Origin of the sequence: [Erwinia] mediterraneensis, assembly GCF_900604315.1 — a bacterium.
In the GTDB taxonomy this organism is placed as follows: Bacteria; Pseudomonadota; Gammaproteobacteria; order Enterobacterales; family Enterobacteriaceae; genus Pantoea; species Pantoea mediterraneensis_A.
In genome coordinates this window covers 1,137,527-1,321,669 of the sequence record NZ_LR026978.1, presented here as the reverse complement: position 1 = coordinate 1,321,669, position 184,143 = coordinate 1,137,527, and the positions used below count along the sequence as shown (strand labels likewise).

Annotated in this window: 162 protein-coding genes and 2 pseudogenes (1 of these 164 running past the window's edge); 107 read left to right on the top strand and 57 right to left on the bottom strand. The window is 55.1% G+C overall.

Annotated features, from left to right (window positions below; genetic code table 11):
* Window positions 1-569: 569 nt before the first annotated feature.
* The 4 genes from E0E17_RS06255 to E0E17_RS06240 form a co-directional block, all read right to left on the bottom strand.
* Complete coding sequence (locus tag E0E17_RS06255) at window positions 570-2,993, bottom strand: phosphoketolase family protein (protein ID WP_272940798.1); 2,424 nt, start codon at window positions 2,991-2,993, stop codon at window positions 570-572.
* A gap of 131 nt (window positions 2,994-3,124) precedes the next feature.
* Window positions 3,125-4,738 carry a malate dehydrogenase (quinone) gene (gene mqo, locus E0E17_RS06250; RefSeq protein WP_130832553.1) on the bottom strand — a complete coding sequence of 538 codons (1,614 nt, stop codon included), beginning with the start codon at window positions 4,736-4,738 and terminating at the stop codon, window positions 3,125-3,127.
* Between the two features lie 508 nt (window positions 4,739-5,246).
* A complete protein-coding gene (locus tag E0E17_RS06245; protein WP_165446209.1) occupies window positions 5,247-5,645 on the bottom strand; it encodes a YgiW/YdeI family stress tolerance OB fold protein in 399 nt (132 codons plus the stop codon).
* Window positions 5,646-5,707: 62 nt separating this feature from the next.
* Window positions 5,708-5,950: a DUF1158 domain-containing protein gene (locus tag E0E17_RS06240; protein WP_130832549.1), complete on the bottom strand. Its 243-nt coding sequence runs from the start codon at window positions 5,948-5,950 to the stop codon at window positions 5,708-5,710.
* A gap of 319 nt (window positions 5,951-6,269) precedes the next feature.
* On the opposite strand from E0E17_RS06240, the gene mntP reads away from it, so the two are divergent.
* The 5 genes from mntP (at window position 6,270) to E0E17_RS06215 (ending at window position 10,458) form a co-directional block, all read left to right on the top strand.
* Entirely contained in the window at window positions 6,270-6,842 is a 573-nt protein-coding gene (gene mntP / locus E0E17_RS06235; protein WP_130832547.1) for a manganese efflux pump MntP, read from the top strand.
* Window positions 6,843-6,948: 106 nt separating this feature from the next.
* Window positions 6,949-7,026, top strand: coding sequence for a stress response protein AzuC (gene azuC / locus E0E17_RS20600; protein ID WP_369408702.1), 78 nt, complete (start codon window positions 6,949-6,951; stop codon window positions 7,024-7,026).
* Window positions 7,027-7,212: 186 nt separating this feature from the next.
* Entirely contained in the window at window positions 7,213-8,049 is an 837-nt protein-coding gene (locus tag E0E17_RS06225) for a fumarylacetoacetate hydrolase family protein (RefSeq protein ID WP_130832543.1), read from the top strand.
* A gap of 107 nt (window positions 8,050-8,156) precedes the next feature.
* Entirely contained in the window at window positions 8,157-9,074 is a 918-nt protein-coding gene (locus tag E0E17_RS06220; RefSeq protein ID WP_130832541.1) for an alpha/beta fold hydrolase, read from the top strand.
* Window positions 9,067-10,458, top strand: coding sequence for a hypothetical protein (locus tag E0E17_RS06215; protein ID WP_130832539.1), 1,392 nt, complete (start codon window positions 9,067-9,069; stop codon window positions 10,456-10,458). The genes E0E17_RS06220 and E0E17_RS06215 overlap by 8 nt, the downstream gene beginning before the upstream one ends.
* Window positions 10,459-10,460: 2 nt before the next feature.
* Here E0E17_RS06215 and E0E17_RS06210 read toward each other — a convergent pair whose 3' ends face one another.
* From E0E17_RS06210 to E0E17_RS06200, 3 genes are all read right to left on the bottom strand, one after another.
* A complete protein-coding gene (locus E0E17_RS06210; protein ID WP_237680765.1) occupies window positions 10,461-10,859 on the bottom strand; it encodes a VOC family protein in 399 nt (132 codons plus the stop codon).
* Window positions 10,860-10,949: 90 nt separating this feature from the next.
* Window positions 10,950-12,302: an MFS transporter gene (locus tag E0E17_RS06205; RefSeq protein ID WP_130832537.1), complete on the bottom strand. Its 1,353-nt coding sequence runs from the start codon at window positions 12,300-12,302 to the stop codon at window positions 10,950-10,952.
* Between the two features lie 171 nt (window positions 12,303-12,473).
* Window positions 12,474-13,376 carry a GntR family transcriptional regulator gene (locus tag E0E17_RS06200; protein ID WP_130832535.1) on the bottom strand — a complete coding sequence of 301 codons (903 nt, stop codon included), beginning with the start codon at window positions 13,374-13,376 and terminating at the stop codon, window positions 12,474-12,476.
* Between the two features lie 135 nt (window positions 13,377-13,511).
* Here E0E17_RS06200 and E0E17_RS06195 point away from each other — a divergent pair, with 135 nt between their 5' ends.
* On the top strand, window positions 13,512-14,540 hold the full coding sequence (locus tag E0E17_RS06195) for a zinc-binding alcohol dehydrogenase family protein (protein ID WP_130832533.1): 1,029 nt from the start codon (window positions 13,512-13,514) through the stop codon (window positions 14,538-14,540).
* Here the strand turns inward: E0E17_RS06195 and E0E17_RS06190 are convergent.
* Window positions 14,537-15,454, bottom strand: coding sequence for a nucleoside hydrolase (locus E0E17_RS06190; RefSeq protein ID WP_130832531.1), 918 nt, complete (start codon window positions 15,452-15,454; stop codon window positions 14,537-14,539). The genes E0E17_RS06195 and E0E17_RS06190 overlap by 4 nt on opposite strands.
* A 162-nt stretch (window positions 15,455-15,616) precedes the next feature.
* On the opposite strand from E0E17_RS06190, the gene crcB reads away from it, so the two are divergent.
* Entirely contained in the window at window positions 15,617-15,994 is a 378-nt protein-coding gene (crcB, locus tag E0E17_RS06185; RefSeq protein WP_130832529.1) for a fluoride efflux transporter CrcB, read from the top strand.
* 108 nt (window positions 15,995-16,102) lie between these two features.
* Window positions 16,103-17,254 carry a GNAT family N-acetyltransferase gene (locus tag E0E17_RS06180; protein ID WP_130832527.1) on the top strand — a complete coding sequence of 384 codons (1,152 nt, stop codon included), beginning with the start codon at window positions 16,103-16,105 and terminating at the stop codon, window positions 17,252-17,254.
* On the opposite strand, the gene E0E17_RS06175 is transcribed toward E0E17_RS06180, so the two are convergent.
* Window positions 17,224-19,056: an ABC transporter ATP-binding protein gene (locus E0E17_RS06175; protein WP_130832525.1), complete on the bottom strand. Its 1,833-nt coding sequence runs from the start codon at window positions 19,054-19,056 to the stop codon at window positions 17,224-17,226. The two genes, E0E17_RS06180 and E0E17_RS06175, sit on opposite strands and share 31 nt — an antisense overlap.
* Window positions 19,057-19,177: 121 nt before the next feature.
* Window positions 19,178-20,101 (bottom strand): sugar ABC transporter substrate-binding protein, encoded by a 924-nt coding sequence (locus E0E17_RS06170; protein ID WP_130832523.1) that lies wholly within the window; start codon window positions 20,099-20,101, stop codon window positions 19,178-19,180.
* 392 nt (window positions 20,102-20,493) lie between these two features.
* Here E0E17_RS06170 and E0E17_RS06165 point away from each other — a divergent pair, with 392 nt between their 5' ends.
* The 5 genes from E0E17_RS06165 to E0E17_RS06145 all read left to right on the top strand — a co-directional run bounded on the left by E0E17_RS06165 (window position 20,494) and on the right by E0E17_RS06145 (window position 25,918).
* Complete coding sequence (locus E0E17_RS06165; protein WP_130832521.1) at window positions 20,494-20,988, top strand: TIGR00645 family protein; 495 nt, start codon at window positions 20,494-20,496, stop codon at window positions 20,986-20,988.
* A gap of 146 nt (window positions 20,989-21,134) precedes the next feature.
* Window positions 21,135-22,478 (top strand): cation:proton antiporter, encoded by a 1,344-nt coding sequence (locus E0E17_RS06160; RefSeq protein WP_130832519.1) that lies wholly within the window; start codon window positions 21,135-21,137, stop codon window positions 22,476-22,478.
* Window positions 22,479-22,520: 42 nt separating this feature from the next.
* Entirely contained in the window at window positions 22,521-22,859 is a 339-nt protein-coding gene (locus tag E0E17_RS06155) for a hypothetical protein (RefSeq protein WP_130832517.1), read from the top strand.
* A gap of 163 nt (window positions 22,860-23,022) precedes the next feature.
* On the top strand, window positions 23,023-23,919 hold the full coding sequence (locus E0E17_RS06150) for an alpha/beta hydrolase (protein WP_130832515.1): 897 nt from the start codon (window positions 23,023-23,025) through the stop codon (window positions 23,917-23,919).
* A 166-nt stretch (window positions 23,920-24,085) separates the two neighbouring features.
* A complete protein-coding gene (locus E0E17_RS06145; RefSeq protein ID WP_130832513.1) occupies window positions 24,086-25,918 on the top strand; it encodes a glycoside hydrolase family 15 protein in 1,833 nt (610 codons plus the stop codon).
* A 49-nt stretch (window positions 25,919-25,967) separates the two neighbouring features.
* Here the strand turns inward: E0E17_RS06145 and gorA are convergent, their stop codons facing one another.
* A complete protein-coding gene (gene gorA, locus E0E17_RS06140) occupies window positions 25,968-27,320 on the bottom strand; it encodes a glutathione-disulfide reductase (RefSeq protein ID WP_130832511.1) in 1,353 nt (450 codons plus the stop codon).
* Between the two features lie 406 nt (window positions 27,321-27,726).
* Between gorA and E0E17_RS06135 the strand changes: the two genes are divergently transcribed.
* The 3 genes from E0E17_RS06135 to rnz all read left to right on the top strand — a co-directional run bounded on the left by E0E17_RS06135 (window position 27,727) and on the right by rnz (window position 34,979).
* On the top strand, window positions 27,727-30,636 hold the full coding sequence (locus tag E0E17_RS06135; protein WP_130832509.1) for a hypothetical protein: 2,910 nt from the start codon (window positions 27,727-27,729) through the stop codon (window positions 30,634-30,636).
* A gap of 91 nt (window positions 30,637-30,727) precedes the next feature.
* A complete protein-coding gene (locus tag E0E17_RS06130; RefSeq protein ID WP_165446208.1) occupies window positions 30,728-33,919 on the top strand; it encodes a hypothetical protein in 3,192 nt (1,063 codons plus the stop codon).
* Between the two features lie 148 nt (window positions 33,920-34,067).
* The gene (rnz, locus tag E0E17_RS06125) at window positions 34,068-34,979 is read left to right on the top strand and encodes a ribonuclease Z (protein ID WP_130832505.1); all 912 of its coding nucleotides are present in this window, start codon (window positions 34,068-34,070) and stop codon (window positions 34,977-34,979) included.
* Window positions 34,980-34,984: 5 nt separating this feature from the next.
* On the opposite strand, the gene E0E17_RS06120 is transcribed toward rnz, so the two are convergent.
* A complete protein-coding gene (locus E0E17_RS06120; protein WP_130832503.1) occupies window positions 34,985-35,827 on the bottom strand; it encodes a 23S rRNA (adenine(2030)-N(6))-methyltransferase RlmJ in 843 nt (280 codons plus the stop codon).
* Window positions 35,828-36,334: 507 nt separating this feature from the next.
* Here E0E17_RS06120 and E0E17_RS20415 point away from each other — a divergent pair.
* The 4 genes from E0E17_RS20415 to rsmJ all read left to right on the top strand — a co-directional run bounded on the left by E0E17_RS20415 (window position 36,335) and on the right by rsmJ (window position 41,382).
* Complete coding sequence (locus E0E17_RS20415) at window positions 36,335-36,763, top strand: YuaE family lipoprotein (RefSeq protein WP_237680764.1); 429 nt, start codon at window positions 36,335-36,337, stop codon at window positions 36,761-36,763.
* Between the two features lie 219 nt (window positions 36,764-36,982).
* Window positions 36,983-38,272, top strand: coding sequence for a hypothetical protein (locus tag E0E17_RS06110; RefSeq protein WP_165446207.1), 1,290 nt, complete (start codon window positions 36,983-36,985; stop codon window positions 38,270-38,272).
* A gap of 297 nt (window positions 38,273-38,569) precedes the next feature.
* Window positions 38,570-40,612, top strand: a complete 2,043-nt coding sequence (gene prlC / locus E0E17_RS06105; protein WP_130832498.1) for an oligopeptidase A — start codon at window positions 38,570-38,572, stop codon at window positions 40,610-40,612.
* A gap of 8 nt (window positions 40,613-40,620) precedes the next feature.
* Window positions 40,621-41,382, top strand: a complete 762-nt coding sequence (rsmJ, locus tag E0E17_RS06100) for a 16S rRNA (guanine(1516)-N(2))-methyltransferase RsmJ (protein WP_130832496.1) — start codon at window positions 40,621-40,623, stop codon at window positions 41,380-41,382.
* A gap of 60 nt (window positions 41,383-41,442) precedes the next feature.
* Here the strand turns inward: rsmJ and uspA are convergent, their stop codons facing one another.
* Window positions 41,443-41,880 carry a universal stress protein UspA gene (gene uspA, locus E0E17_RS06095; RefSeq protein WP_130832493.1) on the bottom strand — a complete coding sequence of 146 codons (438 nt, stop codon included), beginning with the start codon at window positions 41,878-41,880 and terminating at the stop codon, window positions 41,443-41,445.
* Window positions 41,881-42,296: 416 nt separating this feature from the next.
* On the opposite strand from uspA, the gene uspB reads away from it, so the two are divergent.
* Window positions 42,297-42,632 (top strand): universal stress protein UspB, encoded by a 336-nt coding sequence (uspB, locus tag E0E17_RS06090; protein ID WP_130832491.1) that lies wholly within the window; start codon window positions 42,297-42,299, stop codon window positions 42,630-42,632.
* 44 nt (window positions 42,633-42,676) lie between these two features.
* Here uspB and pitA read toward each other — a convergent pair whose 3' ends face one another.
* A complete protein-coding gene (gene pitA / locus E0E17_RS06085) occupies window positions 42,677-44,176 on the bottom strand; it encodes an inorganic phosphate transporter PitA (protein ID WP_130832490.1) in 1,500 nt (499 codons plus the stop codon).
* Window positions 44,177-44,416: 240 nt separating this feature from the next.
* On the opposite strand from pitA, the gene E0E17_RS06080 reads away from it, so the two are divergent.
* Window positions 44,417-45,601: a BaiN/RdsA family NAD(P)/FAD-dependent oxidoreductase gene (locus E0E17_RS06080; protein ID WP_130832488.1), complete on the top strand. Its 1,185-nt coding sequence runs from the start codon at window positions 44,417-44,419 to the stop codon at window positions 45,599-45,601.
* A 131-nt stretch (window positions 45,602-45,732) separates the two neighbouring features.
* On the opposite strand, the gene E0E17_RS06075 is transcribed toward E0E17_RS06080, so the two are convergent.
* On the bottom strand, window positions 45,733-47,121 hold the full coding sequence (locus E0E17_RS06075) for a sugar porter family MFS transporter (protein ID WP_130832486.1): 1,389 nt from the start codon (window positions 47,119-47,121) through the stop codon (window positions 45,733-45,735).
* A 310-nt stretch (window positions 47,122-47,431) separates the two neighbouring features.
* Between E0E17_RS06075 and E0E17_RS06070 the strand changes: the two genes are divergently transcribed.
* Window positions 47,432-48,979 (top strand): methyl-accepting chemotaxis protein, encoded by a 1,548-nt coding sequence (locus E0E17_RS06070; RefSeq protein ID WP_130832484.1) that lies wholly within the window; start codon window positions 47,432-47,434, stop codon window positions 48,977-48,979.
* A gap of 178 nt (window positions 48,980-49,157) precedes the next feature.
* The gene (locus tag E0E17_RS06065) at window positions 49,158-50,177 is read left to right on the top strand and encodes an alpha/beta fold hydrolase (RefSeq protein WP_130832481.1); all 1,020 of its coding nucleotides are present in this window, start codon (window positions 49,158-49,160) and stop codon (window positions 50,175-50,177) included.
* A gap of 13 nt (window positions 50,178-50,190) precedes the next feature.
* Here E0E17_RS06065 and E0E17_RS06060 read toward each other — a convergent pair.
* The 4 genes and pseudogenes from E0E17_RS06060 to E0E17_RS06045 all read right to left on the bottom strand — a co-directional run bounded on the left by E0E17_RS06060 (window position 50,191) and on the right by E0E17_RS06045 (window position 55,810).
* Window positions 50,191-51,155 (bottom strand): annotated as a pseudogene (locus E0E17_RS06060) (GGDEF domain-containing protein).
* Between the two features lie 103 nt (window positions 51,156-51,258).
* On the bottom strand, window positions 51,259-52,236 hold the full coding sequence (gene hemB, locus E0E17_RS06055) for a porphobilinogen synthase (RefSeq protein WP_130832479.1): 978 nt from the start codon (window positions 52,234-52,236) through the stop codon (window positions 51,259-51,261).
* 141 nt (window positions 52,237-52,377) lie between these two features.
* Window positions 52,378-53,883, bottom strand: a complete 1,506-nt coding sequence (gene proP / locus E0E17_RS06050; protein ID WP_130832477.1) for a glycine betaine/L-proline transporter ProP — start codon at window positions 53,881-53,883, stop codon at window positions 52,378-52,380.
* Between the two features lie 352 nt (window positions 53,884-54,235).
* Window positions 54,236-55,810, bottom strand: a complete 1,575-nt coding sequence (locus tag E0E17_RS06045; protein ID WP_130832475.1) for an EAL domain-containing protein — start codon at window positions 55,808-55,810, stop codon at window positions 54,236-54,238.
* A gap of 590 nt (window positions 55,811-56,400) precedes the next feature.
* On the opposite strand from E0E17_RS06045, the gene E0E17_RS06040 reads away from it, so the two are divergent.
* On the top strand, window positions 56,401-56,739 hold the full coding sequence (locus E0E17_RS06040) for an MFS transporter (protein ID WP_237680763.1): 339 nt from the start codon (window positions 56,401-56,403) through the stop codon (window positions 56,737-56,739).
* Between the two features lie 123 nt (window positions 56,740-56,862).
* Here E0E17_RS06040 and uxuA read toward each other — a convergent pair whose 3' ends face one another.
* Window positions 56,863-58,047 (bottom strand): mannonate dehydratase, encoded by a 1,185-nt coding sequence (gene uxuA / locus E0E17_RS06035; protein WP_130832473.1) that lies wholly within the window; start codon window positions 58,045-58,047, stop codon window positions 56,863-56,865.
* A gap of 139 nt (window positions 58,048-58,186) precedes the next feature.
* Window positions 58,187-59,233, bottom strand: coding sequence for an AI-2E family transporter (locus tag E0E17_RS06030; RefSeq protein ID WP_130832471.1), 1,047 nt, complete (start codon window positions 59,231-59,233; stop codon window positions 58,187-58,189).
* Between the two features lie 228 nt (window positions 59,234-59,461).
* Between E0E17_RS06030 and E0E17_RS06025 the strand changes: the two genes are divergently transcribed.
* On the top strand, window positions 59,462-60,667 hold the full coding sequence (locus E0E17_RS06025) for an MFS transporter (protein ID WP_130832469.1): 1,206 nt from the start codon (window positions 59,462-59,464) through the stop codon (window positions 60,665-60,667).
* Window positions 60,668-60,756: 89 nt separating this feature from the next.
* Here E0E17_RS06025 and E0E17_RS06020 read toward each other — a convergent pair whose 3' ends face one another.
* Window positions 60,757-61,572: a TIM barrel protein gene (locus E0E17_RS06020; RefSeq protein WP_130832467.1), complete on the bottom strand. Its 816-nt coding sequence runs from the start codon at window positions 61,570-61,572 to the stop codon at window positions 60,757-60,759.
* A 29-nt stretch (window positions 61,573-61,601) separates the two neighbouring features.
* Here E0E17_RS06020 and E0E17_RS06015 point away from each other — a divergent pair, with 29 nt between their 5' ends.
* The 4 genes from E0E17_RS06015 (at window position 61,602) to E0E17_RS06000 (ending at window position 64,622) form a co-directional block, all read left to right on the top strand.
* Window positions 61,602-61,799, top strand: coding sequence for a hypothetical protein (locus tag E0E17_RS06015; RefSeq protein ID WP_130832465.1), 198 nt, complete (start codon window positions 61,602-61,604; stop codon window positions 61,797-61,799).
* Between the two features lie 187 nt (window positions 61,800-61,986).
* On the top strand, window positions 61,987-63,492 hold the full coding sequence (locus E0E17_RS06010) for a CoA-acylating methylmalonate-semialdehyde dehydrogenase (protein ID WP_130832463.1): 1,506 nt from the start codon (window positions 61,987-61,989) through the stop codon (window positions 63,490-63,492).
* Window positions 63,493-63,515: 23 nt separating this feature from the next.
* Window positions 63,516-64,334, top strand: coding sequence for a 5-deoxy-glucuronate isomerase (gene iolB / locus E0E17_RS06005; protein WP_130832461.1), 819 nt, complete (start codon window positions 63,516-63,518; stop codon window positions 64,332-64,334).
* Window positions 64,335-64,343: 9 nt separating this feature from the next.
* Window positions 64,344-64,622 (top strand): hypothetical protein, encoded by a 279-nt coding sequence (locus E0E17_RS06000; RefSeq protein WP_130832459.1) that lies wholly within the window; start codon window positions 64,344-64,346, stop codon window positions 64,620-64,622.
* Between the two features lie 125 nt (window positions 64,623-64,747).
* Here the strand turns inward: E0E17_RS06000 and E0E17_RS05995 are convergent, their stop codons facing one another.
* Both E0E17_RS05995 and E0E17_RS05990 read right to left on the bottom strand, forming a co-directional pair.
* Window positions 64,748-65,587, bottom strand: coding sequence for a MurR/RpiR family transcriptional regulator (locus E0E17_RS05995; protein ID WP_130832457.1), 840 nt, complete (start codon window positions 65,585-65,587; stop codon window positions 64,748-64,750).
* A gap of 1,120 nt (window positions 65,588-66,707) precedes the next feature.
* Complete coding sequence (locus E0E17_RS05990) at window positions 66,708-68,642, bottom strand: bifunctional 5-dehydro-2-deoxygluconokinase/5-dehydro-2-deoxyphosphogluconate aldolase (RefSeq protein ID WP_130832455.1); 1,935 nt, start codon at window positions 68,640-68,642, stop codon at window positions 66,708-66,710.
* Between the two features lie 552 nt (window positions 68,643-69,194).
* Between E0E17_RS05990 and iolD the strand changes: the two genes are divergently transcribed.
* The 4 genes from iolD to iolE all read left to right on the top strand — a co-directional run bounded on the left by iolD (window position 69,195) and on the right by iolE (window position 74,083).
* Window positions 69,195-71,135 carry a 3D-(3,5/4)-trihydroxycyclohexane-1,2-dione acylhydrolase (decyclizing) gene (gene iolD / locus E0E17_RS05985; protein ID WP_130832453.1) on the top strand — a complete coding sequence of 647 codons (1,941 nt, stop codon included), beginning with the start codon at window positions 69,195-69,197 and terminating at the stop codon, window positions 71,133-71,135.
* Window positions 71,136-71,198: 63 nt separating this feature from the next.
* Entirely contained in the window at window positions 71,199-72,212 is a 1,014-nt protein-coding gene (gene iolG / locus E0E17_RS05980; protein WP_130832451.1) for a bifunctional inositol 2-dehydrogenase/D-chiro-inositol 1-dehydrogenase, read from the top strand.
* A gap of 60 nt (window positions 72,213-72,272) precedes the next feature.
* Complete coding sequence (locus tag E0E17_RS05975) at window positions 72,273-73,157, top strand: sugar phosphate isomerase/epimerase family protein (protein ID WP_130832446.1); 885 nt, start codon at window positions 72,273-72,275, stop codon at window positions 73,155-73,157.
* Window positions 73,158-73,186: 29 nt separating this feature from the next.
* Entirely contained in the window at window positions 73,187-74,083 is an 897-nt protein-coding gene (gene iolE, locus E0E17_RS05970) for a myo-inosose-2 dehydratase (RefSeq protein ID WP_130832444.1), read from the top strand.
* 71 nt (window positions 74,084-74,154) lie between these two features.
* On the opposite strand, the gene E0E17_RS05965 is transcribed toward iolE, so the two are convergent.
* Together E0E17_RS05965 and E0E17_RS05960 are read right to left on the bottom strand one after the other, a co-directional pair.
* Window positions 74,155-74,712 (bottom strand): DcrB family lipoprotein, encoded by a 558-nt coding sequence (locus tag E0E17_RS05965; RefSeq protein WP_130832442.1) that lies wholly within the window; start codon window positions 74,710-74,712, stop codon window positions 74,155-74,157.
* Window positions 74,713-74,829: 117 nt separating this feature from the next.
* A complete protein-coding gene (locus tag E0E17_RS05960) occupies window positions 74,830-75,495 on the bottom strand; it encodes a 7-cyano-7-deazaguanine/7-aminomethyl-7-deazaguanine transporter (protein ID WP_130832440.1) in 666 nt (221 codons plus the stop codon).
* Between the two features lie 226 nt (window positions 75,496-75,721).
* On the opposite strand from E0E17_RS05960, the gene tusA reads away from it, so the two are divergent.
* On the top strand, window positions 75,722-75,970 hold the full coding sequence (gene tusA, locus E0E17_RS05955) for a sulfurtransferase TusA (protein ID WP_130832438.1): 249 nt from the start codon (window positions 75,722-75,724) through the stop codon (window positions 75,968-75,970).
* Window positions 75,971-75,976: 6 nt separating this feature from the next.
* On the opposite strand, the gene E0E17_RS05950 is transcribed toward tusA, so the two are convergent.
* A complete protein-coding gene (locus E0E17_RS05950; protein WP_130832436.1) occupies window positions 75,977-76,318 on the bottom strand; it encodes a hypothetical protein in 342 nt (113 codons plus the stop codon).
* 192 nt (window positions 76,319-76,510) lie between these two features.
* A complete protein-coding gene (locus E0E17_RS05945; protein ID WP_130832433.1) occupies window positions 76,511-77,140 on the bottom strand; it encodes a lysoplasmalogenase in 630 nt (209 codons plus the stop codon).
* Window positions 77,141-77,296: 156 nt separating this feature from the next.
* Between E0E17_RS05945 and E0E17_RS05940 the strand changes: the two genes are divergently transcribed.
* Window positions 77,297-77,653 (top strand): DUF2500 domain-containing protein, encoded by a 357-nt coding sequence (locus E0E17_RS05940; RefSeq protein ID WP_130832430.1) that lies wholly within the window; start codon window positions 77,297-77,299, stop codon window positions 77,651-77,653.
* A gap of 32 nt (window positions 77,654-77,685) precedes the next feature.
* Here the strand turns inward: E0E17_RS05940 and E0E17_RS05935 are convergent, their stop codons facing one another.
* Both E0E17_RS05935 and rsmD read right to left on the bottom strand, forming a co-directional pair.
* On the bottom strand, window positions 77,686-77,955 hold the full coding sequence (locus tag E0E17_RS05935) for a DUF1145 family protein (RefSeq protein ID WP_130832428.1): 270 nt from the start codon (window positions 77,953-77,955) through the stop codon (window positions 77,686-77,688).
* Window positions 77,945-78,544 carry a 16S rRNA (guanine(966)-N(2))-methyltransferase gene (gene rsmD / locus E0E17_RS05930; protein ID WP_130832418.1) on the bottom strand — a complete coding sequence of 200 codons (600 nt, stop codon included), beginning with the start codon at window positions 78,542-78,544 and terminating at the stop codon, window positions 77,945-77,947. Before rsmD ends, E0E17_RS05935 begins: the two co-directional genes overlap by 11 nt.
* Window positions 78,545-78,790: 246 nt before the next feature.
* On the opposite strand from rsmD, the gene ftsY reads away from it, so the two are divergent.
* The 4 genes from ftsY to rpoH all read left to right on the top strand — a co-directional run bounded on the left by ftsY (window position 78,791) and on the right by rpoH (window position 82,967).
* Complete coding sequence (gene ftsY / locus E0E17_RS05925; RefSeq protein WP_130832416.1) at window positions 78,791-80,206, top strand: signal recognition particle-docking protein FtsY; 1,416 nt, start codon at window positions 78,791-78,793, stop codon at window positions 80,204-80,206.
* 5 nt (window positions 80,207-80,211) lie between these two features.
* Window positions 80,212-80,880, top strand: a complete 669-nt coding sequence (ftsE, locus tag E0E17_RS05920; RefSeq protein ID WP_130832414.1) for a cell division ATP-binding protein FtsE — start codon at window positions 80,212-80,214, stop codon at window positions 80,878-80,880.
* Window positions 80,870-81,856 carry a permease-like cell division protein FtsX gene (gene ftsX / locus E0E17_RS05915; protein ID WP_130832412.1) on the top strand — a complete coding sequence of 329 codons (987 nt, stop codon included), beginning with the start codon at window positions 80,870-80,872 and terminating at the stop codon, window positions 81,854-81,856. Before ftsE ends, ftsX begins: the two co-directional genes overlap by 11 nt.
* 253 nt (window positions 81,857-82,109) lie before the next feature.
* Entirely contained in the window at window positions 82,110-82,967 is an 858-nt protein-coding gene (gene rpoH, locus E0E17_RS05910; protein WP_130832410.1) for an RNA polymerase sigma factor RpoH, read from the top strand.
* Window positions 82,968-83,187: 220 nt separating this feature from the next.
* Here rpoH and panM read toward each other — a convergent pair whose 3' ends face one another.
* A complete protein-coding gene (gene panM / locus E0E17_RS05905) occupies window positions 83,188-83,574 on the bottom strand; it encodes an aspartate 1-decarboxylase autocleavage activator PanM (protein ID WP_130832408.1) in 387 nt (128 codons plus the stop codon).
* Window positions 83,575-83,976: 402 nt separating this feature from the next.
* Between panM and E0E17_RS05900 the strand changes: the two genes are divergently transcribed.
* The 6 genes from E0E17_RS05900 (at window position 83,977) to ugpQ (ending at window position 89,728) form a co-directional block, all read left to right on the top strand.
* Window positions 83,977-85,104: a branched-chain amino acid ABC transporter substrate-binding protein gene (locus E0E17_RS05900; RefSeq protein ID WP_130832406.1), complete on the top strand. Its 1,128-nt coding sequence runs from the start codon at window positions 83,977-83,979 to the stop codon at window positions 85,102-85,104.
* A gap of 75 nt (window positions 85,105-85,179) precedes the next feature.
* On the top strand, window positions 85,180-86,106 hold the full coding sequence (gene livH / locus E0E17_RS05895; protein ID WP_130832404.1) for a high-affinity branched-chain amino acid ABC transporter permease LivH: 927 nt from the start codon (window positions 85,180-85,182) through the stop codon (window positions 86,104-86,106).
* Window positions 86,103-87,374 (top strand): high-affinity branched-chain amino acid ABC transporter permease LivM, encoded by a 1,272-nt coding sequence (locus E0E17_RS05890; RefSeq protein ID WP_130832402.1) that lies wholly within the window; start codon window positions 86,103-86,105, stop codon window positions 87,372-87,374. The genes livH and E0E17_RS05890 overlap by 4 nt, the downstream gene beginning before the upstream one ends.
* Window positions 87,371-88,138: a high-affinity branched-chain amino acid ABC transporter ATP-binding protein LivG gene (gene livG, locus E0E17_RS05885; protein WP_130832400.1), complete on the top strand. Its 768-nt coding sequence runs from the start codon at window positions 87,371-87,373 to the stop codon at window positions 88,136-88,138. The genes E0E17_RS05890 and livG overlap by 4 nt, the downstream gene beginning before the upstream one ends.
* Window position 88,139: 1 nt before the next feature.
* Window positions 88,140-88,853: a high-affinity branched-chain amino acid ABC transporter ATP-binding protein LivF gene (livF, locus tag E0E17_RS05880; RefSeq protein ID WP_130832398.1), complete on the top strand. Its 714-nt coding sequence runs from the start codon at window positions 88,140-88,142 to the stop codon at window positions 88,851-88,853.
* Window positions 88,854-88,984: 131 nt separating this feature from the next.
* Window positions 88,985-89,728, top strand: a complete 744-nt coding sequence (ugpQ, locus tag E0E17_RS05875; protein WP_130832396.1) for a glycerophosphodiester phosphodiesterase — start codon at window positions 88,985-88,987, stop codon at window positions 89,726-89,728.
* 7 nt (window positions 89,729-89,735) lie between these two features.
* On the opposite strand, the gene E0E17_RS05870 is transcribed toward ugpQ, so the two are convergent.
* Window positions 89,736-90,026, bottom strand: a complete 291-nt coding sequence (locus tag E0E17_RS05870; protein ID WP_130832394.1) for a DUF2756 domain-containing protein — start codon at window positions 90,024-90,026, stop codon at window positions 89,736-89,738.
* 203 nt (window positions 90,027-90,229) lie between these two features.
* Here E0E17_RS05870 and ggt point away from each other — a divergent pair, with 203 nt between their 5' ends.
* From ggt to E0E17_RS05840, 6 genes are all read left to right on the top strand, one after another.
* Complete coding sequence (ggt, locus tag E0E17_RS05865; protein ID WP_130832392.1) at window positions 90,230-91,981, top strand: gamma-glutamyltransferase; 1,752 nt, start codon at window positions 90,230-90,232, stop codon at window positions 91,979-91,981.
* A gap of 387 nt (window positions 91,982-92,368) precedes the next feature.
* On the top strand, window positions 92,369-93,064 hold the full coding sequence (locus E0E17_RS05860) for a pirin family protein (RefSeq protein ID WP_130832390.1): 696 nt from the start codon (window positions 92,369-92,371) through the stop codon (window positions 93,062-93,064).
* 94 nt (window positions 93,065-93,158) lie between these two features.
* Window positions 93,159-94,154, top strand: a complete 996-nt coding sequence (gene gntR, locus E0E17_RS05855; protein ID WP_130832388.1) for a gluconate operon transcriptional repressor GntR — start codon at window positions 93,159-93,161, stop codon at window positions 94,152-94,154.
* 140 nt (window positions 94,155-94,294) lie between these two features.
* Window positions 94,295-94,831 carry a gluconokinase gene (gene gntK, locus E0E17_RS05850; protein ID WP_130832386.1) on the top strand — a complete coding sequence of 179 codons (537 nt, stop codon included), beginning with the start codon at window positions 94,295-94,297 and terminating at the stop codon, window positions 94,829-94,831.
* Between the two features lie 533 nt (window positions 94,832-95,364).
* Window positions 95,365-95,802 (top strand): hypothetical protein, encoded by a 438-nt coding sequence (locus E0E17_RS05845; RefSeq protein WP_130832384.1) that lies wholly within the window; start codon window positions 95,365-95,367, stop codon window positions 95,800-95,802.
* 231 nt (window positions 95,803-96,033) lie between these two features.
* Window positions 96,034-96,990: an F-box protein gene (locus E0E17_RS05840; protein ID WP_130832382.1), complete on the top strand. Its 957-nt coding sequence runs from the start codon at window positions 96,034-96,036 to the stop codon at window positions 96,988-96,990.
* Between the two features lie 276 nt (window positions 96,991-97,266).
* Here the strand turns inward: E0E17_RS05840 and E0E17_RS05835 are convergent, their stop codons facing one another.
* Window positions 97,267-97,860, bottom strand: coding sequence for a YhgN family NAAT transporter (locus E0E17_RS05835; protein ID WP_130832380.1), 594 nt, complete (start codon window positions 97,858-97,860; stop codon window positions 97,267-97,269).
* A 219-nt stretch (window positions 97,861-98,079) separates the two neighbouring features.
* Here E0E17_RS05835 and asd point away from each other — a divergent pair, with 219 nt between their 5' ends.
* From asd to E0E17_RS05800, 7 genes are all read left to right on the top strand, one after another.
* Entirely contained in the window at window positions 98,080-99,186 is a 1,107-nt protein-coding gene (gene asd / locus E0E17_RS05830; RefSeq protein ID WP_130832378.1) for an aspartate-semialdehyde dehydrogenase, read from the top strand.
* 359 nt (window positions 99,187-99,545) lie between these two features.
* On the top strand, window positions 99,546-101,729 hold the full coding sequence (gene glgB / locus E0E17_RS05825) for a 1,4-alpha-glucan branching enzyme (protein WP_130832376.1): 2,184 nt from the start codon (window positions 99,546-99,548) through the stop codon (window positions 101,727-101,729).
* Window positions 101,729-103,708: a glycogen debranching protein GlgX gene (glgX, locus tag E0E17_RS05820; RefSeq protein ID WP_130832374.1), complete on the top strand. Its 1,980-nt coding sequence runs from the start codon at window positions 101,729-101,731 to the stop codon at window positions 103,706-103,708. Before glgB ends, glgX begins: the two co-directional genes overlap by 1 nt.
* Before the next feature lie 13 nt (window positions 103,709-103,721).
* Window positions 103,722-105,005 (top strand): glucose-1-phosphate adenylyltransferase, encoded by a 1,284-nt coding sequence (glgC, locus tag E0E17_RS05815; protein WP_130832372.1) that lies wholly within the window; start codon window positions 103,722-103,724, stop codon window positions 105,003-105,005.
* A 75-nt stretch (window positions 105,006-105,080) separates the two neighbouring features.
* Complete coding sequence (gene glgA / locus E0E17_RS05810) at window positions 105,081-106,514, top strand: glycogen synthase GlgA (protein WP_130832370.1); 1,434 nt, start codon at window positions 105,081-105,083, stop codon at window positions 106,512-106,514.
* Between the two features lie 21 nt (window positions 106,515-106,535).
* Window positions 106,536-108,983 (top strand): glycogen phosphorylase, encoded by a 2,448-nt coding sequence (gene glgP / locus E0E17_RS05805; protein WP_130832368.1) that lies wholly within the window; start codon window positions 106,536-106,538, stop codon window positions 108,981-108,983.
* Between the two features lie 621 nt (window positions 108,984-109,604).
* A complete protein-coding gene (locus tag E0E17_RS05800; protein WP_130832366.1) occupies window positions 109,605-113,039 on the top strand; it encodes a hypothetical protein in 3,435 nt (1,144 codons plus the stop codon).
* 768 nt (window positions 113,040-113,807) lie between these two features.
* On the opposite strand, the gene glpD is transcribed toward E0E17_RS05800, so the two are convergent.
* Window positions 113,808-115,316: a glycerol-3-phosphate dehydrogenase gene (gene glpD, locus E0E17_RS05795; RefSeq protein ID WP_130832364.1), complete on the bottom strand. Its 1,509-nt coding sequence runs from the start codon at window positions 115,314-115,316 to the stop codon at window positions 113,808-113,810.
* Between the two features lie 228 nt (window positions 115,317-115,544).
* On the opposite strand from glpD, the gene glpE reads away from it, so the two are divergent.
* From glpE to malQ, 4 genes are all read left to right on the top strand, one after another.
* The gene (gene glpE, locus E0E17_RS05790; protein ID WP_207302044.1) at window positions 115,545-115,871 is read left to right on the top strand and encodes a thiosulfate sulfurtransferase GlpE; all 327 of its coding nucleotides are present in this window, start codon (window positions 115,545-115,547) and stop codon (window positions 115,869-115,871) included.
* 39 nt (window positions 115,872-115,910) lie between these two features.
* The gene (gene glpG / locus E0E17_RS05785; RefSeq protein ID WP_130832359.1) at window positions 115,911-116,735 is read left to right on the top strand and encodes a rhomboid family intramembrane serine protease GlpG; all 825 of its coding nucleotides are present in this window, start codon (window positions 115,911-115,913) and stop codon (window positions 116,733-116,735) included.
* 50 nt (window positions 116,736-116,785) lie between these two features.
* Window positions 116,786-117,544, top strand: coding sequence for a DeoR/GlpR family transcriptional regulator (locus E0E17_RS05780; protein WP_130832357.1), 759 nt, complete (start codon window positions 116,786-116,788; stop codon window positions 117,542-117,544).
* A 186-nt stretch (window positions 117,545-117,730) separates the two neighbouring features.
* Window positions 117,731-119,785: a 4-alpha-glucanotransferase gene (gene malQ / locus E0E17_RS05775; protein WP_130832354.1), complete on the top strand. Its 2,055-nt coding sequence runs from the start codon at window positions 117,731-117,733 to the stop codon at window positions 119,783-119,785.
* A gap of 51 nt (window positions 119,786-119,836) precedes the next feature.
* Here the strand turns inward: malQ and nfuA are convergent, their stop codons facing one another.
* Both nfuA and gntX read right to left on the bottom strand, forming a co-directional pair.
* On the bottom strand, window positions 119,837-120,412 hold the full coding sequence (gene nfuA, locus E0E17_RS05770) for a Fe-S biogenesis protein NfuA (RefSeq protein WP_130832352.1): 576 nt from the start codon (window positions 120,410-120,412) through the stop codon (window positions 119,837-119,839).
* A gap of 58 nt (window positions 120,413-120,470) precedes the next feature.
* Entirely contained in the window at window positions 120,471-121,154 is a 684-nt protein-coding gene (gntX, locus tag E0E17_RS05765) for a DNA utilization protein GntX (RefSeq protein WP_130832350.1), read from the bottom strand.
* Window positions 121,155-121,189: 35 nt separating this feature from the next.
* Between gntX and bioH the strand changes: the two genes are divergently transcribed.
* Together bioH and E0E17_RS05755 are read left to right on the top strand one after the other, a co-directional pair.
* Window positions 121,190-121,966, top strand: coding sequence for a pimeloyl-ACP methyl ester esterase BioH (gene bioH, locus E0E17_RS05760; RefSeq protein ID WP_130832347.1), 777 nt, complete (start codon window positions 121,190-121,192; stop codon window positions 121,964-121,966).
* Window positions 121,967-122,129: 163 nt separating this feature from the next.
* Window positions 122,130-122,396, top strand: a complete 267-nt coding sequence (locus E0E17_RS05755) for a YdgH/BhsA/McbA-like domain containing protein (protein ID WP_130832345.1) — start codon at window positions 122,130-122,132, stop codon at window positions 122,394-122,396.
* Here the strand turns inward: E0E17_RS05755 and E0E17_RS05750 are convergent, their stop codons facing one another.
* From E0E17_RS05750 to yjbE, 4 genes are all read right to left on the bottom strand, one after another.
* On the bottom strand, window positions 122,397-124,085 hold the full coding sequence (locus E0E17_RS05750) for a sugar phosphorylase (RefSeq protein WP_130832343.1): 1,689 nt from the start codon (window positions 124,083-124,085) through the stop codon (window positions 122,397-122,399).
* 121 nt (window positions 124,086-124,206) lie between these two features.
* Complete coding sequence (locus E0E17_RS05745; protein WP_130832341.1) at window positions 124,207-126,531, bottom strand: Tex family protein; 2,325 nt, start codon at window positions 126,529-126,531, stop codon at window positions 124,207-124,209.
* Between the two features lie 108 nt (window positions 126,532-126,639).
* Window positions 126,640-127,113, bottom strand: coding sequence for a transcription elongation factor GreB (gene greB, locus E0E17_RS05740; RefSeq protein ID WP_130832339.1), 474 nt, complete (start codon window positions 127,111-127,113; stop codon window positions 126,640-126,642).
* A gap of 201 nt (window positions 127,114-127,314) precedes the next feature.
* Window positions 127,315-127,548, bottom strand: a complete 234-nt coding sequence (yjbE, locus tag E0E17_RS05735; RefSeq protein ID WP_130832337.1) for an exopolysaccharide production protein YjbE — start codon at window positions 127,546-127,548, stop codon at window positions 127,315-127,317.
* A 540-nt stretch (window positions 127,549-128,088) separates the two neighbouring features.
* On the opposite strand from yjbE, the gene ompR reads away from it, so the two are divergent.
* Window positions 128,089-128,808, top strand: coding sequence for an osmolarity response regulator transcription factor OmpR (gene ompR, locus E0E17_RS05730; protein ID WP_001157751.1), 720 nt, complete (start codon window positions 128,089-128,091; stop codon window positions 128,806-128,808).
* Window positions 128,805-130,166, top strand: coding sequence for a two-component system sensor histidine kinase EnvZ (gene envZ, locus E0E17_RS05725; RefSeq protein WP_130832335.1), 1,362 nt, complete (start codon window positions 128,805-128,807; stop codon window positions 130,164-130,166). Before ompR ends, envZ begins: the two co-directional genes overlap by 4 nt.
* A gap of 50 nt (window positions 130,167-130,216) precedes the next feature.
* Here the strand turns inward: envZ and pckA are convergent, their stop codons facing one another.
* The 5 genes from pckA to E0E17_RS05700 form a co-directional block, all read right to left on the bottom strand.
* Window positions 130,217-131,836, bottom strand: coding sequence for a phosphoenolpyruvate carboxykinase (ATP) (gene pckA / locus E0E17_RS05720; protein WP_130832332.1), 1,620 nt, complete (start codon window positions 131,834-131,836; stop codon window positions 130,217-130,219).
* Between the two features lie 283 nt (window positions 131,837-132,119).
* On the bottom strand, window positions 132,120-132,986 hold the full coding sequence (gene hslO / locus E0E17_RS05715) for an Hsp33 family molecular chaperone HslO (RefSeq protein ID WP_130832330.1): 867 nt from the start codon (window positions 132,984-132,986) through the stop codon (window positions 132,120-132,122).
* 26 nt (window positions 132,987-133,012) lie between these two features.
* A complete protein-coding gene (gene hslR / locus E0E17_RS05710; RefSeq protein WP_130832328.1) occupies window positions 133,013-133,414 on the bottom strand; it encodes a ribosome-associated heat shock protein Hsp15 in 402 nt (133 codons plus the stop codon).
* 13 nt (window positions 133,415-133,427) lie between these two features.
* Window positions 133,428-134,096, bottom strand: a complete 669-nt coding sequence (gene yrfG / locus E0E17_RS05705; protein WP_130832326.1) for a GMP/IMP nucleotidase — start codon at window positions 134,094-134,096, stop codon at window positions 133,428-133,430.
* A 51-nt stretch (window positions 134,097-134,147) separates the two neighbouring features.
* Window positions 134,148-136,298 (bottom strand): intracellular growth attenuator family protein, encoded by a 2,151-nt coding sequence (locus E0E17_RS05700; RefSeq protein WP_130832324.1) that lies wholly within the window; start codon window positions 136,296-136,298, stop codon window positions 134,148-134,150.
* Window positions 136,299-136,699: 401 nt separating this feature from the next.
* Here E0E17_RS05700 and nudE point away from each other — a divergent pair, with 401 nt between their 5' ends.
* The 4 genes from nudE (at window position 136,700) to E0E17_RS05680 (ending at window position 139,458) form a co-directional block, all read left to right on the top strand.
* A complete protein-coding gene (gene nudE / locus E0E17_RS05695) occupies window positions 136,700-137,266 on the top strand; it encodes an ADP compounds hydrolase NudE (protein WP_130832322.1) in 567 nt (188 codons plus the stop codon).
* A 337-nt stretch (window positions 137,267-137,603) separates the two neighbouring features.
* On the top strand, window positions 137,604-138,209 hold the full coding sequence (locus E0E17_RS05690) for a pesticin C-terminus-like muramidase (protein WP_130832320.1): 606 nt from the start codon (window positions 137,604-137,606) through the stop codon (window positions 138,207-138,209).
* A complete protein-coding gene (locus tag E0E17_RS05685) occupies window positions 138,206-138,619 on the top strand; it encodes a DUF1311 domain-containing protein (protein ID WP_130832318.1) in 414 nt (137 codons plus the stop codon). The genes E0E17_RS05690 and E0E17_RS05685 overlap by 4 nt, the downstream gene beginning before the upstream one ends.
* A 443-nt stretch (window positions 138,620-139,062) precedes the next feature.
* The gene (locus E0E17_RS05680; protein WP_130832316.1) at window positions 139,063-139,458 is read left to right on the top strand and encodes a hypothetical protein; all 396 of its coding nucleotides are present in this window, start codon (window positions 139,063-139,065) and stop codon (window positions 139,456-139,458) included.
* A 202-nt stretch (window positions 139,459-139,660) separates the two neighbouring features.
* Here the strand turns inward: E0E17_RS05680 and mrcA are convergent, their stop codons facing one another.
* Window positions 139,661-142,204, bottom strand: a complete 2,544-nt coding sequence (mrcA, locus tag E0E17_RS05675) for a peptidoglycan glycosyltransferase/peptidoglycan DD-transpeptidase MrcA (protein WP_130832314.1) — start codon at window positions 142,202-142,204, stop codon at window positions 139,661-139,663.
* 113 nt (window positions 142,205-142,317) lie between these two features.
* Here mrcA and pilM point away from each other — a divergent pair, with 113 nt between their 5' ends.
* The 12 genes from pilM to trpS all read left to right on the top strand — a co-directional run bounded on the left by pilM (window position 142,318) and on the right by trpS (window position 152,211).
* Complete coding sequence (gene pilM / locus E0E17_RS05670) at window positions 142,318-143,145, top strand: pilus assembly protein PilM (RefSeq protein WP_130832312.1); 828 nt, start codon at window positions 142,318-142,320, stop codon at window positions 143,143-143,145.
* Window positions 143,145-143,678: a PilN domain-containing protein gene (locus E0E17_RS05665; RefSeq protein ID WP_130832310.1), complete on the top strand. Its 534-nt coding sequence runs from the start codon at window positions 143,145-143,147 to the stop codon at window positions 143,676-143,678. Before pilM ends, E0E17_RS05665 begins: the two co-directional genes overlap by 1 nt.
* On the top strand, window positions 143,675-144,178 hold the full coding sequence (locus tag E0E17_RS05660; protein ID WP_130832308.1) for a HofO family protein: 504 nt from the start codon (window positions 143,675-143,677) through the stop codon (window positions 144,176-144,178). Before E0E17_RS05665 ends, E0E17_RS05660 begins: the two co-directional genes overlap by 4 nt.
* A complete protein-coding gene (locus E0E17_RS05655; RefSeq protein WP_130832306.1) occupies window positions 144,168-144,572 on the top strand; it encodes a HofP DNA utilization family protein in 405 nt (134 codons plus the stop codon). The genes E0E17_RS05660 and E0E17_RS05655 overlap by 11 nt, the downstream gene beginning before the upstream one ends.
* The gene (gene hofQ / locus E0E17_RS05650) at window positions 144,535-145,776 is read left to right on the top strand and encodes a DNA uptake porin HofQ (protein ID WP_130832304.1); all 1,242 of its coding nucleotides are present in this window, start codon (window positions 144,535-144,537) and stop codon (window positions 145,774-145,776) included. The genes E0E17_RS05655 and hofQ overlap by 38 nt, the downstream gene beginning before the upstream one ends.
* Before the next feature lie 361 nt (window positions 145,777-146,137).
* Window positions 146,138-146,659: a shikimate kinase AroK gene (aroK, locus tag E0E17_RS05645; protein ID WP_130832302.1), complete on the top strand. Its 522-nt coding sequence runs from the start codon at window positions 146,138-146,140 to the stop codon at window positions 146,657-146,659.
* Between the two features lie 38 nt (window positions 146,660-146,697).
* Window positions 146,698-147,786 (top strand): 3-dehydroquinate synthase, encoded by a 1,089-nt coding sequence (gene aroB / locus E0E17_RS05640; protein WP_130832300.1) that lies wholly within the window; start codon window positions 146,698-146,700, stop codon window positions 147,784-147,786.
* 71 nt (window positions 147,787-147,857) lie between these two features.
* Window positions 147,858-148,871, top strand: coding sequence for an SPOR domain-containing protein (locus tag E0E17_RS05635; protein ID WP_130832298.1), 1,014 nt, complete (start codon window positions 147,858-147,860; stop codon window positions 148,869-148,871).
* A gap of 95 nt (window positions 148,872-148,966) precedes the next feature.
* Window positions 148,967-149,779 (top strand): adenine-specific DNA-methyltransferase, encoded by an 813-nt coding sequence (gene dam / locus E0E17_RS05630; protein ID WP_130832296.1) that lies wholly within the window; start codon window positions 148,967-148,969, stop codon window positions 149,777-149,779.
* Window positions 149,780-149,845: 66 nt separating this feature from the next.
* On the top strand, window positions 149,846-150,529 hold the full coding sequence (gene rpe / locus E0E17_RS05625; protein ID WP_130832294.1) for a ribulose-phosphate 3-epimerase: 684 nt from the start codon (window positions 149,846-149,848) through the stop codon (window positions 150,527-150,529).
* Window positions 150,513-151,190, top strand: coding sequence for a phosphoglycolate phosphatase (locus E0E17_RS05620; protein WP_130832292.1), 678 nt, complete (start codon window positions 150,513-150,515; stop codon window positions 151,188-151,190). The genes rpe and E0E17_RS05620 overlap by 17 nt, the downstream gene beginning before the upstream one ends.
* A gap of 16 nt (window positions 151,191-151,206) precedes the next feature.
* Window positions 151,207-152,211: a tryptophan--tRNA ligase gene (trpS, locus tag E0E17_RS05615; protein ID WP_130832290.1), complete on the top strand. Its 1,005-nt coding sequence runs from the start codon at window positions 151,207-151,209 to the stop codon at window positions 152,209-152,211.
* Between the two features lie 72 nt (window positions 152,212-152,283).
* Here trpS and cysG read toward each other — a convergent pair whose 3' ends face one another.
* From cysG to tsgA, 4 genes and pseudogenes are all read right to left on the bottom strand, one after another.
* Window positions 152,284-153,648, bottom strand: coding sequence for a siroheme synthase CysG (gene cysG / locus E0E17_RS05610; RefSeq protein WP_130832288.1), 1,365 nt, complete (start codon window positions 153,646-153,648; stop codon window positions 152,284-152,286).
* Window positions 153,649-153,722: 74 nt separating this feature from the next.
* Entirely contained in the window at window positions 153,723-154,049 is a 327-nt protein-coding gene (nirD, locus tag E0E17_RS05605) for a nitrite reductase small subunit NirD (RefSeq protein ID WP_130832286.1), read from the bottom strand.
* A pseudogene (nirB, locus tag E0E17_RS05600) lies at window positions 154,046-156,586 on the bottom strand (nitrite reductase large subunit NirB). The gene nirD and the pseudogene nirB overlap by 4 nt, the downstream one beginning before the upstream one ends.
* A gap of 207 nt (window positions 156,587-156,793) precedes the next feature.
* Entirely contained in the window at window positions 156,794-157,972 is a 1,179-nt protein-coding gene (gene tsgA / locus E0E17_RS05595) for an MFS transporter TsgA (RefSeq protein ID WP_130832284.1), read from the bottom strand.
* A 263-nt stretch (window positions 157,973-158,235) separates the two neighbouring features.
* On the opposite strand from tsgA, the gene ppiA reads away from it, so the two are divergent.
* From ppiA to argD, 5 genes are all read left to right on the top strand, one after another.
* Window positions 158,236-158,808, top strand: a complete 573-nt coding sequence (ppiA, locus tag E0E17_RS05590) for a peptidylprolyl isomerase A (protein WP_130832282.1) — start codon at window positions 158,236-158,238, stop codon at window positions 158,806-158,808.
* A 102-nt stretch (window positions 158,809-158,910) separates the two neighbouring features.
* Entirely contained in the window at window positions 158,911-159,084 is a 174-nt protein-coding gene (locus E0E17_RS05585; protein WP_130832280.1) for a YhfG family protein, read from the top strand.
* Entirely contained in the window at window positions 159,074-159,667 is a 594-nt protein-coding gene (locus E0E17_RS05580) for a putative adenosine monophosphate-protein transferase Fic (RefSeq protein ID WP_130832278.1), read from the top strand. Before E0E17_RS05585 ends, E0E17_RS05580 begins: the two co-directional genes overlap by 11 nt.
* A gap of 41 nt (window positions 159,668-159,708) precedes the next feature.
* Window positions 159,709-160,284 (top strand): aminodeoxychorismate synthase component II, encoded by a 576-nt coding sequence (locus E0E17_RS05575; protein ID WP_130832276.1) that lies wholly within the window; start codon window positions 159,709-159,711, stop codon window positions 160,282-160,284.
* Between the two features lie 88 nt (window positions 160,285-160,372).
* Window positions 160,373-161,593 carry a bifunctional acetylornithine/succinyldiaminopimelate transaminase gene (argD, locus tag E0E17_RS05570; protein ID WP_130832274.1) on the top strand — a complete coding sequence of 407 codons (1,221 nt, stop codon included), beginning with the start codon at window positions 160,373-160,375 and terminating at the stop codon, window positions 161,591-161,593.
* Between the two features lie 6 nt (window positions 161,594-161,599).
* Here the strand turns inward: argD and E0E17_RS05565 are convergent, their stop codons facing one another.
* The gene (locus E0E17_RS05565; RefSeq protein ID WP_130832271.1) at window positions 161,600-163,672 is read right to left on the bottom strand and encodes a YccS/YhfK family putative transporter; all 2,073 of its coding nucleotides are present in this window, start codon (window positions 163,670-163,672) and stop codon (window positions 161,600-161,602) included.
* A gap of 61 nt (window positions 163,673-163,733) precedes the next feature.
* Window positions 163,734-164,366 (bottom strand): cAMP-activated global transcriptional regulator CRP, encoded by a 633-nt coding sequence (gene crp / locus E0E17_RS05560; RefSeq protein ID WP_103677200.1) that lies wholly within the window; start codon window positions 164,364-164,366, stop codon window positions 163,734-163,736.
* 302 nt (window positions 164,367-164,668) lie between these two features.
* Here crp and E0E17_RS05555 point away from each other — a divergent pair, with 302 nt between their 5' ends.
* Complete coding sequence (locus E0E17_RS05555; RefSeq protein WP_130832269.1) at window positions 164,669-165,073, top strand: OsmC family protein; 405 nt, start codon at window positions 164,669-164,671, stop codon at window positions 165,071-165,073.
* Window positions 165,074-165,108: 35 nt separating this feature from the next.
* Here the strand turns inward: E0E17_RS05555 and E0E17_RS05550 are convergent, their stop codons facing one another.
* The 3 genes from E0E17_RS05550 to E0E17_RS05540 all read right to left on the bottom strand — a co-directional run bounded on the left by E0E17_RS05550 (window position 165,109) and on the right by E0E17_RS05540 (window position 167,290).
* Window positions 165,109-165,978: a phosphoribulokinase gene (locus E0E17_RS05550; protein ID WP_130832267.1), complete on the bottom strand. Its 870-nt coding sequence runs from the start codon at window positions 165,976-165,978 to the stop codon at window positions 165,109-165,111.
* Between the two features lie 73 nt (window positions 165,979-166,051).
* A complete protein-coding gene (locus tag E0E17_RS05545; protein WP_130832265.1) occupies window positions 166,052-166,270 on the bottom strand; it encodes a YheU family protein in 219 nt (72 codons plus the stop codon).
* Between the two features lie 3 nt (window positions 166,271-166,273).
* Entirely contained in the window at window positions 166,274-167,290 is a 1,017-nt protein-coding gene (locus tag E0E17_RS05540; protein ID WP_130832262.1) for a hydrolase, read from the bottom strand.
* Window positions 167,291-167,350: 60 nt separating this feature from the next.
* Between E0E17_RS05540 and E0E17_RS05535 the strand changes: the two genes are divergently transcribed.
* The 5 genes from E0E17_RS05535 (at window position 167,351) to tauD (ending at window position 171,597) form a co-directional block, all read left to right on the top strand.
* Window positions 167,351-167,953 carry a LysE family translocator gene (locus tag E0E17_RS05535; RefSeq protein WP_130832258.1) on the top strand — a complete coding sequence of 201 codons (603 nt, stop codon included), beginning with the start codon at window positions 167,351-167,353 and terminating at the stop codon, window positions 167,951-167,953.
* Window positions 167,954-168,177: 224 nt separating this feature from the next.
* Window positions 168,178-169,158, top strand: coding sequence for a taurine ABC transporter substrate-binding protein (gene tauA / locus E0E17_RS05530; protein WP_237680762.1), 981 nt, complete (start codon window positions 168,178-168,180; stop codon window positions 169,156-169,158).
* 10 nt (window positions 169,159-169,168) lie between these two features.
* Window positions 169,169-169,936 (top strand): taurine ABC transporter ATP-binding subunit, encoded by a 768-nt coding sequence (gene tauB / locus E0E17_RS05525; RefSeq protein ID WP_130832256.1) that lies wholly within the window; start codon window positions 169,169-169,171, stop codon window positions 169,934-169,936.
* Entirely contained in the window at window positions 169,933-170,757 is an 825-nt protein-coding gene (tauC, locus tag E0E17_RS05520; protein WP_130832253.1) for a taurine ABC transporter permease TauC, read from the top strand. Before tauB ends, tauC begins: the two co-directional genes overlap by 4 nt.
* A complete protein-coding gene (gene tauD / locus E0E17_RS05515; RefSeq protein WP_130832251.1) occupies window positions 170,758-171,597 on the top strand; it encodes a taurine dioxygenase in 840 nt (279 codons plus the stop codon).
* 37 nt (window positions 171,598-171,634) lie between these two features.
* Here tauD and E0E17_RS05510 read toward each other — a convergent pair whose 3' ends face one another.
* The gene (locus E0E17_RS05510) at window positions 171,635-173,539 is read right to left on the bottom strand and encodes an ABC transporter ATP-binding protein (RefSeq protein WP_130832249.1); all 1,905 of its coding nucleotides are present in this window, start codon (window positions 173,537-173,539) and stop codon (window positions 171,635-171,637) included.
* Window positions 173,540-173,653: 114 nt separating this feature from the next.
* Here E0E17_RS05510 and kefG point away from each other — a divergent pair, with 114 nt between their 5' ends.
* From kefG to slyD, 4 genes are all read left to right on the top strand, one after another.
* On the top strand, window positions 173,654-174,205 hold the full coding sequence (kefG, locus tag E0E17_RS05505; protein WP_130832247.1) for a glutathione-regulated potassium-efflux system ancillary protein KefG: 552 nt from the start codon (window positions 173,654-173,656) through the stop codon (window positions 174,203-174,205).
* Window positions 174,205-176,010: a glutathione-regulated potassium-efflux system protein KefB gene (gene kefB, locus E0E17_RS05500; protein WP_130832245.1), complete on the top strand. Its 1,806-nt coding sequence runs from the start codon at window positions 174,205-174,207 to the stop codon at window positions 176,008-176,010. Before kefG ends, kefB begins: the two co-directional genes overlap by 1 nt.
* 90 nt (window positions 176,011-176,100) lie before the next feature.
* Window positions 176,101-176,295 (top strand): YheV family putative zinc ribbon protein, encoded by a 195-nt coding sequence (locus E0E17_RS05495; protein WP_130832243.1) that lies wholly within the window; start codon window positions 176,101-176,103, stop codon window positions 176,293-176,295.
* Window positions 176,296-176,491: 196 nt separating this feature from the next.
* The gene (gene slyD, locus E0E17_RS05490; RefSeq protein WP_130832241.1) at window positions 176,492-177,046 is read left to right on the top strand and encodes a peptidylprolyl isomerase; all 555 of its coding nucleotides are present in this window, start codon (window positions 176,492-176,494) and stop codon (window positions 177,044-177,046) included.
* A 117-nt stretch (window positions 177,047-177,163) separates the two neighbouring features.
* Here slyD and E0E17_RS05485 read toward each other — a convergent pair whose 3' ends face one another.
* Entirely contained in the window at window positions 177,164-177,382 is a 219-nt protein-coding gene (locus E0E17_RS05485; protein WP_130832239.1) for a SlyX family protein, read from the bottom strand.
* Window positions 177,383-177,662: 280 nt separating this feature from the next.
* Here E0E17_RS05485 and fkpA point away from each other — a divergent pair, with 280 nt between their 5' ends.
* The 9 genes from fkpA to E0E17_RS05440 form a co-directional block, all read left to right on the top strand.
* The gene (gene fkpA / locus E0E17_RS05480; protein ID WP_130832237.1) at window positions 177,663-178,478 is read left to right on the top strand and encodes an FKBP-type peptidyl-prolyl cis-trans isomerase; all 816 of its coding nucleotides are present in this window, start codon (window positions 177,663-177,665) and stop codon (window positions 178,476-178,478) included.
* A gap of 166 nt (window positions 178,479-178,644) precedes the next feature.
* Window positions 178,645-179,367, top strand: coding sequence for a helix-turn-helix transcriptional regulator (locus E0E17_RS05475; RefSeq protein WP_130832235.1), 723 nt, complete (start codon window positions 178,645-178,647; stop codon window positions 179,365-179,367).
* Complete coding sequence (gene tusD, locus E0E17_RS05470) at window positions 179,367-179,753, top strand: sulfurtransferase complex subunit TusD (RefSeq protein WP_130832233.1); 387 nt, start codon at window positions 179,367-179,369, stop codon at window positions 179,751-179,753. The genes E0E17_RS05475 and tusD overlap by 1 nt, the downstream gene beginning before the upstream one ends.
* Window positions 179,753-180,112: a sulfurtransferase complex subunit TusC gene (gene tusC / locus E0E17_RS05465; RefSeq protein ID WP_130832231.1), complete on the top strand. Its 360-nt coding sequence runs from the start codon at window positions 179,753-179,755 to the stop codon at window positions 180,110-180,112. The genes tusD and tusC overlap by 1 nt, the downstream gene beginning before the upstream one ends.
* Window positions 180,113-180,121: 9 nt before the next feature.
* The gene (gene tusB, locus E0E17_RS05460; RefSeq protein ID WP_130832229.1) at window positions 180,122-180,409 is read left to right on the top strand and encodes a sulfurtransferase complex subunit TusB; all 288 of its coding nucleotides are present in this window, start codon (window positions 180,122-180,124) and stop codon (window positions 180,407-180,409) included.
* Window positions 180,410-180,539: 130 nt separating this feature from the next.
* Window positions 180,540-180,914 carry a 30S ribosomal protein S12 gene (gene rpsL, locus E0E17_RS05455; protein WP_003852912.1) on the top strand — a complete coding sequence of 125 codons (375 nt, stop codon included), beginning with the start codon at window positions 180,540-180,542 and terminating at the stop codon, window positions 180,912-180,914.
* A gap of 96 nt (window positions 180,915-181,010) precedes the next feature.
* Window positions 181,011-181,481, top strand: a complete 471-nt coding sequence (gene rpsG, locus E0E17_RS05450; protein ID WP_017803037.1) for a 30S ribosomal protein S7 — start codon at window positions 181,011-181,013, stop codon at window positions 181,479-181,481.
* A gap of 93 nt (window positions 181,482-181,574) precedes the next feature.
* A complete protein-coding gene (gene fusA / locus E0E17_RS05445) occupies window positions 181,575-183,689 on the top strand; it encodes an elongation factor G (RefSeq protein ID WP_130832227.1) in 2,115 nt (704 codons plus the stop codon).
* Between the two features lie 69 nt (window positions 183,690-183,758).
* Window positions 183,759-184,143, top strand: partial view of a GTP-binding protein gene (locus tag E0E17_RS05440; RefSeq protein ID WP_130832225.1) — the 5' portion only. It continues 20 nt past the right edge of the window; the window shows 385 of its 405 coding nt (coding positions 1-385); it begins with the start codon at window positions 183,759-183,761; its stop codon lies off the right edge, out of view.

The following is a 184,143-nucleotide window of genomic DNA, read 5'->3' as shown; positions in this document are numbered from 1 at the left end:
CTCCGGGAGAGGGTCAGGGCTAGGGAAATGGCCGCCCAGTCCTCAGTTTACCCTCACCCCGGCCCTCTCCCGCAGGCGGGAGAGGGGGAATGGTGCAGGCTTGTGGATCAGGTGCCACGTCCGGCGCGGGCGATCCCCTCTCCCGCAGGCGGGAGAAGGGAAATGGTGCAGGCCTGTGGCTCAGGCGGCGCGTCCGGCACAGGCGATCCCCCTCCTTCCGGGAGAGGGTCAGGGCTAGGGAAATGGCCGCCCAGTCCTCAGTTTACCCTCACCCCGGCCCTCTCCCGCAGGCGGGAGAGGGGGAATGGTGCAGGCTTGTGGATCAGGTGCCACGTCCGGCGCGGGCGATCCCCTCTCCCGCAGGCGGGAGAGGGGGGAATGGTGCAGGCCTGTGGCTCAGGCGGCGCGTCCGGCGCGGACGATCCCCTCTCCCTCCGGGAGAGGGTTAGGGTGAGGGAAAATGGCCGCACAGTCCTCAGTTTACCCTCACTCCGGCCCTCTCCCGCAGGCGGGAGAGGGGAAATGGCGCAGGCTTGTGGATCAGGTGCCGCCTCACCTGTCGAAAATACTCACTCCGGCGCGCCGGATGCGGACTGTGAAGGCCATTTCCAGCCGACTACCTCGGGCAAATCCTCGCCATATTCGCGCACATAGCGGTGATGCTCAGCGATGCGCTGTTGCAGATCCTCAAGCACCTCGCCCTGTTTATCCGCCAGCCCTGGCACACGCAAAATCGCTTCCTGCGCCAGATGATAACGATCCAGCTCATTCAGTACGGTCATATCAAAGGGGGTCGTCGTGGTGCCTTCCTCATTGAAACCACGCACATGGAAATTATCATGGTTATGACGCCGGTAGGTCAGACGGTGAATCAGCGTGGGATAACCATGAAAAGCGAAAATCACCGGTTTATCCCGGGTAAAAAGCGCATCAAATTCCTCGTCAGATTTGCCATGAGGATGCTGATCCTGCGCCTGCAATGCCATTAAATCCACCACGTTTACGACACGAATGCGCAGCTCGGGCAGATAATTGCGCAGCAGATCCACGGCGGCCAGCGTCTCCATAGTCGGAACATCGCCTGCACAGGCCAGCACCACATCAGGCGTTTCGTCGCCGCGACAGGTGCCTGCCCACGACCATTCTCCCATGCCTGCTTCGCAGTGGGCAATGGCGCTTTCCATATCCAGCCACTGAGGGGCGGGCTGCTTACCGGCAATAATCACATTGATGCGATCCCAGGTACGCAGACAGTGGTCGCCGACCCAGAGCAGGGTGTTGGCATCCGGCGGCAGGTAGATGCGCACAATATCCGCTTTTTTATTGGCGACGTGATCCATAAAACCGGGATCCTGATGACTGTAGCCGTTATGGTCCTGGCGCCAGACGTGTGATGACAGCAAATAATTCAGCGAGGACACCGGTTTACGCCAGCCCAGGGCACGCGACACTTTCAGCCATTTCGCGTGCTGGTTAAACATCGAGTCGACAATATGAATAAAGGCCTCATAGCAGTTAAACAGGCCATGACGACCGGTAAGCAGATATCCCTCCAGCCAGCCCTGGCACTGATGTTCACTGAGGATCTCCATCACCCGCCCGTCGGGTGACAGCTGTTGATCGTAGTCTTCCACCGGGCCGAGCCAGGTGCGGTTGGTCACGTCGAATACCGGGCTGAGGCGGTTTGAGGCGGTTTCGTCGGGACCAAACACGCGGAAGTTATCTTCATTAAGCTGGAAAATCGCGCTGAGATAGTGTCCAAACTGCTCAGTGGCCTGCGCCTGCTCACTGCCCGGGGCCGTTACCGGCAGCGCAAAATCGCGAATATCCGGAGTATTTAACTCACGCCGCAGACACCCCCCGTTGGCATAGGGGCTGGCGCCCATGCGCTTATCACCTTCCGGCACCAGCGCGCGCAGCTCCGGCAGCAGCTGACCCTGTTCATCAAAAAGTTCATCCGGGCGGTAACTGCGCATCCACTGTTCCAGGATCTGGCGATGGCCTTCATCTTCGCGGCAGGCGGAGACCGGCACCTGATGCGCGCGCCAGAAACCTTCTACCTTTTTGCCATCCACCGATTGCGGTCCGGTCCAGCCTTTTGGGCTGCGCAGGATAATCATCGGCCAGCGTGGAATCCCTTCGGGTTTGCCGCCCTGGCGTGCACGCTGCTGAAAGGCGGCAATCTTATCGAAGGCGTTATCCAGCGCCTGCGCCATTTGCGCATGCATCGCCTCCGGTTCCTCTCCACTGACAAACAGCGGCTCGTAGCCATAGCCGCTGAACAACTGTTGCAGATCCTCATCGCTGGTGCGGCCCAGCAGCGTCGGGTTGGCAATCTTGTAGCCGTTCAGATGCAGAATGGGCAGGACAGCGCCGTCGCGTTGCGGATTCAGAAATTTGATCCCGTGCCAGCTGGCCGCCAGCGGGCCGGTTTCCGCTTCGCCATCGCCGATCACACAGGGTACAATCAGATCCGGATAATCAAAGGCAGCGCCAAAAGCGTGGGAAAGCGCATAGCCCAGTTCACCGCCTTCGTTGATTGATCCTGGCGTTTCCGGCGCGGCATGGCTGGGTATGCCGCCAGGAAAAGAGAACTGTTTAAACAGGCGCTGCATTCCCTGCACATCTGCGCTGATATGGGGATAAATTTCGCTGTAACTTCCCTCCAGCCAGGTATTCGCCACCATACCGGGCCCACCGTGACCAGGCCCGCAAACGTAAAGCAGGTTGAGATCGCGCTGACGGATAATCCGGTTCAGATGAGCATAGATAAAATTGAGGCCGGGTGTGGTGCCCCAGTGACCCAGCAGACGCGGTTTGATGTGCTCCGGCTTCAGCGGTTCGCGCAGCAGGGGATTATCCATCAGGTAGATCTGTCCAACTGACAGGTAGTTAGCTGCGCGCCAGTAGCGGTCGAGCAAGTGCAGTTCGTCTGTGGACATGGGCTGGGTCATAAGGCTCCTCCTGTGGCTGCAGTGAGATGGGCACGTCAGTCAGACTGCCGCGCGCTCATATCGTCCTACTAACCCTAATAGAGAAACGCGTAGTCAACCAGGCTACCCCTCTTCCCGGCGCAGAAAAAAAAGGCCCCGCATTGCGGAGCCTTGTGACAAAAGCCAGCGCCTTACTTGCCTACCACCTGCGCCGTTTCACGCGCTTCGTCGTTGGCCGCCATCGGTGTAACCGGGGTGTAATCAAGCTGCAGGATACGGCTGGTTTCCGCCAGCACCTTCTCGGTGGCGGCAACGTCGCCGTTCAGCTTACGTCCCCAGGATGGGATAATCGCTTTAATCTTCGTTTGCCACTCCGGCGAAGCCATCTGCTCAGGGAAGACTTTCTTCATCAGCTCCAGCATAATCGGCGCCGCGGTTGATGCACCCGGCGAAGCGCCAAGCAGCGCAGCGATGGTGCCATCTTCCGAAGTCACTACTTCGGTGCCGAGACGCAGCACGCCGCCTTCGTTTTCATCTTTCTTAATGATCTGGACGCGCTGACCTGCTGTCACCAGCCGCCAGTCTTCCGCCTTCGCCTGCGGAACATAGTTGCGCAACGCTTCCATCCGGTCGCCCTCATTTTGCAGCACCTGATCCACCAGATATTTGACCAGATCGAAGTTTTTCAGGCCAACCTGCATCATGGGCACAATATTTGAAGAGGTGATCGAGCCGAACATATCCAGCAGCGATCCCTGTTTCAGGAAACGGGTCGAGAAGGTCGCGAAGGGGCCGAACAGCAGCACCTGTTTGCCATCCAGCACGCGGGTATCGATGTGCGGAACGGACATGGGCGGCGCGCCGACGGTGGCTTTGCCATACACCTTCGCCATGTGGTTTTTCACCACATCTGGATTCTCGGTCACCAGGAAAGAGCCGCCTACCGGGAAACCGGCGTAGTTTTTCGCTTCCGGGATCCCTGCTTTCTGCAGCAGCGTCAGCGCTGCGCCGCCCGCGCCAATAAACAGAGTTTGCACGGTCAGGGTACGGGTTGTGCCCTCATCCAGACATGCCAGCGTCACCTGCCAGCGGCCGTCGGCGGCGCGCTTAATGTCGCGCACTTCCTGACGGGTACGCAGGCGGAAGTTGGGCTTTTTCTCCAGCGAGGCGATCAGCTGGCGTGTCACTTCGCCAAAGTTAACATCGGTGCCGATTTCGGTGCGCGTCGCCGCCACTTTTTGTTTCGCGTCGCGGCCCTTCATCACCAGCGGGATCCACTCAGTAATCTGCCGGGGATCTTCTGAATATTCCATACCGCGGAACAGGGTGCTTTTTTGCAGCGCCTGATAACGTTTGCGCAGGAAGTCGACATTCTCGTCGCCCCAGACGAAGCTCATGTGCGGTGTACTGCTGATAAAGCTTTTCGGGTGATGCAGGTTGCCTTTCTGGACCTGATAAGCCCAGAACTGGCGGGAAATCTGAAAGGATTCGTTGATCGTCACCGCTTTAGTGATATCGATGCTACCGTCCGCTTTTTGCGGCGTATAGTTTAATTCGGCCAGAGCCGAATGGCCGGTACCGGCATTGTTCCAGCCATTGGATGACTCTTCGGCGACCGCATCAAGCCGCTCTACCATCTCAATAGTCCAGTCCGGTTCCAGCTCCTGCAGGTAAGTGCCCAACGTCGCACTCATTACCCCGGCGCCGATGAGCAATACATCGACCTCTTTTCTCTCCTGAACGTTCGCTTTTACCATGCCAACGGCACTCATCGCGAGCGTAAGATTTACAGCTGATTTGCACATGAGGCGACATCTCCTCTTCTGTTGAACAGAGCCAACAGGTTTGCAGGCGAAATAGTCGCGCTTCTGCTGAGCGCGTTGCGCTATTTCTCAAAGGTTAAGGAAGTGAGGTTAAACCACGCGGTATGGACGGGTTAACTGCACGTTATGCTTTGGCTAATGAATATAACATTCTCATGCTGGATTTAAACATTTGTTTATTTTTTAAATGCCGAAATGATTCAGCATAAGAATTAATCATCTGTCCGTGTGCTATATAAGCAAATTTTTATGCTAACTCAGCGGGTTAGCTAAGGATGGCCCTGGTATGAGCCAGGGGCATTATGTGGGCAGGCTGCAAGGCGAAAAGGGCGGGAAATTTATAACTCACTGAAAAATGGCGATTAAAAAGACAGAAAAAGCCTGACTGTTTTTTATGTTGCGCAATGTTTCATCGGGTTATGTAAAATTGTTGTTACATTGGTGTAACGGGAAAATAGGGTGACGCATGGTCGTCACCCGGGCAAAAAAGTTACATCTGGTTCAGCTTGTTGACCCTGACGCTCAGTTTACCCTGGGCCTTGACCAGGCGACCCCGTACCGCAACCAGTTCGTCCGGTTTCACTTCCTGGCCCTGCCAGACCGAATTATTGATCTGCAGGTGCACCGTACCGGTTTTATCACGCAGCAGATAGTGTTGATCGCCTGTCTGACGCAGAATATTGCCCAGCAGCGACACGGGCGCGCCGTCCGGCAGGTCAGCCAGCTGATTAATGGCGGTGGTGTCCTGTAAATCGGTTACGGCGCGGTAACCTGCAGTTTGATCCTCCGGTGCCGGAGCCTGACCCTCTTGCTTAAAGCCGCCGTTATCCTCTGCCAGCAGCGGGGCGCAGAACAGTGCCAGCATCAGTGCCACGATACTTTTTCGCATTTCGCTTCTCCTTCTCCCCATAGAATGGGTAAGCCTGGCACAGCTGACGCTTTTGTGAGGGGTCAGACGCGGAACCAGCGTCGCCAGATAAAGCGGATAACAAAGAATTCCAGGGTGCCCAGCAACAAAAACCAGAGGCAGAAAATAATGGTGTAGAGCTGATTGAGATCCTGTAAGTGCAGGGCGGCCATCAGCGCTTTGGTCAGCGTCAGGCTGAACGCTGGCGCGGGCAGCAGCAGGGCGGATAAAAAGCTCAGCAGTAGAATGCCGCCGGGGATAACCAGGCTTTCAAAAGGATTTTTCATTATTAAAACTTCCGCAATATCAGGGCCTGCATTCTCCGGCAAACGTTCGTCAGGTTCAATCCTGAAGGGCTTGCTGCTCGCGAAACGCGCGTTAAGAGAGGCGAAAGTTCGCCAGCTTTTCTCTTTTATTCCATCTACTTAGAACATGAAAATAGCCAACGTTATCTAATATAGCCTTTGCTATACTTAAATCCATGATTTTACTGTCTTTTTATCAAGGGTAATGCGTGCTAGACTGCGCGCACTTTTTTATTACTGATGTAAAAACCCGGCAAGAGCGGGATTCAGTCAGCGCAAACTCCGCCGGCGGTAGAAAACCATGACCTTTGTAGCAACCCTGATTCTGGCCTTAGGCATGTCGATGGATGCCTTTGCTGCTGCGCTTGGCAAAGGCGCGGCGTTGCAGCGGCCCGGCTTCAGGGAAGCGCTGCGCACCGGCCTGATTTTTGGCGGCATTGAAATGGTAACGCCGCTGGTAGGCTGGGCAATTGGCCTGGCGGCCAGTCGCTACATTATGGCGTGGGATCACTGGGTCGCTTTTTTCCTGCTCGTCTTTCTTGGCGGACGTATGGTGCTGGAAGGTTTCCGCCAGACTGCCGCAGAGCCATGTGAACCACCGCAGCAGCATAGTTTTCTGGTGCTGGCGACCACCGCCGTCGCCACCAGCCTGGATGCGCTGGCAGTGGGGGTTGGCCTGGCGTTTCTGCAGGTAAATATCATTGTTACCGCGCTTACTATCGGCGCGGCGACCACCGTGATGGCGACCGCCGGCGTTCTGATTGGCCGCTTTATTGGGCCGGTACTGGGCAAGTGGGCGGAAGTGACCGGCGGTGTGGTACTGATCGCTATTGGCTGCAAGATATTGTCAGACCACCTGGCACCTTTCAGTTAAGCATTGAACGACTGTTTTGTGATCCGCTTCAAAATTTGTTGCCTGAAAAAACGGCTGAAGCTATACTTTTAATGTATTTTTTCAACAAATTTTGCATCAGGTTACCATGAAAAAGTTCTTTCGTTACGTGTTTCGCAGCTATGTCGAGACTTTTAAACACGTACCGCCAGGTGCGCTCAACTAAGCATCGCTTTCAAACCCTCGATAATCGCGGTCAGGGATCGACCGGTGATTATCACTCGCGCACGCTGTTGCCCGTTGCCGCGCTGACAGCACACCCCTCTGAAAAATTCTGAAAAAAAATCCTGCCGATTATCACGTCCGTTTTTGCTACTCTGCGCGCCAATTTTTTTAATCATAACGAGGCGTTATGCAGCTTTGCAGTTTTTATCATCCGGGCCAGCAACGAAACAGTTTCGGCATTGTGCGTGCGACAGGCGTCACCGATCTGGGGCAGCGCTTGTCGCCCCATACACCCGATCTGAAAAGTTTCCTACAAAGCTCCACGCTGGCCGATCTGGCGGTGTTTCGTGACTGTGCCATAGACTATCCTTTCAGCGCCATCCGCTTGCTGCCGGTGATCGAAGCGCCCGGCAAAATCTTTTGCGTGGGCATGAACTATGGCGAGAAACGTAAAGAGTTTGACCAGACGTCAGATGCTCCCACGCTGTTTATCCGTTTTGCTGACACTCTGGTCGCACATGACAGCCCGCTGAAAAAGCCGGAGAGCAGCGAAGAATTTGATTATGAAGGCGAAATGGCGGTGATCATCGGTAAAGCCGCGTATCGCGTCGCGGCGGCCGATGCGCTGAATTATGTTGCGGGCTATAGCTGCTTTATGGATGCCACGGTGCGCGACATGCAGTTTACCTGGTTTACCGCCGGGAAAAACTGGCCGCAGACCGGCGGTTTTGGTCCCTGGATGACCACCGCCGACGAGATCGGCGATCCGCAGCAGTTGACCATCGCTACCTTTCTGAATCAGCGCGAAGTACAGCGCGATAACACACGCAATATGGTGCACTCCGTCGCGGCAATCATTGAATATATTTCTGCATTCAGCGCCTTGTCGCCGGGCGATGTCATTATTACCGGCTCTCCCGGCGGCACAGGAAAAAAACGCGTGCCGCCGCTGTTTATGTTTCCTGGCGATGTCATTGAAGTGGAAATTGAGAAGATTGGCCGACTGCGTCATGTGATTGGCTGACGCTCTCGCTCTCTGCTCCGCTTCGTGCGCCCGGTCACTCTGCAACCGAGGCGCAGTTGCGCCGTCACACCTACACTGATCGAAACAGACGGAGAGAGGAGCGGCGAATGAAGCGATCGACAAGGCGTCACGGCAGTAAAGGTGCGATTGTTGCGGGCGTTGCCCTGGGATTAGGCGGCGCAATCTGGGCAGCGAAACGATGGCAGCAGCTGAAGCAGACACCTCCAGTCTCGCCGCACAGCCATCACGCCGGGTTGGCGGGCTTCTATCAGCAGGTGGGGCCGTGGCGCATGTTTACGCGCATCACGCCGGAAACGAAAACGGGGCTGCCGGTGGTGCTGGTACACGGCCTGGTGCTGTCAGGACGCTCCATGGAGGATCTGGCGCTGGCGCTGGCGCGTGATTACAGCGTGCTGGTGCCGGACCTGCCGGGATTTGGCGCCAGTGCGCTGCCCAACAGCGCGCCGCTGCTGAATGTTGAACAACTGGCGGATGCGCTCTGGATGTGGCTGCAGCAGAATAACCTGACGCGTGCGATCTGGGTGGCCAACTCCTTTGGCTGCCAGATTCTGGCGGCGCTGGCCGTACGTCAGCCGCAGGCGGTGGCCGGTCTGGTGTTGCAGGGGCCGACGGTGGATCGCTATGCCCGTTCGCTGCCGCGCCAGATCTGGCGTGACTGGTGCAACGGGCGTCAGGAGAAACTACGTTCGCCAGGCTCTATCTCCCGCATTGATTACGCGAAAGCGGGCCTGTGGCGCGCCTGTGGCACTATGCGCATCATGATGAACGACGCCATAGAACGCCGTCTGCCTCATATCTCTGCCCCCACTTTAATTCTGCACGGCTCGCGGGATGTGGTTTCGCCCGCGCGCTGGGTGGAAGAACTGGCGTCGCTGTTGCCGCGCGGAGAATTAATCACTTTAGCCAACGGCACCCATACACTGAACTATGTTTATCCATGGAGCTTCTGCCGGGCGATCCGCCCGTTCCTGGAACGTATCCAACAGGAGAACGCCCATGAGTAAACCGCCAAAAGGCATTGCCCGTTTTGACTCTGCCGCCGGTATGCTGGTTGCGCTCGCTGCCGCGCTGCACGATCGCCCTTTCAGCAGTCCGAGCCATTCACCCACCCTCGATCGGCTGCTGCCAGCGTTAAATAAGTTACCTGCCCGCCTGCGCGAGTGGGGCTATGCGGTGGGTGGGATGGCCGAAGGGGTTGGTGAGAATCATGCCGGCGATCTGGATCTGGAAGGCATTGCCGAATGGATGGTTAATGCCTGGCCGCAGCAGAACTACCCGGCGGCGTTTATCGGATCCTCGAATGGCGCGCTAACGCATCTGGCGGCCGCGATGGGCACCCCCTGGCTGCCACAAACTTTTCTGTGCCCGGTGCGCGCGCTGCATAACGATCCTGACGATGCGCAGAGCGGGTTTGAGAAGGGGAAGGCGGTGGCCGATGCGCTGCTGGCAACCTCGCCCTCGGTAGCGGTGCATCATATGCAGGATCCCAACCAGGACCGGCTGATGCTGGCGCAGATGAGCTATTTTCGTCTGAAGCTGCGCGCTCTGCCGCTGGCCTTTAATGAATTCCTGATGCGCTCGTTGCCTGCCGGGGCGACGCTGATCGTGAATAACTGTACGCGCCAGTGGCCGGTGACCCGAACCACTAACCGCTCCTTTTTTCAGTTTGGCGCGCCCGGCGGGGCCAGCGAACAGGAGTATCTGCAGGGCGGCCCGCGCGTCGCGGAGTATCTGGCGCGTTACGGCATTGAGCGGGAACACTGGGATCCGCCTGCGGTCACTGATCGGGTGCCGGAAGCGGAGTGGGGGTTTGACGGCTATCTGCTGGCGCCGTTAAGGAAACTGGCACAGAGCCAGCAATGGCGGCTACTGGAGCTGCGCTATGAGGAGCCAGAGGCGCTAAGCTATGTGGTGGCGGAGATTTACCGCGACTGGTATCTGTCGGCAGGAATATTGCCGACACGGCTGATTGTCGACAATTTCCTGCTGATGGATCCCTGGACCACGATACGTCAGCACGCTATCCCGTTCTGGCTGCTGTTTTGTACCGAGCCTTCCGCCGCGGTGCTGGAACGCTTTCTCGAAAAGCAGCCGCGTTTCCGTCATATCGATTTGATGTTGTTCTCTCACGGGACGGAGAGTATTGGCCTGGCATCCATTGAGCGCTGGCAGCAATTGCTGAAATACGCCAGCGAGGAGGGCGCGCTGGTGGGGGTCGACAGCAAACGTTTCCCGCGTGATTTCGCCACCTTCAGCGAATATGACAAAGCGCTGCGCGAGCGTGCGCCCCTGTTGCCACCACCGCCGCCCCTCAGCGTGGAAAAGGCGATCGCCGGCATCCAGCGCTACGGGGCAAAATATGGCGTAACCCTGGTGGAGGCGGGATAAGGCTATTCCGCTTTCCGGCAGCAAACATGCAGTTTGTTGCCGTCAGGATCGCGAAAGTAAGCGCCATAATAATCGGGATGATAGTGCGGACGCAGGCCGGGCTCGCCTTCGCTGCGGGCCCCCATTGCCAGCGCCAGCCGGTAAACTTCATCCACCTGCTCCCGGGTTTGCGCGAGAAAGGCGGTCATCTGACCGTTGCCTGCGGAGGCGGGCTGGCTGTCAAAAGGGAGGGTAATAATAAACTCCGGCAGGGGCGCTTCGCGCTGCTGCCAGCCTGCCCAGGGAACATCGCGCTCGCAAAAACGGAGCGTCAGATTTAACGGTGCCAGAATGGCGCTGTAGAACGAGAAGGCGCGCTCAAAATCGTTCACGCCGAGAGTGATATGGGAATACATACGCATCTCTCCAGTGGGGTTTCTTTTACTCTTAGTTGAAAACCGGCCATCTGTCGCATGGAAAAGAGACGGGCGGCCTGACGCCGCCCGGGATGGTTACTGCGTATCGGCGATGGGATCGCGCACCAGCAGCAGGTAGGCCAGCGCGCCAGCCAGGGTGACACCTGCGCAAATCATCAGCGCCAGGCTGAAACTTTGCGTGGTATCCAGCACCCAGCCGGTGATTACCGGTGCAAAAGAAGCGAACACGAAGCTGGCAAAGTTCTGGATACTGCCCACTGACGCGGTCATCCGCGCGCTGACGTTAGCGTGGATCAGGCCCCAGCAGGAGGTGCCTGCGAAGTGAATGCAGAACAGCGCCAGTCCAGTCAGCGTCACTGCGCTGACGGTGTCATCCACGCGCGACACGACAGCGGTAAAGGCGGCTGATAATACCATGCCGGTCACGATACAGACCTTACGCGTTTTCACCGCATCGCGGCCGCGACGCACCAGCGCATCCACCACATAGCCGTTCAGCAGCATCCCCGCCGCGCCAAACAGAAACGGAATGGCGGTCAGCAGGCCGGTGCTTTTCAGGTCAAGGTGATAGGTGGATTGCAGATAACCCGGCAGCCAGGCGATATACAGCCAGGCGGTATAGTTAATACCGCTGAAGCCGATCATCATGCCCCACATGGTGCGTTGCTTAAACAGGCCGCGCCATTCCGCGAAGCTGATCGGTTCGCGGCGTGAGGCCACGCTGCCCGCCTGCAGATAGTGGACCTCTTCGGCGCTCAGCGTGTTGTTATCGCGATCGCGATAGATCATGTACCAGCCGATGGCGAGGAACATGCCCAGCACGCCGATGGTAACGAACATCCCGCGCCAGCCCATCACCAGCATCATCGCAGCCAGGATTGGCGGGCTGATGGAGAGGCCGATCATCGAGGCGGCATTAAACATGCCCATCGGCATGCCGCGATCTTTGATATTAAACCAGTCGTTAATCACTTTAACCCCACAGGGGTTCATCGGCGCTTCGCCCACGCCAAGACCGATGCGCACCAGAATAAACTGGGTAAAGTTATGCACCAGGCCAGAGAGCGCCTGAAACAGCGACCAGAAAAACATGCCGATACCCAGCATCAGGCGTGGACCTTTACGATCCAGCAGCGCGCCGCATGGCAGCTGCGCCAGACCGTAAGCGAGCGAAAAAGCGGAAAGCAGCACGCCAATCTCTGTGGCGCTCAGCCCCAGCTCTTCACGAATGGTCATATTGGCGACCGACAGCGAACTGCGGTCGAGATAGTTGATGATGGCAGCGAACAGCAGCAACAGCATGGCTGTTACCTGAACCTTTCTGATGCGCGGCGAACGCACCAGGTTGCCGCGAGCGGGAATCATCGTGTCGCTGCCCGCGGGTGCGGTCGCTGATTTGTCGCGACCGGTCACCGTCGTGTCTTGCATTGCAACCTCCCGAAACTGGGTCGTTATTGTTATCCAGCGTTTTGTGATGACGCGTAACCACGGAAGTCACGCGTACAGGTGTCATGAAATCTAAAAGCATCGGGCGCAGAATGATGTAAAGATATGTCTGAAGCGTGCGGAAGCTAATGCTTTGCGGTTTTTAATCGGTTTTTAATTGTACTGGCCCAGCGAGCGCGTCATGGAGGATTTGGCCGTTGTCAGATGATTATGCAGCGCGCAAAGCGCTTCGATATCCTGACGGCCAATCAGCGCGGTAAGGATCGCCATATGCTCTTCCAGCGCCACAATATTACGCTGCTTCAGATCGCTTTCATCCCACTGATAGTGAGAGTGAAAAATTACGGAGATAATCTCCAGCGACTGATTGAAAAAGGGATTCCTGGCGGCGGAGAGGATCAGCGAATGCATCTCTTTATCCAGTTCGGCGAAGCGCCGGTAGTCGCTGGCAATGGTATCGCGGAACTTACGATGGCGCTCCAGCAGGTCACGCGCCTGGATCCAGCGCTCATCCTCGCCCGGCAGGTTAAGAAAACGATTCAGAGCATGGGTCTCCAGCATTTCACGCAGCTCGAACAGCTTCTCCGCATAATCCTGGGTAAATGTCTTCATGCGCCAGTGGCCACGCCTGACCGGTTCCAGCAGGTTATAGCGCATAAAGCGCAGCAGAAATTCACGCACTACCATCGGGCTGACGTTGACCCGCTGCGCCAGCTGCAGTTCGCTGAAGGTATCGCCGGGCGTCAATTGCCGCTGATTGATCAGGTGAAAAAAAGCGGCTTCAAACTGTAGCGCCTGCTGTTCAATCGCGGGCATCAGGGTGGAAAAACCATCTTCTGCGCCCGGCTCTCGCGCAATCACATAAATATCATCCACTTTCTCCAGGACGCCACGCTGATGCAGGTGGTGTAGCGTATGACGTACCGTGGTGCGGCTGATATTAAACATCTCTGCCAGCGCGGCCTGGGGGGGCAGCGGCGAACAGATATGGCGTTGCGTGATGGCGTCCAGCATCTGATTAATCACATTCTGGCGCAGGTTCTGGCTACGACTCATGACGTCTCCGGTTTTTTATGCATTAAAAACCATAAAGAGCCCAAAAAAATCGCGATGCTTCACACTTCCTTATGCCGGTTTCCGCGGCTTGCCGCCTTTTCGCCATAAAGATGGAAAGAAAACAGGAGAATAACCATGACAACCATGCAAGCCCTTGTGATTGCCGAACCCCGTAATATGGTCTGGCAGACGCGCAGCCAACCGGTGCCGGCAGCTAACGAAGCATTAATTAAACTTCTTACCGCCGGGATTTGCGGCACCGATATTCATGCCTGGGCGGGCAATCAGCCTTTTTTCAGCTATCCCCGCGTACTCGGCCATGAACTGTGCGGTGAAGTGGTGGCGCTGGGCAGCGCCGCCAGCGGCTTCCAGCCGGGCCAGCGCGTGGCGCTGATTCCCTATCTTTCCTGTCAACAGTGCGACGCCTGCCAGAGCGGTAAAACTAACTGTTGTGAACATATCTCCGTGGTGGGCGTGCATCAGGATGGCGGCTTTTGCAACTTCCTCAGCGTGCCGGTCGCCAATTTGCTGGCGGTAGATGACCTTGAACCGGAAACGGCTGCATTGACAGAGCCTTTTGCCATCAGCGCGCATGCCGTGCGACGTGCCGCTGTCAGCGCCGATGATGCGGTGCTGGTGGTGGGCGCGGGACCGATTGGGCTGGGGGTGGCCGCCATCGCTGCCGCTGCCGGCGCGCAGGTGGTGGTGGCGGATACCAGCGCCGTGCGCCGGGCACAGGTGGCAGAAAAACTGGCGCTTACCGCGCTGGATCCGGCTGATGCGCAGTTTACGACCGCGCTGCGTCAGCAGTTCAATGGTCAGCTGGCGGCGAAGGTGATCGATGCCACCGGCAATCCACAGGCGATGAACAATGCGGTAAACCTGTTACGCCACGGCGGCAGTATTGTGTTTGTTGGCCTGCATAAGGGCGACCTGGTGATCCCGGACAGTGAATTTCATAAGAAAGAGACCACGCTGATGGGCAGCCGCAATGCCACGCGCGAGGATTTTGACCATGTGCGCGCCCTGATGAGCAGTGGCCAGCTGCGCGCGGATATGATGCTTAATCAACGCTTCGCCTTCTCTACGCTCGCGGAAACCTTTGAGCCGCAGGTGATTAATAACCCACAGCTGATCAAAGGGGTGATCGACTTCAGCCGCTAAGCCTGCAATGTGGCAAAAAAATGAGCGCGTACTGCCTCTGCATCGACGCCGAGGCAGAGCGTCTGTGCCGGGCAGCCAGCGAAGGGATCTTCCCGTGAAGCAAGCAGGGAGAGACGCCGCACCGTCTGACCACGACTAATGCCTTCGGTCACCACGCGCACCGGCGACCTGACCGTCTGAAACGCATCCGGCAGGCAGAGATAAGAGAGGGTCAGGGTGTCATGCAGCGCCATGCCGTCAAACCCCTCTTTCTGGCGACTCCAGGCCAGGTAGGGCTGACAGATGGCGCTCAGCACCGGCTGGTTCAGCCGCTCTACCTCTTTGCCGGTGATCAGCACCTTGTGTGTCACGTCCAGCGGCAGGATCACCAGCGGCAGGGCGGAGGTAAACACCTGATCGGCCGCATGCGGATCCTTCCAGATATTGAACTCGCTGAAGGGCGTGACATTGCCGGTATGCCCTCCGGTGCCGAAAGCGCCCCCCATCACCACCAGCTCTTTGATAAGCGGAACAATATCGGGTGCCTGGTTAATGGCGCTGGCGATGTTGGTCAGTGGACCGATGGCTACCAGAGTGATGCGGTGCGGCTGCGCGCGTACGCTGTCGATAATAAACTGCACGGCACCCGGCGCGCTGTCGCTCCAGGGATTCGTAAAGGCATCGCCAAGCCCATCCTGACCATGCAACCTGGCGGGTGGCGTGGTGGGCAGCGCCAGCGGGCGTGAACAACCGCGATAAACGGGCGCGTCAATCGCCATCTTCTCGCAGAACAGCCGGGCATTTTTCACCGCCTGTCCCACCTCAACGTTGCCAAATACTGTTGTGATGCCCAGCAGCTGCTGCGTGCGGGCGGCATACGCCAGGGCAAAGGCGTCATCAACGCCGATATCGGTGTCAAAAATCAGGGTTCGCATGATCAACTCCGCGCGAAAAGCGATGCGTGTGAACCCGCGGCGGGCGCATGGCCGCGGGCTGGCGTGAAAACATAAAGCGGGATATTCTCACGCCCTCAGGGTGCAGGTGTACCTTTTCCCTCACCTCTGAGCTGCGCATTCTCTGTTTTCGGGAGCTGGATCATGTTGAAATCGTTGCTGGCTGTGATGCTGGGTGGTGCTGTGGGCTGCTCGCTACGCTGGCTTTTTTCGTTGCGTTTTAATGCGCTGTTTCCTGTCCTGCCGCCAGGCACCCTGCTGGTGAATCTGCTGGGGGGATTTATTATCGGTGCGGCGCTCGCCTGGTTTATGAAAAATCCTCATCTCGACCCCAGCTGGAAACTATTTATTGTCACGGGTCTGTGTGGCGGGCTGACCACCTTTTCCACTTTTTCTGCTGAAATTATGCAGCTGTTGCAGACGGGTAAATATCTCTGGGCGATGGGCAGCGTGGTAATCCATGTCACCGGATCGTTGCTGATGACCTTTGCCGGTTTTGCCCTGGTGAATCTGCTGGGTTAAGAGGCACCAGCGCAGGCGCTGGGGTTTGACCTCAAGTGCGGCGGCGCTTCCCCCCGACGGTAAAAGCTGGTTGACTGGCCCTTCGATGTCCCTGGAACGGAGTTGTTTATGTCCCTGATTCATCTTCCCGCGATAGCGGAACTGCCTGCAGCTGACTGGGATGCGCTTCTGCCGGATGGTCAGCCCTTTTTGCGTCACGCTTTTCTGCTGACGCTGGAAGAGAGCGGCAGCGTCAGCGCAGCGAGCGGCTGGCAGCCGGAGCATCTGCTGTGGCGTGAGCAGGGAACCGTGCACGCGGCGATTCCGGGCTACCGTAAGCGGCATTCACGCGGCGAGTATGTGTTCGACCACGCCTGGGCCGATGCCTGTCACCGCGCCGGTATCCGCTACTATTCCAAATGGCTGGGAGCAATTCCGTTCAGCCCGGTGAGCGGCGCACGTCTGCTGGGCGACTCTACGGCGCTGGCGCAACTGCTGGCGGCGCTGCCGGATGCGCTGCATCAGCACCAGCTGAGCGGTGCGCATATTAATTTTACCGATACGCGCGCCGATGCGTTGTTGCAGTCGTCCCCGGACTGGCTGTTGCGCTTTGGCTGTCAGTATCACTGGCATAACCCCGGTTACCGGGACTTTCAGGACTTTCTCGACACTCTGATGTCGCGTAAGCGCAAACAGTTGCGTAAAGAGCGCGAGCAGATCCGGGCCAATGGTTTTGCCTTCCACTGGTATTGTGGCGATGAACTGAGTGAAAGCCAGTGGGATTTTGTCTACACCTGTTACGCCAATACCTATGCGGTGCGCGGTCAGCGTCCCTATCTCAACCGTGATTTTTTCAGCCTGCTGGCGCAGCGTATGCCTGGCGCTATTCGCGTGAATATCGTCACGCTGCAAAAACAGCCCGTTGCGATGGCATTCTGTCTGGTGGATAACCAGACGCTGTATGGCCGCTACTGGGGCTGCCTGGCGGAGTTTAACCGCCTGCATTTTGAAACCTGTTTTTATCAGGGCATGGACTTTGTTATCGCCGCAGGCTTACAGCGTTTCGATGCCGGTGCTCAGGGCGAGCACAAGCTGGTACGGGGATTCGAACCACAAATTACCCGCTCCTGGCACTATCTCTGCCATCCAGGTTTGCGTGAGGCGGTCGATGACTTTCTGCAGCAGGAGCGGGAAGGCGTGCGCGCCTGGGCAGAAGAGGCGCGCAATGCCTTACCCTGGCGGCGGGACCATCATTTCATGCCGACAAAACCACCGGTCTGATGGCGCCAGAGCCGTGCATAGAGTCCGTTAAGGGCCAGCAACTCCTGGTGGCTGCCGATTTCCGCAATCTGACCTTTTTTCAGCACCACCAGCCGATCCATTTTGGCGATGGTTGAGAGGCGGTGAGCAATGGCAATCACCGTTTTGCCCTCCATCAGGGTTTCCAGACTCTCCTGGATCGCCGCCTCCACTTCAGAATCGAGCGCTGAAGTGGCTTCATCCATAATCAGAATGGGCGCATCTTTCAGCAGGACGCGGGCAATGGCGATACGCTGACGCTGACCACCGGAAAGTTTCACGCCGCGTTCGCCAACATGGGCATCCAGCCCGGTACGACCCTGCGAATCGGTGAGCAGTGGAATAAATTCATCGGCCCGGGCGCGATAAATGGCTTCGTTCAGCTCATCATCCGTGGCATCAGGCCGGCCATATAACAGATTTTCGCGAATCGAGCGATGCAGCAACGAGGTATCCTGGGTAATCATGCCGATCTGCCCGCGCAGGCTCTGCTGGCTGACATCAGCAATATTCTGGTCGTCAATCAGGATGCGGCCGCCGTTGAGGTCGTAAAGGCGCAGCAGCAGGTTGACCAGCGTTGACTTACCAGCTCCGGAAGGGCCCACCAGACCGATTTTTTCGCCGGGTTTGATCTCCAGATTCAGCTGGTTTATCACCGGACGGTCAGCGCCATAGTTAAAATAGACATCGACAAAGCGAATACCGCCGCGCGTAACCTGCAAGTCTTTCGCCTGCGGCACATCCTGGACTTTAAGCGGCTGCGCAATGGTGTTCAGCCCGTCCTGCACCATCCCGATATTTTCAAAAATGCCGTTGACCACCCACATGATCCAGCCGGACATATTGACCAGACGGATTACCAGGCCGGTCGCCAGCGCAATCGCGCCTACGCTGATCAGTGACTGGCTCCAGAGCCAGAGCGCAAGACCCGAGGTAGTGACGATCAGCAGACCATTCAGGATCGCCAGCGTGACATCCATGCTGATCACCATACGGCTGACGACGCGGGCTTTATCGGTCTGTTCCTGAATCGCCTCGCGCGCAAAACGCTTCTCCAGAGCGCTGTGCGCGAAGAGCTTGATGGTGGCGATATTGGTATAACTGTCGACAATATGGCCCATCAGTTTTGAGTGCGCTTCCACTGCTTTGACCGTGCGCTTTTTCACCCGTGGCACAAAAAAGCGCATTGCGTAACTGTAGGCCAGGATCCAGATGATCAGCGGGATCATCAGTCGCCAGTCGGTGTCGGCAAACAGTACCAGCGAGGTGATGGCATAAATCAGCACATGCCAGATCGCTTCCACCAGCTGCACCGCCGAGGTACGCAAGGCGTTACCGGTTTGCATAATGCGCTGGGCAATACGTCCGGCAAAATCGTTGTGAAAAAAGCTCAGGCTCTGGCGCAGCATGTAATTGTGCTGTTGCCAGAGGATCAGATTGGGCATCCCCGGATTGATGTTGAGATGTACCAGTAAATCGTGCAGCCAGGTACATAACGGACGCAGCATCAGAGCGACAAAGCCCATCCAGAGCAGGGTCGGCCAGTTTTCTTCGAACAGCGTGCCGGGCGTCGAGTGATTCACCAGGTCAATAATACGGCTCAGATAGCTGAAAAGGGCGACTTCAATCAACGCGGAAACCAGACTTATCACCAGCAGCGCAGCAAAGCTGGTCCATACCTGACGCAGGTAATAGATATAAAATGGCCGGACGCGAGACGGTGGCGTATCTGATGGCGCGTCCTGAAAAATATTAATAAAACGTTCGAAGCGGCGGTAAAGCATAATCGTTTCCTGCCTTTGCCTGAAAAATTTAGCTTAGTGCAAGAATGGATTCACTTCCGCCGCTTTGCCGTTACTCTGTCAATTTGCCGAAGCCGTGTGATAGCGGGCTTCGCTTCGCTTATCAGTGACTTTTTTCGGCATAGGTCTGCATGTTTTCGCGGGTAACCAGCTCAAAGGGAATCCACAAGTTTGCGGGCACTTTTTCGCCTCTCATCAGGCGTTGTGCCGCATCCACCGAGGTTTTCCCCTGGCCCACAGCATCCTGAAAGACGGTCACCTGCATTTTGCCGGACGCAAGCGCCTTCAGGCCATCCGGCGTGGCATCAATGCCGCCCACCAGAATATTTTTCTGACCCTTACCGGACTGATCGATCGCCATAATCGCCCCGATCGCCATTTCGTCATTATTGGCGGCCACTATGTCAATTTCTTCTCCGTTGGTCAGCCAGTTGAGCATCAGATCCATCCCTTCGTTACGAGAATAGTTGGCGGTTTGCTTCAGGGTGATTTTCATCCCGGGATATTTCGCCACCACCTGCTCCACATCTTTGGTGCGCTGCAGCGCCCCGGCGTCGCTCAGGTTGCCAATCATAATGGCGACGTTGCCTTTGTAATTGGCCAGTTTTGCCAGCGCTTCCATCTGCATGGTGCCCGATTCGCGTTCATCAGAGCCGACAAACACCACCCCGGGCGGCAGGCTGCGATCGCCCGGGGTGCGATTGACATACACCAGCGGAATTTTTGCCTGCTGAGCCAGTTTCGTCAGTGCTGGCGTGCTGGCGGAGTCGACCGGATCGACAATGATCGCATCGACCCCCGCGCTGATAAAACTTTGTACCTGATCGGTTTGCCGACCCACATCGCCGCGCGCATCTTCAAACTGCACGTCAAGCCCGCGCGCCTTTGCTTCCTGATCAATGGCGTGACGGATAATGGTCAGGAAGTTCTGGTCAAAATAGGCCATAGAAACCCCCAGCTTTTCCGCCAGAACCGGGGCGGAACAGCAGAGGGAGAGCAACATCAGCAGGGCAGGGATCGTTTTCATTACCATGTCTCCGGAGGCAGCGGCATAATGGAATTTTTATTTCATGTTAAGCAAAGGACATTGCGGCTGGTGCCTGAATAAGACTAAGAAACCCGCCGTTAACGCACAACAGTCCGCTGAAATTAACGGAATAGCGCTCACAATTTATTTTTGAATAAAAATTTCATTTGATGATGCATTGTGACGCCTTTCCGGAAAAAAGGAAAAAATGCTGACAGGATATCTGGGGGCACACCCCTCTTCGGCATTACCCTTATCTCTCTGCCATGGGGGAGAAATCCTTAGCTGCTAATGCGCTGTGCGCTGCGCCTTAAATTTATGAAAACAGCCTGAAATAACTTCACAATGCATCGGTTATACTTCCAGTCCTGTCTGACAAAGAATGGGAATTTATGGAACGTTTTACCGAAAACCTGATGTATGCGTCGCGCTGGCTGCTGGCGCCGGTGTACGTTGGCCTTTCGCTGGGTTTACTGGCGCTGACTATCAAGTTTTTTCAGGAAATTTTTCATCTGCTGCCCCATATTCTCACCATTAGCGAGAACGATTTGATCCTGCTGTTGCTGTCGCTGGTAGATATGACGCTGGTAGGTGGTCTGCTGGTGATGGTGATGCTATCCGGCTATGAAAACTTCGTCTCTAAACTCGATATTGATGAGCACAAAGAGAAGCTAAGCTGGCTGGGCAAAATGGATTCCGGATCGCTGAAGAACAAGGTGGCGGCCTCGATTGTGGCAATCTCCTCTATCCATCTGCTGCGCGTATTTATGGAGGCGCGTAACGTCGAGAACGACAAGCTGATGTGGTATGTCATTATCCACCTGACTTTTGTGCTCTCCGCCTTTGTGATGGGCTTTCTTGATCGCATGTCGCGCCACGACCACTGACGACATCGCTGAGCTGGCGTCGTGGTTAGCCTGAATCCTTTTCAGGCGGCGCCAGCACTGAACTTTCTCCTTTCAACGTGCGCTCGCCTCATTCAATAAAATAGTGTGCCAGGATTAAGAAAATTATTTTTCTGACATGGTGCGCTATGAGCTTTCTTGCCTGGACTGCGGCAACGGGGGGATTGTTGCTGTTAATGTCACTGGTTTCCGGCTGGATTCATCGTGGACCCGTGACCTCCTTTGGCCTCTTTCTGCTGGCTGGTATTTTATGCGGTCCCTGGGGATTTGATCTTCTTCATATCGACATTCTTGGCCATTCGACGCTGGTTGTGCATGTCACGGAAATCACCATGGCCGCCTCGCTGTTTATTACCGGGCTGAAGCTGCGTCTGCCGTTTCGTCATACCGGCTGGCGGGTCGGGGCACGACTGGCGTTTCCGGCCATGCTGCTGACCGTGGCCGGTATGACGCTGCTGGTGCACTGGATCACCGGCTTCAACTGGTCGCTGTCGCTGGCCTTTGCCGCCATTGTGGCACCGACCGATCCGGTACTGGCCAGCCTGATTTCAGTGAATGATGCACGTGATGACGATGCGCTACGGGTCGCGCTTTCCAGCGAAGCAGGCATGAATGATGGCTCGGCGCTGCCGTTGCTGATGCTGGCGGTGTTGTTGTTTAACGGCGAGTCGACGGGCGAGGGGTTTTTCACGCAGTGGGCGCTGAAGGATGTCATCTGGGCGGTACCAGGCGGTCTCGCCATCGGTTTTCTTTTAGGCCGGCTGATCGGCTTATTGGTCACGCGTTTGCGCCATGCGCGCAGCGATGTGGCGCCCAATGATTTTCTGGCGCTGGCGTTGATCGCCCTGAGCTATGCGTTAGCCCAGGCGCTGGATGCCTCGGGCTTTCTGGCGACCTTTGCCGCAGGGGTAGGGCTGCGCCGCGCTGAAGTGCGGGTAATTAAACGTAACCCGCAGGAACATTTGCCCGAAGATGATCGCTTCCTGCCTGCGGAAGAACTGATCAATCCCAGTCAGCGTATGTCATTCGACGGCGACAATATCGCGAAATCGATCGGCCTGGTGGTCGGCGATTCGCTCTCTTTTGGCGACACTATTGAACGTCTGACGGCGGCCGGGCTGATGGTGGTGCTGGGCGTGACGCTGGCGGTTCACTGGAATCTGACCGGGGTGTTACTCGGTATGCTGCTGTTTGTAGTGGTGCGGCCGCTGGCGGTCTGGCTGGCGACGCTGGGGGCGGGAATTCCTCTGGCGCGCCGTATACTGATTGGCTGGCTGGGTATTCGCGGCATCGGCAGTATTAACTATATTGCTTTTGCCTGGGTACACGGCATGGACGGAGAGGCGCCCACGCTGATGGTCGATATGGCGCTGACGCTGGTGGTGGTCAGCATTGTACTGCATGGCGCAACGGTCACGCCGCTGCTTAACTGGCGTACTGCACGGCTGAGTGCGCAGCAACAAGATAAATGATGAGCTAAGCTTTAGCCTGGTCGGAACAAACAGGAGCCTGAAATGAAATTTTCCCTGTTATTACTGTTAGGAATCACCCTCTCGTCCAGCGCGCTGGCCGCTGAGGACACGCCAGAAAATATTTATGCCAGCCAGCTGTGTCATATTGCTGGCGGCGCATCTGCTGATATGTCAGATGATCAGTACATTGCGCAAATGAAAGACGCACTCTCACGCAGCCAGCCCTCGTACGCGATGAACAAGCAGTCATTTGATGAGGATCTGGCGCGCGAAGTGGTCAGCGCATGGCAGGAGCTGGACGATGGAGAACGTAACAGGTTGCGCAGTAATGAGCAGCAGTGCCAGCAGGCGGTAATGACCCAGTTCCGGCAGGAAGATTGATCGGCTGCGTAAGCTCACCGCTTTTACCCGAAACGCGCAGAAGTGGTGCGCGTTTTTTATCGCTTTTTTGTGATCGCTGCGCGCATAATAACGTACCTCTGGCACTTTACTTGCATTATCAGCATGAAAGTTATGCCGTTTAGTAGAATCGCTTACGGGTATCATGATTACGCGTCGTCGTTTATTGCTTGGCACTACCGCCACGCTGCTTTCTATGTCCACTGGCAACCTTTTTGCCCGCAACGAAATCATTCCCCTCTGGCCGGATGATCCCCCTGGCGGCGGCGGGCCTTCTGGCGAGTTGCGCATCAGCCCTCATGGTTCCTGGTCAAATATTGTCAGCCCGGCGATTCACTGTTTTCGCCCCGGGGAGCCCAATGGTGAGGCGGTGCTGATCGCCGCAGGCGGCGGCTATCGCTGGATTGGTATGGGACGTGAGGCCTGGCCTGTAGCGCGCTGGCTGAATGACAAAGGTTATACGGCGTATGTGCTGAGTTACCGCTTGCCCCATGAAAAGTGGCGCGCGGGTGCGCTGGCCCCTTTGCAGGATGCTCAACGCGCTATTCGTCTGGTACGTTCATTCGCCCGCAAAGTTCACCTGCTGGGGTTCTCGGCGGGTGGTCATTTGCTGGCGATGGCGGCAGCGCGCACCGATTTTGCCTCTTATACGCCTCAGGATACATTGGATCAGTTGGTGCCTGCCGCAGACAGCGTCGGGCTGATTTACCCGGTAATTACCCTCGAAGCGCCCTGGCAACATACCACCACCCACCAGATGCTGGTGGGCAACCGCGCTACGCCCGCAGAGGAGGCGCAATGGTCAGTGCAAAATTACGTCACGCGTCGTTTTCCCCCAGCCTTTCTCGCCCAGGCGGAGGACGATCACGTTTCAAACCCGATCAATTCCGAGTTGTTGCGTAATACCTGTCGTCAGAAGGGGGTGCCGGTAGAGCTGATGCAGCTGGCCAAAGGTGGACACGGTTTTGGCCTTGGCAAAGCGGGAACACCTGCCGCGTTGTGGGATCAGGCTTATGTCAACTGGCTGGATCATCTGAGCTGAACCACAGAGTGTTTCCCTGCCGCGCCTTGTCAGCTACAGATAAAACGGCTAAGCCGTGCGTTGCGCAAAGGCGAAGCAGGGTAACGACCCACTGGCTGTACTACGCTTAAAGCTATTCCGTTAACCGGCCGCTGTCGGCCATAGGTCTAAAAGGAATCAGCGACTTGTGAAGAACAAAACCTTTGCATCACCGGCACGCGAGCAGGGCTACGCGGAGCTGGGCGATTATGCAGCGATCGGCGAAGGGCGCTCAGTCGCGCTGATCGCGCCCGATGGGGCGATCGACTGGTGGTGCGCACCTGATATGGACTCCCCCCCGCTGTTTGATCGCATCCTTGATGCTGGCGTGGGCGGCTATTTTCAGTTGGTGCCGGAAGAACCCTGGCAAATGAAGCGTAAATACCGTCCGGACAGCAATGTGCTGGAAACCTGTTATGAAACAGCCAGCGGCAGCGTGCGTATTACGGAATCCATGAACAGTACGCTGGCGGGGCGGTTGCCCTGGAATGAGCTGGCGCGACGCGTGGAGGGGCTGAAAGGCTCGGTGCGCATGCTGTTGCGACTCAAGCTCGGCACCCGTGCGGAGACGCAATCCCCCTGGTTTGATGATGCGCAGAAACAGCCGGTTTTTCACATTGGCGATCTGATGACGATGCTGCGTTTTTCCGACGACGTGGTGATCACCGGGCGCAGCGATGAGGGCGTCAACGGCTATTTTATTACCCGGCCCGATTCCCGTTCGCTGGTGGCGCTGGTCGCCACGGAGCGGGAACCGCTGGCGGTGCCGCCGCTGGAGAAAATCGACCAGCGCATCGAAACCAGCGATTACGCCTGGCGCGACTGGGTGAAGGATCTCACCTGGGACGGTCCTTTTACTGAACACGTAAAGCGCTCGGCGCTGGCGCTGAAGTTTCTCTGGTATTCTCCGACCGGCGCTCTGGCGGCGGCGGCCACAACTTCGCTGCCGGAAGGGATAGGGAAAGAAAAAAATTATGATTACCGCTACGCCTGGGTGCGCGATGCCTGTCTGATTATCAAAGCCTTTGTTTACCTGGGTTCGCTGGAGGATTGTAAAGCTGCCTACTCCTGGTTGACCAATACCATTCTGCGCCATGACGGCGATCTGCGCGCCTGCTATACCCTGGAGGGTAACCTGGTGCCGGAAGAGCGCTATTTGCCGCTGGAGGGCTATCGTGGAACCCAGCCGGTACGCTCGGGCAACAATGCCAGCCGTCAGATTCAGCTCAGTATGTATGGCGATATGCTGGCGACCGCGCGTCTGTTTATCGACGCCGGACATATCCTCGATATCGCCTCTTCGCGTCTGCTGGGGCAGCTGGCCAACCGCTGCGCCGATACCTGGCGCGAACAGGATTGCGGTATCTGGGAGCTGCCGGAAAAGCAGCACTATACTCATTCAAAAATGGCCTGCTGGCTGGCGCTGGATCAGGCAGTAGCGCTGTCAGAGGCGGGGCATATCGAGCCAACATGGAAAGCGCGCTGGGAGCGGGAGCGGGATCGAATCAGCGACTGGATTGAGCAACACTGCTGGTCTGAATCACGCCAGACATACACTTTCTATGTGGGAAGCGACAGGCTGGATGCGGCCATTGCACTGACGCACCACTACGGCAGCAAGGTGAACCCGGAGCGTATGCTGTGTACCTTACGCGCTATTCAGCAGGAACTGGGCGAAGGGCGACCGCTGGTTTATCGCTATACCGGTGTGCCGCAGGAAGAGGGGACATTTGTCGCCTGCGCTTTCTGGCTGGTAGAGGCGCTGGCCAATATGGGGCACCAGACGGCAGCGAGCGAAGCGATGCAGGAGATTCTGGACACGCTGTGTCTGACCGGGAATATTCAGATATTCAATGAGATGTTTGATATTCGCAGCAACACCTGGCGCGGCAATATGCCGCAGGGGCTGAGCCATCTGTCGCTGATCTGTGCCGCCAGAGCGCTGGCAGAAGAGGGGAAAACACAGGACACCACGCCCTGAAAAAATGACCAGCAGCGGCTGGTCATTAATCCCGGATTCAGCGGCGCGATTAGCGCATGGTGACAAACTCTTCCGCGGCGGTGGGGTGAATGGCGACCGTATTATCGAAATCTTTCTTGGTGGCGCCCATTTTCAGCGCCACTGCGAAGCCCTGCAGCATCTCATCCATACCGAAGCCGATACCGTGGATGCCGACAATTTTCTCTTCGGCGCCAACACAGACCAGCTTCATACGGCACGGCTGACGGCGCTGAGTTACTGCGGTATACATGGCGGTAAAAGAGGAGGTGTAGATTTTGACCTGCTCATCGCCAAACTGCTCACGTGCCTGTGGCTCGGTCAGGCCCACAGTGCCGATGGGGGGATGACTGAACACTACGGTAGGGATATTGGCGTAATCCAGATGCTCGTCCGGTTTGTTATTAAACAGGCGTTCAGAGAGACGACGGCCAGCCGCGATGGCGACGGGAGTCAGCTCCACAGCGCCGGTATTATCACCTACCGCATAAATACCGGGGACATTAGTATTCTGGTATTTATCGACTCTGATGTGTCCTTTCTCCGTCAGCGCGACGCCGGTAACGCCGAGGTTCAGGTTATCGGTGGCCGGTTCGCGTCCAATCGCCCATACCAGACAGTCCACCGTCTGCTCGCGACCATCTTCCAGCTTCAGCGTCAGGCTGCCGTCACTGTTTTTTACTACCGCTTTGGGAATCGCTTCGGTATGCAGCGTCGGGCCTTCCAGATTCATCACTTCTACCAGCGATTCTGACAGGAGCGGATCGAAAGTGCGTAGCGGAGCGTGCTTACGCACAAACAGGTGCGTCTCCGATCCCAGCGCATTGACCACGCCGGCCAGCTCAACGGCGATATAGCCTGCGCCCACTACTGCGGTGCGCCTGGGCAGAGCGTCCAGCTCGAAAAAGCCGTCAGAATCGATGCCATATTCGGCACCGGGAATGCGCGGATGGCTTGGCCGACCGCCGGTCGCGATCAGAATATGGTCAGCGGTAATCTGTTCGCCATTCACTTCAACCGTACGGGCGTCAACAAAGCGGGCATAGCCCCTGATCACGTCAACCTGGTTTTTACCCAGCACGTTGTCATACGAAGTGTGGATGCGATCAATATAGGCGCTACGGTTTTTTACCAGCGTCGCCCAATCGAAATGATTGACTGTGGTATCGAAACCGTAATCGGGGCCGTAGTGATGAATAGCTTCGGCAATCTGCGCCGCATGCCACATGACTTTCTTGGGTACACATCCCACGTTTACACAGGTGCCGCCCAGCGCTTTCGCTTCGATCAAGGCGCATTTCTGGCCATACATCGCCGCACGGTTAATTGAGGCGATGCCGCCGCTGCCGCCGCCAATAGCAAGATAGTCATAGTGTCTGGTCATCGGTTCTGTCCATCAGGTTAAAGGTAAACTGTCCTAGAGTGTAACGCCGTTAGGCAATTTGCCGCAAAGATTAAACCAATAGGTGTAATAGTGACTCATTAAATTATTCCAAAACGATTACAGGAGTAATTTATGCTTAGTTAGCTATTCTAATCAACAGCGCCCACTCAGCCAGTTTTTCTTGCAGGAAAAAATCATTTTTCTCAAACGGGAAAATAGCATGTTACCACAGCCGCAGAGATATAAGTTGAGGTGGTGAGCCAGTATTTCTTGCCCTTCTGAGTAAAAGGTGAAATTAATTTTCATAGCTGGCTTTGTGAATGCTTTTTTTCTGCAAAAATATATTTCTTATGAATTTATACTAATTAAATAAAGGGAGTTTAATTATTAAGGGATAAAAAAGACGATGCCAGATATACCTTCACTGTCTTTACCTCTGATGCCTGTAGTGGTGGGAGACAATGCCTCTGTAACCGACGAAAACGCGCAGGAAAAGCCCGCGATAAAGCTGGCGCGACAGCTCAGTTCCGTCTCCTCTTCACAGGAAACGGTGATTGTTTTCCCGCAAGCAGGCAGTGAGCAACCGGAGCAGGAAAAAGGGGCTGATACCCGTATAACAAAATGGTTTAGCCGAGGGGTAAAGTCTATCTCCACAGAAAACTGGGAGGATGAAGAAATAAAAAATGTGTTTAGCACCGGGCAGCAGATCGAATTTGTCTGCGATCAGGCCAGACAGGCCAGACAACGCATTATTGTTATGCAACCACCCGGCAGAAAACGTATCGGCTGGAAAAATTTTCTGCTGGGATTTGGCGCCGGTGTGTTAACCATCGCCGGGGGGACGGCGGCTTATTTTAACGGTCGGGGGAGCGGAAGAGAGGCGATGCCAGCTGACACGCTGCAATCTTTTACATCCGATCCAGAGGCGGAAACGCTGGAGGGGTATACCTTTGATCGCCCTCTCGCGGAAAAATGGCAGATGAATAGCCGTCTGAATTATACCACCCCAACGGCCAGCACAGCACAACCTGAGTATAACAGCGCAGCGTTATTAAAAGTCGACCTGTTGAATAATTACGACAGGATCAAAGAGGATAAACGTATCCCTGATTCACTCCGTTACCTGCGCGAAGCGGGGTTGATTAACCGGGATGCCTACAACCGTTACCTCTATCCTATGTTACTGGACGCGGCTGCCAGCCTGCGCACAAAAGCGCAGCCAGTGACGGGCAAAAATCTGATGGCTGAATTAATCACCATTCTTTCCGCCGCCACCAGACGTCTTGAGGAGTTTAATCTCGCTCAGGCGTTAAGAATAGATCCTTTTTATGACGAGCTTATCGTGCTACATCGTGAGCTTAGCAGGCAGGAAAAGCTGCCCGAGGCCACGGCACGGCCGATGCAAATGGTGAATGCTAAGTGGCTGACCAGGAAATTAAGAGACGCGATTACCGTGAGCGAGCTCGATGAGCTTCAGCAAGAGTCAAAAACCCTGATTAAATATTACAGCAGAGCGAATAATCTGAACGCCAGTTATCACTATGGCAATAAACTGCGCGCCATTACAGATAAAATAAACTACGCACTCTATCAATTGATGAAAAAACTCACGTACAGTGGCGTTGATAAATATTTGACTGACTATTTTTCTGGCTGGCTGTTAAATTTAGATAAGAACGTGTGTAACGATATTCGGGAAAATAATTTGCATCCGGACGAGTGCAGGCTGTTTGAGGGAATAGGTTTCGCCTTATTCAGAAATAAAGATAATGCTAGCATTAATTCGGCATCTTTATTAATTGCGTATAAATTATTATTTCCACGGCTTAAACAGATAATCAACTCCGCACATTTGCGTATTGGCAGTAAAGAACACAGGTTTATTGAGCTGATATTATGCGACATTTCCAGTCAGCGGGATATTCTTTACTGCTCAGATAATTACGCTCCTGATTCTACCCTGGCAGGAAAAATGATCCGGCCATCGCCCGCGATAACTAACAGAGAACATAACGCCACAGGAAAAGAAATAGAGAGCTATGTGATAAAACCCATTCCTTTTGATGGTGAAATGCCTCAGTTGCTGGCCGAGGTGGGTGCGGGTATCGGCGCTGCAGCCGGAACCATTGTCGGCGCGGGTGGAATTTCGGTGGCTGTCTGGCAGAACGAGAAGGGGTTGAAAGCGATAGAAAACCTTGATGTCGGCGACTCGGGTAGCGTCAGGACAGATATTTTTCCGGCCATTGTCAACAGTGATGCAGAAAGCAGTGTGGCGTCGGAGAATATCGCCATTAATACAAAGCGAGGCAAAGATCTGGATGCTTTTCCGCCGATTCCTTTTCCGCCGCTGGAACATCGCGATCATATGCTGTTCTGGAATACCCGGGCCAGAGCGGAATTAAAAGGAAAAGATTATATCGTTACCCGGGGGATTACCCGGGAAGTTTCAGGTGAGGTGCCGGAATATATCTCGCAGACCCAGGTGCGTTTGCAGGCTGGTTTTGCAGAAACCGCTGAAATGATCAAAAATCTGCGGATCAAACTTCAGTCTGAACTGGGCGCAAAAAATCCCAACCCCGAATATCGCCGTTATATTACCGAGTATTTTAGCAAAGCGATAGATACTGAGGATGCGGAGGTTATCGAGATGTGTATTACCCGATTCCGGGAAGCCATTGACGCTATGGATGAATTCTTTAAGAAAACTCAGGAGCAGAATTACAGGAATATCTTTATTATTTCAACGCGACAGCGGGAAACTGCGATTAACGGAAAGTATGTTTCACTGTTATCGGAAGACGAACTGGCTACGGTTCCTGATGCCATGACCTCGCGCAGCAGCAACCCGACTATTGCTGTGGTTTGCGATCAAACCTATCAGGCTAGCTCCGGGCATGATGATCTTGTCAAAATAGAGATAAAAAACAATATTCCCGACATGCTGAGGCATGAAGCGTCACATGCCGCAGTACAAACCATGGATTATTACTATCCACCCAGAACTCCGCAAGGAAGATTGGTCAATGCCAAAGAGGCTTACCGAAGTTTAAAATCCTCCCTGCAGGATATGGGTATACAAAAAGATCTAAAGGAAGCCATCCTGAAATTTACTCAGGAAAATGGTATTCCCACTCCCTTTAGCTCAGAAATTTCGATTAATTCTGAAAGCTCCGTTGACGCTAATCGCATTATGGCATTGCTCAGAGAATTTCCTAAGTTCCGCGGCTATATCCTGGTGAATAATGCGGAAAATCTCGCTACCTATGCCGGGGATATTGGCCGCGGGGTGCCTTATGATGCAGCACCGCCTCAATAAATAATCAGATTTTTTATCCCTGAAAAAGCAGGCAGGGTTTTCACGCTAATTAAAGAAAAAACCAGACAGCCTTTCTGAAGGAGAAATAACGATGCCAGAAATAAAGGAACAGGCTACATCGGGTATTATCCACACCCTGAATATATCGGATTCAGATAAAAGCGCTGATCAGCCGCTGAATCTGGAGCGTTTCGGAAAAACTATCGCGGCTGTCGCCCAGGCGGGGGAAACGCTTGTCGCTATTTCATTCTCTGCAACCGCTAAACAGCCTCGTAGCGCTCCCGGCAAATGGTGGGACTGGTGCCGCGAGCTTTTCCAGTGGCGGAATAAATCTGTAGAGGAGGAAGATCCTGTCAGTCAGGAAAGCAGACGTATGGGCAGACGACTCTATCTGGAAAAAGAGAGGCTATTGCAAATCCGGGAAGCAGAGAGCTTTGTCAGGCAGCCAGAATTGCGGCTGAAAGAGTGGAAGGGCTGGTTGCTGGGCGCCGGCGCCCTGATCGGCATCGGTTCTATGGCTTATATCGGTGGGCAATGGCAGAGCAACAGAAGAGAGAAAAACGATGCGCCAGTAAGCCCTTACGCCCTGGAGAAGAGTATTCACCCGGACTTTGATGCTACGCGCTTCCTGCAACACAGTTTCGCGGCGCGTGCTGAAAAGCTGCAGCAGAGCAGCCAGCCTGCATCGGCGAGCCCATCTGTTCAGGAAGCGAGCTGCGATTCAGCAGCGGACCTTGATGCCTGTAAAGACGCCTACAGGTTCAGGAAAGAGGCGGACCTGGGAGTGTCAGCGAAACTGACCATTACTACCGGCAACACGCGTTGTGTTTGCCCGCCAGAAAAAACGCAAGACGCTCGTACTGCTGTCGCATCCGGGGGGACGACATACTGGAGAAGGGGTAAACCGGCAGAATCCGCTCCTCAGCTTCCGCTCTGTGAGTTTGAGGAAGATATTAAAGGCTGTAATGACGCTTACAGGTTCAGAAAAGAGGCAGGCCTGGACCCCGCAACATCATTAACGCTCTCCACAGGACAAAGACGCTGTATTTGCCCGCCCGAGGAGAATGACGGAGCCGCGACCAGCGCAAAGCGGGAGGAAACGCTTATCGATTTAGCGATGCTGAGTGATTACAGTAAAATTGAAAGAGAGCCTCAGGCACCGAAAACGCTGCAAAATTTGATCATAACCAAACAATTAAGAAGAGATTTTTATAATCGTCATTTTTATCCGTTGCTGATAAAGGCCAGTGACAAGCTGAAAAAGAAAAGCATTATTATCACTGAGTCCACCCTGATGAAGGAGGCAATAAATGTTATTTCTGACATGCTGGGAAAACTGGAGAAAATAAACCTTGCGCATGCGTTAAGAATTGATCCCCTCTATAACCGCCTGGTGTTGCTGGTCAGAGAGATTGGCAGAGAAACAGATAATGAAATTACATTGCAGGCCAATACCCAGGTTATCAATGCGAACCGGATGATTAAAAAACTCAATACCATTGTTACTGCTGCGGAACTTGACGCGCTGCAGAAAGAGTGCGCCGAGCTTACTCAGTTTTATAGCGATCCCGAAAATATTTACACCGAAGCCTATATGAGTGGCAGATTACAGATAATAATAAACCATATCATCCTTTTATTCAGGCAAGCTATTACAAAATTAACAGCTATAGACGATGGAGGGTATATCACTGATTATCTTGCCGCGTTCTTTTTTAATCTTGATCAGGACGCCTGTCAGAGGAAAACTCCGAACCGCTGTATCGGAAAGATATGTACGCTTTATCCTGAGTTAGGGATTTCGTTGTTTAAATATAAGCAAAGGAAATATCGTAAAGTCGCGGCAATTTTACTTGCGGATACGGTTTTTATTCCGCGACTGAAAGAGATCCTTAACGCTGCGCATATCACCCTGGAAAACAGAGAGTTCAGGCTGATTGATAAAGTCATCTGCGCCTTTGCAGGTTCTGCAAATCTGCTTTACTGTGAAAATCAAACATTGTTCAGCATGGCCCCTGAGAACAGCAATAACACCGGGGGCGCGGTGCAGAATAGCGCTGCGCCGGAAGAGGCGTTAGATAACTATCTGTCGCTGCCTGTCCCGTTTTATGGTGCTGCTGCAGGTGCTTCGGGCCTTGGCTTCGTGGTGGGAGCCGGGATCATGGGGCATCCTGTGGGAGCTATTCAGGAGCCCGAAGCAAGAGTGACGAACAGCCACCCGGGCTCAGGCGCAGTGGCAAACCCGTTGGCAAATACCGAAGCGGCGGCAATTGACGAGGTAACTGGCAGCAGTAATGCCAACGCGCAGAGCAGCGTCAGCGACGGGCCGCCGGGGGGTGATCTGGTGCGCTTCCCCGAAATCCCTGTGCCTCCCCCGGGAGAAACCGATGAGCTGCTGTTGTTAAACCCGGTTGCCAGAAGGGAGTTTAAAGGCAAGGATTTTATTATCGTCAGAGGGCTAACCAGTGATGTTTCCGGTGAGGTGCCTGAATATATCCGGCAGGCCCAGGCCATTTTACGTACGCATGTCGATCATACATCGGAAATGATCAATAACCTGTGGCGAACACTCAGAATGCGCGCCAGCGATGAAGATTATATGGCTTACCTGCGGCGCTATTTTCGTGGTGCGTTAAACACGGACAACGAACAGATTATCGATATGGCCATAACCCGCTTTAAAGAGATCGTTGAGCGGGCAAGAGGATTTTTTAATCGTTCTCTGCGACAGAAATACAGCAATATTTTTATTGTCTCGACCCGACAAGCCCCAACCTCTTTCGCGGGTGAATATAACTCACTGCTGTCAGAAGAAGAGTTGAAAGGGGTGCCTAACGCGATAAGTTTTTTTTCCACTGAACCTTCTATCGCGATTTTTACTGACAGCTCCTATTTATTAAATCCGGAGCATGATTTAAGTTACAGAAGAACACTGACGCATGACCTGGGAGATACGCTGAGGCATGAGGCTACTCATTTTGCCGGCACGCGCGACTATTTCTATCTGCCCAGGACGGCAACCGGTCGATCCACTAATGCCCGGGACGCTTACCGTAATATCCGTCTCGCGCTGGAAAATATGGACACGGAAGCTGATCTGCAGGCGGCAATATTGTCCTTTATCCGTGAGAGAAACCTGCCTTATCCAGATAATATTATGGATTTTCTCGAGGCTTATCCGGTTTTTGGCAGCTATATTCTGATGAACAGTGCTGAACACCTGGAAATCTTTATCCGCGATATTGCCAGTGGCCTGGATTTCGACTCCCCGGCACCCTGGTGATGTAACGGCAAACCACACACAACCAGACAGTGCCTGTAAGGCCAGTAGGGGGAGGGTGATCAGGGAGAGGAAAACACGGGTCGGGCGTCAACAACCACGGCAGGTTAGCGTACTATTGAACTTTCCTCTCTTTTCAGGGAAGTCTGGCATGCAGCTTACTTTTCTCGGCACCAGTGCTGGCGCGCCCAGCCTGCAACGTAACGTGACGGCAATTGCGTTGACGCTCTCTCATCGTGGTGAAACCTGGCTGTTCGACTGTGGTGAAGCGACGCAGCATCAGTATATGCGCTGCCCGCTCAAGCCGGGCAAGCTGGAAAAAATCTTTATTACCCATCTGCATGGCGACCATATCTTTGGTTTGCCGGGGCTCCTGACCAGCCGCTCTATGGGCGGCATTCTGCAGCCGCTCACTATCTACGGGCCAAAGGGAATCAAAGCCTTTGTTGAGAACGCGCTCTCTCTGAGCGGCTCTTTTGTGACCTTCCCGCTGGAGATTATCGAGATCAGCGCCGGTCTGGTATATGACGACGGCAATCTGAAGGTGAGCGCCTGGCCGCTGAATCATCTGGTGGAGTGTTATGGCTATCGCATTGAAGAGCATGATAAGCCCGGCTTCCTGGATGCACCGCGCCTGAAAGCAGAGGGCGTGCCGCGCGGTCCCTGGTATCAGCAACTGAAACGGGGCGAGAGCATTACGCTGGAAGATGGGCGGGTCATCAACGGGGCGGACTATCTCGGCCCGGCGACTAAAGGCAAGGTGCTGGCGATTTTTGGCGATACTGCACCCTGCGACATGGCATACAGCCTGGCGGCGAATGCCGATGTGATGGTGCATGAAACCACGCTGGAAGCGGCGATGGCAGAAAAGGCCAATGGACGGGGACACTCCACCACCCTGCAGGCGGCAGAGGTGGCGCGTCAGGCCGGAGCAAAACGGCTGATCGCAACCCATTTCAGCGCGCGTTATGGCTGGCCGGATATGGCCAGACTGCTGGCGGAGTGCCAGTCGGTATTTCCCAACACCGAACTGGCAAGAGATTTTGCGGTATTTGAGGTGTAAACCCCTTATTCCGGCACGATCCACTCCACTCGCGTATGGCCGGTACCGGTGGGCACCAGTTTTTTATGCAGCCACGGCAGCAGCTCGTTCATCTGCTGCTCCAGTTTCCACGGCGGATTAATCACGATCATACCGGATGCGGTCATGCCCCGCTGATCGCTGTCCGGGCGTACTGCCAGCTCAATTTGCAGGATGCGGCGAATGCCGGTGGCTTCCAGTTCATGACGCAGACGTTTGATTTGCTGACGCAGCACCACCGGATACCAGAGTGCAAAGATGCCGGTATTAAAGCGTTTATAGCCCTCCTGGATACCCTGTACCACCGCCTGATAATCGCTTTTCAGCTCATACGGGGGATCGATAAGGATCAGGCCACGACGCGAGGGCGGCGGCAGTTTGGCTTTAAGTTGCTGGTAACCGTCGCTGCGCTCGACGCGTGCGCGGCTGTCTTTCAAAAATTCAGCGCGCAGCAGCGGAAAATCGCTGGAATGCAGTTCGGTAAGTTGCAGCTTATCCACTTCACGCAACAGATGGCGTGCAATCAGAGGCGAACCGGGATAGTAGCGCAGCGCACCGCCCGGATTGAGCGCCTTGATCGCCTCAAAATAGGGTTGCAGCAGCGCAGGCGCATCAGGCTGCTGCCAGATGCGCGCGATGCCTTCCTGGTATTCTCCGGTGCGTTCGGCATGCGCGCTATTGAGCTGATAGCGTCCTGCACCCGCGTGGGTATCAAGGTAAAGAAAGGGTTTCTCTTTCTCTTTCAGGGCGGTCAGAATCAGACTCTGAACGGTGTGTTTGAGAACATCGGCATGGTTGCCAGCATGAAAGCTGTGGCGATAACTGAGCATAATAAAATCGTTTTTTACGCGGCGCTGCGTTCGGAAGTCCAACAGAATGTCAGGTTCATTATACATGGGGAGCGGGGAAATTGCTGCGCTTCTCTGCAGCGCGGGTCGCGCCTCTGTCTGAGGGGTAACCGGCACGGTTCTTTTAATTTTATTTGTAGTAATTATTTTATTTTTAATTATTTGTAGAGGAGGAAGCGTAGCCTGATAAATAACGCCGCTGTTCCAGCGGTAATATATGCTGTTTTACCCTTGCGCATGAGGCAAAGAAAAAGCACGATGTTGTGACGCTTACTAATGCACTTTGCATTGTTATTCGTTACACTCCTGCCTGCCGACATATTTCCCGGGAGCAGGGTGTCGTTAAGAAAATAGTTTGCATTGCTCTGTATTATCAGCCGCAGGGGAAAGTATTTAACCTGAACAGGTAATAATATGCCGGGTTAGTTCTGCTGTGGAGAGTCCAGGCACATGGAAAGAACGCGTTAATCGTGAAAATGGAGAAGTCGCATGCTTAAAATTTCTGGTGTTATCGTTATTTCATTTTTGGCCCTTACAGGATGCGTACCGAAAAAGTCGTCGCAATATGCGGCCAGCCAGCGCACTCAGGCACAGGCGAGCATTGAAAGCGCGATAGAAGAAGCGACGGCGGGCCACAGCAGTGAAGAGCCCAGGGTGCTCAACGGCAACAGCGGTTCTGTTCAGCAGTGTCGCAAAGAGCTGGATGCTATTCGTTTATACAATGAAGGTTTATATCAGCGCTATCTGAACGAATTTCAGCAGACGGGACAGGAGACGAAAAAATATCTGGCGGTCAAGGACACGCTGGGTGCAGATATTAACAATCTCGCCATGCCGCACTATCAATTTCAGATCCGCGAACTCTGTTTTCGGGTGAAAACACATCTGGCGCGACTGATGATTAATCAGGAGAAATAACAGGGTGAAAAAGCTAATCCTGTAATTCACCTTTCCCGTTATTGAATAAATAATGATTAAGCGATAGCGCTTATGGGTGGTACGGGAATGTGTAACTGATTCGGGTGAAATTTCATGGAAAGAAATCGCAGGGGCAGGGGAATTCTGCTCTCCTTGCTGATGTTATTTGCCTGCTGCTGTTTTTCTTCGCGGGCAAATAATGATGAAGAAATATTAAATATGTTTAATGAAGCGGCGCAGGGTTTAACCGCTGATGCGCCAGAACCTCGCCAGCGCAAAGAAAACGCGTTAACGACCGGGCAGCAAGCCTGGCAAGCAGAGAAAAAACAGCTGTTGAAACGTATTGCCCGGCTGGAGGCGCAGATATCGACCTGCCGACCCACTGAAGCCGCTGCGCAGCGCATAAAAACGCTGGAAGAGGAGGTGAGAAGACAGCAGCAGACCCTTGTGCGTCAGGAGCGCGCACTGAAAGCGGCGGCTGCGGAGAGTTCGCCGACGTCGGCACAGATCGCGAACCTGACTCAGCAGTTGCAAAGCGCAGAAAAGCAGCTGGCGCAACAGCGAGCCGCCGCGCAGAGCAGCAGCGAGCACTTGCAGCAGCAACTGGCGGAGCGTCAGCAGCAGCTACAGGCGTTGCAGGCCCGACTGGAACGCAGCGAACAGCAGCGCCAGCAGGAGAAACAGCATGCCAGTCGGGCATTACAACAGGCGGAGGCGAACCATCCGCTGCAGACCCGCCTGAGCACCTTACAGCAGCAATACCAGACGGCGCAGCAGGAGGCGGATAAACAGCGCGCCAGAGCGGATAAGCTCGATAAAGCGTTACAGCAACTCAATCAGCTGGTGGCGACCGGCAAAGCCTTTGCGCAGGATGTCAGCCAGATGGTGAAAACAGACACGGCACCGGCGCCCGTGACCCCGCACTCCGATGCCGAACGTGACAGCTATGCGCTTGGCCAGTTCCTGGCGACGCATCTGAGTACCCAGGTGCGTATCATCAGAGACGCAGGCATTCCGCTGGTGACCAGAGCGTTAAATGCCGGTCTGACGACCCGCCTGAGTCAGGAGAAATCGGCGCTGGATAATAAAGAGATGGAGGCGCGTTACAGAAAGCTCGATGAAAAAGTCAGTCAGGGAATGGGCAGCCTGATTGCGCGCAGCTACAAAACGCTGCAGGAGAAAATCGGTAAGCGTAAAGCGCTGAAGCAGAGTGAGGGCATGCACTGGTTCACGGTAAAACCGGCGAAAAGCCGGCTTAAGGCGAAAGCCGTGGTGACGGCAAAGGTAAAAATGACCACACTGAACGGTGAGGTGATCAATGACTTTTCCCAAGAGCAGCTGACTTTCGATCGCGATCTGCCGCCCCTGCTGTATGAGGGGTTATCCCTCACCGGGCCGAAAGGTGAAGTGGAGGGGTGGGCGCTGGCACAGGATATTTTCGATCGTGAGGCCCTGCCAGAATGGGTGGTTCCTTATGACATCATTCACTATCAGCTGACGGTCAGATAGCTTCGCCCCCGCCCGGTCAGAGTGACTTTCCCCCGCACCCGGTGACGCCACGCCATCTGCGCATCGGGTGCGCTTTTGTCGGGTTGGATTTGATTTCGTCCCCGCGCGCAAAGTAGAGTGCAGAATCAGCTTTATCAGGCTGGATGCTACGCCCACATAGCAGGCGGTACGTGTCGACACGCTGGCAGCTGAAAATGCCAATTGACCGCATGAACTGCTGATAAAATAATGTTGGGTATCGCCTGTTTTGCTCTGCGCGTTCATTCGCGCCCTATACGATGATAAAAGGACTGCGCTATGACCAATCCCTTACTGACTTCCTTTACGTTACCGCCCTTTTCCGCCATCCAGCCTGAACATGTGGTTCCCGCTGTCACTGACGCGTTGAATGACTGTCGTGCGATGGTAGAAAAGGTGGTGGCTCAAGGCGCACCTTACACCTGGGATAATCTTTGTCAGCCGCTGGCAGAAGTGGATGATCGGCTTGGCCGCATCTTTTCGCCGGTGAGCCATCTGAACTCGGTAAAAAACAGCCCGGAACTGCGTCAGGCCTATGAGCAGACGCTACCGCTGCTGTCAGAATACAGCACCTGGGTAGGCCAGCATGAAGGGCTGTACCAGGCATACCGCAACCTGAAAGAGGGTGAAAACTACGCCGCGCTGGATGTGGCGCAGAAGAAAGCGGTTGATAACGCGCTGCGTGATTTTGAGCTTTCCGGTATTGGTCTGCCGCCAGAAAAACAGAAACGTTATGGCGAGATCGCCGCACGCCTTTCAGAGCTGGGCTCTGCCTACAGCAACAACGTGCTTGATGCCACTATGGGCTGGAGCAAGCTGATTGTCGATGAGAGCGAACTGGCCGGAATGCCAGAGAGTGCGCTGGCGGCGGCAAAAGCTCAGGCGGAAGCCAAAGAGCAGGAAGGCTGGCTGCTGACGCTGGATATCCCCAGCTACCTGCCGGTGATGACCTATTGCGATAACCAGGCGCTGCGCGAAGAGATGTATCGCGCTTACTCGACCCGCGCTTCTGACCAGGGTCCGAACGCCGGTAAATGGGACAATGGCCCGCTGATGGCGGAAACGCTGGCGTTGCGTCATGAACTGGCGCAGCTGCTTGGTTTCGATTCTTATTCCCATAAATCGCTCGCCACGAAAATGGCGCAAAGCCCCGATCAGGTGATTGATTTCCTCACCGATCTGGCTAACCGTGCCCGTCCGCAGGGAGAAAAAGAGCTGGCGCAGCTGCGCGCTTTCGCTAAAGAGCATTACGGTATTGAGGAGCTACAGCCCTGGGATCTGACCTATTACGGGGAGAAGCAGAAGCAGCACCTGTATACCATCAGTGACGAACAGCTGCGTCCTTACTTCCCGGAGCCGCGTGTGGTCAATGGCCTGTTCGAGGTGGTAAAGCGAATCTATGGTATCACGGCGCAGGAGCGCACCGACGTGGATGTCTGGCATCCTGAAGTCCGCTTCTTTGACCTGTTTGATGAGAACGGCGAACTGCGCGGCAGCTTCTATCTCGACCTCTATGCACGTGAACACAAACGCGGCGGCGCCTGGATGGATGATTGCGTCGGCATGATGCGTAAAGCGGACGGCAGCCTGCAGAAACCGGTCGCTTATCTGACCTGTAACTTTAACCGTCCGGTGCAGGGTAAACCGGCGCTGTTTACCCATGATGAAGTGACCACGCTGTTCCACGAGTTTGGTCATGGCCTGCACCATATGCTGACCCGCATTGAAACGCCGGGCGTGTCCGGTATCAGCGGTGTGCCGTGGGATGCAGTCGAACTGCCGAGCCAGTTTATGGAAAACTGGTGCTGGGAGCCGGATGCGCTGGCGTTTATCTCCGGCCACTATGAAACGGGTGAGCCGTTACCCAAAGCGCTGCTGGATAAAATGCTGGCGGCGAAAAACTATCAGGCAGCGCTGTTTATCCTGCGTCAGCTGGAGTTCGGCCTGTTTGATTTCCGGTTGCATACCGAATTTGACCCGGCAAAAGGGGCGCAAATTCTGGAAACGCTGCGCGAAGTGAAAAAACGCGTCGCCGTGGTGCCGAGTCCGGAGTGGGGCCGTTTCCCGCACGCTTTCAGCCATGTCTTTGCCGGTGGCTATGCGGCGGGTTACTACAGCTATCTGTGGGCTGACGTGCTGGCGGCCGATGCCTGGTCACGTTTCGAAGAAGAGGGCATTTTCAACCGTGAAACCGGTCAGTCCTTCCTCGACAACATCCTGACGCGCGGCGGTTCCGAAGAGCCTATGGAGCTGTTCAAACGCTTCCGTGGTCGTGAGCCGCAGCTGGATGCGATGCTGGAACACTACGGCATCAAGGGATAAGCACAGGCGTGAATATCTGTTTGCTTGATGAATCGGGCGCCGGTAACGGCGCCTTATCTCTTTTAGCCGATCGCTGGCAGCTGCAGCACGACGAAAACGCTACCATGGCGCTGGTGATGACGCCTGACCATCTGGAGTTGCGCAAGCGTGACGAGCCAAAGCTGGGCGGCATTTACGTCGATTTCGTTTCTGGTGCCATGGCGCACCGGCGGCGCTTTGGCGGTGGACGCGGCGAAGCGGTGGCGAAAGCGGTCGGCATTAAAGGCGATTATCTGCCGGACGTGGTGGACGCCACCGCGGGCCTCGGTCGGGACGCCTTTGTGCTGGCGGCTATTGGCTGTCGTGTGCGCATGCTGGAGCGTCATCCGGTGGTGGCGGCGCTGTTGGAGGATGGTCTGCAGCGCGGTTATCAGGATGCGGAGATTGGTGGCTGGTTGCGCGAGCGGCTGACGCTGCTGCATGTCTCCAGCCTGACGGCGCTAAGTGAGATTACACCGCGTCCCGATGTGGTCTATCTCGATCCGATGTATCCCCATCGCCAGAAAAGCGCCATGGTGAAAAAAGAGATGCGCGTGTTTCAGTCGCTGGTCGGAGCGGATGAGGATGCCGATGCGCTGCTGGAGCCGGCGCGAAGGCTGGCGAAAAAGCGCATTGTGGTAAAGCGTCCCGATTATGCCCCGCCGCTGGCGGCGGTGGCGACGCAATCAGCGGTAGTCACCAAAAACCACCGTTTTGATATCTATCCGCCGCTGCCTGCGGCGCAGAGTTAACAGAAAAGGGCCGCACCGGCGGCCCTTTTGCGCTGTACGCTGCCGCCTGCGAGGGCGAAATCAGGCTTCCTCTTCATCGCGCAACGGCACAATCAGCATGTCGATATGGACGGTGTTGATCAGCTGGCGGGCAGAGGACATCAGCTTGCTCCAGAAATCCTGGTGATGCCCACAAACTACCAGGTCCACATCATATTGCTTAATCGCATCCACCAGCACCTGACCGAGGTCACCGCTGCCGCTCAGGGTTTCACTGATCGGATAACCGGCCCCCTGCGACAGTTCGCTTAAGGCGTGGTGGGTTTCTTCGGAGATGCGCTTTTGCATATCGCCCAGGTTAACGTCAATCAGGCCAGTGTAGAGATCGGAGTAATTTACATCCACGTGAATCAGGGAGATTCTGGCATCGTAAGGGCGTGCCAGCGAAACGGCTTTATTGACCAGCAACTGGCTTTCGGGAGAAAGGTCTACTGCAATCAGGATATGTTTATAAGCCATGGTAAAACTCCTTTCACAAGATAGTGGATGGCAACCCCTGCTTTCGTCACCTCACAACATGGTGAATACCCTTGCGGGTGGGCGACGAGCGCCACCGATGTTTCCTGCCTGATACCGCGTGCAGGTAGCTTGTTGTTATACTTTGATTATAGTCGTATTTGTTAACAAATGCTGCAGAGCACGCCCTGGCTGTGAGGCAGATCAAGCGTGGGTTAAATTTTCTCCCGTTCTAAACCCTGATCATCGCTGGAAAAAAATTAACCAGATCTCCTACACTGAAAAAGGTGGGACCTGAATGCCCACAACTTCAGAACAACAACGCAATTCCGTTCATTAAGTGGTTGGCTATTTATCGTGGGACCTGGTCAGTGACTCCCTGTTGCGCCTGTCTCTGCGATTCCAGCCAGGAGGGGAACATGATAAGTACTATCGCGCTTTTCTGGGCTCTTTGTATTGTTTGTTTAGTGAATATGGTGCGTTATTTCTCTTCTCTGCGCTCTCTGCTGGCTGTGTTGCGTGGCTGCGATCCCTTGCTTTATCAATATGTTGACGGTGCCGGGTTCTTTACCTCCCATGGCCAGCCCAGCAAACAGGTGCGACTGGTGCGTTATATCTGGGCGAAACGCTATCTTGATCATCATGACGAGGAGTTTATTCGCCGCTGTGAGCGCGTGCGTGGGCAGTTTGTCCTGACCAGCGCACTGTGCGGCCTGGTGGTGATCAGTCTGGTAGCGATGGCGATCTGGCATTAAAAAAGGCGGCTTGCGCCGCCTTCAGGAAACGGGTTTACGCGTGGTCAGATAATCTGGAGCGCAATCCAGTACAGTGAACCCGAGAGAACTATACATACCGGCAGGGTGAAGACCCAGGCCATGGCGATGTTCTTGATGGTCCGCTTCTGCAATCCGCCACCATCCACCAGCATGGTCCCGGCAACAGAAGAGGAGAGGATATGCGTGGTCGATACCGGCATCCCGGTGTAGCTGGCCACACCGATAGAGAGGGCGGCAGTAACCTGCGCAGACATGCCCTGTGCATATGTCATGCCTTTTTTACCAATCTTCTCACCGATGGTGGTTGCCACACGACGCCAGCCGATCATGGTGCCGATGCCTAACGCCAGCGCCACGGCAACAATAATCCACACCGGGGCATACTCGACGGTAACCAGCATGTCACCCTTCAGCTTGCTCAGGAAGCGCTGATCGTCGGCGCTGGTTTCCGGCAGCTTGGCCGTTTTATCAGCCGTATCGGAGATACACAGCAGCAGACGGCGCATCTGACCGCGCTGCTCTACTGACAGCTGATCATAGCTCTGCAGATTATTCAGCAGGCCCTGCGCCTGTTGTACCGCCTGCAAAGCGCGCGCGCTGTCGCAGTGGAACTCTTGCGGGCCGGTGGGCACTTCTTCCGGCGTCGGCAGCGCAGGCGGCACCATCTGCACGATGTGCGTCAGCGCGCCCTGATGCTGCTGATAATACTGTTCCAGATGATTCACTGCGTCGCGCGTACGCGTGATGTCATAGCCGGAAGCACCCATGTTAACCACAAAGCCTGCGGGTGCTACACCGATCAGCACCAGCATTATCAGGCCGATCCCTTTCTGTCCATCATTCGCGCCATGGGAATAGCTGACGCCAATTGCGGAGACGATCAGCGCGATACGCGTCCAGAACGGCGGCTTTTTCTTGCCGTCAATCTTCTCGCGATCCGCTGGCGTCATATGGACGCGCGCACGTTTTTTCGTGCCGCTCCAGTAACGCCGCAAGAGAAAAATCAGCCCGCCCGCCATGACGAGACCAACAATCGGGGACAGGATTAACGACAGGAAAATGTTAATCACTTTCGGGATATTCAGCGCATCCACCACCGATGAGCCGGTCATCAGGGCATTGGTAAGACCAATCCCGATAATGGCGCCAATCAGGGTGTGGGAACTGGAAGCCGGCAAACCCAGATACCAGGTACCGAGATTCCAGATAATCGCCGCCAGCAGCATGGAAAAGACCATGGCGAGGCCGTGCGCTGAACCGACGTTTAACAGCAGGTCGGTGGGAAGCATATGAACAATGGCGTAGGCCACGCTCAAACCACCGAGCATAACGCCAAAGAAGTTGAAGACACCAGCCATCACGACCGCCAGCTGCGCGCGCATCGCACGCGTATAGATGACGGTAGCAACCGCATTGGCCGTATCATGGAAGCCGTTGATTGCTTCGTAAAACAATACAAACAGCAGGGCAAGAACCAATAACAGGCCGGTACTGAGGTCAAGACCAGCAAACAGATGTAGCATAAACGTTACGCCATTATGGAGGACATGAACGCGGCGCATTATCCGCGACAACGTGCTGTATAGGAAAGGAAAATATAGTCTTTTTTTGCCTTATGCGCGCGTATTGTCTGGCAGATAAGGATAAAAATGTTGAAAAATGAATCGGTTACAATATGACACATTTCCATCATTTTTTTGGCGCTGGCGTCTGCCAGGACAGAACACTACAATCAGCGCCTTTCAGGCAACACGGGTAGAGCAGTGGAAAAGTTTGACGTTATCATTATTGGCGCGGGCGCAGCCGGGCTGTTTTGTGCCGCACAGGCGGGGCAGCGTGGGCGGCGCGTATTGCTGCTGGATAACGGCAAGAAGCCGGGCCGCAAGATCCTGATGTCGGGCGGGGGACGCTGCAACTTCACCAACCTCTATACCGAGCCTGCGGCTTACCTCTCGCACAATCCGCACTTCTGTAAATCTGCGCTGGCACGCTATACCCAGTGGGATTTTATCGATCTGGTTAACCGCCATAACATCGCCTGGCACGAGAAGACTCTCGGTCAGCTGTTTTGCGACGACTCGGCGCAGCAGATTGTCGATCTGCTGCTGGCGGAGTGTGAGAAAGGCAACGTTACCCTGCGTTTGCGCTCTGAAGTGCTCTGCGTCGTGCGCGATGAGGCGGGTTACAACCTGCAGCTGAACGGCAGCGAAGTGTGGGCGGAAAAGCTGGTGATCGCCAGCGGCGGTCTGTCGATGCCGGGGCTGGGCGCCTCTCCCTTTGGTTATAAAATGGCGGAACAGTTTGGCCTGCAGGTTTATCCGACGCGGGCCGCGCTGGTGCCGTTCACCCTGCATAAGCCGCTGCTGGAGCAGCTGCAAACCCTCTCCGGCGTGGCGCTGCCGACGACGATTGAAGCACAAGACGGCACGTTGTTTAAAGAAGCGATGCTGTTTACCCATCGTGGCCTCTCCGGCCCGGCGGTGTTGCAAATCTCCAGCTACTGGCAGCCCGGGGAGTTTATTACCGTTAATCTCTCGCCTGCGACTGCGCTCGATGCCTTTCTTGATGCACAACGTCAGGCGCATCCTAACCTGAGCCTGAAAAACAGTCTGGCGAAGTTGCTGCCCAAACGTCTGGTGGAAGTGTTGCAGTCGCTGGGCCTGGTGCCGGATATCAGCCTGAAGCAGCTTAACAGCAAGCAGCAGGCGGAGCTGGTGGATAATCTGCACCGCTGGCGCATCCAGCCCAACGGCACCGAAGGTTATCGCACCGCGGAAGTGACGCTGGGCGGCGTGGATACCACGCAGTTGTCGTCAAAAACCATGGAAGCGCGTAAGGTGCCGGGGCTTTACTTTATTGGCGAAGTGGTCGATGTCACCGGCTGGCTGGGCGGCTATAACTTCCAGTGGGCCTGGAGCTCCGCCTGGGCCTGTGCGCAGGCAGTGTGAAAATATCCCTGAGCACCGGTCCGTACGCCTATCTCTGGCGATCAGAAGCGGCACAGGAAAGCTGACCGCAAATTTACTGGCTGCCCCAGCTTTCTGCTTGCCAGAAGCCCTCTTGCGAGGGCTTTTTCGTTTCAGGATCCGATTTCGCGCAGCGGTTTACCCTGCATCAGGTTGCGCTCAATATGCTCCAGCGTGACATGCCGGGTTTCCGGCACCAGCCGCCAGGTAAACAGAATAAACAGCAGATTAAGCGCCGCGTAGAACCAGAAGGTGTTCGCGTTGCCGAACTTATCCAGCATGGTGAGAAAGGTGGCACCGACAATCATATTACCTACCCAGTTTGTGGTGGTGGATGCGGTAATGCCAAAGTCGCGTCCTTTCAACGGCTGAATCTCCGAGCAAAGCAGCCATACCACCGGCCCGGCCGCCATGGCGAAGCCGACGATAAACATCAGCAGCATGGCGATAGCGAAATATTTGTGGAAATCTGTTTCCACGCCGAGGTGCAGTAACAACGCCAGCGCCCCCATGCCCACCGCCATCACCAGAAAACTGGTGGTCAGCATCGGCTTGCGTCCCCAGCGATCCACCAGACCAATGGCGATCAGGGTCGACAGCATATTCACCAGGCCGACAATCACCGTGCCCCACATCTGGTCACTGGTGCTGGAAAAGCCCGCGATACTGAAAATTTTCGGCGCGTAATACATCACCACGTTCATGCCGGTAAATTGCTGCATCAGCTGCAACAGCATTCCCAGCCAGACGGTGCGGCGAAAGTGGGTATTGTTTTTAAACAGCGCCCAGCCGCTCTGCTTCACCTGCAGGCTCTCACGTATCTCGTCCAGCTCCTGTTTCGCCTGGGCGCTGGTGCTGCGCAGGCGATCCAGCACGCGCTGCGCCTCATTAAAGCGACCGTGGGCGGCGAGCCAGCGCGGACTGTTCGGCAGAAACAGAACGCCGGCAAACAGGACCAGCGCCGGGATGGCGATAATACCCAGCATGGCGCGCCAGTTACCGCTGTAACTGAAAGCGGTATCCGAAAGATAGGCCAGCACGATGCCGGTGGTAAGCATCAGCTGGTAGAGGGAGATCATCGAGCCGCGAATACGCTCCGGCGCAATTTCAGCCAGATAAAGCGGGGCGGTATAGGAGGCGATACCTACCGCCAGCCCCAGCACAATACGCGCCCCTGTCAGCGATTCCACGCTGGGCGAGAGCGCTGACCAGATGGAGCCGATGACAAACAGCGTTGCGCCAATCAGCATGCTTTTTTTCCTGCCCAGCCGCGAAGAGATCCAGCCCGCTCCCAGCGCACCGAGCGCGGCACCGAACATCATGGCGCTGACTACCCACTCCTGTTCATGGTTACTGATATGCAACTCGTCCGCCAGAAAGGGCAGTGCGCCCGCAATCACGCCGATATCCAGTCCAAACAGCAGACCAGAGAGCGCAGCCATACAGCAGACAAACCAGGTAAAGCGATTTTGGTGTTTTCCGGATGGGGTGCTGGCATTCATTCACGCTCTCCTTAAAGTCAATGCGCTTCATTTTTGTAAAGATTATGTAAAGATAGACTTTCGGGCGTGCGAACGAAGGATTTTTTTTATTATGAATTGCCAGCGTGACTGCCAGGGCGGTTAATAAAAAAGCGATGAAAACTCAATCAGATGGTCAGGATTCGCCATTTGTACAGGCGCTTATTTTATCCTTAAACCACATGTTTACTAATGTATCCCTGTTTTCACAATAAATTATGCTGAGAATTTTCTGAAAGCTTTGGTGATTGTGCCGATATAAGAGAAATAATAATTTCATCAGGAAGTCACCATGTCGCTGAAAAAATCATCGCTCTTTGCGCTGGCATTGCTGTTTGTCATCTTCATGGCCAGCACGCTGTCAAATCTCTGGTTGTTAACTCGCAGTAATCATTCTCTGGATAACGTTAATGCCGAAATTCGGGTGGTGCTCTCTATCATCGACCCGATTAACCATAGCCGTACGCTGCGGGTACGAGCCATGGAATATATGAAGGCTGTCGCCAGCGGTAACACGCAGGAAGCGACGCCGACGCTGGCAGGAGTGAAGGAGGCGGCGGCGAAAGCGGATAGCGCTTTCCAGAGCTATCTGAAGGCGCCAAAACAGTCGGAGGAGGCAAGCCTGGCGAATGATTACCGCAACGCCTGGCTGGCCTATCGTCAACAGGGGTTACAGCCCTTGATCGATGCAGCTGAAGCGCACAATCAACCGGCGTTTGAGGCGCAAATCAGCAAAGTAGCGCAGCTGGATCAACAGTATGAAATCGTGCTGGATAAGGTGCTGGCGCTGCATGAAGCCTATGCCCGCGATCTGAACAGCCAGGCGCAAAGCCACTTCAACTTTGGTATCGGCCTGATTACGGCGTTTGCGCTGTTGTTCCTGCTGGTCATCGTTGCGGTTCTGATGTTCCTGCGGCGCTACGTGTTGACGCCGCTGAACAGCGCACGCGAGCGCTGCCGTGAAATCGCTGAAGGGGCGCTGGATACGCCGGTACCGGTCAGGGCACAATCACGCAGTGAGATTGATGATGTCCTGCGCTCCATGGAGCAGATGCGCCTGGCGCTGACCGACATTATCGGCCAGGTGCGCGACTCCAGCCATACAGTTGCCGCAGCCTCACAGCAGATCGCGGCCGGTAACGTCGACCTGGCGTCGCGTACGGAACAGCAGGCTGCTGCGTTGACGGAAACGGCGGCCAGCATGGAAGAGCTGGGCGCTACGGTACAGCAAAATACCGGCAATGTGCTGCAGGCCAGCCGTCTGACGCGTGAAGCGGTAGAGAATGCCCGCGCTGGCGAGCAGGTCGCGCAGGAGGTGATCACCACCATGAGCCGTATCATCTCCAGTTCGAAGCAGATCGAAGATATTACCAGCGTGATTAACAGCATCGCCTTCCAGACCAATATCCTGGCGCTGAACGCGGCGGTCGAAGCTGCCCGCGCTGGCGAACAGGGACGCGGCTTCGCGGTTGTGGCAGGCGAAGTGCGCAATCTGGCGCAGCGCAGCGCGGTAGCGGCAAAAGAGATCGAAACCCTGATTAGCGAGTCTGTTAATAATATTCAGACTGGCTCAAATCAGGTGTCGCGTACCGGTGAGGCGATTGCGGCGATTATCACGTCGGTAACCCAGGTCAACACCCTGATGGAGCAGATCTCTGTCGCATCTGATGAGCAGAGTCGCGGCATCCGACAAATCGAACAGGCGGTGAACGAGATGGACAGCGTGACACAGCAGAATGCGGCGTTGGTACAGGAGTCCGCCGCTGCGGCCGCGTCGCTGGAAGATCAGGTGCATCATCTGACGCACTCAGTTTCCACCTTCCGTCTGGCTATGCCCTGAAATCCTTTCTCTGAACGAAGCGTGCCATTGTGCACGTTTCGTTGCTGTTTTAGCGGCTTTCGTTCTGTTTCCTGTCTACGCTGAGGAAGGAATGCCATCACTCATGGTGCCGGGCATCTGCATGCCCGTCTGCGCCATGCCATATTGAGTTCTCTTTTATCAGCTAGGAGCATCCCGCATGGGACTGAACGATACGCTAAAAAAACCGCTTGCCGTTTTGCTGACCTCGGTCGCGTTACTCAGCAGCGTCCCGACCCTGGCGGCGAGCTACGGCGAGCAACTGGAGGGATTTCGTTACCCCTGGCCGCTGCAGCGCTTTAGCTTCACCTCTCAGCAGCAGTCGCTGAGCATGGGCTATATGGATGTCAGGCCAGGCGGCAACGCGAACGGGCGTAGCGTCGTGCTGATGCACGGCAAGAATTTCTGCGGCGCCACCTGGGAGAGCACCATCAGGGCGCTGAGCCGCCAGGGCTATCGGGTGATTGTGCCGGATCAGATCGGTTTCTGTACGTCGACCAAACCGGACAGCTACCAGTACAGTTTCCAGCAACTGGCCAGTAATACCCATCAGCTGTTACAGCAACTGGGGGTGAAAAAAGCGGTGATTATCGGTCACTCCACCGGCGGTATGCTGGCTACGCGCTATGCGCTGATGTTTCCGGCGGAAACCGAGAGGCTGGTGATGGTCAACCCCATCGGCCTTGAGGACTGGAAGGCCAAAGGTGCGCCCTGGCGCAGTGTGGATCAATGGTATGAGCGTGAGCTGAAAACCAGCGCCGAAGGGATCAAAAAATATGAGCTGAACACCTATTATGCCGGGCGCTGGAAACCCGAGTATGACCAGTGGGTCGACATGCTGGCGGGGCTGAATAACGGCCCGGGCAAGAAAAAAGTCGCCTGGAACTCAGCGCTCATCTACGACATGATCTTTACCCAGCCGGTGTATTACGAGTTTAAGGATCTCAGGGTGCCAGCCACGCTGATGATCGGGACGGCAGACACCACCGCCATCGGCAGCGATATTGCGCCGCCGGAGGTGAAAGCACAGCTGGGCCATTACCAGGTGCTGGGTAAACAGGTCGCACAACTGATCCCGGATTCACGACTGATTACCTTCCCCGGTATGGGGCACGCGCCGCAAATGGAAGCGCCGGAGATGTTTAATCAGCGCCTGCTGGAGGACCTGAGCACACGCTGAGGGCACAACCGGCTCACTTACGCGCTTTTTTCGCTTTCTTGCTTTCGTACATGGTCGCGTCACTGCTGGCCAGCAACTGCTCCAGCGAGCAGGGATGGTGGGGATCGAAGACCACTATGCCCGAAGAAAAGTCGAGCGGGTAGTGACGCTCCAGATGCCGGATCTGTTGTTGCAGATACTCTCTGAACGCCTGCAACTGCCGCTGCGCTTCATCAGGCTGCAGGCCATTAAATAACACCACAAACTCATCGCCGCCCAGCCGGGCAAACAGATCGGAATGACGAAAGGTCACCTTCATCGCATCGGCAAAGTCCATCAGCGCGCGGTCCCCTTCACGATGGCCAAGGGTATCGTTGATCTGCTTGAACTTATCGAGATCGAGAAAGGCGAGGCTGGCGGTTCGCTGCTTTAACAGGCAATCATTCAGCACCAGCTGGCCCAGCGCCATAAACCCGCGCCGGTTGGTGATCTGAGTCAGCTCGTCCGAGGTCGCCGCCTGAAAGGCCACCAGCTCCGCTTCGGCCATTTCCGCCAGATCACACAGGGCGCGTCTGTCTTCCGCGTTGAAACTACGTGGCTGATGGTCAATCAGACAGAGTGAACCTACGTGCGAGCCGCCGGGCGAGCGCAGCGGACAGCCCGCATAAAAGCGGATATGGGGTTCGCCAAGCACCAGCGGATTGTTGTGAAAACGCGCATCCTGCAGCGCATCCTCTACCACCAGAACCTCATCCTGCAAAATGGTATGGGCGCAAAAGGAGATATTACGCGGCGAGCATTTTTCCTGATAGCCTTCCGCCGATTTAAACCATTGATAATCCTGCTCCACCAGGCTGACCAGCGCAATGGGGACTCAAACAAACGGCGCGCCAGACGCGTCAGGCGATCAAACCGCTCTTCGGTAGGGGTATTAATGATATTGAGCGCGCGTAACTGGCTTAAACGCTGGGGTTCATTGTGAGGGACGGGTGCTTTCATCGCGCGCCTTTTGCTAAAAGTGGACGGGAAAGGGGTCGATATTGCCAGCGCGGCAAAAAACCCTGCAGCTTTAGCGATGGATTGCTGCAGGGCAGTGGTACAATCAGAGCACTTTTTGTTCTGCTAAATCAAGGGCAAAATAGCTGAAAATCAGATCCGCACCGGCGCGTTTAATGGCGCCTAAACTTTCCAGCACCACGTTGCGCTCATCAATGGCACCCGCCTGGGCTGCGAATTTGATCATCGCATATTCACCACTGACCTGATACGCCGCCAGCGGCAGCTCCGTACGTTCGCGGATATCACGCAGTACGTCCAGATAGGCACCAGCTGGTTTCACCATCAGCGAATCCGCACCTTCAGCCGCATCGAGCAGCGACTCACGAATCGCTTCACGGCGGTTCATCGGGTTCATCTGATAGGTTTTGCGATCGCCTTTCAGCGCGGTGCCTGCCGCTTCACGGAACGGGCCGTAGAACGAAGAGGCAAACTTGGTGGAGTAGGACATGATGGCGGTATCGGTAAAGCCCGCCGCATCCAGCGCCTGACGGATCGCCTGAACCTGTCCATCCATAGCGGCTGACGGCGCAATAAAGTCCGCACCCGCCTGCGCCGCTACCACGGCCTGCTTGCCGAGGTTAATCAGCGTCGCATCGTTGTCCACACCGTGATCGCACAGCACGCCGCAATGGCCGTGTGAAGTATATTCGCAGAAACAGGTATCGGACATCACGATCATCTCCGGCACCGTCTCTTTACAGATGCGTGACATACGCGCCACCAGGCCATTTTCATTCCAGGCGTCGCTGCCGGTGGCATCGGTGTGGTGAGAGATACCAAAGGTCATCACCGAACGAATCCCCGCTTTAGCGATACGCTCAATTTCGTACGCCAGGCGTTTTTCCGGGATACGCATCACGCCCGGCATCGCCTCGATCGCTTTGTAATCATCCACCCCTTCTTCAACGAAGATGGGCAGAGCCAGATCGTTCAGGCTGAGTGAGGTTTCCTGGAACATGGCGCGCATTGAGGCGCTTTTACGCAGCCTTCTCGGGCGCTGAATAAGGGAAAAATCAGACATAACAGGTTAACCCGGTAGTATAAAAAAGTACCGTTAGTTTACTCTTTTTGGTGCGCAGTGATGAAGGTTTGTGTGCTGCGCCTGGATTTTTCTTAAGTTTAAAATCCCTCTCCCGCCAGGTAACGGGAGAGGAGTATTTTTTTATTCGTTAATGTCCGGGTGCTGCTGCACCAGATTTTTACGCTTCGCTTCCAGCTTCGCGATCTCTTCATCGATATCTTCGATCTTCTGCTCGATATTGTCGTGATGCTCCTGCAGGATTTCACGCGCCTCGGCGAGATCGGAGGCCGCCGGGGTCGCTCCCGACAGCGGCTTGTTCGCAGTTTCCTTCATATAGATACCGGTTACCAGGCCAATCAGTGCAATCACCATCAGATAGTAAGCGGGCATGTAGAGATTACTGGTGGATTCCACCAGCCATGCCGCGACTGTTGGCGTCAGACCAGCGATCAGTACTGAAATGTTAAAGGCGCTCGCCAGCGCACTGTAGCGAATATGCGTCGGGAACATGGCGGGCAGGGAGGAGGCCATCACGCCGGTAAAAGCGTTCAGGATCACCGCCAGTCCCAGCAGACCGGCAAAAATAAGTACCATCACGCCGCTGTTGATCAGCATAAATGCCGGAATAGCAAAGAACAGCAGGGCGATACTGCCGATAATGACAAAGGGACGGCGGCCAAAGCGGTCGCTGAGCATCCCCATCACCGGCTGCACAAACAGCATACCGATCATGATAGCGATAATAATCAGTACGCCATGATCTTCGGAGTAGTGCAGGTTATGGGAGAGGTAGCTCGGCATATAAGTGAGCAGCATGTAATAGGTAACGTTGGTGGCGATCACCAGGCCAATACAGGCCAGCAGGCTTTTCCAGTGTTTGCTGGCAATCTCTTTAAAGGAGATTTTCGGGCCGTCACGTAAGCCTTCGCGGTCGCCCTGTTCCAGCTTATCTACATGCTGTTGAAAGGCCGGGGTTTCTTCCAGCGCATTACGCAGATAGAGGCCGATCACGCCCAGCGGCAGCGCCAGGAAAAACGGCAGACGCCAGCCCCAGTCCATAAAGCGCTCTTCGCCCATGATGGTGGAAATCAACACCACCAGGCCAGCACCCAGCACGAAACCGGCAATCGAGCCAAAATCGAGCCAGCTACCCATAAAGCCACGCTTACGGTCGGGAGAATATTCCGCCACGAAGATCGAGGCCCCGGTGTACTCGCCGCCCACGGAGAAGCCCTGCGCCATCTTGGCGATCAGCAACAGCACCGGTGCCCAGACTCCGATGGAGGCGTAAGAGGGGATCAGCCCGATACAGAAAGTACTGATAGACATGATCACAATGGTGATGGAGAGAATTTTCTGGCGACCATATTTATCGCCCAGCATACCGAAGAACAAGCCTCCCAGCGGACGGATCAGAAAAGGCACGGAGAAAGTGGCCAGTGCGGCGATCATCTGCACGCCCGGAGTGGCATCCGGGAAAAAGACTTTCCCCAGTGCGTAGGCCACAAAGCCATACACACCAAAATCGAACCACTCCATCGCGTTGCCCAGTGACGCCGCAGTAATTGCTTTACGTAAACGGGCATCATCGATAATGGTGACATCATCCAGCCCGATAGGTCTTACACGCTTCCTACGCATTTTCATATGGTTACCCTGTATCTGGAAATGAAAGTCCTCAACGGTGCGAACCGATGGCAATGCGTCAGTCCGCAGCGTTGAGAAAATTAAAGCATAGCCTGATCTTAGCTTTGCAAATGGCTACGCATAGCAACAATTCGTATTGAAATCATTGCTTCTCGCCAGAGAGTATACCGTTTTTAATGAAATTCTGGCAGCTTTTGCCTTTTATTGAATGGTTTTGCCGATTAAATGCGGGTGCGGTAGGGAGAGGAAAGGAATAAAAAGGCACGCTGCGCAGCAGTAAAATGCGGCTTTAGCAGAGGGTTGGCATAGAAATCGCGCCCGGGTAGTGGGAAAGCCCCGGACGGGGGATTGTTCACATTTTCAGAGCCAGACAGCCCTTCTCACGCATCCAGTGTAGCAGCGCCCTGTTATCCATCGGATGCGCATACAAATAGCCCTGGATAAAGTGGGTGCCCCGGCGGGTCAGATAGTTGAACTGGAGGGCTGTTTCCACCCCTTCGCCTACCACCTCCAGCGCCAGCTTATGACTAAGGTTGATAATGGCATCCAGCACCGGCGTTTCGCCATCGAGACATTCAATCGCCCGAATAAAACCCCGATCGATTTTCAGGTAGTCGAGCGGAAACTGTTGCAGGTAGGAAAGGGAGCAATGGCCGGTGCCGAAATCGTCAATCGCCACCTTGATCCCGTGACGCTGCAGCAGCGCCAGCTTGTCTGCTACCGCCTCGCCGTCGTGAATCAGGCTGCGTTCAGTGAGTTCAAGGGTAACTGACGGCTGGAGATGCTCTACCCGGGCGTGAAAGGCAAGAATATCGTTGACGAAACGGGGATGCTGCAGATGCTCCGCAGCCACGTTAATGCCGAGATGAAAGCCTTGCTCGACCTCCCACTGCTGCATATCTTCAGCGATCAGCGCCAGCAGATGGCGGGTCAGCGGCACAATCATGCCTTCAGCCTCCGCCGCGCTGATAAAAAGGTCCGGACGGATCCATTCCCCGTCGGGCCGCTGCCAGCGCAGCAGGGCTTCTACGCCGGTACAGCGCTGTTTCAGGGTGTTATAAACCGGCTGATAGTTCACCGAGAACTGTTGCGCGGCAATGGCGCGCCGTATCTCATCGCGCCATGACACCCGCCGTTGCAGCCAGTTAGCGGTGAGCACCATCAGCAGGATAGCGAAAATAGCCGCTATGGGCAGAAAAATAAAAAAGCTCTGACGCCAGGCATACATCATCTCGGTCGACGATGTCACCAGGTTCAGCGTAATCGGATAACGGCTCGATTGTGCATGGTACGGCAGGCTGGAAAACAAGCGCGAAGGTTCAGGCTCTGCCGCGTTGACGCTCAGGGCGGCGCCCTGGCTGAAGTGTATCGTCAGCTGGTAACCCCGTGATGCGCTCATGGCATGCATAAAATCCAGCAGATACTGGCCATCAATAAGTACCCAGAGGCCTTCGCCATCGGGCAGATACTGGACAAAAATCACCGCCGGGCGATTAGGGACGGCGGAAGTGCCGGCAAGAGAGAGGCTCCACCAGGTTTTGTCGGTCACCGGGAGCGGGCGCAGCATCATCTGCGCCAGTGTCGCATTGGGATATTTGCCATAGGCGGAAGAGCAGGTGATGTCGTTGCCCTTCAGCATCCCGATCGAGCGGAAGTAGGCGTTAAGCGTTCCGATACGCTGCAGTTTATCTTCAATCGCCGCACAGGGTTGGTGACCAAACTGACGCAGAGAGGCGATCATATTCCATGCGCTGTCACTCATCTGTTCCGCCTGAGTCAACAACACCCTGGCCGCGTTGATCTGTTGCTGACGCACACTGTAGCGCGCCTCCAGAGTGGTACAGATCATACCCAGAATCAACGGCAGTAAACCGGCACAAATGATCAGCAGCCAGCCATAATCGCGTTTTTGATGATGTGGCGGCACTACGGAAATCCTCTGAATCGTTATGTGCTGGTAGTAAAAGAGGCGCTTTTGCCGGGCAGCATAGCATCTCTCGGAGCCGTGCAGGATAAAGTATTGCTGATGAAATGAACTGATGCAGGTCAATTATCGACAGGTTTTGAGATTTATTAACAGGATTTTGCGTTTTTTTATTACTTCCGCTGACATACAGGCTAAGGCTGCAGATGATTCCGGACGAAGCCAGCGATGAACCGGTTAACCTGAGGATGAAGAGCGCATGCGATATTGTTTTAAACAGCGGCATCAGGTAGCCCATTTTTCTTATCATAAAAACGCGATAAGCACTCCAGAATAATAATGATTATGTGATTACTTGTGAGGAAAAAATTCAAAGCCAGCATTACCAGCCTGTTATCATTTCGTTAATTTACAATTAAGAGCATAGAAAAATTATTATTAGCAGTTATAGCAGGAGTATACAGTGGCTATATTTTCTGAGACGCAGGATAAAAGGCAAATGCGACCGCTATAATTTTCGAAATGGGCGGATTCTTTGGTGCGATTATTGCCGGATGGGGATCAGATTAATTTTCAAAGGCAACCGTTCACAAATGAACGTTATTTATACTCTCGGGATGGTGGCTTCCGCACTCTGTTTATGGGCAGTTCTGATTGACAATAAGTATCTTTTCTCCGTCCTCTTCTCTATGACCGACTTCTTTATTTTTGACCCGCAGTTCCTGATTGCCATGGCGGCTGCTGAAAATTCACACAAATATGCCTCAGGCGCATCAACCGGTTTTGTCAGCTTATTTGCCTGTATCGGTGCGTCAGCGGCGCGTTATCCGCTGTCAGAAATTATTGAAGGCTATCAGTGGGATGGGTTTTACTCGCTGTTATTAATGCTGACAGGGGCGTTGGTGGTATTGTTACTTATTGCGATGCAATGACAGTCAGCCAAAGCGAAACGCATGGAAAAACTGGCGTAATAATGTTTGACCTTAACGGCGGAGCAGGGAAAAGGTTATTTTCTCTACATCGCCGTTAGCTGTCATGAGCATTTACAGCGCGAGTTAGTCGCTGAAAAATGTCTGGCGTAATGCCAGCTCAACGCCGCGTAGTTCAGCTAATCCTTTCAGACGGCCAATGGCGGAGTAACCCGGATTGGTCTTTTTCTGTAAATCATCCAGCATCTGATGACCGTGATCGGGACGCATCGGAATGGCGCGTCTGTTGCCTGCCTGGCGGCGGCGCTGCTCTTCCGCCAGAATGACTTTGATCACTGCCACCATATCGACATCGCCGTCCAGGTGGCTTGCTTCGTGGAAGCTGGCGGGGTTCTCTTCCCGGCGCGTCGCGCGCAGATGAATAAAGTTAATACGATCCGCATAGGCTTGCGCCATTTCTACCAGGTTGTTGTCGGCGCGCACGCCATAAGAGCCGGTGCAGAAACAGAAGCCGTTGTGCAGGCTATCCATGGTCTCTTTCAGCCACTGCATATCTTCCCGGGTGGAAATAATACGCGGCAGGCCAAGAATCGGGCGCGGCGGATCGTCCGGGTGCACCGCCAGCTTAATCCCCACAGCTTCCGCTACCGGCACGATGGCGTGCAGGAAGGTGGCCATATGTTCACGCAGCCGGGCTTTATCGATGCCGTCATACTGTGCCAGCTGGGCACGGAATTGCTCCAGGGTATAGCCCTCTTCGGCACCGGGCAGGCCGGCAATAATATTGCGCGTCAGGGTGGCTTTCTCCTCTTCGCTCATGGCATGGAAACAGTCAGCGGCCGCCTGACGCTCCTGGGCGTTATAGGTCTCTTCCGCCCCCGGACGTTGCAGGATATGCAGTTCAAAAGCGGCAAAGGCGACCGCATCAAAACGCAGCGCCCGCGCGCCATCGGGGAGTTCCCAGGCGAGGTCGGTACGCGTCCAGTCGAGGATCGGCATAAAGTTGTAGCACACCGTATCGATGCCGCAGACCGCCAGGTTGCGCAGCGATTGCTGATAGTTAGCGATGTAACGCTGATAATCGCCGCGCCGGGTTTTGATCGCTTCATGTACCGGGATGCTTTCCACCACCGACCAGACCAATCCCTTTTGCGCCAGCAGTGCCTGACGCGCTTTGATCTCCTCCAGCGGCCAGACCTCACCATTGGGGATATGATGCAGGGCGGTCACGATGCCGGTTGCACCCGCCTGGCGTGCATCATCTAAAGAGACGGGATCGGCAGGGCCATACCAGCGCCATGTATGTTCCATTTTTTCTCCTTAACCGGTTAGCGGCCCGCAGAATGGACCGCTCACCAGAGTAGGGGGTTGTGCGGCGCTTTGCCGTGAGCCGGATCTCACAGCTGCCGCTGCTGGCATGATTGTGTGGCGCTAACAGGCTGTATCCCCTTTATATTTTACGCGGCGGTGGACGCCCGTTGCCAAGCATAATCGCCAGGCGACTGCCGCCCGGCGTGGTCTCCATCAGGATTTTGCAGACGCTGGTCAGCGGCACCGAGAGCAGCATCCCCACTGGTCCCAACAGCCAGCCCCAGAAAATCAACGACAGGAAGACCACCAGTGTGGAGAGGCCGAGGCCGCGTCCCATCAGGCGTGGCTCGAGCATATTGCCAAACACCATATGGATAGCAGTAAACAGGGCGGCTACCAGTAGCGCGTCGGTGAGGCTGTTAAGCACCAGCGCCTGCACAAACGGCGGGATACCCGCGATAATTGGGCCGATATTAGGGATAAAATTAAGAATAAACGCCACCACTCCCCAGAACAGCGCAAACTTCACGTCCAGCAGCAGCAGCGTCAGCCAGACGGCGACACCGGTGATCAGGCTGATCAGGGTTTTCAGCGCCAGATAGTGCGTCACGCCTTTCAGCGCCCGGTGCAGCCCGGCGATATGAATTTGCGGATTCATCAGGGCGTTGCGCAGCTTATAGGGCAGATGGTGCACCTCAAACAGCATAAACACCACGGTGAGGATCAGCAGCACGATGTTGGTCATCGCCCCGGAAAACTGGGTCAGCACCAGCGTCGCCATATTCATCATGACGTTGGGATCAAAATGCTCCGCCAGAGAGGTGGTGGAAATATTGAGATTAAAGCCCGCCGCCAGATGCTGCACCACCAGCAGCTTTTGCTCCAGCAGGGTGCGCAACTGGGGATAGATAACAGAGAACTCGCTTACCGAACTGGCCAGCACCGCCACCAGCATCAGAAGAACAATCAGGATCACCGTAATAACCAGCGTAATCGCCACGCCGCGGCGCAAACCACGCCGGCGCAGTATCGTCACCAGCGGATTAAGGATAATTGCCAGAAAGATGGCGAGAAGAAAGGGCACCAGAATATCGGAGGCTGCGCGTATACCGGCCAGGATAATCACCAGCATCGCCATCTTAACCAACATATTTTGACCCATTTTTTGTTGAAAGGGTTCGCTCATGCCCACTCCTGAAAATGTACCGGCAGCAAAAGTGTAGCTGATAACCCGTTAACCAACTGATTTGCGGCATGAAAAAAAGCCGGTTTCCGCGTTTTGCCGGGCTTAATCAGACCGCGTGTACCACAAAGCAGGCCACGCGGGGCGCAAGCGCGGCACAATGCGGGGGGCGGGAAATGGTGTAAATTGAACATTTCCGGTAATCTTTTCTCAATACGAGCGTGCTTTCTCATGCCTGATCAACCAGCAGTGGAACCGGCCCAGCGCGGTTTACGGTTAAATCTGCTTATTCTTTCCATTGTGATGTTTAATTTTGCCAGCTACCTGACCATTGGCTTACCGCTGGCGGTACTGCCTGGCTTTGTACACGACACGCTCGGTTACAGCGCCTTCTGGGCCGGGCTGGTGATCAGTCTGCAATACCTTTCCACGCTGCTCAGCCGACCGCATGCGGGTCGTTATGCCGACCTCTGGGGAGCGAAAAAAGTGGTGATATTCGGCCTGTTTGGTTGCCTGATCAGCGGCATCTGTACGGTGCTGGCGGCGTTAACCCTGGCGACGCCAGTGCTGAGCCTGACGCTGCTCTGTGTCGGGCGTCTGGTGCTGGGAGTAGGACAGAGCTTCGCAGGCACCGGTTCCACGCTCTGGGGCGTCGGACGTGTGGGTTCGCTGCACATCGGACGCGTCATCTCCTGGAACGGTATCGTCACCTATGGGGCCATGGCGATTGGTGCTCCGCTGGGTGTAATGATCTTCCGCAGCGGCGGTCTGCTGCTGCTGTCCGTCATTATTATCGTGATCTGCCTGCTGGCGATTGCGTTTGCCTGGCCACGCCCCTCTGTTAAAGCCAGCAAAACGGATCCGCTACCGTTTCGCGCCGTGCTTGGCAAGGTGTATGGCCCTGGCCTGATCCTCGCCATGGGCTCAGCCGGTTTTGGTGTTATCGCCACCTTTATTACGCTGTTTTATCGCGACAAAGGCTGGGATGGCGCAGCCTTTGCTCTCACGCTGTTCAGCGTGGCCTTTGTCGGCGCACGTCTGCTGTTTCCCAACGCCATCAACCGCTATGGTGGGCTGCGCGTCGCCAGCCTCTGCCTGCTGGTTGAAGCCATTGGCTTGTTTCTGGTCTGGGGTGCGGTGACTCCCTGGATGGCGAAAGCGGGCGCGCTGCTTACCGGTGCTGGTTTCTCGCTGGTGTTTCCGGCTATCGGCGTCGAGGCCGTCAAAAAAGTGCCGCCGCAGAATCAGGGCAGCGCGCTGGCGACCTATACCGCCTTTATGGATCTCTCGCTGGGAATTACCGGGCCGATTGCCGGTTTTATCATGAGCTTCGCGGGCATTCCGCTGGTCTATCTGCTTACCGCGTTGCTGGTTTGCCTGGCGCTGGCCTGTACCCTGAGGCTGAGTAAAGGTTCCGTCGCAGCGAGCCGGCAGTAAGCGAAAAGAGGGCCTCCGACCGAGGCCCGAAGCGGAACAAAACAGATAAGAAAACGAACATGCAGGCGGGTACGCCCGCACAGAACAGCTTATTCCTGTAACAGCGCAATGCTATGGCGAATTTCACGTTCGATATCCGCCTCCGTCCACGCCGTCAGCTGTGAAGAGAAAGGTTCAAAAGCATAGAGCCCTTTATAGCCCTGCCGCTCCAGCCGTTTTACCTGGGCTATGCTGTTCAGCACGTCGCGGTTGTTCAGCATAATGCGTTCTTCATCCGTCAGCTCAGTCGTGGGACGCATATCCTCCACGCCGGAAAGATGCACCAGGCCAATCTGGTTTACGTCAGGATATGCAGCCAGCGGCTGCCCGATGTTTTCATACAGATGATAGTGAAAGGTGTCCAGCAGCAGCTGAAAGGGGACGCCGGCATCGCGGATAAGCTGCTGCGTCTGAACAGGCGAACGCAGCGAGCTGACCGGGAATCCCAGCGGCTCGACCAGTCCCCGGATATTATAGCGGGTAAACAGTGGCGCCAGCTTTTGTAACGCCGTCAGCGTTTCCTGCGGCGTAATCTCCACGCCCTCGTTGAGCGGACACATCACCAGCGCCTGCGCGCCAATGCGCTGTGCCTCCTGCAGCAGCGCCTCTGCTTTTGCCAGCAGCGCGTCATCCGGGCGGTTAAACGGATAGAGCGCGTTAATGGTGACAATCTCAATATGGTATTTCTCTTTCAGCGCTATCAGCTGCTCAGCGCTGAGATCGTCCGTTACCTTGCCGCCAGGCATATCGTTGCGCAGTTCCACTTTGTTCAGGCCAAGCCGCTGCACCAGCTGAAAAAAAGCGTCAAGAGAAAGTGTTGGAGCAATTTTACGATTGATGCAGAAACGGGTGGGATCGATGGCCATGCTGCTGCTCCTGTCATAACGGGATTGAGATGGGCATAAAAAGAACATTTATTTCATTAATAGTGAATTATGAAATGCAGATTATTGGATCTGACTCGCAAAAATTTCATTTTTGCGTGCTGTTGACTGCGTTGATAAGCGGCGAAGAGAGTCTTTTTCTCTCTGCTGGCGGGCATCAGGCAGCCCAGGCTGAGCGGGGGTTGCACGCTTACCACCGGGCGCTGTGACTCTCTCATCCCTGTTGCCGAAAAAATGCGATCCATGCCGCTAAAAAAGAATCTTCCAAAAATTACCATTTGAAAAATTTGTTTCATTGTAATAGCGTCATTGTAAGCGTTTGGTCTTGCCTGGGCAGGTTGCGCTGCGGCATCGCGGTCGCCTGCAGGGAACTCACACACTCACAGAGGCAACAGCATGAATATCACGGGAAACTTTATTGGCGGACAAATCACCTTCGGGGCCAGCAACGAAACTATCCCGGTTTACGATCCGGCGACCGGTAAAGTGGTGCGCGAACTGACGCAAAGCAGTGCGGAAGAAGTCGCTGCGGCGATTGAAGTGGCGCATAACGCCTTTCCGGAATGGTCAAAAACCTCACCGCTGCGTCGCGCCCGCGTGATGTTTAATTTCAAAGCGCTGCTGGAACAGCATCGTGACGAACTGGCGGAGCTGATTGTCACTGAACATGGCAAAGTCTGGTCCGATGCGCTGGGGGAACTGACGCGCGGTATGGAAGTGGTGGAGTTCGCCTGTGGTATTCCGCATCTGCTGAAAGGGGAATACTCCCCTAACGTGGGCAGCGGCGTTGACAGCTACTCGCTGATGCAGCCGCTGGGGGTGGTAGCGGGCATTACACCGTTTAACTTCCCGGCGATGGTGCCGATGTGGATGTTCCCTGTCGCGCTGGCGTGCGGTAATACCTTTGTGCTGAAACCGCCGGCGCTCGATCCCTCCGCCTCGGTGCGCATGGCGGAACTGCTGAAAGAAGCGGGTCTGCCGGACGGCGTGTTTAACGTCATTCACTGTTCCAATGAAGATGCGGAACAGCTCTATACCGATCCGCGCGTTCAGGCGGTGAGTTTTGTCGGCTCCTCAGGCGTGGCGGAACATATTTATAAAACCGCCAGCGCCCACGGTAAACGTGTACAGGCCTTTGGCGCCGCGAAAAACCACGCCATTGTGATGCCGGATGCCGATCTGGACGCCACTGTGAACGCCATTATGGGCGGCGCGTACGGCTCAGCAGGCGAACGTTGCATGGCGCTGCCTGTAGTGGTGGCGGTGGGTGACGAGACGGCGGATACCCTGATTGCACGTCTTACGCCGCTGGTCAAAGCACTGCGCATCGGTCCCGGGATCAACCAGGGCGCGGAAGAGAATGAAATGGGCCCGGTGGTTTCTGTCGCCCATCAGAAAAAAGTGCTGGGCTATATCGATCAGGGCGAGAAAGAGGGCGCGAAGCTGGTGGTGGATGGCCGCAACTTCCAGGTCGAGGGATATGCGGAAGGCTACTACATTGGCGGCACGTTGTTCGATAACGTAACGCCTGACATGGTGATCTGGCGTGAAGAGATTTTTGGCCCGGTGCTGAGCATTATGCGTGCTCCCGACTATGCGAGCGCGCTGGCGATCGTCAACAGTCACGAGTTCGGTAACGGCAGCGCCATCTTTACCAGCAACGGCCATATCGCCCGTGATTTTGTGCAGGAGGTGCAGGCGGGCATGGTGGGGATTAACGTGCCGGTGCCGGTGCCCATGGCATTTCACAGTTTCGGCGGCTGGAAACGTTCGGTCTTCGGTGCCTTAAACGTGCATGGCCCGGATGGCGTACGCTTCTACACCCGGATGAAAACTGCCACGGCGCGCTGGCCGAGCGGGCAGCACACCGTCTCTGAGTTCAGTATGCCGACCCTGGGTTAACAGGTGAACAGTGGAGGATCAGGATGTCTTTATTAGCGAAAGCGCAGCAGCCAGACAGCAACGGTCGTATTCAGCATGTGACGCCGGAAAGCGCTGGCTGGCGCTATGTGGGTTTTGACGCTTACCTGCTGAAAAAGGGGCAGACCCTTAACCTGGCGAGTGGGGATAAAGAGCTTTGCCTGGTGCTGGTGGCGGGGCTGGCCTCGGTAAAAACCTCGCAGGCGGCGTTTGCCCATATTGGCAAGCGTATGTCGCCTTTTGAGCGCATACCGCCCTATTCTGTGTATGTTCCGCATCATGATGAGGTGGAGGTTTATGCAGAAAGCGACCTTGAGCTGGCGGTCTGCAACGCGCCCGGTCAGGGAAATCTCCCGGCGCGATTAATCACACCAGAAGATGTGGGTGTGGAACATCGCGGCAAAGGACGTAATCAGCGCCTGGTGCACAATATTCTGCCGGACAGTCAGCCTGCGGACAGCCTGCTGGTGGTAGAAGTGTATACCAACGAAGGCGACACCAGCTCTTATCCCAGTCACAAGCATGACCAGGAGAACGCGGAAAACGAAACCTATCTGGAAGAGACTTACTATCACCGTTTCAATCCGGAACAAGGTTTCGCCATGCAACGCGTTTATACCGACGATCGCTCGCTCGATGCCTGTATGGCGCCTTACAATCGCGATGTGGTCACCGTGCCGCGCGGTTATCATCCGGTCGCCACGCTGGCTGGCTATGACAACTACTATCTCAACGTGATGGCGGGCCCGGTACGCCTGTGGAAATTTACCTGGGAGAAGGATCATGCCTGGGTGAACAGCGACAACTATCCGCGCGTGACCTGATATCCGGCCATGAAAAAAGGCAGCCTGGCTGCCTTTTTTATTGCCAGCTTAACACCACGTCCTGCGGGCGTGGTCATCAATAATACGTTTTGGCTCTGCCTTATCGTCTCTGGATTTGAATCTTACGGAACAGGCAGAGACTGCTTTTTAAGGTTTTTGGTACCCCCCTATGGGGCGCAATCAAATCCGTCTTCTATGAAGGCGGATTTTTACTGCCAGCTTAAAACCACGTCCTGCGGGCGTGGTCATCAATACGTTTTGGCTCTGCCTTATCGTCTCTGGATTTGAATTTTACGGAACAGGCAGAGACTGCTTTTTAAGGTTTTGGTACCCCCCTATGGGATGCAATCAAATCCGTCTTCTATGAAGGCGGATTTTTACTGTCTGCTGTAAAAGCGGTGTGGCGTCAGCGTTTATGACTGCACATTATTCAGCGCCAGCGATACCGCTAATGTTTGCGCCAGACAGAGCGACGCCACCTGCGAGCGGAAACCATCGACCTGTGCTTCGCGTACCACAAAGCAGACATCGCTGAACGCCGCCAGCGGGCTGACCTGGCTGTCAGTAATGGCAATCTGATGTGCGCCGCGTTTTGCTCCCAGTTCTACCAGCTCGACCGCTTCGCGTGCATAGGGCGAGTAGCTGATGGCGATCACCACATCTTTCGGGTTTACCATGCTGAGCTGTTCGGTAAACATCCCGCCCAGACCATCAATCAGGAACGCCCGCCGCTCAAGGTGCCGCAGGGCATAGACCAGATAGGAGGCGACGCTGAAGGAGCGGCGCAGGCCGATAACGTAGATGTTTTCCGCTTCGCTGAGCAGTCTGACCGCCTTATTCAGCTGGTCGGGATTCACCTGCATCGCCAGTTGCTGCAGCGCCTGGCTGTTGACCATAGTAAAGACGTTCAGAATTTCCGCCGGACTTTCCGGAGGCGTGGTGCTGTCATCAGTGGCTGTCTGGCGGAACAGGCGCGCGCGCTCGGTATAGTTAACCGTCTCCTCCATCAGGTGCTGACGAAAAACCTGTTTCATTTCATTGAAGCCGCTGAAACCGAAAGCATTGGCGAAACGGATCAACGTGGAGGGAGGCACTTCAGCCTGCTGAGCAATGGACGCAACGGTATCGAAAGCAATGCTGTTACTGTTATCAAGAATATAACGCGCCACCTGTTTCAGGCGTTTACTCAGTGTTTCATAGCGGCGACGGATATCGTCCTGCAACAAAGAGAGTTGGGTTGGGTTGTTGGTCATTACTTCGGCTCATTAAAAATCATTATGGCTGGATCATGAACGCTATAGTACCAGACGGATGGAAAATTTCATTTGTTTGCGTATATCGCGGGGTTTATTTCATGGGTTTATGAAATGCTTCACAATTTACCTGCCGGAGTAGGGGACGTTCCCCTCTCCCTGCGGGAGAGGGCCAGGGTGAGGGGGAAGGCCGCAGGGTCTGTTCCCCTCTCCCTGCGGGAGAGGGCCAGGGTGAGGGGAAGGCCGCACGGAGCCGTCCCCTCTCCCTCCGGGAGAGGGTCAGGGTGAGGGGGAAGATCGCACGGGACAGTTCCCTCTCCCTCCGGGAGAGGGCCAGGGTGAGGGGGAAGACCGCACAGTTCCGCCCGCCAGGCGCACGGCAGTTCCAGCGGCTGCGCCACACGCGGCCGGGTTAAGGGGCCGTTTCGCGGGCCCCTTAACAATCCCCGCGACCGGCTGCCGTGGCGCAGCGCTGCGCGCTGTCCCCTCGTCACTCACGCCGCCCTACGGACCGCCCGGGACGCGCCCTCCCTGGCGCGGCCCGCGCTCTCGCCGACGTCCTGTCGGCTCGTCCTGGCCGTCGTTCCCTCCTCAGCGCCCCGGAAGCCGGAACTGGGGAGCCGTCTGCAGGTCCTCGTTTCTTTCTTTGGGTGAGGATGAAGACCGCACGGTCTATTCCCCTATCCCCCCGGGAGAGGGTCAGAGCGAGGGGGAAGACCGCACGGTCTGTTCCCCTCTCCCCCCGGGAGAGGGTCAGAGCGAGGGGGAAGACCGCACGGTCTGTTCCCCTCTCCCCCCGGGAGAGGGTCAGGGTGAGGGGGAAGACCGCACGGTCTATTCCCCTCTCCCTGCGGGAGAGGGCCAGGGTGAGGGGGAAGACCGCAGGGTCTGTTCCCCTCTCCCTCCGGGAGAGGGTCAGGGTGAGGGGGAAGACCGCAGGGTCTGTTCCCCTCTCCCTGCGGGAGAGGGCCAGGGTGAGGGGGAAGGCCGCACGGTCTGTTCCCCTATCCCCCCAGGAGAGGGTCAGAGCGAGGGGGAAGACCGCAGGGTCTGTTCCCCTCTCCCTCCGGGAGAGGGTCAGGGTGAGGGGAAAAGCGCAGATCAACTTCCTGCGGGTCTGTCAGCTGCTCAGCGCGCCGCCTGAATTTCTGGCTTCGTGCCAGTATGTAATCAACCGCAGGTAGTTCTCTTTCACCTGTTGAATCAGTGCTTCATCGTTCAGTTCGCCCTGCAGCCAGAGGCGTGACGGCTGACCGAAAATGGTGCGGCCAACGGCAAAGCCCTTCACCCAGGGGGCCTGCGCGGCGGCGGCGAAGCCCGCTTTCAGCTTCTCTTCCGGCGCATCCAGGCCGAGCAGCAAAATACCGCGGCAGTGGGCGTCCTGTTGCTCGATCAGACCGCTGATGGCCTGCCAGGTTCCGGCGGATAAAGGCGGCAGCTTCCACCAGTCTGGCCGGATGCCGAGACTGTAAAAGTGGCTCAACACCTCCAGATAATAAGACTCCTGACGATCCGGATTGCTCTCTGGCAGAATCACTTCCAGCAGCAACTCATGGCCCGATTTATTACAGCCGCGCCAGACATCCAGCACTTGCTCATCCTGCGCTTTACGCAGCGCGGCACTGTCGTGCGGATGGTAAAAAACCAGGCACTTCACCACATGCTCCTGCGGCCAGTCGATAAGCTGCGAACCGATGTTGCCATGTTCAAGACGCAGCGGGCGTGAGCCGGGCAGCTCAATCGGGCGGCCTATCCACCAGCCTTTACCGGTAATGGCGTTCAGTGTCTTCTGTCCGTAGGTGGTATCGGCCAGAATGCCGCTTTTCTGCTCCAGACCCGCCTCTTTCGCCGCCACCTCTGCGGCCCTGAGCAGCAGCAGTTTCAGCTGCGGAATACCGCTTTCATCTGCTCCCGCTTCGCGTGCCATCTCTGCCAGCTGTCTGCGGTGATCAAAAGCGAAAACGCACAGCTCCGGCCACTGCTGCTTACGTGTGGTCACCCGATGCAGATGATTGAGACGCTCATCCCGATCGGGCCGTTTTACCTCCTGCTCGCGGCTGAGGTAATCATCCAGCTCCTGCCGGGTCGGCATGGCCGGAGCACAGCCGTGGCGTGATACCACCAGCGCGCCACAGGCGTTGGCATAACGGCAGGCCTGATCCCAGCCTTCATCATTCAGCCAGCCGCGCAGTAAGCCAGACATAAAGGCATCACCTGCCCCCAGTACGTTCAGAACTTCTACGCGTACGCCACTGTGAAGTTTGGTCTCTTCCCAGCTTTGCGGAATCTCTCCTTCAAACACCACGCAACCCATTGGACCACGTTTGCACACCAGCGTCGCCTGGCTGGTCTGGCGTACGTTTCTCAATGCAGTCAGCGTATCGGTGCTGCCGCCGGCGATATGAAACTCTTCTTCTGTTCCGACGATAAGATCGAAATAGTGCACCACTTCCTGTAGCTGCTGCGTCACTTTTTGCGACTCAATGAAACGCGTTTCACCATCGCCCAGCGAGGTTAAACCCCATAATACTGGTCGATAGTCGATATCCAGTGCGGTGCGCAGCCCCTGTTTTCTGGCGATAGCGAGAGCTTTCAGCACCGCTGCCCGGGTATTTGGATGGGAGAGATGGGTGCCGGTGACCGCCAGCGCACGCGCGGAGGCGATAAAATCTTCGTCGATATCTTCCGGCACCAGGCCCATATCGGCACAGTTATCACGATAGAAAATCAACGGGAAGGTATCTTCATCTTTAATGCCCAGAATCACCAGGCCGGTAAGACGCTGTGTATCGGTGATCAATCCTTCCGTATTGCAGCCGACACGTTGCAGCTCTTCACGCAAAAAACGGCCATTATGCTCATCACCGACACGCGCCAGCATGGCTGACTTCAGACCCTGAATGGCCGTGCCGTAAGCAACGTTACCTGACGAGCCGCCGAGGTATTTCGCGAACGTCGTGGTGTCCTCCAGGCGCGCACCGATTTGCTGGCCATAGAAATCAACGGCGATGCGCCCGATACAAATCACATCAAGCCGCTTCTGTTGTGTACTCATACCTGTAGTTTCCTTCTGTGATAAGCAGAGATGGCAGGCGGATCGGCCGACAAGGGAGGGCACATGGCTCCCGATGCTTCAGCTGCCTGGTTGGCTTTGTCATCAGTATGAGGAATAAAAATTCCACATTCAATATTAAATGAAATATCCAACTCGATTTTGTGAACCAGGTAAAAAACTTGTCACAGGACAAAAAAGCCTGCGCAACACGCTGAATTTCTTTGCTTAGCAAGGCTGTGAGCCGCTTCTCATTCCGGCAGGGTTAAATAAACGAATTTATTGAAGAGGAAACGCTTTTTTCTGAACAGCACATAAGGTCAGGCATAGCGACCTGTAGCGCCTGGCTGGTTGCGCAGCAGAGGGCGGTCTGGCGTTAAATTTGATCTCTCTCGCAAAATGAAATGTTTCTTCTGTAATTGTATTTTATGGAAAAACTATTTGTTTATAATCGCTTCACGTTTCACTTATGGCGGTCTCCTCTGACGATACGCGCTGTACCTGCCAACCGCGTCGTACCTGCTTATCAGGTACCCGCATGTAAAGGATAAGCATATGGGCTCAATCAGATTAACCACGGCGCAGGCGCTGGTGAAATTCCTTGATAACCAGTATCTGAACGTTGACGGTGTTGAAACGAAATTTGTGAAAGGGATCTTTGCTATTTTTGGCCACGGCAATGTGCTGGGGCTCGGCCAGGCGCTGGAGCAGGACAGTGGCGAGCTGATCGTTTATCAGGGGCGCAACGAACAGGGCATGGCTCATGCCGCGACCGGTTTTGCCCGGCAGATGCTGCGCCGCCAGATTATCGCCTGTACTTCATCAGTCGGACCGGGGGCGGCGAATATGCTTACCGCCGCGGCCACCGCCACCGCCAACCGTATTCCTTTGCTGCTGCTGCCTGCCGACGTATTCGCTACCCGTCAGCCCGATCCGGTGCTGCAGCAGATCGAACAGAGCTACGACCTCAGCATCAGCACCAACGACGCTTTTCGCGCGGTCAGCAAGTACTGGGATCGCGTCAGCCGGCCGGAACAACTGATGACGGCCTGCATCAACGCCATGCGCGTGCTGACCGATCCGGCAGAGACCGGCGCCGTGACCCTGGCGCTGCCGCAGGATGTGCAAGGCGAGGCTTGGGATTTCCCGGACTATTTCTTCCAGAAGCGCGTGCATCGTCTTGATCGTCGTCTGCCGACGCTGCCTCAGCTGGAAGATGCGCTCCGGCTGATCGCCACAAAGCGTAAACCACTGATTATCTGCGGCGGCGGGGTGAAATATTCTGAAGCGGGTCAGGCGCTGTGCGCTTTTGCCGAGCGCTACAATATTCCCTTTGCCGAAACTCAGGCAGGGAAAGGCACTATTCCCTCTGATCATCCGCTGAACGTCGGCGGCGTCGGCGAAACCGGCTCACTGGCGGCGAATTTGCTGGCAAAAGAGGCCGATCTGGTGATCGGCGTTGGCACCCGTTATACCGACTTTACCACCGCATCGAAGTGGATTTTCCAGCATTCCGAGGTCAGCTACCTCAATATCAACGTCAGCAATTTCGACTGTTACAAGCTGGATGGCGTGCAGTTGCTGGCCGATGCGCGCGAAGCGCTGACCGCGCTGGATGGCCGCCTGGCCGCGCAAAGGTATAACAGCGACTGGGACCAGCAGATTGAGCAGGCGCAGAGCAAGCTGCTGAAAGAGACGCAGCGCGTCTGGCAGGCGGAATACAGCGGCGCAGAATTTATTCCGGAGATTGACGATCATCTGGATCGCGAGGCGGTCTATGCGGAATTCAACCGCCTGACCCAATCCTTTCTCACTCAGAGCAGTGTGCTGGGTGTCCTGAACAACCACCTGCCAGAGGATGCGGTGATTGTGGCGGCGGCGGGAAGCCTGCCGGGGGATCTGCAGCGTGTCTGGCGTACCCGCGATTACAACAGCTATCACGTTGAGTATGGCTACTCCTGCATGGGTTATGAGGTGAATGCCGCGCTGGGTGCGAAGCTGGCGCAGCCGCAGCGCGAGGTCTATGCGCTGCTGGGCGATGGCTCCTTTATGATGCTGCATTCCGAGCTGATCACCTCCATTCAGGAGGGGGCCAAAATTAATGTGGTGCTGCTCGACAACATGACCAACGGCTGCATCAACAACCTGCAGATGGAGCATGGCATGGACAGTTTTACCACCGAGTTCCGTTTCCGTGATGCCGAAAGCGGCAAGCTGGACGGCGGATTTGTACCGGTGGATTTCGCCGCCATCGCCGCCGGGTATGGCTGCAAAACGTATCGCGTAACCACCCTGGAGCAGCTCAAAGCGGCGCTGGAAGAGGCGCGCCGGGAGACGGTTAGTACCTTGATCGATGTGAAAGTGCTGCCCAAGACCATGGTGCATAAATACTTCAGCTGGTGGCACGTAGGTGCCGCGCAGACCTCCACCTCCGCACGCGTTCAGGCGGTTGCGGAGAAGCTTAACGCGCATCTTGATGAGGCGCGTAAATATTAATGGCCTCCGGGCCGTTAATGACCGGCCCGACTTTCTCTTACCCGAATCCCTACAGGTATAGCTATGACTCTTAAACTTGGCGTTATCGGTGCCGGTGCAATAGGTCAGGAACATATTCGCCGCTGCAACAACGTATTACAGGGCGCGAAAGTAATGGCAGTTTCCGATATCAATGTCGAAGGGGCGCGTGCTGCGTTGCAGCGTCTGAATATTGAGGCGGAAATTTATCAGGACGGCCATCAGGTGGTGAACTCTCCGGACGTAGATGCGGTGCTGGTCACTTCCTGGGATCCGACCCACGAAGAGTTTACCCTGGCGGCCATTGCTGCGGGCAAACCGGTGTTCTGTGAAAAGCCGCTGGCTATGAGCGCCGAAGGCTGTCGTCGCATTGTTGATGCTGAGATCAAACATGGCAAGCGCCTGGTACAGGTGGGCTTTATGCGCCCGTACGATGCCGGTTATCGCGCGCTGAAAAAAGTGATCGTTGACGGCGAAATCGGCGAGCCGCTGATGCTGCACTGCGCGCACCGCAACCAGAGCGTGGGCGAGAATTACACCACCGATATGGCGATCACCAACACGCTGATCCACGAGCTGGACGTGCTGCGCTGGCTTACCGATGACGATTATAAAACGGTGCAGGTGGTCTTCCCGCGCGTCACGTCCAAATCCCATGCGCGTCTGAAAGATCCGCAGATCGTGCTGTTCGAAACGCAGAAAGGGATCCGCATCGACGTCGAAATCTTCGTGAACTGCGCCTATGGCTATGACATTCAGTGTGAAGTGGTGGGTGAACACGGCATCGCCAGACTGCCTGAGCCCTCTGCCATCCAGATGCGTAAAGAGGCGAAGCTGGCGACCGCCATTCTGACTGACTGGAAAGATCGCTTTATCGACGCCTATGACGTTGAGCTGCAGGCTTTTATCAATGACGTGAAGGCGGGCGCACTGACCGGGCCATCAGCCTGGGACGGTTTTGCCGCCTCTGTGGCTGCCGACGCCTGCCTGAAAGCGCAGAACAGTGGCACCATCGAAAAAGTTGAGATGCCGCCTCGTCCCGATTTCTATACGAAATAAGCCAGAGGCCGCTCTGCTCCTGCAGGGCGGCTGACGCAACGTTCCTGCCGGGAGACAACAATGAAAATCGCGTTCGATGTGGATGTCATCAAAGAGCTGGGTATCACCCGTATGGTGCATCAGGTGGCTGAATGGGGATACAAATATATCGAACAGTCACCCCATCCGCAGATCAATCCCTTTTACAAGCATCCGAAAGCCAGCCGCGAAGTGATGACGGAATACAAAAATGCGCTGCGCGCGACCGGGCTGGAGATCTCCTCTTTTATCGTGGTGTATCGCTGGTCGGGACCGGACGAGATGCGCCGTCAGGCCGCTGTGAAAAACTGGAAGCGCATGATTGAAATCGCGGTGGAGATGGGCGTACAGGTGATCAATACCGAACTTTCCGGTACGCCAAACGAGCCGGAAATCTGTGAAGAGATGTTTTATCGCTCGATGGAGGAGCTGCTGCCGATCATCGAACGTGAAGGTATCCGGATTGAAATCCAGTCGCATCCCTGGGATTTCTGCGAAGAGAGTAACGAAACCGCCGATCTGGTGAAATCTTTCCGCAGCGAGAATGTGAAATATCTCTACAGCGTGCCGCACACCTTTTTCTATGACAAAGGGCAAGGCGACGTGAAAAGCATGCTGGAGTATGCCGGTGACGATCTGTCGCATGTGCTGATCGCCGATACCATGAACCATACCAAACACTGTCGCTACATCGTCAACCCGCCGGGAGTCGATGCCACTATTCATCAGCATGTGGGCGTTGGGGAGGGGGAGGTCGATTTCGATACGCTGTTCAGAACGCTGCGCGAAATGGATTTTGCCAACCGGCAATTCAAAGTGGGCGGTGAATCGATTATCGCCTCCTCACTGTTTGGCTATCCGGAAAAAATGAAATATCAGGCTGTGGAAACCCGTGAGCTGATCGAGCGCGAGCTGTCGGGTAAATAACTCTCCTTCTGAGCTGTCAGGATAAAACGATGAACAAAGACAACGTAAAACTGGCGATCGCGCCGATCGGCTGGACCAATGACGATATGCCTGAGCTGGGCAGCGAAAACACCTTTCAGCAGACCGTCAGCGAAATGGCGCTGGCGGGTTTTCGCGGCAGCGAGGTGGGCAGCAAATACCCGCGTGATCCGGCGGTACTGAAACCGATGCTGGAGATGCGTGGCATCGAAATCTGTAACGCCTGGTTCAGCACCTTTTTTGCCAGCGGCGAAAAAGGCAAAACCATCGACGGCTTTATCAACCATATGAACTTTCTGCATGCCATGGGCGCGCGGGTGATCGGCTGTTCTGAACAGAGCAAAAGTATTCAGGGTACAACGCGGGCGGTGCTGGAAGAGAAGCCGGTATTTAACGACGAAGAGTGGCGGCTGACGGCAGAAGGTTATAACGAGCTGGCGCGTATCGCTGCAGAGAAGGGGATGCGCGTCTGCCTGCACCATCATATGGGTACCGGAATTCAGACCAGCGAAGAGATCGATCGCTTTATGGCGCTGACGGATGAGCAGGTCGGCCTGCTGTATGACACCGGACACGCCTATTATTCCGAAGGTTCACAGGAAGCAATGCTGGTGATTCTGCAGAAACATCTGCCGCGCATTTTCCATGTGCATCTGAAAGATGTGCGTGACGAGGTAGTGGCTGAGGTGCGGGCGCAAAAACTGTCGTTCCTCGACGGGGTGAAAAAAGGCACCTTTACCGTGCCGGGCGACGGGGTCATCAACTTTGATCCGGTATTCAGAGTGCTGGATGAGTATGGCTATCGCGGCTGGATGGTGGTCGAAGCGGAGCAGGATCCGGCGCTGGCCAATCCCTTTGAGTATGCGGTAAAAGCGCGCCAGTATATTCGCGAGCACGCCGGGTTGTAAGCACAGCGCAGCCCTGGCGGACATCATGGTCGGGTCACAGCGGTCTGCGCGACGCAGACCGCCTGCGGGAGTTATTTCAGCGTGATGGTGTTGACGATCTCATCCGCTTTCTTTTGCGCCTGCTGCTGATTATCAGCAGGCAGCGAGATTTGCAGTGTAACCAGTTTACCTTCCACTTTCGCCAGGATCACCGACGACCAGGCGCTCTGGTTATTGGCGGACATGATCGTATCCAGACGCTGTGCAGGCTGATCCTGCAGCGTAACGGCTTTATTCGCCACGACCTGCAGCTGCGGGTCGCGGTTGCGCTGCTGCTGCTCCAGACGCTGAGCGAGCACATCCAGCGCTTCACTGGTGGTATCACCGGCAATCACGATAATGGCGCTCTGTCCGCTTTCATCGGCATAGACATGCATGTTGGTTGACTGTGTGCCGATTTTGCCACTCTTGTCAGACATACCGGCAGGCAGCGCGAAGCTCAGTTTGCCGTCCATCAGCGACACGGTCTGTGCCGACTGACTGGCGCTGACGCCATTATCATCCTGTGCCGCATTCTCTTTTTTCTGATCGCAGGCAGCAGCGCCCAGCACCAGCAAGGCAATACCGACATATTTCACTATATTACGCATCCGAATCCCTTTTTCTGTTTCCAGTGAGCCAGTCATACAATCTGAAACAGGCGGCAAAAGCAACCTGAGGATTGTCAGCAGATCTTAGCGGGCTGCCGGGCTTTGCTCCAGAGCCGGTTAACCGAAATTTAACTGGCGTTGACGGGAGCGCACGGCAAGACGCTTCAGCGCAGCGTTCAGCAGCATACCGTAGGCGGGTAAAAAGAACGCCATGCAGATCAGCACTTTGAAGCTGTAATCCACCAATGCAATCTCGACCCAGTTCTGCGCCATAAAGGGATCCGGGCTTTTATAGAAGGCGATAAAAAAGAAAGCCAGCGTGTCGCTGATATTGCCGAGGAACATCGCGGCCGCGGGCGCAATCCACCACTGGGGCAGCAGACGCAGCCGGTTAAATACGTGCACATCAAGGATCTGTCCCAGTGCATAGGCCATAAAGCTGGCGCAGGCGATACGCGCCACAAACAGATTGAAGTTGTTCAGCGCAGCCCAGCCCTGCCACTCCCCCTGATAGAAGACGCAGGAGATGACGTAAGAGATCACCAGCGCTGGCAACATCACCGCCAGAATAATGCGGCGGGCGAGGGGCGCGCCAAAAATGCGTACCGTGAGGTCAGTGGCCAGAAAGATAAAGGGGAAGCTAAAGGCGCCCCAGGTGGTATGAAAGCCCAGAATGGAGATGGGCAGCTGCACCAGATAGTTACTGGAGGTGATCACCAGCAGATGAAACAGCGACAGCCAGAACAGCGCGTGCATACGCTGGCGCGGAGAAAAATCGATCATAATCAGCCTTTTTAATGTTGGGGTGAGGGAACCCATTGCCATGCGGCAGGCGCGCGAATCGCTGACACGCCGGAGCACATTGCGGTTAAACTTAAAAGAAAAAGCGGCGGCATATTACCGTTTTACACTTTTTATGCAACGGTTAATTTTAACGCAATCGTTACCGCCTTGCATCGCTGATTCTGTGCGTTAGAATGGCCGCCTGCCACAGAACACAGAGAAAATCATGCAAGATCGTTTCGCTAATCCCGATCAAACCCTGGATGCCCTGGGCTTACGCTGCCCGGAACCCGTGATGATGGTGCGTAAAACGGTGCGGCAGATGCAGGAAGGAGAGACCTTATTGATTATCGCCGACGATCCTGCCACCACGCGCGATATCCCCGGCTTTTGCCGCTTTATGGAACATACGCTGCTGGCGCAGGAGACCGACGCGCTTCCTTATAAATACCTGATTAAAAAGGGCCTGGCGTAACAGACCTTACCAGTGGCCCGAGATAAACAGGCCGCTGTCGCTTTCCTGATTAGTAGAAAAATCATCTGACTGACGTCGACGATCGGTGCGGTGCACAGGGCGGGGGTTCAGCAAATCCGGCATGGCACCGTTGCGCGTGCAATATTCGCTGTCGCACTGCGTGCCGATTTTAATACGCGGCTCCACGGGCGGAAAATCAAAGGTCGGCTTTTGGTGGGACCAGGTCGCTGGCGGGGCAAAGGGATCAGGGGGCGCGGTATAGTTCAAATCAGGCGGGGTCTCTGCACAAGCCACCAGCGACAGCATCAACGCTGCCAGAGCAAGCGGGGGTAATTTCCTGTTTATCATCACGGTATCCCTGTGGCGCACCAGCTGACATTAAGCGGAAATTACCTGACCACGCCGGATAAAGCATGATGAGATTCTCACCCGGCTTCTTTTGCTGTGGATGCTGCATATAGCCGCCCGATAATCTGCGGGCGGGTTTGCCCGCAGATTATCCTGCATTCTGGAGTCAAGCCCAGAGTCAAGCGGCAGCGATCAATAGAGCCAAAGGGAGCGCACAATCATAAAGTGACCGGCAAAATAGCTGGCGGCAACAACAGCGCTGTCGGCGCGGAAGCGACGGCGAAAATGAGTGATAAACCAGACGCTATACGCCAGCAATAACAGAGCCGCCCCTGCCAGCAGCGAGAAACTGAAGTCGGTGGGGCGGAAAAAATAGTTCTCCGCCGCCAGCCATACCATCACCAGCGTCATGCCGATAAAGGTGGAGACCGGCCAGCGCAGCTCTTCCAGGCGGGACCAGATCGCCGCGATCACCACCGCCCCGGCCAGCAGCAATACCAGCGGAATCGGCCAGAAAAAGCTCAGGGTCATGTTGCTGGCAAAGCTGATGGTATAAAGCAGGTGCGACAGGAAAAAAGCGCCCAGGGCATAGAGCAGGCGCTGGCGCGGCAGCAGCGTTAGCGCGTCGCCGATCAGCGTCGCTACCAGGCCCGCCAGAATCAGATAATCGGTGGCATGAAACCGCGGCGACTGCCATGCCCAGGCGACAAGCAGCAGCAGCGTCACCGGTTTAAAGACCCAGCGCTGCCATTGTGGCCCGCGATAGGAGGCATCAACGTAGAGCCAGCCGGAAAAGAGTACCGCCAGGAAAGACCAAAGCATGTTTTCTCCCTTTGCAGACAAATTGTCCGCCAGTCAACGAAAAATCCCAAAAAGTCGATCTCAGTTTAGGTTAAGGGTTGTCAGTGTGACAATCAGGCTTCTCTGGTTGTATCCTTTGCCGCCACGCTACTGTGAAACCAAAGCACGAGAGAAAATATGAGCAAGCCACCGCTACTCTTTTTTATCGTCCTGGCCATTATTGCCATTCTGGCGACCCGTCAGTTTATCAGGCAGCGGCGAGAAGTGGCCGTGAATGACGCGTCGCCTGTGCGGACACTACCGGTTGAAGTCAAAACCAAACGCGAATACCCGGTGTCGAATCGGCGGTCGCGTCAGCGTGAGGTGATTGCTGGCGAAGAGATGCGCTATGAAGCCTGGTTCCATCCGCTGAACGGTGCGGGCGACTTTAAACTGTTGCTGAACAGCAGCGATTATCACCAGATGGATAAAGGCGAGAAAGGGGAGCTGAGAGTGCAGGGGTCGCGTTTTGTGAGTTTCACGCCTGCGCAGTAAGCGTAAAGCCCGGTGGGCTTTACGCTTATTCCTTACTGTTTGGGATAGTGCTTTTTCTGCCACGCCAGCAGTTCAAAGACGCCAAAGACAAAGATTTTCAGCTGCGTCATGCGGCTGAGTTTTGCCGCATCTTTCGGCTGGGTCGCACGCAGCAGCACCAGCTGCAGGCCATGCATAATCAGCATAAAAAACAGCGCGACGTTCACAAAATAGGTCAACGGTTTGGGAAAGGGCTGGACCAGGTTCAGTAACAGAAAGGCCCAGACGCACAGCATCAGCAGCCGGCCCAGATTAATCAACATGATGCTTCTCCTGTTGACGACGATATAACCGATACGCCACCTGACCGGCGATTTTCTCGCGGTGCAGGTGCCAGTGAGCAGGGGTCTCCAGCGCGCCGTGCTCCGCCTCGCTCTCGACATAAATCAACGCTTCTGGGGCCAGCCAGCCGTTCTGCTCCAGCAGATTCAGCGTCTCCTGCAATAAGCCTTTGCGAAACGGCGGATCGATAAACACCAGATCGTAAGGCTCACCCGCCTGCGCCAGCCAGCTCAGAGTGTTGGTCTGAATCACTTTGCCCTGCGCGGCGCCCAGGGTTTGCAGATTTTTCGCCAGTTGCTGCGCCACCGGACGCTCCAGCTCCAGCAGGGTTGCCGAGGCGGCGTAGCGCGACAGCGCCTCCACTCCCAGCGCGCCGCTACCGGCAAAGCAATCGAGACAACGCGCCTGCTGAATATCCGGTGCCAGCCAGTTAAACAGGGTTTCGCGCACCCGATCGGTGGTCGGGCGCAGACCAGCGCTGTCAGGCACCGGCAGTTTGCGCCCGCGCCACTGTCCGCCAATAATACGGATCTGCCCGGCACCGCCATTGTTGCGGGGTCTTTTATTCATCTTACTCACAACTCGTCATAATTTGTTGCGTAGTTTAACGGGCACAGAGGCGAGAAGAAACGTTAAAAAAGGGTGCTGTGGTGCGCTGGCTGGAAAGTGTTAGACTAGCAGACCGTGTTTCTGAACGGCGGTGGTATCAGGATATTCCACGCCAGTTAAAGAATTCACCTTCAATTTAATCACTTTATTGGCAGCCAGGGCGCTCTGAGCAACCCGGTTTGAGCCATCGAGGAGTGCGGTCACACAATGGCAAAAGAGAAAAAACGCGGCTTTTTTTCCTGGCTGGGCTTTGGCAAAGAGGAAGAGTCAACGCAGCCCGCAGAAGAGCAAGAGCGCGTAGCGCAGCCTGAAGAGCTGGCAGCGGAGCCGCAGGCGGACGCGGCAGCACGCGCCGAAGAGACGGTGGCCATCACCGAAGCGGTGGCGCACGCGCAGCGTGAGCAGTCGGAAGAGACGCAAGAACCAGCAGAGACGGCAGAGCAGGACGTTATTGTTGCCGTCGAAGAAGAGGTGCTGCCGGAAGAGATCGCTCATCCTGAGATCTCGCCTGTTGAGGAAGAACCGCAGGCGGAAGAGATCGCGGAAGAAGAGGCGGAAGCGCCACTCACCGACGAAGAGCTGGAAGCGCTGGCGCTGGCGGAACCCGCGCCGGAAGAGGAACAGAGCGCGCCAGCCGACACCGTCAGCGATCTGCCTCTTGCTGCTGCGCCCATTCTGGCGCAGGAGCAGGAGCGTCCGACGAAAGAGGGCTTCTTTGCCCGTCTGAAACGCAGCCTGGTAAAAACGCGTCAAAACCTGGGATCGGGCTTTATCAGCCTGTTCCGCGGCAAAAAAATCGATGACGAGCTGTTTGAAGAGCTGGAAGAGCAGCTGCTGATCGCCGACGTTGGCGTAGAAACCACGCGGCGCATTATTAACAGCCTGACTCAGCAGGCGAGTCGCAAACAGTTGCGCGATGCCGAAGCGCTCTATGGCCTGCTGAAAACCGAGATGGCCGACATTCTGCATAAAGTGGATGCGCCGCTTGAGGTTGCCGGAAAAACGCCGTTTGTGATTCTGATGGTCGGCGTCAACGGCGTCGGTAAAACCACCACTATCGGTAAGCTGGCGCGTCAGTACCAGGCGCAGGGCAAAACGGTGATGCTGGCCGCGGGCGATACTTTCCGTGCCGCTGCGGTTGAACAGTTGCAGGTGTGGGGCGAGCGTAACGCGATTCCGGTGATCGCCCAGCATACCGGTGCTGACTCCGCCTCGGTGATCTTTGATGCTATTCAGGCGGCCAAAGCGCGTAATGTGGACGTGTTGATTGCGGATACCGCCGGTCGTCTGCAGAATAAATCGCACCTGATGGAAGAGCTGAAGAAAATCACCCGCGTGATGAAGAAGCTGGACGAAGATGCGCCGCACGAAGTGATGCTGACCATCGATGCCAGCACCGGACAGAACGCCATCAGCCAGACCAAATTGTTCCATGAAGCGGTTGGCCTTACCGGTATTACGCTGACCAAACTGGACGGCACGGCGAAAGGCGGCGTGATTTTCTCGGTAGCCGATCAGTTTGGCATTCCGATTCGCTATATCGGTGTCGGGGAAGGCATCGAAGATTTACGGCCCTTTAAGGCCGAAGATTTTATTGAGGCACTGTTTGCCCGAGAGGACTAATTTGGATGATTCGCTTTGAAGAGGTCAGTAAGGCTTATCTCGGTGGACGTCAGGCGTTGCAGGGAGTCGATTTTCATCTGCGCCCCGGCGAAATGGCGTTCCTGACCGGCCATTCCGGCGCAGGGAAAAGCACCTTGCTGAAGTTGATTTGTGGTATCGAACGCCCCAGCGCCGGCCAGATCTGGTTCGGCGGTCACGACATCACCCGGTTGCGTAACAGCGAAGTGCCTTTTCTGCGTCGACAGATTGGCATGATCTTCCAGGATCATCACCTGTTGATGGATCGTTCGGTCTACGACAACGTGGCGATCCCGTTGATTATCTCCGGCGCCAGCGGCGAAGATATCCGTCGCCGCGTGTCAGCCGCGCTGGATAAAGTGGGCCTGCTCGATAAAGCGAAAAGCTATCCGATTCAACTTTCTGGCGGCGAGCAGCAGCGTGTCGGCATCGCGCGTGCGGTGGTGAATAAGCCATCGGTGCTGCTGGCGGATGAGCCCACCGGTAACCTCGACAATGCATTATCCGAAGATATTCTGCGTCTGTTTGAAGAGTTTAATCGCGTGGGCGTAACGGTGATGATGGCGACCCACGATATCGGGCTGATTACGCGCCGCAGCTATCGGGTGATGACGCTTAACCAGGGACGTCTGCACGGAGGCCACGATGGTCAATAAACGCAACAAACGTACCGCGCTGCCAAAAAACACGAAGCAGCCCGCAAAAAGCAAGGCGCTGAAAGGCGGCTGGCAGGAACAATGGCGCTACGCCTTACGCGGCACCTTATCGGATATGTGGCGTCAGCCGCTGGCGACCCTGCTTACCGTGATGGTGATTGCCATCTCGCTGACCCTGCCCAGCGTCTGCTATATGGTGTGGAAAAACGTCAGCCAGGCGGCCAGCCAGTGGTATCCGGCGCCGCAGCTCACCGTTTATCTGGCAAAAACTCTGGATGACAACGCGGCGGAAAACGTCGCGACGCAGCTGAAGCAGCTGGATGGCGTGGATAAGGTGAACTATCTGACGCGCGAAGAGGCGCTCAGCGAGTTCCGTAACTGGTCCGGCTTTGGCGGGGCGATGGATATGCTGGAGCAGAATCCGCTGCCCGCGGTAGCGATCATTACGCCGAAACTCACTTTCCAGCGTTCCGATACCCTGAACAGCCTGCGCGATCGGGTGGCCCAGGTGGAAGGGGTGGATGAAGTGCGCATGGATGACAGCTGGTTTGCCCGTCTGGCGGCGCTGACCGGTCTGGTGGGGCAGGTGGCGGCGATGATCGGCATTCTGATGGTGGTGGCGGTCTTCCTGGTGATTGGCAACAGCGTGCGTCTCAGCATCTTTGCCCGGCGCGATACCATCAACGTGCAGAAACTGATTGGCGCAACCGACGGCTTTATTCTGCGGCCTTTCCTCTACGGCGGTGCGCTGCTGGGCCTGAGCGGTGCGCTTCTGTCGCTGATCCTGTCTGAAGTGCTGGTCTTGCGTCTGCAGAGCGTGGTGGCGCAGGTCGCGACGGTGTTTGGTACCACTTTTGCGCTGGAGGGCTTCTCCTGGGATGAAGGACTGCTGCTGCTGTTGATTGCGGCGATGATCGGCTGGATAGCGGCCTGGCTGGCGACGGCACAACATTTACGTCGTTTTACGCCCCAGTAACCTGGAGCAACATTTTTTTGTTATAATATTCCTCTGCTGCCGACAACGCTGACGATAAGGACGCAGAGGAAGCCCCTGCCTGATTCTCTTTTTGTCCCTCTGTGTGTAAAATATTCACTGCTATAATTGAACTTGTGGATAACTTTGTCGTCTGAGCAGCACAGATTGCTTTCGATTTTTGCGCAGCGTTGACATAATGTAACGCTTGCTCAGGGATCTGTACGGCAACTCCATAAAAGATGTGAGGATTTGAATGACCAAAGAAATGCAAACCTTAGCTATTGCTCCTCTCGGCAACCTGGAATCTTATATTCGGGCCGCCAACGTCTGGCCGATGCTGTCGGCAGAAGAGGAAAAAGCGCTGGCTGAACGGCTGCATTACCAGGGCGATCTGGATGCAGCTAAGACGCTGATCCTGTCTCACCTGCGCTTTGTTGTTCATATCGCTCGTAATTATTCCGGTTACGGCCTGCCGCAGGCAGACCTGATTCAGGAAGGCAACATCGGCCTGATGAAGGCGGTGCGTCGCTTCAATCCTGAGGTTGGGGTACGTCTGGTTTCTTTCGCCGTACACTGGATTAAAGCTGAAATTCACGAATACGTTCTGCGTAACTGGCGTATCGTGAAGGTTGCGACCACAAAAGCGCAGCGCAAGCTGTTCTTTAATCTGCGAAAAACCAAGCAGCGTCTGGGCTGGTTTAATCAGGATGAAGTCGAGATGGTGGCGCGTGAGCTGGGCGTGAGCAGCAAAGATGTGCGTGAAATGGAATCGCGTATGGCAGCGCAGGACATGACCTTTGATATGTCATCAGATGATGACAGCAGCGAAGGCAAAGCCATGGCGCCGGTGCTCTATCTGCAGGATAAAAATTCCGACTTCGCAGACGGTATCGAAGAAGATAACTGGGACGCCCATGCGGCGGATAAACTCAGTGATGCGATGCAGGGCCTGGATGAGCGCAGCCAGCATATTATCCGCGCACGCTGGCTCGACGAAGAGAACAAAACCACGTTGCAGGAGCTGGCCGACCGTTATGGCGTCTCTGCCGAACGCGTCCGGCAGCTGGAAAAGAACGCCATGAAAAAACTGCGCATGGCGATTGAAGCATAACAGTAACGCGTGTGGAAAGGGCGACCTCAGGTCGCCCTTTTTTATTGCCAGCTTAAAACCACGTCCTGCGGGCGTGGTCATCAATACGTTTTGGCTCTGCCTTATCCTCTCTGGATTTGAATCTTACGGAACAGGCAGAGACTGCTTTTTAAGGTTTTTGGTACACCCCTATGGGGTGCAATCAAAGCCGCCTTCTATGAAGGCGGATTTTTACTGTCCGCTATCTGACCCAGCCGTCGCTCTGGGCGTGAAAACCGCAGGCCTGCATAAAGGCCGCGCGCACGCCCTGATCGGCACTGCCATCATCCGCCACCCACCAGTGCGCCAGCGACGGATTTTGCGCCATTGTCTCCTCAAGCAGATATTTCCCAACCCCACGTCGCCGCGTCGCATCACGCACCTGTAGCGCCTGGATCTTACCCTGGGTTCCCCTGATCTCAAGCTGCAAGGCGGCCAGCAGGCGATCGTTAAAACGCGCCGCATAAAGACGGTGGTTTTCATCAAGCTGTTGCGTCAGCGTTGCCAGCGCCTGTTCAGACCAGATTTTCGCCAAATCGATACGATCCTGCGCGCTCATCTGCTGCACGCGCACAATGGTAAGTTTCATCTCAGACACCTGTACCAGTACAAAAGGACATTGTAGCGAATTCATACCACCAGAGCGCGGATGCTTTTGCCAGGTAAAACAGGGGAAACACCAGTCGCGGGCGTCTTATGCTGGTGAAAGCCGCGCTGGCTGACTGAAAATCCAGCATAACGCGCTGGATAAATGCCAAAATACCTCGGTTTGCTGCCAGAGAATTATGCTGCGCGGCCTACTATTTACTTAATATGTCAGTTGATTTACAGAAGAAAATTCCTGTTTAATAACCTGAAAAATATAGCCTTATCATTAATAAATGCCAGTGAAGAGCGCTAACTCGTTATTGTGAAATCGTTTTTCGCTCATGATCTGGCAGAAAATAAACGCACAACACACCACAACAGACACAACGATGGGGAAGTTCGGATGAAAATGAGTAAAGGTCGCGCCTTACTGGCGGGTTGTATTGCCCTGGCGATGAGCCATGTTGCGCTGGCAGAAGATATCAAAGTCGCCATTGTCGGTGCGGTTACCGGCCCGGTTGCGCAGTACGGTGATATGCAGTTCACCGGTGCGGCGCAGGCGATTAAGGACATTAATGCGAAGGGCGGCGTTAACGGCAACAAACTGGTTGGCGTGGAATATGACGACGCCTGCGACCCGAAACAAGCGGTCGCCGTGGCCAACAAGGTGATTAACGACGGCATTAAATATGTTATCGGCCATCTGTGCTCTTCCTCAACCCAGCCCGCGTCTGACATCTACAGCGATGAAGGCGTGCTGATGATCACCCCGGCCGCGACGGCGCCGGAACTTACCGCACGCGGTTATGAGCTGATTATGCGCACCACCGGTCTGGATTCCGACCAGGGTCCGACAGCGGCGAAATATATTCTCGACGAAGTCAAACCGCAGCGCATTGCCGTGGTACATGACAAGCAGCAGTATGGCGAAGGCCTGGCACGTTCAGTGCAGGACAGCCTGAAAAAAGCGGGCGCTAATGTGGTGCTGTTTGAAGGCGTTACCGCGGGCGATAAAGACTTCTCCACCCTGGTGGCGCGTCTGAAGAAAGAAAACGTCGATTTTGTCTACTTTGGCGGCTACTACCCGGAAATGGGACAGATCCTGCGCCAGGCACGCGCGGCGGGGATGAAAGCGGGCTTTATGGGGCCGGAAGGCGTGGGTAACGCTTCCCTGTCAAACATCGCCGGTGACGCTTCAGAAGGCATGCTGGTGACACTGCCGAAACGCTACGATCAGTTGCCAGCGAACAAGGCAATTGTGGATGCGATTAAAACCAACACGGCAGCTAACCGCAAAGATCCGACCGGGCCGTTCGTCTGGACGACCTATGCCGCACTGCAGTCACTGGTGACCGGCATGGAGCGCAGCAAGAGCGACGAGCCTGAAGAGATCGCTAAAAACCTGAGAAGCGGCGCGCCGGTGCCGACCGTTATGGGCGACCTGAGCTGGGATGAGAAGGGTGACCTGAAAGGTTTCGAGTTTGGTGTCTTCACGTGGCATAAAGACGGATCGTCTACGGCCGTGAAATAAGCGCAACGGAATTACCGACAGATCCCCTTCCGTTCAGGAAGGGGAGTTATTCAGCACCTGATCAGGCCCTCATTTATGTCCGAGCAGTTTCTCTATTTCCTGCAGCAGATGTTCAACGGCGTTACGCTGGGGAGCACCTATGCACTGATCGCCATCGGTTACACCATGGTTTACGGCATTATCGGCATGATTAACTTCGCCCATGGCGAGGTTTACATGATCGGTAGCTATGTCTCCTTTATTGTGATTGCGGCCCTGATGATGATGGGCATCGACGCGGGCTGGTTGCTGATCGGCGCGGCCTTTGTGATGGCGATGGTTATTGCCAGCGCCTACGGCTGGAGTATCGAACGTGTCGCCTATAAGCCGGTGCGCTCGTCTAAGCGTCTGATTGCGCTGATCTCCGCCATCGGGATGTCAATTTTCCTGCAAAACTACGTCAGCCTGACGCAGGGCTCGCGCGATCTGGCGCTGCCGAGCCTGATCAGCGGCCAGTGGACGCTGGGTGAAAGCAACGGCTTTGCCGCCACGCTTTCCGCCATGCAGATTGTGATTTGGGTTGTGACCTTCCTCGCCATGCTGGCGCTGACACTGTTTATTCGTTATTCCCGTATGGGACGCGCCTGTCGCGCCTGTGCCGAAGATTTGAAAATGGCCAGCCTGCTCGGCATCAACACCGACCGGGTGATCTCCCTGACCTTTGTTATCGGCGCGGCGATGGCAGCGGTCGCGGGCGTGCTGCTGGGACAGTTCTATGGCGTTATCAGTCCCTTTATCGGCTTTATGGCGGGGATGAAAGCCTTTACCGCAGCGGTTCTTGGCGGCATCGGCAGTATCCCTGGCGCGATGATCGGCGGACTGGTGCTGGGTATCGCCGAGGCGCTGACCTCCGCCTATCTCAGTACCGAATATAAAGATGTGGTCTCTTTTGCTCTGCTTATTGTGGTGCTGCTGGTTATGCCTACCGGGATCCTGGGCCGTCCGGAGGTGGAAAAAGTATGAAATCGTCCCTGGTTAATGCTGTCTTCTCTTCTCTGATGCTGCTGGTGCTGGCCACCTTTTTTATGGGCATGCGCCTTGAGCTGGACGGTACGCATCTGGTTGTGAACAACGCGGGCAGCGTACGCTGGAACTGGATTGCCGTTGGCTGTGCGGTAGTGTTTTTATTCCAGCTGCTGCGCCCCTTCTGGCAGAAAAGCATGAAGTCATTCTCTGGCCCCTCACTGGTGTTGCCGGGGATTGATGGCTCTACGCCAAAGCAGAAGCTGTTTATGCTGCTGCTGGTGGTAGCAGCGGTGGCCTGGCCGTTTCTGGTCACGCGCGGCACCGTGGATATCGCCACGCTGACGCTGATCTACGTGATGCTCGGCCTCGGCCTGAATGTGGTGGTGGGGCTTTCCGGGTTGCTGGTGCTGGGTTACAGCGGCTTTTATGCCATCGGCGCCTATACCTTTGCCCTGCTGAATCACTACTATGGTCTCGGCTTCTGGCAGTGCCTGCCGCTGGCGGGGCTGATGGCGGCGCTGTTTGGCCTGTTGCTCGGCTTCCCGGTACTACGCTTGCGCGGCGACTATCTGGCGATTGTGACGCTGGGCTTTGGCGAGATCGTGCGTATTCTGCTGCTGAACAACACTGAACTGACCGGCGGCCCGAACGGCATCAGCCAGATTCCCAAACCGACCCTGTTTGGTCTGGAGTTCAACCGCAGCGTGCGCGATGGCGGCTGGGATACCTTCCATAACTTTTTTGGTCTGAAGTATGACCCCAGCGATCGCATCATTTTCCTCTACATGGTGGCGCTGCTGCTGGTGGTGCTGACGCTGTTTGTGATTAACCGCCTGCTGCGTATGCCGCTGGGCCGCGCCTGGGAAGCGCTGCGTGAAGATGAGATCGCCTGTCGCTCTCTGGGCCTGAGCCCGACGCGTATCAAGCTGACCGCCTTTACCATCAGCGCCGCGTTTGCCGGTTTCGCGGGCAGTTTGTTCGCCGCGCGCCAGGGCTTTGTCAGCCCGGAATCCTTTACCTTTGTGGAATCCGCCTTTGTGCTGGCGATCGTGGTGCTGGGCGGCATGGGCTCGCAGTTTGCGGTGATCCTCGCCGCTATTCTGCTGGTGGTCTCCCGTGAACTGATGCGCGACCTGAACGAATACAGCATGCTGGTGCTGGGGGGCTTAATGGTGCTGATGATGATCTGGCGGCCACAGGGGCTGCTGCCGATGAAGCGTCCCCAGATGAAACTGAAGCCGGGTCAACAAGGAGAGCAGGTATGAGTCAGCCTTTATTAGCCGTTGAAGGCCTGATGATGCGCTTCGGCGGCCTGCTGGCGGTGAATAACGTGGCGCTGGAGCTGCGACCGCAAGAGATCGTTTCGCTGATCGGGCCGAACGGCGCCGGCAAAACCACGGTGTTTAACTGCCTGACCGGTTTCTATAAGCCGACCGGCGGCACCATCAAACTGCGCGATCGTCATCTGGAAGGGCTGCCCGGGCAGCAGATCGCCCGTATGGGTATTGTGCGCACCTTTCAGCATGTCCGCCTGTTCCGGGAAATGACGGTGATTGAGAACCTGCTGGTCGCGCAGCATCAACACCTGAAAAGCGGCCTCTTCTCAGGCCTGCTGAAAACGCCCGCGTTTCGCAAAAGCGAGAGTGAGGCGCTGGAGCGGGGCGCGACCTGGCTGAAGCGCGTCGGCTTGCTCGATCTGGCAAACCGTCAGGCGGGCAATCTCGCCTACGGTCAGCAGCGGCGGCTGGAGATTGCGCGCTGCATGGTTACGCGTCCGGAAATCCTGATGCTGGATGAACCGGCCGCCGGTCTGAACCCGCGTGAAACTCATGAGCTGGATGAGCTGATTGCGGAACTGCGTACGGAACACAAGGTGTCGGTACTGTTAATTGAACATGATATGAAGCTGGTGATGGGCATTTCCGATCGGATTTATGTGGTAAACCAGGGCACGCCGCTGGCTAACGGCACACCGGAAGAGATTCGTCATAATCCGGATGTGATCCGTGCTTATTTGGGAGAGGCGTAAAATGGCAAACCCGATGTTAACCCTGAATAATGTGAGCGCCCACTACGGGAAAATCCAGGCACTGCACAACGTCAGCCTGCACATCAGCCAGGGCGAAATTGTTACGCTGATCGGGGCTAACGGCGCGGGTAAAACCACGCTGCTGGGAACCCTGTGCGGCGAGCCGCGTGCTTCGCAGGGATCCATTACCTTTGATGGCAAAGAGATCACCGACTGGCAGACGGCGCGCATCATGCGTGAAGCTATCGCTATCGTGCCGGAAGGACGACGCGTCTTTGCGCGCATGACGGTAGAAGAGAACCTGGCGATGGGCGGCTTTTTTGCCAGCCGTCAGGCGTATCAGCAGCGCATTGAGCGGGTGTATACGCTCTTTCCACGTCTGGCCGAGCGTAAAAGCCAGCGCGCAGGCACCATGTCGGGCGGCGAACAGCAGATGCTGGCCATTGGCCGTGCCCTGATGAGTCAGCCGCGCCTGCTGTTGCTGGATGAACCTTCGCTTGGCCTGGCGCCGATTATCATTCAGCAGATCTTTGACACCATCGAGCAGCTGCGCAGTGAAGGCATGACCATTTTCCTCGTGGAGCAGAACGCGAACCAGGCGCTGAAGCTGGCGGATCGCGGCTACGTGCTGGAGAACGGTCATGTGGTGCTGGAAGATACCGGCGAGGCTTTACTCTCCAACGAAGCGGTACGCAGCGCCTACCTGGGCGCTTAGTTCCGTCTGCTGTCTCCTGCTGCGCGCGGGCCTGCCCGCAGCAGGGCTTTACGCTTTGACACTCTTCTGTCATTTTTTCCTGCCCGGAATGCATTACACTGAGATGTTTTCTTCTGCGAAATGTATCAGTAATGCGTAATACACAGTGGTCCTATCCTCATATCGTTGCCCATCGCGGCGGCGGCAAACTGGCACCGGAAAATACCCTGGCGGCGATTGACGCTGGCGTGCGTTATGGGCACAGGATGATCGAATTTGATGTCAAACTTTCACAGGATAATGAAATTTTCCTGTTGCACGATGACACCCTGGATCGGACCAGTAACGGCTGGGGAAACGCCGGAGAGTTGCCCTGGGAAAAGCTGGCGCAGCTGGATGCTGGCGGCTGGTTTAGCGCCGCCTTTAACGGAGAACCGCTGGCGCTGCTGCGTGACGTGGCGGCGCGCTGCGCGCAACACCAGCTGATGGCGAACATTGAGATTAAGCCGACCCGCGGACTGGAGAGGTTAACCGGAGAGCGGGTGGCGCTGGCAGCGCGTGAGTTGTGGCAGGACCAGAGCGCGCCGCTGCTCTCCTCTTTCTCTTACCCGGCGCTGGAGGCGGCAATGAGCGCTGCGCCTGAACTGCCGCGCGGACTGTTGCTGGATAGCTGGCAGGAAAACTGGCGTGAACTGACCGGCGCGCTTGGCTGCGTTTCGATTCACCTGAATCACCGGGTGCTGAATGCGGCACGTACCGCTGCGCTGAAAGCCGCCGGACTGCATATTTTGGTCTATACCGTGAACAGCCCGGCACGGGCGCGCGAGCTGTTAGCCTGGGGCGTGGATGCCATCTGCACCGATCGCATCGACATCATTGGCCCCGACTTTTATTAAGCGGCGCTTACCGGGTATTGGGAGAAACCACGCCAGGCTGACCGGGCTGGGACTCGATAATGCGCTGTTGCGCACTGTTACGCTGCTCCTGCATTTTACGCTGGGTGTCCTGGCGCTGAAGTTGCTGATCCTGCTGTAATTTCAGCTTCTGTTGCTGCTGCTGGACTTGCATCTGGGTCTGCATCCGCTGCTGGCTGGGGTTATAGCCTGGCCGGTTCGGATCATTAGTGCTGTTCAGCATATTCGCCATACTGCTTAAGGGCAGTAGCGCGGCAAGAACGATCAACCATCTCTTCATGTGACTTCCTCCATTTTCAGGCGAAACAGCCTGACTTCAGAAATATCTGAGCCAGATGCTCGCTCATCTTGTTAAGTCTATGCAATTTCTCATTTTTGTGATCCAGACATTTGTTGAATTAATCTACAGACAACTTTTTTTGCTGTATTTGTAAACACTTGCCAGGCTGATATGAAATGTAAACAAATGCAAAGGGTGGGGGCATGAAAATAATAAGCAGAGGGTGCCAGTTAGGCTGGCTGTTGGTAACAGGTTGTCTCCTGTGCGGCGGCGCCAGTGCTGCGCCAGCCAGCGTGCCGCCGGTGTCGTACGGCGTAGAGGCGGATACCTTTCATCCGGTGAAAGAGCAGCATGGCATGGTGTCATCGGTGGATGCGCTCGCTACCCGTGTAGGGGTCGATATTCTGAAGCAGGGCGGCAATGCGGTGGATGCTGCCGTGGCCGTGGGATTTGCCCTCGCGGTGACCCATCCGCAGGCGGGTAACCTTGGCGGCGGTGGCTTTATGCTGCTGCGTACTGCTGCGGGCCGCACCACCACCATCGATTTCCGTGAAATGGCCCCGGCTGGCGCCTCGCGTGATATGTTTCTCGATAAGCAAGGCAATGCTGACAGCAAACTCTCTCTGACCTCCCATCTCGCCTCCGGTACGCCGGGTACGGTCGCCGGTTTTGCCCTTGCGGTGCAGAAATATGGCACGCTGCCCCTGGCTCGTCTGCTGGAACCCGCCATTCGTCTGGCGCGTGACGGCTTCGTCATTAATGATGCGCTGGCGAACGATCTCAAGACCTACGGTAAAGAGGTGCTGCTCAGCCATCCGGCCAGTAAGGCGATTTTCTTTAAGGCGGACGGCACGCCCTATCAGAAAGGGGAGCGGCTGGTACAGAAGAACCTCGCGCGCAGCCTGCAACTGATTGCTGAGCAGGGGGCCGCTGCCTTTTATCAGGGAAAAATCGCCGATGAGATAGCGGCGGAAATGGCTGCTCATGGCGGACTGATCAGCAAAGCGGATCTGACGGCCTATCGTGCCGTGGAGCGTCAGCCGGTCAGCGGCACTTATCACGGTTATGAGCTCTTTTCTATGCCTCCGCCTTCCTCTGGCGGTATCCATATCGTTCAGATCCTGAATATCCTCGAAAATTTCGACCTGGCAAAAATGGGCTTCGGCAGCGCGGATGCGATACAGGTGATGGCCGAGGCGGAGAAGTATGCTTATGCCGACCGCTCGGAATATCTTGGCGATCCTGACTTCGTGAAAGTGCCCTGGCAGGCGCTGACCAGCAAAGCCTACGCCAAATCGCTGGCGCAGCAGATCGATCTGCAGCAAGCGCGTCCCTCTTCGGCGATCAAACCCGGCAACCTGGCACCCTATGAAAGTAACCAGACCACCCATTTTTCGGTGGTGGATCAGCGGGGTAACGCGGTGGCCGTCACTTATACCCTGAATACCAACTTCGGCAGCGGCATTGTTGCGGGCAACAGCGGCATTCTGATGAACAACCAGATGGATGACTTCTCCGCCAAACCGGGCACCCCCAATGTTTATGGTCTGGTAGGCGGCGACGCTAACGCCATTCAGCCGGCAAAACGACCGCTCTCCTCGATGTCGCCCACCATTGTGGTAAAAGAGGGCAAAGCCTGGCTGGTTACCGGCAGCCCGGGCGGCAGCCGGATTATCACCACGGTGCTGCAAATGGTAGTGAACAGCATCGATTTCGGGATGAACGTGGCGGAAGCCACCAACGCGCCACGCTTCCATCATCAGTGGTTGCCGGATCAGCTACGGGTGGAAAAAGGCTTTAGTCCCGATACCTTGCGTCTGCTGGAGAGCCGCGGCCAGCATGTGCAGGTCGAGGCCGCAATGGGCAGTACACAAAGCATTATGATCGCACCAGACGGAACGCTGTATGGCGCATCCGATCCGCGTTCGCCAGGCGCGTTAACGGCGGGCTATTAAGCTGGCGTGCGTCAGTGGCTGAGGCGCTTGCGCAAATCCCTTTGAACATCAAGGAATTTACGCCATAGCGAAATGAAAATTAATCGCAAAAGCCCTTTACAGACGCGAATGATAATGATTATTATTGTCATGCATTCACCGGTAGGCCTGCAGGTAACCCGTGAAAGCACGACATTGCTCACATTGCTTCCAGTATTTTTTAGCCAGCCCAGGTGCTGGCTTTTTTTTGCCTGCGTTTTGCCAGCGACCGCGGCCTTTCCTGTTTTAATCTGCCTGATAAAGCCTGCCTTATACCTTCATTTTTTTTGAACAGAGAAGTGAAGTTTTTCAGCTATCAATCTCACGGTCTCAGGGACAGACTATAAAAAACATTGAGGAGAATTGAACATGATCTACTTACGTAAAGCACAAGAGCGTGGTCACGCTAACCATGGCTGGCTCGACAGCTGGCACACCTTCTCTTTTGCCAGCTATTACGATGCCAGCTTTATGGGCTTTTCGGCCCTGCGGGTGATTAACGAAGATATCATTGCGCCGGGCCAGGGCTTTGGTATGCATCCGCATAAAGATATGGAGATCCTGACCTATGTGCTTGCCGGTACGGTGGAGCATCAGGACAGTATGGGCAATAAAGCGCAGATCCCGGCAGGGGAGTTTCAGATTATGAGTGCCGGTACAGGGGTACGTCATTCTGAGTACAACGCCAGCAACAGCGAAGCGCTGCATCTTTATCAAATCTGGATCATCCCGCAGCAGGCTGGCCTCGAACCCCGTTACGATCAGCGGCGTTTTGATGAGGTCCAGGGCCGTCAGTTTATCCTGACGCCGGATGCGCGTGAGGGCTCACTGCGCGTCTTTCAGGATATGACCCTGTCGCGCTGGGTATTCAACTCAGGCGATAATGCGAGCGTGGCGATCGGGGCAGGCCGCCTGGTCTGGATTCAGGTCGTGAAAGGGGAGGTCAGCGTGAACGGCCAGGCGGCGACAACCAGCGACGCACTGGCGATACGCGATGAGTCTCAGCTGCGTATTGAAGCGGACAGCGCAGCGGAAATTCTGCTGTTTGATCTGCCGCCGGTCTGATCAGTGAAGGGGGCGCGCATTCAGCGCGCCCTGTTTACATGTCAATGCCGGTTTAATGATAGACTCAGCGTAACTCTGACCTTGAGCGATTACGATGAAGAAAAAAAGACCGGTATTACAGGACGTTGCCGATCGCGTCGGCATCACAAAAATGACTGTCAGTCGTTACCTGCGCAATCCCGGGCAGGTCTCTGTGGCGCTGCGGGAAAAAATTGCCGTAGCTCTTGATGAACTGGGCTACATTCCGAATCGCGCTCCCGATATGCTCTCTAACGCCACCAGCCGCGCCATCGGCGTACTGCTCCCTTCGCTTACCAACCAGGTGTTTGCCGACGTGCTGCGCGGCATTGAGATGGTGACAGATGAGGCAGGTTATCAGACGCTGGTCGCCCACTTTGGTTACAACCCGGAAAAAGAGGAGCGCCAGCTGCGTTCATTGCTGGGCTGGAATATTGATGGCGTGATCCTGACTGAACGTACCCATACGCCGGGAACCTTACGTATGCTGGAGGTGGCGGGCATCCCGGTAGTTGAAATTATGGACAGCGTTTCGCCCTGTCTGGATATGGCGGTGGGGTTCGACAATGTGGAAGCGGCACGTCAGATGACCCATGCTATTCTGAAAAAAGGACACCGGCATACTGTCTATCTGGGCGCGCGTCTGGATGAGCGTACCCTGCAAAAGCAGCAAGGTTATGAAAAAGCGATGCGCGAGGCGGGGCTGGAACCGCGCAGCGTGATGATGGAGGACGCCTCTTCCTTCAGCGCAGGCGCTATGCTGTTGTGTGAAGCGCAGCGTCGCTACCCGGAAACCGATAGCCTGTTTTGTACCAATGATGACCTGGCTGTGGGTGCCATGTTTGAGTGCCAGCGTCAGGGTCTGAAAGTGCCGCAGCAGATAGCCATTGCCGGTTTTCACGGCCATGATATTACGCAGGTGGTCACGCCGCGTCTGGCAACCGTTCTGACACCGCGCGAGCGCGTAGGGCGTGAGTCTGCCGCGATGCTGCTGGCGCGTATTGGCGGCGACCATAGCGCCACGGCTGCGCTGGATGTCGGGTTCGACATTGCAGAAGGGGACAGCATCTGATGCAGACGATTATTTGAGTCAGTTCACACTTTGATGCTTTTCCCGGTAAAAAGGTTGCCAGGCGATAGCGCGGTCCCGACAATGTTACTGGTAACTGTTATCCGTAACACTGGGCTCATTCATCTGCCGGAGCGAAAAAAATGACAACGCAATCCCCGTCGCATCACGTTTTTATCCTGATGGGCGTTTCTGGCAGCGGTAAGTCTGCCGTGGCCAATCGCGTAGCCTGTGAACTGAACACCGCCTTTCTTGACGGCGATTTTCTGCATCCACGCGCGAACATCATGAAAATGGCTGAAGGGCATCCGCTGGATGATAACGATCGTCAACCCTGGCTGCAGGCCCTGAATGATGCGGCTTTTGCGATGCAGCGTACCCAGGCGGTCTCTATTGTGGTCTGCTCAGCGCTGAAAAAAAGCTATCGCGACCTGCTGCGTAAGGGCAACAGCAACCTGAAGTTCATCTATCTGAAAGGTGATTTTGCCACCATTGAAGCGCGTCTTAAGGCACGCAAAGGTCATTTCTTCAAACCACAGATGCTGGTGACGCAGTTCGCTACGCTGGAAGAGCCTGGCAACGAGGAAGATGATGTCCTGGTGGTGGACATTGATCATTCGCTGGATGAGGTTGTTGCCGCCACAATTACCGCTATCCAGGACACTATCAATAAAGGATAACGATAGCGAACGGCAATAGATATCTCATTGATCATCAGGGAAGGATGTCGGGGGCGCGATTCGCCTCAGAGAAAGTAGAAAATAGTTTGCGAGCCGCCTGCTATCCGGCGGCTTTTTATTGCCAGCTTAAAACCACGTCCTGCGGGCGTGGTCATCAATACGTTTTGGCTCTGCCTTATCGTCTCTGGATTTGAATCTTACGGAACAGGCAGAGACTGCTTTTTAAGGTTTTTGGTACACCCCTATGGGGTGAAATCAAAGCCGCCTTCTATGAAGGCGGATTTTTACTTCCTTCAAGTTGCTAACCGTCTGGAGCTTCGGACTTAATTTAAGTTTTATAATAAATAACTTACTAAAGATAATCCCAATAATAATTAAATTAAATATGATATTAAATTTGTGTAATATCTTTTGTGGCGCTTTATTTCCCTGCGGGCTGTTTATCACGATAATTTATGCTATTTTAGCGCAGGCGGCAGGCTGGACAGTCTGTCTTCATCGGGAGAACCCTTCTTTTTGAAAAGGATGACATCATGTTAAAAAAAATGGTTATTTCTACTTTTCTGTTTTTCATTTCCCTGACCGGTTTCTCTGCAGAAACCACGCGTCCGGAAGTTGCAGAAAATGTTAAAGCATGGGAAAGCAACGACGGCATTCAGGTCTGGACGCTGCGCTACGGAAAGCTGAGCGAACATAAAGCCCTGGTGCAGATCACCAATGTTGATCATGAATGGAATAAGAAAATCCAGGTGATGAATGTTGAAAAGAAAAACGGGCGCACGGATTATAGCATTACGCTGGAGGGCAAACCCTTTACCGTGTTGATTCTGGATAAATATAATTATGGCGAGCTCTATCTTCCGGATGAGGACAGCAATCATCCGGTCCGTTACAGCGAATATCTGTCAGCCGAGGGCGATGCGCAAAATTTTCTGTCGGATTATCTTAAGCAAAAAGGCAAGGCTCAATAAGCGTTCATCAGTGCGCTGGTTATAACCCGGCCAGAGCGCTGCAACAATAATTATTCGCAGTGGATCAGAGTTTAGCGGAGCAGGGCATGTGCTTTCTCCGCTATCTTAACGTCTTTTTTTTAATGTCTATTTTTAAACCTCTTTCTGGAAAGGCGAATTCCAGAAGTTTTTTAAAGAAAAAAATATAAATTTATGTTGTTTTTTCTTTTTATGGATAGTGAGAGGCCGAAGATGAGGGTTGACACCTCTTCCGTAACACCAGAACCGGGTAATATAAAACCCAGTAAGAAAACGGGAAAAAAATGCAGAAAATTTAAAAAATCCTTCATTTTTAACGCAAAAAATACAACGCAGCAACCTGGGTTCCTGAAAAGATTTAAAGATTTTTTTAGTGGTAAAATTATTAAAAAAACTCCTGCAGTACGTATTGAACATCTGCCGCCAGAAATTATAAAGAAAATCGCGGAAAATATTAAAGACGTTAGAGATTACGCACACTTCTCACAGACTTGTAAAAAAATTTATGGTGATCTTGCCAGTTTAGAAAAGTTGCATGGAGATTACGAACGTCAAAAATATGAGCGTGAAAAACACGTGCGTGAAAAACACGGGCCTGAAAAAGACAACCGTGAAAAGTGTGCGGGAAATTGTAAGTTTGTACGTAAAACACACCTGGATAAGTTATTTGCTTTTACAGAGGTGACCGACTTCACCCTTGATATTTTGAAAAACACAACACTATATTATGTAGCTGAGAATTTTTATATAAAGACAAGGGTGAGTGTAAATGATTTTAATAAAGATAATTGTAAGGTTTTTAACCGGATGAGAGATGCATTAATAGATGAGCCCATGAATGATGAACTGGAAGGCGGCCCTGTCGAGAGTAAAAAAGAGCTTTTCTGGAAGTATGAATTGAAATTAAATTTCCACGAGATAACTGAAGAGAATATAAAAAGCTATTTTTCTGTTTTCCATAATTTACATAATCAAGTCGAAGGCGGTGAAAAATTTATTATTGCCCATTTCGCCAGTAAGGTTAAGGAAGGATTGCGCAAAAAATTGCACGGGACTATAAATGAAAATTACATAAATAAACTGGTTTCTCTGTATCCTGAGCTGTTTAATTCTGCGGCAAAAGTGAGATATATATTAGACAGTAGTCAACAAAAATTGGTTCAAGAATAGTTCATTTTAATGCTCTGAAAACGGTCAGTGGTGGTAAGCAGCGAATGGTCTATTTCAATCTTCTGGCCGGATTCAGAGCATTGAATAATACACCTGAACCCGCACCAGACCTTCTCCGCCAGACAGCAGGTCGCGCTGCTGTCTTCGCCTGCCTGGCACAACATGCAGGCACAGGAATGATCTGACCAACTATTTATATTATCAGCCGATGCATTCGCAGTTCCCTGTGCGTAACCATGCGTGAGCCCAGTACGCAAGCGTATCTGACCGGCGATATCACAATTGTAGATAAGCGCGGATGCCGTCCAGGAACATCTGCGTTGCCAGCATAATCAGGATTAACCCCATCAGCCGCTCCAGCGCGTTGACGCCTTTATCGCCCAGCAGGCGTAAAAACAGGCCGGAGAGCAGCAGAATCACCACCGTCGCCCCCCAGGCCAGCAGCAACGCCCCCACCAGATGGCTCATCTGATGGGGATACTGGTGGGAAAGCAGCATCAGCGTCGCCAGCAGTGAGGGTCCGGCCACCAGAGGAATTGCCAGCGGCACCAGAAACGGCTCTTCACCCACCGGCAGACCGCTGCTGTTGCTCTCGGGGGAAGGAAAAATCATTTTGATGGCGATAAGAAACAGAATCACACCGCCGGAAATAGAGACAGTCTCCGCGCGCAGGTTAAGGAAACTCAGGATGCGTTCGCCAGCAAACAAGAACAGCAGCATCAGCACCAGCGCAATCAACATTTCGCGTATCAGCACCTTGCGTCGCCGTTTCGGCTCCAGATGCTTCAACACCGACATAAATATCGGCAGATTGCCCAGCGGATCCATGATCAGCAGCAGTAAGATGGTCGCAGAAATCATTTCAGTCATTTATTTTACCTTTTCCCTGTGGTCGGGTGCGCGTTATTAGTTGCGCTGCTGAAAAAGTTTGGGTAATCGAATTAATTCACTTGCCAGACGGGCTGCATTTTGTAGAGTTAATGACCATTAGTAAATCGTATTGTAGATCTCCGGGTAATGGCCTGGGCTGTTACGGGTTTTGACATTTTAGTCAGGTGCGTCTGTGGGGCCATCTGAAGCGGACAACAAATGAAAAATACAGGTTTAATTGGCTGGCGCGGCATGGTGGGTTCCGTGCTGATGTCCCGCATGAGTGAAGAGCGTGATTTCGACCTGATCAATCCGGTCTTCTTCTCTACTTCTCAGCATGGTCAGGCTGCGCCTGAGTTTGGCGGCAAAAAAAGTACGCTCCAGGATGCCTGGGATATCGAGGCACTGAAAGCGCTGGATATCATCATTACCTGCCAGGGCGGCGATTATACCAGCGAAGTTTATCCGAAGCTGCGTGCCAGCGGCTGGCAGGGCTACTGGATTGATGCGGCCTCGACGCTGCGCATGCAGGATGATGCCATTATTGTTCTCGACCCGGTTAACCATCAGGTGATCCGTCGCGGTCTGGAAAACGGCGTCAAAACCTTTGTTGGCGGTAACTGTACCGTCAGCCTGATGCTGATGTCGCTGGGCGGCCTGTTTGCGCAGGATCTGGTGGAGTGGGCTTCGGTGGCGACCTACCAGGCAGCTTCTGGCGGCGGTGCCCGCCATATGCGTGAACTGCTGACGCAAATGGGGCTGCTGCACGGTCAGGTGGCGCAGGCACTGCAGGATCCTGCCTCCGCTATTCTGGATATTGAGCGTAACGTCACCGACCTGACGCGCTCCGGCACGTTGCCAGTTGATAACTTTGGTGTGCCGCTGGCGGGCAGCCTGATCCCCTGGATCGATAAGCAACTCGAGAACGGACAGAGCCGCGAAGAGTGGAAAGGGCAGGCGGAGACCAACAAAATCCTCGCCACCCAACAGACCATTCCGGTTGATGGCCTTTGCGTGCGCGTAGGCGCGCTGCGCTGCCATAGCCAGGCTTTTACTCTGAAGCTGAAAAAAGATGTGCCGCTGGCCGAGATTGAGCAGATGCTGGCGTCCCATAACCCGTGGGTGAAAGTGGTGCCCAATGACCGTGAGCTGACGATGCGCGAACTGACGCCTGCGGCAGTCACGGGTACGCTGACCACGCCGGTAGGACGACTGCGTAAGCTGAACATGGGACCAGAGTATCTCTCCGCCTTTACCGTGGGCGACCAGCTGTTATGGGGTGCGGCTGAACCGCTGCGCCGCATGCTGCGACTGCTGGTCGACTGACGCAACCTGTTTTACTGAGGCCGGGTGTTTCCCGGCTTTTTTTTGCGTCACAGAGGAGGGTGAACATAACGCAAATTTTCCTCATCAGGTGATCCGCTTCCCCTTTTTGACAGGGGAAAAATAATTTTTTGCTTTCTTTCCTGGCATCTGCCAACCCCAAGCTATGATTTAACCATGATGTGCCGGTAGTTAACTGTTTTTGCTTTCCGAACTGAATAGTTGTTGTACACGGCAGAGAATTTTCACATGGATGGATAGCTTCTCTGCCGGTGTACTCATGGCTCAATAAAACGCAGCGCACGTGACGAGGACAAGACCGTCTCGCTCATTGGCCTGCCCTATAACACAGGAAGAAAGTCATGTCAGAATTTCCCGATCGCCAGGCGATCAACGCCCTGTTTACGGGCAATTACGCCGACCCCTTTTCACTGCTGGGGATGCACCGGACGGAACAAGGGCTGGAAGTACGCGCCCTGCTGCCCGAAGCCTCCGAAGTATGGGTGATAGAAACCAAAACCGGGCGTAAATGTGCTCAACTGAAATGTCTCGATTCACGCGGCTTCTTTAGCGGCGTTATCCCGAGACGCAAAAATCCTTTTCGTTATCAGCTGGCCGTCGAGTGGCACGGGCAACAAAATTTAATTGACGATGCTTACCGCTTCGGCCCGCTGCTGGAAGAGATGGATGCCTGGCTGTTAGCCGAAGGCACGCATCTGCGCCCCTATGAGACCCTGGGCGCGCACAGCGCAGTGATCGATGGCGTTAACGGTACGCGTTTCTGCGTCTGGGCGCCGAACGCTCAGCGCGTCTCGGTGGTAGGCGATTTTAACTTTTGGGATGGCCGCCGCCATCCGATGCGTTTGCGGCGTGAACTGGGGATCTGGGAGCTGTTTGTGCCCGGCGCGCACAATGGTCAGCTCTATAAATATGAAATTCTCGATGCCAATGGCCAGCTGCGCATCAAGGCCGACCCCTTTGCCTTTGAGGCTCAAATGCGTCCGGAAACGGCATCCATGATTTGCGGCTTGCCAAATAAGGTAGAGATGAGCGAGACGCGTAAGGCGGCCAACGCCTTTGATAAGCCGATCTCTATTTATGAAGTGCACCTGGGTTCCTGGCGTCGCCATACCGATAACAACTTCTGGCTCAGCTATAAAGAGCTGGCGGAGCAGCTTATCCCCTACGTTAAAGATATGGGGTTCACTCATATTGAGCTGCTGCCCATCAATGAGCATCCGTTCGACGGCAGCTGGGGTTATCAGCCGCTGGGCATGTATGCGCCAACGCGCCGCTTCGGTACGCGCGACGAGTTCCGTGATTTTGTTGCCGCCGCTCATGAGGCGGGGCTGAACGTCCTGCTCGACTGGGTGCCGGGACATTTTCCGATGGATGATTTCGGCCTGGCGAAATTTGATGGCACCGAGCTCTATGAGCACAGCGATCCGCGCGAAGGGTTCCATCAGGACTGGAAAACGCTGATCTATAACTTTGGCCGGCGCGAAGTCAGTAATTATCTCTCCGGAAACGCCCTCTACTGGCTGGAGCGCTTCGGGATAGATGGCCTGCGCGTCGATGCCGTGGCGTCCATGATTTATCGTGACTACAGCCGTGCTGAAGGAGAGTGGATCCCCAATCACTATGGCGGGCGCGAAAACCTCGAGGCGATGACGTTTTTGCGTTACACCAACCGGACGCTGGGACGTGCCGCGCCGGGCACCATCACCGTGGCGGAAGAGTCTACCGATTTCCCTGGCGTCACCCGACCGCCGGAAGGCGGCGGTCTGGGTTTCTGGTTCAAGTGGAACCTGGGCTGGATGCACGACACGCTTGATTACATGAAGCTCGATCCCATCTATCGTCGCCATCACCACAATCTGATGACCTTTGGCATGGTCTATAACTACACGGAGAATTTCGTGCTGCCGCTGTCGCACGATGAAGTAGTGCATGGCAAACGCTCGATTCTGGATCGTATGCCGGGCGATGCCTGGCAGAAATTCGCCAACCTGCGTGCCTATTACGGCTGGATGTGGGCCTTCCCGGGGAAAAAACTGCTGTTTATGGGCGGTGAATTTGCTCAGGGGCGCGAATGGAACCATGACACCAGCCTCGACTGGCATCTGCTGGAGGGTGACGACAACTGGCATCACGGCGTACAGCGTCTGGTACGCGATCTTAACCACACCTATCGCCATTATCCGGCCCTCTATCAGCTCGACTACGACCCGCAGGGCTTTGACTGGCTGGTAGTGGATGATTACGACAACTCCGTGTTTGTATTTGCCCGTCGCGACCGTGACGGTAATGAAATCATCGTGGCCAGCAACTTTACGCCGGTGCCGCGTGAGCATTACCGCTTCGGCGTGAATCAGGCGGGCGGCTGGCGCGAGGTGTTGAATACCGACCAGCATGATTATCACGGCAGCAATATGCGCAATCCGCAGGTGGTGTATACCGACGCGGTGCCGAGTCACGGACGTGATCAGTCGTTGAGCCTGACACTTCCGCCGCTGTCAACCCTCTGGCTGGTACGGGAGGCTTGATGACGTTGTATCCCGGCAGGCCAGAACCGCCAGGCGCCAGTTATGACGGCAGGGGCGTGAACTTTACGCTCTTTTCGCAGCATGCTGAGCGCGTTGAACTCTGCCTGTTTGACGAGTATGGCGCGGAGCGCCGCTTTGACTTGCCGGGACGTGAAGGAAATATCTGGCACGGCTATTTCCCGTCGTTAAAGCCGGGACAGCGTTATGGCTATCGGGTGCATGGCCCCTGGGCTCCGCACCAGGGTCATCGCTTTAACCCGGCGAAACTGTTGCTTGATCCCTGCGCTCGCGCGGTAGAGGGGGATGTGGTCGACGATCCCTGTTTTCAGTGCGGTCTGGAGAGTCCAGACCCCCGGGATAGCGCAGCGCTGGCACCGCGCAGCCTGGTGGTCGCCGAAGACTTTGACTGGGACGAGGACAAGCCGCCGCGCATCTCCTGGGGAAACACAGTGATCTATGAAGCGCACGTGCGTGGGCTGACGCAGCAACATCCGGAAATTCCGGAAACGCTGCGGGGGACTTACGCCGCGCTGGGCCATCCTGTTATGGTGGATTACCTGCGTCGTCTTGGCATTACCGCGATTGAGCTCCTGCCGATCGCCTGTTTTGCTACCGAGCCCCGTCTGATGCGCCTCGGCCTGAGCAACTACTGGGGCTATAACCCGCTGGCGTTCTGGGCCGTCCATCCCGGTTACGCCAGTGGGCAGGAAGGAAAGACGCCGCTGCAGGAGTTTCAACAGGCGGTAAAAGACCTCCATGCCGCAGGCATTGAGGTCTTGCTGGATGTGGTGTTCAACCACACCGCCGAGCTGGAGGAGACTGGCCCCACACTCTCTCTGCGCGGCGTGGATAATGCCAGCTATTACTGGCTGGACGAACCGGGCACCTGTAAAAACTGGACCGGCTGCGGCAACACCCTGAACCTCAGCCATCCTCAGGTGTTGCATGAGTTGCTGGAGTGTCTGCGTTACTGGGTCAACGTCTGTCATGTAGATGGCTTTCGCTTTGATCTGGCGACCGTACTGGGCCGTACGCCGGATTATCGCCAGGATGCCGGGTTTTTTACGGCAATTCAGGCGTGTCCGGTGCTGTCACAAGTGAAACTGATTGCAGAACCCTGGGATATTGGTCCCGGCGGCTACCAGCCAGGCCATTTTCCGTCGCCTTTCGCTGAGTGGAACGATCATTTCCGCGACGCGGCGCGCCGTTACTGGCTGCATGGCGACCTGAGCAACGGCGACTTCGCCCGTTGCTTTGCTGCCTCCAGTTCACTTTTCCAGCACACGGGGCGTCCGCCCTCCGCCAGCATTAATCTGATTACCGCGCATGACGGTTTTACCTTGCGCGACCTGGTGAGTTTTAACCGTAAACATAATGAAGCCAACGGCGAAGATAACCGCGATGGCAGCAACAGTAACTACAGCCATAACCATGGTGTGGAAGGGCTACAGGTATCGCGGGATATCGCGTTTGCCCGCCGTCAGAGCGTGCATGGTCTGCTGACGACGCTGCTGCTGGCGCAGGGCACGCCAATGCTGCTGGCGGGTGATGAGCGGGGACAAACGCAGCACGGGAATAACAACGCCTACTGTCAGGACAACATCCTGAGCTGGATTGACTGGCAAGGGGGCGATAGCGGACTGGTCGACTTCACGGCTGCCTTGATTCATCTGCGTCAGCGTATTCCGGCGCTGACCATGGATCGCTGGTGGCAAGAGGACGACGGCAACGTGCAGTGGCTGAATGCCAGCGGCAAGCCACTGAAGAAAGAGGAATGGGAGCAGGGGACGCACAGATTGCAGATCCTGCTTTCCAGCCGCTGGTTAATAACAATAAACGCCACGGACGCCGTGAGTGATATCACCTTACCAGACGGAGAATGGCGTGCCATTCCTCCTTTCGCCGGGGATGAAAACCCGATCCTGTTAACTGTCTGGCATGGATCCGCGCACGGTGTGTGTGTGTTCCAAAAGCAATGATAAGGAGTCAGACATGGTCAAATTCGATAGAACTGACGAAATGATGCTGGCGCGCCAGCTGCCAGCACAGACCGTCGCCCTCATACTCGCAGGCGGACGCGGCACGCGGTTGAAAGATTTGACTGCCGAGCGTGCCAAACCCGCCGTCCACTTCGGTGGGAAATTCCGCATCATCGACTTCGCACTTTCTAACTGCATTAACTCCGGTATCCGCCGTATTGGTGTGATTACACAATATCAATCCCACTCGCTGGTGCAGCATATTCAGCGCGGCTGGTTTCTGTTCAACGAAGAGATGAATGAGTTTGTCGACCTGCTGCCAGCCCAACAGCGCTTCTCCACCGAGCACTGGTATCGCGGTACGGCGGATGCGGTTACCCAAAACCTCGACATTATTCGCCGCTATAACGCGCAGTACATCGTGATCCTCGCCGGGGATCATATCTACAAAATGGACTACTCACGCATGCTGCTGGATCACGTTGGCAACGAGGCGAAATGCACCATCGCCTGCCTGCCGGTGCCGATCCATGAGGCGACCGCGTTCGGCGTGATGGCGGTAGATGAAGAGAACAAGGTGATCGATTTTGTCGAAAAACCGCCTCAGCCGCCAGCAATGCCCGGCGATGATACTCAGGCACTGGCAAGTATGGGTATCTATGTCTTCAATGCAGACTATCTTTATCAGTTGCTGGAAGAAGATCTGCTCGAGCCCAACTCAAATCATGATTTCGGTAAAGACCTGCTGCCGAAAATCGTCGCCAGTGGCGAAGCCTTTGCGCACTCTTTCACGCTCTCCTGCGTGCAGAATGACAGCGAGGCGATGCCTTACTGGCGCGACGTCGGGACGCTGGAAGCCTACTGGCGTGCCAACCTCGACCTGGCGTCGGTCACGCCTGAGCTGGATATGTATGACCATGAGTGGCCGATACGCACGCATATGGAACAGTTGCCGCCTGCCAAGTTTGTGCAGGACCGCTCCGGCAGCCACGGGATGACCATGAATTCGCTGGTCTCCGGCGGCTGCATTATCTCCGGGTCGGTGGTGGTGAACTCGGTACTGTTCCCGCGCGTGCGTGTGAATTCTTTTTGCAATATTGACTCCAGCGTGCTGCTCCCGGATGTGGTCGTTGGCCGATCCTGCCGCCTGCGCCGCTGCGTGATTGATCGCGCCTGCGTGTTGCCGGAAGGGATGGTGATCGGTGAAAACCCCGATGAAGACAGCCGCCGGTTTTACCGTTCCGAAGAGGGCATCGTGCTGGTGACTCGCGGCATGCTGGCCAAACTGGCGGGTTAGGGTCACTGAGTGACGAAAAGGTACACATACAATCGACGCGAGGATCGCGCCTGATTAGCATAATAGGGGTTGAGGATGCAGGTTTTACATGTCTGTTCAGAACTTTTCCCGCTGCTGAAAACCGGCGGGCTGGCTGATGTAGTAGGGGCATTACCACAGGCGCAAATTGCCGGTGGCACGGATACGCGGGTGCTGCTGCCCGCTTTTCCTGACCTGCGCAAGGGAATCACAAGCACGGAAGTGGTCGCTGAACTGCAGACATTTGCAGGTTTTGTGCGCTTACATTTTGGCCATTACAATGGCGTTGGCATCTATCTGATTGAAGCGCCGGGGCTGTATGACCGTCCCGGCAGTCCCTATCATGATGAGTCACAATTTGCCTATACCGATAACTATTTGCGCTTTGCGCTGCTGGGATGGATGGGCTGCGAGCTGGCCTGCGGACTGGATACCTACTGGCGTCCTGATATTGTGCATGCGCATGACTGGCATGCGGGGCTGACCTGCGCTTATCTGGAGGCGCGCGGCCGGCCGGCAAAATCGGTCTTTACCGTACACAACCTGGCTTATCAGGGCCTGTTCTACGCGCATCATATGGAGGAGATCCAGCTGCCGCCTGCGTTTTTCAATATGCACGGGCTGGAATTCCATGGCCAGATCTCCTATCTGAAGGCGGGACTCTATTATGCCGACCACATTACGGCGGTGAGTCCCACCTATGCGCATGAGATAACCCGACCGGAGTTTGGCTACGGCATGGAGGCACTGCTGGCGCAGCGTCTGCTGGAAGGACGGCTCAGCGGGATTCTCAACGGGGTCGATCCGGCGATCTGGGATCCGACACACGACCTGTTGCTGACAGCGCGCTATAACCGCGATACGCTGGATGCCAAAGCGGAGAACAAGCGTCAGCTGCAGATTGCCATGGGCCTGAAAGTTGACGACAGCGTGCCGGTGTTTGCCGTGGTCAGCCGGTTAACCCGTCAGAAGGGGCTCGATCTGGTACTGGAAGCTTTGCCGGGGCTGCTGGCGCAGGGCGGGCAACTGGTGCTGCTGGGGCAAGGCGATGCCGAGCTACAGCAAGGTTTCCTCGCCGCGGCGGCGGAACATCCGGGCCAGGTGGGCGTACAGATTGGTTACCATGAGGCCTTTTCGCACCGCATTATGGGTGGCGCGGATGTCATTATGGTGCCGAGCCGCTTTGAACCGTGCGGTCTGACGCAACTCTACGGCCTGAAATATGGCACGCTACCCCTGGTACGTCGGACTGGCGGACTGGCGGATACCGTGAATGACAGCTCGCTGGAGAACCTGGCGGATGGTATCGCCAGCGGCTTCAGTTTTGAAGACAGCAACGCCTGGTCCTTGCTGCGCGCGATCCGCCGGGCTTTTGTCTTATGGTCTCGACCTTCGCTCTGGCGTTATGTCCAGCGTCAGGCGATGGGGATGGATTTCAGTTGGCAAGTGGCAGCACAATCCTACCGCGATCTTTATCAACGTTTGCTGTAATGAGAGATTGGGATACCGGATATGAAAGCACCTTTCACCTATGCCTCACCCACACTGACAGCGGAAGCTTTAAAGCACTCCATTGCCTATAAACTGATGTTTACCATTGGCAAAGATCCCTCAATCGCCAATAAGCATGAGTGGCTGAACGCGGCGTTGCTGGCGGTACGCGATCGTATGGTGGAACGCTGGCTGCGTTCCAGCCGTGCGCAGCTGTCACAGGATGTGCGGCAGGTTTACTATCTGTCGATGGAGTTCCTGATGGGACGCACCCTCTCCAATGCGTTACTGGCGATGGGGATCTATGACGATCTTAACCAGGCACTGGAAGAAATGGGGCTGGATCTGGCGGAGCTGCTGGAGGAGGAGAATGATCCCGGCTTAGGCAATGGCGGCCTGGGCCGTCTTGCCGCCTGCTTTCTCGACTCCCTTGCCACGCTCGGCCTGCCTGGACGCGGTTACGGTATTCGCTACGATTACGGCATGTTCAAGCAGAACATCGTCGATGGCGAGCAGAAAGAATCTCCTGACTACTGGCTGGAGTATGGCAACCCCTGGGAGTTTCAGCGCTTCAATACCCGTTATAAAGTGCGTTTTGGCGGGCGCATCCAGCATGAAGGCAACAAGGTACGCTGGCTGGAGACCGAAGAGATCCTGGCGATGGCCTACGATCAGATTATCCCCGGCTACGATACCGATGCCACCAACACGCTACGCTTATGGGGCGCGCAGGCCAGTAACGAAATCAATCTGGGGAAATTTAATCAGGGCGACTACTTCGCGGCAGTGGAAGATAAAAACCACTCGGAGAATGTGTCGCGCGTGCTCTATCCCGATGATTCCACTTCGTCAGGCCGCGAGCTGCGTCTGCGTCAGGAGTATTTCCTTGTCTCCGCCACGGTGCAAGATATCCTGCACCGCCACTGGCGCATGCACCAGACCTGGGACAACCTTGCCGATAAGGTTGCTATTCACCTGAATGATACCCACCCGGTGCTGGCAATCCCGGAGCTGATGCGCTTGCTGATCGATGAGTACAAATTCAGCTGGGACGATGCGTTTGAGGTGACCTGCCAGGTCTTCTCCTACACCAACCATACGCTGATGAGCGAGGCGCTGGAAACCTGGCCGGTGGATATGTTCGGCCGCATTCTGCCGCGCCATCTCGGCATTATTTTTGAGATCAATGACTATTTCCTGAAAACCATTCAGGACTATTACCCGGATGACTGGGATTTGCTGTCGCGTATCTCGATTATCGACGAAAACAATGGCCGTCAGGTGCGTATGGCCTGGCTGGCGGTGGTGGTCAGTCATAAGGTCAATGGCGTCTCGGAACTGCACTCGAATCTGATGGTGAAGTCGCTGTTTGCCGACTTTGCCCGCCTGTTTCCCGGTCGCTTCTGTAATAAAACCAACGGCATTACGCCACGCCGCTGGCTGGCGCTGGCAAATCCGGCGCTCTCAGAGGTACTGGATGAAAACATTGGCCGTAACTGGCGTACCGACCTCAGCATGCTCTCTGAGCTGACGCCGCAAATCGATTATCCTGCGTTTATTGAGCGTATCGCCGAGGCGAAGTTTACCAATAAGCAGCGTCTGGCGGAGTGGGTGGCGAGAAACCTGGATATCGTGCTCGATCCGCACGCTTTGTTTGATGTGCAGATCAAGCGTATCCACGAGTACAAACGGCAGCTGCTGAATGTACTGCATGTGATCACGCGCTATAACCGCATCAAAGCGGAGCCGGAAGCCGACTGGGTGCCACGGGTGAATATTTTTGCCGGTAAGGCCGCTTCGGCCTACTACATGGCGAAGCATATCATTCATCTGATCAACGATGTGGCGAAGGTGATCAATAACGATCCGCAGGTGAAGAACAAGCTGAAGGTGGTATTTATTCCCAACTACAGCGTAAGTCTCGCCCAGATCATTATTCCGGCAGCGGATCTCTCGGAACAGATCTCCACGGCGGGCACCGAAGCTTCCGGCACCAGCAATATGAAGTTTGCCCTGAATGGCGCGCTCACTATCGGGACGCTGGATGGTGCCAATGTCGAAATACGTGAGCACGTCGGTGACGAAAATATCTTTATCTTCGGCAATACCACACCGGAAGTGGAGGCGCTGCGCCGCAACGGCTACAGCCCACGTAAATATTTCGAAGAGGATGCGGAACTGCATCAGGTATTGACGCAGATCGCCACCGGCGTTTTCAGTCCGCAGGAGCCGGAACGCTATCGCAATATTTTCGACTCGCTGGTTAACCTGGGCGATCATTATCAGCTGCTGGCCGATTATCGCAGTTATGTGGATACGCAGGATAAAGTGGATGCGCTCTACCGTCAGCCGGAGGAGTGGCAGCGCCGTGCGGCGATGAACATCGCCAATATGGGCTACTTCTCTTCTGACCGTACTATTCAGGAATATGCCGATGAGATCTGGAATATCTCGCCGGTGAGGTTGTAAAACGGTCGCCTGCAGGCCCACCCCGGCACAGGGGTGGGATTTATCCCCCCTATAAACCCACCTGTTCTTTCCTGTCAGAAAGTGCTTTTTTGGAAGCATAGCAGTAATAACAAATTAATAATTAACTAATTAATGATAAGAATGCCATAGCATAAGCTGAGGTAAAAACTGCTGACTTAACTATTGATGTTTTGCCAGCCTGTTTTTAACAGATAACTGACCAGGCCTTAATCAGATTGTGAATAAATCATTCAGGTTAACGCGACGCATCGGTGAATTCAGTTATCTGTCCGTGATTTTTAAGATAACAAATATAAGGTAATCATAAAGAGTTAATTAATAATAAGAAATTGTGTTTTTAAACCGCTGTAATCAGAGTGTTCATATCCAGTCTGAGTTTCAGTCTTATATTAAAAGGCCACGGATAATTAATATCATATTTATGATTTGCTGGTCTGGTAAAAAAGTAGCTAAGTAAGAATGATATTTATAACGCAGAATAAAATTTAATTTTTATTTTAAGCTGATTAAGGTTTTCTCCAGGGGGGCGTTTTTATCAGCCCTGATGTGCCTGGAGTGAATTTTTACTGCCTGTAATAACGATAGAAAGGAATAATGCTTATGCCTATACACAGCCTTAGCGCACATATTAAAAGAACCGGGGACTATATCGGGGAACAGGATTTTAAAGCCAGAGAGCTAAAGGTTAACCGATGGGTACGTAATCTGGCGAAACACCCGGGAAATGAGAATCAACAGATGACAGCCAATGCCGTGTTAGGTCTTGTCGAAGTTTTCACGGCTGCAAATATTTATGTCAACAGCAGCCCCATCCCGAATAATACGGGGGAAAAAAGAATTGACAGCTCGGGTATGGATGAAAGCAACAATATGGCCACAGGCGCAGCGTTAAAAAAAAACGGGGCCGGCTTGCCCGTAAATAATATAAAAAACCGTACGAACGCAGATGGTGAATTTATACAATCCGTATCAACCCCCGCTATTAGCGCACTGCTGGCTGCTGATGGAAATTTGTTTTCAACTGCTGCGCAGCGCGCATCTCGCGTTAAGAAAAGCAACGCTGGTATCACAATTAAAAGCTTCAAAAAACCTGGCAATAATTCTCAAAAGCGCGCCTCCGGAATAAATAAGTCAAGAGTAAAACGCAGCCAGGATGAAAGAGAAACGGCATCCTCTACTGAAACGACTAAACCATTAACAACTGCCCTGACAGAAAATGGCGAAAAGAGCAGAACATCTGGTGCAGAAGTGACCGCGCACACTAAACCAGGCGTAGCCGAAACGCCGGCTAACGGTACGATAACGGCTGTTCCGCCTCCGCCTGGCGCAATCTCTGGTTCAGAACAACCGAAGAACAAAAATAAAAATATTGTTAACCGGTTAGAGGAGTATCTGTCTGCAAGAAACAGTGGTGAGCAGATTAAAGGGAAAGAAGCACTATTAGCAGAAATAGCTGAACTGTTGCTTACCGGACAGCAGAAGGCAATACACCTGGATCGGCGTTCGCATCTCAGGGGTATAGCAAGCGTAATTATGCAGAATGAAAGAGGCTATGTGGAGGAAACCTTAAAAACAGCGATGGCAAAAGAGTATGTACGGGACTGGTTAATCAGGGAGATCCTTGGCGGCACGCCAGCAATTTACATGGCGCAGCCCCTGGAAAAGGCCAGAGCGTTTAATACTGAATTAACGGTTGCAAACCTGCTCGACGCGCTTTCACTTGAAGGAGTAAAATCAAACGGTAAAATTGATTTTAAGCTGCTGACTGCGAAGCAGCGCGCGTCACTAGAAAAATTCTGGCAGGACGTGTCCGGGAAAGAACTCACTTTTCTTTATCAGTTTGAAAATGATTCAGAAATCCTGAAGCTGCCACTACACAGTATCGATTTTTTTATTTTACACGCCGGCCTCCGTTATATCATTAAAACGGGGGGGAATGTCAGGCTGCACAGTAAAGAACAGATATTTGAGCTGGGTGTTAAATTACTGGACAGAGCTACTGGCAGTGCGGTTAATAACGACGCGATTGACTTCTTTTTTATGCCAGCGCTTTTTTACCGGCAATACGTTGCGCCGGCTATCTTACGTACTGAAAACGGCGATACAGGTTTTGAAGAAAAAATTGAGATTGTTTCTTCTTATATTAAATTATGGAGAGAGATTGCTGCGCAAAAAGAAGAGGTGGCCCGAAAATTTGAAAATTATTCACGTTCGCGCCAGGCGTGGCTCCCTAAGTCTGCGCTGGCTGCTGAATATGTGGCATCCTGCGAGAAAAACAAATCTGCCAGGAGGCCACGGTTTGTTGACGCTTTTTTGCCAGACTATAAATATTTTCAAAAGCAAAACTATATTGATGGTGTGAATAAACCCTGCGCGACTGCGGCAGACAGTCTGGACGAGGAATATAAAAGAAGGACTTTCATGTTGGCTGAAGATTATTCTTTGCTGCTTGAAGGCGCTATCAAATCTGCCCTGGGTAATAGTCCGGACGCAGAGTTTATTTTTAACAAAGGCAATAAGATACGTTCTGTAGAAATCACTATTAATATTGAGTATGAAAAACCAGTTGCAACGCCAGAGGGTCTACTTTATCCGATAATAATGAATGAAAAGGTAGGTCTTAATCAGTTTGTTGTCGCTTTTTCGGTAAAAACACCTGAGGGAGAAGAACGTATCTATGCCTTATCTCATCAGGATGATAATACGTTCCAACTGCACCGTACTGACAGGGCAGGTGAAGAGTACGTTAAGCTTGATCTTCTGGGTGGCGATAAAAATATAGTGAACAACTGGTTAAGAGACGGAAAGCTCAATGGCGTTACGGTAGACTATGCTGTTGAAGAATATTTGACAGGCCAGAATGAAGATAGCCTTGCTGTTGACGAGAGATTAAGAGTTTTTTTCAGGGAAAAAGTATATGATTATTTTTATAAGCTTGGAGAAAGCAAATCCGATTTACAGCATTTAATTGAGCTGGGAAAGGATCTCGTTCCTTTTTACCGTTTTGTGGAAGCGGTAATGAAAGGTGATAAGAGTGAGGCTGTAAGTGAGTTTCTTCTGGAAATAGCAGGAGTTTTCCCGGGAATAAAAAGTGGGGTTAAAGGCTCTTACAGACTCAGCCGAACTTTAATAAAACAAATTAAAAAAATCCCTGACGTAAAATCTGCCGTTAAAATAATAAAAAAAACAGGAGGAACTGATTGGGATAAGTTAACAGAATTCGAGAAGTCGGCAGATAGTTTTATTCATCATAATGAGGCCCTGATTGAAAGTCGGTTACCGCTGAGTAAAAGTTATGAGGAAAAGCTTCGTTTATATGTAAATCAGAAAAACGCAGAGCTGGAAGAAAATTCCTATGCTGTAGCACATTTCGCAGGAGAAGAAGAATCCCCTGTGGTGGTCAGGAAGATCGATCAGTTTGATCAAGAAGAGATATATGTTCTGGTGAACCCGGACACGGAAAGACTATTCGGGAAAAAGTACACTCTCACTAAGTTTAATAGTTTAATTCCTTTTACTGAAACTTCAGGTGTATGCCTGTTAAAAACCAGAGTACGCAGAGCGCTACCCAAAAAGGTTGGTGAGGATAGTAGTCTTAAATATGAGAAAAATTGCGTGGCAATGACGTTATCTAAAATATTCAAAACCGGTGTTAATGATGCTATTGCAAAATTAATGGAAAATGGCTGGATCAAGAGTGGACGTGATTTAGAGAACGAAAGCATTATTTTAATCATTATGGAAAAATTAGGGATGAAAAAAGCTTTTGATAATCAACAGTGGGGTTACGTTCACAGAAAATTAAAAACTATGCCGGACGGGAGGTATTTTGCTGTTAATAGTGGTAAACATAAGTTTGGCGAAGGTGATGGTCATGCGTTTACAGTAATAGTAAAAAAAGGCAGTGTGGGAGTGGCTGGAAATAATGCGGAAACTATTGAGGTGCAATATAACAGAGCAATAAGAAATTCAGATAACATTATGGTTTGGGGTCCCTTTCAGGATAAATTCAATTTCAATGCTCCACGTCACTAACGCCAGCGCTGGCATAGCGCGTATCTGAAAAGATAATCAGATGGAAAAATTTTATTTACACGCCAGGGACGGCGGCGTTAACGCAACGGCAGCAGAATGTATACTATTTTGCAGCGCAGGCAGAATGGCATTAGCGCAGAGGCGATCGTTACCGGCATTTTCAACCCGCAGGCACCGGAACGCTATTGCATGATTTTTTGCTTCACAGGAGGAAGCTGAACGCTCAACGACAGTTGATGGGGGATGGCTGCAGTTTTGTGATTAACTCACACAATATGTTTACCTGTTGTTTATAGCAGAGAAGGTAAGGCGCGAGCTGTACAAGAATATTTTCAGAAAAAGGGTGGTATTCTTCAGGTAACTATTGAAGACAGAACTGCATTAACTTTATGCGTTAAAGATGGAAATTATGTTCATAAAGAAAGGCACTTAAATTTTAACATTGATTTTAGAGATAGGGGGCGCTGTTAAATAAGTAATTAGTATTAAAGAGAATGACGTTGTATTCAGGGCCATAGCCGTCAGCGATGACATCTGTGCCGCTCAGGGCAACGTTAATGCTAATGCTCCTGATAGTGTCACCCGTGAAAGGTATACTAAACTCTCCCCGGGAACTTATATGCGGAAAAGGCGGTAATGACCGATGCATCTACGCATCCTGGCCGCGAAGGCCGGGATGCGTAGATTTTGGCTTTGATTGGTAAAATTTATATTTGCTTATTTACATACCAGCGCCAGATATCGCGATGCTGGCAGCACCAGAGATAGTTACGACGCCAGCGACATCACCGGTTTCCGGCTATGATTTGCCAGCCACTCCCTGATACGCGCCTGTTCCGCTTCGCTCAGCCACATGCCCTGTTTGGTGCGGCGCCAGATAGCATCATCCAGCTCGCGCACCCATTCGTTTTGCACCAGATAACGCAATTCCGCCTCGTAGAATTCGTGGCCGAAGTTCTCACCCAGATCCTGCAGGCTCTGTGCGCCTTCAAGCAGCTTCTCGCTATTGCTGCCGTAAGTGCGGGCATAGTGACGTGCCATACCTTCACTGATGAACGGATAACGTCGACGCAGGCTGGCCGCATAATCTTCGCGGGTACCGGAAATGTTGCCGCCCGGCAATACGCAGTTTTTGGTCCAGGCTGGCCCGATATTGGTATAGTATTTCGCCAATTTCTCCAGCGCATGCTCGGCCAGTTTGCGATAGGTGGTCAGCTTGCCGCCAAACACAGAGAGCAGCGGGGCCTGACCGTTATCGTCACGTACATCCAGCGTATAGTCACGGGTAATTGCCTGCGGTGAATCGGACTCATCATCACACAGCGGACGCACGCCAGAGTATGTCCAGACGATATCATCGCGTACCAAAGTACGTTTAAAGTGGCCGTTATACACTTTCAGCAGGTAATCGATTTCGTTATCGTCAATTTTGACGTTACGCGGATCGCCTTTGTACTCCACATCGGTGGTGCCGATGATGGAAAACTCATCCATCCACGGGATAACAAACACGATACGATTATCTTCGTTCTGCAGAATGTACGCCTGCTTTTCATTGTGCACGCGCGGCACCACAATATGGCTGCCCTTGATCAGGCGGATGCCATACGGGGATTTCAGCTGTAGCCCGTCGTCAAAGAACTCTTTCACCCAGGGGCCGGCAGCATTCACCAGACCTTTGGCACGGAAGGTGAAGTGTTCGCCGCTGTCGGTATCTTCGGCTTCCACCATCCACATGCCTTCTTCACGCCAGGCGCGGGTCACGCGGGTGCGGGTACGCACTTCACCGCCGCGTTTCACCACTTCCTGCGCGTTCAGCACCACCAGACGCGCATCGTCAACCCAGCAGTCAGAATATTCGAAACCGCGCGTAATTTCCGGTTTCAGAGCGGAATCCGCGCCAAAACGCAAACTCTTACTGCCCGGCAGGCTGGTGCGTTTACCCAGGTGGTCATACATAAACAGACCGGTACGGATCATCCAGGCCGGACGCAGATGCGGACGGTGCGGCAGACGGAAGCGCATCGGGAAAGCGATATGCGGTGCCATCTTCAGTAATACTTCACGTTCGGCCAGCGCTTCGCTCACCAGACGGAATTCATAATGTTCAAGGTAGCGCAGGCCACCATGGATCAGTTTCGAGCTGGCAGAGGAGGTTGCACAGGCCAAATCCCGCGCCTCCAGCATCAGCACAGACAGTCCGCGTCCTGCGGCGTCAGCCGCAATGCCGGCACCGTTGATGCCGCCGCCGATCACGATCAGGTCTTTGGTTTCCACGTCATCTCCTCCGATGTTCGGAATCGTTCGCTAATGTTCGTTTTCGAGCACAATAATAATCGCAAACCAACATTGATGCCAGTCCTTAACCCAGGAAAAACAATTTTGCGTGATAGAGCTAACATTCCTGCGCTGAAAAAATCACAAGACCACAATCTTTGTCAGGTTATAGCACTGCCAACTCAGGGTACAATGGGGGCTGTTAATGACCGAAAAATGAGAGACACCATGGAAACTTTCGAATGTATTTCTGTCCGACAGGCGCAGGATTATCTGACTCAGGGCGCACTGCTGGTCGATATCCGCGATCCGCAAAGCTTCCAGGCGGCGCATGCCACGGATGCGCTGCACTTATCCAATGAAAACCTGAACAGCTTCCTGTCTCAGGCGGACATGACGCAGCCGGTGCTGGTGATGTGTTATCACGGCAACAGCAGCAAAGGGGCCGCACAGTATCTGCTTGATCAGGGATTCAAGGCTGCTTACAGCATTGATGGCGGTTTTGACGCCTGGCGCGCAGCCTTTCCGGAACAGGTCGCCTCAGATATCGCCTGAGCCGCGTCAGCGCGTCCAGAGCAAGGAGAACGGCGTAAGATGCGTATTACTCAATTGAATCATCCGCGTATGGCGCAAGCCTTTGTCGACTATATGGCAACACAAGGCGTACGTCTGCGTATTGAGCAGGATGACCACTACTACATCGTACTGGATGATGAAACCCAGGTAGAAATGGTCGAAAACGAACTTCAGCGCTTTATACGCGATCCAAACCATGCGCGTTATCAGGCGGCCAGCTGGCAGGCCGGTCATACCGGCAGCGGTCTGCGTTATCAGTCGGGCAACCTGTGGGGAAATATCCGCGCACGCGCGGGAGCGCTGACTATGAGCATCATGGTGGCTTGTGTAGCCGTTTTTCTGCTGATGCAGGTGGCAGGGGATCGCACGGTGATGGCCTGGCTCGCCTGGCCATCCGGGCAAGCGCAATATCTCCAGCTCTGGCGTTGGTTCAGCCATGCGTTGTTGCACTTTTCTCTGCTACATATCCTCTTTAACCTGCTCTGGTGGTGGTATCTTGGGGGAGCGGTAGAAAAGCGCCTCGGCAAAGGCAAACTGTTTGTTATTATGCTGATTTCCGCGCTGTTGAGCGGCTGGATGCAGGCGAAGTTCAGTGGTATCTGGTTTGGCGGTCTGTCCGGCGTGGTATATGCATTGATGGGCTATTGCTGGTTACGCGGCGAACGCGATCCGCAAAGCGGCATTTTTCTGGAGCGTGGGCTCATCGCATTCGCTATCCTGTGGCTGGTGATTGGCTGGTTTGACGCGTTTGGCTTATCCATTGCCAATGCCGCTCACGTGACCGGTTTGCTGGTGGGGCTGGCGATGGCGCTGGTGGATACCCGTAAGGTCGCGCGCCGTTAATGCCGTCACCACGATAAAAACAGGCTACAGGCCATAGACAGGAGAGTGAAGTGAAGCAGACGCAGCGTCATGACGCCATTATCGATCTGGTTCGGCGTCAGGGGTATGTCAGTACCGAAGAGTTAGTTGAGCACTTTGAGGTCAGCCCGCAAACTATCCGACGTGATCTCAACGATCTCGCGGAACAGAATAAAATTCAGCGTCATCACGGTGGCGCCGCGTTACCTTCCAGCTCCGAAAATACCGCCTGGCAGGATCGCAAAATGATGTGGTCGGCGGAAAAGGCGCGCATTGCCCAGCGTGTGGCCAGCCAGATCCCTGATGGCGCTACGCTGTTTATTGATATCGGCACCACTCCGGAAGCGGTTGCCCATGCCTTGTTGAACCACAGCAATCTGCGGGTGGTGACCAACAATCTCAACGTGGCCATGCTGTTGATGTCGAAACCCGATTTTCATCTGATTATCGCAGGCGGTGAAGTACGCACGCGCGACGGCGGTGTAATGGGTGAAGCCACGCTCGATTTCATCTCTCAATTTCGTCTCGATTACGGCATTATCGGCATCAGCGGTATCGATATGGATGGCTCGCTGCTGGAGTTCGATTATCACGAAGTGCGCACCAAACGCGCCATTATTGATAATTCGCGCTGCGTGATGCTGGTTGTCGACCATTCTAAGTTTGGCCGTAACGCGATGGTCAACCTGGGCAACATGAGCCTGCTGGATTATCTCTATACCGATCAACTGCCGCCCCCCAGCGTGATGAAAGTGATCGAACAGCATGAGGTTCACCTCGAACTCTGCTGACTCCCGCAGGCCAGTTCATCTGGCCTGCTTATGCCTTTCCCTTTTTCCTGTACTGGTACTGTCGCTTTTTTTCTCAATGCCGTCTTAACTTAAGGCGTTGCTGATGTGTCCGCGTTGATAACAGGCTGCATCAGCTTGCGCTGATACCAGCAACCTGTCTGGCAGGCATAGCGTTAAGGAGCGGTAATGAAAGAGAATCAACTGGAACAAGCAGCGAGCGCTGCCGGTATCGCCCCGAATTTTATCAATATCAAAGGCGAAGAGCAGGCGATTAGCGATGAAACTCGCCGCCAGTTACTGGCGGTGATGGCGTATACCGGGACGGCAGACGCCCCGCTGCCGCCCGTCAGGGTCTTCAGCGGCACGGCAGCACGCACGCTGCAGCTGAGCGGCAGCGGACGCTTTCACTGGCAGCTGCTGAGCGAGCAGGGCAAAACCTATAGCGGCGAGGTCGGGAGCGGTGAAACGCTGACACTGCCGCCGCGTCTGCCGCAGGGCTATCATCAGCTGACCCTCAGCCAGGGCGAACAGCAGTGGGCGACGCGTATTATTATTACGCCGCGTCGCTGTTATCAGCCGGCAGTGCTGCGGGCCGGTGGAAAGTGCTGGGGGGCGCTGGTGCAGCTTTATACGCTGCGCTCAGAACGGAACTGGGGCATCGGCGATTTTGGCGATCTGGAAAACATGCTGGTGGAAATTGCGCAACGCGGCGGCGATTTTATTGGTCTCAATCCGCTGCATGCGCTCTATCCGGCGGATCCGGAGAGCGCCAGCCCCTACAGCCCGTCATCGCGTCGCTGGCTGAATATCCTGTATATCGATGTTGCGCAGGTCGAAGATTTTCAGCAGAGTGCGGCGGCGCAGCGCTGGTGGCTGGCGGCTGAAACGCAGCAGGCGCTGGAAAAAGTACGCCGCAGCGAATGGGTCGATTACAGCGGTGTGGCGCAGCTGAAGCTGGAGGCGCTGCGCCTGGCATGGCAAACCTTCAGCCAGCGCGACGCACAGCAGCCAGCGGTACAGGCGTTTGATGCCTTTGTGGCGCAAGGCGGCGAACATCTCTGGTATCAGGCGGCCTATGATGCGCTGCAGCGGGAAAAAAAGGCGGCAGGCTGGCCCGCCTGGCCTGAAGCATGGCACAACGCCCGCCTGCCTGCGGTCCAGCGCTGGTGCGACGCACACGGCGATGAGATCCGCTTCTGGATGTGGCTGCAGTGGCTGGCGCACAGTCAGTTTGCCCGTTGCTGGCAGCGCTGCCAGCAGTTGGGCATGGCCGTGGGGCTGTACCGCGATCTGGCGGTTGGCGTGGCGGAAGGCAGCGCCGAAACCTGGCAAGATCCGGAGCTTTATCGCATGAAAGCCTCGGTGGGCGCCCCGCCGGATCGTCTCGGGCCGCTGGGACAAAACTGGGGGCTGCCGCCGATGGATCCTAACGTCCTGATGGCACGCGGTTACCAGCCATTTATCGATCTGCTGCGCGCCAATATGCGCGACTGCGGCGCCTTGCGTATCGATCATGTGATGGCGCTGCTGCGGTTGTGGTGGATCCCCTATGGCGAAACGGCGGATAAGGGGGCCTATGTTTTCTACCCGGTGGACGATCTGCTGGCGATCATGGCGCTGGAGAGCCAGCGCCATCGCTGTATGGTGATCGGTGAAGATTTGGGTATCGTGCCGAAAGAGATCATCAGCAAGCTGCGTAACAGCGGCATCTTCTCATGGAAAGTGCTGTGGTTTGAAGAGGAGCGCGACGGGACTTATCGTCAGCCGGCACGCTGGCCGCGGCAGTCGATCGCCAGCGCCAGCACGCACGATCTGCCCACCCTGTACGGTTTCTGGGAAGGGGGCGATTTTGCGCTGGGGGAAAAGCTGGGGCTTTATCCTGATGCCGCCGGATTACAAAAGCTCTACCAGCAGCGGGCGCAGCAGAAGCAGGCGTTGCTGGAGGCATTGCACCTGGCGGGCGTGCTGCCAGCAAGGAGCGCGAAACGGGCGGATAAGCTGGCGATGACGCCACAGCTGAATCGGGCGATACACCGTTATCTGGCCTCGACCGGGAGCGCTCTGCTGGGTCTGCAGCCGGAGGACTGGCTGGGACTGCCCACGCCGGTCAACGTGCCGGGTACAGTGGATGAGTATCCTAACTGGCGACGACGGTTAACCCTGACGCTGGAGGAGATGTTTGCCGACCCGGAAGTGAACAAGCTGCTGAAGGAGGTCACTCGACAGCGGCGGAAAGGGTAAACGCACTGCGACAGGATGCCCGGCGCGGCATCCTGTCGGTCAACCACAGAATCAGTAGTAAGAGTGCTCGCCGCGCTGGTGCTCGGTGAGATCGCGCACGCCTTTCAGTTCCGGGAAAGCGTTCAGTAACTCTTTCTCGATACCTTCTTTCAGCGTCACGTCGACCATCGAACAGCCGTTACAGCCGCCGCCAAACTGCAGAATCGCATAGCCTTCTTCGGTGATCTCCATCAGGGTCACACGACCACCGTGGCCTGCCAGCTGCGGGTTGATCTGCGCCTGCAGCAGATACTCAACGCGTTCAATCAGCGGCGCATCGTCAGAAACTTTGCGCATTTTGGCGTTCGGCGCTTTCAGTGTCAGCTGAGAACCGAGATTATCGGTCACAAAGTCGATCTCGGCATCTTCCAGATAGGGCGCGCTCAGCTCATCCACATAAGCGGAGAGCTTTTCAAACTTGAGCTCAGTGTCGGTTGCTTCCACAGCATCCGGCGGGCAGTAAGAAACACCGCACTCCGCCGTCGGCGTGCCGGGATTAATCACGAACACACGGATTTGGGTGCCATCTTCCTGTTTTGACAGCAGTTTTGCAAAATGCTCCTGGGCAGCATCGGTAATACGGATCATGGCGATTGCTCAATAGTTGACTAATTTAGTTGGTTATAATACGCCCATCAACGGCGCTCTACAAGGTACGGCACAGGCACCAGACCTGTACGCTGGCCGCCCCCCGGGCCTGCAAAAGATGGCTGATTTCTGCCACCGTACTGCCGGTCGTGACTACGTCGTCAATCAGCGCAATATGGCGTGCTGTGACATCCATTTCAAGGCGAAACGCCCCACGCAGGTTACGTTGCCGCTGGCGTGCGTTCAGCTGATGCTGCGGCAAGGCCGCACGCGGGCGGCGGATGCCATGGGGCCAAAATTCGCACTGCAGCCAGTGTGCCAGCGGCGTTGCCAGCAAAGCCGACTGATTAAAGCCGCGTCGCCATAAACGCCTTTTGTGCAGCGGAACGCACAGCAGCAGATCGGGACGCGGCACGAGGCGCATCCTGCGCGCCTGTAACCAGCTTAGCAAAAGTAATCTTGCCAGCATCACTCTGAGTGCGGTGACCCCGGAAAATTTCAGGCGATGGACCAACTCACTGAGCGGCGGCGCATAATCGCTGACACACACCAGCGCCTGCCAGGGCGGTGGGCGCTGCAGGCAGCGGCCGCAAGGCTGGCGGGGATGTGGCGATGGCAGGGCGCAGCACGGGCAAAGCGGCGGCAGGGCAGGCAGCTGGCGCAGACAGACGCTGCACATGCCGTGTTGCGACAAACGCAACGGCAGGTGGCATAGCCAACAGACGCCTGGCATTGGTAGCATAGCAGCCTCCTTTTTTAATGACGGGATAGTAACTGATGAATTCGCTCTACTGGCACACCAGCGGGGAAGGAAATGTGGATCTTGTGCTGCTGCACGGATGGGGATTGAACGCGGAGGTATGGAACAGCATTACGCCGCGTCTCAGCCCGCATTTTCGCCTGCATCAGGTCGATTTGCCCGGCTTTGGCCGCAGCCAGGGCTATCCTGCGTTGACGCTGACGGAAATGGCGCAGGAACTGGTACCGTCACTGCCGGAAAAGGCCATCCTGCTGGGCTGGTCGCTCGGGGGCCTGGTGGCGAGCCAGTTGGCGCTGACACTGCCACAACGGGTCAGCGGTCTGATTACCGTGGCCTCTTCTCCCTGTTTTACCGCCTGCGACACCTGGCCCGGCATTAAGCCAGACACGCTGCAGGGGTTTCAGCAGCAGCTCAGTCAGGATTATCAGCGCACGGTGGAGCGTTTTCTGGCGCTGCAAACCCTGGGCACCGAGAGTGCGCGTCAGGACGCCCGCGCGCTGAAAGAGGTGGTGCTGTCGCAGCCGATGCCGTCTGTGCCGGTACTGGAAGGGGGACTGGCGATTCTGGGCCAGGCCGATCTGCGCGAAGCGTTACGCGATTTACCCGTGCCCTTTCTGCGCATTTACGGCTATCTCGACGGACTGGTGCCCCGCCGCGTGGCAGACCTGCTGGATGAATGCTGGCCTGCCAGCGTGTCGCGTGTGATGGAAAAAGCGGCACATGCGCCTTTTATTTCCCATCCTGAGGCGTTTTGTCAGCATATTCTCGACTTTAGCGCGGATCTGACCGGGTAAAATTTCGCCGGGCGGCTGGCAATATATTGTGATGCAGCAATACTTTTGCAGGTGAGCAGGGCCGCTGATTGACGCCGGAGCGTGACATTCACTGCAGTATCGCCTGATGGCGTTGTTGCGGCTGCTTGCCTTTTGCATACCAATAATGAATGAGGGGTTCTGTATGAATGTAACGAAACGCGTTATCGCGTCGCTGCTTTGCGCCGTCTCTTTTTCTGCCCTGGCCGCCCAGGAAGTGACCAAAGAAGATGTGCAGAAAATGAATCTGGAAAAAATCGGCAGTGTAAACACCACGGCGGAGACCACTTCGCCGATGGATGCGAAGCAAGAGCTGTCGAAGCTGGCGGATGAGAAGGGGGGACGCTACTTTCTGGTGATCGCCGGTCGTGAGCATGGCCGCTTCAGCGCGACGGCAGATGTCTACAAATAGTCAGCGGCGCAGCCACATAAATTGCCAGGCATCCAGTCTGACCGGCTGGGTGCCATCTACCCGCGCGCCGCTTACCACATCATAAAACAGAGCAGCTTCCGGCAGAGAGGCTTCAATCTGACGGTGACTGAGATTAAAGACGCAGAGCAGCCCCTCCTCGCTACCTGACGGGTGACGTCGGAAAATCAGCAGCGCATTGTCGCTGTCAAACAGCGTCATCAGATTGTCCGGATGAAAGGCAGGCTGACGCGTACGCAGCTGGATCAGCGCGCTCAAACGGTTAAAGATCTGCTGACGCAGCCAGTCTCCTCCCGCCAGCGCCTGTTCGATGGTGCGCAGGGCATATTTTTCCCGGTTGATGGCCCGGTTATGACCCGCAGCGCGCACCCCCTCACGATCATTCCGCCCGCCCAGGATGCTCTGAATGTAGACCGCCGGGACGCCGGGAAAGGCGAGCAGAATGGCGTGCGCCAGCAGGAAACGGCGCAGGCGCGTCTCATCATCATCTTCCTGTTTACTCAGGGCGTCCAGGTAAGTGACATTCACCTCATACGGGCTGGTGGTGCCGTCGGGATTCTTTTTATAGGAAACCAGCGCCCCCTCCAGTGCCAGGTTGCGCACCAGCGCCACAATCTCTGGCTCCGACAGAATGCCGCGTACCGGGTTCAGCCCGATGCCATCATGGGAGGCGAGGAAATTGAAAAAGGTGGTCGAGCCGTTACCGTGCTCCAGCGAGGCTGCCCACTGGCGCAGTGCACGCCCCGAACCGGAATGGATGGCATGTAACACCAGCGGCGGCAGTGAAAACTGATAAACCATCTGGGCTTCATCCTGACCGTTGCCGAAGTAGCTGATATTGTCCTTATGGGGCACATTGGTCTCGGTAATGATCACCGTACCCGGCGCCACCACATCGGCAATAGCGCGGAACAGTTTCACCAGCTGATGCGTTTGTTCCAGATGGATGCAGCTGGTGCCAGGGATTTTCCACATATAACCCACGGCATCAAGCCGCACATAGTCCGCCCCTTTCTTCAGATAATCGAGCAGTACATTAACCATCGCAATCAGCACATCGGGACTGGCGAAATTGAGGTCGATCTGATCGGCACTGAAGGTGGTCCAGATAAACCGCGTTTCGCCGTTTGCCAGCTCCCGGGGCGTCAGTAGCGGAGAAGTGCGTGGTCGGGTAACCTGGCTGAGATCGGTGGCGGGCGGCATGCTGATAAAAAAGTCGTCCCAGCCCGCATCCTGGGCGAGAAAATGGCGGAACCAGAGGCTGCTGGCAGAGATGTGATTACAGACGAAATCAAACATCAGGCGCGTATGGGTGTGGAGCTCGGCAATATCCTGCCAGTCGCCGCAGATCGGGTTGACCTGATGGTAATCAATAACTGAGAAGCCATCGTCGGATGACCAGGGAAAAAAAGGTAGCAGGTGGACAATGTTAAAGGTCGACTGCAGATGCTGCTGATAAAAGCGTGAGAAGGTTTTCAGGGTAGGGGCTTCACTTTCGCGAAACTGATCGGCATAGGTGATAAGCACCACATCCTTCTCATCCCAGTGCGGCTTGCGCGGCATTTTTACCGTATCGCGCGCGGCGCGGATATGAGAGAGCAATCTTTCGCGCGCGGCGAGAGGAAACGAACCCGCGTAAATCTTATCGATTAATGCATTGATAATTTCCATATTTCTGATGGGCCACGGCAGGTGTTATTTTTTATACAGGCTGATTCTCAGCGTAGCCTCCCGTTGGGAAATAGCAACTTTACGCCCTTCCCAAAAGCGGGAAGGGCGTGGTCAGACAGACTTAGTTTTTCTTGCCAAAGGCGGCAGCCAGCGCATCGCCCATGGCGCTGTTGCCTGGCTGCGGGCTGTTGCCACGCGCACGGCCTTTGCCAGGGGCGGGACGGGCCTTATCACGTGTAGCCGGTTTGCTGCCGCCTGCACGGGAAGCGGTGTCGCCAGGCTGCTCATCCAGACGCATGGTCAGTGCGATACGCTTGCGCTGCAGATCCACCTCCAGTACTTTCACCTGCACGATATCGCCCGCTTTCACGACCTGATGTGCATCTTCGACGAATTTGTCGGACAGCGAGGAAATATGCACCAGACCATCCTGATGTACGCCGATATCAACAAAGGCGCCAAAGTTGGTCACGTTGGTGACCGCGCCTTCCAGCACCATGCCGGGCTGCAGATCGTTCAGGGTTTCCACCCCTTCGGCAAAGCGGGCGGTTTTGAATTCCGGACGCGGATCGCGACCCGGCTTCTCCAGCTCTTTCAGGATGTCAGTGACGGTCGGCAGACCAAAGCGTTCGTCAGTGAAATCGACAGCTTTCAGGTTGCGCAGACTGGCGGGGTTACCCATCAGCGCCTCCAGCGCCTGTTCGGTGGCGGCCAGAATACGCTCCACCACCGGATAGGCTTCCGGGTGCACCGTTGAGGCATCCAGCGGATTATCGCCGTGGTTGATACGCAGGAAGCCGGCGCACTGCTCAAAGGCTTTCGGCCCGAGGCGGCTGACTTTCAGCAGCTGCTGGCGGCTGCGGAAGCGGCCATTTTCATCACGCCAGCTGACAATATTCTGCGCCATCATGCGCGTCAGGCCCGCTACGCGTGTCAGCAGGGCAACAGAAGCGGTATTCAGATCAACGCCAACGGCGTTCACACAGTCTTCAACGACCGCGTCCAGCTTCTTCGCCAGCTGACTCTGACTGACATCGTGCTGGTACTGGCCTACGCCGATCGATTTCGGATCGATTTTCACCAGTTCCGCCAGTGGATCCTGCAGACGACGCGCGATAGAGACCGCCCCGCGCAGCGATACATCAAGATCGGGGAACTCCTGCGCCGCCAGTTCTGACGCGGAATAGACTGATGCCCCCGCTTCGCTGACGATCACTTTCTGCGCGCTAATCTGCGGATACTGCTTTTGCACTTCCAGGAAGAAGCGTTCGGTCTCGCGCGAAGCGGTACCGTTACCGATGGCGACCAGTTCCACCTGATACTTCGCGCACAGCGCGGCGATGACCGTGGCTGCTTTCGCCGCCTGGCCGGTATGAGGATAGATGGTATCGGTGGCGACCAGCTTGCCGGTGGCATCAACCACCGCCACTTTAACGCCGGTACGCAAGCCGGGATCGAGGCCCATGGTGGCACGCATGCCTGCCGGAGCCGCCATCAGCAGGTCGTGCAGGTTGCGGGCAAAGACGTTAATCGCTTCATCTTCGGCGCGCTCACGCAGCGTACCCATCAGCTCGGTTTCCAGGTGCAGCAGCACTTTAATGCGCCAGGTCCAGCTCACTACCGCCTTGCGCCAGCTGTCTGCCGGGGCGTTATTCAGGCGCAGATTCAGGTGATCGGCGATCAGGGTTTCGCCATAACTTTCCCGCGGGGCTTCGTCATACTGCGGATCGGGATTCAGGGAAAGCTGCAAAATACCTTCGTTGCGGCCGCGAAACATCGCCAGCGCGCGGTGTGAAGGTACGCTGGAGAGCGGTTCATGGTGATCAAAGTAGTCGCGGAACTTCGCCCCTTCTTCCTCTTTGCCTTCTACTACGCGCGACACCAGATGGGCGTTTTTCCACAGGTAATCGCGCACTTTCGCCAGCAGCGCGGCATCTTCGGCGAAACGTTCCATCAGAATATAGCGCGCCCCGTCCAGTGCGGCGCGTACGTCCGCCACCCCTTTGTCGGCATCAACATACGCGGCGGCAAGCTGTTCCGGATCCTGCGACGGGTCCTGCCACAGCGTATCTGCCAGGGGTGCCAGCCCCGCTTCAATTGCGATCTGACCACGGGTACGGCGTTTGGGCTTGTAAGGGAGATAGAGATCTTCGAGTTCGGTCTTACTGAGGGTGTTGTTAATGGCGCTGGCGAGATCGTCGGTGAGTTTGCCCTGTTCAGCGATAGATTTCAGTATCGACTGTCGGCGCTCTTCCAGTTCGCGCAGATAGCCGAGGCGGCTTTCCAGCTGGCGCAGTTGGGTATCATCCAGTCCACCTGTGACCTCTTTACGGTAACGGGCGATAAAAGGGACGGTATTTCCTTCATCCAACAGGCGTACGGCTGCTTCCACTTGCTCTGCCCGCGCCTGAAGCTCACTTGCAATAATCTGGCTCAGAACTTTCATATCAGTAACTGTTTGGCTTACCCAGGGTTAAGAAACAGGGGACAGTTATACGGACTGGCGACGCTAAATGCCAGCAGCGCGGGCGGCTTTAGGCGATATTCTGAACGGCTATTCCTGATAGCTGATTTTATTCACATACCAGAGCGCCGGACCTGCAGGCGTTTGCACCGTGGCGGCATCGCCAGGCTCTTTTTTCAGCAGTGCGCGCGCCATCGGCGAGTCGATAGAGATGTAATCTTTGCGACCGAAAATCTCGTCATACCCCACGATGCGGAAACGCTTGATATCGCCTGCCTCGTTCTCCACCTCTACCCAGGCGCCAAAAAAGATTTTGCCATCCTGCTGGGGTGAATAATCGACGATGCGCAGCTCTTCCAGACTTTTGGTCAGATAACGCACCCGACGGTCAATTTCACGCAGACGCTTTTTGTTGTACTGGTAGTCGGCATTTTCGCTGCGGTCGCCGAGGCTGGCCGCCCAGGTGACTTTTTTGGTGACTTCCGGACGCTCTGTGCGCCAGAGGTGGTCAAGTTCCGCCTTCAGCTGATTAAAGCCTTCACGGGTAATGAGTTTGGTTTTCATTCTGCTGTTACCAGAAGATTGCGATGCGGGCTAGTGTAAGGGGATTAATCCGGGGAGTTCAATGTGGAAAAAAAGTCGGGGAACCGGTTTTTAAAAAGTTAAAAACCGAATCCATTATTCCCCGGTGGCGAAACTGGCAATCACATTAAGGTATTCAGACATACCAAACAACAGAGGGAACAGGGATAGAACAGTCAGATATTATTTTGTCGGCATGGTGGCTGTGGTCGTGGAGGTGCCGCTGCCACCACCACTGGCGGTGGCCAGCGCAATACCCAGCAGCGCACCAACAGCGGCAACGCCAACAGCGTGTGAATTACCCTGCGCCGTAGTGACGGCCTGCGCGCCCGCAGCTTCACCGGTGACGTCGGCAGCCTGCACAGGGTTAAGGCTGATCAGCGCCAGAGCGCTCAACAGCAAAAGCGTTTTTTTCATTTTTCACTCATCCCGGCTGATTAATATTGGCTATGGATTGCAGTGTGAGCGATTTCCGCTGGTAGCGGAAGGGGCTGTGAGCGGCTGATTTTTAACGCTTTATTTTTATCTGGCCTCAATTATTGCCTGGCCGGGTATAATCCGAGAGACAACGCAGGCGCAGAGGTCGAAAAGGGGATTTTTCTCCTGATTTAACCACAACAAAAGCGATATTCTGCCTGTAGCGCGCAACGCTTCTGGTACCCATGCGCGGGCGTAATAATAACCCTTTGTAATTCCAGCCTTATTATTGGCTGGTGCGATTACCACACCACAAAACGGCAGAAAAAGGGGATGAATTTCAGATAAGCCGTAACGGTAAGTGGTGGTATAAAAAAGGAGCAGCAGGGCGGCGCGGCGCATTGAAAATAAAAGATAAGCTGCTGTTTAATATGCTTTGTAACAATTTCGGCTAGAATATAAACCAATAATGACTGTCACTGTAGAGCATCTTTTTTTAACAATAGCGGCTCAGGCAATGGCGCCTTTGGGAGTTTAACAATGCAAGAGAACTATAAAATCCTGGTCGTGGATGATGATATGCGTTTGCGTGCACTGCTCGAACGCTATCTGACCGAACAGGGCTTTCAGGTGCGTAGCGTCGCCAACGCCGAGCAAATGGATCGTCTGTTAACCCGGGAATCCTTTCATCTGATGGTGCTTGATCTGATGTTGCCGGGTGAAGATGGTCTGTCAATTTGCCGTCGTCTGCGCAGCCAGAGCAATCCTATGCCGATTATTATGGTTACAGCGAAAGGCGAAGAGGTCGATCGCATCGTTGGGCTGGAAATTGGTGCCGATGACTATATTCCGAAACCTTTTAACCCGCGTGAACTGCTGGCGCGTATTCGTGCCGTGCTGCGCCGTCAGGCCAATGAGCTGCCCGGCGCCCCCTCGCAGGAAGAGGCGGTCATCGCGTTTGGCAAATTTAAGCTGAATCTCGGCACGCGTGAAATGTTCCGCGAAGATGAGCCGATGCCGCTGACCAGTGGTGAATTCGCCGTGCTGAAAGCGCTGGTCAGCCATCCGCGCGAACCGCTCTCCCGTGACAAACTGATGAACCTGGCGCGTGGCCGTGAGTACAGCGCGATGGAGCGTTCGATCGACGTGCAGATTTCGCGTCTGCGTCGCATGGTCGAAGAAGATCCCGCGCATCCGCGCTACATTCAGACCGTCTGGGGTCTGGGTTATGTCTTTGTCCCGGACGGCAGTAAAGCATGAGGCGGCTGCGCTTCTCTCCGCGTAGTTCCTTTGCCCGCACCTTGCTGCTGATCGTTACCTTGCTGTTCGTCAGCCTGGTAACGACCTATCTGGTGGTGCTCAACTTTGCCATTCTTCCCAGCCTGCAGCAGTTCAATAAAGTGCTGGCGTATGAAGTGCGTATGTTGATGACCGATCGGCTGCAGCTGGAGGATGGTACGCAGCTGGAAGTGCCGCCTGCTTTTCGTCGTGAGATTTACCGGGAGTTAGGCATTTCGCTCTATACCAACGCTGCGGCGGAGGAGAGCGGACTGCGCTGGGCGCAACATTATGAGTTTCTCAGTGAACAGATGGCGCAACAACTGGGCGGGCCAACCGATGTCCGGGTCGAGGTTAACAAGAACTCGCCGGTGGTCTGGCTAAAAACCTGGCTGTCGCCCGATATCTGGGTGCGCGTACCGCTGACCGAAATCCATCAGGGCGACTTTTCGCCGCTGTTCCGCTATACCCTGGCGATCATGCTGCTGGCGATTGGCGGCGCCTGGCTGTTTATTCGTATTCAGAACCGACCGCTGGTGGATCTGGAGCACGCTGCGCTGCAGGTGGGTAAGGGGATTATTCCGCCGCCGCTGCGTGAGTATGGCGCATCGGAAGTCCGCTCAGTGACGCGCGCCTTTAACCAGATGGCGTCGGGCGTGAAGCAGCTGGCGGACGACCGCACCTTGCTGATGGCGGGCGTCAGCCACGATCTGCGCACCCCACTGACGCGCATCCGACTCGCCACAGAAATGATGAGCGAGCAGGACGGTTACCTCGCGGAGTCGATCAATAAGGATATTGAAGAGTGCAACGCCATTATTGAACAGTTCATTGATTATCTGCGCACCGGTCAGGAGATACAGACCGAACGCGCCGACTTGAACGGCATTCTGGGCGAAGTGGTGGCGGCCGAAAGCGGTTACGAACGCGAAATCGAAAACGCGATAATGCCGGAAGAGGTTCTTCTCGATATCAATCCGCTCTCTATCAAACGCGCCGCAGCCAATATGGTGGTAAACGCGGCACGTTACGGCAACGGCTGGATCAAGGTCAGCAGCGGGATTGAGCTGCAGCGCGCCTGGTTCCAGGTTGAGGATGACGGTCCCGGTATCAGGCCGGATCAGCTGCAGCATCTGTTTCAGCCCTTTGTGCGTGGCGACAGCGCACGCAGTACCAGCGGCACCGGTCTGGGGCTGGCAATTGTGCAGCGCATTATTGATGCCCATCATGGTTCGCTTGAGGTAGGAGAGAGTGAGCGTGGCGGACTGCGCATTCGTGCCTGGCTGCCAGTGCCGGAAAGTGGTCACCCGCACGCCCTCAGCCATAACCCGGCGGTTTAAGCCGTCACCATCACCGGCCGCTGTGCCGGTGATGGATGACGCCTGCAGGCTTAAAGCTGCGGGCCCGCTTTGACCAGCGCGGCGCCTGCCGCGTTATCGGTGTACTTGTCAAAGTTAGCAATAAAAAGCTGCGCCAGCTCGCGCGCTTTTGCCTGCCATTGCTCGCCATTCTCCCAGCTGTTGCGCGGGTCGAGTATGGCCGCATCCACCTGATTCAGCACGCGCGGGAATTGCAGACCAAAAATGGGTAGCGTCTCAACCTCCGCCTCGTCCAGTTCCCCGGCCAGAATGGCATTGATAATCGCGCGCGTATCTTTGATCGAGATGCGCTTGCCGCTGCCGTTCCAGCCGGTGTTCACCAGATAAGCCTGCGTCCCGGCCGCCTGCATGCGTTTCACCAGCACTTCGGCGTACTGTGTCGGATGAAGCATCAGGAAAGCGGCGCCAAAACAGGCGGAGAAGGTCGGGGTCGGGGCGGTGATGCCGCGCTCGGTGCCCGCCAGCTTAGCGGTAAAGCCGGACAGGAAGTGATACTGGGTCTGTTCCGGCGTCAGGCGGGAAACCGGCGGCAGGACGCCAAAGGCATCGGCGGTCAGGAAGATAACTTTTTGTGCGTGGCCCGCCTTTGAAACTGGTCTGACGATATTATCAATATGATCGATCGGATAGGAGACGCGGGTGTTTTCCGTTTTGCTGGCATCATCGTAATCGACGCTGCCATCGGCGCGTACCACCACGTTTTCCAGCAACGCATTACGCCGGATCGCCCGGTAAATTTCCGGCTCAGCCTGGGCGGAAAGTTTGATAGTTTTGGCGTAGCAGCCACCTTCAAAATTAAACACGCCGTCATCATCCCAGCCGTGTTCATCGTCACCAATCAACTGGCGTTCGGGATCGGTAGAGAGGGTGGTTTTGCCGGTGCCGGAAAGGCCGAAAAAGACCGCCACATCGCCCTTTTTCCCCACGTTCGCCGAACAGTGCATAGACGCGATACCCTTCAGCGGCAGCAGGTAGTTCATCACCGAGAACAGTCCTTTTTTCATTTCGCCACCGTACCAGGTGCCGCCAATCAGCTGGATACGTTCCGTCAGGTTAAAAGCGATAAAGTTCTCTGAGTGGAGCCCCTGCGCCTGCCAGTGGGGATTGGTGCACTTCGCCGCGTTCATCACCACAAAATCGGGCGTAAAATTGGCCAGTTCCGCCTCATCGGGGCGGATAAACATATTCTTCACGAAATGCGCCTGCCAGGCGACTTCAGTAATAAAGCGCACGCTAAGGCGCGAATCCGGATTGGCGCCGCAGAAAGCATCGACCACAAACAAGCGCTTAGCGGAAAGCTGCTGAGTGACGCACTGCTTTAACGCTTGCCAGGTCTCCTGCGACAGCGGCTGGTTGTCATTCTTCCCTTTTCCCTGATCGTTCCACCACAGGGTGTCGCGTGTGGTGTCATCGCGAACAATATATTTATCCTTTGGCGAGCGCCCGGTAAAAATCCCGGTATCGACAGCTATCGCGCCGCTTTGTGTCAGGGTGCCACGCTCATAACCCTCGAGTTCAGGACGGATTTCCTCCTGAAACAGGGTGTCATAGTCAGGGTTATAGACCACTTCCGTGGTGTCCATAATCCCCAGGGCGGCGAGGTCTTGCGAAGTCAGGCCGTTAACACGCATGTGACTGCTCCTTTAATCGGTATCTGTGCTGCACTGACGATGAGTATTAGCGATCGTGATAATTATTCCCGTTTATTCCTGAACGGAAGCACGATCGCGCGCAGTGTACACCTCTCAGCAGACAGGGAAAGGATTCATCCCCGGAAATGCGAGCTCGGGCGCGCTAAGCCGCAATTTTCGCCAGAAACGGTCTGAGAGCCAGTGCAAAAAACGTTAATTGCTATTGAAATTATTGATATGTGCCAGGAAAGGCAAAAGGGGCGGCAGAAACCGCCCGGAGGGATCAGTGCAGACGATCGCTGTTATTGACGGAGTCGTTACGGATGGCCGCAATATCGACCGCGTCATAAACGTAGTGCGTACCGCAGTAGTCACAGTGCATGTCAACTTCGCCATCTTCGGCAATGATTTCATCCACCTCTTCCTGCGGCAGCGTTTTCAGCACTTCGCCGCAGCGCTCGCGTGAACAGGTGCATTTAAAGCTGACGGGCTGAGGATCGTAAACCGTGGCCTCTTCCTGATGGTAGAGACGCCACAGCACATCGTTTGCCGGCAGCTCGATCAGCTCTTCCGTCTTGATGGTGTCGGTCAGGGTCGCCAGATGGTTGAAATCTTCTTTGCTGGTGTCCTGCGCAGGCAATACCTGCAGCAGAATGCCTGCCGCGCCTTTATCGCTGGTGCGAATAAACAGGCGGGTAGGCAGCTGTTCGGAGCGCATGAAATAATCTTCCAGGCATTCGGCCAGGGTTTCGCCTTCCAGACCTACCACGCCCTGATAGCGCTCACCCTTCTCCGGAGAGATGGTAATCACCAGATAACCGTTGCCCACCATATTTTTCAGGCTGGCTTCCGGCGCGATCTCGCCCTGAACACGTGCGACGCCGCGCAGTTCCTGACGGTTATTGCCGTTAATCACCGCCAGTGACAGCGGGCCGTCACCCTGCAGCTGAACGGTAATATCACCATCAAACTTCAGGGTGGCGGTCAGCAGGCTGGTGGCGACCAGCAGTTCGCCCAGTAGCTGTTGTACCGGGGCGGGATAGTCGTGATTTTTCATCACTTCACGCCAGGTCTGGGTCACATTCACCAGCTCACCACGAACCGCGGCATTTTCAAACAGGTAACGATGCAGTTGATCTTGAACAGACATAAGGTTTCTCTCGTTGGGGCGAAGCGTTATTCATCACCCGAAAATTTAAATTTCATCAGGTCGCGACGCTCCTTTTTGTCCGGGCGGCGATCGGGATGCGGCATGGTAAGCGCATTCATCTTACGCGCCTGCGCCAGCTTCTCCCGTTTCTCGATACTGGCTGCCGTTTCGCTGTAAAGCTGCTGTGCTTCACTGGCGGGACGACGCTGATCGCTGATGCCAATAACGGTGACGGTACGTTCGTCATTACCCTGGCGTAAGGTCAGCTCTGCCTCCAGCTCTACCAGTTTACTGGGTTTGCTGCGCTGGCCATTGTAGTGAACCTTACCGCCTTCAATCATTTCCCGTGCGATGGCGCGGGTTTTGTAAAAGCGCGCGGCCCAGAGCCATTTGTCGAGCCGTACGCCTTCGCTGATTTTCTCTTTCATGGTTACTCCTGACTCACGACAACGAATGGCTCAGCTGCCGATAATCCCGCACAGCCTGATGGCGCAGAAAGGATTGATCAGGCCGACCGGAGTCGGGATTGCTGACGCCCAGGCACCAGCGGATACCCCACTGTCGGGCGGCATCCAGAATTGGTTCGCTGTCATCGATAAACAAGGTACGCGCGCTGTCGAAACCCGTATGCTGTTGCACTGCCTGCCATAAACGTTGGTCTTCTTTCGGATAGCCAAAGGTATGGGTAGAAAGCAATAAATCAAGGTGTGCCGCTAATCCGGTCTCGGCCAGCTTGATTTCCAGGTTATAAGGATGCGCATTGGTCAGCAGGATGGTGCGCTTACCGGCGCGCCGCAGTGCCTGTAAAAAGGGCAGCGTATCGTCACGCAATGCGGCAAGGCTGCCTTTTTCCCGCGTCATGGCGCGAATGTCCAGCGCCAGTTCCTGCGACCAATAGTCCAGACAATACCAGTTTAGCGTATGCGCCACGGCCTGATACTTTTGTGCAATCAGCTGGTGCGCTTCCGCCAACGTAATGGCGCGTGCGCGGCTCAGCGATTCGGGAACATGTTCCAGCCAGAAGTGGCGGTCAAAGGCGAGATCCAGCAGAGTGCCGTCCATATCGAGCAGCACGGTATCAATGTCTGACCAGTTCAGCGTCACGGCCATGTTAACCCCCAGGCAAAAAGAGGGCGACAGGGTAGCACAGATGCCTGAGGGTCAGAATAACGAGCGCACGCTCTGCATAGTGCCGAGATGATGGTTAAAGCATTTGTCGTAATATTGCTGGATATCCGCCATACGCAGGCGGTTACGATGGATACGGCGCAGCGCCAGCAGCGCGTTTGCCAGGGTGCAGACAATCAGCGCAAACAGCAGCAGCGAGGTGGCGAGATAACGCCACAGCGCCAGCGCATCAGGCTCATTATGCAGAGCAATATGCAGAGTGCCATTGGCATCGGTAGAAAGGCCGGTAATGATGCCGTGGGCTGCAAAGGGCGTATGCAGCAACATACCGGCCATACGTTGAAGTTCGTTCCATTGCGCAGGCGCGTCGAGATCAAACAGCGACACCGTTGGCTGCGGCTGACTGACCAGCTGATGACCTTCATCGCTCATCACCAGGAAGCCGCCAGGTGGGGGACTGTTAAGATTTTCCGCCGCGCGGCGCGTTTCCCGGAAGAAGAAGGTCGATGTAGCGGTATTGACCAGGTTTTCCAGCGCCTCAGCGCTCACCGGCCGCAGCAGTACATTCATCCCGTTGAGCTGGCCCGATTCGGCGCGCTGGACCAGCGTATCCCAATCTTTGGCATTCCCGAGATTCACCAGAGCGTTTTTCAGGCGAACGCAATCCTGCTGCTGATTACAGAGATCCTGCGTTTTCAGCACCAGATCAGAGAAATCATCCAGCAGAATCATGCCTGACTTCTGGATTGCCGACGCCAGCTGCGGATTCAGCTTGGGATCGGTATTGGTTTCCGGGTGCAGTTGCTTATTGGTGATCGACAGCAGCGCTGAGGCTTTATCGATAATATCGGATTGCGGCTGGGGCAGGGGAGCCGCGTTATTCCAGTAGATGGCGGAGCAGTCGAAAGGCATATAAGCATAGCTACGGTTGCTCTGGTAGTTGCCTGGTACTGAGCACATGCCGGTGCCGTTTACTTTCAGGTTGTCGCCAATATTTAACGGCATCGCCGCCAGCTGTTCGACGCTGTTTACCTCAATGCTCTCAGTGCCTTTTATCCAGGCGAGACTCAGCTTGAGCGGCATGCTGAGGGGGATCCAGCTGATCAGCAGCGCCAGCACCAGCAGCGAACCACAGGCCAGCACCACATTTTTACGCCAGCGCTGTAGCGGGAAATTACGCACTTCATCCTGCAACGACAGAAAACGTCCCTGACGGACAACCTGCCGATTCAGGTAGATCTCCACATCGGTCACCTGGCCCAGGTCATGGGCGACGTAAGGTTGCCAGTGCGGAGGGTAGATCAGGTCGATAATGCCGAGCGAAATATTGCTTTGTCCCTGATTCGATTCGCCAAACAGCCCCCAGCGTTTCGGCGCGCCGCGCAGGCAATGGATCTCGCGCAGGCCTTTCTCGCCAGGAAACCGGAACAGAAACCACAGGCTGACGCCAATCATGGCGGCACCCAGCATCATCAGCCAGCCCATCATGGAACCCGGCACCAGCAGGCTGATAAAAAACAGCAGGAATGCGAAACTGATGGTCAGCGCTTCACGCGTGCCGTCAGGACGGGAAAGGGCATACTCTTCCGGCGTCTCTTTGCGCACCTGTAGCAGCTCGACGTTTTCACTCTCTTCTTTGCGTATCGAGGCATTAGTCGACAGCGGACGCACCAGTGGCGGCAGCGCCGGCTGTTCCACCGCATAGTTCACCAGCGAGTGACCATTCAGAGAGATCACCAGCGGCATGGATTGCGTTTTTATCAGCTCAACATAGTTTTCGTCGGCGATGTACTGCTCCCAGAGAGGGGGCAAATGCACTTCAACCGCATCGAGATAGTAGCGCCAGGTACGTGGATCGTCGGTAGAAAGGCCATAGCGGGTAATCGCACGCGTGACGGGATAAACATTATTACTCTGGGAGGTGAGCGCGAGACTTTCCGTGGTGAGCTGTGCTTCGCCGGGTGCGGCGACCTTGCCGCGACGCACTTTACTGCTGTTACCGAGCGTGGCGACATATTTTTCTACCGCGCTGCGCTCTTCGCTGGTGAGTTTGCGATGGGGAGGACTGATAAACGGCAGCGGTTTCGCCAACGGCGGACGATGCCGCATAGCGTACCAGAACCCGATGCCTGCCAGAATTGAACCGGCCAGCACAACTGCCAGAATCATCAATATTGTGCTCATGCTTTGTTCAATCCAGCCAAAATACCGCCTTCACGTTAACCGCATACTCCAGATGACGCCACTTGTTGAGGTCAATTTTGGCGGGGACAAATAATCCTGGCAAGCTGGCCGAAGGATGAAATAGCGCGCAAAATCATAATTTTATAATGCAACATAACAAGCCTTGTTGAAAGGTTACCTGTCGATCTCTCAATTAAATATCGGTCTATTCTTAATTTTGCCATTTTTTATTGACACTGTACTGTTTTTATACCTGGAAATACAAGAAGTTGTGAGCTGACAGGCAAAGTTATGCCAGTATTAGCAGAGCGCGCTGGCTGTCGTACAATGAGGCATGCTTCTGTATGCTGTTTACCCCGCGCGTCATCGCATCACAGGATTGTGCTAAGTTTGAGGCTGATATGAAAACGACTCTGAAAAAACCCGACATCCTCAACGTGGAAGCGGTGGCTCGCTCCCGGTTGTTTACTATTGAAGCGGTCGATCTGGCTTTCAGCAACGGTGCGCGTCGCGTTTATGAGCGCATGAAACCTTCGGAGCGCGAAGCGGTAATGATTGTCCCGGTGATTGACGATCATCTGCTGCTGATTCAGGAGTATGCCGTTGGGCTGGAGACCTATGAACTCGGTTTCCCGAAGGGGCTCATTGATCCGGGTGAGAGCGTTTTTGAGGCTGCCGAGCGGGAACTTAAGGAAGAGGTGGGCTTCGGTGCCCGTGAGCTTGAGGCGCTGGGCAAACTGACCATGGCCCCGTCTTATTTCTCCAGCAAAATGAATATTGTGGTAGCGGAAGGGCTTTATGAAGAGAAGCTGGAAGGGGATGAACCTGAGCCGCTGATCGTGCACCGCTGGCCGCTGAATAACCTGCTGGCGTTGCTGGAAGAGCCCGATTTTCGTGAAGCGCGTAATGTCAGCGCCCTGTTTCTGGTACGCGAATGGCTGGTGAAGCAGGGCAGGATCGCTTACTGAGCTGACAACAGCACGGCACACTGACGTGCTGTTAAGAAATGAAAAGCCCCCAGGCCCGCTTTTGTGCGGGCGGTATAACAGGTTAGCGCTTTACCCTGAGACTTCCTGACGCACATGCCGCCCTTTTAAATCGAAATAAAGCTATTTAGTTATTAAATAATAATTCTCTTTTTAAAAGTTAGCTGGCTTACTGCGTATAAAAAATAATTTCTTATTCCTGGTTATTTGTTCTCGTGCGGGAAAGATAATTATATCATTCTGCTGTCTTGTTTCCTGTGCAGGGAATAATGGCAGCGTATTCAGTCTTTATGTTATTTCAATCAGGGATAATTGAAATATGGAACCCAAAGCAGGATTGCTGACGTTCAGAGCTGAAGGTAACGATCGCGTTAACAGCAGACATTTCTCACGGAAAATTCATTACCCAGGTAATGCAGGCCAGTGTGCTTCTGACGGTTCAGGCGTCACCATCGGCCGGGGCTACGATATGGGTAACCGCACCCGGCCTCAGGTATTAAATGACCTTATCCGCGCCGGTATCCCGGTCGAACAGGCAAAAAAGATAGCCGATGGCGCGACGCTAAGATATTGCGAGGCGATGAAGTTTGTTAAGAATAATCGGGAGGAAATTGGCGTTATCAGTAAAGAGAGTCAGCTTAAATTATTCGAAAATAGTTACAGGGAATATGCTCTGCGTGCAGAATATTTCTACAGACGCAGAGTAAAAAACAAAAATAAAACCCGTTGGGAAGATCTTAATGAAAGAATTAAGGATGTTTTCATTGATGTTTACTATCAGGGGTTAATGTCGATAAAGTTTGCAGAAACGGTCAGTGGTAATGACCCGCTGGCGGTTATCCGCTATATAGAAAATGATGAAAAAATTATTAGTTATGAAAGTCACCGGAAAAGAATACCTCACTTAATCAGGGGGCAGGAATGAGGAGGATTGCTGTTTTATATTTGGTTTTTATAGTGGTTTCATCAGAATTACATGCTCAGAAAATTGATGTCACTTCTTTGCCTTACCGGGATTGTTATGCGTTGGAACTTTCAGGTGAAACTCAGGGGTGTATAGCGCAGAAGTATGCAGATGAGAAAAAAAGTTACGAAGAGGCCAGGAGGGCATTTTTAAAAAATTCCCGTGATGCAGGAGTCCTTCAACCCCACCGTTTTAAAATGGCTGCAGAAAAAGAAAAAAGATTATGGGAAAAATATGTGCTTAATAAATGTGAAATGCAATCTTCGAGTTATTTACCTGACTCCTATGGTTACTGGCTGACGTTCTATCAATGCCAGGCGCTGGAATATAAAGCGAAAGGAGAATACTACAGTAATTACAATTTCCCGTGAAGTTATGTGAGTTATATCCGGCGGGTTTTTATATCCGGGATGGCATTCTGGCTGAACAGGAGATACATTGCGGATGGCACGATGCTCAAACATTGTGCGGCGCTGAAGTTTGCTAAGAATAATCGGAAGGAAATGGGGGTTATCAGTAAAGAAAATCAGCTCAGGTTGTGCGAAAATAGTTAACAAAAATAGGTTTTGATTGCAGAATCTTATTACAGAAGAAGAGTAAAAAATAAAAATAAAGTCCGATGGAAAGATGTTGATGTGAAAATCAAAGAGGTCTTTATTGATGTACAGTTTCAGGGATTAATGCATTTAGGATTCGCCGGGGCGTGCAGTAATAATAAAAGAAGGGAAGTTATAATTTATATAAATAACGACCCATTATTCATGGGTTATGAGCGAGTTAGAGACAGGATAGGCTTCCTGCTGGAGATATAAAAGTGAAAATAAATATTTTAATTTTATCTTTTTTACCTGTTTCTTTATTTGCTGATGATAATACGGTAAGTCCATATCCCGAATGTTACGATATGGGAATTTCCGCAGAAATCCGCGAATGCATGAATGAAAAGATGCATGAAGAAAAGAAGCGTTATGAAGAAGCATGGACAGTTTTTGTCGACAATGCCAGAGAGTCCGAAATCAGCCAGTTGTCACTTTTTGAACGCATTGCCCCTGTAGAAAAGCATAAGTGGGAAAATTACCTCTTAGAGAAATGCGCTATGGAGTCCACTGATTTTACTGAAGAATCTTATGCATACTGGACATATTATTATCAATGTATGGCCATGGGTTACAGGGAAAAACACTTTTATTATTTACATTACAGATTTTGAATCTCTTTGCCGTTTAAACTGCTGCAGAAAAAAAGTGTGAAGCGCAGCGCTTAGCAAACGAAAGGACGTATCGGAACGCCTGCCGCTGACCCACCGAGCCACAAATAAAAAAGCGATAGCGTGTTCAGGAAGATCCCATATTACGCTATCGCTTTTTTCACGTGACTGACCGGCAGGAAAGGGTTCATGCCGGTCAGTGATATCAGAACAGCTCCTGACTTTCGCCACCGGTATCCATAATGGTGGTGCCCACATCCTGTACGGAATACTCTTTCGGCTGCGTGCCATCGATAAAATATTCCTGACGGGTATTGCCGCTGCCGTTAGCCAGTTTGCCGGTACGACGATCGATATTGACCGTAACAACACCTTCCGGCGGTGTGAGCGGCTGCTCAGGGATCCCATCCAGCGCCACCTTCATGTAATCATCCCAGGCAGGCTGGGCACTTTTCGCGCCGCCCTCATAACCGGAAATCTGATCTTTAATCGCGCCCGAGGCGCTGCTACGGCCCAAATTACGTCGCGCATCGTCAAAACCAATCCACACCGAGGTCACAGTTTCCGGGCCGTAGCCAGAAAACCAGGCATCGCGCGAACTGTTGGTGGTCCCGGTTTTACCGCCGATGTCATTGCGTTTTAAATCGCGCGCGGCACGCCAGCCGGTTCCCTGCCAGCCTGGTTCGCCAAAAATATTGGTGTTCAGAGCGCTCTTAATCAGGAACGCCAGCGGGGTATTAATCACGTGCGGCGCATATTCCTGCTCTGGCTGTGCGCTGACCTGCGCCAGTCCGGGCTGCGGAACCGCCGGATTCGGCGCCTGGCCCGATACCGCCACGTTCTCCACACTCTCTTCATTCAAAGAGAGCGCTTTTTGTGTCTCGCCATAGACCACTGGCAGATTGCACTGTGGACAGGCAATTTTCGGTTTCGCTTCGAATACCACGTCACCCTGTTCATTCTCGATCCTTTTGATGAAGTAAGGGTCGATCAGGAAACCGCCGTTAGCCATGACCGCATAGCCGCGCGCCACCTGCATCGGGGTAAACGAAGCTGCGCCCAGCGCCAGCGATTCGGTACGAACAATATTGGCCGCCGGGAAGCCGAAGCGTTGCAGATACTGCGCTGCGTAATCGACGCCCATGGCGCGCATCGCACGTACCATCACCACGTTCTTCGACTGTCCCAGCCCCTGGCGCAGACGAATCGGGCCATCATATACCGCGGGTGAGTTTTTTGGCCGCCAGTCGGCACCGGCACCTGCATCCCAGCGCGAAATAGGCACATCGTTCAGAATGGAGGCCAGCGTCAGGCCGCGATCCATAGCGGCGGTATAGAGGAACGGCTTGATGTTTGAGCCCACCTGACGCAACGCCTGGGTGGCGCGGTTAAACATGCTCTGACTGAAATCGAAACCACCGACCAGCGCCCGCACGGCACCATCTTCAGGATTAAGCGAGACCAGCGCCGAGTTCACGTCAGGTACCTGAGCCAGCCACCAGTTGTTGTCAACCTTGCGTACCCAGATCTGCTGGCCAGGCTGCAGCACCTGAGTCACGCTTTTTGGCGTCGGGCCCTGCAGGGTGTCGGACTTATAGGCGCGCGCCCAGCGTACGCTGTTCAGCGTCAGCGCCACGCTGCTGCCATCTTTCATAATGGCGGTGGCTTCGTTGCTGTTTGCGCTGGTTACCACGGCGGGGAAAAGCGGACCATAAACAGGCAGATCTTTCAGCGCCTTCAGGATTTCTGTGGTGCCCAGCGCAGGCTCACCTACCCGCCACAGCACCTGGGTCGGGCCACGATAGCCGTGACGCATGTCGTAAGCGATAACATTGTTACGCACGGCATCCTGCGCCGCCTGCTGCAGCTTACGGGACACAGTGGTGTAAACCTTATAGCCATCGGTATAGGCGTTTTCACCGTAACGCTTCACCATCTCCTGACGCACCATTTCGCTCAGATAGGGCGCAGAAAAGGCAATCTCCGGACCGTGATAGTGCGCTTCCAGCGGCATCGCACGCGTCTCATCGTACTCCTGCTGCGTGATGTAGTGCTGATCAAGCATACGGCCCAGCACCACATTGCGCCGCGACAGGGCGCGCTCAGGCGAGTAGAGCGGGTTAAATGTTGAAGGCGCTTTCGGCAGGCCCGCAATCAACGCGATTTCGCTCAGTGACAGCTGGTCAACGGACTTACCAAAATAGACCTGTGCCGCCGCACCCACACCGTAAGCGCGATAGCCGAGATAAATTTTGTTGAGATAAAGTTCCAGAATTTCATCTTTCGTCAGCAGTTGCTCAATACGAATAGCGAGAAAAGCCTCTTTGATTTTACGTAACAGCGTGCGCTCAGGGCTGAGGAAGAAGTTACGCGCCAGCTGCTGAGTAATGGTACTTGCACCCTGCGACGCATGACCGGATACCAGCGCCACGCTCACCGCACGGAAGATGCCCAACGGGTCAACGCCGTGATGCTCATAAAAACGGCTGTCTTCAGTGGCGACAAACGCCTGTATCAGCTCGGGCGGCATCTGCTCTAATGTCAGCGGAATGCGACGTTTTTCACCGTACTGAGCGATCAGTTCGCCATCAGCACTGTAGATCTGCATTGGGGTTTGCAAACGGATATCTTTCAGCGTATTCACATCGGGCAGCTGTGGCTCGATATATTTGTACAGACCGTAAATCGAGCCCGCACCCAACAAGATGCAACACACTGCAAGAATCAATAAATACTTTACGAACTTCACCTGAGATTTCCCATTTAATGTCGTTTGGGCAGTTTATAAACAACCGCGCGGTAGTATAAAGGCAAGCCAGACGCTTTGATACGTACTTTTTCCTGACGACAGGGAGATCGCGCATGGCTTTTCAGATGTGGCAAATCGGACTGGATATCCAGAATGGACAACTTTGTGCGCTTGGCATCCAGCGCCGCCGCGAGGGCTGGCAGCTGCGCCACTGGTGGCAGCAACCGCTGGCGCAGGATACGTTAAGAAACGGCGTGTTGCAGTCATCGGCCTGGCTGCTGGAGCAGTTGCAGCAGTGGCGCAAACAGTTGCCCCAGCGTATCTCATTGCGTGTCGGCCTCGGACCGCAACTGGTGTTGCAACGCCCGCTGGCATTACCTGAGCAGAGCCTGCGTGAACCGGAGCTTAGCCGCTATGTGCACGCGGCAGCGAAACGCCTCTTTCCCATTGAACCGGAAGCGCTGGCGCTTGATTACCGTCCGCTTGACCATGATACGAAACAGCTGTATGTGACCGCCGCCCGCCGCGCAGCGATTGCCCGCTGGCTGGAGCCGCTGCGTCAGGCGGGGTTGCTGCCCGAGGTGTTTGAACTCACGCCAATGGCGCTGGCGATCGTGGCGCGTGAGGCGCGTTTGCCGTCGGGCAGCGTTCTGGTGCATCAACTCTCCGATCACTGGCTCTGGTATATTCACGACGACGATACCGCCGCCTGCAGCAGCGGTTTCTGTGACGACATTGCCGACTTTTCGCAGTTACAACAGCGTCATTTTCCCGCTGCCCGCCAGGTCTGGTTCAGTGCCGCCAGCGCAACGCCTGCACCAGCAGGGACACTGCTGTTCTCGCCTTTTGCCTTACTGCAACATGTACAGCCGCCGTTACCTTCATCCGGGCATGCCTTCACGCTGGCCCTCGGGCTGGCGATGCGCAGGGACGATCGCTGATGGTTGCGGTTAATTTACTGCCGTGGCGTGCATGGCAACTGCGCCGTCAGCGCCGTCTCTGGCTGCAAATCACCCTGGCGCTGCTGCTGCTGTTGCTTATGGCGGCCGCGCTTCTGGTCAAAATTTACCGGGTGCAATGCGAGACCCTGGCAAGCCAGAATGCAGGATTGACGTTACAAATCAAAGGAATGGATGCGCTGCTGGCGCAGCAGAAAGCGGTACATCAGCAGATTGAGCAGCTCGAAGCGCGCTGGCAACAGCGGCAGCACGTTAAGCAGCAGCTTCAGGCCTGGCATCAGTTCTGGATGCGTCTGCCTGACTTGTTGCCTGCAACGCTCTGGCTGACCCGGCTGGAAAAACGCGACGGGCTGCTGGAGCTGGAAGGACGCGCGCATACTGTACAGGCGGTACGCGACTTTCGTTTACAGCTGGCCGCGCTGCCCCTGTTCAGCTCGGTGCGGCAAGGCCCGCTGCGCCGCGAGCCGGAGGGCAATTACCGCTTTGTGCTGCGCGCCAGGTTGCAGGAGGCATGATGAATGACGCCATCACGCGCTGGCTGCAGCTGCCTCTGCTGGCAAAAGTCGGCACGCTGGCTGGCTGCACCCTGTTGCTGATCCTGCTGATCAGCGTATTGCTGATCCGGCCCCGGCAGCAAGCGCAACAGCAGCTGAAACAGCGCCAGGATGCGCTCCAGCAGCAGGCACAACTGCGTCAGCATCAGCTGGCGCAGTATCCTATGCTGTCGACGCTGCAACAGCAGCTGCAGCAATTACAGACACGGTTAACCACGCCAGTATCAGCCCCGCTCACGCTGGAGACGCTGCTGGCCGAGCGGGGCCAGCAGCTGGCAAGCTGGCAGCCTGACACGGCACCGCAACAACTTGCATTACAGCTGCGCTGGAGCGAGTTTCAGCCGCTTTTCTCACAGCTTAACAGACTACATCCGACGCCTCAGGCGGCCCGTTTTCTGCTACAGGCCGACAACGGGCGACTGCTGGCGCAGCTCTGGCTGGAGATAACCGATGAAGAGTAGGGTGCTGCTGCTGCTGTTAAGCTGGCCGGGGGCGCTACTGGCGCGGGATCCCTTCCAACCTCCCGTCGAAGCCCCCTGTGTACGCGAGGTGACGCCTCTTAACGCGTGGCGCTTGCAGGGAGTAATCGGCAATCGCGACATTTTTTATGCCTGGCTGGTACACGCCCGGGGAGCCAGTTTGCGGGTACGACCCGATCGCCCCTTTCCCTTACCTCCGTGGCGTATCGCCTCCCTGTCGGCCCGCAAGCTGGTGGTGGTCGCGGAAAAAAGCTGTACGCCACAGTTCTTCTCTTTTCAGTTAAAAGGAAAATATCGTGACACGGAGAGTCCTGTCGGTACGGAGCGTCCTGCTGCTGATGCTGATCACGCTGATGCCGGCCACACGCGCCAGTGATGATCGCCTGACGCTGGCATTTGATGACGCACCGGTAGAACGTATTCTGAACGCGCTGGCGGAGTTCCAGCAGCTGAACCTGTTAATTGCCCCTGGCGTGGAGGGAACGCTGTCGCTGCGGCTGGACAATGTGCCCTGGCAGCAGGCGTTGAGTCTGGTGGCGCGGATGGCCCGTCTGACAGTGGTCACGGAAGATAATGTATTACTGGTCTATCCGGAGAGCTGGCAGCAGCTGCAGCAGCAAAAACTTGCGCAGCAGCAAGCGGAGCAACAGCAACAGCAACCGCTGAAGCAGCGGACGGTGGTGCTGCATTATGCGGATGTCAGCGAGGTATACCGCAGTTTGCAGGCTGAACGGCTCACCCTGATGACGCCCCGGGGCAGCGCCACCCCTGATGTGCGTACCAATGCATTATTGCTGCGGGATACCGAAGCGGCGCTGAAAGAGACCGAACGCTGGTTGCGCGCGCTGGATGTGCCGCTGGAACAGGTGGAACTGTCGGCCCATATCGTTACTATCAGTGAAGATCACCTGCGTGAGCTGGGAGTCAGCTGGCACACGCAACCTGAAGCCACCATCACCGATACTTTACATCATCCCTCGCTCGCTGTGCCACTGACGGTGACTAACCCCAGCTTCAGTGCCGGGCTGACGCTGGCACGCCTGGGGGGCGAATTGCTGGATCTGGAACTCAGCGCGCTGGAGCAGGAAAATCAGGTGGAAATTATTGCCAGCCCGCGCCTTTTCACCTCGCATCAGCAGACCGCGACTATCAAGCAGGGCAGTGAGATCCCCTATGAAGTCGCCTCCGGCAGCAACGGCGCGACTACCATTGAGTTCAAAGAAGCGGTACTCGGGATGGAGGTGACACCCAGCGTGCTGGGCAACGGGCGTATTCATCTGAAATTACGCCTCAGTCAGAATGTGCCCGGCAGAAATATCAACAGCGGCGAAACGGAGATCCTGACCATCGACAAACAGGAGATCGAAACGCAGGTCACGCTGCGTGACGGGCAAACGCTGGCACTGGGCGGGATTTTTCAGCAACAGCGTGCGAAGGGGGAAAACAAAGTGCCATTTCTTGGCGATTTGCCCTGGCTCGGCAGGCTGTTTCGCAAGGATGTGGCGGAGCGGAAAAAACGGGAGCTGGTTATTTTTATTACACCGCGACTGGTCAGGGAAGCAGCAGTTTCGGAGGGATAAAACGGAAAATTCATTGTCTGGAGCCAACTACATTGACGCAGGGCTGGAATTAGCATACAAGGTTTAGCGATTTTTAAACGGTGTGGCGATCCAGATATTAATGCGCAACGCAGAGAACATTGTCCTTGTTAAACAGGGCGGTTAAAGCGGCGCCAGGACTCGTTACAGTTTCGCGAACGACAGACTAACCCTGTAAAGGGAATGCCGGTAGCAATTTATTCGGTTGCCAAATGGCCTTGAGTGTTGAGATAATTTTTCGTCTGACTCTTGCTAATGCTCATGAGGTTTCAGTTCCTGTCCCGCCAGCTGGAAAGCTGAACGCGGGGTATCATCAACGAATTTCTTAGTAATACCGATAAAAATGGCAGAGAAACGCAATATCTTTCTGGTTGGGCCGATGGGTGCCGGCAAAAGCACTATTGGTCGTCAGTTAGCTCAGCAACTCAATATGGAATTTTATGATTCCGATCAGGAAATTGAGCGACGTACCGGAGCGGATGTGGGCTGGGTATTTGACGTCGAAGGCGAAGCAGGTTTTCGCGATCGTGAAGAAAAGATCATTAACGAGCTGACCGAAAAGCAGGGCATCGTCCTTGCGACTGGCGGCGGATCTGTCAAATCCCGTGAAACACGTAATCGTCTCTCCGCCCGTGGTGTAGTGGTCTATCTCGAAACCACTATTGAAAAACAACTGGCACGTACGCAACGTGATAAAAAGCGCCCGCTGCTGCAGGTCGATGCGCCGCCGCGTGAAGTGCTTGAGGCGCTGGCCAATGAACGCAATCCGCTGTATGAAGAGATTGCAGATGTCACCATTCGCACTGACGATCAAAGTGCTAAAGTGGTAGCAAATCAAATTATCCACATGTTGGAAAAAAATTGATCCATCGCCTGCGGGCTTAGCAACGGGTACTCGTCATCGTGGAGAAGATCACTGTTTCACTGGGGGAACGCAGTTACCCCATCACCATCGCTGCCGGACTGTTTAACGATCCGGCTTCTTTTTGGCCTCTGAAGGCAGGTGATAGCGCCATGCTGGTCACTAACGAGACGCTGGCACCGCTCTGGCTGGATGCGCTGAAGCAGCGGTTAACGGCCGCGGGGGTGAAAGTTGATCAGGTGATTCTGCCTGATGGTGAACAGTACAAAACGTTGACGGTTATGGATCAGGTCTTTACCGCCCTGCTGGAAAAACCGCACGGGCGTGATACCACCCTGATTGCGCTGGGCGGGGGTGTTATTGGTGATTTAACCGGTTTTGCCGCAGCCAGCTATCAGCGTGGCGTACGCTTTATTCAGGTGCCCACCACGCTGCTGTCGCAGGTTGATTCGTCTGTGGGTGGCAAAACGGCGGTCAATCATCCGCTGGGTAAAAACATGATCGGCGCGTTCTATCAGCCCGCCTCGGTTGTGATCGATATCGAATGTCTTGCCTCTTTGCCGCCACGTGAACTTGCGTCCGGCATGGCGGAAGTGATCAAATACGGCATTATCCTCGACGCTGAGTTTTTCCAGTGGCTTGAACGCAACCTTGATGCACTGCTGACGCTGGATGAAAAAGCGATGGCGTACTGCATTCGGCGCTGCTGCGAAATCAAAGCTGAGGTGGTAGCCGCCGATGAGCGTGAAATGGGGCTGCGTGCCCTGCTGAACCTGGGGCATACCTTCGGTCACGCGATTGAAGCGCACATGGGCTATGGCAACTGGCTGCATGGTGAAGCGGTGGCGGCGGGTATGGTCATGGCGGCACGCACGGCGGAACGGCTGGGACAATTCAGCGCGCAGGATACCGATCGCATCATCAGATTACTGCAGCGCGCTGGCCTGCCGGTGCACGGCCCGCAGAGCATGGCGGCAGAAGATTATCTGCCGCATATGCTGCGCGACAAAAAAGTGCTGGCGGGAGAGCTGCGTCTGGTTCTGCCGCAGGCGATTGGCCGCGCTGAGGTGCGTGCAGGCGTCGCCCATAATACTGTTCTGGCAGCGATCAACGATTGCCAGGCATTCTGATTACAAGTAGTAAGTGGTGAATGTGGCTCAGGGAAGCGCTGCACAGCAAGCCGCTTAACGGAGGAGGCTAAATGGATGAGTTTAAACCGGAAGACGAGCTAAAACCTGACGCCAGTGACCGCCGTCCCACGCGGTCCCGTAAGTCGTCTTCTGCCCCCAAATTACCGGTTTCCCGTCAGCATATGATGATGGGTATCGGTATTTTAGTGCTTTTGCTGCTGGTATTAGGTATTGGCTCCGCGTTAAAAGGACCAGACAGTAGCACGCCAGCTTCTCCGTCAGCCAACAAGGGCACGGCTTCCTCCGGCAGCGAAAAAAATATCGATCTTAGCGGTTCCGCCTCCATGACCGGACAACAGAGCAGCGCGTCTCCGGACGACAGCGGCGCGCCAGAGATTGAGAACGCGAACAACACTACACCGCGCGATATCTCTATGCCCCCGGTTTCCCCGACACCCACGCAGGCCGCTCCGCTTGAGGCTCCGGACAACCAGCAGCGCGTAACCTTGTCAGGCGATCTCAACAGTGCGTTGAGCAATCAGCAGGGCGAAGTGAGCGAAGCGGCAGGCCAGGCGCAGGGCGGCAGTTCTTTGCCAACCGCACCGGCGACGGTGAGCGGCGGAGGCAGTAGCACTACGACCAGCAGCGCCACGCCGGTCAGTAAGCCGCAGACTCACACGGCGCCGACCCGTCCTGCCGTGAAGCCTGCGGCGCCTCATAAAACGCAGAGCGCGCCGGTGGTGAAAGAGAGCAAGCCTCAGGCAAGTGCCAGTGCGCGTAACAGCACGTCGGCCAGCAGCAGCGCCACGGCCAGCAAAACGCTGCCTGCGGGCAGTTATACGCTGCAGCTCAGCAGTGCCTCACGCTCTGATACGCTGAATGCCTGGGCGAAAAAGCAAAACCTGAGCGGGTATCACGTCTATAAAACGACGCGTAATGGCGAGCCCTGGTATGTGCTGATTAGCGGCTCTTATGCCACCTCAGCCGAGGCGAAACGCGCCGTGGCCTCTTTACCCGCGGAAGTCCGTGCGCAGAAGCCCTGGGTAAAACCGTTGAACCAGGTCAAGAAAGAAGCCAGTCACTGATGTTTGTGGGGCCATCCAGGATGGCCCCGTTTGAAGCGCAGAACTGCTGTCGGTTCAGCCACAGCCTATAACGAAGATGTATTAACCACGACAGCATGAAGAAAAATCGCGCTTTCCTGAAATGGGCAGGAGGTAAGTACCCTTTACTTGACGATATCCGTCGTCATTTGCCGCAGGGCGACTGCCTGGTTGAGCCTTTTGTTGGTGCCGGCTCCGTATTCCTGAATACCGATTACGATCGTTATCATCTGGCGGACATCAACAACGACCTGATTAACCTCTATAACATCGTTAAAACCCGGACCGCCGAATTTATTCAGGATGCGGGCGCGTTGTTTACTGCCGCGTCTAACAGTGCCGAGGTCTACTATGGTCGGCGCACAGAATTCAACAGCAGCAGCGATTCTTATCAGCGCGCGCTACTGTTTCTCTATCTGAATCGTCACGGTTACAACGGTCTCTGTCGTTACAATTTACGCGGCGAGTTTAACGTGCCTTTTGGCCGTTACCGCAAGCCCTACTTTCCGGAAGCGGAGCTGCTCTGGTTTGCTGAGCGGGCGCAAAAAGCGACTTTTGTCTGCGAATCGTACGATGTTACCCTGACCAACGCCCGGGCGGGCAGCGTGGTGTATTGCGATCCGCCTTATGCACCTTTGTCAGCCACCGCCAATTTTACGGCGTATCACACCAACAGTTTCAGCCTGCGCGAGCAGGAGCATCTGGCAGCGCTGGCAGCGAAGCTGGCGCTGGAAAGCCGCATTCCGGTACTGATATCGAATCACGACACGGCACTGACCCGCTTCTGGTATCAGGATGCCGTGCTGCATGTGGTTAAAGCCCGGCGTTCCATCAGCCGAAGCATTAGTGGTCGCACTCAGGTTGATGAACTGCTGGCACTTTACTGCTAGTCTGTTTCGTTCGCGACCAACGCACTACATCCGCCTGTGGGCGGATGCCAACATTGGGAGAATCGGATGAAACAATATTTACTGGCCCCTTCAATTTTGTCGGCGGACTTTGCCCGCCTCGGCGAGGATACGGCCAAAGCGCTGGCTGCCGGTGGTGATGTGGTGCATTTCGATGTGATGGATAATCACTACGTGCCCAACCTGACCATGGGCCCCATGGTATTAAAAGCCCTGCGTGACTACGGTATTACGGCGCCGATTGATGTGCATCTGATGGTGAAACCGGTGGACAGCCTGATCCCCGAGTTTGCCCGTGCGGGTGCCAGCTACATTACTTTTCATCCGGAAGCGACTGAACATGTCGATCGTACGCTACAGCTGATTAAAGAGCATGGCTGTAAAGCCGGGCTGGTATTCAATCCCGCTACTCCCCTCAGCTACCTCGATTACGTGATGGATAAGCTGGATATCATTCTGCTGATGTCCGTGAATCCGGGTTTTGGTGGCCAGTCTTTTATTCCCGCTACGCTGGATAAATTGCGCGAGGCGCGTAAGCGCATCGATGAAAGCGGTTATGACATCCGCCTGGAAGTGGACGGCGGCGTCAAAATCGATAATATCGGGCAGATTGCAGCGGCCGGTGCGGACATGTTTGTCGCCGGTTCCGCGATTTTTGGGCACCCTGATTACAAAAAAGTGATCGACGATATGCGTAATGAGCTGGAGAAAGCCAATGGCGCCTTTCACTGATATTCGGGCGCTGGCCTTTGACCTCGACGGCACGCTGGTTGACAGCGCACCGGGTCTGGCTGACGCCATTGACCGTACGCTGGCCGATCTCCAGCTGCCTGCCGCTGGCGTGGCGCGCGTCTCTACCTGGATAGGTAATGGCGCCGATGTGATGATGACGCGGGCGCTGAGCTGGGCGCTGAACCGTGAGCCGCAGCCGGAAGAGCAGCGTGACGCGCGCGCGCTGTTTGATAAACATTATGCCGACACGGTGGAGGCGGGCAGTACACTATTTCCACAGGTGACCGCCACGCTACAGGCGCTTCACGCCAGAGGGCTGCCGCTGGCGATCGTTACCAATAAGCCGAGCGCTTTTGTCGCGCCGCTGCTGTCTTCGCTGGGTATCGCTGATTATTTTTCGCTGATCATTGGCGGTGATGATGTTGTGGTAAAAAAACCGCATCCGGCGGCCATTTTCCTTGTGCTGGGCAAATTTGGCCTGCTACCGCAAGAACTGCTGTTTGTGGGCGATTCACGCAATGATATTCTCGCTGCCCGGGCGGCTGGCGTCCCCAATGTAGGAATGACCTTTGGCTATAACTATGGCGAGCCTATCGCCACCAGCCAGCCCGATGTAACACTCAACGCTTTCGACGAACTTTTGCCCGTTATCGGGCTGTGATTATCAGGACCAGAGCATGATCAAACCCATCGTTTTCAGCGGCGCACAGCCTTCCGGTGAACTGACCATTGGCAACTATATGGGTGCGTTGCGTCAGTGGGTGCAAATGCAGGACGACTTCCACTGCATTTACTGCATCGTTGACCTGCACGCCATTACCGTACGTCAGGATCCGGCTGCGCTGCGTAAAGCGACGCTGGATACGCTGGCACTCTACCTGGCCTGCGGTATCGATCCGGAAAAAAGCACCATTTTTGTTCAGTCGCACGTGCCGGAGCATACCCAGCTGAGCTGGGTGCTGAACTGCTACACCTATTTTGGCGAGTTGAGCCGCATGACGCAGTTCAAGGATAAATCGGCGCGTTATGCCGAAAACATCAACGCCGGGCTGTTCGATTATCCGGTGCTGATGGCCGCCGATATTCTGCTCTATCAGACCAACCAGGTGCCGGTAGGCGAAGATCAGAAACAGCATCTGGAACTGAGCCGCGATGTGGCGCAGCGTTTCAATGCCATCTATGGCGACACCTTCAAAGTGCCGGAGCCTTTTATCCCGAAATCGGGCGCACGCGTTATGTCGCTGCTGGAGCCGACCAAAAAGATGTCCAAATCGGATGACAACCGCAATAACGTCATCGGACTGCTGGAAGATCCCAAATCGGTGGTGAAAAAAATCAAGCGCGCGGTCACCGACTCCGATGAGCCGCCGGTGGTGCGCTACGATGTGCAGAATAAAGCGGGCGTTTCTAACCTGCTGGATATTCTTTCCGGCGTAACCGGCAAGACCATTACTGAGCTGGAACAGGAATTTGAAGGCAAAATGTATGGTCACCTGAAAGGCGCGGTCGCTGATGCGGTTTCCGGCATGCTTTCTGAGCTGCAGGAGCGTTATCACCGTTACCGTAATAATGAAGCTTACCTTGAGCAGGTGATGCGTGACGGCGCCAGCAAGGCGCGTGCGCAGGCGCAGGAGACGCTGAAGAAAGTCTACGCAGCGGTAGGCTTTGTGGCGCAGCCGTAAGGCAGAGGCAGCGGATAAACGAACACGGCGGACAGGTTCCGCCGTTTTTTTTGCCTGCGCCTGACGGGCGCTTTAAAACCAGCGCAGTTTCTCCCGCAGGCTGACGACCCGTCCGATGATGATCAGGCTGGGGCTGCTGACCTGCTGCGCCAGTTCATCAAGCTGCGTCAGGAGTCCGCTGACCACCCGCTGGTTTGGCTGGGTGCCGTTCTCAACCAGCGCCACCGGCATATCCGCCGCCATGCCGTGGTTCAGCAAACGTTGCTGAATTTCCGCTGCCTGTGACAGACCCATATAAAACACCAGCGTCTGCTGTTCAGCCGCCAGCTTTGACCAGTCCAGCTGGCTGTCGCGTTGCAGATGACCGGTGACCAGCCGCACGCTCTGGGCGTAATCGCGATGGGTGAGCGGAATGCCTGCATAAGCGGAACAGCCAGAGGCGGCCGTAATGCCGGGCACCACTGAAAAAGGAATACCGGCCTGGCACAGGCTTTCCAGCTCCTCGCCGCCGCGTCCGAACACAAAGGGATCGCCACCTTTCAGACGCACCACGCGCCTGCCGAGTCGCGCTTCGCGCAGCAGAAGCTGGTTAATCTCCGCCTGCGGCACGCAGTGATGACCGGCGCGTTTGCCGACAAATATCCGCTCCGCATCGCGGCGCACCAGCGCCATAATTTCAGCGGAAACCAGACGATCGTAAATCACCACATCGGCCTGCTGAATCTGCTGCAAACCTGTCAACGTCAACAGCCCCGGATCGCCGGGACCCGCGCCGACCAGCACCACTTCGCCACGGTTATCCAGCGGCGTGTTAAACAGCGTATCGGTGATGTGTTCGACACCTGCCTGATCCTGTTGCGCCAGCGACTGCGCGAGACGATCGTGCACCAACAGCTTTTCCCAGAAACGGCGACGTTCCCCCATTGAGGCGAATGTTGCTTTCACCCGGCGGCGCAAAGAGCCGGCATAGCGTGCCAGCAGGCCAAGATGCTGCGGCAGCAGCGCTTCCAGCTTCTCACGCAGCAGACGGGCAAGCACCGGCGCGCAACCGCCGGAAGAGACCGCGACCATCAGCGGTGAGCGGTCAATAATGGACGGCATAATGGCGCTGGCCTGCGCGGGAGCGTCCACAACATGACAGAAAATCCGGCGCGCTTCAGCTGCTGCCGCGACCTGCTGGTTGACGCTATCATCATCGGTGGCGGCGATCGCCAGCCAGCACTCCGTCAGCCAGATGGCTCTGAAGGAATCCTGAATCAGCGTCAGCTTCTCCTGCTGTGCCCAGTGGTGAAACGCCGGGGTAAAGTCGGGCGCGCCCACCAGCAGATCGGCACCAGCATCCAGCAGCAGGCGCGCCTTACGTTCGGCGACGTCGCCGCCGCCCACCAGCAGGCAGCGTTTGCCCTGTAAACGACAAAACAGCGGAAGGTAATCCATATTACGTCCTGAAAAGCCTTCGCGTCAGGCGAAGGCCAGAGATGAGAGTAAGCAGGCGGGCAGGAAAGCGGTGTTCAGGCGCAAACCTCAACCTGACCCGCAGTAACACGTACCGGAAATGTCGCAACGGAGCGGCTTGCGTCTTCCATGCAAACTCCGTCGCTGAGCCTGAAACGCTGTTTTTTAAGCGGACTGGCAACCCACAGCGCCTGTTGATGCTCGGCGATAATACCACGCGACAGGACGCTGGCGTCGGCAAAGGGATCGATATTACTGAGTGCCCAGAGTTGCTCATCCGCATACGGGCGGAATATGGCGATCTGCTGGCCGTTAACCAGCGCGCAAACGCCGGTGGCTGGCAGGATTTGCGTAAGCGGGCAAACGGCGGTCCACTGACTCATGATGCCACTTCCTCAATCAGGGTAACGGGGATTCGCTCCGTCGGACGCGCCGGGCGATGCTGGTTACGCTCAGCGACCCGCTGTACGCCGGGATCGCGCCGGGAGGAGTTTACAAAGTGGGCGAAACGCGGCAGCTGTTGCGGATCCGCCAGCGTCGCTTGCCACTCGCAGGTAACGCTGGCGCGCAGGCGTGCCAGTTCGCTTTCCAGCTCAGCATTCAGGCCCAGCCTGTCATCAATAATTACCTTGCGCAGGTAGTCGATGCCGCCATCCAGGCTCTCAAGCCAGAGCGAGGTGCGCTGCAGGCGGTCCGCGGTGCGGATATAAAACATCATAAAGCGGTCCAGATAGCGAATCAGCGTCTCGCGGTCGAGATCGGCGGCCAGCAGATCGGCATGGCGGGGTTTCATGCCACCGTTGCCGCACAGATAGAGATTCCAGCCTTTTTCCGTCGCGATAATACCAACATCTTTCCCCTGAGCTTCCGCGCACTCACGAGTGCAGCCAGAGACGCCAAACTTCATTTTGTGCGGCGTGCGGATACCTTTGTAACGATTCTCCAGTTCGATGCCGAGGCCCAGGCTGTCGCCCACACCAAAGCGGCACCAGCTGTTGCCGACGCAGGTTTTCGCCATGCGCAGCGCTTTGGCATAGGCCTGCCCGGTCTCAAATCCCGCCTCAATCAGCTGTGTCCAGATGGCAGGCAGATCGTCTTTGTGCGCGCCAAACAGACCGATACGCTGAGAACCGGTGATTTTGGTATACAGGTTATACTCACGCGCCACCTTTCCTATCGCCATTAGCCCTTCCGGCGTAATTTCTCCGCCCGGTGAGCGCGGGATCACCGAATAGGTGCCATCTTTCTGAATATTGCCGAGATAGAGATCGTTGCTGTCCTGCAACGGCGTATGCTGCGGCTGCAGAATGTAGTCATTCCATCAGGAGGCGAGCAGCGAGGCGACCGTGGGTTTGCAAATTTCACAACCGTAGCCCTGACCATATTTCGCCAGCAGCGCGTCAAAACTTTTAATTCCTTCCACCCGGATCAGGTGAAACAGCTCCTGGCGCGAGTAAGCGAAATGCTCACACAGATGGTTATTCACCTCAACGCCCTGGCGGCTGAGCTCCGCGTTAAGTACCTGGGTTATCAGCGGCACGCAACCGCCGCAGCCAGTACCTGCCCGCGTCTCTGACTTGATGGCTGCCACTGTGTGGCAGCCCTTCATCACCGCCTGTACAATATCGCCTTTGCTGACGTCGAAGCAGGAACAGATCTGCGCGCTGTCGGGCAGGGCATCCACGCCCAGGGTGGGTTTCTCGCCACAGCCTGCCGGCAGAATCAGCGCTTCAGGATTTTCCGGCAGCGGAACCTGGTTCAGCGTCAGCTGCAGCAAGTTACCGTAATCGCGGGTATCGCCCACCAGCACGGCCCCCAGCAGCGTTTTGTTGTCGGCGCTTACCACCAGCCGTTTGTAAACCGCTTTATGCTCATCCAGCCAGAGGTAGCTGCGCGCGCCCGGCGTACGGCCATGGGCATCGCCAATGCCGCCGACATCAACCCCCAGCAGCTTGAGTTTGGCGCTCATATCCGCGCCGCAGAAGGCGTTATCGCGTCCGACCAGCACGTCGCTGACCACCTGCGCCATCTTGTAGCCCGGCGCTACCAGGCCGTAAGTGCGGTTTTGCCAGGCGGCGCACTCGCCAATGGCGTAAATTGCCGGATCGCTGGTCTGGCAGCGCGCATCAATCGCTACGCCGCCGCGTTCGCCCAGCGCCAGACCACACTGTTTCGCCAGTTTGTCCTGCGGACGAATGCCGGTCGAGAAGACGATGAAGTCGACATCGAGGCTGCTGCCATCGGCAAAGTGCAGGGTTTTTCCCGCCTTGTCATGATGCAGGATCTGCTGCGTATTTTTGCCGGTATGGACCCGGACGCCCATCTGCTCAATCTTGCGCCGCAGCTGTTCGCCGCCAGGGGTATCCAGCTGTTCCGCCATCAGCACCGGGGCAAATTCCACCACATGCGTTTCAATGCCGAGATTTTTCAGGGCGCCCGCAGCTTCCAGGCCGAGCAGACCACCGCCAATGACCGCGCCGCGCTGGCTGCGTCGGGCGCAGGCTTCGATGGCATTCAGATCTTCAATGGTACGGTAGACAAAGCAGTCCGGCCCTTCAGCGCCTTTAACTGGCGGTATCCAGGGGTAAGAGCCAGTCGCCAGCACCAGCGTGTCGTAACGGACGCTGCGGCCGCTGCTGGAATGAATCACTTTCTCCTGGCGGTTGATGGTAATGGCGCGCTCACCCAACAGCAGCTGAACGTTGTGTTTTTCATAATAGCCGTCCCGCACCAGCGAGAGCTCTTCAGCGGTGTGGTGAGAGAAGTAAGCGGAGAGATGAACACGGTCGTAGGCAACGCGGGGTTCTTCACAAAATACGGTTATCGCAAACTGGCCGGGGGCGGCTTTGTCGATGAGCTCTTCAATAAAGCGGTGTCCCACCATGCCGTTACCGATAATGGCGACGTTATGCTTGCTCATGTTTGCCTCAAAAACAGAAGTATTGTGGCTACGATAACGCACCGCTTAACAGGCTTATTGATATACATCAAATGACGACGGATCTGTCGCCACTGTACGCGCTGACTGGCGGGAAAAGAGGCTGAAACGGGCGATGGGGTGGGAAAGCAGAAGTGCTTTTAAAAAAAAGAACAATAAAAAACGGGCGGAAAAATCCGCCCGCAGAGATTAGTGGGTGATATGACCGTGCTGGCGGTGCCTGGTAACAAAACCGAGCAGCACACACATCACAAACACCACGGCATAGAGGCCGTTTGCGGTGAGCAGCGCGGCGTGGGTGCCGGATTTCGCCACAATCGGGCCGGTGACCACAAAGGTCAGCATGGTGCCCACGGTGCCGCAGGTCAGAATAAAGTTGACCAGTTTGGGCGAGGCCACTCTGGTCTGCAGCGAGCCGAGGGTAATGATGGTGGTGTAGATGGCGCTGGAGCTGAAACCAAGTATCATAATAATCCAGCGTAACATCGCCGCATCGCCGCTGCTGACAAACCAGTACATCAGCAGGGTTGCCAGACCGGCCAGCACCATCAGGATGCGTTGCAGATCAAAGAAGCGCAGCAGAAAGCTGAATACCCACATGCCGACCATATATGCGGTCCAGAAATTCCCTACCAGCTGACCGGCCGCGGCGATATCCATCCCCATCGTTTTGGTGGCATATTCCGGCACCCAGGAGATAAAGCCAAGCTGACCGAGGATATAGCAGAGCGCCGCAATGGAGAGAAACAGCACGCCAATGCCCCATTTCTCTTTCTCTACGGTTTGTGCTTTTTCCGTTTTGCGCAGCACCGGGAACTCCACGCACAACGTCAGAACAAAGATGGCGACGTAAATCAGGCCAATACAGCAGTAAACCCAGTACCAGGGCAGGGAGCGCGCCAGGATGATACCGGCAAGTACCGGGAATAGTGTGCCTGCCATGCTGAAAAAGGAGTCGGTAAACAGCAGACGCGAACCGCGCTGGCGGCCTTCATAAATATGCGTAATCAGGAAGGTGCCAATCGACATGGTAATGCCGCTCACTACGCCCAGCACAAACATGCAGAGCGAGAAGACGCTCAGGCTGTGAGTATTCATCAGGCCAATAATTGCCAGAATCATCAGCACAAAGCCAAAGATCAGCTGACGCTTCAGCGGTACGATTTCCATCAGCCAGGCATTCAGAAAGATAGCGACCAGAATACCGGCGTTCAGAAAGGTAAAGGTGTTGCTCATACTGGAGATCGGCAGCTGGAAGTACTGGGCAATATTGTCCATTACCATGCCGGTAACGATCACCAGGGCACCGGTCAGCGCATAAGAAAAAAAGCTGATCCAGGTAAGGCCGATGCGATTACGATTAGTCATTGTCATAACCTGTAAAAAGGCGGATAGGGGGCGGAAAACTGTCAGAAAGTGTAAACGTAACTGTGATCTTAATAAACAACCAGTGAAACCTGATATTCATATTTCATAATTATTGTGATTTTTGTCACGAAAAGGAGCTTTTGCCGCGTTGTCCACTCCAAAGGATGGCAGCGTAAATAAAGGTAAAACGCTGGCTCTTGCATAACAGGCTCTTTACAATCAATGTCGTTTTTGAGCTCGCTTTCCCAGGTAAGGAATCATTCATGTTTAAACGTACTTTGACAACGGCCGTTGCCCTGTTCGCGCTCTCCTCTGTTTCCGCTACGGCGCTTGCCGCTAAAGGCGACACCCATGTATTACTGACAACGTCCGCGGGCAATATAGAAATTGAACTGAACAATCAGAAAGCCCCGGTTTCCGTGAAAAATTTTGTCGACTACGTCAACAGCGGCTTCTATAACAACACCACGTTTCATCGCGTTATTCCCGGCTTTATGATCCAGGGCGGCGGTTTCACGCCTGATATGCAGCAAAAACAGCCCAACGCAGCGATTAAAAACGAAGCGGATAACGGCTTGCGTAACCTGCGCGGCACCCTGGCGATGGCGCGTACCGCCGAGAAAGACAGCGCTACCAGCCAGTTCTTTATCAACGTGGCGGATAATGCGTTCCTCGATCACGGCCAGCGCGACTTTGGCTATGCGGTATTTGGTAAGGTGGTAAAAGGCATGGATGTGGCGGATAAGATTGCCCAGGTGCCCACCAAAAATGTCGGGCCTTATCAGAATGTCCCGGCCAAACCGGTGGTGATCCTGTCCGCAAAAGTGCTTCCCTGACCCATTACATCGCCATCAATGGATGGCGATGTCCGCTTCCGCCTCCGGCAAAGAAAAAGTTTGCTGCTTATACTTAGGGCAAATCATTCAGCAGGAGGCTTCATGACCGGCAAACTGACCGAAAAACAGAAATCCACGCTCTGGCAGCAACGACGCAGCGCCAGCTATCAGGCCAGCTGTCGGCTGGAAGGCCTGATGCTGGCAGAGCCTGTACTCAGTAGCAGCGAACAGGCAGCAGAGCGTCTGGCTTCGCTGAGGAGGCAGTATGGCCGATAATCTCATGCCTTCACGCGATCCCTACCTGTGGCAAAACGATGACGTGCTGAAAAACCTGCTCGACATCCATGATGCCGCGCAGTTGCGTAAAGCGGAACTGGCCTTCAGCAGCGCGCGTGTAGCCACCCTGGAGCTCGGTCCGCGCAATATCGGATTGCCTTACCTCTGCCATATCCACCGCGTGCTGTTTCAGGATGTCTACAGCTGGGCGGGGGAGATCCGTACCATCGATATCTGGCTTGATGAGACGCCATTCTGCCATTTCGAATATATCGAAAACGAAGGCAATGCGCTGATGAGTGCGCTGGAGGAAGAAGATGGACTGGGCAACCTGGCGCCTGAGGCGTTTATTGCCCGTCTGGCGCACTATTATTGCGAAATTAATGTGCTGCATCCGTTTCGTGATGGTAATGGCCGGGCACAGCGTATTTTCTTTGAGCAACTGGCCCTGCATGCTGGCTATCTGCTGGACTGGGATAAGATTGAGCGTGAAAGCTGGCTGGAGGCAAACCGCGCCGGCGTCAAAGGCGATCTGCAGCCGCTTATCGACCTCTTTACGAAAGTGGTAAGCGTCGCCAGTTAAAATGCGTAGAATAGCGGCGGTTTTAACGCTGAGGAGCGATAATGCTGCTGCTGATCGACAACTACGACTCCTTCACCTGGAATCTCTACCAGTATTTTTGCCAGCTGGGGGTCACAGTGCGCGTGGTGCGTAATGATGCCCTCGCGCTGCACGACATGGATGCGCTGCCACTGACCCATCTGGTGATCTCGCCCGGTCCCTGTACACCCGATGAGTCGGGCATTTCGCTGGCGGCGATTGCGCATTTTGCCGGTCGGCTGCCGATTCTCGGCGTCTGCCTCGGCCATCAGGCGATTGCCCAGGCCTGGGGCGCACGCGTGGTACGGGCGCGCCAGGTGATGCATGGCAAGACCTCGGCCATTCAGCACAACGGTAAAGGCGTTTTTCACGGTCTGAATAATCCCTTGACCGTGACGCGCTACCACTCACTGATTGTCGCGCGTGATTCACTGCCGGACTGCTTCGAGGTGACGGCGTGGAGCATGCGTAACGGTGAGCCTGACGAGATTATGGGGTTCCGTCATAAAACCCTGGCGCTGGAAGGGGTGCAGTTCCATCCGGAGAGCATTCTCAGCGAGCAGGGGCTTCAGCTCCTCGACAATTTTCTCCGCCAGTAAAGTTATGTTTGCCTTCCTGTGATTTATTATGCATATTTTGTGATTATTATTTCATAATGGCTCAACAGATAATCAAGCGAGGTTGGCAATGGCAGCGGAAAAACTGGCGGTAACCCGGAACACTTTCGATAACGTTATCCTGCCTGTTTATGCACCTGCGCAGTTTGTGCCGGTTAAAGGTAAAGGCAGTCGTGTCTGGGATCAGCAGGGCAAAGAGTATATCGACTTTTCCGGCGGCATCGCCGTTACCGCGTTAGGCCACTGCCATCCGGCGCTGGTGGAGACGCTGAAAAATCAGGGCGAAACCCTGTGGCACACCAGCAATGTCTTTACCAACGAACCGGCGTTACGCCTCGCCAGTAAGCTGATCAGCGCCACCTTTGCGGATCGGGTGTTCTTTGCCAACTCCGGCGGCGAAGCCAATGAGGCCGCTTTTAAACTGGCGCGTTATTACGCTTCGCAGCGTCACAGCCCCTATAAAAGCAAAATTATCGCCTTCCACAACGCCTTTCACGGTCGTACGCTGTTTACCGTCTCGGTGGGCGGGCAGCCGAAATATTCCGACGGGTTTGGCCCGAAACCGGCAGATATTATTCATGTGCCCTTTAACGACCTCGCGGCGGTGAAGGCGGTGATGGACGATCATACCTGCGCAGTGGTGGTAGAGCCGATCCAGGGGGAGGGGGGCGTGATGCCTGCCACGCAGGAATTTATGCAGGGTCTGCGCGAACTTTGTGACCAGCATCAGGCGCTGCTGGTGCTGGATGAAGTGCAGAGCGGCATGGGACGCAGCGGCAAGCTGTTTGCTTATGAACACTATAGCGTACAGCCCGATATTCTGACCACCGCCAAGGCGCTGGGTGGCGGCTTTCCGGTGAGTGCGATGCTGACCACGGAAGAGATCGCCTCCGTGATGGCACCCGGCGTGCATGGCACCACCTATGGCGGCAACCCGCTGGCCTGCGCCATTGCGGAGACGGCGCTGGATATTATCAATACGCCGGAAGTGCTGAACGGCGTAGAGCAACGGCGTCAGCAGTTTGTGGCTGCGTTGCAGGCGCTGGACAGCAAACTGGATCTCTTCAGCGCCATCCGTGGCAAAGGACTGCTGATTGGTGCGGCGCTGAAGCCGCAACACGCGGGCAAGGCGCGCGAGTTACTGAATGCCGCAGCGGCGGAAGGAGTGATGATCCTGAATGCTGGCACTGATGTGATCCGTCTGGCTCCGTCGCTGGTGATTGAACCCACCGACATTGAAGAGGGGATGGCACGCTTCGCCCGTGCGGCGGAAAACGTGCTGGCCCGTTAACGCATTTTAGCTTTTACGTAAACGCCGCACCAGCCAGCGGCCATGTTGTGGTCGCTGGCGCCAGGCAAGAGAAGAGAGGGTATGCATCACGCTGAGATGCGCCACAATCTGCTTCAGATGCCGCTCCAGGATAGTGATCGGCCCTTCATTCACATTTTCCGGCTCCTCCAGCGCGTTACTGTCTGAAGCGCCATCGTACTCCAGCCGCTGCTGACAACGCTGCAGCGCAATTTCACAGGATTGCAGATAGCGCTGCGCCAGATCCGGCGGGAGCATAGTGTGCTCGCGCGCCAGGATAGTCATGGCGTTAATATGTTCTACGATAAACTGGCTGTGGGTCACCCACAGGCGCATATCTTTCAGGTATTGCGCGTTAAAGGCGGGCTCCTGCATTGCCTGATTCAGCGAGTTATACAGCGCGTTGTGGGCCTGATTTACGCGCACCCGCTGATACGCCAGCTTATCTGCCGCCTGTTCTGGTGACAGCAACATGCGCAGCGCCTCCTGATAGGTTTCCAGCGCGTCGTGCGCATTCTGACGCAGCAGGCCGCTTTGCCATTGCGGCCAGAGCCAGACCATGCCAGCAAAGGCGATCAGACAACCCATTAAAGTATCCATCAGACGTGGCAGCAGAAATTCTTCGCCATTCAGCGACAGCAGCTGCAGCGAATAAACGGCAGTGACAGTAAACCCCACTGTGGCCCAGCCGTAAGACTTACGGATAATCAGATAGCCAATCAGGGTAATTGCCAGCATGATCAGCAAAATAATCGATTCCGGCACGGCAAAGCGCAGCGTCGCGGCGGCGATCACCAGCCCGGCAAAGGTGCCGAGCGCCCGGTGCTGAATCCTGACGCGCGTCGCGTTATAGCCGTTCTGACTCACGAACATAATGGTCATCAGGATCCAGAACGGCTTGGGGATATTGAAAGAGAGCGCCAGTGTGCTGCCCAACATCAGCATCACCGCAAAGCGGGCGGCAGTGCGCAGCGCGGCGGATTTCAGCGACAGGTAACTGCGCAGCGCGGGTAACAGCGGCAGGCGGCGTTGACGATCGGCCATCAGGTCGCGTTGCCAGAGCGGCTTTTGCTCGCGTAACACGCGGGCAATGCGACTGAAGTGATAGAGGCAAAAATTGCCGACCGGATTGTCAGGATGCTGACGGGCGATCTTCTCCAGCGCCCCCAGCTGTTTTTCCATGCTAAAGCGGTGCGGCAGTTGATGATACAGAATGTCGTCCGCCAGCTCGCGCAGGCGCGCTGAAATGGCGGCAGCATTCCAGCGGATGACCGCTTCGGCATGGCTTTGCTCAACCAGCTTCTGCACTTCTTCAGGCTGATGCAGACTGACGGAAATATGTTCCTGCAGATCGAGCGCCATCTGGAAAGCGCGTGTCAGACGCTTGTGGCTGTTGTCGCGGCTGGCAGAGAGCATATGCATCTGCTGATAGCAGGTATTAATCAGATCGACCGCTTTTTGCTGATGTGTCAGCAGTGGTGGCAGCGTTTTCTCCGGATCGGTCAGTCGGGTCAGCAACTGATATTTATCGTCGCAATAATCCGCCAGTTCCCGGTAGAGCAGGCTGAGGGTTTCGCGCATCGGCTGTTCTTTCCATAACCAGAACCAGAACCAGTTAAACAACCCGTACCAGAGTGTACCGCCAATATAGAGCAGCGGCGGCACCCAGACTGGCATGCGTCCTTCCAGGCTGAGGGTGAAGATTGCAGCAATCAGCGAGGCGGGAAGCAGGCGACCATGGAGCGGGCTGATCTCACCGGTGATCCCCAGCAGCAGCGGCATCAACAGCAGAATAAGGGGTAGCGCCATGCCCTCCAGCGACAGCCACTGAATCAGCAGGCTGCTGGTGGCGAACAGGCTGCCGCCAATGATAAGTCGTTTAAAAAAGCGTTTATGCGGGGTATCCAGACCGGCAATGTTGCAACAGGCGGGCACCAGAGAGAAAAGCAGGCCTTTTTGCAGATCGCCCAGCAGCCAGCCGAGCGCCACAGGCAGGCACAGCACCAGCGTTTGCCGCAGGGCATAATTAACTTCGGGATGATAGATGATTCGACGCCACATCAGCTCATCGCAAGCAGAAACGGCGCGATACGACTGCTATCACGCCGTGAGTGAGAAGAAATTAGCGGGTGCCGTAGACGACGATAGTTTTGCCGTGTGCGGAGATCAGGCTTTGATCTTCCAGCATTTTCAGGATACGTCCCACGGTTTCGCGTGAGCAGCCAACAATCTGACCGATTTCCTGACGCGTAATCTTGATCTGCATACCGTCGGGGTGGGTCATGGCGTCAGGCTGTTTTGCCAGGTTCAGCAGCGTCTGGGCGATACGGCCCGTCACATCAAGGAAAGCGAGATTGCCTACTTTTTCTGACGTAACCTGCAGACGACGTGCCATCTGAGCCGAAAGACGCATCAGGATATCCGGATTCACCTGAATCAACTGGCGGAATTTTTTATATGAAATTTCAGCCACTTCGCACGCGGTTTTTGCACGTACCCAGGCGCTGCGCTCCTGACCTTCTTCAAACAGGCCAAGCTCGCCAATAAAATCGCCCTGATTCAGATAAGAGAGGATCATCTCTTTACCCTCTTCATCTTTGATCAGTACCGCAACGGAACCTTTCACGATGTAGTAGAGGGTCTCAGCCTTCTCACCCTGGTGAATCAACGTACTCTTTGATGGATATTTGTGAATATGACAATGGGACAGGAACCATTCGAGTGTAGGGTCTGTTTGCGGTTTGCCGAGAACCATTCTCTGTTATCCTCTGTTGTAATCGTGCCCAAAACACAGGGGGCAGTTTTCCCTGTCAGGCGGTGAAATCTTCAAGCGTTTTTCCATTCAGGAAATTATTTCGGGTACCCGTCGTGAGCTGTGCTCGTGATTTGCCCGCATTCGTCTGTTAACGACGAAAATATTTTCAGCTCTGTTTGTAGCACAGCTTTTTACGACTGTCTCCTGTTGTCTCGCTTCAGCAAAGGCGGAATACGCCCGATTGCTGTTACCTCTCTAAGAGCGTAATCTGATGATAACTCAATGAATCGGGAGTATTTATTATGCAGGCACGTGTTAAATGGGTAGAAGGGCTGACATTTTTGGGAGAATCCTCATCCGGCCATCAGCTGTTAATGGATGGCAACTCCGGGGATAAAGCGCCGAGTCCGATGGAAATGGTGCTGATGGCTGCGGGCGGTTGCAGCGCCATTGACGTGGTTTCGATCCTGCAAAAAGGGCGTAACCACGTCGCCGATTGCGAGGTAAAGCTGACCTCCGAGCGCCGTGAAGAAGCGCCGCGCATTTTTACTCATATTAATCTGCACTTTATCGTCAGCGGAAAAGATCTGAGCGATAAGGCGGTGGCGCGCGCGGTGGACCTTTCCGCTGAAAAATATTGTTCTGTGGCGATTATGCTGGGCAAAGGGGTGGAAATCACCCACAGCTATGAAGTCGTGGCGCAGTAATTTTCCTGCAGGCCGGGCTGCCCGGCCTCGCTGCGTTACCCGATGCGTTTGCCTTCCATCAGCCGCTGCACCAGCGGCGCCATAATCAGCTCCATCGCCAGCCCCATTTTCCCGCCCGGCACCACCAGCGTGTTGATGTGGGAGATAAATGAGCCCTGTAGCATCGCCAGCAGGTAAGGGAAGTCGATCCCTTCCAGACCGCGAAAATGAATCACCACAAAACTCTCATCCAGCGATGGAATGCCGCGCGCGGCAAAGGGGTTTGAGGTGTCCACGGTGGGGACGCGCTGAAAGTTGATATGGGTACGCGAAAACTGCGGCGTAATGTAATTGATGTAATCTTCCATCGAGCGCACTACCGAGTCCATCACCGCTTCGCGCGAATGGCCGCGCTCGCTGGTGTCACGCACCAGTTTCTGGATCCACTCCAGGTTGACGATAGGCACGACCCCTACCAGCAGATCGACCTTCTCCGCCACATTATGCTGTTGCGTCACCACGCCGCCATGCAGGCCTTCATAAAACAGCACATCGGTATTTTCCGGCAGCGGCTGCCAGGGCGTAAAGGTGCCGGGCACCTGATTCCAGGGCACCGCTTCATCATAGGTATGCAGATATTTACGCGACTGACCGTGACCGCTGCGACCATATTCGACAAAGGTCTGCTCCAGCAGACCAAAGTCATTCGCTTCCGGACCAAAATAGCTGATATGGCGTCCTGCATCACGCGCTTTGCGGATCGCCATGTCCATTTCCGGCCGCGTATAACGATGAAAGCTGTCTCCCTCCAGTTCGGCCGCATGCAGGTTTAGCTGTTGAAAGATTTTGCGAAAGGCGAGGCTGGTGGTGGTGGTGCCTGCGCCGCTGGAGCCGGTAACGGCAATAATCGGATGCCTGGCTGACATGATAAAACTCCCTGTTAAGATCGGGCGATGAGCATTGTTAACACGATTGCCGTTTCAGATCATCTGCTGGACATCAGCCGCGAAACTCGCGGCGCGGCATGATATTGACCGATTCATGCAGTTCCGACCAGACGAGCACCACGTCGCCGCGCTCCAGCTGACGGCGCACATCTTCCACCTTTTCCGCCAGGCTACGCTCTTCTTCGCCATAGTCGGTGCCTTCGCGCAGGACAAAGGCCTCTATCAGGTTCGCCAGAGTTTCCGGATCGACTTGTTGCCAGGGAATAATCACAATTTACTTTTCCAGCCAGGGTGAAAGCCAGTGCGGCACGCGCTGCTCCAGCCACATTTGTGGTTTGCGCAGCGTGCCGCCAACAAAGCCAACGTGACCGCCATATGGCGTCAGTTGACAGCTAATGTTAGCAGGTAATCGCGTGGGATCCGGGATCACCGCCTCAGTCATAAAAGGATCGTCTTTCGCCTGGATGATCAGCAGCGGCTTGCGTACGCCGGGCAGCAGCGGCATGGCGCTGGCGCGGCGATAGTAGTCAGTGGCATCGGTGAAGCCATGAGCGCGTGCCGTAATGGCATCATCAAACTCGCGCAGTTTGCGCAGCGCGTTGAGCTCAGGCAGATCCACCGGCAAACTGCCGGGCCAGGCGAGCAGTTTGCGTCTGGCATTTTTCTTCAGCTGCGCCAGCAGATAGCGCTGATAGAGGCGGGAAAAGCCGCTTTCCAGCCGCATACTGCAGGGTTCCAGCAGCAGCGGGGCGGAAATCACCACACCCGCCTCCAGCAGCACCGCTTCTCCCTGCTTGCCCATCAGACAGGCCAGCATATTGCCGCCCAGTGAGACCCCGACCGCCGCTGTCGGCACCTTGCCCCACGTCTCCTGCAGCCAGCGCAGAAAGTAAGCGGCATCTTCCGTTTCGCCGGAGTGATAAATACGCCCGAGACGGTTAGGTACGCCGCTACAGCCGCGAAAATGCATCACCACGCCCAACCAGCCGCGCTGCTGGCAGGCCTGCAGCAAACCATGGGCGTAAGGACTGTAAAAGCTCCCTTCCAGACCATGAAACAGTACCACGCGCGGTTTGTGGCGTGCCTGCTGCGGATCTTCACTCCAGGCGAGATCGACAAAATCGCTGTCGGGCAGATCGAGCCGCTGCCAGTGCGGTTGTAACCTGATATGGCGACGAATCAGACGCGGCAGGACAGTTTGCAGATGTGGATTGCGCATGCCCGGCATCGGCGTAAACGTTTCCAGCGATGCGTGACTAAAATTCATGTCGTAAAGGCTTGTTTGATCCATATCTCACTGTTAGCTTCGTTGGCTGATTGTTTATTCCGGGGTGGGGAGCACCCGTATTACATGGAACTGAGTCTGTTTTTCTCAATGCTGGGCTTTCTCTGGGTCGCGGCCATCACGCCAGGCCCTAATAATATGTTACTCACCGCCTCTGGCGCGAATTTTGGCTTCCTGCGCTCTCTGCCGTTGATGATCGGCATCATGCTGGGAATGCAGCTGATGCTGCTGATGGTGGCCTTTGGCGTTGGCGGACTGATTCTGCTCTATCCCTCTTTACATCTCTTGCTGAAAATTGCGGGTAGCCTCTATCTGCTGTGGCTGGCGTGGAAAATTGCGACCGCAGCTTATGAGGAGCTGGAAACCGGCGCGGGGCCGCAAACGCCGATGCCGTTCTGGCAGGGTGGGCTGCTGCAGCTGATTAATCCGAAAGCCTGGCTGATGGCGCTCGGCGCGGTAGCCAGTTTTAGTCTGGCTGGCGATGCCTATCGCGCTTCGGTGATGGCGATAAGCCTGGGCCTGGTGACAGTTAACCTGGTGTCAGGCGTTATCTGGCTGGGCTTTGGCACCCTGATTGGCCGCCTGCTGCGCAGCCGACGTGCCTGGAAAATCTTCAACCTCGCCATGGGTATTTTAACTGCCGCCTGCGTACTGCTGATCTGGCACTGAGGCCGGATTAACCCCCTCCATGACTCTCCTGCCGGGCGGCACGCCGCCGCCCGCTACCTCTCTTTTGCGTGCATCATCCTGACCAACAAGCATTTGCCTTTTTTGCATGTTTTCATCCGTTTTTTATCTAAGAACTTCTTTTTATTAGGGATAATTTTAAATTCCTTGGTGAAAACCGGTGTGCCGGAGAGACTGCCAGCATCATAAAAATGTTGGGGTGCATCATGGCAATTAAAGGGCGTTTCTCAGTTATCGCTGCGGCGCTGGCGTTGCTGGCCTTTCAGGCCGACGCCGTTAACGTCACCGTGGCTTATCAGACCTCTGCCGAGCCGGCCAAAGTGGCGCAGGCGGATAATACCTTCGCCAGCGAAAGTGGCGCGACGGTGGACTGGCGCAAGTTTGACAGCGGATCGGGCGTGTTACGGGCGCTTGCTTCGGGTGATGTGCAGATTGGCAATATCGGTTCCAGTCCGCTGGCGGTGGCCGCCGCCCAGCAGCTGCCGATCGAAGCTTTTCTGCTGGCGTCACAGCTGGGTAATTCCGAAGCGCTGGTGGTGAAAAAAACCATTCAGTTACCGCAGGATCTGGTAGGCAAGCGCATCGCGGTGCCTTTTATCTCCACCACCCATTACAGCCTGCTCGCCGCGCTCAAACACTGGGGCATTAAAGCGAATCAGGTTCAGCTGGTGAATTTACAACCGCCCGCCATCATCGCCGCCTGGCAGCGCGGTGATATCGACGGCGCCTATGTCTGGGCACCTGCCGTCAACGAACTGGAGAAAGAGGGCAAGGTACTGACTGATTCGTCGCAGGTGGCAAGCTGGGGGGCGCCGACCCTGGATGTCTGGGTGGTGCGCAAAGACTTTGCCCGCCAGCATCCGGAGGTGGTGACCGCTTTTGTGCGCAGCACGCTGGCGGCGCAGCAAGCCTATCTGGACAACCCGCAACAGTGGCTGACGCAGCCCGATAACCTCAGCAAGCTGTCGCGCCTGAGCGGGGTGCCGGAAGCGCAGGTGCCGGGGCTGGTGAAAGGCAATACCTACCTGACTGCGCAGCAGCAGATCGCCCAGTTAGGGCAGCCGGTCAATCAGGCGATTGTCGATACTGCGCGTTTTCTGCAGGAGCAGGGCAAAGTGCCGCAGGCGGCAACAGATTACAGCGACTACGTCACCAGCCGCTTTGTTGAACCCCTGGTGAAACCCTGAGGAGATCGCCATGCTGCGTATTTCACATCTTAACGCCCGTTATGCCGGCCAACCCGCCTTACAGGATATCAACCTGCAGCTGGAGAACGGCGAACTGCTGGTGGTCCTGGGCCCCTCCGGCTGCGGTAAAACCACGCTACTGAATTTGATTGCCGGTTTTTTACCGCACGAGTCAGGCAGTATCACGCTGAATGGCAAAGAGATCAGCGGGCCGGGTGCGGAACGTGGCGTGGTATTCCAGAACGAAGGGCTGCTGCCCTGGCGCAACGTGATCGATAACATCGCTTTTGGCCTGCAGCTGGCCGGTATGGCACGCCCCCAACGCCATGCCATTGCCGCACGCCTGTTGCGGCAGGTGGGGTTGGAAGGGGCGGAAAAGCGCTTTATCTGGCAGCTCTCTGGCGGACAACGTCAGCGTGTCGGCATCGCCCGTGCGCTGGCGACGGATCCGCAACTGCTACTGCTGGATGAGCCCTTTGGCGCGCTGGACGCCTTTACCCGTGAACAGATGCAGACGCTGCTGCTGACGCTGTGGCGCGACAGCGGCAAACAGATTCTGCTGATTACCCACGATATCGAAGAAGCGATTTTTCTCGCCAGCGAGCTGGTGCTGCTCTCGCCGGGACCAGGCCGCGTGATGGAGCGTCTGACGCTCGATTTTGGCCGCCGCTTCGCCGCAGGTGAACCCTGCCGCCAGATCAAGTCTGACCCCGCATTTATCGAGCGTCGTGAATATGTACTGCAACGGGTATTTGAGCAACGGGAGGCTTTCGTATGAGCGCGTTGATAACCGATAAAGTGCAGGTAACGCGACGCGCTCTGCGCTGGCCGCTGTCACCCCGGATAACGCTGAGTCTGTTCAGTTTGCTGCTGCTGTTGCTGGTGTGGTGGAGCGTGACCGCGCTGGGGCTGATTGGCCCGCTGTTTCTGCCGTCACCCCAGCAGGTGCTGCAAAAACTGCTGCTGATCGCCAGTGCGCAGGGCTTTATGGACGCGACGCTCTGGCAACATCTCGGGGCCAGCCTGGCGCGCATGTTAATCGCCCTGGCGGCCGCGGCACTGATTGGTATCCCGGTGGGGATCGCCATGGGGCTAAGCCCGCTGGTGCGTGGTCTGCTCGACCCGCTGATTGAACTTTATCGTCCGGTGCCGCCGCTCGCTTATCTGCCGCTGATGGTGATCTGGTTTGGTATTGGCGAGACCTCGAAAATTCTGCTGATTTATCTGGCTATTTTTGCGCCGGTTACCTTGTCGACACTGGCCGGGGTCAAAAACAGCCGCCAGGTGCGGATTCGTGCGGCACAGGCACTGGGTGCCAGTCGCTGGCAGCTGCTGCGCTGGGTGATCCTGCCCGGCGCGCTGCCGGAGATCCTTACCGGTTTACGCATTGGCCTCGGGGTAGGCTGGTCAACGCTGGTGGCCGCAGAGCTGATCGCCGCCACCCGCGGGCTGGGATTTATGGTGCAGTCCGCAGGGGAATTCCTTGCTACCGATGTGGTGCTGGCGGGCATCGCCGTGATCGCCCTCATCGCCTTTAGTTTAGAACTGGGTTTGCGTGCGTTACAGCGCCGCCTGACGCCCTGGAATGGAGAACAGTAAATGAACGAACGTTTAACAATTACCGCGCTGGGACCCAGGATCGGCGCGCAGGTGGAGCATCTTGACCTGACCCGGCCGCTGAGTGACGGCCAATTTGAACAGCTTTATCACGCGCTGCTGCGCCATCAGGTGCTGTTTCTGCGCGATCAGGCAATTACGCCGCAGCAGCAGCGGGCGCTGGCAGGCCGCTTTGGCGATCTGCATATTCATCCGGTCTATCCCCATGCGGAAGGGGTCGATGAGATTATTGTGCTGGACACCCATCTGGACAATCCGCCCGATAACGATAACTGGCATACCGATGTTACCTTTATCGATACGCCTCCGGCGATTGCCATCCTGACGGCGAAACTGTTGCCGGAAAGCGGCGGCGATACCCTGTGGGCGAGCGGTATTGCGGCCTGGGAAGCGCTCTCCACGCCTTTTCAGAACCTGCTCAGCGAGTTGCAGGCTGAACACGATTTCAAAAAGTCATTCCAGGAGTACAAATATCGTAAAAGCGAAGAAGAGCATCAGCGCTGGCAGCAGGCGGTGGCGAAACACCCGCCGGTACAGCATCCGGTGGTTCGTACCCACCCGGTGAGCGGCAAAAAAGCGTTGTTTGTCAATGAAGGCTTCACCACGCGCATCCTGGGTGTGAGCGAAAAGGAGAGTGAGGCGCTGCTGAGCTTCCTGTTTGCGCATATCACTAAGCCGGAGTTTCAGGTGCGCTGGCGCTGGCGGGAGAATGATGTGGCGATCTGGGACAATCGGGTAACGCAACATTATGCCTGTGCTGACTATTACCCGGCGCGGCGCGTGATGCATCGCGCCACCGTGCTGGGGGATGTGCCTTTTTAATGCGATGCTGCGGCCCGCTGCAACGGGCCGCGTTTGCTCAGGAGGCGAGCATATTTTCCAGCTGCTCCTGGGCATCAAGCCAGGCCATTTCTACCTCTTCCAGCGCCGATTTGCTTTCCGCCTGACGCTGAAGCGCAACGGTCAGATCCGCTTTACGCGCCTGATCGTAAATGGCGCTGTCAGCCAGCAGCGTTTCTGCCTCCTGCAGCTGGGCTTGCCATTTCTCCATCTGCTTTTCCAGCTTTTCGATCTGTTTGCGCAGCGGCTGGGTCTGGGCTCGCAGTTCAGCATCGCGGCGCTTCTGATCTTTACGTGCCTGGGCGCTGTTGCTGTTATCCGCTTTCGGCACGGCATCCTGCTGCGCGGCCTGTTTTTGCAGATCGCTCAGCCACTGCTGATAATCTTCCAGGTCGCCCTCAAAGACATCCACTTTGCCGTCATGCACCAGATAAAGATCGTCAGTGGTGGCACGCAGCAGATGGCGATCGTGCGATACCACCACCAGCGCGCCCTCGAAGTCGATTAACGCTTCGGTAAGCGCCTGGCGCATGTCGAGATCGAGGTGGTTAGTGGGTTCATCAAGCAGCAGCAGGTTAGGACGCTGCCAGACAATCAGCGCCAGCACCAGACGCGCCTTTTCACCACCGGAGAAGCGTGCGGTAGGCTCACTGACTTTATCGCCCTGAAAACCGAAGCCGCCAAGATAGTCGCGCAGCTGCTGCTCCAGCACTTTCGGCGCCAGGCGGGCCAGGTGCTGTAACGGCGACTCGTCAGCGCGCAAAAACTCCAGCTGATGCTGCGCGAAGTAACCGAGTTTGACCCCTTTCGCCAGCCCTACTTCGCCATCCAGCGGCGTCAGTTCGCCCGCCAGCAGCTTGATCAGGGTAGATTTACCGGCGCCGTTTCGACCCAATAGCCCGATTCGTGAACCCGGCACCAGGTTCAGTTTGATAGCATCCAGAATCACACGCTCGCCATAGCCTGCCGTGACCTTCTCCATCTTCAGCAACGGATTAGGCAGGCTTTCCGGCGGGCGGAAGCTAAAGCTGAACGGGTTATCAACATGCGCCGGCGCGATCAGCTCCATGCGTTCCAGCATCTTGATACGGCTTTGTGCCTGTTTCGCTTTGGTGGCTTTGGCGCGAAAACGGTCGATATAACTCTGCAGGTGCGCCACTTTCTCTTGCTGATGTTCGTATAACGCCTGCTGCTGCGCCAGTTTGGCCACGCGCTGGCGCTCAAATGCGCTGTAGTTACCGGTGTATTCAAACATCGTTTGTTGTTCGATATGTAAAATCTTATCCACCACCGGGTCGAGAAAATCACGATCGTGGGAGATCAGAATCAGCGTGCCGGTATAGTTTTTTAACCAGCGCTCCAGCCAGATCACGGCATCGAGATCGAGGTGGTTAGTAGGTTCATCAAGCAACAGTAGGTCGGAACGGCAGATCAGCGCCTGCGCCAGATTGAGACGCATCCGCCAGCCGCCCGAGAAATCACTGACCGGACGCAGCAGCTGTTCCTGGCTGAAGCCGAGTCCGTGCAGCAGGCTGGAAGCACGCGCCTGGATACTCCAGGCCTGAATAGCGTCAAGTTTGCCATGAAGTAATGCAATGGCGTTGCCGTTATTATCGGCATTGGCCTGGGCTAATTCGGATTCAAGCTGACGAAATTCACGGTCGCCATCAATAACATATTCAAGCGCGGCTTTATCCAGCGCAGGCGTTTCCTGATTGACCCACGCCAGCGCCCAGTTGCCGGGAAAGGTAACGCTGCCAGCATCGCTGGTGATTTCGCCCTTTAACAGGGCCAGCAGCGTTGATTTGCCGCAGCCGTTTTTACCCACCAGGCCCACTTTCTGGCCTGGGTTAACCGTGGCCGTCGCGTTGTCCAGCAGAACCCGGGTGCCGCGTCGAATTTGTAAGGAGGAAAAGACAATCATAAGCGCCGTATCGTCAGAGTATGTTAATTTACCGGGAACATAATGAAATGAACGTAAGTTGCGTGGTGCATGGTAGCGGAAATCCTGCCCCGTGACGACGCCCTGGAGGGAACGATGTCGCAGCCACCGAAAATTTTGCTGCTGTACGCCCATCCGGAAGCACAGGATTCGATCGTTAATCGGGTTTTGTTACAGCCGGCTCAACAACTGGAACATGTCACTGTGCATGATCTTTATGCACACTATCCTGACTTCTTTATCGATATCCATTATGAGCAGCAGCTGCTGCGGGAACATCAGGTTGTCGTGTTTCAACACCCTCTTTATACCTGGAGCTGCCCGGCCCTGTTGAAAGAGTGGCTGGACCGCGTGCTGTCGCGCGGCTTTGCCAGCGGCACCGGCGGCAATGCGCTGGAAGGTAAGTACTGGCGCAGCGTCATCACCACCGGCGAGCCCGAAGCGGCTTACCATGGCAATGGCCTGAACCGCTATCCCATGAGCGACATCATGCGCCCCTTTGAACTGACGGCACAGATGTGTCGTATGCACTGGATGACGCCGATGATCATTTACTGGGCGCGTCGCCAGACGCCGGAAACCATGAAGAAATTTGCCCGCGCCTATGGCGACTGGCTGGCAGCGCCGCTGCCCAACGGAGGAGTGTAATGGAAGGACAGACCCTGCTTACCGCAGGTGTGATTTACCTGTTTGCCGCGGTCCTGGTGGTGCCAGTAGCAGCGCGGTTAGGGATTGGCGCTGTTTTGGGGTATTTACTGGCCGGTATCGCTATCGGCCCCTGGGGACTGGGTTTTATCAGCGACGTTGAAGAGATTCTGCACTTCTCTGAGCTTGGCGTCGTGTTTCTGATGTTTATTATCGGGCTGGAACTGAATCCCTCTAAACTCTGGTCGCTGCGGCGTTCGATTTTCGGCGTTGGCGCAGCGCAGGTCTGTTTCTCGGCGGCCATTCTGGGCGGCTTGCTCTGGTTCACCGACTTTGACTGGCAGGCGGCGGTGATTGGCGGTATCGGTCTGGCGATGTCCTCGACCGCGATGGCACTGCAGCTGATGCGCGATAAAGGCATGAACCGCAATGAAGCGGGTCAGCTCGGGTTCTCCGTACTGCTGTTTCAGGATCTGGCTGTGATTCCGGCGCTGGCGTTGGTGCCGCTGCTGGCGGGCAGCGACAGCGGCCATATCGACTGGATGAAAGTTGGGCTTAAGGTACTGGCTTTTACCGGCATGCTGATTGGTGGACGTTATCTGCTGCGGCCGATCTTTCGTTATATCGCCGCCTCCGGCGTACGCGAAGTGTTTACCGCCGCCGCGCTGCTGTTGGTGCTGGGCGCCGCGCTGTTTATGGATGCGCTGGGACTGTCGATGGCGCTGGGTACCTTTATCGCCGGTATTCTGCTGGCGGAAAGTGAATATCGTCATGAACTGGAAGTAGCTATCGAGCCCTTTAAAGGGCTGCTGCTCGGTCTGTTCTTTATTTCGGTGGGCATGGCGCTCAACCTTGGTGTGCTCTACACCCATATTGTCGCCATCCTGATCGGCGTGCTGGTACTGGTGGCGGTAAAAAGTCTGGTGCTCTACCTGCTGGCGCGTATTTACGGCCTGCGCAGCTCGGAACGGCTGCAGTTTGCCTGCGTGCTGAGCCAGGGCGGCGAGTTCGCCTTCGTACTCTTTTCCGCGGCCTCCTCGGCAAACCTGTTTTCCGGCGATCAGCTGCCGCTGCTTTTGGTTACCGTCACGCTGTCGATGATGACCACGCCGCTGCTGATGCAGGGGGTGGACAGCATCCTGGCGCGGCGCTTTAATGAACCGGACGATCAGGCGGAGAAGCCCTTTGTGGATGACGATCAGCCGCAGGTGATCGTGGTCGGATTTGGCCGCTTTGGCCAGGTGATTGGGCGCCTGCTGATGGCCAACAATAAGCGCATTACCGTGCTGGAGCGCGATATCAGCGCCGTTAGCCTGATGCGTAAATATGGCTACAAGGTTTATTATGGCGATGCCACCGAACTGGAACTGCTGCGTGCCGCCGGTGCGTCCAGCGCGCAGTCGATCGTTATCACCTGTAACGATCCGGAAGATTCGATGACGATTGTGCGCCTCTGTCAGCAGCATTTCCCGCAGCTGCAAATTCTGGCGCGGGCGCGCGGACGTGTAGAAGCGCACGAACTGCTGCAGGCGGGCGTTACGCAATTCTCGCGTGAAACCTTCTCCAGCGCGCTGGAGCTGGGGCGTAAGACCCTGATGTCGCTGGGGATGCATCCGCACCAGGCCCAGCGGGCTCAGTTGCATTTCCGCCGTCTCGATATGCGCATGCTACGTGAGCTGATGCCGAATCACACCGACAGCGCGCAGATCTCGCGCGCCCGGGAAGCGCGACGGGAACTGGAGGATATTTTCCAGCGCGAGATGCAGCAGGAGAAGCGGCAGTTTGATGGCTGGGACGATCCGTTATGAATTGTACGGTCCGGGGATCTCCTCCCCCGGACCGGTCTACCCTCGACTAAACTTATTTGTTCAAGCTGAGCCTGAACAGGCGGAAACATAATGCGTAAACGTTTTATTGCCGGTGCGGTCTGCCCGCACTGTCAGGAAAAAGACACGCTGGCGATGTGGCGTGAAAATAATGTGGATGTGGTGGAGTGCGTGAAGTGCGGCCATCAGATGCGTGAGGCTGATAAGCAGGTACGCGATCAGGTTCGCACTCAGGAGCAAGTGATTGGAATTTTTCATCCTGAGTAGCGTAATGGCGCAGCTTTTTTTAAGCTTAAACGTACAGCGGGATAGAATTCCGTTACAATCGGCGCAATTAACGCTGAGGCAATGAAAGATGCATTTGCGATTTTACCCTCAGTCTGGAACCTTTCTGGTTGGTGTTATTGCACGCTAAAATAGACCAATGAGACGGGATCGCAGTTCTCAACGGTTAGGAGATATCATGAAAGTAGCTAAAGACCTGGTGGTTAGCCTGGCCTATCAGGTACGTACAGAAGACGGTGTGTTGGTTGATGAGTCACCGGTGAGTGCACCGTTGGACTATCTGCACGGTCATGGTTCCCTGATTTCTGGTCTGGAAAAAGCGCTGGAAAATCACGTTGTGGGTGACAAGTTTGAGGTTCATATTCCGGCAAACGAAGCCTACGGCCAGTACGATGATAATCTGGTGCAGCGTGTACCTAAAGATGTCTTTATGGGCGTGGATGAATTGCAGGTCGGCATGCGCTTCCTGGCGGAAACCGATCAGGGCCCGGTGCCGGTAGAAATTACCGAAGTGGAAGATGAACACGTTGTGGTTGACGGCAACCATATGCTGGCAGGTCAGAACCTGAACTTCAGCGTTGAAGTGGTTGCGCTGCGCGAAGCAACGCCGGAAGAACTGGCTCATGGCCACGTTCATGGCGAGCATGGTCATCATCATGACCACGATCACGACCACGGTCATGATCATGGTCAGGGCGGTTGTGGCACTGGTGGCTGCGGCTGCAGTCACTAAGCCAGCAGTAAATAAGAAAGGCCACCCGTGCGGTGGCCTTTCTTCTGTCTGACATCGGGTGCGCACAGGGTCACCTGATACGCGCAACTGCTGTCACGCATGCCGTTGGGCGCACGATCAATAATGGGGTGGTGGCGTCTCCTCCGCCTGCGATGCAACCATTGACGGTGCCGCTTCCTTGAGCTTATCTGCCATCAGACGCAGCCGCTCGCGCATCTTACTTACCTCCAGCTCATGCTGGATCACGGTCTGATTCAGCTGATCAATCGTCAACTCCTGAAAAGCCACCTTGCTTTCCAGTGCCTCCAGCCGTTTTTCCCACTCTGATTGTTGCATAGCCCCTCCTCATGTTACGGTGCGACGCCCGTTGGCGTATGTGCGTAGTGTTATGGCCGGTCGCAGGAGAATGATCTGATATTATACGCTGTGTGACCGGCGTGCTTGAAAACGGGCCGAATGACATTATCTCTGATGAAACTTCCTGATGCAAAAAAGGTCGGAGGTTAACCGGGTAATTACATTGTGGGAGTGTTCGCCACGCCCACGTACAGTTATAGTGTGGGGCTTAAGGTCCGCAATAATTCCCGAGGTGAGACGCTTCGGTTTTGGAGAAAGGATGAAATCACTGTTAAAAGTCACATTGTTAGCTACCACTATGGCCGTTGCGCTGCACGCACCGCTTACGCTGGCAGCAGAGGCAACCACTGCACCAGCTGCGCCTCAGGCACCGAAAAACGCGGCCTTCAATAATGAGGATCAGCAGTCTGCTTATGCGCTGGGCGCTTCGCTGGGTCGCTACATGGACAACTCCCTGAAGGAACAGGAAAAACTGGGCATCAAACTGGATAAACAGCAGTTGATCGCTGGTGTGCAGGACGCCTTTGCCGGTAAGAGCAAACTCTCTGATGAAGAAATCGAGCAGACGCTGCAGGCTTTTGAAGGCCGTGTAAAAGGCGCTGCTCAGGCGAAAATGGAGAAGGACGCCAAAGAGAACGCGGAGAAGGGTGACGCATACGCAGCGAAATTCGCCAAAGAGAGCGGCGTGAAGAAAAGCGACAGCGGTCTGCTGTACAAAGTTGAGAAAGAGGGTAGCGGTAACGCACCAAAAGAGAGCGACACTGTGGTCGTAAACTACAAGGGCACGCTGATTGACGGTACGGAGTTCGATAACTCCTATACACGCGGTGAGCCACTCTCTTTCCGTCTGGACGGCGTTATTCCTGGCTGGACGGAAGGCCTGAAGCACGTGAAGAAAGGCGGTAAAATCAAGCTGGTGATCCCACCACAGCTTGCCTACGGCAAAAATGGCGTGCCGGGTATCCCTGCCAACTCTACGCTGGTGTTTGACGTTGAGTTACTGGACATCAAGTCAGCGCCTAAAGCGGACGAGAAGACGCAGGCACCTGCCGCAGCCGACAAAAAAGCGCAGTAAATTTTCAGCCGCCGCGTTCACTGCGGCGGTTTCGTTTTCTCTCTCCTGACAAAGCTCTGGCATAAGCGAACGACATTTGCCAGACTAGCGGCTGTAAAACTATCCAGGTATTGAGTCTGCCCTGCAGCGCTATGACAGGCTCCAGCCATTTAGGGTGATCTCTTCGATGTCTAATCCATTCAATCCCGGTGAACTGACTGACTACGATTTACTCGAGCAGCGTGCGTTTGAACAAACCGATTACGATATTTTGAAATCCTACGAGGCGGTCGTGGATGGGCTGGCGATGCTGATCGGCTCGCACTGTGAAATCGTTCTGCATTCTCTGGAAGATCTGAAATGTTCTGCGGTGCGTATTGCCAACGGCGAGCATACCGGGCGTAAAGTGGGCTCACCCATTACCGATCTGGCGCTGCGTATGCTGCATGATATGCAGGGCGCAGACAGCAACGTGTCGAAGGCTTATTTTACCCGCGCGAAAAGCGGCGTGCTGATGAAGTCAGTGACGATCGCTATTCGTAACCGCCAGCAGCGGGTCATTGGTCTGCTGTGCATCAACATGAACCTTGATGTGCCGTTCTCGCAGATTATGTCGACGTTTATGCCGCCGGAAATGCATCAGGTGGACTCCAGCGTGAACTTCGCCAGTTCGGTCGAAGATCTGGTGACTCAGACGCTGGAATTTACTATTGAAGAGGTGGGCGCTGACCGAAACGTTTCCAATAACGCCAAAAATCGTCAGGTGGTGCTCAATCTGTATGAGAAGGGGATTTTCGATATCAAAGACGCCATTAATCAGGTGGCTGACCGTCTGAATATCTCCAAGCATACGGTTTATCTCTATATCCGCCAGTTTAAGAACGGTGATTTTCAGGGGCAGGAGCGCTGATGCGTTATACCCTGTTGGTGACCGGCGCTCCCTACGGTACGCAGCAGGCCAGCAGCGCGCTGCTGTTTGCGCGTGCATTACTGGCGACGGGGCATCAGCTGGAGAGCGTCTTTTTTTATCGGGAGGGCGTACTGAACGCCAATCAGCTGACCGCGCCCGCCAGTGATGAATTTGATCTGGTGCGCGCATGGCAGGCACTGCAGCAGGAGCAGGGGGTAGCGTTGAATATTTGCGTGGCCGCGGCGCTGCGGCGTGGCGTCACGGATGAGCAGGAAGCCGCAAGGTTACAGCTGGCTGGTAGTAATTTGCAGCCTGGCTTTACCCTCAGCGGACTGGGCGCCCTGGCGGAAGCGGCGCTCAGCTGCGATCGACTGGTACAGTTTTGATGAATCGCGTTGCTTTTGTTTTTACCCGCGCCCCTCATGGCAGCAGCGCCGGACGTGAAGGGCTGGATGCTGCGCTGGCGACAGCCGCGCTCAGCGACACTATCGGGCTGTTTTTTATCGGCGACGGCGTGCTGCAGTTGACCAGTCAGCAACAGCCGGAGCGGATCCTGGCGCGGAATTATATCGCCACCTTTGGCGTACTGCCGCTGTATGACATTGAGCAATGCTATCTTTGCCGCGACTCGCTAAAAGCGCGTGGGCTGGCGGTTGATGCCGCGCGCGTGCTGGATGTTGAACTGCTGGATGCGGATGTGCTGCGCCAGCGGCTGGCTGACTTCGACCGCATTATCACTTTCTGAGAGCGACAGATGTTACATACCCTGATGCAGTCACCCTGGCAATGCGATACGGACACCCTGCTCAGAATGCTGAGTACCGGGGACGATCTGCTGCTGTTGCAGGATGGGGTGCTGGGTGCCCTGACAGACAGCAACATGCTGGAAAAACTGCTGGCGGCACCCGCTACGCTCTGGGTATTACAGGAAGATGTGGAAGCCCGGGGATTATCTGCACAAATTTCATCCAAAGTGCGTCTGGTAGACTATACTGATTTTGTTGACTTAACCGCAAAACATCAGCAGCAAATGGCCTGGTAATTGCGTAAAGCCTGGTTATTTCTTGACACCTTTTTAGCACAGCCCTAAAATTCTGCGTCCTCGTAGTAATACGAGGCGATTTATTACGTGTTTACGAAGCAAAAGCTAAAGCAAAACCAGGAGCTATTTAATGGCAACAGTTAACCAGCTGGTTCGCAAACCACGCGTACGCAAAGTTGCAAAGAGCAACGTGCCTGCGCTGGAAGCCTGCCCGCAAAAACGTGGTGTTTGTACTCGTGTGTACACCACCACTCCGAAAAAACCAAACTCAGCACTGCGTAAAGTTTGCCGTGTGCGTTTGACTAACGGTTTTGAAGTTACCTCCTATATCGGTGGTGAAGGTCATAACCTGCAGGAACACTCCGTGATCCTGATCCGTGGCGGTCGTGTTAAAGACCTGCCAGGTGTGCGTTACCACACCGTTCGTGGCGCGCTGGACTGCTCTGGTGTTAAAGACCGTAAGCAAGCCCGCTCCAAATACGGCGTGAAGAAGCCCAAGGCTTAATGGTTCTCCGTTAAGTAAGGCCAAACGTTTTAACTTAAATGTCAAAATAAACTCGTAGAGTTTTGGACAATCCTGAATTATCAACGGAGTATTTCCATGCCACGTCGTCGCGTCATTGGTCAACGTAAAATCCTGCCGGATCCTAAGTTCGGATCTGAGCTGCTGGCCAAATTTGTAAATATCCTGATGGTAGATGGTAAAAAATCTACTGCTGAAGCAATCGTATATACCGCGCTGGAGACCCTGGCTCAGCGTTCTGGTAAAAATGAACTGGAAGCTTTCGAAGTAGCCCTCGATAACGTGCGTCCGACTGTCGAAGTTAAGTCTCGCCGTGTTGGTGGTTCTACTTATCAGGTGCCAGTTGAAGTCCGTCCGGTCCGTCGTAATGCGCTGGCAATGCGTTGGATCGTAGAAGCTGCTCGTAAACGCGGTGATAAATCTATGGCTCTGCGCCTGGCGAACGAACTTTCTGATGCTGCTGAAAACAAAGGTACAGCAGTGAAGAAACGTGAAGACGTTCACCGTATGGCAGAAGCCAACAAGGCGTTCGCTCACTACCGCTGGTAATAGCCACGTAGTAGTTGTTAAACCAGCGGGCGCTCAAACAGCCAACCCGCTGGGGTCGACTAACTTTGAACGTCCGAGAATCAGAGGAATCAAATGGCTCGTACAACACCCATTACACGTTACCGTAACATCGGTATCAGTGCACACATCGACGCCGGTAAGACCACTACCACTGAGCGTATCCTGTTCTACACCGGCGTTAACCATAAAATCGGTGAAGTTCACGATGGCGCCGCGACCATGGACTGGATGGCTCAGGAGCAGGAACGTGGTATTACCATCACCTCCGCTGCGACAACGGCATTCTGGTCTGGCATGGCCAAACAGTTTGAGCCGCATCGCATCAACATCATCGACACCCCGGGACACGTTGACTTCACCATCGAAGTAGAACGTTCCATGCGTGTGCTTGATGGCGCAGTAATGGTTTACTGTGCAGTAGGTGGCGTTCAGCCTCAGTCTGAAACCGTATGGCGTCAGGCTAACAAATATAAAGTTCCGCGCATCGCGTTCGTTAACAAAATGGACCGCATGGGCGCTAACTTCCTGAAAGTAGTTGGCCAGATCGAATCTCGTCTGGGCGCTACTCCGGTTCCGCTGCAGCTGGCTATCGGCGCAGAAGAGAACTTCACCGGTGTTGTTGACCTGGTGAAAATGAAAGCCATCAACTGGAACGATGCTGACCAGGGCGTGACCTTCGTTTACGAAGACATCCCGGCCAACATGCAGGAACTGGCTGAAGAATGGCGTGGCAAACTGGTCGAAGCTGCTGCTGAAGCCTCTGAAGAGCTGATGGAGAAATTCTTCAGCGGCGAAGAGCTGAGCGAAGAAGAGATCAAAGACGCGCTGCGTCAGCGCGTACTGCGCAACGAAATTATCCTGGTTACCTGTGGTTCTGCATTTAAGAACAAAGGTGTTCAGGCCATGCTGGATGCGGTTGTTGAGTATCTGCCGGCACCGACCGACGTACCTGCTATTAAAGGTATTCTGGACGACGGTAAAGATACCCCAGCTGAGCGTCATGCTGACGATAAAGAACCTTTTGCAGCGCTGGCATTTAAAATCGCCAACGACCCGTTCGTGGGTAACCTGACCTTCTTCCGCGTTTATTCTGGCGTGGTTAACTCAGGTGATACCGTACTGAACTCTGTGAAATCTCAGCGCGAGCGTTTTGGCCGTATCGTTCAGATGCACGCCAACAAACGTGAAGAGATCAGCGAAGTTCGTGCAGGCGACATCGCGGCGGCAATCGGTCTGAAAGATGTGATCACCGGTGATACCCTGTGTGATCCAAACAGCCCGATTATCCTTGAGCGTATGGAATTCCCGGAGCCGGTAATTTCTATCGCCGTTGAGCCGAAAACCAAAGCTGACCAGGAAAAAATGGGTCTGGCGCTGGGTCGTCTGGCGAAAGAAGACCCGTCATTCCGCGTATGGACTGACGAAGAGTCTAACCAGACCATCATCGCTGGTATGGGTGAGCTGCACCTCGACATCATCGTTGACCGTATGAAACGCGAATTCAACGTTGAAGCGAACGTGGGCAAACCTCAGGTTGCTTACCGCGAAGCGATTCGCTCGAAAGTTACCGGCATTGAAGGTAAACACGCCAAGCAGTCTGGTGGTCGTGGTCAGTATGGTCATGTTGTTATCGACATGTACCCGCTGGAGCCGGGCTCAAACCCGAAAGGTTACGAATTTATCAACGATATCAAAGGCGGTGTGATTCCTGGCGAATACATCCCTGCGGTTGATAAAGGTATCCAGGAGCAGCTGAAGTCTGGTCCGCTGGCCGGTTATCCGGTAGTAGACCTGGGTGTTCGTCTGCACTTCGGTTCTTACCATGATGTCGACTCCTCAGAGCTGGCGTTTAAACTGGCCGCTTCTATCGCCTTTAAACAAGGCTTTAAACAAGCGAACCCTGTTCTGCTTGAGCCTATCATGAAGGTTGAGGTAGAAACGCCAGAAGAGAACACCGGTGACGTCATCGGTGACCTGAGCAGACGTCGTGGTATGCTGAAAGGACAGGAGTCCAACGCTACTGGCGTTCAGATTCACGCTGAAGTTCCGCTGTCTGAAATGTTCGGATATGCGACTCAGTTGCGTTCTCTGACCAAAGGTCGTGCTTCTTACTCCATGGAGTTCCTGAAGTATGACGACGCGCCGAACAACGTCGCGCAGGCCGTTATTGAAGCTCGTAGCAAATAAGGCTACGGTTTAAATTTGAACTGATGCCTTCATCCTGCGGGATGAAGGCATAACGTAAGGAATATCGCCATGGCGAAAGAGCAATTTCAACGTAACAAATTACACGTAAACGTGGGCACCATCGGTCACGTTGACCACGGTAAAACCACCCTGACTGCAGCAATCACCACCGTTCTGGCGAAAACCTTCGGCGGCCAGGCTCGTGCATTCGATCAGATCGATAACGCGCCGGAAGAGAAGGCTCGTGGTATCACCATCAACACCTCTCACGTTGAGTATGAAACCCCGACCCGTCACTACGCGCACGTTGACTGCCCGGGCCACGCCGACTACGTGAAAAACATGATCACCGGTGCTGCACAGATGGACGGCGCTATCCTGGTTGTTGCTGCGACTGACGGCCCGATGCCGCAGACCCGTGAGCACATCCTGCTGGGTCGTCAGGTAGGCGTTC

Bases quoted from the DNA above. Each gene is read 5' to 3' on its own strand.
- E0E17_RS06040 (WP_237680763.1), top strand. From the start codon at position 56,401: ATGAACGTTATTTATACTCTCGGGATGGTGGCTTCCGCACTCTGTTTA.
- crp (WP_103677200.1), bottom strand. From the start codon at position 164,366: ATGGTTCTCGGCAAACCGCAAACAGACCCTACACTCGAATGGTTCCTG.
- E0E17_RS05540 (WP_130832262.1), bottom strand. From the start codon at position 167,290: ATGGATCAAACAAGCCTTTACGACATGAATTTTAGTCACGCATCGCTG.
- proP (WP_130832477.1), bottom strand. From the start codon at position 53,883: ATGAAAATGCGTAGGAAGCGTGTAAGACCTATCGGGCTGGATGATGTC.
- E0E17_RS05485 (WP_130832239.1), bottom strand. From the start codon at position 177,382: ATGCAACAATCAGAGTGGGAAAAACGGCTGGAGGCACTGGAAAGCAAG.
- E0E17_RS06240 (WP_130832549.1), bottom strand. From the start codon at position 5,950: ATGAAAAATCCTTTTGAAAGCCTGGTTATCCCCGGCGGCATTCTACTG.
- E0E17_RS06075 (WP_130832486.1), bottom strand. From the start codon at position 47,121: ATGAATGCCAGCACCCCATCCGGAAAACACCAAAATCGCTTTACCTGG.
- glpG (WP_130832359.1), top strand. From the start codon at position 115,911: ATGCGTATTACTCAATTGAATCATCCGCGTATGGCGCAAGCCTTTGTC.
- E0E17_RS05995 (WP_130832457.1), bottom strand. From the start codon at position 65,587: ATGACCAACAACCCAACCCAACTCTCTTTGTTGCAGGACGATATCCGT.
- E0E17_RS06160 (WP_130832519.1), top strand. From the start codon at position 21,135: ATGAGCTTTCTTGCCTGGACTGCGGCAACGGGGGGATTGTTGCTGTTA.
- asd (WP_130832378.1), top strand. From the start codon at position 98,080: ATGAAAAATACAGGTTTAATTGGCTGGCGCGGCATGGTGGGTTCCGTG.
- E0E17_RS05745 (WP_130832341.1), bottom strand. From the start codon at position 126,531: ATGAAAGTTCTGAGCCAGATTATTGCAAGTGAGCTTCAGGCGCGGGCA.
- livH (WP_130832404.1), top strand. From the start codon at position 85,180: ATGTCCGAGCAGTTTCTCTATTTCCTGCAGCAGATGTTCAACGGCGTT.
- E0E17_RS05990 (WP_130832455.1), bottom strand. From the start codon at position 68,642: ATGAGTACACAACAGAAGCGGCTTGATGTGATTTGTATCGGGCGCATC.
- glgP (WP_130832368.1), top strand. From the start codon at position 106,536: ATGAAAGCACCTTTCACCTATGCCTCACCCACACTGACAGCGGAAGCT.
- E0E17_RS06065 (WP_130832481.1), top strand. From the start codon at position 49,158: ATGGGACTGAACGATACGCTAAAAAAACCGCTTGCCGTTTTGCTGACC.
- E0E17_RS06220 (WP_130832541.1), top strand. From the start codon at position 8,157: ATGAAGCGATCGACAAGGCGTCACGGCAGTAAAGGTGCGATTGTTGCG.
- E0E17_RS05870 (WP_130832394.1), bottom strand. From the start codon at position 90,026: ATGAAGAGATGGTTGATCGTTCTTGCCGCGCTACTGCCCTTAAGCAGT.
- gorA (WP_130832511.1), bottom strand. From the start codon at position 27,320: ATGACCAGACACTATGACTATCTTGCTATTGGCGGCGGCAGCGGCGGC.
- E0E17_RS05510 (WP_130832249.1), bottom strand. From the start codon at position 173,539: ATGATTGTCTTTTCCTCCTTACAAATTCGACGCGGCACCCGGGTTCTG.
- E0E17_RS05565 (WP_130832271.1), bottom strand. From the start codon at position 163,672: ATGTGGCGTCGAATCATCTATCATCCCGAAGTTAATTATGCCCTGCGG.
- E0E17_RS05550 (WP_130832267.1), bottom strand. From the start codon at position 165,978: ATGTCAGCCAGGCATCCGATTATTGCCGTTACCGGCTCCAGCGGCGCA.
- E0E17_RS06190 (WP_130832531.1), bottom strand. From the start codon at position 15,454: ATGCGAACCCTGATTTTTGACACCGATATCGGCGTTGATGACGCCTTT.
- aroK (WP_130832302.1), top strand. From the start codon at position 146,138: ATGGCAGAGAAACGCAATATCTTTCTGGTTGGGCCGATGGGTGCCGGC.
- malQ (WP_130832354.1), top strand. From the start codon at position 117,731: ATGAAAGAGAATCAACTGGAACAAGCAGCGAGCGCTGCCGGTATCGCC.
- uspA (WP_130832493.1), bottom strand. From the start codon at position 41,880: ATGGCTTATAAACATATCCTGATTGCAGTAGACCTTTCTCCCGAAAGC.
- ggt (WP_130832392.1), top strand. From the start codon at position 90,230: ATGAAAATAATAAGCAGAGGGTGCCAGTTAGGCTGGCTGTTGGTAACA.
- dam (WP_130832296.1), top strand. From the start codon at position 148,967: ATGAAGAAAAATCGCGCTTTCCTGAAATGGGCAGGAGGTAAGTACCCT.
- E0E17_RS06120 (WP_130832503.1), bottom strand. From the start codon at position 35,827: ATGCTCAGTTATCGCCACAGCTTTCATGCTGGCAACCATGCCGATGTT.
- ugpQ (WP_130832396.1), top strand. From the start codon at position 88,985: ATGCGTAATACACAGTGGTCCTATCCTCATATCGTTGCCCATCGCGGC.
- rsmD (WP_130832418.1), bottom strand. From the start codon at position 78,544: ATGAATAAAAGACCCCGCAACAATGGCGGTGCCGGGCAGATCCGTATT.
- gntR (WP_130832388.1), top strand. From the start codon at position 93,159: ATGAAGAAAAAAAGACCGGTATTACAGGACGTTGCCGATCGCGTCGGC.
- E0E17_RS05535 (WP_130832258.1), top strand. From the start codon at position 167,351: ATGGAACTGAGTCTGTTTTTCTCAATGCTGGGCTTTCTCTGGGTCGCG.
- livG (WP_130832400.1), top strand. From the start codon at position 87,371: ATGAGTCAGCCTTTATTAGCCGTTGAAGGCCTGATGATGCGCTTCGGC.
- E0E17_RS05750 (WP_130832343.1), bottom strand. From the start codon at position 124,085: ATGGAAATTATCAATGCATTAATCGATAAGATTTACGCGGGTTCGTTT.
- rpoH (WP_130832410.1), top strand. From the start codon at position 82,110: ATGACCAAAGAAATGCAAACCTTAGCTATTGCTCCTCTCGGCAACCTG.
- hslO (WP_130832330.1), bottom strand. From the start codon at position 132,986: ATGTCTGTTCAAGATCAACTGCATCGTTACCTGTTTGAAAATGCCGCG.
- kefB (WP_130832245.1), top strand. From the start codon at position 174,205: ATGGAAGGACAGACCCTGCTTACCGCAGGTGTGATTTACCTGTTTGCC.
- bioH (WP_130832347.1), top strand. From the start codon at position 121,190: ATGAATTCGCTCTACTGGCACACCAGCGGGGAAGGAAATGTGGATCTT.
- E0E17_RS05800 (WP_130832366.1), top strand. From the start codon at position 109,605: ATGCCTATACACAGCCTTAGCGCACATATTAAAAGAACCGGGGACTAT.
- glpE (WP_207302044.1), top strand. From the start codon at position 115,545: ATGGAAACTTTCGAATGTATTTCTGTCCGACAGGCGCAGGATTATCTG.
- rpe (WP_130832294.1), top strand. From the start codon at position 149,846: ATGAAACAATATTTACTGGCCCCTTCAATTTTGTCGGCGGACTTTGCC.
- hofQ (WP_130832304.1), top strand. From the start codon at position 144,535: ATGCTGATCACGCTGATGCCGGCCACACGCGCCAGTGATGATCGCCTG.
- nfuA (WP_130832352.1), bottom strand. From the start codon at position 120,412: ATGATCCGTATTACCGATGCTGCCCAGGAGCATTTTGCAAAACTGCTG.
- rpsL (WP_003852912.1), top strand. From the start codon at position 180,540: ATGGCAACAGTTAACCAGCTGGTTCGCAAACCACGCGTACGCAAAGTT.
- glgB (WP_130832376.1), top strand. From the start codon at position 99,546: ATGTCAGAATTTCCCGATCGCCAGGCGATCAACGCCCTGTTTACGGGC.
- ftsY (WP_130832416.1), top strand. From the start codon at position 78,791: ATGGCAAAAGAGAAAAAACGCGGCTTTTTTTCCTGGCTGGGCTTTGGC.
- iolB (WP_130832461.1), top strand. From the start codon at position 63,516: ATGTCTTTATTAGCGAAAGCGCAGCAGCCAGACAGCAACGGTCGTATT.
- E0E17_RS05700 (WP_130832324.1), bottom strand. From the start codon at position 136,298: ATGAGCACAATATTGATGATTCTGGCAGTTGTGCTGGCCGGTTCAATT.
- glgA (WP_130832370.1), top strand. From the start codon at position 105,081: ATGCAGGTTTTACATGTCTGTTCAGAACTTTTCCCGCTGCTGAAAACC.
- E0E17_RS05960 (WP_130832440.1), bottom strand. From the start codon at position 75,495: ATGATCGATTTTTCTCCGCGCCAGCGTATGCACGCGCTGTTCTGGCTG.
- E0E17_RS06170 (WP_130832523.1), bottom strand. From the start codon at position 20,101: ATGAAAACGATCCCTGCCCTGCTGATGTTGCTCTCCCTCTGCTGTTCC.
- E0E17_RS05690 (WP_130832320.1), top strand. From the start codon at position 137,604: ATGGAACCCAAAGCAGGATTGCTGACGTTCAGAGCTGAAGGTAACGAT.
- mntP (WP_130832547.1), top strand. From the start codon at position 6,270: ATGACCTTTGTAGCAACCCTGATTCTGGCCTTAGGCATGTCGATGGAT.
- E0E17_RS06180 (WP_130832527.1), top strand. From the start codon at position 16,103: ATGTCCCTGATTCATCTTCCCGCGATAGCGGAACTGCCTGCAGCTGAC.
- E0E17_RS05635 (WP_130832298.1), top strand. From the start codon at position 147,858: ATGGATGAGTTTAAACCGGAAGACGAGCTAAAACCTGACGCCAGTGAC.
- E0E17_RS05580 (WP_130832278.1), top strand. From the start codon at position 159,074: ATGGCCGATAATCTCATGCCTTCACGCGATCCCTACCTGTGGCAAAAC.
- E0E17_RS05840 (WP_130832382.1), top strand. From the start codon at position 96,034: ATGAGGGTTGACACCTCTTCCGTAACACCAGAACCGGGTAATATAAAA.
- E0E17_RS06210 (WP_237680765.1), bottom strand. From the start codon at position 10,859: ATGCGTATGTATTCCCATATCACTCTCGGCGTGAACGATTTTGAGCGC.
- E0E17_RS06135 (WP_130832509.1), top strand. From the start codon at position 27,727: ATGCCAGATATACCTTCACTGTCTTTACCTCTGATGCCTGTAGTGGTG.
- fusA (WP_130832227.1), top strand. From the start codon at position 181,575: ATGGCTCGTACAACACCCATTACACGTTACCGTAACATCGGTATCAGT.
- E0E17_RS06175 (WP_130832525.1), bottom strand. From the start codon at position 19,056: ATGCTTTACCGCCGCTTCGAACGTTTTATTAATATTTTTCAGGACGCG.
- greB (WP_130832339.1), bottom strand. From the start codon at position 127,113: ATGAAAACCAAACTCATTACCCGTGAAGGCTTTAATCAGCTGAAGGCG.
- E0E17_RS05665 (WP_130832310.1), top strand. From the start codon at position 143,145: ATGGTTGCGGTTAATTTACTGCCGTGGCGTGCATGGCAACTGCGCCGT.
- fkpA (WP_130832237.1), top strand. From the start codon at position 177,663: ATGAAATCACTGTTAAAAGTCACATTGTTAGCTACCACTATGGCCGTT.
- tauD (WP_130832251.1), top strand. From the start codon at position 170,758: ATGAACGAACGTTTAACAATTACCGCGCTGGGACCCAGGATCGGCGCG.
- E0E17_RS06070 (WP_130832484.1), top strand. From the start codon at position 47,432: ATGTCGCTGAAAAAATCATCGCTCTTTGCGCTGGCATTGCTGTTTGTC.
- panM (WP_130832408.1), bottom strand. From the start codon at position 83,574: ATGAAACTTACCATTGTGCGCGTGCAGCAGATGAGCGCGCAGGATCGT.
- yrfG (WP_130832326.1), bottom strand. From the start codon at position 134,096: ATGGCCGTGACGCTGAACTGGTCAGACATTGATACCGTGCTGCTCGAT.
- tusC (WP_130832231.1), top strand. From the start codon at position 179,753: ATGAATCGCGTTGCTTTTGTTTTTACCCGCGCCCCTCATGGCAGCAGC.
- E0E17_RS05655 (WP_130832306.1), top strand. From the start codon at position 144,168: ATGAAGAGTAGGGTGCTGCTGCTGCTGTTAAGCTGGCCGGGGGCGCTA.
- azuC (WP_369408702.1), top strand. From the start codon at position 6,949: ATGAAAAAGTTCTTTCGTTACGTGTTTCGCAGCTATGTCGAGACTTTT.
- yjbE (WP_130832337.1), bottom strand. From the start codon at position 127,548: ATGAAAAAAACGCTTTTGCTGTTGAGCGCTCTGGCGCTGATCAGCCTT.
- nudE (WP_130832322.1), top strand. From the start codon at position 136,700: ATGAAAACGACTCTGAAAAAACCCGACATCCTCAACGTGGAAGCGGTG.
- nirD (WP_130832286.1), bottom strand. From the start codon at position 154,049: ATGAGTCAGTGGACCGCCGTTTGCCCGCTTACGCAAATCCTGCCAGCC.
- rpsG (WP_017803037.1), top strand. From the start codon at position 181,011: ATGCCACGTCGTCGCGTCATTGGTCAACGTAAAATCCTGCCGGATCCT.
- E0E17_RS06030 (WP_130832471.1), bottom strand. From the start codon at position 59,233: ATGAGCGAACCCTTTCAACAAAAAATGGGTCAAAATATGTTGGTTAAG.
- E0E17_RS05575 (WP_130832276.1), top strand. From the start codon at position 159,709: ATGCTGCTGCTGATCGACAACTACGACTCCTTCACCTGGAATCTCTAC.
- tauB (WP_130832256.1), top strand. From the start codon at position 169,169: ATGCTGCGTATTTCACATCTTAACGCCCGTTATGCCGGCCAACCCGCC.
- iolE (WP_130832444.1), top strand. From the start codon at position 73,187: ATGAACAAAGACAACGTAAAACTGGCGATCGCGCCGATCGGCTGGACC.
- E0E17_RS05945 (WP_130832433.1), bottom strand. From the start codon at position 77,140: ATGCTTTGGTCTTTCCTGGCGGTACTCTTTTCCGGCTGGCTCTACGTT.
- prlC (WP_130832498.1), top strand. From the start codon at position 38,570: ATGACCAATCCCTTACTGACTTCCTTTACGTTACCGCCCTTTTCCGCC.
- iolG (WP_130832451.1), top strand. From the start codon at position 71,199: ATGACTCTTAAACTTGGCGTTATCGGTGCCGGTGCAATAGGTCAGGAA.
- E0E17_RS06195 (WP_130832533.1), top strand. From the start codon at position 13,512: ATGACAACCATGCAAGCCCTTGTGATTGCCGAACCCCGTAATATGGTC.
- ompR (WP_001157751.1), top strand. From the start codon at position 128,089: ATGCAAGAGAACTATAAAATCCTGGTCGTGGATGATGATATGCGTTTG.
- E0E17_RS06200 (WP_130832535.1), bottom strand. From the start codon at position 13,376: ATGAGTCGTAGCCAGAACCTGCGCCAGAATGTGATTAATCAGATGCTG.
- E0E17_RS05900 (WP_130832406.1), top strand. From the start codon at position 83,977: ATGAAAATGAGTAAAGGTCGCGCCTTACTGGCGGGTTGTATTGCCCTG.
- tsgA (WP_130832284.1), bottom strand. From the start codon at position 157,972: ATGACTAATCGTAATCGCATCGGCCTTACCTGGATCAGCTTTTTTTCT.
- E0E17_RS06165 (WP_130832521.1), top strand. From the start codon at position 20,494: ATGGAACGTTTTACCGAAAACCTGATGTATGCGTCGCGCTGGCTGCTG.
- tusA (WP_130832438.1), top strand. From the start codon at position 75,722: ATGCAAGATCGTTTCGCTAATCCCGATCAAACCCTGGATGCCCTGGGC.
- pilM (WP_130832312.1), top strand. From the start codon at position 142,318: ATGGCTTTTCAGATGTGGCAAATCGGACTGGATATCCAGAATGGACAA.
- tauA (WP_237680762.1), top strand. From the start codon at position 168,178: ATGGCAATTAAAGGGCGTTTCTCAGTTATCGCTGCGGCGCTGGCGTTG.
- ppiA (WP_130832282.1), top strand. From the start codon at position 158,236: ATGTTTAAACGTACTTTGACAACGGCCGTTGCCCTGTTCGCGCTCTCC.
- livF (WP_130832398.1), top strand. From the start codon at position 88,140: ATGGCAAACCCGATGTTAACCCTGAATAATGTGAGCGCCCACTACGGG.
- E0E17_RS06150 (WP_130832515.1), top strand. From the start codon at position 23,023: ATGATTACGCGTCGTCGTTTATTGCTTGGCACTACCGCCACGCTGCTT.
- E0E17_RS05965 (WP_130832442.1), bottom strand. From the start codon at position 74,712: ATGCGTAATATAGTGAAATATGTCGGTATTGCCTTGCTGGTGCTGGGC.
- E0E17_RS06225 (WP_130832543.1), top strand. From the start codon at position 7,213: ATGCAGCTTTGCAGTTTTTATCATCCGGGCCAGCAACGAAACAGTTTC.
- iolD (WP_130832453.1), top strand. From the start codon at position 69,195: ATGGGCTCAATCAGATTAACCACGGCGCAGGCGCTGGTGAAATTCCTT.
- uspB (WP_130832491.1), top strand. From the start codon at position 42,297: ATGATAAGTACTATCGCGCTTTTCTGGGCTCTTTGTATTGTTTGTTTA.
- ftsE (WP_130832414.1), top strand. From the start codon at position 80,212: ATGATTCGCTTTGAAGAGGTCAGTAAGGCTTATCTCGGTGGACGTCAG.
- rnz (WP_130832505.1), top strand. From the start codon at position 34,068: ATGCAGCTTACTTTTCTCGGCACCAGTGCTGGCGCGCCCAGCCTGCAA.
- ftsX (WP_130832412.1), top strand. From the start codon at position 80,870: ATGGTCAATAAACGCAACAAACGTACCGCGCTGCCAAAAAACACGAAG.
- glgX (WP_130832374.1), top strand. From the start codon at position 101,729: ATGACGTTGTATCCCGGCAGGCCAGAACCGCCAGGCGCCAGTTATGAC.
- tusD (WP_130832233.1), top strand. From the start codon at position 179,367: ATGCGTTATACCCTGTTGGTGACCGGCGCTCCCTACGGTACGCAGCAG.
- pckA (WP_130832332.1), bottom strand. From the start codon at position 131,836: ATGCGTGTTAACGGCCTGACTTCGCAAGACCTCGCCGCCCTGGGGATT.
- E0E17_RS05940 (WP_130832430.1), top strand. From the start codon at position 77,297: ATGAGCAAGCCACCGCTACTCTTTTTTATCGTCCTGGCCATTATTGCC.
- E0E17_RS05620 (WP_130832292.1), top strand. From the start codon at position 150,513: ATGGCGCCTTTCACTGATATTCGGGCGCTGGCCTTTGACCTCGACGGC.
- E0E17_RS06215 (WP_130832539.1), top strand. From the start codon at position 9,067: ATGAGTAAACCGCCAAAAGGCATTGCCCGTTTTGACTCTGCCGCCGGT.
- gntK (WP_130832386.1), top strand. From the start codon at position 94,295: ATGACAACGCAATCCCCGTCGCATCACGTTTTTATCCTGATGGGCGTT.
- trpS (WP_130832290.1), top strand. From the start codon at position 151,207: ATGATCAAACCCATCGTTTTCAGCGGCGCACAGCCTTCCGGTGAACTG.
- E0E17_RS05475 (WP_130832235.1), top strand. From the start codon at position 178,645: ATGTCTAATCCATTCAATCCCGGTGAACTGACTGACTACGATTTACTC.
- argD (WP_130832274.1), top strand. From the start codon at position 160,373: ATGGCAGCGGAAAAACTGGCGGTAACCCGGAACACTTTCGATAACGTT.
- hemB (WP_130832479.1), bottom strand. From the start codon at position 52,236: ATGTCTGATTTTTCCCTTATTCAGCGCCCGAGAAGGCTGCGTAAAAGC.
- E0E17_RS05845 (WP_130832384.1), top strand. From the start codon at position 95,365: ATGTTAAAAAAAATGGTTATTTCTACTTTTCTGTTTTTCATTTCCCTG.
- E0E17_RS06130 (WP_165446208.1), top strand. From the start codon at position 30,728: ATGCCAGAAATAAAGGAACAGGCTACATCGGGTATTATCCACACCCTG.
- E0E17_RS06205 (WP_130832537.1), bottom strand. From the start codon at position 12,302: ATGCAAGACACGACGGTGACCGGTCGCGACAAATCAGCGACCGCACCC.
- E0E17_RS06000 (WP_130832459.1), top strand. From the start codon at position 64,344: ATGAAAAAAGGCAGCCTGGCTGCCTTTTTTATTGCCAGCTTAACACCA.
- E0E17_RS06025 (WP_130832469.1), top strand. From the start codon at position 59,462: ATGCCTGATCAACCAGCAGTGGAACCGGCCCAGCGCGGTTTACGGTTA.
- E0E17_RS06020 (WP_130832467.1), bottom strand. From the start codon at position 61,572: ATGGCCATCGATCCCACCCGTTTCTGCATCAATCGTAAAATTGCTCCA.
- E0E17_RS05950 (WP_130832436.1), bottom strand. From the start codon at position 76,318: ATGATAAACAGGAAATTACCCCCGCTTGCTCTGGCAGCGTTGATGCTG.
- mqo (WP_130832553.1), bottom strand. From the start codon at position 4,738: ATGTGCAAATCAGCTGTAAATCTTACGCTCGCGATGAGTGCCGTTGGC.
- E0E17_RS20415 (WP_237680764.1), top strand. From the start codon at position 36,335: ATGCTTAAAATTTCTGGTGTTATCGTTATTTCATTTTTGGCCCTTACA.
- slyD (WP_130832241.1), top strand. From the start codon at position 176,492: ATGAAAGTAGCTAAAGACCTGGTGGTTAGCCTGGCCTATCAGGTACGT.
- E0E17_RS06015 (WP_130832465.1), top strand. From the start codon at position 61,602: ATGGGCATAAAAAGAACATTTATTTCATTAATAGTGAATTATGAAATG.
- gntX (WP_130832350.1), bottom strand. From the start codon at position 121,154: ATGCTACCAATGCCAGGCGTCTGTTGGCTATGCCACCTGCCGTTGCGT.
- E0E17_RS06245 (WP_165446209.1), bottom strand. From the start codon at position 5,645: ATGCGAAAAAGTATCGTGGCACTGATGCTGGCACTGTTCTGCGCCCCG.
- E0E17_RS05555 (WP_130832269.1), top strand. From the start codon at position 164,669: ATGCAGGCACGTGTTAAATGGGTAGAAGGGCTGACATTTTTGGGAGAA.
- uxuA (WP_130832473.1), bottom strand. From the start codon at position 58,047: ATGGAACATACATGGCGCTGGTATGGCCCTGCCGATCCCGTCTCTTTA.
- E0E17_RS05860 (WP_130832390.1), top strand. From the start codon at position 92,369: ATGATCTACTTACGTAAAGCACAAGAGCGTGGTCACGCTAACCATGGC.
- kefG (WP_130832247.1), top strand. From the start codon at position 173,654: ATGTCGCAGCCACCGAAAATTTTGCTGCTGTACGCCCATCCGGAAGCA.
- E0E17_RS05835 (WP_130832380.1), bottom strand. From the start codon at position 97,860: ATGACTGAAATGATTTCTGCGACCATCTTACTGCTGCTGATCATGGAT.
- E0E17_RS05495 (WP_130832243.1), top strand. From the start codon at position 176,101: ATGCGTAAACGTTTTATTGCCGGTGCGGTCTGCCCGCACTGTCAGGAA.
- cysG (WP_130832288.1), bottom strand. From the start codon at position 153,648: ATGGATTACCTTCCGCTGTTTTGTCGTTTACAGGGCAAACGCTGCCTG.
- E0E17_RS05975 (WP_130832446.1), top strand. From the start codon at position 72,273: ATGAAAATCGCGTTCGATGTGGATGTCATCAAAGAGCTGGGTATCACC.
- E0E17_RS05935 (WP_130832428.1), bottom strand. From the start codon at position 77,955: ATGTTGATTAATCTGGGCCGGCTGCTGATGCTGTGCGTCTGGGCCTTT.
- E0E17_RS05660 (WP_130832308.1), top strand. From the start codon at position 143,675: ATGATGAATGACGCCATCACGCGCTGGCTGCAGCTGCCTCTGCTGGCA.
- E0E17_RS05685 (WP_130832318.1), top strand. From the start codon at position 138,206: ATGAGGAGGATTGCTGTTTTATATTTGGTTTTTATAGTGGTTTCATCA.
- crcB (WP_130832529.1), top strand. From the start codon at position 15,617: ATGTTGAAATCGTTGCTGGCTGTGATGCTGGGTGGTGCTGTGGGCTGC.
- E0E17_RS06110 (WP_165446207.1), top strand. From the start codon at position 36,983: ATGTTTAATGAAGCGGCGCAGGGTTTAACCGCTGATGCGCCAGAACCT.
- E0E17_RS06155 (WP_130832517.1), top strand. From the start codon at position 22,521: ATGAAATTTTCCCTGTTATTACTGTTAGGAATCACCCTCTCGTCCAGC.
- E0E17_RS05585 (WP_130832280.1), top strand. From the start codon at position 158,911: ATGACCGGCAAACTGACCGAAAAACAGAAATCCACGCTCTGGCAGCAA.
- envZ (WP_130832335.1), top strand. From the start codon at position 128,805: ATGAGGCGGCTGCGCTTCTCTCCGCGTAGTTCCTTTGCCCGCACCTTG.
- glgC (WP_130832372.1), top strand. From the start codon at position 103,722: ATGGTCAAATTCGATAGAACTGACGAAATGATGCTGGCGCGCCAGCTG.
- tauC (WP_130832253.1), top strand. From the start codon at position 169,933: ATGAGCGCGTTGATAACCGATAAAGTGCAGGTAACGCGACGCGCTCTG.
- E0E17_RS06010 (WP_130832463.1), top strand. From the start codon at position 61,987: ATGAATATCACGGGAAACTTTATTGGCGGACAAATCACCTTCGGGGCC.
- tusB (WP_130832229.1), top strand. From the start codon at position 180,122: ATGTTACATACCCTGATGCAGTCACCCTGGCAATGCGATACGGACACC.
- E0E17_RS05755 (WP_130832345.1), top strand. From the start codon at position 122,130: ATGAATGTAACGAAACGCGTTATCGCGTCGCTGCTTTGCGCCGTCTCT.
- E0E17_RS05890 (WP_130832402.1), top strand. From the start codon at position 86,103: ATGAAATCGTCCCTGGTTAATGCTGTCTTCTCTTCTCTGATGCTGCTG.
- hslR (WP_130832328.1), bottom strand. From the start codon at position 133,414: ATGAAAGAGAAAATCAGCGAAGGCGTACGGCTCGACAAATGGCTCTGG.
- pitA (WP_130832490.1), bottom strand. From the start codon at position 44,176: ATGCTACATCTGTTTGCTGGTCTTGACCTCAGTACCGGCCTGTTATTG.